This is a genomic window from Bacillus sp. UNC125MFCrub1.1 (assembly GCF_000701305.1).
Taxonomy (GTDB): domain Bacteria; phylum Bacillota; class Bacilli; order Bacillales; family Bacillaceae; genus Bacillus; species Bacillus altitudinis.
Genome location: NZ_JNIG01000009.1, coordinates 516,725 through 747,410 on the forward strand (window position 1 = coordinate 516,725; position 230,686 = coordinate 747,410).

The 230,686-nt window shown below is 42.0% G+C and carries 234 protein-coding genes and 1 pseudogene (2 of these 235 cut by a window edge); 77 read left to right on the forward strand and 158 right to left on the reverse strand.

Annotated features, from left to right (window positions below):
* From tagH to tagD, 6 genes are all read right to left on the reverse strand, one after another.
* On the reverse strand, positions 1-1,117 hold the 5' portion of the coding sequence (gene tagH / locus N521_RS02900; protein ID WP_019743384.1) for a teichoic acids export ABC transporter ATP-binding subunit TagH. Its footprint begins 488 nt before the window's first position; the window shows 1,117 of its 1,605 coding nt (coding positions 1-1,117); it begins with the start codon at positions 1,115-1,117; its stop codon lies off the left edge, out of view.
* A 19-nt stretch (positions 1,118-1,136) separates the two neighbouring features.
* A complete protein-coding gene (locus tag N521_RS02905; RefSeq protein WP_008343200.1) occupies positions 1,137-1,964 on the reverse strand; it encodes an ABC transporter permease in 828 nt (275 codons plus the stop codon).
* 174 nt (positions 1,965-2,138) lie between these two features.
* Complete coding sequence (locus tag N521_RS02910) at positions 2,139-4,505, reverse strand: CDP-glycerol glycerophosphotransferase family protein (protein ID WP_035389699.1); 2,367 nt, start codon at positions 4,503-4,505, stop codon at positions 2,139-2,141.
* Between the two features lie 182 nt (positions 4,506-4,687).
* Positions 4,688-6,958: a CDP-glycerol glycerophosphotransferase family protein gene (locus tag N521_RS02915; RefSeq protein WP_017359982.1), complete on the reverse strand. Its 2,271-nt coding sequence runs from the start codon at positions 6,956-6,958 to the stop codon at positions 4,688-4,690.
* Between the two features lie 47 nt (positions 6,959-7,005).
* A complete protein-coding gene (locus N521_RS02920) occupies positions 7,006-8,472 on the reverse strand; it encodes an alpha-glucosyltransferase N-terminal domain-containing protein (protein WP_035389701.1) in 1,467 nt (488 codons plus the stop codon).
* A 97-nt stretch (positions 8,473-8,569) separates the two neighbouring features.
* Positions 8,570-8,959, reverse strand: coding sequence for a glycerol-3-phosphate cytidylyltransferase (gene tagD / locus N521_RS02925; RefSeq protein WP_008343212.1), 390 nt, complete (start codon positions 8,957-8,959; stop codon positions 8,570-8,572).
* Positions 8,960-9,329: 370 nt separating this feature from the next.
* Between tagD and N521_RS02930 the strand changes: the two genes are divergently transcribed.
* Positions 9,330-10,100 carry a WecB/TagA/CpsF family glycosyltransferase gene (locus N521_RS02930; RefSeq protein ID WP_024719265.1) on the forward strand — a complete coding sequence of 257 codons (771 nt, stop codon included), beginning with the start codon at positions 9,330-9,332 and terminating at the stop codon, positions 10,098-10,100.
* 11 nt (positions 10,101-10,111) lie between these two features.
* On the forward strand, positions 10,112-11,299 hold the full coding sequence (locus tag N521_RS02935) for a CDP-glycerol glycerophosphotransferase family protein (RefSeq protein WP_081832168.1): 1,188 nt from the start codon (positions 10,112-10,114) through the stop codon (positions 11,297-11,299).
* Between the two features lie 17 nt (positions 11,300-11,316).
* On the opposite strand, the gene N521_RS02940 is transcribed toward N521_RS02935, so the two are convergent.
* From N521_RS02940 to N521_RS02995, 12 genes are all read right to left on the reverse strand, one after another.
* Positions 11,317-13,947 (reverse strand): N-acetylglucosaminidase, encoded by a 2,631-nt coding sequence (locus tag N521_RS02940; RefSeq protein WP_035389704.1) that lies wholly within the window; start codon positions 13,945-13,947, stop codon positions 11,317-11,319.
* 124 nt (positions 13,948-14,071) lie between these two features.
* Positions 14,072-15,022: a mannose-6-phosphate isomerase, class I gene (manA, locus tag N521_RS02945; protein WP_007499909.1), complete on the reverse strand. Its 951-nt coding sequence runs from the start codon at positions 15,020-15,022 to the stop codon at positions 14,072-14,074.
* Positions 15,023-15,169: 147 nt separating this feature from the next.
* Positions 15,170-15,991 carry a carbohydrate ABC transporter permease gene (locus tag N521_RS02950; protein ID WP_008343219.1) on the reverse strand — a complete coding sequence of 274 codons (822 nt, stop codon included), beginning with the start codon at positions 15,989-15,991 and terminating at the stop codon, positions 15,170-15,172.
* Positions 15,988-16,959 carry a carbohydrate ABC transporter permease gene (locus N521_RS02955; RefSeq protein WP_024719268.1) on the reverse strand — a complete coding sequence of 324 codons (972 nt, stop codon included), beginning with the start codon at positions 16,957-16,959 and terminating at the stop codon, positions 15,988-15,990. The genes N521_RS02950 and N521_RS02955 overlap by 4 nt, the downstream gene beginning before the upstream one ends.
* A 58-nt stretch (positions 16,960-17,017) precedes the next feature.
* Entirely contained in the window at positions 17,018-18,286 is a 1,269-nt protein-coding gene (locus tag N521_RS02960; RefSeq protein WP_035389707.1) for an ABC transporter substrate-binding protein, read from the reverse strand.
* A 99-nt stretch (positions 18,287-18,385) separates the two neighbouring features.
* Positions 18,386-19,807: a response regulator transcription factor gene (locus tag N521_RS02965; RefSeq protein ID WP_035389709.1), complete on the reverse strand. Its 1,422-nt coding sequence runs from the start codon at positions 19,805-19,807 to the stop codon at positions 18,386-18,388.
* Complete coding sequence (locus N521_RS02970; protein ID WP_035389711.1) at positions 19,801-21,243, reverse strand: sensor histidine kinase; 1,443 nt, start codon at positions 21,241-21,243, stop codon at positions 19,801-19,803. Before N521_RS02970 ends, N521_RS02965 begins: the two co-directional genes overlap by 7 nt.
* A complete protein-coding gene (locus N521_RS02975) occupies positions 21,240-22,241 on the reverse strand; it encodes a sugar-binding protein (protein WP_035389713.1) in 1,002 nt (333 codons plus the stop codon). The genes N521_RS02970 and N521_RS02975 overlap by 4 nt, the downstream gene beginning before the upstream one ends.
* Positions 22,242-22,311: 70 nt before the next feature.
* Entirely contained in the window at positions 22,312-22,767 is a 456-nt protein-coding gene (locus tag N521_RS02980; protein WP_035389715.1) for a GNAT family N-acetyltransferase, read from the reverse strand.
* Between the two features lie 109 nt (positions 22,768-22,876).
* Positions 22,877-23,485, reverse strand: coding sequence for a bifunctional 4-hydroxy-2-oxoglutarate aldolase/2-dehydro-3-deoxy-phosphogluconate aldolase (locus N521_RS02985; RefSeq protein ID WP_035389717.1), 609 nt, complete (start codon positions 23,483-23,485; stop codon positions 22,877-22,879).
* Positions 23,457-24,473, reverse strand: a complete 1,017-nt coding sequence (locus N521_RS02990; RefSeq protein ID WP_035389719.1) for a sugar kinase — start codon at positions 24,471-24,473, stop codon at positions 23,457-23,459. Before N521_RS02990 ends, N521_RS02985 begins: the two co-directional genes overlap by 29 nt.
* An 86-nt stretch (positions 24,474-24,559) precedes the next feature.
* Positions 24,560-25,570 carry a LacI family DNA-binding transcriptional regulator gene (locus tag N521_RS02995; protein ID WP_035389720.1) on the reverse strand — a complete coding sequence of 337 codons (1,011 nt, stop codon included), beginning with the start codon at positions 25,568-25,570 and terminating at the stop codon, positions 24,560-24,562.
* A 258-nt stretch (positions 25,571-25,828) separates the two neighbouring features.
* Between N521_RS02995 and kduI the strand changes: the two genes are divergently transcribed.
* From kduI to N521_RS03020, 5 genes are all read left to right on the forward strand, one after another.
* Positions 25,829-26,656 carry a 5-dehydro-4-deoxy-D-glucuronate isomerase gene (gene kduI / locus N521_RS03000; RefSeq protein ID WP_017368169.1) on the forward strand — a complete coding sequence of 276 codons (828 nt, stop codon included), beginning with the start codon at positions 25,829-25,831 and terminating at the stop codon, positions 26,654-26,656.
* A 4-nt stretch (positions 26,657-26,660) separates the two neighbouring features.
* Positions 26,661-27,434, forward strand: a complete 774-nt coding sequence (gene kduD, locus N521_RS03005) for a 2-dehydro-3-deoxy-D-gluconate 5-dehydrogenase KduD (RefSeq protein WP_007499885.1) — start codon at positions 26,661-26,663, stop codon at positions 27,432-27,434.
* A 104-nt stretch (positions 27,435-27,538) separates the two neighbouring features.
* The gene (locus tag N521_RS03010) at positions 27,539-29,005 is read left to right on the forward strand and encodes a spore germination protein (protein WP_035389723.1); all 1,467 of its coding nucleotides are present in this window, start codon (positions 27,539-27,541) and stop codon (positions 29,003-29,005) included.
* Positions 29,006-29,008: 3 nt separating this feature from the next.
* The gene (locus N521_RS03015) at positions 29,009-30,109 is read left to right on the forward strand and encodes a GerAB/ArcD/ProY family transporter (RefSeq protein ID WP_035389725.1); all 1,101 of its coding nucleotides are present in this window, start codon (positions 29,009-29,011) and stop codon (positions 30,107-30,109) included.
* Positions 30,106-31,251: a Ger(x)C family spore germination protein gene (locus N521_RS03020; RefSeq protein WP_035389727.1), complete on the forward strand. Its 1,146-nt coding sequence runs from the start codon at positions 30,106-30,108 to the stop codon at positions 31,249-31,251. Before N521_RS03015 ends, N521_RS03020 begins: the two co-directional genes overlap by 4 nt.
* A 204-nt stretch (positions 31,252-31,455) precedes the next feature.
* On the opposite strand, the gene N521_RS03025 is transcribed toward N521_RS03020, so the two are convergent.
* Together N521_RS03025 and N521_RS03030 are read right to left on the reverse strand one after the other, a co-directional pair.
* Positions 31,456-32,853 carry a bifunctional glycosyltransferase family 2 protein/class I SAM-dependent methyltransferase gene (locus tag N521_RS03025; RefSeq protein ID WP_035389729.1) on the reverse strand — a complete coding sequence of 466 codons (1,398 nt, stop codon included), beginning with the start codon at positions 32,851-32,853 and terminating at the stop codon, positions 31,456-31,458.
* 290 nt (positions 32,854-33,143) lie between these two features.
* Positions 33,144-34,508, reverse strand: a complete 1,365-nt coding sequence (locus N521_RS03030) for a sugar porter family MFS transporter (RefSeq protein WP_089374136.1) — start codon at positions 34,506-34,508, stop codon at positions 33,144-33,146.
* 271 nt (positions 34,509-34,779) lie between these two features.
* Between N521_RS03030 and N521_RS03035 the strand changes: the two genes are divergently transcribed.
* Both N521_RS03035 and N521_RS03040 read left to right on the forward strand, forming a co-directional pair.
* Positions 34,780-35,745, forward strand: a complete 966-nt coding sequence (locus N521_RS03035; protein WP_035389731.1) for an LCP family protein — start codon at positions 34,780-34,782, stop codon at positions 35,743-35,745.
* Between the two features lie 348 nt (positions 35,746-36,093).
* Positions 36,094-36,975, forward strand: a complete 882-nt coding sequence (locus tag N521_RS03040; protein ID WP_181362752.1) for a Cof-type HAD-IIB family hydrolase — start codon at positions 36,094-36,096, stop codon at positions 36,973-36,975.
* Between the two features lie 56 nt (positions 36,976-37,031).
* On the opposite strand, the gene N521_RS03045 is transcribed toward N521_RS03040, so the two are convergent.
* The 5 genes from N521_RS03045 to pgsB form a co-directional block, all read right to left on the reverse strand.
* Positions 37,032-38,255 carry a C40 family peptidase gene (locus N521_RS03045; protein WP_035389736.1) on the reverse strand — a complete coding sequence of 408 codons (1,224 nt, stop codon included), beginning with the start codon at positions 38,253-38,255 and terminating at the stop codon, positions 37,032-37,034.
* 106 nt (positions 38,256-38,361) lie between these two features.
* A complete protein-coding gene (locus N521_RS19625) occupies positions 38,362-38,532 on the reverse strand; it encodes an extrachromosomal elements maintenance protein EdmS (RefSeq protein WP_008343253.1) in 171 nt (56 codons plus the stop codon).
* Entirely contained in the window at positions 38,529-39,695 is a 1,167-nt protein-coding gene (locus tag N521_RS03050) for a CapA family protein (protein WP_019743572.1), read from the reverse strand. The genes N521_RS19625 and N521_RS03050 overlap by 4 nt, the downstream gene beginning before the upstream one ends.
* Before the next feature lie 18 nt (positions 39,696-39,713).
* Entirely contained in the window at positions 39,714-40,163 is a 450-nt protein-coding gene (gene pgsC / locus N521_RS03055; protein WP_007497520.1) for a poly-gamma-glutamate biosynthesis protein PgsC, read from the reverse strand.
* A gap of 15 nt (positions 40,164-40,178) precedes the next feature.
* Entirely contained in the window at positions 40,179-41,360 is a 1,182-nt protein-coding gene (gene pgsB, locus N521_RS03060; RefSeq protein ID WP_007497522.1) for a poly-gamma-glutamate synthase PgsB, read from the reverse strand.
* A gap of 747 nt (positions 41,361-42,107) precedes the next feature.
* Here pgsB and N521_RS03065 point away from each other — a divergent pair.
* The 9 genes from N521_RS03065 to rbsB all read left to right on the forward strand — a co-directional run bounded on the left by N521_RS03065 (position 42,108) and on the right by rbsB (position 51,559).
* Complete coding sequence (locus N521_RS03065; RefSeq protein ID WP_035389740.1) at positions 42,108-43,589, forward strand: spore germination protein; 1,482 nt, start codon at positions 42,108-42,110, stop codon at positions 43,587-43,589.
* On the forward strand, positions 43,579-44,676 hold the full coding sequence (locus tag N521_RS03070; RefSeq protein ID WP_035389742.1) for a GerAB/ArcD/ProY family transporter: 1,098 nt from the start codon (positions 43,579-43,581) through the stop codon (positions 44,674-44,676). Before N521_RS03065 ends, N521_RS03070 begins: the two co-directional genes overlap by 11 nt.
* The gene (locus N521_RS03075; protein ID WP_035389743.1) at positions 44,666-45,808 is read left to right on the forward strand and encodes a Ger(x)C family spore germination protein; all 1,143 of its coding nucleotides are present in this window, start codon (positions 44,666-44,668) and stop codon (positions 45,806-45,808) included. Before N521_RS03070 ends, N521_RS03075 begins: the two co-directional genes overlap by 11 nt.
* Positions 45,809-45,925: 117 nt before the next feature.
* Positions 45,926-46,912 carry a LacI family DNA-binding transcriptional regulator gene (locus tag N521_RS03080; RefSeq protein WP_007497527.1) on the forward strand — a complete coding sequence of 329 codons (987 nt, stop codon included), beginning with the start codon at positions 45,926-45,928 and terminating at the stop codon, positions 46,910-46,912.
* Entirely contained in the window at positions 46,909-47,787 is an 879-nt protein-coding gene (gene rbsK, locus N521_RS03085) for a ribokinase (protein ID WP_035389745.1), read from the forward strand. Before N521_RS03080 ends, rbsK begins: the two co-directional genes overlap by 4 nt.
* Positions 47,784-48,176 (forward strand): D-ribose pyranase, encoded by a 393-nt coding sequence (gene rbsD, locus N521_RS03090; RefSeq protein ID WP_007497529.1) that lies wholly within the window; start codon positions 47,784-47,786, stop codon positions 48,174-48,176. The genes rbsK and rbsD overlap by 4 nt, the downstream gene beginning before the upstream one ends.
* A gap of 15 nt (positions 48,177-48,191) precedes the next feature.
* Positions 48,192-49,673 (forward strand): sugar ABC transporter ATP-binding protein, encoded by a 1,482-nt coding sequence (locus N521_RS03095; RefSeq protein WP_035389748.1) that lies wholly within the window; start codon positions 48,192-48,194, stop codon positions 49,671-49,673.
* Position 49,674: 1 nt separating this feature from the next.
* On the forward strand, positions 49,675-50,628 hold the full coding sequence (gene rbsC / locus N521_RS03100) for a ribose ABC transporter permease RbsC (RefSeq protein ID WP_007497532.1): 954 nt from the start codon (positions 49,675-49,677) through the stop codon (positions 50,626-50,628).
* Positions 50,629-50,641: 13 nt separating this feature from the next.
* Positions 50,642-51,559: a ribose ABC transporter substrate-binding protein RbsB gene (rbsB, locus tag N521_RS03105; protein WP_024718716.1), complete on the forward strand. Its 918-nt coding sequence runs from the start codon at positions 50,642-50,644 to the stop codon at positions 51,557-51,559.
* Between the two features lie 233 nt (positions 51,560-51,792).
* Here rbsB and N521_RS03110 read toward each other — a convergent pair whose 3' ends face one another.
* Both N521_RS03110 and alsR read right to left on the reverse strand, forming a co-directional pair.
* Complete coding sequence (locus tag N521_RS03110) at positions 51,793-52,410, reverse strand: flavin reductase family protein (RefSeq protein ID WP_197025612.1); 618 nt, start codon at positions 52,408-52,410, stop codon at positions 51,793-51,795.
* Positions 52,411-52,469: 59 nt separating this feature from the next.
* Complete coding sequence (gene alsR, locus N521_RS03115; RefSeq protein ID WP_008343276.1) at positions 52,470-53,357, reverse strand: acetoin biosynthesis transcriptional regulator AlsR; 888 nt, start codon at positions 53,355-53,357, stop codon at positions 52,470-52,472.
* Between the two features lie 150 nt (positions 53,358-53,507).
* On the opposite strand from alsR, the gene alsS reads away from it, so the two are divergent.
* From alsS to N521_RS03140, 5 genes are all read left to right on the forward strand, one after another.
* Positions 53,508-55,208, forward strand: coding sequence for an acetolactate synthase AlsS (gene alsS, locus N521_RS03120; RefSeq protein ID WP_035389756.1), 1,701 nt, complete (start codon positions 53,508-53,510; stop codon positions 55,206-55,208).
* A 44-nt stretch (positions 55,209-55,252) separates the two neighbouring features.
* A complete protein-coding gene (gene budA / locus N521_RS03125) occupies positions 55,253-56,014 on the forward strand; it encodes an acetolactate decarboxylase (protein ID WP_370529243.1) in 762 nt (253 codons plus the stop codon).
* Positions 56,015-56,167: 153 nt separating this feature from the next.
* Complete coding sequence (locus tag N521_RS03130; RefSeq protein ID WP_017360010.1) at positions 56,168-56,644, forward strand: chromate efflux transcriptional regulator ChrS; 477 nt, start codon at positions 56,168-56,170, stop codon at positions 56,642-56,644.
* 37 nt (positions 56,645-56,681) lie between these two features.
* Entirely contained in the window at positions 56,682-57,242 is a 561-nt protein-coding gene (locus tag N521_RS03135) for a chromate efflux transporter ChrB (RefSeq protein ID WP_035390208.1), read from the forward strand.
* On the forward strand, positions 57,242-57,775 hold the full coding sequence (locus tag N521_RS03140; protein WP_007497548.1) for a chromate efflux transporter ChrA: 534 nt from the start codon (positions 57,242-57,244) through the stop codon (positions 57,773-57,775). Before N521_RS03135 ends, N521_RS03140 begins: the two co-directional genes overlap by 1 nt.
* Positions 57,776-57,815: 40 nt before the next feature.
* On the opposite strand, the gene N521_RS03145 is transcribed toward N521_RS03140, so the two are convergent.
* Positions 57,816-59,135, reverse strand: coding sequence for a UDP-glucose dehydrogenase family protein (locus N521_RS03145; protein WP_035389758.1), 1,320 nt, complete (start codon positions 59,133-59,135; stop codon positions 57,816-57,818).
* Between the two features lie 114 nt (positions 59,136-59,249).
* Positions 59,250-59,393 carry a YwzD family small protein gene (locus tag N521_RS19630; protein WP_003214884.1) on the reverse strand — a complete coding sequence of 48 codons (144 nt, stop codon included), beginning with the start codon at positions 59,391-59,393 and terminating at the stop codon, positions 59,250-59,252.
* A 186-nt stretch (positions 59,394-59,579) separates the two neighbouring features.
* Between N521_RS19630 and N521_RS03150 the strand changes: the two genes are divergently transcribed.
* Positions 59,580-61,187, forward strand: coding sequence for an SWIM zinc finger family protein (locus N521_RS03150; protein ID WP_035389760.1), 1,608 nt, complete (start codon positions 59,580-59,582; stop codon positions 61,185-61,187).
* Complete coding sequence (locus N521_RS03155) at positions 61,174-63,951, forward strand: DEAD/DEAH box helicase (RefSeq protein WP_035389762.1); 2,778 nt, start codon at positions 61,174-61,176, stop codon at positions 63,949-63,951. Before N521_RS03150 ends, N521_RS03155 begins: the two co-directional genes overlap by 14 nt.
* 73 nt (positions 63,952-64,024) lie before the next feature.
* Here the strand turns inward: N521_RS03155 and N521_RS03160 are convergent, their stop codons facing one another.
* The 3 genes from N521_RS03160 to N521_RS03170 form a co-directional block, all read right to left on the reverse strand.
* Complete coding sequence (locus tag N521_RS03160; protein WP_035389764.1) at positions 64,025-64,813, reverse strand: YtvA family blue-light photoreceptor; 789 nt, start codon at positions 64,811-64,813, stop codon at positions 64,025-64,027.
* 153 nt (positions 64,814-64,966) lie between these two features.
* Positions 64,967-65,827: a Cof-type HAD-IIB family hydrolase gene (locus N521_RS03165; protein WP_222126357.1), complete on the reverse strand. Its 861-nt coding sequence runs from the start codon at positions 65,825-65,827 to the stop codon at positions 64,967-64,969.
* 391 nt (positions 65,828-66,218) lie between these two features.
* On the reverse strand, positions 66,219-66,575 hold the full coding sequence (locus tag N521_RS03170) for a hypothetical protein (protein WP_008343305.1): 357 nt from the start codon (positions 66,573-66,575) through the stop codon (positions 66,219-66,221).
* Positions 66,576-66,692: 117 nt separating this feature from the next.
* Here N521_RS03170 and N521_RS03175 point away from each other — a divergent pair, with 117 nt between their 5' ends.
* Positions 66,693-67,103, forward strand: a complete 411-nt coding sequence (locus N521_RS03175) for a YwpF-like family protein (RefSeq protein ID WP_003215215.1) — start codon at positions 66,693-66,695, stop codon at positions 67,101-67,103.
* A 27-nt stretch (positions 67,104-67,130) separates the two neighbouring features.
* Here N521_RS03175 and mscL read toward each other — a convergent pair whose 3' ends face one another.
* Both mscL and fabZ read right to left on the reverse strand, forming a co-directional pair.
* Complete coding sequence (gene mscL, locus N521_RS03180; protein WP_008343317.1) at positions 67,131-67,526, reverse strand: large conductance mechanosensitive channel protein MscL; 396 nt, start codon at positions 67,524-67,526, stop codon at positions 67,131-67,133.
* 125 nt (positions 67,527-67,651) lie between these two features.
* Complete coding sequence (gene fabZ / locus N521_RS03185; RefSeq protein WP_007497564.1) at positions 67,652-68,086, reverse strand: 3-hydroxyacyl-ACP dehydratase FabZ; 435 nt, start codon at positions 68,084-68,086, stop codon at positions 67,652-67,654.
* Between the two features lie 219 nt (positions 68,087-68,305).
* Here fabZ and N521_RS03190 point away from each other — a divergent pair, with 219 nt between their 5' ends.
* Positions 68,306-69,361: a tetratricopeptide repeat protein gene (locus N521_RS03190; RefSeq protein WP_035389769.1), complete on the forward strand. Its 1,056-nt coding sequence runs from the start codon at positions 68,306-68,308 to the stop codon at positions 69,359-69,361.
* Positions 69,362-69,375: 14 nt separating this feature from the next.
* Here the strand turns inward: N521_RS03190 and N521_RS03195 are convergent, their stop codons facing one another.
* The 4 genes from N521_RS03195 to spoIIID form a co-directional block, all read right to left on the reverse strand.
* Positions 69,376-70,194 carry a flagellar hook-basal body protein gene (locus N521_RS03195; RefSeq protein ID WP_007497568.1) on the reverse strand — a complete coding sequence of 273 codons (819 nt, stop codon included), beginning with the start codon at positions 70,192-70,194 and terminating at the stop codon, positions 69,376-69,378.
* A 29-nt stretch (positions 70,195-70,223) separates the two neighbouring features.
* Positions 70,224-71,063, reverse strand: a complete 840-nt coding sequence (locus tag N521_RS03200) for a flagellar hook-basal body protein (protein WP_017360018.1) — start codon at positions 71,061-71,063, stop codon at positions 70,224-70,226.
* A gap of 134 nt (positions 71,064-71,197) precedes the next feature.
* Positions 71,198-72,199: a cell shape-determining protein Mbl gene (mbl, locus tag N521_RS03205; RefSeq protein WP_007497573.1), complete on the reverse strand. Its 1,002-nt coding sequence runs from the start codon at positions 72,197-72,199 to the stop codon at positions 71,198-71,200.
* Between the two features lie 185 nt (positions 72,200-72,384).
* A complete protein-coding gene (gene spoIIID, locus N521_RS03210) occupies positions 72,385-72,663 on the reverse strand; it encodes a sporulation transcriptional regulator SpoIIID (RefSeq protein WP_008343327.1) in 279 nt (92 codons plus the stop codon).
* A gap of 347 nt (positions 72,664-73,010) precedes the next feature.
* Here spoIIID and N521_RS03215 point away from each other — a divergent pair, with 347 nt between their 5' ends.
* The 3 genes from N521_RS03215 to N521_RS03225 all read left to right on the forward strand — a co-directional run bounded on the left by N521_RS03215 (position 73,011) and on the right by N521_RS03225 (position 75,336).
* Positions 73,011-73,424, forward strand: a complete 414-nt coding sequence (locus N521_RS03215; protein WP_026050165.1) for a MarR family winged helix-turn-helix transcriptional regulator — start codon at positions 73,011-73,013, stop codon at positions 73,422-73,424.
* Positions 73,425-73,439: 15 nt separating this feature from the next.
* Positions 73,440-74,627 carry an MFS transporter gene (locus tag N521_RS03220; protein WP_007497577.1) on the forward strand — a complete coding sequence of 396 codons (1,188 nt, stop codon included), beginning with the start codon at positions 73,440-73,442 and terminating at the stop codon, positions 74,625-74,627.
* A 109-nt stretch (positions 74,628-74,736) separates the two neighbouring features.
* Positions 74,737-75,336, forward strand: a complete 600-nt coding sequence (locus N521_RS03225; RefSeq protein ID WP_008343330.1) for an undecaprenyl-diphosphatase — start codon at positions 74,737-74,739, stop codon at positions 75,334-75,336.
* 33 nt (positions 75,337-75,369) lie between these two features.
* On the opposite strand, the gene N521_RS03230 is transcribed toward N521_RS03225, so the two are convergent.
* Positions 75,370-76,761, reverse strand: a complete 1,392-nt coding sequence (locus N521_RS03230; RefSeq protein WP_035389771.1) for an MFS transporter — start codon at positions 76,759-76,761, stop codon at positions 75,370-75,372.
* A 176-nt stretch (positions 76,762-76,937) separates the two neighbouring features.
* Here N521_RS03230 and N521_RS03235 point away from each other — a divergent pair.
* The 5 genes and pseudogenes from N521_RS03235 (at position 76,938) to N521_RS03255 (ending at position 81,065) form a co-directional block, all read left to right on the forward strand.
* Positions 76,938-77,826 (forward strand): annotated as a pseudogene (locus N521_RS03235) (transporter substrate-binding domain-containing protein).
* A 41-nt stretch (positions 77,827-77,867) separates the two neighbouring features.
* Entirely contained in the window at positions 77,868-78,545 is a 678-nt protein-coding gene (locus tag N521_RS03240; RefSeq protein WP_081832172.1) for an amino acid ABC transporter permease, read from the forward strand.
* A gap of 10 nt (positions 78,546-78,555) precedes the next feature.
* Entirely contained in the window at positions 78,556-79,296 is a 741-nt protein-coding gene (locus N521_RS03245; RefSeq protein WP_035389775.1) for an amino acid ABC transporter ATP-binding protein, read from the forward strand.
* A gap of 193 nt (positions 79,297-79,489) precedes the next feature.
* Positions 79,490-80,698 carry an ammonium transporter gene (locus N521_RS03250; RefSeq protein ID WP_035389777.1) on the forward strand — a complete coding sequence of 403 codons (1,209 nt, stop codon included), beginning with the start codon at positions 79,490-79,492 and terminating at the stop codon, positions 80,696-80,698.
* Positions 80,699-80,717: 19 nt separating this feature from the next.
* Entirely contained in the window at positions 80,718-81,065 is a 348-nt protein-coding gene (locus tag N521_RS03255; RefSeq protein ID WP_007497589.1) for a P-II family nitrogen regulator, read from the forward strand.
* Between the two features lie 86 nt (positions 81,066-81,151).
* Here N521_RS03255 and N521_RS03260 read toward each other — a convergent pair whose 3' ends face one another.
* A complete protein-coding gene (locus N521_RS03260) occupies positions 81,152-82,048 on the reverse strand; it encodes a stage II sporulation protein SpoIIQ (RefSeq protein WP_035389779.1) in 897 nt (298 codons plus the stop codon).
* Positions 82,049-82,175: 127 nt separating this feature from the next.
* Here N521_RS03260 and N521_RS03265 point away from each other — a divergent pair, with 127 nt between their 5' ends.
* From N521_RS03265 to rpsN, 5 genes are all read left to right on the forward strand, one after another.
* On the forward strand, positions 82,176-82,673 hold the full coding sequence (locus N521_RS03265) for a GNAT family N-acetyltransferase (protein ID WP_035389781.1): 498 nt from the start codon (positions 82,176-82,178) through the stop codon (positions 82,671-82,673).
* Positions 82,674-82,857: 184 nt separating this feature from the next.
* Positions 82,858-83,280, forward strand: a complete 423-nt coding sequence (locus N521_RS03270; RefSeq protein ID WP_025208123.1) for a DUF5362 family protein — start codon at positions 82,858-82,860, stop codon at positions 83,278-83,280.
* A gap of 140 nt (positions 83,281-83,420) precedes the next feature.
* Positions 83,421-83,570 (forward strand): 50S ribosomal protein L33, encoded by a 150-nt coding sequence (gene rpmG / locus N521_RS03275; RefSeq protein WP_003214771.1) that lies wholly within the window; start codon positions 83,421-83,423, stop codon positions 83,568-83,570.
* Between the two features lie 80 nt (positions 83,571-83,650).
* The gene (locus N521_RS03280; protein WP_025208124.1) at positions 83,651-84,847 is read left to right on the forward strand and encodes a GTP-binding protein; all 1,197 of its coding nucleotides are present in this window, start codon (positions 83,651-83,653) and stop codon (positions 84,845-84,847) included.
* A 16-nt stretch (positions 84,848-84,863) separates the two neighbouring features.
* Entirely contained in the window at positions 84,864-85,133 is a 270-nt protein-coding gene (rpsN, locus tag N521_RS03285) for a 30S ribosomal protein S14 (RefSeq protein ID WP_008343369.1), read from the forward strand.
* A 254-nt stretch (positions 85,134-85,387) separates the two neighbouring features.
* Here the strand turns inward: rpsN and moaA are convergent, their stop codons facing one another.
* Both moaA and fdhD read right to left on the reverse strand, forming a co-directional pair.
* The gene (gene moaA, locus N521_RS03290; protein ID WP_025208125.1) at positions 85,388-86,395 is read right to left on the reverse strand and encodes a GTP 3',8-cyclase MoaA; all 1,008 of its coding nucleotides are present in this window, start codon (positions 86,393-86,395) and stop codon (positions 85,388-85,390) included.
* Positions 86,396-86,405: 10 nt separating this feature from the next.
* Positions 86,406-87,194, reverse strand: a complete 789-nt coding sequence (gene fdhD, locus N521_RS03295; RefSeq protein ID WP_025208126.1) for a formate dehydrogenase accessory sulfurtransferase FdhD — start codon at positions 87,192-87,194, stop codon at positions 86,406-86,408.
* 134 nt (positions 87,195-87,328) lie between these two features.
* On the opposite strand from fdhD, the gene N521_RS03300 reads away from it, so the two are divergent.
* Together N521_RS03300 and N521_RS03305 are read left to right on the forward strand one after the other, a co-directional pair.
* Positions 87,329-88,594: an L-lactate MFS transporter gene (locus tag N521_RS03300; protein WP_025208127.1), complete on the forward strand. Its 1,266-nt coding sequence runs from the start codon at positions 87,329-87,331 to the stop codon at positions 88,592-88,594.
* An 82-nt stretch (positions 88,595-88,676) separates the two neighbouring features.
* Entirely contained in the window at positions 88,677-91,025 is a 2,349-nt protein-coding gene (locus N521_RS03305; RefSeq protein WP_035389785.1) for an FdhF/YdeP family oxidoreductase, read from the forward strand.
* 51 nt (positions 91,026-91,076) lie between these two features.
* Here the strand turns inward: N521_RS03305 and N521_RS03310 are convergent, their stop codons facing one another.
* The 6 genes from N521_RS03310 to N521_RS03335 all read right to left on the reverse strand — a co-directional run bounded on the left by N521_RS03310 (position 91,077) and on the right by N521_RS03335 (position 96,569).
* Complete coding sequence (locus N521_RS03310; RefSeq protein WP_025208129.1) at positions 91,077-91,751, reverse strand: VWA domain-containing protein; 675 nt, start codon at positions 91,749-91,751, stop codon at positions 91,077-91,079.
* Positions 91,752-91,832: 81 nt separating this feature from the next.
* Positions 91,833-92,531: a VWA domain-containing protein gene (locus N521_RS03315; protein ID WP_008343379.1), complete on the reverse strand. Its 699-nt coding sequence runs from the start codon at positions 92,529-92,531 to the stop codon at positions 91,833-91,835.
* A gap of 324 nt (positions 92,532-92,855) precedes the next feature.
* On the reverse strand, positions 92,856-93,878 hold the full coding sequence (gene spoIID / locus N521_RS03320; protein WP_035389787.1) for a stage II sporulation protein D: 1,023 nt from the start codon (positions 93,876-93,878) through the stop codon (positions 92,856-92,858).
* 257 nt (positions 93,879-94,135) lie between these two features.
* Positions 94,136-95,443, reverse strand: coding sequence for a UDP-N-acetylglucosamine 1-carboxyvinyltransferase (murA, locus tag N521_RS03325; RefSeq protein WP_007497616.1), 1,308 nt, complete (start codon positions 95,441-95,443; stop codon positions 94,136-94,138).
* Positions 95,444-95,475: 32 nt separating this feature from the next.
* Positions 95,476-96,210 carry a YwmB family TATA-box binding protein gene (locus tag N521_RS03330; protein WP_035389789.1) on the reverse strand — a complete coding sequence of 245 codons (735 nt, stop codon included), beginning with the start codon at positions 96,208-96,210 and terminating at the stop codon, positions 95,476-95,478.
* 128 nt (positions 96,211-96,338) lie between these two features.
* Positions 96,339-96,569, reverse strand: a complete 231-nt coding sequence (locus N521_RS03335) for a DUF1146 family protein (protein ID WP_025208130.1) — start codon at positions 96,567-96,569, stop codon at positions 96,339-96,341.
* Between the two features lie 170 nt (positions 96,570-96,739).
* On the opposite strand from N521_RS03335, the gene N521_RS03340 reads away from it, so the two are divergent.
* Entirely contained in the window at positions 96,740-97,216 is a 477-nt protein-coding gene (locus tag N521_RS03340) for a hypothetical protein (protein WP_035389791.1), read from the forward strand.
* A 42-nt stretch (positions 97,217-97,258) separates the two neighbouring features.
* Here N521_RS03340 and N521_RS03345 read toward each other — a convergent pair whose 3' ends face one another.
* The 21 genes from N521_RS03345 to prfA form a co-directional block, all read right to left on the reverse strand.
* Positions 97,259-97,654: a F0F1 ATP synthase subunit epsilon gene (locus tag N521_RS03345; protein ID WP_008343393.1), complete on the reverse strand. Its 396-nt coding sequence runs from the start codon at positions 97,652-97,654 to the stop codon at positions 97,259-97,261.
* A gap of 24 nt (positions 97,655-97,678) precedes the next feature.
* Positions 97,679-99,100 (reverse strand): F0F1 ATP synthase subunit beta, encoded by a 1,422-nt coding sequence (gene atpD / locus N521_RS03350; protein ID WP_008343395.1) that lies wholly within the window; start codon positions 99,098-99,100, stop codon positions 97,679-97,681.
* A 24-nt stretch (positions 99,101-99,124) separates the two neighbouring features.
* Complete coding sequence (locus N521_RS03355; RefSeq protein WP_007497628.1) at positions 99,125-99,991, reverse strand: F0F1 ATP synthase subunit gamma; 867 nt, start codon at positions 99,989-99,991, stop codon at positions 99,125-99,127.
* Positions 99,992-100,079: 88 nt separating this feature from the next.
* On the reverse strand, positions 100,080-101,588 hold the full coding sequence (gene atpA / locus N521_RS03360) for a F0F1 ATP synthase subunit alpha (protein WP_035389793.1): 1,509 nt from the start codon (positions 101,586-101,588) through the stop codon (positions 100,080-100,082).
* Between the two features lie 16 nt (positions 101,589-101,604).
* On the reverse strand, positions 101,605-102,150 hold the full coding sequence (locus N521_RS03365) for a F0F1 ATP synthase subunit delta (protein ID WP_007497632.1): 546 nt from the start codon (positions 102,148-102,150) through the stop codon (positions 101,605-101,607).
* Positions 102,147-102,659 carry a F0F1 ATP synthase subunit B gene (gene atpF, locus N521_RS03370; RefSeq protein WP_007497634.1) on the reverse strand — a complete coding sequence of 171 codons (513 nt, stop codon included), beginning with the start codon at positions 102,657-102,659 and terminating at the stop codon, positions 102,147-102,149. The genes N521_RS03365 and atpF overlap by 4 nt, the downstream gene beginning before the upstream one ends.
* Before the next feature lie 120 nt (positions 102,660-102,779).
* Positions 102,780-102,992 (reverse strand): F0F1 ATP synthase subunit C, encoded by a 213-nt coding sequence (gene atpE, locus N521_RS03375; RefSeq protein ID WP_003214968.1) that lies wholly within the window; start codon positions 102,990-102,992, stop codon positions 102,780-102,782.
* A 48-nt stretch (positions 102,993-103,040) separates the two neighbouring features.
* Complete coding sequence (gene atpB / locus N521_RS03380; protein WP_007497637.1) at positions 103,041-103,775, reverse strand: F0F1 ATP synthase subunit A; 735 nt, start codon at positions 103,773-103,775, stop codon at positions 103,041-103,043.
* A 7-nt stretch (positions 103,776-103,782) separates the two neighbouring features.
* Positions 103,783-104,166: an ATP synthase subunit I gene (locus N521_RS03385; RefSeq protein WP_007497639.1), complete on the reverse strand. Its 384-nt coding sequence runs from the start codon at positions 104,164-104,166 to the stop codon at positions 103,783-103,785.
* A 498-nt stretch (positions 104,167-104,664) separates the two neighbouring features.
* Positions 104,665-105,294: a uracil phosphoribosyltransferase gene (gene upp, locus N521_RS03390; RefSeq protein WP_003214553.1), complete on the reverse strand. Its 630-nt coding sequence runs from the start codon at positions 105,292-105,294 to the stop codon at positions 104,665-104,667.
* 147 nt (positions 105,295-105,441) lie between these two features.
* Positions 105,442-106,689, reverse strand: a complete 1,248-nt coding sequence (gene glyA / locus N521_RS03395) for a serine hydroxymethyltransferase (protein ID WP_026050167.1) — start codon at positions 106,687-106,689, stop codon at positions 105,442-105,444.
* A gap of 177 nt (positions 106,690-106,866) precedes the next feature.
* Positions 106,867-107,406, reverse strand: coding sequence for a TIGR01440 family protein (locus N521_RS03400; protein ID WP_035389796.1), 540 nt, complete (start codon positions 107,404-107,406; stop codon positions 106,867-106,869).
* A 12-nt stretch (positions 107,407-107,418) separates the two neighbouring features.
* On the reverse strand, positions 107,419-107,868 hold the full coding sequence (gene rpiB / locus N521_RS03405) for a ribose 5-phosphate isomerase B (RefSeq protein ID WP_003214714.1): 450 nt from the start codon (positions 107,866-107,868) through the stop codon (positions 107,419-107,421).
* 141 nt (positions 107,869-108,009) lie between these two features.
* Positions 108,010-108,468: a low molecular weight protein arginine phosphatase gene (locus tag N521_RS03410; RefSeq protein WP_035389797.1), complete on the reverse strand. Its 459-nt coding sequence runs from the start codon at positions 108,466-108,468 to the stop codon at positions 108,010-108,012.
* Positions 108,469-108,531: 63 nt separating this feature from the next.
* Positions 108,532-109,086, reverse strand: coding sequence for a manganese efflux pump MntP (locus N521_RS03415; protein WP_025208133.1), 555 nt, complete (start codon positions 109,084-109,086; stop codon positions 108,532-108,534).
* A 60-nt stretch (positions 109,087-109,146) separates the two neighbouring features.
* Positions 109,147-110,199, reverse strand: coding sequence for an L-threonylcarbamoyladenylate synthase (locus N521_RS03420; RefSeq protein WP_080964928.1), 1,053 nt, complete (start codon positions 110,197-110,199; stop codon positions 109,147-109,149).
* Between the two features lie 161 nt (positions 110,200-110,360).
* Entirely contained in the window at positions 110,361-110,804 is a 444-nt protein-coding gene (locus tag N521_RS03425) for a GNAT family N-acetyltransferase (protein ID WP_035389800.1), read from the reverse strand.
* Positions 110,805-110,867: 63 nt separating this feature from the next.
* On the reverse strand, positions 110,868-111,518 hold the full coding sequence (gene spoIIR / locus N521_RS03430; RefSeq protein ID WP_035389801.1) for a stage II sporulation protein R: 651 nt from the start codon (positions 111,516-111,518) through the stop codon (positions 110,868-110,870).
* 157 nt (positions 111,519-111,675) lie between these two features.
* Positions 111,676-112,155 carry a hypothetical protein gene (locus N521_RS03435; protein WP_035389802.1) on the reverse strand — a complete coding sequence of 160 codons (480 nt, stop codon included), beginning with the start codon at positions 112,153-112,155 and terminating at the stop codon, positions 111,676-111,678.
* Between the two features lie 137 nt (positions 112,156-112,292).
* Positions 112,293-113,180, reverse strand: a complete 888-nt coding sequence (gene prmC / locus N521_RS03440) for a peptide chain release factor N(5)-glutamine methyltransferase (protein ID WP_035389803.1) — start codon at positions 113,178-113,180, stop codon at positions 112,293-112,295.
* The gene (prfA, locus tag N521_RS03445; protein ID WP_008343422.1) at positions 113,170-114,237 is read right to left on the reverse strand and encodes a peptide chain release factor 1; all 1,068 of its coding nucleotides are present in this window, start codon (positions 114,235-114,237) and stop codon (positions 113,170-113,172) included. The genes prmC and prfA overlap by 11 nt, the downstream gene beginning before the upstream one ends.
* A gap of 210 nt (positions 114,238-114,447) precedes the next feature.
* Between prfA and racA the strand changes: the two genes are divergently transcribed.
* Positions 114,448-114,999 (forward strand): chromosome-anchoring protein RacA, encoded by a 552-nt coding sequence (gene racA / locus N521_RS03450; RefSeq protein WP_035389804.1) that lies wholly within the window; start codon positions 114,448-114,450, stop codon positions 114,997-114,999.
* Between the two features lie 35 nt (positions 115,000-115,034).
* Here the strand turns inward: racA and N521_RS03455 are convergent, their stop codons facing one another.
* From N521_RS03455 to N521_RS03500, 10 genes are all read right to left on the reverse strand, one after another.
* Complete coding sequence (locus tag N521_RS03455; protein ID WP_007497662.1) at positions 115,035-115,991, reverse strand: AEC family transporter; 957 nt, start codon at positions 115,989-115,991, stop codon at positions 115,035-115,037.
* A 91-nt stretch (positions 115,992-116,082) separates the two neighbouring features.
* Positions 116,083-117,783 (reverse strand): oxaloacetate-decarboxylating malate dehydrogenase, encoded by a 1,701-nt coding sequence (gene malS / locus N521_RS03460; protein ID WP_024718762.1) that lies wholly within the window; start codon positions 117,781-117,783, stop codon positions 116,083-116,085.
* Between the two features lie 279 nt (positions 117,784-118,062).
* Positions 118,063-118,665 carry a thymidine kinase gene (locus N521_RS03465; protein ID WP_007497666.1) on the reverse strand — a complete coding sequence of 201 codons (603 nt, stop codon included), beginning with the start codon at positions 118,663-118,665 and terminating at the stop codon, positions 118,063-118,065.
* Positions 118,666-118,752: 87 nt separating this feature from the next.
* Positions 118,753-118,953: a 50S ribosomal protein L31 gene (gene rpmE, locus N521_RS03470; RefSeq protein ID WP_003215407.1), complete on the reverse strand. Its 201-nt coding sequence runs from the start codon at positions 118,951-118,953 to the stop codon at positions 118,753-118,755.
* Between the two features lie 130 nt (positions 118,954-119,083).
* Positions 119,084-120,367, reverse strand: coding sequence for a transcription termination factor Rho (rho, locus tag N521_RS03475; RefSeq protein ID WP_007497667.1), 1,284 nt, complete (start codon positions 120,365-120,367; stop codon positions 119,084-119,086).
* 364 nt (positions 120,368-120,731) lie between these two features.
* Positions 120,732-121,697, reverse strand: a complete 966-nt coding sequence (gene glpX / locus N521_RS03480) for a class II fructose-bisphosphatase (protein WP_007497670.1) — start codon at positions 121,695-121,697, stop codon at positions 120,732-120,734.
* A gap of 32 nt (positions 121,698-121,729) precedes the next feature.
* Entirely contained in the window at positions 121,730-123,019 is a 1,290-nt protein-coding gene (locus N521_RS03485) for a UDP-N-acetylglucosamine 1-carboxyvinyltransferase (RefSeq protein WP_007497673.1), read from the reverse strand.
* Between the two features lie 246 nt (positions 123,020-123,265).
* A complete protein-coding gene (gene fsa / locus N521_RS03490; protein ID WP_003215343.1) occupies positions 123,266-123,904 on the reverse strand; it encodes a fructose-6-phosphate aldolase in 639 nt (212 codons plus the stop codon).
* A gap of 111 nt (positions 123,905-124,015) precedes the next feature.
* Positions 124,016-124,873 carry a class II fructose-bisphosphate aldolase gene (locus N521_RS03495; protein WP_007497678.1) on the reverse strand — a complete coding sequence of 286 codons (858 nt, stop codon included), beginning with the start codon at positions 124,871-124,873 and terminating at the stop codon, positions 124,016-124,018.
* A gap of 178 nt (positions 124,874-125,051) precedes the next feature.
* A complete protein-coding gene (locus N521_RS03500; RefSeq protein WP_003214681.1) occupies positions 125,052-125,426 on the reverse strand; it encodes a response regulator in 375 nt (124 codons plus the stop codon).
* Between the two features lie 180 nt (positions 125,427-125,606).
* Between N521_RS03500 and N521_RS03505 the strand changes: the two genes are divergently transcribed.
* The gene (locus N521_RS03505; RefSeq protein WP_035389805.1) at positions 125,607-126,137 is read left to right on the forward strand and encodes a DUF2529 domain-containing protein; all 531 of its coding nucleotides are present in this window, start codon (positions 125,607-125,609) and stop codon (positions 126,135-126,137) included.
* Positions 126,138-126,179: 42 nt separating this feature from the next.
* On the opposite strand, the gene pyrG is transcribed toward N521_RS03505, so the two are convergent.
* Positions 126,180-127,787 (reverse strand): glutamine hydrolyzing CTP synthase, encoded by a 1,608-nt coding sequence (gene pyrG / locus N521_RS03510; protein ID WP_017360053.1) that lies wholly within the window; start codon positions 127,785-127,787, stop codon positions 126,180-126,182.
* Between the two features lie 238 nt (positions 127,788-128,025).
* Positions 128,026-128,562 carry a DNA-directed RNA polymerase subunit delta gene (rpoE, locus tag N521_RS03515; RefSeq protein ID WP_035389808.1) on the reverse strand — a complete coding sequence of 179 codons (537 nt, stop codon included), beginning with the start codon at positions 128,560-128,562 and terminating at the stop codon, positions 128,026-128,028.
* Positions 128,563-128,939: 377 nt separating this feature from the next.
* Between rpoE and N521_RS03520 the strand changes: the two genes are divergently transcribed.
* Positions 128,940-129,413, forward strand: a complete 474-nt coding sequence (locus N521_RS03520) for a DUF2798 domain-containing protein (RefSeq protein WP_224559426.1) — start codon at positions 128,940-128,942, stop codon at positions 129,411-129,413.
* 13 nt (positions 129,414-129,426) lie between these two features.
* Here N521_RS03520 and N521_RS03525 read toward each other — a convergent pair whose 3' ends face one another.
* From N521_RS03525 to N521_RS03550, 6 genes are all read right to left on the reverse strand, one after another.
* Complete coding sequence (locus N521_RS03525; RefSeq protein WP_081832173.1) at positions 129,427-129,624, reverse strand: hypothetical protein; 198 nt, start codon at positions 129,622-129,624, stop codon at positions 129,427-129,429.
* A gap of 128 nt (positions 129,625-129,752) precedes the next feature.
* A complete protein-coding gene (locus N521_RS03530; RefSeq protein WP_035389813.1) occupies positions 129,753-130,895 on the reverse strand; it encodes an acyl-CoA dehydrogenase in 1,143 nt (380 codons plus the stop codon).
* 16 nt (positions 130,896-130,911) lie between these two features.
* Complete coding sequence (locus N521_RS03535; RefSeq protein WP_035389815.1) at positions 130,912-132,024, reverse strand: acyl-CoA dehydrogenase family protein; 1,113 nt, start codon at positions 132,022-132,024, stop codon at positions 130,912-130,914.
* A gap of 11 nt (positions 132,025-132,035) precedes the next feature.
* The gene (locus N521_RS03540) at positions 132,036-132,899 is read right to left on the reverse strand and encodes a 3-hydroxybutyryl-CoA dehydrogenase (RefSeq protein WP_035389816.1); all 864 of its coding nucleotides are present in this window, start codon (positions 132,897-132,899) and stop codon (positions 132,036-132,038) included.
* Positions 132,900-132,918: 19 nt separating this feature from the next.
* Positions 132,919-134,094: an acetyl-CoA C-acetyltransferase gene (locus N521_RS03545; RefSeq protein WP_035389819.1), complete on the reverse strand. Its 1,176-nt coding sequence runs from the start codon at positions 134,092-134,094 to the stop codon at positions 132,919-132,921.
* Positions 134,095-134,197: 103 nt separating this feature from the next.
* A complete protein-coding gene (locus N521_RS03550) occupies positions 134,198-136,309 on the reverse strand; it encodes a (Fe-S)-binding protein (protein ID WP_017360061.1) in 2,112 nt (703 codons plus the stop codon).
* A 143-nt stretch (positions 136,310-136,452) separates the two neighbouring features.
* Between N521_RS03550 and cls (N521_RS03555) the strand changes: the two genes are divergently transcribed.
* The 3 genes from cls (N521_RS03555) to N521_RS03565 all read left to right on the forward strand — a co-directional run bounded on the left by cls (N521_RS03555) (position 136,453) and on the right by N521_RS03565 (position 138,952).
* Positions 136,453-137,649 carry a cardiolipin synthase gene (cls, locus tag N521_RS03555; protein ID WP_035389821.1) on the forward strand — a complete coding sequence of 399 codons (1,197 nt, stop codon included), beginning with the start codon at positions 136,453-136,455 and terminating at the stop codon, positions 137,647-137,649.
* A gap of 12 nt (positions 137,650-137,661) precedes the next feature.
* Complete coding sequence (gene uvsE, locus N521_RS03560; protein WP_035389823.1) at positions 137,662-138,624, forward strand: UV DNA damage repair endonuclease UvsE; 963 nt, start codon at positions 137,662-137,664, stop codon at positions 138,622-138,624.
* 73 nt (positions 138,625-138,697) lie between these two features.
* Positions 138,698-138,952: a hypothetical protein gene (locus N521_RS03565; protein WP_017360064.1), complete on the forward strand. Its 255-nt coding sequence runs from the start codon at positions 138,698-138,700 to the stop codon at positions 138,950-138,952.
* A gap of 30 nt (positions 138,953-138,982) precedes the next feature.
* On the opposite strand, the gene N521_RS03570 is transcribed toward N521_RS03565, so the two are convergent.
* The 4 genes from N521_RS03570 to cls (N521_RS03580) all read right to left on the reverse strand — a co-directional run bounded on the left by N521_RS03570 (position 138,983) and on the right by cls (N521_RS03580) (position 143,608).
* Complete coding sequence (locus N521_RS03570; protein WP_035389825.1) at positions 138,983-139,981, reverse strand: S66 family peptidase; 999 nt, start codon at positions 139,979-139,981, stop codon at positions 138,983-138,985.
* 55 nt (positions 139,982-140,036) lie between these two features.
* Positions 140,037-140,159 carry a hypothetical protein gene (locus N521_RS19870; protein WP_269320975.1) on the reverse strand — a complete coding sequence of 41 codons (123 nt, stop codon included), beginning with the start codon at positions 140,157-140,159 and terminating at the stop codon, positions 140,037-140,039.
* 125 nt (positions 140,160-140,284) lie between these two features.
* Positions 140,285-142,000, reverse strand: a complete 1,716-nt coding sequence (locus N521_RS03575) for an ABC transporter ATP-binding protein (RefSeq protein WP_035389827.1) — start codon at positions 141,998-142,000, stop codon at positions 140,285-140,287.
* Positions 142,001-142,105: 105 nt separating this feature from the next.
* Positions 142,106-143,608, reverse strand: coding sequence for a cardiolipin synthase (cls, locus tag N521_RS03580; protein WP_025208143.1), 1,503 nt, complete (start codon positions 143,606-143,608; stop codon positions 142,106-142,108).
* A 151-nt stretch (positions 143,609-143,759) separates the two neighbouring features.
* Here cls (N521_RS03580) and N521_RS03585 point away from each other — a divergent pair, with 151 nt between their 5' ends.
* Positions 143,760-144,728 (forward strand): S66 family peptidase, encoded by a 969-nt coding sequence (locus tag N521_RS03585; RefSeq protein ID WP_035389829.1) that lies wholly within the window; start codon positions 143,760-143,762, stop codon positions 144,726-144,728.
* 524 nt (positions 144,729-145,252) lie between these two features.
* Here the strand turns inward: N521_RS03585 and argS are convergent.
* The 5 genes from argS to speE form a co-directional block, all read right to left on the reverse strand.
* Positions 145,253-146,926 carry an arginine--tRNA ligase gene (gene argS / locus N521_RS03590; RefSeq protein ID WP_017368232.1) on the reverse strand — a complete coding sequence of 558 codons (1,674 nt, stop codon included), beginning with the start codon at positions 146,924-146,926 and terminating at the stop codon, positions 145,253-145,255.
* Complete coding sequence (locus tag N521_RS03595) at positions 146,923-147,345, reverse strand: YwiB family protein (protein WP_007497707.1); 423 nt, start codon at positions 147,343-147,345, stop codon at positions 146,923-146,925. Before N521_RS03595 ends, argS begins: the two co-directional genes overlap by 4 nt.
* A gap of 124 nt (positions 147,346-147,469) precedes the next feature.
* Positions 147,470-147,817: a hypothetical protein gene (locus tag N521_RS03600; protein ID WP_035389831.1), complete on the reverse strand. Its 348-nt coding sequence runs from the start codon at positions 147,815-147,817 to the stop codon at positions 147,470-147,472.
* Positions 147,818-147,893: 76 nt separating this feature from the next.
* Entirely contained in the window at positions 147,894-148,766 is an 873-nt protein-coding gene (speB, locus tag N521_RS03605; RefSeq protein ID WP_007497709.1) for an agmatinase, read from the reverse strand.
* Between the two features lie 69 nt (positions 148,767-148,835).
* Positions 148,836-149,666 carry a spermidine synthase gene (speE, locus tag N521_RS03610; protein ID WP_017360074.1) on the reverse strand — a complete coding sequence of 277 codons (831 nt, stop codon included), beginning with the start codon at positions 149,664-149,666 and terminating at the stop codon, positions 148,836-148,838.
* Positions 149,667-149,891: 225 nt separating this feature from the next.
* Here speE and N521_RS03615 point away from each other — a divergent pair, with 225 nt between their 5' ends.
* Positions 149,892-151,961 (forward strand): transglycosylase domain-containing protein, encoded by a 2,070-nt coding sequence (locus N521_RS03615; protein ID WP_035389833.1) that lies wholly within the window; start codon positions 149,892-149,894, stop codon positions 151,959-151,961.
* A gap of 125 nt (positions 151,962-152,086) precedes the next feature.
* Here the strand turns inward: N521_RS03615 and N521_RS03620 are convergent, their stop codons facing one another.
* Together N521_RS03620 and N521_RS03625 are read right to left on the reverse strand one after the other, a co-directional pair.
* Positions 152,087-152,605 (reverse strand): YwhD family protein, encoded by a 519-nt coding sequence (locus N521_RS03620; protein WP_007497712.1) that lies wholly within the window; start codon positions 152,603-152,605, stop codon positions 152,087-152,089.
* 12 nt (positions 152,606-152,617) lie between these two features.
* The gene (locus tag N521_RS03625) at positions 152,618-153,280 is read right to left on the reverse strand and encodes a site-2 protease family protein (RefSeq protein WP_017360077.1); all 663 of its coding nucleotides are present in this window, start codon (positions 153,278-153,280) and stop codon (positions 152,618-152,620) included.
* 107 nt (positions 153,281-153,387) lie between these two features.
* Here N521_RS03625 and N521_RS03630 point away from each other — a divergent pair, with 107 nt between their 5' ends.
* Entirely contained in the window at positions 153,388-153,573 is a 186-nt protein-coding gene (locus tag N521_RS03630) for a 2-hydroxymuconate tautomerase (protein ID WP_008343530.1), read from the forward strand.
* Between the two features lie 52 nt (positions 153,574-153,625).
* Here the strand turns inward: N521_RS03630 and N521_RS03635 are convergent, their stop codons facing one another.
* The 4 genes from N521_RS03635 to N521_RS03650 all read right to left on the reverse strand — a co-directional run bounded on the left by N521_RS03635 (position 153,626) and on the right by N521_RS03650 (position 156,886).
* Entirely contained in the window at positions 153,626-154,438 is an 813-nt protein-coding gene (locus N521_RS03635) for a zinc-dependent metalloprotease (RefSeq protein WP_035389836.1), read from the reverse strand.
* Between the two features lie 223 nt (positions 154,439-154,661).
* Positions 154,662-155,162 carry a YwgA family protein gene (locus tag N521_RS03640; RefSeq protein ID WP_024719448.1) on the reverse strand — a complete coding sequence of 167 codons (501 nt, stop codon included), beginning with the start codon at positions 155,160-155,162 and terminating at the stop codon, positions 154,662-154,664.
* Between the two features lie 30 nt (positions 155,163-155,192).
* Entirely contained in the window at positions 155,193-156,494 is a 1,302-nt protein-coding gene (locus tag N521_RS03645; RefSeq protein ID WP_007497716.1) for an HD domain-containing protein, read from the reverse strand.
* Between the two features lie 170 nt (positions 156,495-156,664).
* A complete protein-coding gene (locus N521_RS03650) occupies positions 156,665-156,886 on the reverse strand; it encodes a YuzB family protein (protein ID WP_003215259.1) in 222 nt (73 codons plus the stop codon).
* 242 nt (positions 156,887-157,128) lie between these two features.
* Between N521_RS03650 and N521_RS03655 the strand changes: the two genes are divergently transcribed.
* Positions 157,129-157,929, forward strand: coding sequence for an RsfA family transcriptional regulator (locus N521_RS03655; RefSeq protein ID WP_035389840.1), 801 nt, complete (start codon positions 157,129-157,131; stop codon positions 157,927-157,929).
* A gap of 35 nt (positions 157,930-157,964) precedes the next feature.
* On the opposite strand, the gene N521_RS03660 is transcribed toward N521_RS03655, so the two are convergent.
* The 17 genes from N521_RS03660 to pta all read right to left on the reverse strand — a co-directional run bounded on the left by N521_RS03660 (position 157,965) and on the right by pta (position 171,485).
* Positions 157,965-158,198, reverse strand: a complete 234-nt coding sequence (locus N521_RS03660) for a DUF5970 family protein (RefSeq protein WP_008343557.1) — start codon at positions 158,196-158,198, stop codon at positions 157,965-157,967.
* Entirely contained in the window at positions 158,195-160,471 is a 2,277-nt protein-coding gene (locus N521_RS03665; RefSeq protein ID WP_035389842.1) for a glycosyltransferase, read from the reverse strand. The genes N521_RS03660 and N521_RS03665 overlap by 4 nt, the downstream gene beginning before the upstream one ends.
* 103 nt (positions 160,472-160,574) lie before the next feature.
* Positions 160,575-161,060: a tetratricopeptide repeat protein gene (locus N521_RS03670; protein WP_019743229.1), complete on the reverse strand. Its 486-nt coding sequence runs from the start codon at positions 161,058-161,060 to the stop codon at positions 160,575-160,577.
* Between the two features lie 39 nt (positions 161,061-161,099).
* Positions 161,100-161,945: an octanoyl-[GcvH]:protein N-octanoyltransferase gene (locus tag N521_RS03675; RefSeq protein WP_029575407.1), complete on the reverse strand. Its 846-nt coding sequence runs from the start codon at positions 161,943-161,945 to the stop codon at positions 161,100-161,102.
* A gap of 233 nt (positions 161,946-162,178) precedes the next feature.
* Positions 162,179-162,574, reverse strand: coding sequence for an SMI1/KNR4 family protein (locus N521_RS03680; protein WP_017368244.1), 396 nt, complete (start codon positions 162,572-162,574; stop codon positions 162,179-162,181).
* 32 nt (positions 162,575-162,606) lie between these two features.
* On the reverse strand, positions 162,607-162,882 hold the full coding sequence (locus N521_RS03685; protein ID WP_024719453.1) for a hypothetical protein: 276 nt from the start codon (positions 162,880-162,882) through the stop codon (positions 162,607-162,609).
* Positions 162,883-162,947: 65 nt separating this feature from the next.
* Entirely contained in the window at positions 162,948-163,220 is a 273-nt protein-coding gene (locus tag N521_RS03690; RefSeq protein ID WP_017368246.1) for a hypothetical protein, read from the reverse strand.
* 28 nt (positions 163,221-163,248) lie between these two features.
* Entirely contained in the window at positions 163,249-163,611 is a 363-nt protein-coding gene (locus N521_RS03695; protein WP_017360093.1) for a hypothetical protein, read from the reverse strand.
* Between the two features lie 15 nt (positions 163,612-163,626).
* Positions 163,627-165,297: a T7SS effector LXG polymorphic toxin gene (locus tag N521_RS03700; RefSeq protein WP_035389845.1), complete on the reverse strand. Its 1,671-nt coding sequence runs from the start codon at positions 165,295-165,297 to the stop codon at positions 163,627-163,629.
* Positions 165,298-165,308: 11 nt separating this feature from the next.
* A complete protein-coding gene (locus N521_RS03705; RefSeq protein WP_035389847.1) occupies positions 165,309-165,587 on the reverse strand; it encodes a YwqI/YxiC family protein in 279 nt (92 codons plus the stop codon).
* A gap of 4 nt (positions 165,588-165,591) precedes the next feature.
* On the reverse strand, positions 165,592-165,990 hold the full coding sequence (locus N521_RS03710) for a YwqH-like family protein (RefSeq protein ID WP_008343584.1): 399 nt from the start codon (positions 165,988-165,990) through the stop codon (positions 165,592-165,594).
* Positions 165,991-166,164: 174 nt separating this feature from the next.
* On the reverse strand, positions 166,165-166,431 hold the full coding sequence (locus N521_RS03715) for a hypothetical protein (protein WP_017360098.1): 267 nt from the start codon (positions 166,429-166,431) through the stop codon (positions 166,165-166,167).
* A 13-nt stretch (positions 166,432-166,444) separates the two neighbouring features.
* Positions 166,445-167,779, reverse strand: a complete 1,335-nt coding sequence (locus N521_RS03720; protein ID WP_035389849.1) for a TRAP transporter large permease subunit — start codon at positions 167,777-167,779, stop codon at positions 166,445-166,447.
* Positions 167,780-167,822: 43 nt separating this feature from the next.
* On the reverse strand, positions 167,823-168,701 hold the full coding sequence (locus tag N521_RS03725; protein ID WP_025208161.1) for a prephenate dehydrogenase/arogenate dehydrogenase family protein: 879 nt from the start codon (positions 168,699-168,701) through the stop codon (positions 167,823-167,825).
* A gap of 11 nt (positions 168,702-168,712) precedes the next feature.
* On the reverse strand, positions 168,713-169,384 hold the full coding sequence (locus tag N521_RS03730; protein WP_079919313.1) for an RraA family protein: 672 nt from the start codon (positions 169,382-169,384) through the stop codon (positions 168,713-168,715).
* A gap of 141 nt (positions 169,385-169,525) precedes the next feature.
* The gene (locus tag N521_RS03735) at positions 169,526-170,377 is read right to left on the reverse strand and encodes a MurR/RpiR family transcriptional regulator (RefSeq protein ID WP_035389854.1); all 852 of its coding nucleotides are present in this window, start codon (positions 170,375-170,377) and stop codon (positions 169,526-169,528) included.
* A 136-nt stretch (positions 170,378-170,513) separates the two neighbouring features.
* Positions 170,514-171,485 (reverse strand): phosphate acetyltransferase, encoded by a 972-nt coding sequence (pta, locus tag N521_RS03740; RefSeq protein ID WP_008343597.1) that lies wholly within the window; start codon positions 171,483-171,485, stop codon positions 170,514-170,516.
* Between the two features lie 239 nt (positions 171,486-171,724).
* On the opposite strand from pta, the gene hemQ reads away from it, so the two are divergent.
* Both hemQ and N521_RS03750 read left to right on the forward strand, forming a co-directional pair.
* Positions 171,725-172,495, forward strand: coding sequence for a hydrogen peroxide-dependent heme synthase (gene hemQ, locus N521_RS03745; RefSeq protein ID WP_007497744.1), 771 nt, complete (start codon positions 171,725-171,727; stop codon positions 172,493-172,495).
* Between the two features lie 67 nt (positions 172,496-172,562).
* Positions 172,563-173,723 (forward strand): MFS transporter, encoded by a 1,161-nt coding sequence (locus tag N521_RS03750; protein ID WP_008343599.1) that lies wholly within the window; start codon positions 172,563-172,565, stop codon positions 173,721-173,723.
* A 15-nt stretch (positions 173,724-173,738) separates the two neighbouring features.
* Here the strand turns inward: N521_RS03750 and N521_RS03755 are convergent, their stop codons facing one another.
* Entirely contained in the window at positions 173,739-174,218 is a 480-nt protein-coding gene (locus N521_RS03755; RefSeq protein WP_008343601.1) for an Lrp/AsnC family transcriptional regulator, read from the reverse strand.
* Between the two features lie 145 nt (positions 174,219-174,363).
* Between N521_RS03755 and N521_RS03760 the strand changes: the two genes are divergently transcribed.
* From N521_RS03760 to N521_RS03785, 6 genes are all read left to right on the forward strand, one after another.
* Positions 174,364-175,596, forward strand: coding sequence for an MFS transporter (locus N521_RS03760; RefSeq protein WP_008343602.1), 1,233 nt, complete (start codon positions 174,364-174,366; stop codon positions 175,594-175,596).
* 149 nt (positions 175,597-175,745) lie between these two features.
* Positions 175,746-176,351, forward strand: a complete 606-nt coding sequence (locus N521_RS03765) for a bacilysin biosynthesis protein BacA (RefSeq protein WP_008343604.1) — start codon at positions 175,746-175,748, stop codon at positions 176,349-176,351.
* Position 176,352: 1 nt separating this feature from the next.
* The gene (locus tag N521_RS03770) at positions 176,353-177,060 is read left to right on the forward strand and encodes a 3-((4R)-4-hydroxycyclohexa-1,5-dien-1-yl)-2-oxopropanoate isomerase (RefSeq protein WP_008343606.1); all 708 of its coding nucleotides are present in this window, start codon (positions 176,353-176,355) and stop codon (positions 177,058-177,060) included.
* On the forward strand, positions 177,057-177,818 hold the full coding sequence (locus tag N521_RS03775; RefSeq protein WP_017360106.1) for an SDR family NAD(P)-dependent oxidoreductase: 762 nt from the start codon (positions 177,057-177,059) through the stop codon (positions 177,816-177,818). The genes N521_RS03770 and N521_RS03775 overlap by 4 nt, the downstream gene beginning before the upstream one ends.
* A 14-nt stretch (positions 177,819-177,832) precedes the next feature.
* Entirely contained in the window at positions 177,833-179,254 is a 1,422-nt protein-coding gene (locus tag N521_RS03780; RefSeq protein ID WP_035389856.1) for an alanine--anticapsin ligase, read from the forward strand.
* Between the two features lie 23 nt (positions 179,255-179,277).
* Positions 179,278-180,465: an aminotransferase class I/II-fold pyridoxal phosphate-dependent enzyme gene (locus tag N521_RS03785; RefSeq protein WP_035390211.1), complete on the forward strand. Its 1,188-nt coding sequence runs from the start codon at positions 179,278-179,280 to the stop codon at positions 180,463-180,465.
* Between the two features lie 14 nt (positions 180,466-180,479).
* Here the strand turns inward: N521_RS03785 and N521_RS03790 are convergent, their stop codons facing one another.
* From N521_RS03790 to N521_RS03845, 12 genes are all read right to left on the reverse strand, one after another.
* Positions 180,480-181,271: an SDR family oxidoreductase gene (locus tag N521_RS03790; RefSeq protein WP_017360109.1), complete on the reverse strand. Its 792-nt coding sequence runs from the start codon at positions 181,269-181,271 to the stop codon at positions 180,480-180,482.
* A gap of 92 nt (positions 181,272-181,363) precedes the next feature.
* A complete protein-coding gene (locus N521_RS03795) occupies positions 181,364-181,819 on the reverse strand; it encodes a dTDP-4-dehydrorhamnose 3,5-epimerase family protein (RefSeq protein WP_017360110.1) in 456 nt (151 codons plus the stop codon).
* Positions 181,812-182,666 (reverse strand): dTDP-4-dehydrorhamnose reductase, encoded by an 855-nt coding sequence (gene rfbD / locus N521_RS03800; protein WP_017360111.1) that lies wholly within the window; start codon positions 182,664-182,666, stop codon positions 181,812-181,814. Before rfbD ends, N521_RS03795 begins: the two co-directional genes overlap by 8 nt.
* A 3-nt stretch (positions 182,667-182,669) precedes the next feature.
* Positions 182,670-183,635: a dTDP-glucose 4,6-dehydratase gene (rfbB, locus tag N521_RS03805; protein ID WP_017360112.1), complete on the reverse strand. Its 966-nt coding sequence runs from the start codon at positions 183,633-183,635 to the stop codon at positions 182,670-182,672.
* Entirely contained in the window at positions 183,632-184,372 is a 741-nt protein-coding gene (locus N521_RS03810; RefSeq protein ID WP_017360113.1) for a sugar phosphate nucleotidyltransferase, read from the reverse strand. The genes rfbB and N521_RS03810 overlap by 4 nt, the downstream gene beginning before the upstream one ends.
* Before the next feature lie 2 nt (positions 184,373-184,374).
* The gene (locus N521_RS03815) at positions 184,375-185,403 is read right to left on the reverse strand and encodes a glycosyltransferase (RefSeq protein ID WP_035389861.1); all 1,029 of its coding nucleotides are present in this window, start codon (positions 185,401-185,403) and stop codon (positions 184,375-184,377) included.
* Positions 185,400-186,140, reverse strand: a complete 741-nt coding sequence (locus tag N521_RS03820; protein WP_017360114.1) for a cytidylyltransferase domain-containing protein — start codon at positions 186,138-186,140, stop codon at positions 185,400-185,402. Before N521_RS03820 ends, N521_RS03815 begins: the two co-directional genes overlap by 4 nt.
* The gene (locus N521_RS03825; protein WP_025208172.1) at positions 186,130-187,254 is read right to left on the reverse strand and encodes an N-acetylneuraminate synthase family protein; all 1,125 of its coding nucleotides are present in this window, start codon (positions 187,252-187,254) and stop codon (positions 186,130-186,132) included. The genes N521_RS03820 and N521_RS03825 overlap by 11 nt, the downstream gene beginning before the upstream one ends.
* Before the next feature lies 1 nt (position 187,255).
* The gene (locus N521_RS03830; RefSeq protein ID WP_025208173.1) at positions 187,256-188,131 is read right to left on the reverse strand and encodes a GNAT family N-acetyltransferase; all 876 of its coding nucleotides are present in this window, start codon (positions 188,129-188,131) and stop codon (positions 187,256-187,258) included.
* The gene (locus N521_RS03835; RefSeq protein WP_035389863.1) at positions 188,128-189,306 is read right to left on the reverse strand and encodes a DegT/DnrJ/EryC1/StrS family aminotransferase; all 1,179 of its coding nucleotides are present in this window, start codon (positions 189,304-189,306) and stop codon (positions 188,128-188,130) included. Before N521_RS03835 ends, N521_RS03830 begins: the two co-directional genes overlap by 4 nt.
* A gap of 21 nt (positions 189,307-189,327) precedes the next feature.
* Complete coding sequence (locus N521_RS03840) at positions 189,328-190,740, reverse strand: capsular polysaccharide export protein, LipB/KpsS family (RefSeq protein ID WP_025208174.1); 1,413 nt, start codon at positions 190,738-190,740, stop codon at positions 189,328-189,330.
* A gap of 6 nt (positions 190,741-190,746) precedes the next feature.
* On the reverse strand, positions 190,747-191,517 hold the full coding sequence (locus N521_RS03845) for a glycosyltransferase family 2 protein (RefSeq protein ID WP_025208175.1): 771 nt from the start codon (positions 191,515-191,517) through the stop codon (positions 190,747-190,749).
* Between the two features lie 175 nt (positions 191,518-191,692).
* On the opposite strand from N521_RS03845, the gene N521_RS03850 reads away from it, so the two are divergent.
* From N521_RS03850 to N521_RS03860, 3 genes are all read left to right on the forward strand, one after another.
* A complete protein-coding gene (locus N521_RS03850; protein ID WP_035389865.1) occupies positions 191,693-192,367 on the forward strand; it encodes a YIP1 family protein in 675 nt (224 codons plus the stop codon).
* 421 nt (positions 192,368-192,788) lie between these two features.
* The gene (gerQ, locus tag N521_RS03855) at positions 192,789-193,331 is read left to right on the forward strand and encodes a spore coat protein GerQ (RefSeq protein ID WP_007497781.1); all 543 of its coding nucleotides are present in this window, start codon (positions 192,789-192,791) and stop codon (positions 193,329-193,331) included.
* Between the two features lie 131 nt (positions 193,332-193,462).
* Entirely contained in the window at positions 193,463-194,080 is a 618-nt protein-coding gene (locus N521_RS03860) for a cupin domain-containing protein (RefSeq protein WP_019743221.1), read from the forward strand.
* A 42-nt stretch (positions 194,081-194,122) separates the two neighbouring features.
* Here the strand turns inward: N521_RS03860 and N521_RS03865 are convergent, their stop codons facing one another.
* From N521_RS03865 to N521_RS03875, 3 genes are all read right to left on the reverse strand, one after another.
* Positions 194,123-194,494: a DUF423 domain-containing protein gene (locus N521_RS03865; RefSeq protein ID WP_003215282.1), complete on the reverse strand. Its 372-nt coding sequence runs from the start codon at positions 194,492-194,494 to the stop codon at positions 194,123-194,125.
* Between the two features lie 67 nt (positions 194,495-194,561).
* Entirely contained in the window at positions 194,562-195,872 is a 1,311-nt protein-coding gene (locus N521_RS03870; protein WP_007497786.1) for a purine/pyrimidine permease, read from the reverse strand.
* Positions 195,873-195,905: 33 nt separating this feature from the next.
* Positions 195,906-196,238, reverse strand: a complete 333-nt coding sequence (locus N521_RS03875; protein ID WP_008343634.1) for a YwdI family protein — start codon at positions 196,236-196,238, stop codon at positions 195,906-195,908.
* A gap of 172 nt (positions 196,239-196,410) precedes the next feature.
* Here N521_RS03875 and N521_RS03880 point away from each other — a divergent pair, with 172 nt between their 5' ends.
* Entirely contained in the window at positions 196,411-197,769 is a 1,359-nt protein-coding gene (locus N521_RS03880; protein ID WP_035389868.1) for an aldehyde dehydrogenase, read from the forward strand.
* Between the two features lie 26 nt (positions 197,770-197,795).
* On the opposite strand, the gene N521_RS03885 is transcribed toward N521_RS03880, so the two are convergent.
* Together N521_RS03885 and N521_RS03890 are read right to left on the reverse strand one after the other, a co-directional pair.
* The gene (locus N521_RS03885; RefSeq protein WP_017360124.1) at positions 197,796-198,482 is read right to left on the reverse strand and encodes a uracil-DNA glycosylase; all 687 of its coding nucleotides are present in this window, start codon (positions 198,480-198,482) and stop codon (positions 197,796-197,798) included.
* Positions 198,479-199,306: a glycosyltransferase family 2 protein gene (locus N521_RS03890; protein ID WP_007497795.1), complete on the reverse strand. Its 828-nt coding sequence runs from the start codon at positions 199,304-199,306 to the stop codon at positions 198,479-198,481. Before N521_RS03890 ends, N521_RS03885 begins: the two co-directional genes overlap by 4 nt.
* 127 nt (positions 199,307-199,433) lie before the next feature.
* Here N521_RS03890 and N521_RS03895 point away from each other — a divergent pair, with 127 nt between their 5' ends.
* On the forward strand, positions 199,434-199,739 hold the full coding sequence (locus N521_RS03895; RefSeq protein ID WP_025208177.1) for a general stress protein: 306 nt from the start codon (positions 199,434-199,436) through the stop codon (positions 199,737-199,739).
* A gap of 126 nt (positions 199,740-199,865) precedes the next feature.
* Positions 199,866-200,675, forward strand: coding sequence for a bifunctional hydroxymethylpyrimidine kinase/phosphomethylpyrimidine kinase (locus N521_RS03900; RefSeq protein ID WP_008343648.1), 810 nt, complete (start codon positions 199,866-199,868; stop codon positions 200,673-200,675).
* Between the two features lie 46 nt (positions 200,676-200,721).
* Here N521_RS03900 and N521_RS03905 read toward each other — a convergent pair whose 3' ends face one another.
* The 6 genes from N521_RS03905 to N521_RS03930 form a co-directional block, all read right to left on the reverse strand.
* Positions 200,722-201,798, reverse strand: a complete 1,077-nt coding sequence (locus N521_RS03905; protein ID WP_035389870.1) for a chitobiase/beta-hexosaminidase C-terminal domain-containing protein — start codon at positions 201,796-201,798, stop codon at positions 200,722-200,724.
* 154 nt (positions 201,799-201,952) lie between these two features.
* Entirely contained in the window at positions 201,953-202,207 is a 255-nt protein-coding gene (locus tag N521_RS03910; RefSeq protein ID WP_008359596.1) for a hypothetical protein, read from the reverse strand.
* Between the two features lie 188 nt (positions 202,208-202,395).
* Positions 202,396-203,853, reverse strand: coding sequence for a glycoside hydrolase family 32 protein (locus N521_RS03915; RefSeq protein ID WP_035389873.1), 1,458 nt, complete (start codon positions 203,851-203,853; stop codon positions 202,396-202,398).
* A gap of 19 nt (positions 203,854-203,872) precedes the next feature.
* Complete coding sequence (locus tag N521_RS03920) at positions 203,873-205,261, reverse strand: sucrose-specific PTS transporter subunit IIBC (protein ID WP_008345474.1); 1,389 nt, start codon at positions 205,259-205,261, stop codon at positions 203,873-203,875.
* A 255-nt stretch (positions 205,262-205,516) separates the two neighbouring features.
* Positions 205,517-206,350, reverse strand: coding sequence for a PRD domain-containing protein (locus N521_RS03925; RefSeq protein WP_026050173.1), 834 nt, complete (start codon positions 206,348-206,350; stop codon positions 205,517-205,519).
* A 51-nt stretch (positions 206,351-206,401) separates the two neighbouring features.
* Positions 206,402-206,680 carry a hypothetical protein gene (locus N521_RS03930; RefSeq protein ID WP_035389875.1) on the reverse strand — a complete coding sequence of 93 codons (279 nt, stop codon included), beginning with the start codon at positions 206,678-206,680 and terminating at the stop codon, positions 206,402-206,404.
* Between the two features lie 501 nt (positions 206,681-207,181).
* On the opposite strand from N521_RS03930, the gene N521_RS03935 reads away from it, so the two are divergent.
* On the forward strand, positions 207,182-209,605 hold the full coding sequence (locus N521_RS03935; protein ID WP_035389877.1) for a S8 family peptidase: 2,424 nt from the start codon (positions 207,182-207,184) through the stop codon (positions 209,603-209,605).
* 81 nt (positions 209,606-209,686) lie between these two features.
* A complete protein-coding gene (locus N521_RS03940; RefSeq protein ID WP_017360133.1) occupies positions 209,687-209,914 on the forward strand; it encodes a hypothetical protein in 228 nt (75 codons plus the stop codon).
* A gap of 11 nt (positions 209,915-209,925) precedes the next feature.
* Here N521_RS03940 and N521_RS03945 read toward each other — a convergent pair whose 3' ends face one another.
* From N521_RS03945 to N521_RS03955, 3 genes are all read right to left on the reverse strand, one after another.
* A complete protein-coding gene (locus N521_RS03945; protein WP_330546889.1) occupies positions 209,926-210,930 on the reverse strand; it encodes an LLM class flavin-dependent oxidoreductase in 1,005 nt (334 codons plus the stop codon).
* 54 nt (positions 210,931-210,984) lie between these two features.
* Positions 210,985-211,734 (reverse strand): oxygen-insensitive NADPH nitroreductase, encoded by a 750-nt coding sequence (gene nfsA, locus N521_RS03950; RefSeq protein WP_008345486.1) that lies wholly within the window; start codon positions 211,732-211,734, stop codon positions 210,985-210,987.
* A gap of 110 nt (positions 211,735-211,844) precedes the next feature.
* Positions 211,845-213,056 (reverse strand): FtsW/RodA/SpoVE family cell cycle protein, encoded by a 1,212-nt coding sequence (locus tag N521_RS03955; protein ID WP_008345489.1) that lies wholly within the window; start codon positions 213,054-213,056, stop codon positions 211,845-211,847.
* A 475-nt stretch (positions 213,057-213,531) separates the two neighbouring features.
* Here N521_RS03955 and N521_RS03960 point away from each other — a divergent pair, with 475 nt between their 5' ends.
* Entirely contained in the window at positions 213,532-213,795 is a 264-nt protein-coding gene (locus tag N521_RS03960) for a spore morphogenesis/germination protein YwcE (protein WP_008345491.1), read from the forward strand.
* Positions 213,796-213,872: 77 nt separating this feature from the next.
* Here the strand turns inward: N521_RS03960 and qoxD are convergent, their stop codons facing one another.
* The 8 genes from qoxD to N521_RS04000 all read right to left on the reverse strand — a co-directional run bounded on the left by qoxD (position 213,873) and on the right by N521_RS04000 (position 223,140).
* Complete coding sequence (gene qoxD / locus N521_RS03965) at positions 213,873-214,253, reverse strand: cytochrome aa3 quinol oxidase subunit IV (protein ID WP_007497818.1); 381 nt, start codon at positions 214,251-214,253, stop codon at positions 213,873-213,875.
* A 1-nt stretch (position 214,254) separates the two neighbouring features.
* A complete protein-coding gene (gene qoxC, locus N521_RS03970) occupies positions 214,255-214,872 on the reverse strand; it encodes a cytochrome aa3 quinol oxidase subunit III (RefSeq protein ID WP_007497820.1) in 618 nt (205 codons plus the stop codon).
* Positions 214,872-216,830: a cytochrome aa3 quinol oxidase subunit I gene (qoxB, locus tag N521_RS03975; protein ID WP_008345496.1), complete on the reverse strand. Its 1,959-nt coding sequence runs from the start codon at positions 216,828-216,830 to the stop codon at positions 214,872-214,874. The genes qoxC and qoxB overlap by 1 nt, the downstream gene beginning before the upstream one ends.
* Positions 216,831-216,857: 27 nt before the next feature.
* A complete protein-coding gene (qoxA, locus tag N521_RS03980; protein WP_089374137.1) occupies positions 216,858-217,814 on the reverse strand; it encodes a cytochrome aa3 quinol oxidase subunit II in 957 nt (318 codons plus the stop codon).
* Positions 217,815-218,327: 513 nt separating this feature from the next.
* Positions 218,328-219,410: a M24 family metallopeptidase gene (locus tag N521_RS03985; protein WP_035389879.1), complete on the reverse strand. Its 1,083-nt coding sequence runs from the start codon at positions 219,408-219,410 to the stop codon at positions 218,328-218,330.
* A 7-nt stretch (positions 219,411-219,417) separates the two neighbouring features.
* The gene (gene galT / locus N521_RS03990; RefSeq protein ID WP_035389880.1) at positions 219,418-220,938 is read right to left on the reverse strand and encodes a UDP-glucose--hexose-1-phosphate uridylyltransferase; all 1,521 of its coding nucleotides are present in this window, start codon (positions 220,936-220,938) and stop codon (positions 219,418-219,420) included.
* A 31-nt stretch (positions 220,939-220,969) separates the two neighbouring features.
* Positions 220,970-221,962 carry a UDP-glucose 4-epimerase GalE gene (gene galE / locus N521_RS03995; protein WP_024719494.1) on the reverse strand — a complete coding sequence of 331 codons (993 nt, stop codon included), beginning with the start codon at positions 221,960-221,962 and terminating at the stop codon, positions 220,970-220,972.
* Positions 221,962-223,140 (reverse strand): galactokinase, encoded by a 1,179-nt coding sequence (locus N521_RS04000; RefSeq protein WP_035390213.1) that lies wholly within the window; start codon positions 223,138-223,140, stop codon positions 221,962-221,964. Before N521_RS04000 ends, galE begins: the two co-directional genes overlap by 1 nt.
* A gap of 181 nt (positions 223,141-223,321) precedes the next feature.
* Between N521_RS04000 and N521_RS04005 the strand changes: the two genes are divergently transcribed.
* Positions 223,322-224,167, forward strand: coding sequence for an AraC family transcriptional regulator (locus N521_RS04005; protein ID WP_035389881.1), 846 nt, complete (start codon positions 223,322-223,324; stop codon positions 224,165-224,167).
* 34 nt (positions 224,168-224,201) lie between these two features.
* Here the strand turns inward: N521_RS04005 and N521_RS04010 are convergent, their stop codons facing one another.
* Both N521_RS04010 and N521_RS04015 read right to left on the reverse strand, forming a co-directional pair.
* Positions 224,202-224,459, reverse strand: a complete 258-nt coding sequence (locus tag N521_RS04010) for a hypothetical protein (RefSeq protein ID WP_035389883.1) — start codon at positions 224,457-224,459, stop codon at positions 224,202-224,204.
* A 26-nt stretch (positions 224,460-224,485) separates the two neighbouring features.
* The gene (locus tag N521_RS04015; protein ID WP_024719496.1) at positions 224,486-224,869 is read right to left on the reverse strand and encodes a GtrA family protein; all 384 of its coding nucleotides are present in this window, start codon (positions 224,867-224,869) and stop codon (positions 224,486-224,488) included.
* A 458-nt stretch (positions 224,870-225,327) separates the two neighbouring features.
* Between N521_RS04015 and N521_RS04020 the strand changes: the two genes are divergently transcribed.
* From N521_RS04020 to N521_RS04045, 6 genes are all read left to right on the forward strand, one after another.
* On the forward strand, positions 225,328-225,468 hold the full coding sequence (locus tag N521_RS04020; protein WP_008345506.1) for an anti-repressor SinI family protein: 141 nt from the start codon (positions 225,328-225,330) through the stop codon (positions 225,466-225,468).
* A gap of 297 nt (positions 225,469-225,765) precedes the next feature.
* The gene (locus tag N521_RS04025; protein ID WP_017360141.1) at positions 225,766-226,455 is read left to right on the forward strand and encodes a class I SAM-dependent methyltransferase; all 690 of its coding nucleotides are present in this window, start codon (positions 225,766-225,768) and stop codon (positions 226,453-226,455) included.
* A complete protein-coding gene (locus N521_RS04030; protein ID WP_035389886.1) occupies positions 226,448-227,116 on the forward strand; it encodes a glycosyltransferase family protein in 669 nt (222 codons plus the stop codon). Before N521_RS04025 ends, N521_RS04030 begins: the two co-directional genes overlap by 8 nt.
* A gap of 107 nt (positions 227,117-227,223) precedes the next feature.
* Complete coding sequence (locus N521_RS04035) at positions 227,224-227,538, forward strand: DUF485 domain-containing protein (protein WP_025208191.1); 315 nt, start codon at positions 227,224-227,226, stop codon at positions 227,536-227,538.
* Complete coding sequence (locus N521_RS04040; RefSeq protein WP_007497838.1) at positions 227,535-229,073, forward strand: solute symporter family protein; 1,539 nt, start codon at positions 227,535-227,537, stop codon at positions 229,071-229,073. Before N521_RS04035 ends, N521_RS04040 begins: the two co-directional genes overlap by 4 nt.
* Positions 229,074-229,374: 301 nt before the next feature.
* The gene (locus tag N521_RS04045) at positions 229,375-229,713 is read left to right on the forward strand and encodes a DUF4288 domain-containing protein (protein WP_025208192.1); all 339 of its coding nucleotides are present in this window, start codon (positions 229,375-229,377) and stop codon (positions 229,711-229,713) included.
* 349 nt (positions 229,714-230,062) lie between these two features.
* Here the strand turns inward: N521_RS04045 and N521_RS04050 are convergent, their stop codons facing one another.
* Both N521_RS04050 and thiE read right to left on the reverse strand, forming a co-directional pair.
* Positions 230,063-230,437 carry a nuclear transport factor 2 family protein gene (locus N521_RS04050; protein WP_008345523.1) on the reverse strand — a complete coding sequence of 125 codons (375 nt, stop codon included), beginning with the start codon at positions 230,435-230,437 and terminating at the stop codon, positions 230,063-230,065.
* Positions 230,438-230,549: 112 nt separating this feature from the next.
* Positions 230,550-230,686: the final stretch of a thiamine phosphate synthase gene (gene thiE / locus N521_RS04055; protein WP_025208193.1), read on the reverse strand. Its footprint extends 553 nt past the window's final position; 137 of the gene's 690 nt are visible here — the last part of the coding sequence; its start codon lies beyond the right edge, outside the window — the gene reads right to left on this strand; the stop codon is at positions 230,550-230,552.

Below are 230,686 nucleotides of genomic sequence, written 5' to 3' on the forward strand. Positions count from 1 at the left end.
GTCCAAACGATAATGTGACGTCTGCCTTTTCTTTCATGGCCCTGTCTGTATAAACCGTCATTGGATCTGCCTTAACTATGGCCTGTTGATCAATCTTTTTCATATCATCAGGGGCACCTTTCGTCTCATGGTTCGTTGACTGGGGCGCCTCTGTTTTACCTGAAGGAATTGCACCAAATGTCGCAAGTGTACGAAGCGGGCGATCCGAAAACATTGAAAGGGCAAGTAAGATGGTTAAAACAGCTATCATGGTCACTTGAAACGCTGGTCCAAAAAATGAACGTCGTTTCTCGTTCTCATGATAACGAGACACCTTCTCTGTCTTTTGTACGCCTTTTCGACCTTCTTTGTGCTTCAATTGGTATTCCTTTTTTTCTTTCTTGGAAAGCTTGTTAAACCAATCAACAAACTCCTTATACTCTTTCACAACCTTTTTCGTATCATCAAACATACGAAGTTCACCATAATGCATCCAAGCAACCCGATCACAGATTTTTTGGATTTGACTAATGGAGTGACTGACAAAAAAGATCGTCTTTCCTTGTTCTTTGAATTCGGTGATGCGATCCACACATTTTTGATAGAAGGTTTGGTCTCCTACAGACAGTGCCTCATCAATAATGAGGATATCTGGATCTATATGTGCTGAAATAGCAAAACCAAGACGGGATTTCATTCCGCTTGAATAGCTCTTTACAGGCTGGTCTATAAAGTCTCCAATATCCGCAAACTCTACGATTTTTTCATAAAGATCGTCAATTTCCTTATTTGTCAGACCCATCATTAAGCATTTTAAACGAATGTTGTCTTTACCGCTTAACTGATTGTTCAGCCCTGCCGCAATGGCAATTAACGATGGCTGGCCGTCCATATCAATCTCACCACTTGTCGGTGGAATGATTTTCGCTAGAAGGTTCGACATCGTGGATTTCCCAGAACCGTTGATCCCTACAAAACCAATCGTCTCTCCTTCATAGACATCAAACGACACATCACGAACGGCAAAGAAACCTTTTTCATTTTTATTAGGAAAAAACAGCCCTTTGATCTTGTCAGACTGCTTTTTATATAAGACGTACTGCTTGGATACGTTTCGAAACGAAACCTTTAGTTTCATCGTATAATCTCCTTACTTTTTAAAGAAAATCGACAAATTTATCCCTAAATTTCATATGAAGCAATGAACCGACTGTTAAAAAAAGAAGCGTAATCAGCCAGAAATAAAGCGTATATTTCACATCATGGAAGAACCATTCTCCCTTTAACAAGCTATTTCTGAAACCATCAATAATGTAGAAAAGAGGATTTAATCTTAAAATATCTCCTATCCATGCTTTGTCTCCAGTGAGCTTCTCTGAGATATTCCAAAAAATCGGCAGCAAAAAGAAAAGTAAACGTGTCACTGATTGTAAAAGAAATTGATAGTCCCTTACGAGTACACTAATTGTTGAATTAAATAAACTAAACGAAAACATAAACGCGATCATACAAATAAGGTAGTAAATATATTGTAGCCAATGCGCGTCAGGATATATGCCATAAGAAATCAGCACAATCAGATAGACACCCATCATGACAAAATAGCTGAACAAGTTGGACATGATGACCACAGACGGCAGCGCACTAATCGGAAAATTCATTTTTGACACCATATTAATGCGTTTAAACACACTGTTTGATCCATCAAGGATCGTCGGACTAATGAAGAACCAAGGTATTAATCCAGCAAGCATCCAGATGATAAATGGAACCTCCATGCCTCCAATGACAATCGGCTGTCCTCCACGAATGCCTAAACCAAAAACAAACCAGTAAGCCAGCATTTGAATCAATGGATTTAAAAACTGCCATAAAACACCTAAATAATTCATCTGATATTTTGATTTTGTTTCATAAACAGCAAGTCGCATAATCAGCGAAAATGAGCTGATTTGCTCCTTCAGTATCGTCAACATTGCGTTCATTCTAATCTTCCTTAGATATAAGTTTTTGGGATCACTTTTTTAAAAAGCACCGCTCATAATTGTAACAGATAACGATTCACATTTCATCTTATAACAAAAGTCGTATCATTTATTCAAGAAACTAAAAATCCCCCTGAATCCTTGCGATCGTAGATTCAGGGGGCCCCTCAGATGTTAGATGATTTGATGCTCTTTTAAGAAATCAGTAATTCTTTTTGTATTTTGATTATCGTTAAAGCTATTGATCTTCAAATATTTTTCTTTATACTCATCTTCTACCACATACTGATGATCGATTGCATGTTTGACAATACGAATCAGGTCTTGAGTGTTATATGCAATTGGACCTGGTGCATTCTCTTCGTTCACAGGCGGAATGGCCTTGTACTGTCTAATTAAGTAATCTTTCTCTTCCCAATAAAAGATCGGGTAGGCTCCTCTATATTGCGCATCATAAATAGCAGAAGAATAATCTGTAATAAACACTTTCGACACTTTTAGCGCTTCTGAAGGGTTATCAGAAATAATATGTTTATACTGCGGTAAATTCTGATACACATATTGTGAAAATTTATTATGCGGTACAAGTAAAAGACGATCAAGCAAGCCTGCTTCTTCAAAGCTTTTAATGATTTTAATTAGAACTCTATAATAAGAGGTTTCCTCAATTCTATTCGTATAAATAAGCCCCTCTTCCCAATATCGGTAAGTTGGCATGAAGGCAATCTTATCTGCACCCTTTACTAACTTTGCATGGTCAAAGGTCGCAAGCCCGGTCAAAATTAAATCATCACGGTCATAGTTCATTTTATAAAACTCACCGGCTTCTAATTCAGAGCTGATGACTGATTTATAAATATTGTATTGGTTCTTGTCTTTATGGAATCCAAAAGCCATTGGATTATCAACTGGCTTAGCAAACATAATGCCATGCTGTAAAAATACGAGCGGAACACTCATGATTCTCTCTCTAAGATGATCAATATATAGTCTATCATTCAGAACATGGTTAGATAGCTCACTTGAAATAAAATAACTGGCATTAAAAATACTTAAATAGTGTCTCAGACTATATTTCGGAATGATTCCTTTTCCATATTTCGCCTTCAATGCTGGATATGCACTGGATTTCTTATTGAGAATAAAGTAATTCTTTGAGTCTGTTTGACAATTCTCTTGAACATAGTCATAAACCCTAATAGCTGATTCATCTGCTTTGTCACTCTTTTTCTCAAAAAACAAATTGACACCATATTTTTTGTCTTTATAAAACGATGATAAAATGCTCGCTACTTTTATTTTGACCTTACTAAATAAAGAATATTCCTCAGAATAAGGAATAATAGTTGACGTGACATTTCCAAAAAGATTTGTTCTTAGTACTTGTAGCTTGTCCCCATTCTTTTTCGTGATATATGTCTTAACCTTTTTATCTCTTTTTTTCAATCTTAAACTATGGATAATCCGGTGATCATTTCCTACGAACAAGTTATTGTGGATTCTGCTATCTAAATCAAGATCATTTAACGAAATTTTAAAGAAGCCATATCTTTTCAGAAACTTGATCTTTCTAAATGGTCTTGTAAATTTCGCCAATTGGTGCTCAGAGTTTCTAATATAAAGATATTCATACTTCTGGTCTGAATTATATGCGTAATGAGTCAGTCTTCCATAAACATAGAAGCTATTAAACAAACTAAAAATACGTAATCTAGAAGTGTGTTTTGTGACAAGATATGGATTTCCTCTTACTAAATAAACACCATTTGTTCTTACATATATGTAATATCTTTGTTTATTTATCACTAGAATATTAAGAATGTTATCTTCTTTGAATTGCTCTAATGTATCTTTACCGAAAATCTTAAGCGGCTGATATGTAGGAACGAGTCTAAAGTTGACGATTTTCTTTTGCTCAGTTACCTTATTTAGAATTTTGATTTGATTACGGTTATTTACAGTCACTTCAATCTCTTTATGTTCCTGCATCACATCAAACAAGATTTTTCTAACATTTAGTTCTTTATTTTGACAATCGTACGTAATAACAAAGTGGAAAAGACCATATATGATAAAGGAGATGTCCACAAATCTTTTTTCTTCTCCATCAATGGCTAAATCCATTTTGTAATTTTGATTGATCTCATCTACATTTAGCAGCCCTGAGAATAACAACAGTTCCTTTTCTCCACTGTACAAGCCATAGCGGTCTAATCCTAATTGTTTAACATAGATTTTTTCAAATTGATTGTTAATTTCAATTGAATGTATTTGTTTTGGCTGAATCATGTCAGAGCTTTCTTTCAAGATATACAAATTTTGATCCTTAGCATAGAGATAAATCATTTCATTAGAATGATCTATTGTGGATTCAAAAATCATTTGATCCTTTACATCAATTTTACAAATCCACTTTGAATCGTTTACATTTAACTCTTTAAATTCAAAAGTTGACAACTTCTCTATTTCGTCAATATATATTACTAGCTTATTTTCATCTAAATTTAGAATTTCTATAAAATTATGATAAAGTTTGTACATTGAAGCACCTCTATATTATTTTCAGCATATTTACAATACCGGATAATCTTATCTAAATTTAGCATGTTTACTGTTAAATTTCTATGTTTTTTTATTTTTACCATTACTTTTAAATATGTGTACAATGGAATAAAAAAAACAAAAAAGTACCGTTCTACATGAGAGGAACGGTACTTTTTTTACTATTTTTCAGAAAACACTACTTCCACCACACGCTTCGATGACTCTCCGCTCTCTAGGTAGCAGAATTTTTCATAAAACGGCGTAAATGAAGGTGGTAATGTAAATGTCGGCTGTTCTGTTTCTCTTACCCATTCAATCACGCGTGATGTTTCTTTTACAAGTGGTCCTGGTGCTTCTTGTTCAAAGTCGAAGTAGAATCCTCTGAGCTTGTCACGATATGTTTCGATGTCTGGTACATAGAACAGCATCGGACGTTTAAGGTTTGCATAATCAAAGAACACGGAAGAGTAATCTGTAATGAGTAGGTCGGAAATCATATAAAGGTCTCGAATGTCTTCGTAATGAGAGAAGTCATAGGCAAAGCCTTCATATGGTCCGAGATCAAAGTTTTCCGCTACTAAATAGTGCATACGAAGGATGATGATATATTCTTCTCCGATAGATGCTCGTAGCTCATGCAGATCAAGGTCTAAATCAAATTTGTACTGCCCTTTTTTATAAAATTGATCGTCTCTCCATGTCGGTGCATATAAAATCAATTTTTTATCAAGCGGCAAGTTCATTTTTTGTTTGAGCGCTCTCATTGTTTCTTCATTGTTTTGATTGTGAAGGAAATCATTTCTCGGATATCCTGACTCAATCATGGTCTTTTGGAATTGGAACGCACGGGTAAAAATTTCGGTCGAGTATGCATTAGGAGAAATCAGATAATCCCAATTCGATGCTTCTTTCGTGAAATTCTTTTTGTACTTCTTCGTGTTTGTTCCAGGCATATGCACTTCGTCCATGTCCATCGCCAGTCGTTTTAATGGCGTGCCGTGCCATGTTTGTAAGTATTGGGTGTGTTCTGGTTTTGGAACCCATAGCGGCAAACGACTGTTTACGACCCAATACTCAGCTCTTGCCATTGCAAAAATCCATTTCAATGACAGACGATTGATATAGTAGATGCCTTTTTCTTTAAATGGTGCTTCATGACCTTTTTTAACACTCCAGATCAGCGTATATTCAGGGTGATTTTCTTTCATATATTCATAAATAGCACGCGGGTTACAGCTGAATTGTTTCCCATTAAAGCTCTCAAAAATAACGGTTTTCTTTTTGACAGACAGTTTACTCGCCAGTGTAAAGGTCGTTTGGAAAGTACTTGTCACAAGGCGATTGCGAACTTTTTTAATCTTACCCACTTGCTTCTTGAATTTCTTCCACTTGCTTTTTACGTAGTACTTAGCACGTGTCTTCATGGTGTAATCATTAATTCGGATGCCTAAAGTTTGTCTTTTTTTCTTTCTGTACACTTCATATCGAATCGGTACATCGTTTCTTTTATGAATTTGAACAAGTCCTTTGAGTTTGTTTGAACGATCTCCAAGCACTAAAGAAGTTGTTGTTAACGTTTCTTCCACTCCGTTAACATCGCAAATAAACTCAAAATAGAAGCGATAGACAAACCGTTTGTTTAAGGAATAAGTTAACTCCTCTAAAGGAACTTCTGCTGAAAATTGATACAGTTGTGGTGTTTGATGGTCGTCACGATATTGAATGACTTCATCTTTTTTATGTGTCATCTTGACAGGAAAACGATGCTCAACTGGTTCCTCACCATTTTTCTTCAATAGAAGCTTTACTTCTTTGATCTGATAAGGATGCTCTGCACTTAGAACGCCTGCATACCCAGATAAAGATAGCGTGCATTCTTTGTTGAGCTCGATATGATGGAATTTCACAACTTTGAGCTCCCGTTTGATTTTCAATGAAGCATTGCCTTTGTCTGTACGATATGGAATAACATACAACAGCGCTTCTTTATTTTCTAAAAATGTCAGCTCTGGCGTTTCAATTTCCATTTTCAAACGACGTTTATAATATGGTGTTTTTTCTTCTATTTCGGAAGTCGCGCTGGTATCCGCTTCTTTTGCGTCTTCATCCTCTTCTTCCGAATCAGAATCATAGGCTGAGTCTTCGAGCTCGTCTTCGTCCTCTTCTTTGTTTGCGCTCAGATAGTCGGTGACATATAAGTTGTATGTCTGGCCTTGCTCTAACGCAAGCGGAAGCGATGCTTCACTCAGTACCAATTTGAATAGATTCTCTTCTTGATGAACAAGCGGGAGGAATAGTTCTTGTTTTGAGACCCTTTCCCTCATAAACAGATAAAACTCTCTATCTGCTAATGGCATGTCATCGTAGATGCGAACGAGCATTTCCAATTTTTCATGATGATTTTTTAAACCTTCAACGACACTCTTCTTATGGATTCCCTCTTCAATCATTAATCGTTAATCTCCTCTGTTCAAAAATCTTACCGTTATTTGTATCATTATTTTACTTTCCAAGAATAGTTCCCCTGTTTCGTTTGATACGACCAACCATCAATTGAAGATGGTTTATTGGTAAGGAGCTCTCCCTCTACTTCTAGACGTTGCAAAACTTCTTGAAGTTCTTCTGTTTTAAAGCGGATGTAAAAATCCACAAATTTTGTTTGGTTGGTTTCGATGTTTTTCTTTGTTTGAAAATGACCAATTGGGAAACTGACTTGATCATTCTCATCAATTGTTTGAGAAATGATTTTAGCTCCATTCACTCGATCATATCCTGCAAAATCAATTTCCACATGATCCGCTTGGCTCATTTCGTCTGTCATCTTAAGCTGAAGATGAAGAACATGGTGTTCAGAGCTAAGATCATGCAGCACCCATTTCGTGCGATCCACGATCTTTCTCAGCTCATCTTTACGTATACGGTTTTCCAGCATCTGATGAAGTACTGTTTTCCAAGCTGACATTTCATCAGAAGGCACATGGTAGAAATAAGTTTGTTCTCCTAAAACCTTCTCAACATCTTCTTTATGCTTAGTATCGCCAAAGAAGACGGCATCCACTTGCTGTTTTCTTATTTGTTTGAATAATTCTCCATATTGAGAATTGATATGGTGCGGATTTTCCTCATAATGGGCTTCATGCACAAAAGCAGCATAATAAGTTGATTCCGGTTGATCTATTTTAAACAAATGGCGGTCCTGGTCCCGGTCCTCTGTGACCATCAGTTTTAACCGGTCATTTTGTAATTGAATGCTGGATAGCCATTGTTGTTTTATATCCGTCTTCTTTGTAAATGTTTGAATTCCTGTTTTTTTATACCAATTAATGTGACGGACTGGATTCTTTTTTGCATCACCAGCATAGATGATCTCCATAAAAATGCTGCCATCGTCCTTGATCAATTCTTCTAAATAGAGAGCACCTGTATGAGGAACAAAGCTTTGAACTCTGCGTAAAGCTCCCTGCCAATTGTATTCTTCTCTCTTCACTAATTGCTGCTCTTCATTATATTGATCAATCATACAGATTGGGGAAGAAGGCAGTTCATATCTCGTCACCTGAATGGTCGATGTATCTGCCGGGATAACTGCTTCATTGATGGATTGAGGTACTTCACCCGCAATAAACTCCGAATAATACCTTTTACTTCCGCTCTCTGGCAGAATGTAATGTTCAAATACATTCAGGATGTCAATTTGAGGATGAAAGGTCTCCTCCAAGCGGCGAATACGTTCCTTCACATTTACATCGAAATTCAAAGTTAACATCGCAGTACGTTTATGTTTCTCAGCCAATGGCTCTATTCTTGCTTTTAAAGACTTCGTTAAGCCGTCTTCCTCATTTGGTACGTCACCTACAATAAAGTAGTAGTCCATGTCAGGAATTTCAACTAATGTCATCGTTTCATTTTGTTCAGGTTGATCCAATGTATCTTCAACTTTTTTCTTCATCCAATTTTGAAACAAAGGAAGCTCTCCTTAAAAATCATGATAACTTGCTCATTGTATTTTACATGAAAAAGCACTTCTCACCAAAAGATAAGAAGTACTTTTTTTCGATCTATTAAAGTCCCGCAATTTCTTCCTTAATTTGAGTTGTCGAGATACCTTCTGTTCTCTTCAAGTAAACGACTTCGCAATGCTCTTTCAAGAAATCGAATTTACCTTCCCAGTCATCTCCCATGACAAAGACATCAATGTCATGCTCTTGTACATCGCGGACTTTTTGATCCCAGCTGTTTTCTGGAATGACTTCGTCTACATAACGAATGGTTTCTAAAATCAGCTTTCGATGCTCGTAGCTATGATAAGCCTTTTTGGATTTTTGTAAATTAAATTCATCTGTCGAGATGGCTACCACTAAGTAATCTCCAAGCTGCTTTGCACGCTCTAGCAGCTTAATGTGCCCCCAGTGTAATAAATCAAATGTACCGTAAGTAATAACTTTCTTCATTGCAAACATAAACTCCTTTCTTCATTCCTTATTCGACTGCTTCAAGCAGTAATGTTTATCCGTAATCCTATTATCTTCGATCGTGTTTTTCGCTCTTCGGAACCTCATTATATCACAGCGCCTAACAAACGTTAAGCAGATGTAAAGACAAACTATTTCCAATTTAATGGGCACGGAACGTAAAGTCCGAAAAATCAATGTTTTATGAAGCACCTTCCATATGAAGTTATCAAAATGTCACGAAATTTAAAGGATTGTAAAGTTATTGTTAATATTTCATGGAGCAACTGTGATAAAATGATGAGTAGGCGAAGAATGAATTTACAATGAACGTTTCATAGATAACAAAATGAAAAAGGAGGTCTGAACAATGCAAACAGAAGTGGTCTCTAACCTTTCTTATGTTAATGGTGACTTAGATGAATTTATTAGCTATATCAACCAGCATCATATTTCCCAGAGAAGAGGCGCCATGATTGCGACAGTGAATCCAGAGATCGGCTATGCTGTCATGAAGGATGATGCATATCATCAAGTGGTTTCTTCCGCGGATTATGTACTGCCGGATGGTGTAGGTGTTGTGTTGATGTCACGCATGACGCAAAGTCCATTGAAATCAAGAATTGCAGGTTTTGATGTGTTCATGTCTATGCTTGATCTCGCAAACAAGCAATCTAAAAGTATCTTTTTATATGGGGCGAAAAAAGAAGTGCTCGAGGCTGTCAAACAGCGAATTGATACGGAATATCCGAATGTGGTGATTGCAGGCAGCTGTGATGGTTATCAAGCGGATAAACGATTTGTGGCAAAACAAATTGCTCGTTCAAAAGCAGATATGGTGTTTGTTGCTTTAGGTTATCCAAACCAAGAGAACTTTATTTATGAATACCGTCATTTGTTCCCGCAAGCTGTTTGCATCGGTTTAGGTGGAAGCTTTGATGTATTTAGCGGAACGGTGAAGCGTGCACCACGCTGGATGATTAAAACAAATACGGAATGGCTGTACAGACTCATTGTCAATCCGTGGAGATGGAAACGAATGCTGAATATCCCAAAGTACGCTTTTGCCGTATTAAAAGAAAACAAAGGGAAAAAGCGCTACTATCCTGAGCAAGTAAAAGATCAGACGAAGCAGCTGTGAGAGACTGATACATGATGAATATACACTCAATGATCATCTCATGCTATGCAGCTTTTGTTTCTTTTGCTGGATGGCTCATGAGCGGCGTGAAACCTCGTGATAATCAGGTGACGCTGCTTGTTTCATTCCAAGAGAATGCAGCTGCTCTCATTGATACTTATCAACAACAGGCGAATATGACAATGAAGCTCACTGTCCTCTATACGAAGCATGCTTCCGTGATAGAAAAGGACGTGCCTCATGTGTCATTTCGCTATTTTCATGAAAAAAATCCCTTTCATCTCATTCAATGTATCTATACGATGCTAAAAAGCAAAGTTGTCGTCACAGATAATTATTTTCTGATGACAAGTGTGCTAAGAAATAGACCTTCTACCACTTGTATTCAAGTGTGGCACGCCAATGGTGCTTTGAAAAAGTTCGGTCTTGAAGACGCTTCAAATCATCACCGTAGTTCTCGTGATCTGCAGCGTTTCAAGCGGGTCTATGCGTCTTTCGATTATATCGTTACTGGCTCAGATCACATGCGCGAGATTTTCAAAACTTCATTTGGCGTCAACGACGATCGTTTTTTGCCAACAGGTGTCCCCTTCACAGATGCGTACTATGATGAGCGCCCTATTTCCTTTCAGACGGATATTTTTCCAAAAGGCAAAAAAGTGCTGCTGTATGCGCCGACCTACCGGGACTTTGCAATGGACGGTCTTGTCTTACCTTTTTCTAAAGAACAATTGCAGAGAGAGCTGAATGGTGACTATATCCTGCTCGTCAAACTTCATCCTGCAGTGAAACACCTAGCCAAAGCAGAAACAGATGGTGAGTGGATATTTGATGTGTCCGATCAGCCGCTCTTTCCATTGCTCTCTGTATGCGATGTCCTGATTACAGATTATTCGTCCATTGTGTTTGAATATGCGCTGCTCCAAAAGCCTGTGCTGTTCTTCACTTACGATCTAGAGACTTATCGCACAAAACGCGGCTTAGTCGAACGTTATGAAGACATCATTCCAGGAAAGGCTTGCGTCACTCAAGATATGCTCTTAACGGAGCTTAAGGGGCTAAACGAATCAACCAATCAAGACTTATTGAAAACCTTTGCTGAGGAATGGAACCAATATTCAAAAGGGAAATCAAGTCAGCAGCTTCTTTCCTTTATTGAACATCAGCTCTTACACAAAAAACGTCCGGCTTCTCATTAAGAAGCACGGACGTTTTTTTATTTGTTATACACGGGGATATCATAATACAGCGTATAGTTATCAAGTAAGTTATACAAACTATACATACGAGTGACCTGTTTAGAAGCCCAGCCAATATCTGTTGCATATTGGTGAGTGGCTGTCGCAGACCAGCGCATTTTATAAATGGTATCTTGTTTGTATGTGGCATTATTGATGTAGCTGTTGCCAATGAATTTTGCCCCGCCAATAATGGCTGCCTCTGGTGTGAACCATTGCTGTTCATACGCATATTTTGCTCCGAGATAATTCGGGTTACTGTCATATGCACCAATGCCATACATGTTATATACTTTTTTCCCATTAAACATCGTACCATTCGCTAAAATGGAATTTCCGTTACCTGTTTCAAGCAGCGCATGAGAAATGAGATAAATTTCGTTAATATGATACGTTTTCGCTGCTGTGATAAAGGCTTGTCCTTTTCCGGCAAGAATACCTTTCCCTGCTAAAATCTTCGTATTCACTTCAGTCGGATTGAGATTTGCAGCTTCAGAGAGTTTGAGAAATTGAAAATAAGATTGAGTGCCCTCTGTGATATTCGCTGGGTCTACATATTTTAATACTTCTGCTGAACTAGCATTTCTCCAGCCGAGGCTAATCTTGATCCAGTTGCCTTCTTTTCCAAGCTGCTTCACTTTTGTCCCTTTGTTCAGCTGTGCGACGATGTTGCTAGCCGAACTTGAATCAGGTGTAGAACGTACATTTAGCCCGTCTGTATTCACTGTGGACGTCGCTGGGTCTACATATGTCGCATAGACATAGGCTGCACCATCTGTCTGCGGTGACACCTTCATTTGTTTGTTTACCATCTCATTGACTGTGAGGTTATAATTCGTCTGCATCACCATTGGACCATTTTTGATTTTGGTCGCAGTGGCTGTCCAGCCGTATTGGCTTTTCACAAAAGCAATGGCCGCATTCGCATTTGGTAACCCTGTAAACTGCTGTGTGATGTTGATTTTATATGCCGGTTTTGTCGTTGTTGTATAAGTAGCTGGTTCATTTCGCTTTTTGAAGAATGTCATGCCTTGATCTCTTAACGTAGCAGTCGAAATGACCCCTGTTTTGATCTGATATTGACCATAATCAGTTGCTCCCGTTTTTTGAGCGGCTGCTTTCATTTTTTGTTTGGTTAAATAACTTAAGGCTTGATTCAGTTTTGTCTGATTCACTGTCGCCTCTGTCGTAATACGGTATTGCTTAACAGCTTCTGTTAATGTTTTTGTACTGCTGGCAACTCCATTTTTCTTGATGATCTCTTGCGCTTGCTTTACTTTGCTTTGATCATATACAGGGGTTGTCATTAGGCTGTATGCTTTACTGACGGCTTGTCCCTTGCCTGTTGTGATGCTGCTTGTCACCTTTTGTGCTTTTAAGTATGCAGCACCTTTATTTACTTTTGTCTGATCTGTTGCTTGATTCACAACAAGTCGATACGTGCTGTCAGATGCTTTGCCTGTTTTTTTCGTTGTGGCGGATACTTTTTTCTTTTGGAAAAATGCCGTTGCTTTTTTCGCTTGATCATCGCCCAAAAGATTCCCAGTCACTACTTGATATGGCTGTGTAGAGGAGATCTTTTTAGATGTATAGCGCCATTTCTTTTTCTTGAAAAAGGCAACTGTTTTTGCGTAAGTTGTGTCATTTAATTGATTGAGCTTTACGATATAATTTTTCGTTTTTCCTACTCGCTGCACAGTACCTGACGCACCAGCTTGTTTCTTAATCTGAGCCGCCGCTGAGGCTGCTTGCTTACTGTCTTTGAAATAGCCTGATTCCATGCTATATACATTTTTAACAGCTCCAGCCTTCTGAATCTTTCCGCTGATTTTCGCTTCTTTTTGCAGCTGGGTCAGAAGGGTTTGCGCTTTAGACTGATTCGTTTGTGCAGCAGATGTGACGATGTAATACGGTTTGCCTGCTGCTACCGTTTGGAGTACTGCTTTTAAACCAGATTCCTTTTGAAAACCTTGCAGGATGGTATTTGCCTTACTCTGTCCGACCATATTGCCTGAGATCAGCTGATACACGGTGCCAGCTTTGTTTTCGGTTTGATATGTACTAGTGACTCCAGCCTGTTTTTGTAGTTCGGTTTGAATATTTTTGACTTTCGTTTCAGAATCAATGGCTCCTGATATGACCTGATATGATGGTCTGCTTTGATTGATAGCTTCATACGTGCTATTGAGTCCTGATGTTTTCGTCAGCTCGAGCGTCAGTTTTTTCGCCTGACTTTCATCGTTGATTGGATCAGATACGATTTTCTGTAAAGGAAGGCGGTCACCTACTGGAGACACCGTACTGCTCATGCCTAACTCTTTTTTTAATGCAGCGGCACTTGCACTCGCTGCTGCTTGTGAGTCATATCCTGAGGCAGTCAGTTGATAAGTCGATGTATTTCCTGACGTTTGATAAGTGGCTGTCCACTTCTTATCCTTTTTCAACGTGTCAACCGCTTTTTTCACTTCTGCTTCTGTTGTAAATACTTTTGAGGTGCTAATCGTATAAATGGATTGATCGACATAGGAGGCTGCTTGCGCTTCTTTGCCTGTGTGTAATGTCATACCAAAGGCAGCTGCGAGTAACATAATCTTGATGGTTTTTTTCACGGTCCCTGTCCCTCTCTTAACTTTGCATAATAGTCTACTAATCTCTTTATCGACAAAAACAAGTCTCTTTCAAGTCCTTTATGCAATAGAAAAATAGAGGACTCCCTCGAAGTCCTCTTTATCTTTATATATGTGACACAATCAGTTCACAAGATCCTTCAATGGTGAAGTTCCCAGTTTCAGCCGGCAGGATAAAATGAGCTCCTTTTGGTAGCGGATATGTATGTCCATTATGCTCTAAGGACCCTTCCCCATTAATAACGCTGCACAGCAAAAACGGATAATCTTGCGATAGCTCTACTTTTTGATCAATTTCCCATTTATACACAGAGAAATATTCTGCCTCTACAAATGTTCTAATGGTCACCCCTGGACGAGTTTCTACTGATTCATCTGCATAACCGTCTACATGAGGAACCGTGGTAACATCAATAGCCTGCGTGAAGTGAAGTTCACGTTCATGGCCATTTTGGTCTTTTCGTTCATAATCATACACCCGATAGGTCGTATCTGAACTTTGCTGCGTTTCAAGAACCAGTGTGCCTTCACATAGCGCATGAATGGTACCGCTTGGCACATAATAAAAATCGCCCGGCTTAATTTTCACTCGCCGCAAAAGGCCTTCCCAATCTCCGCTGTTCATCATGGTCACAAGCTCAGTTCTCGTCCTTGCATTATGACCATAGATCATTTCTGCGCCTTCTTTGCAGTCAATGATATACCAGCACTCTGTTTTCCCAAGCTCGCCATTTTCATGTCTTTCCGCATAATCATCATCTGGATGAACTTGAACGGATAAATCTTGGTTTGCATCTAAAATTTTGGTTAAGAGCGGGAAGCGATCGCCTTCTATTCCCCCAAACAATTCTCTGTGATTGTCCCATAGTTCGATCAGCGTTTTCCCTTTATATGGACCGTCTTGCACGACACTTGGTCCGTTTGGATGAGCAGAAATTGCCCAGCATTCTCCCGTTTGATCAGAAGGAATATCATAGCCAAATTGATCCCTTAAGGCTGTACCTCCCCATATTCTCTCCTTCAATTCAGGCAGTAAAAAAATTGGTGACTGCTTCATTCAGGATGACTCCTCCCTTTGCTACCCTTTGATAATCCTTGCCTAGCATGATGAAAACTAGCAAGTCTCAACTTTTATTATGACGCTATCTAAAGAGAAGTCAATCCTTTCAGTACACCGAATGAAAACGATAACAAGAAAATCAATTTACCCTTTGACAGAGCCTGCAAGAAGCCCTTTCACAAAGTATTTTCCGAGTAGAATATAGACCAAAAGTGTCGGCAGCGCAGCCAAGATGGCACCTGCCATTTGAACATTCCATTGCACAATTTGACTGCCTGATAAATTTTGCAACGCAACCATGACCGGCTGATTCTCTGCCGTGGTCATAGTAACCGCAAATAGAAACTCATTCCACACATTTGTGAACTGCCAAATGGCAACCACAACAAACCCTGTGATGGAAAGTGGCAGAATCATATGTCTGAAGATCCCGATAAATCCGGCCCCATCCATCTTCGCTGATTCAATCATTTCATCAGGAATGCTCACGTAGAAATTGCGGAACATGAGTGTTGTAATTGGCAGGCCATATACGACATGGACAAGCACAAGTCCCGGAATAGAGTTATACAAGCCGATTTCACGTAAAAATTGAATAAGTGGAATGAGGATACTTTGGTATGGAATAAACATACCGAACAACATGAAGGTAAACACCACTTCTGATCCTTTAAAGCGCCATTTAGACAGCACATAGCCATTCATCGCACCTAATACAGCTGACAATAAGGTAGCAGGAATGACTAGATAAAGAGAGTTCATTAAATTGGGTGATAACTTTTCAAAAGCGATTTTGTAGCTTGAGAAATCTAGTGTAGATGGAAGCGACCACATTCGCTCAAGGGTCACTTCACCTAATGGCTTTAAGCTTGTGACGAGCATGACATAAACAGGCATGAGAAAAAACAAACTGCACAGTATTAATAAAGCATAAAGAACTGGACGGACAAACCCTCTTGCGGTCATGATGAAGCCCCCTTCCGGCTAGACAGGAGATACGGCACGATAAAGACCGCAACAGAAATCAGCATAACGATCGCAATGGCGGCACCACCTGCATAATGGTTTCCTCTAAAGGTCATTTCAAACATATAAACACCTGGCACATCGGTGACAAAGTTCGCACCTGGTCCTGTCATCGAGTAAATCAAATCGAAGATCTTTAAAGAAATATGTGCCATAATAATGACGACACTCGCTGTGATTGGTTTTAACAGCGGGAAAATGATTTTCCAGTAGATTTGCCACTCGGTTGCGCCATCCATTCTAGCAGCCTCTCTCACTTCCTCTGGAATGCCTCTAAGACCAGCCAAATACATCGCAAGTGAGAACCCTGTCATCTGCCACACAGCAGCGATGACAACTGCAATCATTGCTGCCGGTACACCAAACTCAATTTTCCCCCAGACAAATCCAGCTAAAATGTTCGTATCCGTGTACCACTTGGGCTGGATGCCGAGAGTTTTTAAAAACAGATTCACCCCAGTTGATGGATTTAGGATCCATTGCCACACAACACCTGTGACAACAAAAGAAAGGGCCATCGGAAAGAAAAAGAGATTCCGAAAAAGTGATTCCCCCTTGATCTTCTGGTCTAGTAAAATGGCCAGTACAAGCCCAGAAGCAATGACTGCTCCAATAAAGAATAATGTAAAAAAGACCGTGTTTCGAAGATCTGACTGAAAGCGAAAATCTTGAAACAGCATGACATAATTTTTCATACCTGCGAAAGAAAAATCAGGAACAAGCGAGGTCCAGTTCGATAATGAAACATATCCTGTCCAGCCAATAAATCCATAAACAAAAATGAATAATAAAACAGCTGACGGTGCTAAAAATAGCAGGGCAAGCAGCTGGTCTCCATTCCATTTTTTCCGAACACGTTTCACTTTTGCTGCTGGTGTTTTTGTGATCGGCGATGTGTCCATGCGCATGAAGCTACACTCCTTTTTTTAAAAAAGAGGCGGTGCCTAACGGCCGCCTCTTTCATCTTTATTTCATTGAATCTTTTAAAGAAGAAACGAACTGGCTGCTGTCTTTTTGTGTCACAAAAATATTGACGGCTTGGTTCGCCTTCGTGACAAAACCTTCTTCAGCAGCTGAGCCATGCGCAAGAGACGGTGCCAGCTTTGACTCTTTAAACGCCTTCATTGCTGATTTTCCGTATTCATCATATTTCGATACGTCTGCATCCACACGTGCCGGTATTGACCCTTTCAGCGGATTAAACGCATCCTGTCCTTCCACAGATCCTAAGACAGATAAGAATTTTTTTACGTTTTCTGGCTGTTTGACACCCTTCGGCAGTCCGAATGTATCCGTGATAACCATAAAGCTACCCTCCGTACCAGGAGTTGCCACGTATCCAAAGTCTTTATTTACCTTCAAATCTAGATCATTTACAAAGTATCCTTTTGCCCAGTCGCCCATGACATTCATTGCAGCTTCCCCTTTTGCCACGAGCTGTGAGGCATCCTGCCAGTTACGCGAGCTATGATCGTCGTTGACGTATTCGAGCATACGTCCAAAGATGTCTGCCGCTTCCTTCACTTTTGCATCATCCATTTTTAAGTCGCCCGCCCAAAGTTTTTGATAGTCATCTGCACCTAGTACACCTAGAAGAACGCTTTCAAACAAATGAGTCGCTGCCCAAGGTTCTTTATCCCCAAGCGCAAGTGGAGTAATCCCTTTTTTCTTTAAGGCATCGGCTGTTTTGAAAAATTCATCAAACGTCGTTGGCGGTTCTAAGCCCTGATCTTCAAATACTTTTTTGTTATACCAAAGCACATTGCCTCTATGAATATTCACTGGAACGGAATAGATTTTCCCGTCTTTGCTCACAAGGTCAATCAGTGATTCTGGAAATTTATCCTTCCAGCCTTCTTTCTCATAAAGGTCATCCAGCGGCTCCATTTTACCTGCGGCTACCCAGCTCTCATTCAGCTCTGCTCCCCCGTGTACTTGGAAAGTAGCTGGCGGATCATCTCCTTGCATCCGGCTTGTTAGAACAGCCTTTGCATTCGTACCAGCGCCACCAGCGACAGCTGCATTTTCAATTGGAATGTCTTTATTTTTCTCTTCAAACAATTGAATGAGTGCCTTCAGCCCGTCTTCCTCACCTGCACCAGTCCACCAAGAGAAAATTTCTAGTTTCTCCGCTCCGCCCTCTTTTTTTGCATCTGAGTTCGTCGATGAACTGCAAGCAGAGACGACCAGCATACAGAGTGCCAATAAAGTAAAGCCTAATTTAAACTTCATCATGGATCCCCCATCTCTATTTTGTAAGCGTTATCAAAATAAGTATACTGGCAGATCCTTGCCTTTTTTCAGGCAAACTTCTTCACTTTTTTATGAAATTCTTCATTTTTTTACGACCTGTTTTCGATATTCCTTCGGTGAACAGCCAATCATTTTTTTAAACACACGACTGACGTAATTTGGATCAGTATATCCAGCTTGATAGGTGATTTCTTTTAAACTAAGCGAACTCTCTTTCAGTAGCTTCTTCATTTTATCCATCCTACAGATCGTCACATATTCTTTAAACGTCAGACCTGTCTCATCTTTAAAGCGTTTGGTGAAATACGTCGGGCTTAAATCAACATAGGCGGCCGTTTGCTCCAGCGTAATATGTTCGCAAAAATGTGTTTGAATGTATCGTTTCGCCCGTTCTATATCATTCACCGTCTGGGTTCTTGCTTCATACAGATCAAATAAATGTTCACAGCATTGGCGGCATTCTGTTTCTGTGGTGATAGCTAGAATCGGCACATCTGCACGAAGTCGTGATTTGAGTAAAATGAGCAGCTCTTTCACATGAGAAATGGTTGCCCCTTCTAATTGGAAGGCATCATAGTAAGCAAGAGCATCATCTCTTCTCCCTTCTTCTAGTGCCAGCATCATGTCATCGGCAAGCTCAGGCAAGTTGATCAATACGTAAGGTTGTCTATCTGTATAGTAAAAGCCATAACGAACCGCACCGTCATCTTTTTTTCGCTGATAATAGGAAAGCTTCGCTTCTGCCGCACTTTTCTGAAGTTGAAGTGGATTTGAGACAGGATGACCCATGCCAACAATGACAGGGGAATGCCGTTCGCTTGTCATAGCAGCGCGAATGGCTTGCAGTACATTCGCCTTTAGATGACCAGGTGATTGACGGCTGTAAATCAAGCATGTAAACAGCTCACCGCTCACTTTGATAGGCACTGCTTGAAAAAGAGCAGACTCCTGCAAATGATTCAGGAGTTGATCCCCACCTGTCCGCTGAACAGCGATCACTAGACCTGCTTGAAAATCATGAAACAGCCGCTCAAACGCTGTGGAGGAATAAGATTGACCGTTTAACACATGAGCTTCCAGCCATTTTGACTGCTGATTGACTTTCTCCGCCTGCCGCAGGGAGACCTCCTGCTGAATTTCTGCCGCAACAGAACGAATCGCTGTAATGGTTTCGTCTTTATCAGCTGGTTTGACAAGGTATTGTTTGACCCCTTCCTGCATGGCTTGCTTGGCATAATCAAACGTATCGTAGGCTGTCAGCATAATAAATTTAGTATGAGGACAGCTTGCTTTGATCTGTTTGATCGCTGTGAGTCCATCCATGCCTGGCATTTGAATATCCATGAGCACAAGGTCAATTGGCTTAGACCGCGCCAATTCCACCGCCTTTTTTCCATTCGCAGCTTCCCCTGCAATATGACAGTCTGGCAGCCATTCGGTCATGAACTTACGCATCGCCATTCGTTCAATTTTTTCATCATCCACAATCAGCACGTTCAGCATGCTCGTTCCTCCTTGATTGGTATTGTCAATTGAATAGTGGTCCCTTCGTTTGGCTTTGAATCAATTTGAAGGGCATCCTGCACTCCGTAAAACAAACGCAGCCTCGACATCACATTTCGAAGTCCAATTCCTGTCGAGTGACCTTTACTACGTGTGTCTGAAAGATCTTCTTCCTCTTGCGATAGCAATCTCTTTTTCTCTTGATCACTGATGCCAAGTCCATTATCCCGAATCCGAATCATGACAAAGCCATCATCTCGATCAATAGAGAGCTCTACAAGCCCACCCTCCTCTTTTGGTTCTACCCCATGAATAAAGGCATTTTCGACAAGCGGCTGCAATGTAAGGCTCGGAATGTGAACAGATAGACACGACTCATCTATGGTCGTTTTGCATGTAATACGATCGGAAAATCTTGTTTCTTGTATATGAAAATATTCTTTTACCACTTTCACTTCTTGTTCTAACGTAACAGATGCGCTGAGAGGAGATAGCGAATACCGCATCAGCGTAGAAACGGATTGTATCAATCTCGATGTCGCATCAGCTGATTCTAAGTACGCCATACGTGAAACGATGTTTAATGTATTAAATAAAAAATGTGGATTCATTTGGTTTTGTAGTGTTTTCAGCTTCATGTCTTTAATTTTCTGATCTAAAGCGGCCTTTTGTTTCATCTCTTCAATCATGACCTTCATCTCTCGCCGCATTCGCTCAAAGGCATGATTTAACACAGAGATTTCGTCCTTTGATGACACATGCAAATTCGGACCATCAAAATTTCCTTCTGATACTTCTTTGGCACTTCGAGACAGATGAACGATCGGTCTTGAAATTCCACCCGCAATGATATAGGCCATCCATAAAGCGATGCCTATCGATAATGTAAACAGACATAGAGTAAAAAGCGCATACGTTTGATGTCTTTTTTGAAGGGATTGGTAGAGTACTTGATACTCAGATAATTCATCATCCAAAAGAGTCATTGTCTGTTCTTGGATATAAGAGGACACGGTTCTTACTTCCTTCACACCTGCAGCATATTCTTTGATTTTCCCTTTTTTGACATGATTCATTGTCGCATCACTTTCGTTTATGAGCGTCCGCATCATATATTGATATTTTTCAATGGAGGGGATGGCGGCATGAAGCCCTGCATCTTTGAGTAATGCTTGGTCATATGATGTCATTTTCTGTTTTGATTCAGCATAGCCCTTGGCAAACGCCTGATCCTTTTCGATGGCAAAGGCGTTGACCTTTTCATACATCGTTTTTGCCTCTGTCGAAATATCATTCAGCAGGAGAAAGGAACGAAAGCTCTTGCTATATTCTGATGTGATTTTTGAACTGCTCCAATACACAAAAAAAGCGGCCACATTGCCAAGGAGCACAAGAATTAAAAAAGCCAATAATAACTTACTTCGAATTCTCTTCATGGCTGAACCCCCTGTGGTCTTTCCGTTTGATGAAGGGGCAGGTCTCCTCGCCGAATCACACTCGTCCCTGTGTACTGCAGCGGTTCTTGTTTATCCCCTTGTTGCAAACGAACAAGAGATTCAACCGCTTGATAGCCCATTTCATAAGGGTGCTGTACAACCACTGCATCAATTTCCCCATCATCCAGCGCTTGAATCGTATCAGGCAGAGTATCAAATGCGAGCACATAAACATCTTTAGACGAATGATATTGCTCTGTTGCTTGAATAATGCCGACACCGTCTAATGCACTTGTTCCATAAAATGCGGTGAGCTGCGTATGATCATTTAACAATTTATACGCAGCACCGGAAGCACCTGATTTCGTAATCGCCGACTCTTCTATTCCAGCAATATGAATGCGTTTCTCACCAGAAACGGCATCTCGAAACCCCTTCACGCGAAGCTTCTGGTGAATCGCATCAAGCCGTCCCGTCACAATGCCCACATACTGTTCACCTTTTGTATCGGCGATGAGTGCCTGTCCGGCGATAAAGCCAGAATAATAGTTATCTGTTCCGACATACACTTGACGCTTGCTCCCCTCTGCATCGGTATCGACTGTGACGACATCTATACCTTTCTCTCTTGCTTTTTGAAAGAGCGGTTTGTATCTCTTTGCATCAAGTCCTTGCGTCATAATGCCATCCACATGACCAGCAATCGCCATATCAATGGTTTTCAGGTGATCATCCAAATCAGCCTGCTTTGGACCTAGGTATTCAAGATACACCCGATGAACTTCCGCCGCATCAGCAGCTCCCTTTTGCACCAATTGCCAATATTCATTATCAAGTTCCTCCGGTACAAGAACAAAGTGATATTGGTAAGTTGATACCGCCTCATCGGAAGCGCTTTCAATTTTAACTAAATCTTGACCTAATACAGATAAAAAAAGAACAGATACGACACAAAATGTGAGAAATGCGCCTATTCCGAACAACTTCGACCTTTTCATTCACATCCGCCTCCTTCCATTGTTGCCGCATAAAAAAAGAGCTGCTTATAAAAGCATACTCTCTCGACCTCTATAATTCCTTTGTCATAAATAAACTGTTTGGATCTTCTTGGTATGAACCAAAAGGCGGACAATATTGAAATCCAAAGCTCTCATATAATCTTCTTGCTGGTTCAAAGAAAGCAATCGCACCTGTTTCAAGGCTGACTCTTTTATACCCCCGCCGCTTCGCCTCTTGGAGAAGGTGGGTCAACAGATGCTTCGCCACGCCTTTTCGCATATGGGCTGCTGCCGTCCTCATCGATTTGAGTTCACCATGTTCACTCGATAGCTCCTTGATGGCTCCGCAGCCAAGAAGCACCTCGCCATCCCTTGCACTCCATACTGTGACATCTTGTTTTTTCAGATCGTCTAACGGAAGGGCATGAATGCTTTCTGGCGGTGAATGTTTTTTCATCTCTTCTAAATGAGCTTGAATCAATTGTTCAATTTGACCATCTTTTAGTTCATCTTGTTGAATGTACATATCGACCTCTCCTTTATGCTCATTTTACGTGAAAAGAAGTGCCTTCCCATCTTTTATGTCAGATAAACGAACAAACAACCGGCAGTCATCCGCCGGTTGTTTATGTGAACTACATGATGGTGGAAGAAAGAACAGCCTGTAATTCTTCTGCTGTACTGCTTTCAAGCTGGCTGCCGACACCTACTGCCACGGCTCCTGCTTCAAGCCACTTTGGCACATCGACTGGATGAATGCCTCCTGTTGGGATGAACTCAATCTCTGGAAACGGGCCTTGCAAATTTTTCATATAAGACAAACCGAAAGAGCCGCTCGGAAAAAGCTTTAACACGCTGTATCCATTTGCTTTTGCTTGCATAATTTCACTCGGGGTCAAAACACCAGGAACGTAAAGTGTATCGTGAAAAGATAGGTGCTCTCCGATGACAGGAAGGTATCCCGGGCTGACGATAAATTGAGAGCCGGCTTCAATGGCTGATTGTGCCTGCTCAAGCGTTGTAATCGTTCCGGCTCCGACAATCAAGTCGTGGTCATGTTTGTAAGATGCAATGATCCGCTCTGCATTGGGCGTGGTATATGTCACTTCGATGGCCCGCACCCCTTTTTTCTTTAAACGACCAATCATCTCTATCCCGTCTGCTTCACTACCTGCTCTGACCACCGCAATGAGTTTACAAGCTGCGAGCTTCTCTTTAACGCTCATACTTGCTGACTTTCCCATACCTCTCATCTCCCTTCATATCGTGTCGCCTTTGATATCGTTTGGCTTCTTTTATAAATGCCTGAAGCTCTTCCCGAGTCGGCAGTCCCTCGTGATCTCCTGGGGACATGACTGCAAGTGCTCCAATGGCATTGCCTCTTGTCACCGATTTTTCATATGATAATCCGTCCAGCAGACCGCTCATCACTCCCACTGCAAATCCATCACCAGCTCCGACTGTATCCACGACATGAGACACATGGAAACCATCCACTACACCTTGGCCGGATGCACTTTTGAAATAGGCTCCTTCCGCTCCCAGTTTAATGACCACAAGCTTGACGCCTTTTTGTAAATAAACATCCGCAATTGCTTCCGGCTCATGACACCCCGTGAGTCTTTGACCTTCTGCAAGCCCTGGGAAAAACCAATCTACTTGAGCAGCCATCTGATTCACCGTATGAATCATGTCTTCTTCCTCTTCCCATAGTTGAAGTCTCAGGTTCGGGTCAAAGGAAATGGTTTTTCCTGCTTTCTTCATTTCTTTAAGGGCATGAAAAGAAAACGCTCTCATTTCACTAGACACAGCAGGCGGGATTCCGGTCATATGAAGATGTCCTGCCTGCTGAAAATAAGTGGACGGGAAATCGCTTGGGTTCAATGTACTCGCAGCAGAGTCTTTTCGGTAGTACGTCACATCAGGGTCTCCATCGATGACTTTTGATTTAAGCAATATCCCTGTTTTGGCTCCATCATTTGAACGGAGTACTGCCTTCGTATCGACCCCTTCTTTTTGAAGCTCTTCTAAAATAAATGTACCAAGTGAGTCCGCCCCGACCTTGCTCATCCAGCCAACGCTAAAGCCTAATCTTGCCAAGCCGACCGCAACATTACTCTCTGCACCAGCAAGTGCTTTTTGAAACGTATGCACTTGGTGAAGCTCGCCAATTTCTTTTGCATAAAACATCGCCATTGATTCCCCAAATGTGATCACATCCAATGCTTTCACTGATTTCTCCCCTTTCTTGGTACCGGTTTCAAAACAGTTGAAAAAGAGAGAGCATGCACGTATGTATACTCTTCTCTGCCTGACGTTTATAAAGATTTTCTCACAATGATTTCACCATCAAGTTGAATGGTCTGGGGTGCACTCTTATCCCCTTCAAGACGCGTCTTGATTTTTTGCATCGCCGCTTTCCCCATCTCATGAGATGGCTGCGCCACCGTAGTGATGCCTGGCCCAATCAGCTTATACCATTCTGTATCATCAAATCCGGCAATGCCTATCTCATCAGGAATCTTCACCCCAAGATCGACGAGTTCACTGATGAGCTTCAGCATGAGTAATCCATTGCCTGCTAAAATCGCTTTTTTCTGATGGTTTGATTGTAAAAAACGACAAATCTCATCTCGCATTTGTTCCTTTTGCTTCAAATTGATTTCTGCAATCATAGGTTTCTTATGTTGACTCATCGCCGTCTGTTCATAGGCTTCTTTTCGTTCTTCACGAGGACTAATCCCATCGACCGGCTCAGTAAAGAAAGCGATATGTTCGTAGCCTTTTTCATACATTTGATGAAGTAGACGAGCCGTGATGTCACGGTTATTCGTTGTGACGGTATCGACCTTGAGTTCAGGTAACTTACGGTCAACAAGAACAATCGGTACACCGTTTTGCTTAAAGTCTTGCAAAATGTCATTGTTTTGACCGGTCGTATTAATGATCAGCCCTTCAATATAATGCGCATTCAGCTTCAGAAGCATTTCTCGTTCTTTTTCCGGACGATTATCTGTGTTGCACACCATGATGCTGTATCCATATTCATCACAAATCTCTTCCACACCACGAAGTGTCGCAACAGAGAATGGATTCGTAATATCAGCCACAATAAAACCAATGACCTTGCTCTTTCTTACTTTCAATCCTTGGGCAAGCTGACTCGGACGGTAATGGAGCTCCTCAATGGCTTTTTTAATCTTTTTTACCTTTTCAGGAGAAATCTCATTTGTTCTGCCATTGATGTATCTGGATACCGTTGATTTTGAGACACCTGCATATGCTGCAACTTCGTTAATGGTGACTTTCGTTTGCTTTTTCTCTTTCATACAAAAAACTCCCAAGATCGATCTTCTTATTCATTTCGAAACCGATTTCAAATAAACTTAAAAAAAGCATACCACAAGTTGAACTGTATCAGAAGATTTTTTTCATGAACATGAAGAAAAAAAAGCTTTTATACAAATAAAGAAAGCGATTTCAAATTAACGGTTGACGCCGCTCTCTTTTTCCTCTAGAATTTTCCTTGAAACCGATACCAAATAAAACAATCATATGTTTCAGATGGAAAGGGAGGCTTATCTCAAATGGAAAATCGTTATGCTGTACATCCTGAGCAGGTCAAGCGTTTTACAACAGAGGAACTTCGTCGTCATTTTCATATTCCGACACTCTTTGTCAGTGGTGAATTGAAGCTATATTATTCGCATGAGGACCGTGTGGTGATTGGCGGTGTTATGCCGACATCAGAACCGATCAAGCTAGATGCCGGCGACTTTTTACGTACAGAATATTTCCTTGAAAGACGGGAAATTGGCATTGTGAATGTCGGCGGCCAAGGTACGGTTACAGTCGATGGTGAGTCATTTGTGCTGGAGCATAAAGATTTCTTATATATTGGACTTGGACACGAACATGTACAGTTTGCTAGTTCATCAGGTGAGCAGGCCAAATTTTATCTTGTGTCAGCCACAGCTCATAGAGCGTATCCGACACAAAAGGCTGCGATTGCTGAATTAACACCGAATCATTTAGGGGAAGCATCCGCCTCGAACGTACGGAATCTGTATCAGGTCATTCATGCAGACGGCATCCAAAGCTGCCAGCTTATGATGGGCATCACTCAGCTTGAAACCAATAACACATGGAACACGATGCCTGCTCATATACATGACCGGCGGATGGAAGTGTACTTATATCTTGATATAGAGGAAGACGCACGTGTCTTTCATTTTATGGGGGAGCCATCTGAAACGAGACATCTCGTTGTGGCAAATGAAGAAGCCGTCATCTCACCTGCCTGGTCCATTCATTCAGGCTCAGGTACAGCAAATTATTCATTTATTTGGGCAATGGCGGGAGAAAACTATACGTTTAAAGATATGGACTTTGTCCCGATGGACCAGCTGAGGTAATGAGATGACGACGACATCATATGTAGCGTCCCTCTTTTCCCTCGAAGGCAAAACAGCTCTTGTCACAGGTCCTGGAACTGGTATTGGGCAAGGGATTGCCGTAGCGCTTGCCCGTTCAGGTGCAGATATCATCGGCACCTACCACCATACGCCGCTTGATGAAACAAAAGAACTTGTCGAACAGACCGGCAGATCATTTCATGCGATTCAAGTAGACTTTTCAGATCCTAAGTCCGCAAAGAGGGATGTTGATGCCCTTTTAAAGCAGCATTCAATTGATATTTTAATCAATAATGCTGGGACCATTAAAAGAGAAGAGGCCGCTCAATATTCAGAGGAAAACTGGCATACTGTGATGGATGTGAATATCAACAGTCTCTTTTTCCTCACGCAAAAGGTCGGACAGCAGATGCTGAAAAAAGGGCAAGGGAAAATTGTCAATATCGCTTCCCTTCTATCATTTCAAGGTGGTGTCTTTGTTCCCGCTTATACAGCAAGTAAGCATGCTGTCGCAGGTTTGACGAAAGCTTTTGCAAATGAATGGGCAAGTCAGCATATTCAGGTCAATGCGATCGCGCCTGGTTATATTGCAACCAATAACACGCAAGCCATTCGTGACGATGCGAACCGGAATGAAGAGATTCTGAAACGAATCCCCGCTGGACGCTGGGGACGGCCTGAAGATCTAGCAGGTGCCGCCGTCTTTCTCAGCTCCCCTGCCTCTGATTATATGAACGGTCATATTTTAGCCGTAGATGGCGGCTGGCTGGCGAGATAAACATGTGAAGAGAATTCCTATTTTAGGGGATTCTCTTTTTTCTATTTGCATAATTCTTCTCCTTTCGAGTCACTCTATAAAAAAAGACATGAGGGTGAGGTATTATGAAAAGTCGTATTGAACAAGATATAGAGTCCGTCATTCAGCGTGTCAAAAGCTTTGCCGGCAAAAGTGATGATATCGTGTTCCACTCTTTTTCATTTGGTCCTTCCGCTGTCTCTGCATGTCTCGTGTACGTTGAAGGACTCACAGAATTTGAGATGCTTTCCAAACAAATCATTTCACCTATGCAAAAGGAACTGACCATTACCGAGGTCGACCACACCACACTTTCTTCCCTTTCTAAAACGTTCTTTGGTATTCAAAATGATGTGCTGGAAGATATGAACCTTGCCATCGAGCAGTTATACAGCGGCAGGGCTATTTTATTTGTGGATAGGGCCACTCAAGCGCTTGCGCTCCATACGAATCTTTTTCAATTTAGAGAAGTAGAGGAGCCGCAATCAGAAGTCCTTGTTAGAGGACCAAGGATTGGATTCATTGAGAATCTTGAAAAAAACACGGCATTGCTTCGTGAACGGGCAAACGATCCGAATCTTGTCATTCAAAAGGTGAACATAGGTACTCGTAACAAGAAATCTGCTGCTCTTGTGTATGTTCGTGATATCGCAGACCCCAAACTAGTAGATGATGTATTCTCTCGTATGAAGCAAATCAAAATGGATGATATTCCTGAGAGCGGCTACATAGAACAGCTGATTGAAGACAGTCATGTCTCTATTTTTCCGCAGATTCAAAATACAGAACGTCCTGATCGGGTGATTGCCTCTGTGCTAGAAGGAAAGGTGTCTATTTTGCTCGATGGGACGCCCTTTGCCCTCATTATGCCGATGACTCTCACTGCCTTGATGCAATCACCGGAGGATTATTATCAAAGATGGACAAGTGCGACTCTTTTGCGTTTGCTCCGTTATATTGCCGTGCTTTTGACGATCTTTTTACCGGGACTCTATATCGCCCTTGTTTCCTATCATCCTGGTTTATTACCAACACGAATGGCACTTACCATCGCAGGCAGCCGGCAAAATGTGCCCTTTCCTCCTGTAGTGGAAGCCATTTTGATGTCGTTTACGATTGAACTGCTGCGGGAAGCTGGACTTCGTCTTCCTAGGGCGATTGGGCAGACGATTGGACTGATTGGCGGCGTCATTATTGGACAGGCGGCTGTCCAAGCCAATATTGTCAGTGCTTTAATGGTGATTATTGTGTCTCTGACGGCACTAGCCGATTTTACTGCTCCATCATATGATTTCAGCTTTCCCTTACGCATCCTGCGGTTTATGGCGATCTTCAGTTCAGCCATGTTTGGATTATACGGCCTCATCATGTGTTATTTATTTGTACTTTGTCACTTGATGCAGCTAAAGACCTTTGGTTTTGACTATTTCACACCTGTTTTGTCTTCACCGTTTTCAGATTTAAAAGATACGTACGTTCGTTTACCAATAGGGCTATTTAAATCGAGACCGAAAACAGCCAAGACAAAAAATCTCAAAAGACAAGGAGAGTAAACGATGTACAGAGCTGAGAAGCTATCATTGTTACAAGTCACCATTCTGTGCAGTTCTACAATGATAGGCGCTGGAATTTTAACCATTCCTCGCAGTTCTGCCAATTCAGGATTCCCTGATGGCTGGATCATTGTATTAATACAGGGAGTCATCTTTGCTTTCGTTGCTTTTTTGCTAGGTTGGATTGCGGAGAAGAATGCACCGGATACCATTTTTGAATCGAATACAAAAGGAGCCGGTGCCTTCTTTGGTACGATCTTTAACCTAATGCTGATCGGTTATTTACTAGCCATTGTTGGCTTTGAGGCGCGTGTACTGGGGGAAGTGGTTCAATTTTTCCTGTTGCAATCGACCCCGATGACCGTGATTGTGATGATTTTTTTACTGGTGGCCACCTATCATTTAAAAAGTGGCATTTTTCCGGTAGTGAAAATGGTGACATATATTTATCCGATGACCATGATCATTTATATTGGGCTCATGCTGTTTAGTTTGAAAATATTTGATTTTGATTACTTACGCCCGGTAATGAATCACGGTTTTAAAGATTTTAGTAATTTGTTCTCTCAAACATTTATTCAATTTACAGGCTTTGAAGTCATTTTGTTTGTCGTACCGCTTATCTATAAAGACAAATGGTCAAAAGCGAAATGGGCCGCAGCGATCGGTGTAGGGATCACCACACTTATTTACTCCCTCACGCTCTTTATTGTGATTGGTTCCATGACGGTTGGAGAAACGAAATCACTCACCTGGCCCACTGTCTCCCTCATTCAAGCGCTAGAACTAGAAGGGGTCTTCATTGAACGCTTTGATATTTTCTTACTGACGATCTGGACGTGCCAGCAGTTTATTTGTATGCTTGGCTTTTTCCAATTTGCTATTAAAGGCTGTCAAACGGTGTTTAAGACAACCAATTTAACGAGACTGCTATGGTTGCTGTTTTTGCTGACCTCAGCTCTCTCTCTTTTTCCGAGAAATATCAATGAAGTCTTTTACTACTCGACTTTACTCGGCTATGCATTATTTGCTGTTTTAGCGATTCCTTTTATAACAGCTATTCTGCTCATGATACGTAAAAAATGGGGAGGTCGATCTGCATGAAAGGGCGGCGTTTATGGCTCATCTTTCTGTCTTTCTGCCTTTTGCTTTTATCGACAGGTTGCTGGGACTTAAAAGATATTGAGAAATTATCGTTTGTGCGCGGTGTTGGCATTGACGAGGAAGATGATAACGGAGTCAAACTCACCTATCAAAACCTTGTCCCTAAAATGGGCGGAACACAAGAAGCAGATTCCCCTGGCTATGTGAATGTCGTCTCAAAGGGGAAAAATGTACTGGAAGCAGTCAGCAATGTCGCTTTGAAGGACCCGCCGATTTACAGTGATCACCTTAAAATCTTTTTGTTTGGCAAAGATCAAGCTGAACATCATGATATTCAAGGGACACTCAACCACTTTATACGAGATGATGAGGTTCGAAGAAGCAGCTACCTCTTAGTGTCACGCCATGAGGCTTCAAAAGTCATCAATCAAAAATTAAAATCACAACAGAGGGTTCCAGTCGAGCATATTTTTGAAACATCAAAAAACCGGAGCTTTAACGGGAAGATTTTACTGCCAACACGTATTGGCCGAGCGTCGGATTACTTTCAGATGGGTACAAGCTTTCTTGTCCAAAGTGTGGATGTCGTAAACGGAGAACTCACCTATGATGGTGCAGGCATTATCCATGGGAAAACGCGAAAACTGATAGGATTCATACCAGCAAAGGATGTCCAATCTTTAAACTGGGTCATGAATCGCATCTCAGGCGGAGTCGTACCCGCCACCTACAAAGGCTTTCCGATTACGTATGAAATCAAGAAAGCAAAGTCCAAGATTGAACCCTATCTGAAGAACGGAAAGATTTCCTTTAAAATTAGTGTACAAACAAACGGGAAACTATCAGAAGATCAATATCCCCCTGAAAACTCATACGATGAGCAATACATCAAACGATTTGAGCGCATTTTTGAACGCAAAATCAAAGAGCGCATTCAAAAAGCTGTCAATCACATGCAAAAAGATGTGGGCGTTGACCCGATCTTTTTAAACCGGCAGGTGCGCATCAAGTATCCAGACTTTTGGGATCAGCACCGCAACGAATGGGATACACTATTTCAAGAAGTAGACATTGCATATGACGTAAAAGTGAGCATTTTGAACTTTGGTGCAGAAGGCGCAACGAAAAGCTTTAAATGGTAGCACAAAAGGCGGTCATCCGCCTTAGATGGTTGACAAAGGACTAAAATGAACTTTGTTTTAGCCCTTTGTCTTCTTTTCAGCGTGATAGAAAACCTTTGCAGTCTAGGAAGGACGAGTACCGGAGCAGAGCGAATGAAGGATTCGCGAGCACCGGCGCACAGGACTGACAAAGTATGCGAGGGTTTTCCTACACGCTGAGGTGGATTACCCGGAGGGGGAACCGCCTTTTTTACGTGCAACGATCAAAAGCTGATAGAGCGTCACTTGATCAGATAATGCTTTTGTTTGAAAGCCAAGTGACTCTCCTACTCTCGCCACTTCGTCAAAAAACAATTGAACGTTTTGATCAATTGGCACATTGATGGGCTGTTCAATCACGCGATGAAACAAATGGTCTGGAAAGAGCGCCCGCATTGTATTTGGTGTGAAAAATCTCATATGTGTTCGATCTAAAATCCCCACATCTTGATACGTAAAATCACCTGTCATTAAAGGCAGCAGTACTTCCGCATGCATTATATTAGGTAAGCAGCAAATGATCACGCCACCTGGTTTTAAAGACGCATGCGCTTGAGCAATCATCTGCCATGGATCTGACACATGCTCTAACACATCAGAAAAGATCACAGCATCAAAAAAAGCTTCTTTCTCTGACCAAGGATACGCTTCCGCTTTTGTCTCAATCACTTCTTTGTAATACGCCTTTGCCATCTCTGCTTTTAATGCATCCGCCTCTACTCCGTACATGTCAACGGACTGCCGGTTGATCAGTTCAAGCCCTGTCGCCCCAGCACCACAGCCAACATCCAGCACACATCCGGCATCCTCAGGGAGCAGTGCTGCAAAATATGGATGGGGCGTTATCAAGTTTAAATCAATGCCCCATTTATCTAAAAAACGAAGCCTGTTCTCCGCAAACAACGTAGAGATGTTCGTTTCTTCATTGGCATTGAAGGTAGCATGACCGTGATGATGCACAAAAGAATCATGGACGATTTGCAGTTGGTACCCCTTCAGCAATGAGCGCAGACAAAGGTCATCATCCTCAAATGATCCATATACAAACCGCTCATCAAATAACCCTACATCCTCGATCAGCTCTCTTTTGACCAGCAAACAAAAACCAACAAGTCTATGCACATATGTTCTTTGACCTTTTTTCGAAGCCGTATATGCCTTCGCAAAGGCAGGAAGCTCCTTCACATCTGTGTAAGATGGCTGAACGAGCTGAGGACCACTTACATAATTGGAGACAGGCCCTACCATGCCAATACGCTTTGATGCAAAAAGGGCTTCTCTTAAAGGCAACAGCCAGTTTTCGGTCACAATCGTGTCGTTATTTAAAAAAAGAAGACTATCTCCTGTTGCCTTTTTCGCCCCTTGGTTACAGCCCTTGGCAAAGCCTTGATTCTTCTCGTTGTCAATCAACACGACATCTTCCAGTTGTCTCACATATTCCTTTGTTCCGTCTGATGAAGCATTATCCACGATAATGAGTTCATATTCATCACGCCGAGTATGCTCCTTGATACTGTCGATACATTTTTTCGTTAGGTGCAGTTCATTGTACGTCAGCATCACAATGCTCGTTTTCCCTTTCATCTCATTTCCACCTTTCGCCCGCCTGTTCCATATGTATGTCATAGGCAGCACGTTCAGAAGATGAGTGATTGTCCTTTCTTGATTAAACGTTTGTTTAACAAAGGGCTAAAATGAATTTTTTAGCCCTTTGTCTTCTTTTCAGCGTGATAGAAAACCTTTGCAGTCTAGGAAGGACGAGCATCGGCGCGGAGCGAATGAGAGATTCGTGAGCACCGACACACAGGACTGACACCGAATGCGAGGGTTTGTCTACACGCTGAGACCAGCTGCCTCATGCAGCTGGTCTTTTTTCATACCGTTTCCCCTTCGTCATTCACGACGGCACGGTTTCTCTTTTTTAAATCTTCTTCAATCTCTTCAAGACTTTTTCCTTTCGTTTCTGTGACTAAATATTTCACAAATAAGAAGGCACCTATGCCGATGGCTGCATAAATAAGGAAAAGGTTACTGATGCCAATTGCACTTAACAAGGTTGGGAATGTGAGCGAGATGATCAAATTCCCTGTATGCAGTAGGAAGGTCGATACCCCCGTACCGATTCCCCGGACATGTACTGGGAACAGCTCCGGCAGCATCACCCATACGACCGGGCCCCAGCTGACAGCAAAAATGACGATGAAAAGTCCTAAACATATAATTGTCGTCCACCCTGCAGCTGTTGATCCCTCGAAAAAACGATTGACCACTGCTAGAACAATCAAACTAAGAACCATCCCTACATTTCCAAATAGGAGTAACGCTTTCCGCCCGACACGATCAATGATTTTAATCGCAACAAACGTCATGACAACATTGACTGCACCAATTCCTACAGTTCCTAAAATGGCTGCTGAATCGCCAAAGCCGACACTTGTAAATGTTTTTGGTGCATAATAAATGATCGTATTTGTCCCAATAAACTGCTGTAAAAAGGCTAAACCGACACCAGCAATTAAAGCGGGGCGCACCCATGGTTCGAGTAATTCCTTAAGACCGCCTTTTTCTTCACTTTCTGCTTTTTGAATATCCGCAATTTCGTCTTCAACTTCTTGCTTACTTTGTCTAAGTTTTGACAATATTTCTTTCGCCCGGTCCGCCTGTCCTTGGACAAACAGCCAGCGAGGACTTTCTGGCATAAACAAAATACCACATAACAAGAGCACAGAAGGAACAACGGCAATTCCAAGCATCAGACGCCATGCCTCTGCATCCGCTAAAACGTAGTTCACAATATAGGCAAGAAGAATACCAAATGTGATCATGAGTTGGTTTAATGAGGAAAGTGCCCCTCTTGATTCCTTTGGCGCAAGTTCAGATAAATACAATGGAACAATCGTCGTCGAGCATCCGACAGCAAGTCCTAGCACGATTCGAAATAAGACCATGACCTCCGTATTCGGTGCAAGGGCTGTTCCAAATCCGCCGATAATAAATAAAATGGCTGCGGCGATTATCGCTTTTTTCCGTCCGAATTGATCTGTCAGTTTTCCAGAAAGAGAAGACCCGAGCATCGCCCCGATTAAAATCGAGCTGACCACAAGTCCCTCTGTAAATGCATTTAAACCTAAATCCTCTTTCATAAATAAGATAGCGCCAGAAATGACACCTGTATCATAACCATATAAGGCGCCTCCAAGTGCGCCGAAGAAATAAAGCCACCCATTCCGATTTTTCATGATCATAACCCCTCTTTTATCTATGTAATGACTGGATGTTTCTCTATGAAAAATCATTTTCCTCACTTCCTGTCATTTCAAACATTTCGATGTTTTATGACAAATATATTTCATTTGCGTATCATTGAAACTTTTTTAGATAAGGAAACGTCAATTAAGCGTTAGTGAAAAAAATGTCGCACTATATCCCGTTTTAAGGTATATTTGTTTTAGTTTGTAAGCATGAAGAAGGACATCTTTACTATAAAATCATAGCGAGGGTTTAAAATATATGGATCAAACAAGAAGTAAACGCAAAGGCAAAAAGCGTTTAAAACCATGGGTGAAAGTCACTCTTTTTATTTTTGGTATTCTTTTACTGACAACCGCTTCTGTCACCGGCTATGCCTACTATAAAGTGACAACAGCTGCGAAAAAAGCACAAGTCTCTCTAGACCGCGGTGCACAATCTGTCAAACGGATTGAAGCATTTGATCCTGGGAAAGACAGCTTTTCTGTCTTGCTGCTTGGCATTGACAGCAGACCAGGCGAAACCGTCAAACAAGCACGAAGCGATGCTATGGTATTAGCGACAGTAAATCGAACGAATAAAACCGTGAAATTATTAAGTATTCCAAGGGACTCATATGTTAATATTCCAGGTCATGGTTATGACAAAATTACACATGCACACGCATTTGGTGATGCAGACCTCACGGTGAGTACAGTTGAGAATTTACTAGATATCCCTGTCGACTTTGTGATTGAAAGTAATTTCAAAGCGTTTAAGGAAATTGTGAACGAATTAAACGGTGTTTCCGTTAACATTAAAGATGAATATGTTGTGAAACAGATTCTCAAAGATACAAAGGGCAAAGTTCAGCTGCAAACGGGCACTCACACACTAGATGGTAATCAAGCTCTCGCTTATGTGAGAACAAGAAAAGCAGACAGTGATCTCATGCGTGGACAGCGTCAAATGGAAGTATTAAAAGCCATTTTCGATAAATCAAAATCAGTAACATCTATTCCGTCTTATGACAATATCATAGATACTCTAGGCGATAACGTCTCAACTAACCTGTCAATGAAAGAACTAGTCGGTCTTTTCCCACTACTCACTTCATTGAAATCTGTTGATACGATTCAACTAAAAGGATCTGATTACCAGCCAAATGGCGTTTATTATTACCAATTGGATCAAAACCAACTGAACGAAGTCAAAACGGAATTGAAGAAACAGCTTGAATTATCATAAACACAGAAAGCGTCCTTTTGGGCGCTTTTTATGTGTTGAAAAAGGTGTTTGCCCTTTTTCTTCTTTTCAGCGTGATAGAAAACCTTTGCAGTCTAGGAAGAACGAGCACCGGAGCAGAGCGAATTTGATATTCGTGAGCACCGGAGCGCAGGACTGACAAAGAATGCGAGGGTTTGTCTACACGCTAAAAGCGTCCTTTTGGGCGCTTTTTCTTATATCCTTGATCAATTGACCATTTTTGTTTAGCCTTAAAGAGAGGAATCCACGATCCGACTCTTTCATGAGAATGAAGGAAATCGTACATACTTTGAAGAGGCTATTGCATGAATGAAGGAGGATATAACAGCAATGAAAAAAATGATTGCGATTGATTTAGACGGTACACTCTTAAATACGAAAAGTGAAATATCCGCTCAAAACCGGCAGGCATTGATTCGTGCGAAGGAAGCTGGATATATTGTGACCATTTGTACAGGGCGCGCGACTTTTGATGTAAAAGAGCTTCTCGAGGATTTGGATATTCCCATCATTGCGGCAAACGGAGGAACTGTCCATACAGAAGGGTACAAGCTCTTCAGCAGAATCACCCTTGATCAAGAAGCTGGTAGACGTGCTGCAAAGGAATTAGTGGAACGGAACATTTATTTCGAGGTCTATACAGACGATGCCCTCCTTTCCCCATTTGATGGAAAAGATAAGCTCAAAGCTGAATTTGATATGATCAAAAGCGCCAATCCTAACGAGGATGTAGCTGATTTATGGGAAGGGGCGATGACTCAATTTAAACAGTTTGGCATCAAACCTGTCGATGACATCCGTCAAATTTTTGAGTCGAATGAACCAACTTATAAATTACTATGCTTCTCATTTGATATGAATAAGCTGCAAGAAGCACGAGATCTTCTTTCTAAGATGCCTGAGCTCTCCTTGACCTCATCTGGAGAACATATCATTGAGGTACTGCCAAAAGAGTCAGGCAAAGGACATGCCCTCAAGAAACTTGCAGCCCATTATGGCGTTGACCGATCCAATATTTATGCGATCGGTGACAGCCCTAATGATCTATCCATGTTCGATGAAGCAGGACACAGGATAGCGATGGGGAATGCGGTGGATGTCATTAAAGAAAAAAGCACCTATATCACAAAAGGCAACCATGAAGATGGCGTCGCCTATTTTATTGATCTGCTTTTGCAGAATCAATTTCAAGAAAAAAAGACGCTTGTCTGATCAGCGCCTAGTGAGAAGTCGAGAAGTCCGATCTGAGCATTGATCGGGCTTTTTCTTTATTTTTTGATTCTAACAGCCGTCTCATATTTATCCTTCCAATACGTACTTGTTTTCATATTGGTAATGACAACGCCATTTGAAACCGTCACATGAATGACTTGATTTGAACCAGCATAAATGGCTGGCATCAACGAAGTCCCTTTAAAAAAGACAAGATCTCCTGGCTTTAGTTCCGATCGTTTCACAGGTGTACCTGCTTTAACTTGTCCCGGCGCATAGCGAGGCATCTCCATTCCAAGCACTTCTTGATAGATATACTGCGTGAATCCTGCTGTATCAAAGCCTTGCTTTGGGCTCGCACCACCTTTTACATAGGGTACTTCTCCAATATACGTGGCAGCTTTTGATACGACTGGGTCTTCTTTCGCTAGTTTCAGCTCAGTTAATCGTTTCGCACCTGTCCATTTCTCACGCCAATACGATTCAGACAAATAAGAAATCGTCACACTTTCCGAACGGCTCGCATGAATAAAGCGGTCTCCTCCGATGTACATGCCTACATGTGAAATTCCTTTTTTATACGTGTTGCTAAAAAAAACAAAGTCTCCAGGGCGAATATCGTCTCGTGCTACTTTCTCTCCAACCATCCATTGCTGCTCAGCACTTCTTGGTAAATAAATCCCAAGTGATTTTTCAAATAAATATTGTAAAAAACCTGAACAATCGAAGCCTACTTTTGGATCTGATGCCCCGAATACATAAGGGATTCCTAAATATTTCATCGCATCTTTCACCAGTTGATCATCCGACATCTCTTGGGAGACAGGCAGCCGTTTGACCGCATAGAACCGATCGGTCCAATATTTACTTTTGCTGACATCTGTTTTCACCACCCCTTGACTGAGTGTGATGTGGATCACTTGATCATTTCCAGCGTACAAAGCAACATGTGTCGGGATGTCTTTTGTTTCTTCAAGACTGCGAAAATAGACAAGGTCTCCAGGCTTCGCTTTTTCCCATGATACGTTTTCACCGATTTGGTATTGATCAATCACCTTTCGCGGCAAATCAAATGCACCGGTTGTTTTATATACATATTGTATAAAGCCAGACGCATCAAAGCCCGTTTTCGGATCGATTCCTCCTTTATGATAAGGCGTACCTATCAGCGTTTCCGCTTGTTTTAAAGGAGATGTTGTTTGAGCAGACACCTCTGTTTGAGACATAAACATGAGTCCTACAATGGCACATCCTCCAAGCAGTATTCCTTTCCATTTCATCCTCTCTTCCTCCTTTCTTTTATAGTTTCGACATGACCCCTTTCATTTTACACCTTTTTCCGTCAAAAAAGAGCACGCCTCGCGTGCTCTTTTCATCATCATTTCTTTATTTACTCGCTTCCGCTTTTGACTGCTTTTGCTGTTCAATTTTCTGCATTTCAACCGAGATCTTTTGTTTCTCATGATCGGTGAGGCTGTCACTAAATTTAAAAGCAGACATAAAGACAAAGACTAAAATTAACGCAACAAACGGCCAGCTTGCTTTAAGGAATTTCATTTTTTATCCTCCCCCTCGTTTTCTTTTAATGTTTGAACTTTATCAGAATGATCGACTTCAAAGAAAATATGTCCGTCTTTTTCTTTCCAATCCGCATTCGTGCCATTTGTCAGCATACGGATAATCGATTTTGATTCAAGAGATCCTGCCTTGACTGGAGCAGGTGTCGCTTCTTTGATGTACATTGGAACCACTTCAAATGTCGCTTTTCCATCTTCATTCAGATGATACTGAACAATGGCAGAATCACGTGTTCTTGACCAGCCTTGGTCAAAAATAAAGTTCCCCAAGCTATAGAAAATCGCTGTTCCGTTATAGACTTCCATCGGCTCAAGAACGTGCGGGTGTGCACCGATAATGATATCAGCACCTGCCTTTGACATCGCTCTTGCCAGCTCTCTTTGTCTGTCGTTTACTTCATTGTTATATTCCTGTCCCCAGTGCGCATGAACAACAACGATATCTGCCTTTTCAGCAGCTTGTGAAATCATCGGAATAAAGATAGATGGATCAGCTGGTAGAATACCTGCCTTGCGATTTGTTGCTTTAAAATCTTTTCCATATACATCTGTAAAACCAAGGGTAGCGATTTTAACGCCATTCACTTCTTTGTATGAAATGTTCTGCTTCGCATCATTGACGTTGCGCCCTGCCCCTGTATAATCCATGTCAGCTTTTTCAAAGGCATCAATCGTGTTATTTAAGCCTTTTTCACCGTAGTCTGCTGCATGGTTATTCGCAAAGTTTAGTACAGAGAAATTCAAATCCTTTAACGCTTGTACAGAATCTTCATCTGTTTTCAAATGAATATTCTTTTGTGCTGCCTGTTCCTTATCTGAAGCCACTGGATGCTCAAAATTCCCAGTTACATAATCTGATACATCAAAATACGGCTTCGCATAGCGGAACAGGTGCTGCTTTCCATAACGGTCTGTTACTTTCTCTACATTTCTTCCAAACATAATATCTCCGACAAACGAAGCGGTCAGGATGTTTTCTGGATTCTTTTCTACAGTTGGTACTTGTGCTTTCCCGATAAATGTAAATAGAAATGTACATGCAATGACAATCGGTAAAGCAATCAGTACGTGTTTATTCGTCTTTTTCTTTTGGTTCTTTGTGATTTTCAGCAGCTTTTCCTGAAAGCTCAATTTTTTATTCATCATTGGACACACCTTATCTTAAAATAGATAGTAAACATACATGATGGCAAATGTTGCACCACTTAGAAGTAATGTGCTTCCAAGGGTAATCGTAAGACCTTGCTTTTGAATCGTATTCGCAATCAATCCAGGCACGATGATTCCGATTCCGCGGAATTCTGCTATTTCAAACGGAACCACTGGATAGAAGAAATCAAATATGAGCTTTAAGGCAATCCCTGTAATCAGCATCGCCGCAAACTTTCTGCGTCCGTACAAAATCATAAATTTCGATAGACCAAAACGAACGATCACATATGTCAGCAAGCTGACAGATAAAACAACTAAAATGAAGACTGGCTGGTTAAAGACGAGTGCCAGATAACCTGGAACAACCAACCCAGCTGGTACGATTCCTGTTTTTTCTGCAAAAATTAAACTGAGTAGAACACCTAAAATTAACGAGATATAAAGATCTGATCCGAACATTTTCTATATTTCCTCCTAGCTGACAAGCTGCTTAATTTTGTATTCTTGAATTTTTTCGATTAAAGGTTCAGCGGCGCCGTGAATATTGCCGACTCCATAAACCACTCGATTATGAAGCTTTTTCTCAAGCATGTTCATAATTTGTTCTGTAGATTGATATTCAAGGTTGTGTAAGTGGTCAGCCGGAATTTTTCCATCCTCAAATGCCTTCACAATTGGATCTGTCGTTTCACCAATTAAGACAAGATCACTTGCTTCAATATAAGGAAGTACATCCTCCGCAAACTGGATCGTTCTATCTACACGATCCGCACGACAGTTCATGATAATAATCGGTTCATCTGTTGGATACCCAATTTCCTTCACACGCTTCCAAATGTTCAATGTAGATGCTGCGTCATTAGCCGCAAATCCATTTACAAAATGTCCAGGTGTTTTTGCATCCATTAATGGAAGAATTCTCATCGCTCCTGGATCAGGCGGCGCATTTAACATGCCTCTGAATGCCGTATCTTCATCAATTCCCAATGCTTGTGCGACACCAAGTGCAAGTGAAGCATTATCCGGGAACACCATATACTCAAATTTCCGTAAATACTCATCGGTAATCTTGGAATTATCTGCAACAATCACTTCAGTATTGCGTTTTTTCGCAATCTCTTTAAAGAAATCTGTATATTCACTATCCGTAATAACCAAGTGCCCATTGTAAGGAATTGTCGCTGTAAAGGCTTCAGCTATTTCATCAAGAGTTGGCCCCATCACATCCATATGATCTTCAAGAACGTTTACGATCACGCCAATATTCGCTTGAAGCAGCTCTTCCTGAAAGATAATTTGGTAATCTGGATTCACCGCCATACATTCACTGACGATGGCATTTGCTCCTCTTTCAACGGTTTCTCTCATAACTTCTTTCTGCTCTCCGATATTTGGTCCTTGCGGTTTCCTTTTAATCGGTTTCTCTTCTGGCGTATCCCAATAAATCATTCTTGCATCCGTTCCTGTTGTTTTGCCGACAGTTTTATAACCTGCCTCCATTAAGATACCGGTTGTCAATCTTGTAACGGTAGACTTTCCGCGTATACCATTAATATTGACGCGTACCGGCAGGGCATCGATATTTTTCTGATGACGCTTCTTTTCAATAAAGCCAATCCCTAACATGATGACACAGGCTATAACGATTAACCACATCGCTTATCTACATCTCCTTTTTTTATGAGTGTGATATGTAAATTCAATCAACAGTATATAGGTTCAGCATAAAATCACAATCGGTATTATGTAACATAATCTTTCACTTCCTCGTATGCCAAATTCCTCTAAACAGAAGGCGTAATTGCCTATCTCACGCTCAAATGAAAAGGCCAAAAGACGGACAAAATGACGCCTGATTTTCTGCTCAGAACAAGAGAAAGCGTTACCATCAAACAGTGAAAAATCTTTTGTCCTTTTCTCCCTAAATTTTTCGACAATTATTAAGATGTATTTTGAATCAATGTTTTAAAGTCCTTTCATCTCTACGAAATCAGTCATATCAGTGCTTTAAATGAATAGTGCGTGTTTTAGAATATTTTATATTTTTAAATGAACAGGTTAGAAAGTCATCCTCATTGGTCAGAACGCTATGTGTTGACCTATGACAAAGGTCACCTGTCAAAAAATCAAGTCATCTGCTTATTTCCAGGTCACAAAAAATTGGGATAAGATGTCAAATATTAATCATTTTGTTATAGCCTCTCTTTACGATATTCACTCCTTATGACCTAAACAATGAAACATTATTCATTTCTTTTTATCAAGATTCATCATTTCTTAACATTTTTAATGTGATTTTAGTTGAAAGTTGTCGGTGCATGTCATGCTTTCCCCAAAGATGACGCATAAAATCATCTTCTCGGCTTACACTATGGTTAAAAAATCTGTGAGAGGAGGCTAAAGATGCCAAATACGAATGAGCAAACACGCTTACACTTTTTATCAGGCGGTTTTGAGGAAAAGATTCGGATTCTGAAAAAAGCATTTCAACAAAGCGCTGATTTTGAATACCGGGAATTGATGGTGAATGAAACGAAATCAGTGCTGTTTTTTATTAAAACAAGAGTGGATGAAAGTAAATTAAACAACTTCATTATTGGCAACTTGCTTGGCCCTCCTGGAAAACAGGACTATGCAAAATCTCTTAGTTCACTCGAAACAGGTGACTTGACGCTGATTGTCGACAGCATTATTGCCGGAAGTATTGCCTTCCTTGATGAAAAATCCGCACAGATCAAAATATTTGCTGTTGGGCAGCCGCCTCTGCGTTCCATTTCTGAACCTTCTTCTGAAAGTATTATTGCAGGCGCACATGATGGGTTTGTTGAGAGCTTAGATACCAATTTATATTTGCTGCGTTCACACTTAAATGATCGAAAACTTGCAATCCAGTATCATAAGGTCGGTACAAAATCTGAAACAAAGGTTGCGACGGTTTATATTTCTGATATTGCCAATCAAGAAAAGATAGATGAGGTTAACAAACGAATTTCTTCTATTAAAGTAGACACGCTGCTTAGCCCCGGTTCTATTGTAGAGGCGATTGAGGATGATTCATATTCCATCTTCCCGCAGCTCATTGATACAGAACGACCTGACAAAGTGAGATCTGCCATTCTTGAGGGGAGAATTGTTGTGCTGATGGATGGCAGTCCAATGGCTATCATTCTGCCTATTACATTCTTTAGCTTCTTTCAATCACCAGATGACTACAATAGTCGCTGGATTCCAGCTACGTTTATTCGTATTCTTCGTTATATTGCCTGTATCATCGCTGTGATTTTGCCTTCTTTTTATATTGCAGTCATCGGCTTTCATTATGAGGTAGTCCCGGATGAATTAGCGATTACGATGAAAAATTCCATTATCGGCATTCCTTTTCCGCCTTTAATAGAAGCTATGCTGATGGAGATTACAATTGAGCTCATACGCGAAGCTGGGGTGCGTCTGCCAAAACCAATTGGACAGACCATTGGGATCGTAGGCGGTTTGGTCATTGGAGATGCGGTAGTAAAAGCTGGGCTCATTTCCAATGTTCTTATCGTTGTGGTCGCCGTGACCGCTGTTGCTTCCTTTGTTCTTCCTTCGTTTGAAATGACGTCTACCATCAGGATGCTGCGTTTTCCGCTCATGTTCATGGCATCGATGTTTGGGTTTATTGGCATTTCATTCGGTCTGTCGATCGTCCTGATGAATTTATGCCGCCTTGAATCACTAGGTGTCCCGTATTTATCTCCAGTAACTCCATTTAACTGGCAGGATTTAAAAGACACTGTGATTCGATTACCAATGTGGATGTATAAAAATCGCCCTGTTTACTTAAACCCAAAAAAGAAAGGGCAAATTGAAAATTTGAGAGGATGGAAAAATCAAGATGAAAAATAAAATATCTCCATCTCAAGCTGTCTTTTTTATCATTCAATCTCAAATTGGTGTCGGTATTTTAGCCCTGCCTCATTTGCTCATGAAAGATATGGGGCATGATGGCTGGATGGCTATCATTTTGGCCTGTTTTTTTATCCAAATCATCAATACCATTTTTATATATATCATTCACAAATATCCTGAGACATCATTTTTCGAGGCATTAATTGAGGTTTTTGGAAAATGGGTTGGGCGAATCTTAGTGGCTCTTTATACAATTTATTTCGCCTCAGTCTGTATTGTCGTTCTATCTATTTTCACGAGAATTCTGGGTATATGGGTTTTACCACTTACACCCAATTGGGTCATCAACCTACTACTCATGATATCCATCCTTTACATCGCCAAGGAACAGATTACAGCGATTGTCAGATTCAACTTTATTCTGACTCCTTTTTTACTCTTGTTGTCTCTCATCATGCTCTATTCATTAAAAGGAACCAATATCGACTACCTTATGCCCTTTTTCCAAACGGACTTCTCTCAATTTCAGCTCGGATTAAAGGATGTTGTATTATCTATGAATGGATTTGAGATGATTCTGATCATCTCTCCACTGATGAAAGGCACCATTAAAGCGCGATACAAGGTCATGACCATTGCCAATATATGCACGACACTTTACTACCTATTTATCACAGTGATTTGTTTTATGTTCTTCAGCCCGATTGAGCTCAATATCATTCCAAATCCTGTTCTTTATCTGTTAAAAACCATTTCGTTCGGTGTGATTGAACGGACAGATTTAATTTTTCTTAGTTTCTGGGTATTTGTCATTTTAGCCACACTCAGTAACTATCTCTACTTCTGTGCAAATGGCGTAGCAAGTATTCTCAAGAAAAAAGACCACAAAAAATACGTCTTTTATTTTGCCATTTTGATCTATGCGGCTAGCTGTTACCTTGCAACCGATAATTTTAGAATTCAGCGTTTTAATGATTTTACCACCATCGCTCAATATTCATTTATTTACACACTCCCAATCTTTATGGCCATTATCATCTTTATCAAACATCGCAAAGGGAAGGTGAAATCACATGCGTCATAAGTACATACTGACGTTGCTCATGTGTGTTTCTCTCATATTCATGCCTGGCTGCTGGGATCAAAATTTATTAAAGAACATCTCTCTTGTGTTAACCTCCGCTGTTGATCAAGGAGAGGATGACAATGCGAAATACTCAATCACTTATCGAAAAGTGCAGCAGTCTCAAAGTATGGAGCAAGGAAATACTGGCAGCTTTTTAACCACTCTTCTCACAACGGAAGCACCTACTTTAAGAAAAGCAAGAACCAACTTCAGCCGGATAGTGGATCAAAAAATAGACATGTCGAAAATGCGGGTGATGCTGATCGGTGATGAATTTGCCCAAAATCGTCTTCTGCCCTACTTAGATATGTTTTATCGTGATCCAAAAAGTCCCCTCCTCGCAAATCTTGCCGTTGTTCAAGGGGGGACCTGTGAAGAAGTGATTAACTCGCTGCTAAAGGAAAAACTCATTGTGAGTGACTATTTAAATAACTTAATCACAACCGCATCACGCTCCTCCCAAGTAGCACCTAAAAACATTCAAAGTATTCGATCTAAAATGCTCCAAACTGGAGAGGACTTCACACTGCCGTTAATCTATTTTGATCAATCGAAGAAATTAATCAGTGTAAAAGGTGTTGCACTATTTGATAATGAGAAAAAGAAAGGCGAGCTGTATGGTCAAGATGCGATCTTGCTCACCGTCATGGACGGAAAAATGGGCAAGTATGCCAACTTCACAAAAAAAGTGAGAAGCGATATGAAGTCTAAAGAAAACAATTACATCACCATCCAAGTCACTGATGTGAAGAGAGACATTGAGATTCTGAATCCTGATCATCGAAACTTAACATACTCACTCAAATTTGAATTTAATACTTCTGTCCTTGAGTACCCAAAAGATAATCTAGATACAGACAAAAAAATTGAAATGCTCAATAAAAGACTTTCAACCATCTTGACAAAAGAAGCAGAAAAAATTGTTGCTACATTACAAGAAGCAAATTCTGACGTCTTAAGCCTCGGCAGAAAATACCGGGTCAGACATTATGATGAGTATATGAAAATGAATTGGGTCACCGATTATCCAAAAGTGAAAATCATTCCAAAAATCAAAGTAAACATTACACAAACAGGCATTATTAGTTAAGAAAAGGAAGAAGTCATCTTTCTTTTCTTTTTTTATTTTTTTAAGATTGTCTTTTTAATGCTTTCGTGATAATCTATCTGTGTAAACGGTTACACATTGACGAAGGGAGGCACTCCATTGGCTACAATTAAAGATGTTGCAAAAGCTGCTCAAGTATCTGTTGCGACTGTTTCACGCGTGCTCAACGATACTGGATACGTCCATATTGATACGAAAACCCGTGTGACACAAGCGATGCAGGAGCTGAACTACTTCCCCAATGAAGTGGCACGATCCCTTTTTAAAAGAGAATCAAGATTAGTTGGTCTCATCTTACCTGATATCACAAACCCCTTCTTCCCTCAGCTGGCTAGAGGCGTTGAGGATGAGATTCATGCACACGGCTTTCGGTTATTATTCGGAAACAGTGATGAAGATCGGGAGAAGGAAATGGCCTATTTACAAACCTTTAAGCAAAACCAGGTGGTCGGTGTCATCGCTGTCACAAACGAACCTGAATCGGATTTGTACAATGATGATGAACTGCCTGTTGTCTTCTTAGATCGTACCGTTCCAAATGCGCCTTCTGTGTTTGCAGATGCTACGGCAGGCGGGAAAATGGCTGCAATGGAATTAATCAAACGCGGCAGTCAGCAGATCACATTGCTAAAAGGGCCCGCTCATCTTCAAACGGCGCGGCAAAGATTCAAAGGCGCACTTGATGTTCTGACTGAAGAAGGTGCTAACTTTCATGTGATGTCTAACGCTTCTTTTTCTTTTCAGGAAGCGCGAAAAAGCGCCAAGGCTCTTTTCAAGCTGTACCCTGAAACAGATGGCATCATTGCCAGCAATGACATCGTCGCAGCAGCCGTCGTACACGAAGCACTTCGAATTGGAAAAGCCATTCCAGAAGACGTCCAAATCATTGGATTTGATGATATTCCGCAAAGCGAACTGCTCTTCCCTTCTTTATCAACGATTCGGCAGCCTGCCTATGATATGGGGAAAGAAGCCGCAAAGCTGATCATTAAAGCCATTCAAAAACAGCCAATAGATCAAGCAGTTATTCAAATGCCCGTCTCTTTTATTGAACGAGAGACCACAAGAAAGGTGGATTCACAATGAGTCAAATAGTTGTCGTAGGAAGTTGTTCCATGGATTTAGTTGTTACATCGAATAAACGTCCTAGTGCAGGAGAAACCGTCCTAGGCGAATCATTTAAAACGGTCCCTGGGGGAAAAGGAGCCAATCAAGCAGTAGCAAGCGCAAGGCTCGGTGCAGATGTATATATGATCGGCCGAATTGGTGATGACGCGTATGGTCAGGACATTATGAGCAATTTGCAAGCACAAGGTGTTCGCACCACCTATATGAAACCGGTTACCGAAATGGAAAGCGGAACAGCTCATATCATTTTAGCTGAAGGAGATAACAGCATTGTTGTCGTCAAAGGAGCAAACAATGAGGTAACACCTCATTATGTAAAAGATGCTCTTTCTTCTATTGAAAATATCGGAATCGTCCTCATCCAGCAGGAAATTCCTGAAGAAACAGTCGAAGCCGTCTGCGCCATTTGCAGCGAAAAAGGGATTCCAGTCATCTTAAATCCCGCACCAGCTCGCAAAGTCTCTCAGCAAATATTAGATCAAGCTGCCTATATCACGCCAAACGAACACGAAGCAGCTCTTATGTTTGATGGACTCACCATAGCAGAAGCTTTGCGCCAATATCCAAACAAATTACTCATTACAGAAGGAAAAAATGGTGTTCGTTACTTTGATGGATCAAAAGAAGTGTTGGTACCGGGCTATCCTGTGAAAGCCGTCGACACTACAGGCGCTGGTGATACTTTTAACGGCGCTCTAGCTGTAGCACTGACAGAAGGAAAATCCCTATACGACGCACTTGCTTTTGCCAACTTAGCTGCGTCTATCTCAGTCACAAAATTTGGTGCCCAAGGCGGCATGCCAGCAAGAGAAGAATTGGAGAATAAGAAATGAAGAAAAATGGTATTTTAAATAGTCATATCGCCAAGGTGCTTGCTGACCTTGGTCATACAGATACGATTGTCATTGCAGACTGCGGCCTGCCCATTCCAGAAGGCCCGGTCAAAATCGACCTTGCATTATCCATCGGCACACCATCCTTTCAGGAGGTTACTTCCCTCCTTCTTGAGGAAATGGCCGTTGAACACATCACAATCGCCAGTGAAATCAAACAAGCCAATGAGAGAGATCATTTATTTCTAAAGAAAGCGTTCTCACATCCGTTAAATGAAGTCGATCACGAGACGTTCAAAGACATGACCAAACAGGCAAAAGCAGTGATTCGCACGGGTGAAGCCACCCCATACGCAAACTGCATTCTTCATGCCGGTGTCATCTTTTAAAAGGAGGAGCCACTTATGAACATTGAAATGCATAACATCCATAAGGCCTTTGGAAAAAACACCGTTCTCGCCGGGGTCTCCTTTGACCTCGTCACAGGTGAAGTCCACGCACTTATGGGTGAAAACGGGGCAGGAAAATCAACGTTAATGAATCTGCTGACAGGACTCTATTCACTGGATCAAGGAACGATTCAAATCGACGGAAAAGAAACGGCTTTCAAGAATCCGAAAGAAGCCGAGCAGAACGGGATTGCCTTCATTCATCAGGAACTGAATATATGGCCTGATATGACGGTACTCGAGAATTTATTTATCGGGAAAGAAATCTATACAAAACTTGGTCTCCTAGACACCAAGAAAATGAAAGCCCTCGCCCAAGCGCAGCTCGACCGATTATCTGTCAACCTATCTCTCGATCAAGAGGCAGGAAGCTGTTCTGTCGGCCAAAAGCAGATGATTGAGATTGCGAAAGCGTTAATGACCGATGCAAAGGTCATTATTATGGATGAACCAACAGCTGCTCTCACAGACCGTGAGATTGAAAAGCTATTTCAGGTCATTGAATCACTCAAAAAAGAAGGCGTTTCCATCGTCTACATTTCTCACCGGATGGAAGAAATCTTCGCCATCTGTGACCGAATAACCATCATGCGTGACGGGAAAACGGTCGATACGAAAGCGATACCGGACACGAATTTCCATGAAGTCGTCAAAAAAATGGTCGGCCGCGAATTAACCGATCGTTACCCTGAACGCACACCTTCTACTGGTGATACCGTCCTAGAAGTGAAGCAAGCAACGAGGAAAGGCCGCTTTCAAGATGTCAGTTTTTCCGTCAAAGCTGGAGAAATTGTCGGTGTTGCAGGCTTAATGGGCGCTGGCCGGACGGAAATGATGCGGTCGCTCTTTGGACTCGATCCCCTGGATCAAGGAGAAATTTGGGTTCATGGGAAAAAGGCTGTCATTAAAAAACCAAGTGATGCAGTCAAACTTGGCATCGGTTTTATCACGGAGGATCGTAAAGATGAAGGACTGATGCTGGATGCATCCATCCGGGAAAACATCGGCTTGCCTAACTTAGACAGCTTCTCTCCAAAGGGGCTGATCGATAAGAAAAACGAGCAGGACTTTGTTGACCTTCTCATCAAACGACTCACGATCAAAACCGCTTCATCTGAAATTTCTGCACGCAGCCTGTCCGGTGGAAATCAGCAAAAGGTCGTCATCGCCAAATGGATCGGCATTCAGCCGAAGGTGCTGATTTTAGATGAACCGACAAGAGGTGTCGACGTCGGGGCGAAACGAGAAATTTATCAGCTGATGAACGAGCTGACGGATCGAGGCGTTGCAATTTTGATGGTCTCCTCTGAGCTCCCAGAAGTTCTTGGGATGAGCGATCGAGTGCTTGTCATTCATGAAGGAACCATCAGCGGAGAATTATGTAAAACAGAAGCTACACAAGAACGAATTATGACACTAGCTACAGGAGGGAAGTAACATGAAACCACTTACTTCAAATGGACGATTTGACAACATCATGCAAAAGCTTGGGCCATTCTTAGGACTCATCATCCTTGTTGCCATTGTTTCTATTTTAAATCCGGCCTTTTTAGAACCATTAAACATTTTAAACTTACTCAGACAAATCTCCATTAACGCCCTCATTGCCTTTGGCATGACGTTTGTTATTTTAACCGGAGGAATTGATTTGTCTGTCGGTGCCATTCTAGCGCTGTCTAGTGCTCTGACTGCCGGCTTTATTGTATCTGGTTTGGACCCGATTCTTGCCATCATTGTTGGATGTATCATCGGTGCCATCCTTGGAATGATCAACGGTCTTTTAATCACAAAAGGAAAAATGGCTCCTTTTATCGCAACACTTGCGACGATGACGATTTTCAGAGGATTGACGCTTGTTTATACAGACGGAAACCCAATTACAGGGCTTGGCTCTAACTATGCATTTCAGCTATTTGGCCGTGGATATTTCTTAGGCATTCCTGTTCCAGCGATCACCATGCTTCTCACCTTTATCGTTCTTTGGGTCTTGCTTCATAAAACACCTTTTGGCAGAAGAACGTATGCCATTGGCGGAAATGAAAAAGCAGCCCTCATCTCAGGTATTAAAGTACCACGCGTCAAAATCATGATTTACTCATTAGCCGGCTTTATGTCTGCTTTAGCAGGTGCGATCTTAACATCTCGTCTCAACTCAGCCCAGCCAACAGCTGGTACGTCGTATGAACTTGATGCAATTGCTGCCGTTGTACTTGGCGGGACAAGCCTATCCGGCGGAAGAGGGCGAATTGTCGGCACACTCATCGGGGTACTCATTATCGGGGTCTTGAACAATGGTATGAACTTACTTGGTGTTTCATCATTCTATCAGTCTGTTGTGAAAGGGATTGTCATCTTGATTGCAGTCCTACTCGACAGAAAGAAATCTGCTTAAGGAGGCAGCTGCTATGAAAAAATATGTAATCCTGATCGTGACTCTCTCATTATTCATGCTTTCTGCCTGCTCGCTTGAACCGCCAGAGTGGGCCAAATCAACAAAGGATGGCAAGAAAAAAGACATGAAAATCGGACTGTCGATCTCGACTTTAAATAACCCATTCTTCGTTTCTCTTAAAAACGGCGTGACAAAAGAAGCGAAAAAGCTTGGCATTGAAGTTGTCATTGCCGATGCACAAAATGATTCAGCCAAACAAACAAGTGATGTAGAAGATTTAATTCAACAAGGGGTCGATGCATTACTCATTAACCCAGCCGATTCCTCTGCCATATCAACGGCTGTCGAATCTGCGAATGCTTCAGACATACCGGTCATCACATTAGACCGCTCGGCAGAAAGCGGAAAGGTTGAAGCGCTTGTTGCTTCTGATAACATCAAAGGCGGCGAAATGGCAGCTAACTTTATTATCGACAAAGTCGGTAAAGGAGCAAAAGTGGCTGAACTGGAAGGTGTACCAGGTGCTTCTGCGACACGTGAACGAGGAAAAGGTTTCCATCAAATTGCAGACAAAAAGTTAGATGTCACAGCAAAACAAGCCGCTGACTTCGACCGGACAAAAGGGCTCAACGTGATGGAAAACCTTCTTCAAGGAAACCCTGACATCAAAGCCGTTTTTGCCCACAACGATGAAATGGCACTTGGCGCACTAGAGGCCATCCAAAGCTCTGGAAAAGACATTCTTGTCGTCGGTTTCGATGGTAATGAAGATGCACTCAACTCGATCAAAGCAGGAAAACTATCTGCAACAGTCGCGCAGCAGCCAGAGCTGATCGGTCAACTGGCAGTCGGTGCTGCTGACGATGTATTAAAAGGAAAAAAGGTAGAAAAAAATATCGCCGCACCATTGAAACTAGAACAAAAGAAATAAACACTAAACCCCCGATAGCCTCGGGGGTTTAGATTGTAGACAAAGTGCTGAAATGAACTTTATTTTAGCCCTTTGTCTTCTTTTCAGCGTGATAGAAAACCTTTGCAGTCTAGGAAGGACGAGCACCGGAGCAGAGCGAATTGACATTCGTGAGCACCGAAGCGCAGGACTGACAAAGAATGCGAGGGTTTGTCTGCACGCTGGACCCCCGATAGCCTCGGGGGTTTTAGATGTTATTCCGGTCTCTTCAGTACAAATGGCGTACCTAAATGGGCATAATCATTCCCCGCTAAACGCGCAACTGGCTTTAATTCATTCGTAAAAATATATCCTTTTTCCGAATCATAGACGGATTCATCTAAATGCGCACACACCACCCGGCCAATGATATGATCGACTGTGATCTCCCCTTCATCATTTTGAAAGGTCAGATGTTTTTCCAGCTGACATTCAAAGCGAATGCGTGCTTCCTTGATTCCTGGCACTGACACCACGCTGCTCTTCACTTGATGAAGACCGGTACGAGTCAGCTCACTCTCTTCCTCTGGCAATGTAGCAGCTGTTTCATTAATATCTTCAATCATCGCTTCATCACTCACATGGACAACAAATTCTTCCCTGTCGATGATATGTTTTGCTGTATCTTTCATCTCTCCTTGACGACGTCCAATAGAAACAGCGATCAGCGGAGGATGGCCGCTAATGACATTAAAGAAACTAAATGGTGCAGCATTGACGACTTCTTCTTTAGAAAGGCTTGTAATAAATGCAATGGGTCTTGGAACGACGGAACCAGATAATACTTTATATGCTTCTTTTCGTGACAACTGATCCATTTGTAATGTAATCACTTCAGACATGCCTCCTCTTGTATGTAACGACATCATACCATACCCCGTTCTCTCTTCCCTTATTCCGGCTCAGCACGATGGAGAATATGATGGACAAGATGAAACAATGCCGGATTATGATTTTCTCGCCTATAAGAAATGGTCCATTCCGCGAGTAGCTGCTCACCTTCAATTGACCGATACACCACATCTAAATTAAATAAACGCCGGGCCGATGTTGGAATGATAGCAATTCCGATTCCCGCTGTGACAAGACCAATGACCATTTGATATTCTGCTGCTTCCTGCACGATATTGGGTGAAAATCCGTACTTTTCACAAAGTAGGACAAAATGCTGATAAAGGGACGGCCATGATTCCTTTGATAAAGAAATAATCGGCTCATCACGAATATCTTCAATCGTGACCGCTTCTTTTTCCGCCAGCGGATGGTTTTTCGGAATCGCAAAAATACATTCACTTTGCTTCATTAAACGACTGACCAATTCTTCTTGCGGTGATGTAGGATGCAAAAAACCAATATCAATCTCACCATTCAAAAGCGCCTCAAGCTGCTGCGGGACAGAGAGCTGTTGCAGCTCAATACTGACAGAGGGGTACAGCTCTCTGAATTCACGGACAACTGGCGGCAGAATATCATATGTCGCTGTACCAACGAAACCGATGATAATCTTCCCAAGCTCCCCTCTTGCCGTATGCCGGGCATGATCAACGGCTTTATCAAGCTGATGCAGCACCCCCCGGACCTCATGTAAAAAAACCTTTCCAGCAGCTGTTAACTCCACCACCCGTTTAGACCGGTGAAACAAAGGAAATCCCAATTCTTCCTCAAACTGCTTAATTTGCTGACTAAGTGGAGGCTGTGTCATGTTCAATCGTGCGGCCGCTCTGCCGAAATGCAGCTCCTCCGCGACTGTGACAAAATACTGCAAATGTCTCAGTTCCATCCTTTCACTCCTCAAACACTTATTCGTGAAACATATTAAAACTACGTTAAACATATATTGGAAAATTTATTTTGTGAAATGTATAGTAAATCATATCATGAAAATATATTTTCATAAAAAATTTTACTTGCCGAAAGGAGTGCGGGGTAAATGAATTCTCAAACACAACCCCTAACAAAACGAGGAGCAGAGTTGATTGTCGATACGCTCATTGCCCAAGGTGTGACCCATGTTTTTGCGATTCCAGGTGCAAAAATTGATGCAGTATTTGATGTATTAAAAGACAGAGGTCCAGAGCTTGTGCTATGCAGACACGAACAAAATGCGGCATTCATGGCAGCAGCTGTCGGTCGTTTAACTGGCAAACCAGGCGTTTGTCTCGTCACATCAGGTCCTGGCGCATCCAATTTAGCGACAGGTCTATTAACAGCCAATACAGAAGGTGACCCTGTTGTTGCAATTGCTGGAAACGTCATCCGTGCGGATCGACTCAAACGAACACATCAATCACTCGACAATGCGGCATTATTCAAACCAGTGACAAAATATAGCGTTGAAGTACAAGACGTAAACAATATACCAGAAGCATTAACAAATGCTTTTCGCGCGGCACAAAGAGGTCAAGCTGGAGCAGCATTTATCAGCTTTCCACAAGATGTCGTGACCGAACACACCACACAAACACCAGTGTCTGCTCACCCTTCTCCAGAACTAGGTCCTGCACCGGATGCTCTCATCAGTTCGGCCATCGCCAAAATTCAAAATGCGCACTTACCTGTTGCAATTGTGGGAATGAAAGCTAGCCGTCCAGCTGCGGCAAATGCGACAAGAACATTATTAAAAACACTTGGTATCCCATTTGTCGAAACGTACCAAGGAGCCGGCGTTCTCTCAAGAGAGCTTGAGCCTCAATATGTGGGCAGAATCGGCTTATTCCGTAATCAGCCAGGGGACCTTCTCATTGAGAAAGCGGATGTGATTTTAAATATTGGCTTTGATCCAATCGAATACGATCCGAAGCATTGGAATTTGAAACCGCAGCAGCGTCACATCATCCATGTGGATGACATGCAGGCAGATATTGACCATTTCTATGAACCGACGCTTGAGCTTGTGGGCAATATATCTGAAACGGTGCAACATCTAGCCCACGACAGCGTTCCACTTTCATTATGCAAAAAGAACGTAGATCTGGTCACAGAATTACAAGAGCTGTTAAGTGATATCGAAAAAGCACCAGAAAGAGAAAGTCATTTATCACACCCGCTGGATGTCATTCATACGTTGAGACGTATCATCCCAGATGACACGAAAGTGACATGTGATATCGGATCTCATGCCATTTGGATGTCTCGCCACTTCCGTGTTTATGAACCGAACACGTTCCTAGTGAGTAACGGAATGCAAACACTTGGCGTGGCATTACCATGGGCAATTGCAGCCTCCATATTGAATCCAGATGAAAAGATCATTTCAGTCTCAGGTGATGGCGGTTTTCTCTTCTCCGCCATGGAATTAGAAACAGCCGTGCGCATGAAAACAAATCTCGTTCATCTCGTTTGGAACGACAGCACATACGATATGGTGGCATTCCAGCAGGAAATGAAGTATGACCGTACGTCTTGTGTTGAGTTCGGTCAGATCGACTTAGTGAAATATGCAGAAAGCTTTGGAGCAACTGGATTACGTGTCAACTCACCTGAAGAGCTTTCAACTGTCCTTCAAAAGGGTATAAACATAGAAGGACCCGTTATTATTGATATTCCGATAGACTATCAAGACAACCCAGACCTCGCCAGTCAAAAATGGCCAGAAGTCTTTCGTGAAAAACACACAACGAACGTCAGATAAGACTTCGATACATTACGTTAAAGGAGTGAGCGGATATGGGTATGATGCACCCAATGAATCAACAAAACAACACAATACCGCAGGACAAAAAGCAAGAGGTCTATCAAGTATCAACCATGACCTCCTTGCTGGAAGCCGTATACGATGGAGATTTCTCCCTATCACATATTCCCGAGCACGGTGATTTTGGCATTGGCACATTCAATCAATTAGATGGGGAACTAATCGGCTTTGATGGCGCTTTTTATCGACTGCGCTCTGATGGAACAGCCACACCAGTAACCGATCAAGATTATTCACCATTCTGCTCTCTAGCATTCTTTGAAACGGACATCGTTCATCGAATTGATGCACCGATGACGTCCAAAGAGCTAGAGGAAGAAATCGACCGAATCTTACCAAGCAAAAATGTCTTTTATGCGATCCGCATCGATGGGTCATTCAAAAAGGTTCAAACCCGTACGGTTGAAAAACAGGAAAAACCTTACGTTCCGATGGTGGAAGCAGTCAAGTCACAGCCTATTTTCGATTTTGAAAATATTCGCGGGACGATCGCAGGCTTCCGTACACCACAGTACGCACATGGCATTGCGGTAAGCGGATATCATCTCCACTTTATTGATGATGATCGCAGCGTAGGCGGGCATGTATTTGATTACACTGTGGATCAAGTGACCATTCGAATTTCCCAAAAACGTCACATGAATTTACACCTTCCAAATACGCAGGAGTTCTTCCAAGCAGACATTGATCGTGCTGACCTTGCACAACAAATTGCCAGTGCGGAAAGCAGCCCAGAAAAATAAAATGAACACACCCCGGTGATACTGGGGTGTTTTTTCATGCAAAAAGATATGTTATCTTCTTTTATTATTTCATTTCGTTACTCAATTAAAAATCAAACATTCTATTCGTAATAAAATATGATAGAATATCAACAGAAGAAAGGTGGTTATACGGTGGCACATGAATATCGCATTCCAAACTTAACATTAGATGAAAGAGATAAACAAATTCTTTCCTTATTACACGAGGACGGGCGTATGTCCTACACGGATCTAGGGAAACAAGTCGGCCTTTCCCGTGTTGCTGTACAAGCCCGTATTCAGCAGCTCATTGAAGCAGGTGTCATTGAACGATTCACCGCTGTCATTAATCCAGCAAAGATCGGCATTCATGTCTCTGTCTTTTTTAACGTAGAGGTTGAGCCGAAATGTTTAGAAACAGTCGCCCTTCAGCTTGAGCAGGAAACAGCCGTCACAAGCCTTTATCATATGACAGGACCAAGCAAACTGCATATGCATGGCATTTTTCAAAATGAACAGGAAATGGAGACGTTCCTGACAAAGAAGCTGTACCCGCTTGAAGGCGTCGTCAGTGTTGACTGTCAAATGCTCATTAAACGATACAAAAGCCGAATGGGCATGAAATTGTAGATAGGAGTTGAACCACTTGCAATCATATCTTGAACTCATGATCGCCATGGTGCGAACCGGTATTCTGGGATTTGGCGGAGGACCTTCTGTGATCCCGCTCATTCGCCATGAAGCGGTCGTCAAATACAAATGGATCAATGATGACGAATTTGGAGAAACACTCGCCATCGCCAACGCATTACCCGGACCGATTGCTACGAAAATGTCGGCATACCTCGGCTATCGATTAAAAGGTGTATCTGGCGCCATTGTTGCAACAGCTGCACATATTTTACCGACATGTCTCGCTATGGTGGCACTTGTTACACTTGTCAGCGTCTTAAGCTCTTCAGTCATCATTCAACATATGATCGGTGCTGTGACACCAGTGATTGCCGTTCTGTTAGGAATGATGGCATATGAATTTGGACAAAAAGCGTTGAAGGGCTTCGGCATGATCTTCGGAATCGCCCTATTCCTTTTGGCATTTGTTGGTCTTCAAGTACTCTCGATTCATCCAGGAATCATTGTCATCATCTTTTTATGTTATGGTGCCTTTCATTTTAGACTGAAAGATCGCTGGAATCGAACAAATAAAGAGAAAGGAGTGTCTTCGTGATGCTAATTCTCTTTTTATTCTGGGCATTCTTCTTATCCAATCTGTTAGGGTATGGCGGAGGACCTGCCTCCATTCCGCTCAATTATGAAGAAATCGTCAATCATTTTCATTGGATGACAAACGAAGGGTTCTCCAATATGCTCGCATTAGCCAACGCACTTCCAGGTCCAATCGCTACGAAAATTGCGGCTTATGTAGGCTATGATGTCATGGGATGGCCAGGCTTTATCGTTGCACTGCTTGCGACGGTCCTGCCGTCTGCGATTGGATTGATTTTATTGCTAAAACTCATTGATCGTTTTCGCCAATCTTCTGTCGTCAAAGGCATGACCTTATCTGTACAGCCTGTCATTGCGATGATGATGCTTTTATTAACATGGGAAATTGGCGGAGATGCCGTGAAAGCCATTGGCTGGACGCAATCACTCGCCATTGCTGCCATTTCATTTTTCTTTATGACCAAATTCAAATTGCACCCTGCCTTTCTGATTGTGGCTGCATTTTTATATGGCGGATTCATTCTTCCTCATTAACGAAAAAAACCGATAATCTCACTGTTATCGGTTTTTTTATTTACATATAAATAGGAGAAACAGGCCTACGTCCAATAGAATGATACTCGACCCCAGCTACTTCTGCCGCTTCAAGCGTATGACAATTCCGGCCATCAAAAATGATCGGCTGCCTCATGAAATCTTTATAAGCTGAAAGTGGAAATAACTGAATATCCGCCCACTCAGTTAATATACAGACAGCATCAGCATCCTTGATCGCCTCTTCAATCGTTTGAGCAAAAAGGACTTGATCAGGCAGTTCTTGAGCTGCATTGCGAGCGGCAGCAGGATCATAGGCTACGATCTCCGCTCCTAATTGATGGAGCTGATGAGCGATCGGGATTGACGGCGCCTCTCTCATGTCATCTGTATTCGGCTTAAAGGAAAGGCCAAGAAGAGCCATTCTCTTCCCTTCCAAGTTTTCTCCCATCCGCTCCTTCACACTTCGAATAAAACTTGCTCGCTGCTCATTGTTGACTTTGATGACAGCTTTCAATAGCTCAAAATCATGGGACACATGCCCTGCAATTTGGACAAGGGCATTTGTATCCTTCGGAAAACAGGAACCTCCGTAACCAATGCCTGCCCTAAGAAACGAAGCACCAATCCGCTGATCGAGTCCCATCCCCTCTGCAACTCTCTCAACATCAGCTCCCGTTTTTCCACAAATCGAAGCAATTTCATTCATAAAGCTGATTTTTGTGGCAAGAAATGCATTTGATGCGTATTTGATCATCTCTGCGCTTTTCCGATCTGTTCTCACGAATGGAATGTGGAAATCCGCATACATAGACTCTAGCTGATCTAATCCGTTCTTTGTTTCGGCTCCAATCACCAGCCGATCCGCTCGCAGCGTATCTGAGATGGCAGACCCTTCTCGTAAAAATTCTGGATTCGATGCGATAGATAATGGCTCCTTACGACCTAACACGTGATGAATCAAATGATCAATTTGATCGCCCGTTCCGACAGGCACTGTACTTTTCACGACAAGCACTGCGCCTGGCTTTGCTTGTAAGCCCATCTCCTTTGCCGCTTGAAAGACATACTGCAAATCTGCTTGACCGTCTGCCTGCTGCGGGGTACCGACAGCAATCATTAACACGTCAGCCTGCGAATAGGCTGACGCTCCATTAATATGAAAACGAATGCGTCCTTGCTCCATATTCCGTTTGAGCAGTTCTTTTAATCCCGGCTCGTACATCGGAGGCTTCCCTTGCTTCAGCTGCATGACTTTCCGCCGGTCAATATCCATACATGTCACATCATGTCCTGCCTCAGCTAAACACACCCCTGTGACAAGCCCTACATATCCACAGCCTGCAATCGCAACCTTCATGACACATCAGCTCCCCATACTCCTTATGCTTGTAATGTCATCGTATGCCGGGAATTTTCGTTCCATTCATAAAAGCATACAAAAACCCCCTGCTGAGAGAGCAGGGGGCTACTTTTATGAAACAAGGCCATTTCGAATATGAGCAATCAGATTTTCAAGCATTTCTTTTGTTGTGACATCATTGGAATTTTCACCAATATCATGAGCGTACATCAAAATCTTTAAAAACTCTTCTTGATTTAAACCCTTATTATCCATGTCTGTATCCTTTCGATTCCACTAATTTCATTATTATATGCTGTATGGTTGGTTTATGCAATACTCTAATACATCATTCGACAGCTTTTGAAATTTATGACCATTTTCATGAAAAACTTTTTTATAAATCACCATTGAGCTATAATAAAAGAATTGGAATCTTTTACTTGGTTAGGAGCGGATCAAATGCTTCAGCACAACATCAACGAAGAAGAAATCAAACAAACAGCCGAACAGATCAAAGAACTTCTTCCTGCAACAGATGAAAACAAGCAACTCATCAAAAAAGCATTGATTACTTATAGACAGGACAGCGTATATCGGCTCAAGCAAGAGTCTGATACCGAATGGTCAGCTTATGTACATGATGTCGTGGCAGCAAGAGCCCACCTTCATGTGCTGTTTCCAGTGAGAAGCAGCTGCTCATGTCCAGCTGATGGACTATGTAAACACATCCTCGCTGTCTTCTTTTCGCTATACGCTCAAGTAGAGAGTGTGACCGGCTTTACAGAAAATTGGTCAGAGAAGGATGAATTACAGCGCAGCAAAGAACTCATTCGTCAGCACTTCCAAGTGAAGCGCCCAGATGAACAATCACTTCAGAGCTGGCTGAATTTTTTCCAGGAGGAATTTCACCTCTGGCTGAAACGGACACCGAAGCACCAGCAAACACCACAGCATTTGTATTACGGCTATTTATCGATCCTGAAAAAACACGCACCCACTTCACCTGAATTCAAGAGTTTGTATGCGATTCATACGTCCATCGATGTGTGGTTAAGGCTCCATGAGCTAATCGACCTCGGCCGCCTTGATGCCGAAAAAGACTTTTATTCAATGAATCCATATGTAGAACAGCTCATGAACACCATTTTTGATTCAGTGGATCATTTGAGGACATACGCCCTTTCCTTTTCCCTCGATCCGTTTCTTGAAAACACACCAACTGCCGTTCGGACACTTCTTCAAATCAGCGGACCTTTCCAGCATGAACGAGTTGCGGTCTTTATGGAAATGTGGGGAACTATATTAAATAGAGGGAAATGGGTCAAAAAAGAAACAGAATTACTCAAGAGCGCCCAACAGCAGGAGCAAACGGTTGAGCGCACCATTGGGCTGATGCATATGGATTATTTGCTAAAAGAAGACGAAAGACTCTTCCAGCAATTAAAATTGCTCAATGCAGATATGCTGCCGAATGTGCTCAATTGGCTAAAGGATCTCACAAACCGCAAGGACTGGAAGCGTCTCAAACTTTGGTATCAAGAGATCACATATGTATTAGAAGAATATTGCCAGCTTGACCTATCTTATAGAGAACTGCGTGGAGCCGTCAGCGATTTCTTCTTTTATTTAGACGCGTACTTTAAACAGACGAAAGATCATTTCTTGTATGAACGCTATCTCCAAATCTGTATGCCTTATGCATTTACTGAATATAGTCAGCTCTTATATGCACAAGAACGCTATGCAGAATGGATTGAAATACACAGCCTCGTTGGTTTCTCTATCAGTGAGTTGGAGAAAGAATTAATCAAACAGATTGCAAAGGAAGAGCCTGAAGCACTCATTCCTTCATACCACCGGGAAATCTCACTGCTTCTCGATCAAAAGAATCGAAGTGCTTACCGGGAATCTGTGAAAATGCTCAAGAAACTGCGTACGCTTTATCATAAAACGAAGAAAAACGCGGTGTGGGAAAGATATGTACAGCAGCTGCAAGATTCAACAAAGCGGCTGCGTGCGTTCCAAGAGGAAATGAAGAAAGGAAAATTAATTGATGACACGCCATAAACAAATTGTCATTCATGCAGAACAAACCGAAGATTTCTCTTTCACCATTTCAGCGCAAGCAGAGGACGGACAGCCTGTACCGCTAAATGAAATGAAGAGGCAGCTTTTCCAATGGCACGAATCATCTTTTTACGGAACATTCTTAGAAGATGTGAGCTTTATTGGCACACCTGCCTTCCTGTTAAGTCCTTGGATGACCGTTGAATTGCTAGGGAAAAATTCATTCAATACTTTCAGCCATGTGACGTTAACGGATGAAACAGAGCCGCTTATGAAAACAGCCTCAACCATTTACGAATTCATCGAGGATGAAGATTTTGTCCCAGATTTCGAGGCATGGACAAAAGGAATGCTTCGCTTTAAAGACAAAGAAGGTCTGTTAGATGGCTACACAGCTGATTGGTTCTCCTTTGCCGTACAGGATTACATTCAATATGATGATGCCTTGCAGCACAAATGGAACCGAATGACTGCACAATCGCCTGCTCTTTCCTCCTTCCAAGGTCATTTTTTAGATGAACAGGATTTTTTGGAAACGATCGGCTGGATTGATGATGAAACGCCTTTCACTGTCGGCTTGCGTTTAAATGAGCCTGATTTCGACGGAGATGATTGGAAAATTGAACTGTTTTTGCGTGATAAGAAAAACAGTGATCTGCATTTCTTTGAAGGCATCCGTTCTTTAAAAAAATCATGGCGTCCGTTTCAAGAAAAAATCACCAGAGAGCTGGAGCGGTTCGGTCAGATTGTCCCTTGGCTCTCATTTACATCTGGTACCACCCTCATGTCAGAAGAAGAAGCGTGGCTCTTCCTGTCTGAAGCGAGTGAAACACTTGTGAACATGGGGATTGAGATCCTGCTCCCATCATGGTGGCAAATCGTCAAAGAAAGCACCATGATGCTAAAAGCACGGATTTCCTCCACACCACGAGGCGAATCGCACGTTGGAATGGATGCCCTTATGGACTTTAATTGGCGCTTTGCCACAAACGGGATTGAGCTGACAGAAGATGAATTCAACGAGCTTGTTCAAAGTAAACGTCGTCTTGTCAATATTCGTGGACAATGGATTAAAATCGATCCGACCTTTATCCAGCAAATGAAGAAATGGATGGAGCGCGCTGAGAACGAAGGACTTCATATGTCGGATATTTTGTCACGTGAACTCGCAGACCAAGAGGCCTCTTCTGAGTCGATTCCTGAGCTGCTAGACAGTTCGGCCTTTGCCCATATTCAATTTGAACTTTCGTCTCAACTACGAGGGCTTGTTCATCAGTTAAATGATACACAGGAGCTGCCATCCTACGAGATGAGTGAGTCCTTTAAGGGCACACTGCGGCCGTATCAGCAGCACGGTGTCAACTGGCTTCTGTTCTTAAGGTCTCATGGATTCGGGGCTTGTTTAGCAGATGATATGGGGCTTGGAAAAACGATTCAAATGATCGCTTATTTCACCTATTTGAAGGAGCATCAACAAGACACCGCTCCATCTCTCATCATTGCACCGACTTCCGTATTAGGGAACTGGCAAAGAGAGCTTGAAACATTCGCACCACATTTGAATGTCGCTCTGCATTATGGACCATCACGTCCACAAGGTGAGAACTTTACAAAAGCGTACGAATCAACAGATATCGTCCTCACTTCGTATGGTCTCTCACATTCTGACCGTGATGAATTAACAGCAGCCAAATGGAATACCATTTGCTTAGACGAAGCCCAGAACATTAAAAATGCCCATACGAAACAATCGAGAGCCATTAGGCAATTAAAAGGACAGCACCACATTGCCCTCAGCGGGACACCGATGGAGAACCGCTTGACAGAGCTTTGGTCTATTTTCGACTTCGTGAACAAAGGATATCTCGGCAGCCTGACCAGTTTTCATAAAAAGTTCGTCCTTCCGATTGAAAAAGACCGTGAAGAAAAAAGAATCCAACAGCTACAGCAGCTGATCAAGCCATTCTTATTAAGACGAACAAAACAAGATGAAGAAGTCGCACTCAATCTGCCAGAGAAACTAGAAGAAAAAGAATTCATCCCGTTATCTGCAGAGCAGGCATCATTATATGAACAGCTGGTCAAAGATACATTCGAACATATGGCCTCATTAACAGGGATGCAGCGGAAAGCCATCATTTTAAGTATGCTTGGCAGACTCAAACAAATTTGCGATCACCCTGCTCTTTATTTAAAAGAGAGCGGAACAGATGTGAAATTGTTGAAGCGTTCATTAAAAATGGATAAATTAGCAGAGCTGTTAAAAGCCATACACGAACAAGGAGAAAGCTGTCTCATTTTTACGCAGTATATTGAAATGGGCAACATGATCAAACAGCTCGCCGAAAAGATGTTTGGAGAACCAGTTCAATTTTTAAATGGGAGCTTATCCAAACATGATCGGGACAAAATGGTGGAACGCTTCCAGAAAAAAGAGTTCAACATCTTAATTCTTTCTTTAAAAGCAGGAGGAACCGGACTAAACTTAACCGCCGCCAATCATGTCATTCATTACGATAGATGGTGGAATCCTGCTGTAGAAAACCAAGCAACAGACCGTGCTTACCGCATCGGGCAAAAGCGGTTTGTTCATGTCCATAAGATGATCACAACCGGCACGATAGAGGAAAAAATTGATCAAATGCTCGAAACAAAACAAACGTTAAATGATCAAATTATCCAAAGTGAAAGCTGGATTACAGAGCTGTCAACGAACGAACTAGAAGATTTATTCACGTTAAGTGCAGCCGCTCAATCATCGTAATGACAGCAAAAAGAGGACTTTTCTCAGGGCGTGATGAAAAGTCCTCTTTTTTTAATCTCATCTAAAGGAATGCTTAAATTTGCAGCTTTTTCAATGCAGATTTCACATTCATATACGTGTTCAACTCACGGAAGTCCTCTCTCATTTCTCCCATTTTCATCGCAAGATTTGGTTTAATACCTGTCACGATCAGTTCTGTGCCAGTCATTAAAATCAAATCATTCAGCTTAAAGATCGCATCTGCCACAAATGAATCCACCTCTAATAAACCAGACAGATCCACAATGAAGTAATCGTCTTTGGATTGAGAGATATAAGTGGAGACTGTTGAGATGATTTTATCAAATCTTGGCGCTGTTAACGTACCAATGATCGGCAGTACAGAAATACCATCCTTCACCGGAACAATCGGGACAGAAATATTCAATACTTCATCAATGGATTGCTCAAGAAGCTCTTGCTGTTCCTTCTCTTTCGTAACATCCTTTTGCAGACCAACGAAATAAAGGCGTTTCCCTCCATTTTCATCAATCCATAGAGGCGCCACACTTAATTCGTTCCAAAACATTTGTCCGGATTTTTTATAGTTTTTCAACTGAACAGTGACAGCCTCTTTGTTCTCAATGGCTGCCCTAATTTGTTTGAGAGCAATCTGTTCAGTTTCATCTCCTTGAAGGAAACGACAGTTCTTTCCTAATACTTCGGTTTCTTGATAGCCTGTCATATCTAAAAAGCCCTTGTTCACATATATTAAAGGATTATCAGGTAAAGACGGGTCCGTCACCGTCAGGCCAACCTGAGTATAGTCTAAGGCTTCCTTGATTAAATGCAGATTGTCGGACTTATAAGATTCCAGCGCCATTCGTTTACTCTCCTTAACTTCCTTACAAGCGGGTTATATTCATAATTAAATTATATGATGTTCCATAGCAGGTGTAAATAGAAGTAGTTCTGAATTCCTCTTTTGTAGAATGCGCTTCATCCTATGTCATTTATACAAATACATACGATTCAATTATTTCAAAAGATGTTGAATCATATGTGCCACACCATGTTCATCATTTGTTAACGTGACGTGATCAGCTAATTCTTTTATATCCTTTCTCGCATTCCCCATTGCAATTCCAACCCCAGCTGCCCGAATCATCGATTCATCATTTAAACTGTCTCCTACAGCCGCTGTTTGGCTTAATGGAATACCGAGCTTTTCTGCCAGCCTGGTTAACGCCTGCCCTTTCGACGCTTCCTTTGCACCAATTTCAAAGTTATGATCAGCCGAACTAACCAATGTTAATTCAGAATCATGTCCAAACGCATCCCATCCGGCTTTCAATCTGTCTTGAAAAAATGAGAAACCTAAGATGTTATAAAACGAAAGATTCTGATCCTCACGAAACAATTCTTGATATGTATCAATATAAGCAAAACCTGACTGGCTGTATTGAACTTCAGCCGCTTGCTCAAGAACACGCTGATCCGTTTCTGGATTTGCACTCTTTAAGCGGTCCATTTCTATCGCCAGAAGCTCCCTGCCGCGGTTTGGTGTGTAAATGGCTTCATTCGTAAACACTTCATAGTAATAATCACGCTCTTCAAGCCATGATAAGATGTGTTTTGCTTTTTCTTCTTCTAGAACAGCCGAATGATATACTTGACCTTCTGGATCATGAATCACAGCTCCATTTGCACTAATGACCCACGTATTCATCCCAAGCTGATCAAAAATAGATTTCACATCAAAATACGCTCTGCCTGTTGAAACGACAACCTCAATCCCACTCGCTGCTGCTTCCTTTAACGCCTGCTCGTTTTCCTGACTCACTTTGTGCTCACTGTTCAATAAAGTTCCGTCTAAATCCGTTGCGATTAATTGAATGTTTGTCATCGGTCTCTCCTTTTTTGCCTTCATTTTCAGTTGACCTTCCGTTTATCAAATCCATCATCATTATGAAATGAGTATCCACTATTTGCAAGGGATGATCGGCTTATCAATGAATATAAGAGTACCCGGTCACGCTACATGACCGGATACTCGTAAGGGGATTCACAGGGGACACATGACTGATACAAATAAACCTTGGTTCTACTATTACGCAGTGAATATGTGTACAAGGCAAAGTCTATCAGCTATAGCTAGAGGGGGGCCGCGAGATGCTAGACCTTTGCCTTTTGCCTCCTTTCCTTTCAGCTAACCCTAGTCTACTGAGAAATAGCACAAGAGACAAAAAACGAAAATGACAAAATCGTTCTTCAAATTCTTTATTTTCTCAATCATTTTTACTTTTTACCGCTTGCGTATAAAACATCATCTTATTTTGTTTGACGAAATACTTATTTTTCATAAATTGATAAAAAACATCTGAATGAATCCAATTACTAGAAGGCATGTGAATATAGTCAGACCCGTCCCACGCAAACCAATAAAAACAAAGCCTTCCATCATGAATTGACAACTGAAATTCAAAACAGTCCATTTGATCGTCTGTCACGTATTGAAAAGTGAGGGACTCCCCTTCTTCCATATACACATCACAAAATGAGAGAATATCTCCCCATGTATAGACCCTCACATTGCTTTCCTTTTCCTCACCAATATGTATGTTTCGAAGTTGATAGGACTCCATAAAACATCTCCTTTCACTTATATGCAGCTAGTTCTGAGTAGGCAGCGGTTTCATTTATACAGATGTTGTATGCTATAATGATACTTACGAATAATGAACGCTTGTGAGGTGATAAATATGAAAACCTTTAGGCTGATTGATTTAAAAATCGAACTTGATCCAAAGCAAGATAAAATGTCCAGCATTCCCCTTCGTGACGGCTTAATCATTAATAAAGAAGATGGCGAAAATCACTGGATGATCGAGGCACTGATTCCAAAGAAGCATAGACAAGTGTTTGAGGTGCTCTTCCAGCAGCATACAGAAGTAAAGATTCTCGTGACGATTACAAAAGAAAACAACCGCCCTGTTCATCTATCGGTCCAAGTCAAAAACATCGTTGCCTTAGAAGAAAACATATCTGTATTACTCGACGGTAAAATGATCACAAATCGTTACAGAACAGAAACCGAAGAAGTATTAAAAGACCTCGTCAAAGAGGGGCTATCAGGAGAAAAACTGCTGGATGCTTTTAAACAGAACACATAAAAAAGAGCGGGATGAGCCGCTCTTTTTCTATTGCACATCTTTCGATTGGCTTTGTTTTTTCAATAAATCTCTAATCTCGGTTAACAACACTTCCGTTTGATCTGGCGTTTCAACCACTTCCTCTTCCTCTACCTTTTTCCGTTTTAATTTATTTAAATAACGAATAAAGATAAAAATGGAAAAGGAGATAATCAAGAAGTCGACCACTGTTTGAATGAAACTTCCATACAAAATTTGAGCAGAACCGATTTTAATAGACAATCCACTAAAATCATGCCCCCCAACAATAATACCAACAAGCGGCATAATTAAATCATTCACAAGAGAAGTGACAATTTTGCCAAATGCTCCCCCGATGATGACACCGACAGCAAGGTCAATCACATTCCCCTTGACGGCAAACTCTCTAAATTCTTTCAGCATTTTTATCACCTTCATCTTTTTTTGTCTAATATGACGTTTTTTTGTCAAAAAAGCAAGTCCTCATCCGCTCTGGCTGAATGTTTCCATATAAAAAACGGTTCATACAAGATGAACCGTCAGACACATTACGATACTTTCGGACCGATAGAAAATGTCAGTTCTGCTTCACATGCCACTTCGCCATCTACTGTTGCAACTGCTTTTCCTTTGGCAACTGGACCGCGAAGACGTGTGACTTCAACCTCTAAACGTAGCTGATCACCTGGCTTAACCTGTCTTTTGAATCGGCAGCTGTCAATCCCTGCAAACAAACCAATTTTCCCTTTGTTCTCTTCTTTACCTAACATGATGACCCCAAAAACTTGAGCAAGCGCTTCTACAATAAGCACACCCGGCATGACGGGGTATCCTGGGAAATGGCCATTAAAAAATTCTTCATTTACTGTGACATTTTTGATTCCAACCGCTCTTTTCTCACCATCAACTTCTAGAATACGGTCAACCAATAAAAATGGATAACGGTGTGGAATAATGTCTTGAATTTGCTGAGCATCAAGCATATCTTGATCTCTCCTTCTTTTCTATATCGCTGATCTTCATTTGATTCCTATTGAAGTATATTATGAATGCAATCATTTTTCAACGTCCAGCCAACATTTATGGTAAAAAATAGAATCTATCATTACCTATTGTCATGAAATATAATCCACTCTACACTCATCGTTTTTTCACAAATATGGTAATATATATTACATCATTGATTGAATAAGAGGGTAAAAATGAATTTTATAAGCGATAAATCCATTAAAAAACTTCTCCATTCGTGGTATACAATGCTAAAACATCGACATTTTTCGAAGGCTGAAGAGATCAAAACGTCCTTAACCAAATATAAACGTAGATTGTCAAAGAAACAGGAGCTTCATTTACATTATCAGCTTATGCTTTTTCGCCATCAGCTCTGGATGAACCAAACAGAAGACTTAGAAAAACTGAAGCATGAACTCATGCTCCACAAAGATCGAATGAACGATCAACTACAATATTATTTTTACTTTTTTCTCGGTTTATACGAATCTTTGAAGAGCGATCAAAATGATGCCATCCATTATCTTGAAAAAGCAGAAGAGAAACTGCCCTTGCTAGACGATGAGCTAGAGGAAGCAGAGTTTCATTTCCGTACAAGTGGTGTTTATTATAACAACCGCTATTCACTGTTATCCATTCGACATGTTGAAAAAGCCATGAATATCTTTGCAAAGCACGGGGATATCCACAGCATTTATCGGTGCAAAATTGTGCTCGCACTTAACTTTAGTGACCAAAAAAAATATGAAGAAGCAGAGGCTATTTTTATTGAAATTATCGAATACGTGAAAATGATTGATGACCAAGAACTGCTTGGTATCGTGTATTATGACGCTGGTTTTATCAAGTCAAGACAAAACCGTCATAAGGAAGCACTAGAATACTTTAAAAAAGCGCTTCGGCTCCCAGCATACCGGAAATCTGCCCACTCCTATGTATCGTGTCTCTATGAAACTGTGCGTTCCTGCTTTAAAGAGAATTTAACTGATGAAGGAATGAAATATATTCAAAAAGGGCTAAAAGAAGCCGTTGATGCCCAATTTGATCTATTAAGAATCAAGTTCCAAATTTTATTCCTTCTCTACAGCCAAACGCCCAAGGCAGATGAACAGATTGCTACACTCGTCACATGTCTTGAACGAAAAGAAGCCTGGATTGATCTTGAAGATCTGCTTGCAGATGTCTCAGATTTTTATAAAAAAAAGGGCGACTTTGAGCGAGCCGCCTTTTTTATCATGAGAGGCTGACATCCGCCTGCTCATTATCGAATGGTATTAATGAGTCCTAGCATCTGATCGCCCATCGTAATGGTTCTTGAGTTCATCTGATACGAACGCTGTGTTGTCATGAGGTCTGTTAATTCTTTAGACATGTCCACATTCGACGTTTCAAGTGCACCTTGCTGAAGTTGAATGGCCTGACGGTTTGCCCCATTCAGTGCCGTTAAAGCGCCTTGATAGTTGCCGTCGACTGAGAACAAATTTTCTCCTTCAGAGATGAGTGCTGAAGAATTATTCACTTGAACAACCCCAAGGTTCACCTGCTGATTCGGTTGATTGCCTCGAGAGATAGCTGTAAGCCGGCCATTTTTATCGATAGAAATATCACGGAAATTTGCATTTAAGACAATCTCATTCCCGTTTTCGTCAAGAATCGGATGGCCTTCGCTTGTCACCAGCTGGACTTGATTCCGATTATTTCCTGGCTGTAAATAAAGAGAGCCATCTCTTGTATACCGGATGTTACCGCCAGCATTGACCTGCAAATACTGAGATGGCGCACCAAATGCAACATCAAGGTCACGGCCTGTTTCTTTAATAGACCCTTGCAATGAGTTAATGGATGCATTGACCATCGTTCCAGTTCCAAGCCTTAAACCAGCAGGTGTCAGACGACTGTTTGCCACCTGCTCATTTTTTTCATCTACCTGATTAAACTGTTGTCTGACCAGCTCTGAAAAACGGGTGTTTTTCGCGCGATACCCTGTTGTTTCACTGTTTGCGATGTTATTACTAATGATATCAAGCTGTTTTTGCACCTCGTTCATCGACACAGCTGCATTGATCATCGTTCTAAGCATGAGAATCCTCCTCTCTCTTCATTTCTTCATTAATACACTCTTCCGATTTCGTTCACTGCTTTTTCTAAACTCTTATCATATGCCTGAACCACTTTTTGGTTTGTTTCAAATGCGCGGTAGGCTGTTGTCATTTCTGTATATGATTTCGTCACATCAACGTTCGACAGCTCTGATACACCTTGGCTTAATGTATAGGACATTTGACCGTTATTGACCGCACTTGGAAGAGGCTGATTATCAGCTGTACGGTATAAATCATTTCCTTCACGCGCAAGGTTTCTTGTATCCATTGCAACACGTACATCAATTTGTCCAAGGTTTTGTCCGTTTTCACTCACGGTTCCATCTGCGTTCACTTTGAAATTCTCACTTTGAACGGTAATCGGCTGGCCCGTCACGGAAAGGAGGGCACGTCCATTGATCGTCAGCTGATTTTGATCATTCAATGTAATGGAACTGCTTTTCGTATAACGAACGCCTTCTGGTGTATTCACAGCATAAAAAAGCGCTGACTTTTGATTTGTCTCCGGGTTGATGGGTACATTATTTTCTACTAATGCGATATCCGTTGTTTGATCCGTTGTTTTTAATGTTCCTTGTGTAAATTGAGGAATTAATTCCTGCATGTATGTTCCCGTATTAATTCCGCCAATCGCCGTTTGCTGCGGGATACTAAAGCCTTTGCCTGAAGATGTTTGGAAACGTCCTGATTCCATTCGGCTTAGCAGCATTTCTGGAAATGCGCGCATGGCCCCTTCATCTGCTTTATAGCCTGGAGTATTCGCATTTGCGATATTATTTGAAAGCATTTCTGTCCGCCGCTCTTGAGCGATCATGGCAGATGTTGCGGTGTATAGTCCTTTTAACACGTGCTCACCTCATTCAAATTCTTTCACATGACCTAAAATCATCAGTACACAATCTTCTATGAAATATATCGGCATATTGGCAGGCTTCTTTAATAAAAATCCCCCATTCTTTCTAAAAAGAATGAGGGAAATCATTAGCTGAGTTTACGCTTTGGCAGCTTGTCCATGTTATCAAGCATCACGCCAGTACCAACTGCTACACAATCCATTGGGTTTTCTGCAACGAAAACCGGTACTTTCAGCTCTTCTGCAAGCAATTGATCAAGCCCGTTTAGAAGCGCTCCGCCACCAGTAATGATGACGCCGCGGTCAATGATATCAGCTGATAATTCAGGTGGTGTTCTTTCAAGAACTTGTTTCGCAGCCTGAACAATGGCAGATACAGATTCACGTAATGCTTCTTCTACTTCTTTGCTTGTGACGGTAATCGTTCTTGGTAATCCTGTCACCATGTCTCGTCCACGAATCGAGATCTCTTCGTGACGTGCGTCTGGGAATACCGTTGCAACTTGGATCTTAATGTCCTCTGCAGTTCGCTCACCGATCAACAGCTTGTACTCTTTTTTAATGTAGTTTAGAATTTCCAGGTCAAATTTGTCTCCAGCCATTTTAATAGAAGAGGCGGTTACAATGTCACCCATCGAGATGACAGCGATATCTGTCGTTCCGCCTCCAATATCTACGACCATGTTTCCACTTGGCTGAAAAATATCCATACCAGCACCAATAGCTGCTACTTTTGGCTCTTCTTCAAGAAATACATGCTTCCCGCCGCTTTTTTCAGCAGCTTCTTTGATTGCCTTCTGCTCAACAGATGTAATGTTTGTCGGGCAGCAGATGAGCATACGCGGCTTAGAGAACAGCCCTTTCACATTCAATTTGTTAATAAAATGCTTGAGCATCGCTTCAGTTACTTCAAAATCAGCAATTACGCCATCTTTTAATGGACGAATCGCAACAATATTCCCAGGCGTACGTCCAACCATACGTCTCGCTTCTTCTCCAACAGCTAATACTTTCCCGCTGTTTTTATCAAGAGCGACAACAGATGGTTCATTTAACACAATTCCTTTTCCTTTGACATGAATCAGTACATTTGCAGTACCAAGATCAATTCCAATATCCCTAGCAAACATCTATATATATCCTCCTTGAAAATCTGTTTCCATAGCAAATACCACATTCTGCCCTAATTATATATTCTATCATAATTTGCAGAAAAAAAGATATTTCTTTACAAAAGTCTTTACAAAATTTGTGGTTAGAAACTACCGATAAGAGGAAGATATATATATCATGTTTATGAACAAAGAACTAAAGCTTACTGTTTTACAGGCTCACCTTCTAAAATTTCTTCTTTTTTATACTTTAACTTTGTGGCTTCTCCCCCTCGCAGATGACGGATTGATTTATGATAATCCAGTATCTCCTTCACTTCGTTAGCCAGATCTGGATTAATTTCTGGCAGTCTTTCTGTTAGATCCTTGTGTACAGTACTTTTAGAGACTCCAAATTCTTTCGCAATTACACGAACGGTTTTCTTTGTCTCCACGATATACTTTCCTATCTTGATTGTTCGCTCTTTGATGTAATCGTGCACACCACTCGACCTCCCTAAAATGGATGTGAGAAGTGTGAAATGAGATCCGTATCAATATTATCCATTTTCAGCGGCGCTTGTTCGTCTTAATTTCTCATCCATTAGGTAGTAAATGCCAAACACGATCCCTCACCTCAAACACTCTCTTTGTCAGGTTTGTAACAGTGTATTAGCATTGCATAGGGAATATGCTAAAAATGAAGATGGGACAAGGGATTTATCAGAAAAGACAAAACAAAAAATCATTTCGAGTGGCGAAAATTTTCACTTTACAAGCATCGGTGTAACACGTAAAATAGGAAAGGTGAATTTATTTACCTAGATAAATAACGAATAAAGGTGAGCCTATGGATACGTTAAACAGAGAGTGTTTACATCAAATACATCAAAGCGCGCGGCTGCTGTCTAAAAAAGCGAACGAAGCGCTTGCTGCTTATGACTTGTACATGTCCCAGTGGACTGTACTTTTTTGTTTGGATACATTCGGCCCTAAAACGCAAAAAGATATTTGGACCTATTTGAACGTCGAAGCACCGACGATTACCAGAACCGTGACGCGTCTAGAAGCAAACGGCTGGGTGAAACGAGTCCAAGGAAAAGACAAACGTGAGAATCTCATCGTCATGACAGACGATGCAAAAGCAAAGTTTAAAAAAATCAAACAGACGATGGAACAATTTGAAGAAGAATGTCTTTCAGATTTTACCTACGAAGAAAAACAACTCCTCCATACACTTTTACACAAATTATCAACTGAATAGGAAGTGACATACACCATGAACGAACGCATTTGGACAAAAGACTTTATCATGATTGTCCTGGTGAATTTATTTACATTCACCTCTTTTTATGCCCTTTTGACACTACTCCCCATTTACACAATGGATGAATTAAATGGAACAGAATCACAGGGCGGCCTCCTTGTGACGGTCTTCTTATTATCAGCAATTGTGACAAGACCATTTTCAGGGGCCATTATTGAGAAATTCGGCAAGAAACGCATGGCGATTTTTTCTTCAACGGCTTTTGCCCTGCTCACTTATTTATACATTCCAATTGATCAATTCCAAACACTTCTCATGCTGCGTTTCGTGCAAGGAATCTTCTTCAGCATTTTGACAACCGTAGCAAGTGCCATTGCTGCTGATATGATTCCGAAACATAAACGAGGAGAGGGTCTTGGATACTTTGTCATGTCGATGAACCTTGCCGTGGTCATCGGTCCGTTTATCGCACTGAATCAAGTCGGAAAAGTAGGATTCCATTCTTTATTTCTGCTCTTTTCCATCATCGTCTCCATCGGTGCAGCTTTCACGATGCTGATTAGACAGCCAGAGCCTGAAAACGGCGGAAGTGTCATCTTTCGATTCACTTTTTCTCACCTGTTTGAAAAAGGTGCTTTAAAAACGGCAGCAGTTGGAATCATTATCTCCTTCTGTTACTCGCCGATCATTTCATTTATTTCAGTCTATGCCAATTCCCTGAACCTAATGGGTGCAAGCAGTTATTTCTTCATTGTTTTTGCAGCTGCGATGCTTGGATCACGTCCATTTACAGGCAGACTGTTTGACCGAGTCGGGCCTCATATAGTGATCTACCCATCGATCGCTCTCTTTGCGATTGGTTTATGGATGCTGACCGCTACCCAAACAGCCACCATGCTTCTTTTATCCGGCGCTGTCATCGGCCTTGGCTACGGCTCTTTGGTGCCATGTCTACAAACACTTGCGATACAGCACTCACCAGCACACCGTACAGGCTACGCCACAGCAACTTTCTTTACCCTGTATGATACGGGGATTGCCGCTGGATCATTTGTCTTCGGACTGCTTGTCAGCTTCACAGATTTTTCAAATGTATATCTCATTGCTGGCGTTGTCGTGTTACTCAGCATGGGCGTTTTTTATTGGAGCGAACGAAAACCGCAAGAAGCAAAAGCACAAAAGGTTTCCCTATCAGAATAGGATACTGTTTTAAACTTCACTGAAAACATGCTAAAATATAGGATATTTCAAATGAACAGATAGGTCTTTTGAAAAATAGTTGGCGTTAAGCGAAAGTATAGGTGATGTTTTGAATTACGAATTGTTTAAAGTCATACACGGGATGGCTCATCATTCTGAGTTTTTAGATCAGGCCATGATTTTCATTACGAAAAAGGCCATTCTCGTATATGCCCTCGTCTTATTGATTTGCTGGTTTTTAGGTAATCACAAATTTAAGAAGCATGTCTTCTTTTCTGGTGTAACAGGCATCGTGGCACTCATCGTCAATTTTGCTATTACGCTGTTTTATTATGAAGAGCGGCCGTTTGTGGCGCACAAAGTCGACACACTCATCCCGCACTCAGCAGACGCTTCCTTCCCAAGTGACCACACAACAGGTGCACTGGCTCTTTCACTAGCCATTCGATCCCGTAATAAAAAACTCGGCAATATTTTGCTTGTTTTTGGATTACTGACAGGGTTCTCCCGCATCTGGGTCGGTCATCATTATCCATTTGATGTATTAGGCAGCTTGATCGTATCGATTGTGGTTGTCTTTATCATGAATAAATTATGGAAGTTCTTTGACTCTCCAATTGACCGTATCGTGACATTTTACGAGAACATTGTGGGCAAAATTTTCAGAAGGAAGCAAAAGGACCAAGGATCAGACCTGTCCAACTCTTAAGCGGCTTGCGATAAAGTATGGAAGACCTCTCTTCTACTTTATCCCAGCCGCTTTTTTCATTGTTTGTTTTCCTCTGACCATACTCGAAAAATAAAGGCTGACGCTAATGCCGACAAGAGAAATCATGATCAATGTCCAGCCTAATTGTTCAAAATGAGAACCTGCAATTTCCTCACCAAACAGCATGCCAAGCACGGCAGATGACAGAATGGAACCAAGGTACCTGCATGTTTGAAAAAGCCCAGAGGTCGTGCCAATCATTTGTTGAGGGCTCGCTTTTAACATCGCAGCTTGAAGCGCAACATTTCCAATCCCGTAACTGAGTCCAAGCAAAGCAAGAACCAGTCCTTTCCCCCAGAATGGCGCAGGAATAAAAAAGAAAGTCATGGCGGAAGCGCCGGCCAGCATCAGCACAGCACTTGCCAAAACAGGGTGCCGTTCATCGCCGCGATCTACCCACTTGCCAGTCAGCGGCGATACCATAATGCTCACGCCAGACATGCAAAGCATAAAGAGACCCGTCATCTCCACACGCCAGCCCAATTCATCCTGAAAATAACTTGGCAAGCCAAAAAAGAGGCAATAGAAGAAAATATTCAAAATGATAAATTGCACATACACAAGCGAAAGCCGTTTCTCCTGCCTGAACATCCGAATTTGGATAAATGGCTCATCCACCTGATATTCCCACCATATAAAAGCACCTGCACTCACAAGACAGAGAATGCCCTGTACATACTGAATACCATCAGATAGTGATAATAAAAAAGAAAGCAAAAGGACAATACAAACTGTAAATAGAAACATCCCTGGCAAATCAAGCTTTCGGACAGTGTCTCCGATACGCAATTTTTTCTTTTTCTCCTTAGGAAACAAGGAAAGGCCTAGAAAAAAACTAATCAATATGAATGGCAGATTCACTAAAAAGATCGCCGGCCAGCTGCCGATTGTCATCAAAAACCCGCCAAGTGTCGGCCCGAGTGCTGTCATCGCTGAAGCAAAAATAGACAATACCGCTAAAGCAGAAGCTTGTCGTTCCTTCACATGATCCCGAATCAGTCCAACACCTGAAGGATAGATCGCACTGCTTCCAATCGCCTGAAGAAGCCGGATTACAATCAGCACCGCAAAAGTCGGGGCAAACGGCGCACAAATGGCTGAGACTGCCACTAGAACTAGTCCAAATAAAAATAAAGTTCTCCGGCTCATCACATGATCTCCAATTCGTCCACTCACCGGCTGCGTGACCGCGCTGGCCAAATAAAAGGTTGAAATGAGCCAAGATACCGTCGTAAACGACAAACCGAACTCATGCTGAATTTGATGCAAGGCTAAAGAAATCATTGAGGAATTCAATGGATTTAACATCGTGCCAAAAGCAATCGCCGTTAAAAAGACTTTTCTGTTGTTTTTCCATTTGATCATACACCCGCCCCCTTCTTTTGACATACACGTTCTTTGTCTATCTCCTCGTTATTATGAGATTCATTTCCCTTTTTTACCCTTAGCAATTCAAGTTCTCTCTCCGAAAAGCAAGACATACATTCTAAAAAGGGCAAGTGTTGGAAAAGCGCATATAAAATTGAGAATATGAGGAACAAATGGTAAGATGCTACACATATTTAAAAGCCTACTTTCTCCTTATACGGAGAACGGCTGAAAAGGAGGAGATAGCTTATTATTAAAAAAAGACGGTTTTGGGTCCCAGCCCTTTTCTCGGTTGCAGTATTACTTCTGTCTTCGTGCGGTTCAAATGAAACAAATGGGAACGGAGATAAACGTAATTCTACAGCGAAAGGGTCGCCGATTTTGGAGGATGGGAAATTTATTTTTGCAGCATCAGGTGAATTCCACCCATTCAGTTACATGGATGGAAACCAGATGTCCGGCTTTGATATTGATGTCGGCAATGCGATTAGTGACAAGATGGGCCTAGAGCCTGTACAGAAAAAATATAAATTCGCAGGCATCGTCGAAGGCGTCAAAGCAGGTAAATTTGATGCGGCCGTTGCAAGTCATACCATCAACGAGGAACGAAAAAAACACGTCCTTTTTTCTCAACCGTATTACTACTCCGGTCCGCAAATCTTCACAAGACCCGGCGCAGACATTCACAGTGCAGATGACTTAAAAGACAAAGAAATCGCTGTCTCTAAAGGTTCGTCTTATGCGGATATTGCCAAAGAACATAGCGGGCAGGAACCAAAATATTACGACAGTGATGTTGTCGCTTTAGAAGCACTAGCCAACGGCAAACACGATGCGGTCGTCACTGATTTTGCCACAGGTGCAGAAGCCATGAAGAAAAAACTTAAAATTGAAGCACAAGAAAGACTCGGGCAAAGTGAGCAAGCAATCGCTGTCTCTAAAGACAATAAAGAGCTCATAAAAGAAATCAACGATGCGATTGACGCACTTAGAAAAGACGGAACATTAAGACAAATTAGCGAAAAGTATTTTGACGAAGATATTACCGTCAAACAGGATTAAAACCACGATTGTGCGCCTTTCTCTAGGCGCACTTTCTTCAAATGGAGATGATTGTTTTGCCTACCTTATCACACTTTTTTCAAACGCTGATTGATTCTAGAGGCGTTTTCTTAGAAGGAATGCTGCTCACCTTACAACTCACTGTCATCAGTATTTTCATCGGCATGTTCATCGGGCTTTTCTTTGCCTTACTAAAAATATCCCACGTAGCCGTTTTCGGTTATATCGCAAATGCCTATATCTTCCTTGTACGCGGGACACCACTCATTGTGCAGATTTTTATCCTGTATTTTGGGCTGACAGAATTAAATATACCCGACTTTTGGGCAGCCTCTATTGCGCTTGCCTTCCATAACGGTGCCTATATAGCAGAAATATTCAGAGGGGCGATTCAATCAATCGATCAAGGTCAAAAAGAAGCAGGACGTTCTCTTGGCATGGGGCGATTTCTAACCATGAGACGTATCATTCTACCGCAAGCGATGCGGCGCGCCCTTCCCCCTCTCGGCAATCAGTTTATCATCGGCTTAAAAGATTCATCACTTGCTGCCTTCATCAGCGTCAATGAACTCTTTAACATAGCCACTACTCAAGGCTCCAACAGTTTTGACAACATGACGTACTTACTTGTCGTGGCTGTCTATTACTTAGTTCTTGTCCTGCTGTTAACATTCGCTGTGCAAACCGTTGAGAAGAAACTATCAGTCAGTGATCATTAGGAGGAGAAGCATGACAGAATCAAAAGAAATCATTCGTGTTGAAAAACTGAATAAATACTTTGGAGAGCTGCATGTCTTAAAAGATATCGATCTCACTGTATATGAAAATGATGTCGTCGTCTTAATTGGTGCAAGCGGCTCTGGGAAAAGCACCTTGCTCCGTTGTATGAATTTTTTAGAAATAAAAAATGACGGTCAGATCATCATTGATGGCAGTCCCGTTCATCCAAAACGAGATCAATTAAACGAAATGAGGCAGAAAATAGGCATGGTGTTTCAGCATTTTAATCTCTTTCCGCACAAAACCGTGCTTGAAAACATCATCGAAGCACCGGTCATGGTGAAAAAAACAAAGAAAGCACAAGCGATAACTGAAGCCAATATCTTATTAGAGAAAGTCGGACTAGCGGATAAAGCAAAAGTGTACCCTTCAAAGCTATCAGGCGGTCAAAAACAGCGCGTTGCCATCGCACGAGCTCTCGCCATGAAGCCCGATGTCATGTTATTTGACGAGCCTACTTCTGCGCTGGACCCAGAGCTTGTAGGCGAAGTGCTGCAAACCATGAAAAGTCTTGCCAAAGAAGGCATGACAATGGTCATCGTCACTCATGAAATGGGCTTCGCAAAAGAAGTAGCTGACCGAGTTGTTTATATGCATGAAGGACGAATTGTCGAACAAGGTACCCCATCAGAATTATTTGATTCTCCTCAAGAGGAGCGAACCAAATTGTTTCTCAGTTCGATTTTATAGGTCAAACGCCCTTTATTTTTCGTCGTTCATACACGTTTATTCTCATTTTTTACGAACTTTTCATCCATTTATATTGATAATGACCAAAAAACCATGTTAGATAAACTTACATGAATATGTTATATATGACTTTTCTCTCTATAATGAAGAATTAAGAAATCTATTAATTCTGAATGATTCGGGGGAATGCAGCATGCAAATGGGTGATACAGTATTTATGTTCTTCTGCGCACTACTCGTGTGGTTAATGACACCGGGTTTAGCCTTATTCTACGGAGGACTTGTGAGAAGTAAAAACGTGTTAAGTACGACAATGCACAGCTTAACCTCACTAGCCATTGTCTCTATCGTCTGGATCGTGTTTGGCTATTCACTGGCCTTTGCGCCAGGCAATGCATGGATCGGAGGCTTTGACTGGGTTGGACTAAAAGGCGTTGGCTTTGAACCTGGTTCATATAGTGATACGATTCCACATTCATTGTTCATGATGTTCCAAATGACCTTTGCCGTCCTCACAACAGCCATTATCTCTGGTGCCTTCGCTGAACGTATTCGTTACTCAGCGGTGGTCGTGTTTACACTCCTTTGGGTCACATTTGTATACGCTCCAGTCGCACACTGGGTATGGGGTGGCGGCTGGATTGGCGAAATGGGAGCACTTGACTTCGCCGGTGGAAACGTCGTCCACATATCATCCGGTGTGGCTGGTCTAGTCGTAGCCATTGTTCTCGGGAAGCGAAAAGAAGCGGCAAACTCTTCTCCGCATAACTTGATCTACACACTTCTTGGCGGAGCTGTGATTTGGTTTGGCTGGTTTGGGTTTAACGTAGGAAGTGCCCTCACATTAGATAGTGTCGCCATGTATGCCTTTATTAACACGAATACAGCAGCTGCTGCAGGAATCATCGGCTGGCTGTTAGTCGAATGGATGATCAACAAAAAACCAACGATGCTAGGTGCAATCTCTGGCGCCATTGCAGGCCTAGTAGCGATTACACCTGCCGCAGGTTTTGTCACACCATTCGCTTCGATCATCATCGGAATCATCGGCGGAATCGTTTGTTTCTGGGGCGTCTATTCACTCAAAGCCAAGTTCGGCTATGACGATGCACTGGATGCATTCGGTCTCCACGGAATCGGCGGTACGTGGGGAGGCATTGCTACAGGCCTTTTCGCCACTACATCTGTCAATGATGGCGGAGCCAACGGCTTATTTTACGGCGATCCAAGCTTACTTTGGAAACAAGTTGTCGCCATCGTGGCCACATACGTCTTTGTTGCAGTTGTCACATACGTGATCATCAAAGTCGTCAACATCTTCTTCAAGATCCGCGCAACTGAAGAAGAAGAATCAGTCGGTCTTGATTTAACGATGCACGGCGAAAAAGCATATCAAGATTAAAGAAAAAAGGGGTGTCTCTATGAGCAAAATGTATAAAGTGGAGATTGTCACACGTCCAGCTAATTTTGAAACATTAAAGGTGGAGCTTGGAAAGATTGGTGTCACCTCGATTACCTTTTCCAATGTGCACGGCTGCGGATTACAAAAGGGACATACGGAACTATACCGTGGCGTCAAAAAGGAAAGCAATGTGTACGAACGTTTAAAGATTGAAATCGTCTTAAGCAAAGTACCTGTTGAACAGGTCGTGGAAACAGCACAGAAAGTACTGCGTACAGGCGAACCAGGGGATGGGAAGATTTTTATATATGAGATAGAAAATACAATCAACATTCGGACAGGTGAAGAAGGACCTGCCGCCTTATAGCATCCCCTCCGCCATATGGCGGAGGTTTTTTTAAAGACAGAAAAAAACCTCTGTGCATTTATCTACACAGAGGATCTGACATGACATTAAGATTGTTTTGTTTCTTCTGACTGACTGCGGTCTTTAGAGGAATCAGAAGACTTTTCTTGATCAGAGGATTTCCCCTTCTCATCAGACTTATCTTCAGATTTTTCTTCAGCCGGCTCTTTTGCCTTATCGTCAGCAGCAGGTTCCTTCATTTTGTCATCAGCTTTTGGCTGAGCAGGTTCTTTTGCTTCTTCCGTCACTTCTTGCGCTGCTTTTTCAATGGAAGAAACAGGCTTATCAATGAAGCTAAGCGGATTAAGCGCTAAACCTTCCATACGAATTTCAAAGTGAACATGGTTGCCGCTTTCAGCACCATATAGATTCTTACCAGAAGCACCGATGACATCATTCTGTTTCACTTCATCGCCTTCTTTTACACTCACTTGAGACAACGATTGATACACAGTAGACAATCCATCTTCATGTTCAATTTCAACAACGTGACCGAGAACTGGATCTTTTTTCGCCTGAACGACTGTTCCACTAAGAGCAGCTGTGACATCAAACACTTTGCCATCTTTATCTGCAAGATCAATACCTTTGCTTAAGGTATAGGTGTTATTATAGTTTACAAGTGCTGCTTCTTTTTCTTTTTGATCAGCATCTGCTTCATAGAACTTTTTCACGACAGAAACATTCTCAGAATTCTGGACCGGCATAGCAACATTTTCAATTGGCTTTCCAACTTCAACGGCATCATCACGCTGTTCTTGTCCTGTTTGATTTCCATCAGATAGTTGGTCTTTCACATCTTTCGATACAGCTTGATACCAAAGAACGGCTGTTAACACGACCGCTGCGCTGACCAAGTAAATAGCAGGGAATACCCAGCGCTTACGGAAAAATTGCTGAACTTTTGTGATTTTGGAAGTACGTTTCTTTTCTTCCTCTCTCATTTTTCATCACCTCAGCAACATTCTGAACACTTTTCAAAAAATATATACACACGAAATCATTTTTCTTTTTATTTTGCGCAATCGCATCAATAATATGTATGATGAATGAAAAAAGATGGGGGTACATATGGTGAAAACTTTCAACCGCATGGCAACAGAAGATGACCTCAAAGAGATCGTCGATATCTACAATTCAACGATTGCTTCAAGAGAAGTAACGGCCGATACTGAACCTGTTACAGTAGAAGACCGCCGTCAGTGGTTTTTGAATCATTCAGAGAAACGTCCTCTCTATGTGAAAACAGATGAGGAAGGAAATATCTACGGCTGGCTCAGTTTTGAAACGTTTTACGGCAGTCCCGCATACAACGGTACGGTTGAAATGAGTATTTATTTGAACCAAAACTATCGAGGAAAAGGTTTAGGGTCAATGTTCTTACAAGAGGCGCTCGAATTGGCACCCTCATTAGGCATCCGAACGTTACTTGCCTTTATTTTTGGCCACAACGAAGCCAGCATCAAATTATTTAAGAAGCACGGCTTTGAGACTTGGGGACATTTACCACGCATCGCAGAAATGGACGGCAATCGGTACGACTTAGATATTTTAGGAAAAGAGTTATAAACGGAGCGTCTCTTGAAGAAAGAGACGCTTTGTCTTCTTTTCAGATTGATAGTTCGAAAATCATTTAATTATCATAAAAAGTAAATAAATGATGAAAAAAAATCAATTGATCAACATTCACTCTTCCTAAAGTACTACATGCTCCAGTATGATAAAGAATGAGTACATAAAGGAGTGAACACAATTGCAACAAACTGAGAAAATCATTCAATCTCTTCATTCAATAACAAAGTGGGGAAAGGTTGGGAGCATCTTTCTCTATATTTCAGGTGGTCTGTCCATCCTCAGTGGGTTTTGGCTTGTTCTTCCTGCTGCCATTGGCGTTTTTCTGATTATGATGGGAATTCATGTCCAAAAATCCGTGAAAGCAGCTGAACAATTGATTCAAGCGCCTGATACTTCTTACGAAGAATTATTGGTACAATATGCTAAGATGATGAAAATGCAAACACTGTTTGCGATTTCAAGTATTGCCGCCGTTATTCTCTCATTCATCGCTATCGTTTTGATGTTTATACTAGGCGGGCTAGCCTTTCTCCAAGAACTCCCTACTGATGTCCAACAGTACGAAGATTATTACGAAGAAGAACTTGGTGACTTTTATTAATGAAAAGGGGTATCAATGAAATACGATACCCCTTTTTTATTTGAGTTGGTATAGACTTGATACTAAACTTGACAATCAGCCTTTATCATTTTAAAATACAAATCGTAATCATTACGAAATAAAGGAGGATTATAGCAATTATGCGCGTGAAAATCACCTTAGCCTGTACTGAAACAGGTGACAGAAACTATATCACTACAAAAAATAAACGAACGAACCCAGACCGATTGGAGTTAAAAAAATATTCTCCACGATTAAAGAAATACACCCTTCATCGGGAAACAAAATAATTTTTAAGATTTAAATCGTAATCATTACTATATAAGTGAGGCGGCATACAAAATGAGCATGTTCAAAAGGACTAAAACAAATGGATAAAAGAATACCTGTCACAGTTCTAAGCGGCTTTTTAGGAGCTGGAAAAACCACGATATTGAATCATGTTCTTCAGAATCGTAAAGGGCTAAAAGTAGCTGTTATTGTCAATGACATGAGTGAAATAAACATTGATGCGGAATTAGTTAAGCAAGGCGGCGAACTCTCTCGATCAGATGAGAAACTGGTTGAACTATCTAATGGTTGTATTTGTTGCACATTGAGAGAAGATTTATTAATTGAAGTAGAACGCCTTTGTAAGGCTGGGAATATCGATTATATTGTTATTGAATCTACAGGTATTAGTGAACCAATTCCTGTCGCTCAAACTTTCTCTTACATTGATGAAGAAATGGGCATAGATTTGACACGTTTTTGCAGATTAGACACGATGGTAACGGTGGTAGATGCAAACCGTTTCTGGACAGATTTCCAGTCAGGAGAAAGTTTATTGGATCGTAAAGAAGCAGTTTCAGATGATGATGAACGAGAGATTTCCGATTTACTTATTGATCAAATTGAATTTTGTGATGTGCTCATTATCAATAAATGTGATCTTGTATCAGCATCAGAACTAGATCGGCTTGAGCATGTGTTAACCAAACTTCAACCAGAAGCAACCATTATTAGAACCTCTAAAGGTAATGTACAGCCTAGTGATATTTTGAATACTGGTTTATTCGATTTTGAAAAATCTAGTGCTTCTGCGGGCTGGATCAAAGAAATTAATGCTGGACACTCTCAGCATACGCCTGAAACAGAAGAATACCAAATCTCATCTTTTGTTTATGAAAGAAGGCTCCCTTTTCATACTGGCAGACTGAATTCATGGTTAGATCAAATGCCAGAGCAAATCGTTCGAGCGAAAGGATTTACATGGCTAGCGACACATCATGATTTAACCATTTTAATTTCACAAGCCGGAAAATCTGTGGCAATTGAACCAATCGCATACTGGATTGCTGCCTTGCCTGAGCAAGAACGATCACGGATCTTAAATCAGGAACCAGACATTCTAGATGAGTGGGATGTAGAGTTTGGTGATCGACATACAAAACTTGTATTTATCGGTGTAGATTTACCTAAAGCAGATATTATTCGTACACTAGATCAATGCTTACTTACACCTGAAGAATTTGATCAAGATTGGACAACGTTTGAAGACCCCTTTCAATGGAACATACACACTTAAACCAGGAGGGTTTTAAATGGCAAAGAAATCAAAGATAGCAAAAGAAAAAAAGCGGCAGCAGCTCGTTTTGAAATATGCACAATTAAGGAAAGAGCTAAAAGAAAAAGGTGACTATGAAGCTTTGCAGAAACTACCTAGAGACTCTTCACCCACTCGCTTAAAAAACCGCTGTGAATTAACTGGCCGTCCTAGAGGTTACTTGAGAAAATTTAAAATGTCTCGAATTGCTTTTCGTGAGCTTGCCTATAAAGGACAGATTCCAGGAGTGAAAAAATCGAGTTGGTAAAGATTGATTTGATCTTAGCATAGTTCCTATCAATGTAAAGCAGGACAAAATGAATAAAAATCTCTTTTTCATCCTTACTCCGTCAATTTTGAGGTACAAAATAGCATTTTAAAAAACAGCAGAATCTCTGCTGTTTTTTTATGGGGCCGAGCCTTATAGGAAAGATTGTCCTGATGTTAAAAGAAGATTTTCAACAGTGATTATAGCATTTTCTCTTCTTTTCAAAAATCGATGATCATGATACTTTGTTGTCATTACCCGCCGATGTAGGACATCTCAACTTTTTTCTGATCTTTCTTTTGCTCTCTCTCAGCTGAATATTGATCCTGTCTGTTTGACCAAAGTTCCTTCAATATGTTCACTAGGTATTCATCATTTTCTGAATTACGGATGAATCGTCTCAGATCAAAACCCGATGATGCAAAAAGACAGGTGAATAATTCGCCACGTGCAGATAGTCTAGCTCTATTACAAGATCCACAAAAAGCATCTGAAACGGAAGAAATAATACCAATCTCTCCTGACCCATCCTCATAAAAATAACGATTGGCTACTTCCCCTTGATATCGAGGAGGTTCTGGTTTGATAGGGTATTTTGAATGAATTAGCTCCATAATCTCTTTTTTCGTCAATACATGCTTGAGGTTCCATTTGTTCGTATTGCCAACATCCATGAATTCAATAAATCGTAGAATGTGTCCTTCTTTTTTAAAATAGGCTGCCATTGGTAAGATATCTTGATCATTCACACCTTTTTGGACAACCATATTGATCTTAATAGCAAGTCCAGCTTTTTTTGCAGCCTCTATCCCATCAAATACTTTTTGGATAGAAATGTGTCTTCCATTCATCTGCTTAAAACGATCTGGATTTAAAGAATCTAAACTAATGGTGACTCTATTCAGACCTGCTTTCTTTAGCTTATTTGCGTACAAAGGTAACAGCGTTCCATTGGTTGTCATCGCGATGTCTTCAATACCTGGAATTTTTGCGAGTTTTTCTATCAAAACGGGCAAATCTTTACGCATTAAAGGTTCACCGCCTGTAATACGTAATTTCACCACACCTAATTCCTTTGCAAAAAGCGCAGCAAGTCGTTCAATTTCCTCGAAGCTAAGCAGCTCTTCTTTATCTAAAAAAGGATAATCTGGTCCAAAGATTTCAGCAGGCATACAGTACGTACATCTAAAATTACAGCGATCTGTTACGGATATTCTTAAATCGCGCAATGGCCGATGTCTTTTATCCAAAATACTGACCATACTTAGCCTCCTATTCTGTAATACGCTGATGATGAGTATAGATATTAAAAGATTCTCCTCTTACGAATCCAACTGTTGTAATATTTAATTCTTCTGCCATTTTAAGTGCTAACTCAGTAGGAGCTGATTTTGATATGACGATTGATACTCCTAATTTTGCTGCCTTCAACAGAACTTCAGATGATATCCGGCCGCTAAATACAAGGATTTTATCTCTCAGTAGGATTTTATGAAGTAAACAATATCCATAGATTTTATCCAACGCATTATGCCGTCCTATATCCGTCCTAGTGATGAATAGCTTTTCTGTATCACACAGTCCAGCATTATGGACACCACCAGTATGTTGAAATAACTGACTTTCCTCCTGTAAACATTTCATTAAATGAATACAAGTTTCAGCAGAAATACTGATTCGGTCAATGGCTGTTTTTGCCGTCTTCACATCTTGGAGAAAATAAAAATGCCTTCCTTTCCCACAGCAAGATCCGATCACTCGTTTTGTAAAATCTGAGGATTGGAAATGAGTTGAGTGATGTAAGTCAACATATGCAAAACCCATACTTTCATCTATTGTAAACCTTTTAATCTCTTTTTCAAATCGAATGACTCCTTCTGAAGCTAAAAAACCGATCACCAATTCTTTCAAATGATCTGGTGAACAAACGAGTGTGACAAACTCTTCACCATTTACCAGCACGGTTAAAGGGAATTCTTCTACAACTTCATCTGTTTTACATGTCATTTGACCTTTGCGATATTGGTGTATGCGCCGTTTCGTTTTAACAGAAGGATTCATGATCTGATCTTCCTTTCAACACAAATTTAGTTATATGAACCAGACGAATTGTGATATTATTTTAAAAAGTCATAAAAATGTAACATATTTCTATCTTATCAAACTTTTTGTTTGCTTTATATGGAGGGAACACAATGAATAAAACAAAAAATCGTTGGCTGATCGCTACAAGTGCTGTGGGGATTCATTTATCTATCGGATCTGTTTATGCATGGAGTGTTTTTACGAATCCTTTACATCAAACCTTTCAATGGTCATTAACAGAAATAAGCCTGACATTTAGCATCGCTATTTTATTTTTAGGTTTATCAGCTGCCTTTATGGGGCATTTCGTTGAAAAGTATGGGCCGAGGGCATCAGGGCTCTTCTCAGCTATTTTCTTCGGCATTGGGATGACTGGATCAGGGTTTGCTGTCCACATGTCTTCATTACCTCTCCTCTATTTATTTTATGGTGTACTCGCTGGAATCGGATTAGGTGTAGGCTATATTGCTCCAGTATCAACATTAGTCAAATGGTTTCCAGATCGAAGAGGACTCGCAACGGGTTTAGCCATTATGGGTTTTGGATTTGCTTCTCTGATTTGCAGTCCCATTATTCAATTTCTCATTGAAAAAGTTGATATTGCAAATACCTTCTATATTCTCGGAATCTCTTATTTTATCATCATGGTCGTTTCATCTCTTTATTTATCACCACCAACACCTGATGATGTCAAACAATTTAACGTGCTAAAAACAAGCCAAAGGAAAATTCCTCAAGATTTATCACAGCTCACCGCAAATGAAGCCATTAAAACACGGCGTTTTTATTATTTGTGGGTCATGCTCTTTATTAATATCACATGCGGAATTGCTATTATTTCTGTAGCATCACCGCTTGCTCAAGAAAGTGTTGGTTTCACGGCGGGTGCAGCAGCTACTCTTGTTGGAATTTTAGGTGCTTTTAATGGGCTAGGACGGATCGGATGGGCATCCTTCTCTGATTATATCGGAAGGCCAAATACGTATACGATTTTCTTTACTATACAGCTCATTGCTTTTCCCTTACTTCCCTACTTAAAAGAACCGCTCATCTTTTCAATCGTGATGGCAATCATTTATACGTGTTACGGAGGAGGGTTTGCTTCAATTCCAGCCTATATCGGAGATTTATTTGGTACGAAGCAGCTAGGTGCCATACACGGTTATATTCTCACCGCTTGGGCCGCTGCTGGTTTAGCAGGACCTTTATTTTCCTCCTTTATTCGTGACATTACAGGCAATTACACACAAAGTCTCATGGTCTTCTCTGGCCTATTTTTCATTGCGTTTATCATATCTCTTCTCATTCGGAAGGACATTAAACAACTTCGTGAATCAAATCTTACTGCTCCTTCTTCTGTCACGGTCCGCTCTTAATATGAATTTGACAGAATGACAATCTACAGGTAATTTTTAGATATGAAAACGCTTTACAAAATGATAGGAGGGTGACGATATCATGGGAAAAACAAAACACAAGGGGCCTATTAAACTCAACAAAAAACCCTCACCAAAGCTATGGGCCTCTTTTGCTCCTATGGGGCTCGGAAAAGTAAAACCGAAACACATTCGAGACACGATGAAAGTGGCATGGGAGAACAAAGATAATCTCCCCTATGCGTACCGTATATTGACTCAGGGCGTTTGTGACGGCTGTGCTCTTGGTGTATCAGGTTTATACGATCAAACACTAGCAGGACCCCATATATGCACGACAAGACTGAATGTGTTACGACTTAACACAATGCCAGCTATTGATCCAAAATGGTTCGAAGATATTGAGCGGCTCAAACAAATGGATAGCACGTCTCTTCGAAAACTTGGGCGTATTCCTTATCCCCTGATTCGAAAAAAAGGTGAGAATGCCTTTACACGCATTTCTTGGGATAGTGCATTAGATCAAATCGCCGCTAAAATCAAATCGATTGATAAACGTCAGCTTGCTTTCTATTTAACGGCTAGAGGGATTACAAATGAAGTGTACTATACTGCGGCGAAAGCTGCGCGATTTATTGGAACAAATCATATCGATAATGCTTCTCGTATTTGCCATTCACCAAGCAAAACCGCTCTTAAACGCTCCCTTGGTATAGGTGCATCCAGCTGCAATTACAGTGATTGGATTGGAACAGATGTATTGATATTTTGGGGCTCTGTTGCAGCAAACAACCAGCCGGTTTCGACTAAATATATGTACGCCGCTAAAAAGAAAGGAACCAAGATCATTGTCATCAATCCATATAAAGAGCCTGCAATGGAAAAATATTGGGTCCCTTCTATCCCAGAAAGTGCTTTATTCGGCACAAAAATAGCGGATGATTTTTATCAAGTCAATATAGGCGGCGATATTGCGTTTATGAATGGTGTCATCAAACATTGGTTTGATATGGAGGAACAAGCGCCCCATTCCGCTCTTGACCATGAATTTATCCAAGCGCATACAACCGGCATAAAAGATGTAAAACAGCATGTCACTCAGTTAAAATGGTCGGATCTCGAAGCATCGTCAGGCTTATCTAAAGAAAGAATGAAGGAATTCGCTGTACTGCTTGCCAATGCCAATTCAGGGGTGTTTATTTGGAGTATGGGTCTCACTCAGCATCGCTTTGCAACTGATAATATATCACAAGTCGCAAACCTTGCCATGTTACGCGGATTTATTGGCAGAAAACATTGTGGCGTTATGCCTATTCGTGGCCATAGCGGTGTCCAAGGTTCAGGCGAAATGGGTGCCGATCCATTCGTATTGCCCGGCAGTGATTTTGATGAAGAGAATATTAAAAGAATCGAGAAGATATGGGGATTTGATATTCCAAAATGGCATGGTGACACGATTGGGCAATCATTTGAAAAAATGGCTCTTCCAAAAGAACACCCGCAAAAGCTGAAGATGCTGTTTACTAGCGGTGGAAACTTTTTAGAAACGATGCCAAATCCTGAAGCGATTGAAAAAGCACTATCCGAGCTTGAACTCCGTGTCCATCAAGATATTATTTTGAACACCTCTACACTGGTAGAAGCAGAAGAGACTGTGATTGTTCTGCCTGCAATGACAAGATATGAACAGCCAGGTGGCGGTACATCAACCAGTACGGAACGCATGGTGTATTTTAGTCCGGAAATTGAAGGACCTCGCATTGAAGAAGCTAGAGCTGAATGGGACATTTATATTGACCTAGCAAAAAGAGTTCGCCCAGAAGATGTGAAGCTGATTCATTTTGACCATGCTGAAGACATTCGTCGTGAGATTGCCATCGCAAATCGGAACTATGATGGGATCCAGCATTTGCGTCATAAAGGGGATGTCTTTCAATGGGGTGGCGCATGGCTTTGCGAAGATGGGGTGTGTCCAACACCGGATGGAAAAGGACACCTGCTTCCAGCACAGCTGCCTCAATATCGAAAAACTGAGGGGCATTTCAATATCACGACAAGACGAGGCAAGCAATTCAACTCTATGATTTACAGTGAAAAGGATGCCTTTAATGGTGGAAAGCGGCATTCTATCTTGATGAATGAAGAAGATGCGAAAGAGCTTTACGTCCAAGAAGGCGATCCCGTTGTCCTTTTTAATCAATATGGATCCTACCAAGGAGTTGCTCAATTCGGAGAGCTGAAACGTGGAAATATCGCAGTTTATTGGCCTGAAGGAAACGTGTTAATACCAAAAGGAGTTTACGAAAGCTATTCCCAGATTCCAGAATACAATACCACCGCAATATTAGAAAAAGCCGAAACCTTTCATGCAAGAAAAGATCAGCACTACGTGGAGAAACGGATTGATGAATTGGAAACGACTTTAAATTGATCCTTTATGAAAAAACAGCTGGGGGTTTCTCCCCAGCTGTCTATTCATATCCTATTGACCAAAAGAGTTCGCTTCTTTTTGAAGAATATGATTCAATTCTTCTGCATTTGCTGCTGGTTGATATTGTCCACCACCAGCTTTGGCAACAGATTTTAGACTTTTTGCTTCTTTTTCATTTACATCGAAGCCAATGATATTGACGATTGTGTCAATACCTTCTTCATGTAATTGCTTCGCTGCTTGTGATGGGCTTCCGCCACATGTTTCCTCACCATCGCTGACAACATATACAATATTTTTTCCTTTAGCTTGGTGATCTTCAAAATCTTGTTTCGTATCAGTTAATGCTTTGGCAAGTGGTGTCCATCCTGTTGGACCATACACATTTAGCGCTTGTTGAAAGGTTGCTTGCTCATATGTTCCAAATCCATAAACTGCTTCGGAACTTGCACAAGAAACGGCTTTTCCTGCATTTTTATTCGTTCCTTCATGACCAAAAACACGAAGCAAGACTTGTGTATCTTCTGATAAAATACTTGCGAAACTTTGGATCGAGCGTTTTGCGATATCGATTTTCTTTTCGCCTTCAACCGATTGTGCCATGCTTCCGCTTAAATCAAGTAAAATCACCACATGAGCAGGCTCCTTTTTCGTTACAGCATGAGCTGGTGAAGAAAGAAGCAGAACAAGACTCGCTAAAATGGTTAATATAATATTTCTTTTCATTAAAAAATCTCCCTTTTTTTCATTTGTACAGAAAAAGAGAAACGAAAGCATCAATCAATCGTTTCCCTTTTCTTCAGCAAGTTATTCGTGTAGTTTTAATGATTCTGCTGTAAGGATAGAACCCATTTCTTTCCCAGTGCTTGCTTGGTAGTAATGACCTTTACCAGCTTTAGCTACTTGCTTCAATTGACCTTCATAGCCATCGTTAAAGTCTAATCCAATCACATTGACTACAGTAGATCCTTTTGAGTTATGAAGCTCTTTCGCTACTTTCACTGGATCTCCACCACAAGTTTCTTCACCATCAGTAATTAAGTACACAATGTGTTTTGTTCCCTTATGAAGCTGTTTATCCGCTTGCTTTGCACTTTCAAGAGCACGTGCAATCGGTGTCCAGCCATTTGGTCCAAGACCGTTTAGAGAGTTTTCGAAACTATCCTTTTCATAAGGCTGAACGCCATAAACGCCTCTAATGACTTCACATGATTGAGCTTTACCTGAGTTTTTGTTGTTTCCTTCAGACCCAAACAAACTCATACGGATTTTAGCATCTTTCGGAAGAGACTGAGCAAATTTAAATACCTCTTGTTTTGCTAAATCGAATTTGCGCTCTCCATCCACTTTTCTTGCCATACTTCCACTTGCATCAAGTAAGATGGTCACTCTTACATCTTTCTTATGTTTTTTGGCTGATGCTGCTTCTGCAAATACTGGTGAAGAGATTGACATTGATAATGTCAATACAGCTAAGGTTACGAGTGTAAATACTTTTTTCAACATGCTTTTCCTTCCTCCTTATGTATTTGATTGAAACATCTTAATCGTAAAATATTCTGTCTTGGAATGGTATAGGACTCGATCCCTTTTTCTCTTTCATCAAAATCACTAAAATTCTGTCAGATGTCTAGATATATTCACCTAGCGACTCTTTTGTCACCCACGTTTTCTCATTCTTTCGAGGGGCTTTGTATCGGCCATCGGTTCTTGTCGGGATGTAAATGTTTAAGATTTCCTGAGGTGCGCCTTAAGTCGCAATTTGTCACATTCTGTTCATACCTCTTCACACATAAAAAAAGATGCCCCCATTTTGAGGCACCTTTGCTTTTATTTCTTAGCCATATATGTGTTCAGAAAGCGATCAGCTGATTCAATTTTTATCCCTTGATAATAATGTTTCACGATCGCCTCTACTTTTTTGCCTGACTGTGCCATATAATGTGCACCATACTGACTCATGCCCACACCATGACCATACCCTTTTGTCGTAATCACGATTTGCTGACCCTTTCGTTCCCATGTAAAGTCTGCAGAGTGCAATCCTAGTGATTCGCGAATGTCTCTGCCCGACAATGTTTTTCCGTTAATGACGGCTTTGGCTACTTGATTGCCTGGTGTTCGTTCTACAATTTCTCCCACCTGCTGCTGGCCAAGGATCACACCCAGTTTTTGCTGAAATTCGCTCACTGTGATGGTTTTCTTGTTTTGGAATTTGGGTGATTTTTCGTCCCATTTGCTTGAGACGCTTTTCAAATAAGGGATTTCATTTTTCCAATAAGCTTCTGCATTTTCGGTTTTCCCATTACTTGTTGAAAAGAAGGAAGCATCAATTGGTTTTTCGTCATACGTCAGTACTTTCCCTTGTGTACTGGCGACCGCTTCTGTGACCTTTTTTAATTTCCAATTGTACGCTTTTCCCCAAATTTTCTTCAGTTCCTGTTTATTTTTGTACACTTGGAACATTTGGGTGTCATCTACAAGAGAACCCTGTGGAGATTTGACGGTTTTATCAATGATCATTTGTCTGACGATATACGTTCTAGCGGCGAGTGCCTGTGCCTTGAGCGCCTCTATTTCAAAATCGGCTGGCATTTCAGAAGCGACGACACCGATCACATACTCTTCTAAGGGGATGTTTTCTACCTGCTGATGCGCTGAACGGTAGACGGGAATGGAGACGGGTGATTGTTTCAATTTGACTGAACCTTTCACTTCTTTTTTAACTGATGGTTCTGCTGCTACGTGTTGGCTGGCTGCTGGTTTTCCTTGGAACGTCGGCAACACGAGTAAGGTTGGAATCATTAAAATGATGATGCAAATTCCTGCGATTGTCCATATCATTGGTTTCATATTGGCTGCCCCCATTTGTCATTGAATCTCTTTTATCCTATGGGCAAGGACAAGCTAATATGACAGCTTCTTTCATTCATTGGACAAGTCTTTTGGTGATATGTTTGTGCTCTTCATCATTTGATTTACTGTTCGTCTTTATGAATAAAATTTAAAACGATTGGATACACTAATGATAAGCTTTTGAAAATGCAACCAGTCTATGATTCTAAAAAAAAATCAGCATGCCCAAATGGACACACTGATTTCTTTTATGATTATGCGTTTAGATCTGATACAACTTGTTCTTGTGTCACATCTGCTGATTCATCATTTACTCTTTCAATGTCTGCACCGATTGCTGCTAGTTTTTGGTGGAAGTTCACATATCCACGGTCAATATGCTTCAATTCAGTGACACGTGTATGACCTTCTGCCACTAATCCAGCAAGTACAAGTGCTGCTCCTGCTCTTAAATCAGTCGCTGCCACTTCAGCACCTTGAAGTTGAACAGGTCCATTGATTATCACAGAGCGACCCTCAATTTTAATATCGCCATTCATGCGGCGGAATTCTTCAGCATGCATAAAACGATTTTCAAACACAGTTTCTGTGATCATGCTTGTTCCGTTTGCACGAAGCAATAGCGCCATCATCTGAGATTGCATATCCGTTGGGAAACCAGGATGCGGCATTGTTTTTAGATCGATTGGCTTGAGCTCAGATGGTCCAATGACTCTTAAACCTTCTTCTTCTTCAATGATCTGAATACCCATTTCTTCCATTTTCGCCACAAGTGAAGTCATGTGCTCAGGCACAGCGCCTTTTACAAGAACATTCCCTTCAGTAATGGCTGCTGCCACCATAAACGTACCAGCTTCAATTCGGTCAGGGATGATGTTGTGTTTTGCACCGTGAAGTGTTTCTACACCTTCGATTTTGATTGTACCAGTTCCAGCACCGCGAACCTTACCGCCCATGGCATTAATGTAGTTTGCCAAATCAACAATTTCAGGTTCTTTTGCTACGTTTTCTAAAATCGTCGTTCCTTCAGCCAATGCTGCTGCCATGATGATGTTTTCAGTTGCCCCTACACTTGGGAAATCCAAATAGATTTTTGCACCTTTTAAACGGCCATTTACTTCAGCCTCGATGAAACCATTACCTACTTGAATTTTAGCTCCCATTGCTTCAAAGCCTTTTAAATGCTGATCAATTGGTCTTGAACCAATTGCACAACCACCAGGTAATGCAACTCTTGCATGACCTGTTCTAGCTAAAAGTGGTCCCATGACGAGCACAGATGCTCTCATTTTACGGACGTACTCAAACGGAGCCTCAGTTTCTAGTGCATGAGATGCATCTACTGATACTTCGTTATTTTCAAAATGTACTTCTGCTCCTAAATGACGTAACACTTCATTGATTGTATATACATCGGAGAGCGTAGGTACATCACAAATTACGCTTTTTTCTGTACTTGCTAACAAAGATGCAGCGATAACTGGTAAAACGGCATTTTTTGCGCCTTCTACTTTAACTGTGCCGTTTAACTTTTGACCGCCGCGGACGATGATTTTTTCCAAGGTCTTCCCCTCCGCGTCCCAAATTCTCTATATTAATATTCAGTCGTTACGATTGGTGTGCCAACCGTAATCGTATGATTTTCGTTCATTTCCGAACTTCTGATGGCAATTTGAACATTCATTTTATCATTTGAAGTCATAATGAACTGTTCCCACTTCTCTGTGTAAGCGGAAAGCGACACAAAATTAGACTCAACGAGATACTCAACAGGTTTTGCTTGAAATTCATTTGCTATCATTTCAGCTTTTTTTTGCAAAACAACATCCATCATACCATTTACATGACCATCGAGACAAGTAAAAATCACAAATTTTTCTTGTAATATGCTTTTTGCATGACGTACGAACTGATCATATGTATGCTCCCAGGTATTCAGTGGGCGAGCACCTTTTTGCTCATATAATAAATACGACTTTTGGTTTGATTTTGTGTCGGTCTTCACGAGTAAAATTTTCGATAATGTATCATTTTTTTCATCTTTGTAAATTCCTGTGACTTTGGTGACATGTTTCTCTTTTTTTTCGGTCCACTCATACTGTCGTAGTTCGTCTTTCAAACGTTTCACTTTTTTTGAAAATTGTTCGGATGAAATGTCTATATTTGTTTTGGCATGAAGCGTCCATCCACTTACTTCGATTTGCTGGTTTTTCATACCTTCTGCTATTTGGGCGAGCGTGGATGTTTCTTCCGCCCGAACACCTTGAATCATCAGAACAAAAAAAAGAATAAATGCAAATAATGGCCAACCTTTTAAACACTTTCTCACTTGTCATTCCCCCTTGCTACAAGTGTTGCCGCAAGGAGATCAATGCATACGTGGAAAAGTCATCAAAGGCCATATTTTTGACACTTCTTTTTACGTTCCCGCAGAAGGCAGTGACCAAACCTTTTATGTTAAAACATATAAGGGATTTGTCTGGAGAAATTTAAATAATCAAGGAAGAAATTGCTGACTGCCGATGCAATAGCAATCGTGATCAGCATCATGAGCAATCTAGCTTGAATAATTTTTCCTTTTTTAATCAGTGGATCGATATTCACCGCAAGCAATGCCCACCACGTAATGGCAATAAAAAATAGGTGGATCACAATACTAACAATTGCTTGTTGTCCTACGTCTTCCATACACTTGAATCCTCCTTTTATTGATTTCTGTAAAGGAAAACTCCCTTTCATTATATCCTCCAAAATCGGAAAGATGAATCATTTGGAAAAAAGAGCTACATTTAGAGTGAATCCCCTCTTATTCTGATGCGAAGGAGATGATATACTGCGGTGGAAGGAGCTGATCATATTTGAAAGATTCTTTTCCTGACTTTGTTGATTTGTACGGAGAACTGGTTCCCTCATTTGAACATGAATGGGAAGCCATTGCTTTCTACTTTGATTATAGACAGACACAGCTAGAAGAATTAGCACAATTGTGTCATTTTCATAACATTTCTTTGGATTACTCAGAGGAAAGCCTTTATCAGTTAGAGTCATTATACTTCGATGCCTTCCGTCAGCAGCTTTTTGCTGAGTGGAAAATGCCAATAGATGCATTAGAAGCGATGATGAGTGTGTATTTAGGAGAGGTTATCATCCGTCATCATTCAGATGCTGACTGGGTCGTGCGGCCTTATATGGACTCTTCGCACCAATATACGCTTGGCTTACGCAGAAATAATAAAACATGGCATTGCAGTACCCAATTTTGCGAGCAGTTATATCTAGAAAAGCAAGCATCTCATCCTTATGTGTCGATGTATCAATCTCTCATGTCATCCTAAAAAAAATCCTTCTTATCACAGTGATAAGAAGGATTTTCTGTTTTATTTCCCTGCTACATTTAAACGGTTTAATGCCCGTTTTAATGCGAGTTCCGCCCTGCGTACATCACTTTCATTCGGGTGGTTCAAATGCTCTTCAGCACGCTGTTTCGCTGATTTTGCACGATCGACATCAACTTTGTCTGATGTTTCAGCAGCCTGAGCAAGAATGGTTACTTTTTCGGGGCGAACTTCAACAAATCCACCGCTTACTGCAACCAATTCAGTTGATCCACTATGTTTTAAGCGAACTGCACCGATTTTTAGCGGAGCAACCATTGGAACGTGGCCAGCTAAAATCCCAAGCTCACCGCTTTCTGCTCTTACACTGACCATTTCCACATCCGCTTCATACACTGGGCCGTCGGGAGTAACGATATTGACTTGAACGGTCTTCATGCTTTTACCCTCCTAAGGACCAGATTAGGCCTCTACACCCATCTCTTTGGCTTTTTCAACCACTTCTTCAATGCGGCCGACTAAGCGGAATGCATCTTCTGGAAGGTGATCGTATTTACCAGATAAGATTTCCTTGAAGCCTTTAACAGTTTCTTGCAATGGCACATAAGAACCTTTTTGGCCAGTGAACTGTTCTGCTACGTGGAAGTTTTGAGATAGGAAGAATTGAACACGACGAGCTCTGTGTACCACAAGCTTATCGTCCTCAGATAATTCATCCATACCTAAAATGGCAATGATATCTTGCAATTCTTTATAACGTTGCAATGTTTGCTGAACTTCACGCGCGATCGCATAATGCTCTTCGCCAACAATCTCAGGTGCAAGGGCACGAGATGTTGAAGCAAGTGGATCTACCGCTGGGTAAATCCCCATCTCTGTCAACTTACGCTCAAGGTTTGTCGTTGCATCAAGGTGAGCGAACGTTGTAGCTGGAGCTGGATCTGTATAGTCATCCGCAGGTACATAGATCGCTTGAATCGATGTAACCGATCCTACGTTTGTAGACGTGATACGCTCTTGAAGCTGACCCATTTCTGTTGCAAGAGTTGGCTGATAACCTACCGCTGAAGGCATACGTCCAAGAAGGGCTGATACTTCAGAACCTGCTTGTGTAAAACGATAGATGTTATCGATGAAGAACAATACGTCTTGACCTTGTTCATCACGGAAATGCTCTGCCATTGTCAAACCAGTTAGAGCTACACGCATACGTGCACCTGGTGGCTCGTTCATTTGGCCGAAGACCATCGCTGTTTTTTCGATAACGCCAGAATCTTTCATTTCGTAGTAAAGGTCATTTCCTTCACGTGTACGCTCTCCAACACCAGCGAATACAGAAATACCGCCGTGTTCTTGTGCGATGTTGTTGATCAATTCTTGAATCAGAACGGTTTTACCAACACCGGCTCCACCGAATAGACCGATCTTTCCACCTTTGATGTAAGGAGCAAGAAGGTCAACAACTTTGATACCTGTTTCAAGAATTTCAACTTCTGTAGAAAGTTGATCAAAAGAAGGCGCTTGTCTGTGGATTGGGTCTCTTTGCGCTTCCACACCAAGTGGCTCATCTAAGTCAATGTTATCTCCCAGTACGTTGAATACACGTCCAAGTGTTACGTTACCAACTGGTACTGAAATTGGTTTTCCAAGGTCTACAGCTTCCATACCGCGCTTCACACCGTCTGTTGATGCCATTGCGATGGTTCTCACTGTATCATCACCTAAATGTAGTGCTACTTCTAAAGTTAAGTCGATATCAACTTCACTTTCGCTTTCCGCTTTATGCGAAACTTTGATCGCATTATAAATCTCAGGCAAGTGACCGTCTTCAAAACGAACGTCTACGACTGGTCCCATGATCTGACTGATGCGTCCTGTTTTCATTGCATTCCCTCCTGACAATTATTTCTATTCTAAGGCAGCTGCTCCGCCGACAATTTCTGTAATCTCTTGTGTAATCGCTGCTTGACGAGCACGGTTGTAAGAGAGTGTCAGGCTGTCGATCAATTCTTTTGCGTTGTCTGTTGCACTCTTCATTGCTGTCATCCTTGCAGCATGTTCACTTGCTTTGCTGTCAAGAAGCGCACCGAAAATCAAACTCTCTGCATATTGAGGAAGGAGAACTTCAAGAATTTCTTCTTCAGAAGGCTCAAACTCATAAGATGCGGAACGTTTATTTGGTGTCGCTGCGGCCGAAAGGTCCGTTAGCGGCAATAATTTTTTCTCTGTTACTTCTTGTGAAATGGCACTGACGAAATGGTTATAGAACATGTAAAGCTCATCAAACGCTTCATCAGAGAACATTTGCACTGTACTGCTTGCTAATTCTTTAATATCAGCAAACGCTACTTCGTCTCCAAGCCCTGTTACTTCAGAAATAACTGGAATACCACGCTTTTTGAAGAAGTCGCGTCCGATTTTACCAATCACAATCACCGCATATTCATCAGCAGATTGATGACGAGATTGAATGGCTTGGTAAGCGGCACGTAAAATCGAGCTGTTAAAAGGTCCTGCAAGTCCTCGATCAGATGTAATGACGAGATACCCTGTTTTCTTAACAGGTCTTGAAAGAAGCATTGGGTGCTTAGCACTTGTTCCAGTTGCGATTGCCGCAACGACTTCTTGGATTTTCTCCATGTATGGAACAAAGGACTTCGCATTATTTTCAGCACGATTCAGTTTCGCAGCTGATACCATTTGCATCGCTTTTGTGATCTGACTCGATTTTTTTGTTGACGTGATCCTTGACTTAATATCGCGTAATGAGGCCAAAGATTTCACCACCTTTTTTCAGGAATCCGTGTTCATTTACGTGAAAAGAGAGAAAAAGAGAATCTTTTTCTCTCGGAAAGATTACTAATTAGTTGCTTGGTGCAAACGTACGTTTAAAGCCTTCGATCGCTGTTTTCCACTCTTCATCAGCAGGCATGTTTCCTGTTTGAGAGATTGTGTCAAACAAGTCTTTATGGTTTTCTTCAATGTACATGAATAACTCAGCTTCAAAGCGTTTGACATCAGCAATCGCTACATCATCTAAGTATCCTCTTGTCAGTGCATAAAGAATCGCTACTTGTTTTTCAACTTTCAGCGGTTTGTTCAAGTCTTGTTTTAAGACCTCAACTGTTCTAGCACCACGGTTTAATTTGGCTTGAGTCGCTTGGTCTAGATCAGATCCAAACTGAGCGAATGCTTCAAGCTCACGATAAGAAGCAAGATCCAGACGAAGTGTACCTGCTACCTTTTTCATCGCTTTGATTTGTGCAGAACCACCTACACGAGATACAGACAATCCTGCGTTTACCGCTGGACGTACGCCTGAGAAGAAGAGATCAGATTGTAAGAAGATCTGTCCATCTGTGATTGAGATAACGTTTGTTGGGATATATGCAGAGATATCACCAGCTTGCGTTTCTACGAAAGGCAATGCTGTGATAGAACCGCCACCCTTTTCATCACTAAGCTTCGCTGCACGCTCTAATAAACGAGAGTGAAGATAGAAAACATCACCAGGGAATGCTTCACGGCCTGGAGGACGACGAAGCAATAATGAAAGCTCACGGTAAGCTGCCGCTTGTTTAGAAAGGTCATCATACACAACAAGCACATGCTTGCCGTTATACATGAATTCCTCACCCATCGTTACACCTGCATAAGGAGCAAGGTAAAGAAGTGGAGCTGGCTGTGATGCAGAAGCTGTGACAACGATTGTGTAGTCAAGCGCACCATGCTTACGAAGTGTTTCAACAACACCACGAACAGTTGATTCTTTTTGTCCGATCGCTACATAGATACAGATCATGTCTTGATCTTTTTGGTTAAGGATCGTATCGATTGCAACAGATGTTTTACCTGTTTGACGATCCCCAATGATCAATTCACGCTGTCCGCGTCCGATTGGAATCAAGGCATCAATTGCTTTAATTCCCGTTTGAAGCGGCTCATGTACCGATTTACGATCCATAACGCCTGGTGCTTCACTTTCGATTGGACGTGTTTTGCTTGTTAAAATTGGACCTAGTCCATCAACAGGCTGACCAAGTGGGTTCACAATACGTCCGATTAACTCTTCTCCTACTGGAACCTCCATGATACGACCTGTACGTTTTACGTCGTCACCTTCACGGATATCTTTGTAAGGTCCTAAGATTACGATACCTACGTTAGACTCCTCAAGGTTTTGAGCCATACCCATTACACCGTTAGAGAACTCAACAAGCTCTCCTGCCATAATGTTGTCAAGGCCATGTACACGCGCGATACCGTCCCCTACTTGAATGACTGTACCGACATCTTTTACTTCAATTTCAGATTGATAGTTTTGGATTTGCTGCTTTATCAGCGCGCTAATCTCTTCAGCTTTGATACTCACTAAGGTTTCACCCCTTCTAACGATTTTCGCCTGCAAGCTGACGTTCAATGCGGGAAAGCTTTCCGCTGACACTGCCGTCATAAATGCGGTTTCCGATACGGATTTTCACTCCGCCTATTAGATCCTTGTCAATCACGTTTTCAACACGCAGTGATGTGACTCCGGCTTTTTTGGCAAATACTTCAGATAAAGATTGAATTTCAGCTCCGCTGAGCGGTTTAACTGAATACACGATCGCATCGTCTATTTGTTTCGTACGGTTTGCAAGTTTCACAAACTCAGACGCCATTTCAGGAAAAATATTCGTGCGCCCGCGGTCAATCAGTAAATACATTGTGTGCAAAACATATGTCGAAACACCTTTGAAAGCTTCTGCAATCAGATGTTTCTTTTTGTCTGCCGTAATCTTCGGATGAACAAGAAAGTCATTTAATTCTTGGTCAGCCTTCAGAACTTTTTTGATCTCATTCAGCTCTTTTTCAGTTTCGTCTACTGCCGAAGAAGCAAGAACGATGTCAAAAAGAGCAGAAGCGTAACGCTTAGAGACAATAGTCACGCTCATCGGCTTTCGCCTGCCTCTTTAAGATACTCTTGAATCAATTTCTCTTGTGCTTGCTCATCAAGTTCTTTTTCAATCACTTTAGAAGCAATTAATACAGATAGTGATGCAACTTGCTCACGCAGTGCAGCCACAGCTTGTTCTTTTTCTTTCACGATTTCAGTTCTAGCAGACTCTTTCAAGCGCTCTGATTCTTGACGCGCTGCTTGAATGATATCTTCTTTTTGTTTCTCACCAATCTTTTTCGCATTTTCGATGAGTGTATGTGATTCTTCGCGTGCTTCTTTTAATAAGACACGTTGTTCTTCAAGAAGCTTTTCAGCTTGAACGTGCTTTTCTTCAGCACTTGAAATTTCATTTCCTATATAATCTTCACGCTGTTTCATAATCCCTAATAAAGGCTTAAGCGCAAATTTCTTTAAAAGTGCAAGCAGGATGAGCATAGCGATCAGCTGGAATATGATATCTCCGGTGTTTAGACCTGCTCCTAAAACTACTGGTAACTGAGACATTTAGTACGGCAACTCCCTTCTTTAAATAATATGTTAAGAAACAAAACATAAAGGAATGGCGAAGTTTCGAACTAATCTGATCTTCGCCATTAAAATTCATATTAGAACGCTTCTCACATATTAACCAAAGAATGCCAAGAATGCGATAACGACAGCGATAATTGGAAGTGCCTCAACTAAAGCTACCCCGATGAACATAAGAGTTCTTAGTTCTCTACCAGCTTCTGGCTGACGAGCGATTCCTTCAACTGTTTTAGATACGATTAGACCGTTACCAATACCTGCTCCTAGTGCTCCTAAACCGATTGCAATTGCTGCTGCTATTAAATTCATTAAAAAGCTCCTCCTTTAAAATAACGTCCTTTTTGGACTCTCAATTTTTTAGTGTTCGTCGCTGACTTTATGGGAGATATACACCATTGTCAGCATGGTGAAGATAAATGCCTGGATGGTTCCGACAAACAAACTGAATGCCTGCCATACAATCATCGGCACGATGGCACCTAATGTACCAATGATACCTAGTGCAAGGTTTTGCGAATAGAAATTAGTCGCAAGTCCTGCAAGTAAACCAAGAAGAATCTCTCCAGCGAAAATATTTCCATAAAGACGCAAACCAAGTGTTAATGTGTTTGCAAATTCTTCAATAATTTTCAGCGGTACTAAAAGTGGGATTGGTCTAAAGTAGTCTTTTGTATATTCCTTGACTCCTTTTGCTTTAACACCATAGTAGTGTGTCAATCCCATGACCATAACCGCTAGTGTCATTGTGATTGCAGGATCAGCAGTTGGTGATTTCCACCATAAGTTGTGATCGACCGTAATCGAGAATGGCAGTCCAAGCATGTTTGAAACAAATATGTACATGAGTAATGTAACGCCAAGCGCTAGAAATGGGGCTCCTGTTTTCATGTCCATCGAACTACCTATGATATTTCGAACAAAATCAACAATCCATTCCATGAAGTTCTGCGCCTTTGTCGGACGAATAGCCAGAACACGAGTAGTCAGCACCGCTATGAGAAGAACGATGATACTAGCAATCGTAATCATGAGAACATTGGATAAGTTGAACGTTAACCCTAAAAATTCTGTAGTTTTTGAACTGTGACCCAAAGAGTATTCACCTCTCTTCCATAGTAGAACGTTTAAGTTGAATGAAGGAATCTATCATAATGACAGGATATATTGTCATTAATCCTATAACAACACCTGCCAGATGAACTTCGTTAGGGTAACGCCAAGCAATCGCTACTGCGAGAATTGCGTTGGCCCACCTGGCTGTACTTCCCATTGAACGAATAGATTTTCCTTTTTTAACTGCTCGATCAAAAGCATGCATTCTCCGAATAAGCAGGAATAAATTAAAGAAAGCAAAAATTGTGCCGATAATGAAACCAAGAAACAGTGGTTTAAAACCAGGCATGGCATAGCCAAACACAAAAATTGCCAATAAATAGAACATATATTTACTCTGTCTGCGGAAAATGACGTTTGGATCGTTCATTCATCTGACTCCCGATGAAAAATATTGTAAAAAAGGTGATAAATGGTGATGAAAACTGCGTAGAAGACGCTTATGATAAGCCGTCCTGTTTGAAAAAAATCAATCACCCATCGGTCTAATTGTGCAATCAGACTTGAAATCTTTAGATCTATGGGATTCTGCTTCATTCGCTGATACAAACCCTGATTATTAAAGGGTTCACAATGAGGATTAGTAGAGTGCTATAGGCTATGAAAACCTTACCATAATACCCTCGTTTAGCATACAATAGCGTCTATGATGTGTCAATCCGTTGAAAGTTAAAAAACTTTTCTATAATGAGAGAGCACACAAAATGTTCACAATTTCATCAAACTTTAGGAGAGATGTGACATTCATTCAAAAAAACTGCTAATGTTCAGTATACATTGATTTTTCTAAGAACGATATCAACCGTTTGTCATATTTTTCAAAAAAGCCCACATGCACGTTTGCATGTGGGCTTTTCATGAATCATTCTTATTTTGTTCCATACATACGGTCACCAGCATCACCAAGACCTGGGATGATGTAACCTTTTTCGTTTAACTTCTCATCTAATGCTGCAATGTAGATATCAACATCTGGATGATGTTTTTGCATTTCTTCTACACCTTCTGGCGCAGCAATCAGACACATGAAGCGGATGTTTTTCGCACCGCGTTTTTTCAAGCTGTTTAATGCTTCTACTGCTGATCCGCCCGTTGCAAGCATTGGGTCTACTACGATAAATTCACGCTCTTCCACATCAGATGGAAGCTTCACATAATATTCAACAGGCTTTAATGTCTTCGGATCACGGTATAAACCGACATGTCCCACTTTGGCAGCTGGAATGAGTTTCAAAATCCCGTCTACCATTCCAAGACCTGCTCTTAAAATCGGCACAACTCCGAGTTTTTTACCTGAGATCACGTTTGATTTAGCGACTTGTACAGGTGTTTCTACATCTACCTCTTCAAGCGGTAAGTCTCTTGTGATTTCAAATGCCATTAATGTTGCGACTTCATCCACTAGCTCTCTAAATTCTTTTGTTCCTGTATGAACGTCACGAATATATGTAAGTTTGTGCTGAATAAGCGGGTGATCAAATACATAAACCTTTGCCATTGCTTGCTACAACTCCTTTTCTGTCATCTTCCGGTGAACTTTGCACACTTCCTACAATTCTACATAAAAAGACATCATCTTTCAATATGATTCGCAAATCCTACAAAAAAAACCCACATGCCAAAAATAGGCAAATGGGTCTGCATTTTAATAATCTAATTCATGATATAGAGGGAAACGAGCTGTCAGATCAGATACACGCTTTTTCGCCTCTTCTAATTTCGCTTCATCTTCATGATGTTTCAGAGCAAGCGCAATAATGGAACCGACTTCTTTCATCGCTTCTTGATCGAAGCCACGGCTTGTCACTGCTGCTGTACCTACACGTACACCACTTGTAACAAATGGTTTCTCTGGATCATATGGAATTGCATTTTTGTTCACCGTGATACCAATTTCATCAAGAACGTTTTCTGCAATTTTTCCTGTAATGCCAAGAGAGCGCAAGTCGATGAGAACAAGATGGTTGTCTGTTCCACCAGATACAAGCTGAATATCCTCAGATAAAAGTGTTTCAGCTAGTTGTTTTGCGTTATCAATCACGTTTTGTGCATATGTTTTGAAATCTCCGTTCAATACTTCACCGAAAGAAACAGCTTTTGCAGAGATCACATGCATGAGTGGTCCACCTTGAATACCAGGGAAGATCGATTTGTCGATCTTTTTACCAAACTCTTCACGGCATAGAATCATTCCGCCGCGAGGTCCGCGTAATGTTTTGTGAGTTGTCGTTGTCACAAAATCAGCGTAAGGAACTGGATTTGGATGAAGACCTGCTGCAACAAGACCCGCGATGTGAGCCATGTCCACCATAAAGTAAGCACCGACTTCATCGGCAATTTCACGGAACTTTTTGAAATCAATTTGACGTGGGTAAGCACTTGCCCCCGCTACGATTAGTTTCGGCTTATGCTCACGTGCTTTTTCAAGTACATCTTGGTAGTCGATATGCTGTGTTTCTTTATCTACACCGTATTCTACAAAGTTGTACTGTACGCCGCTAAAGTTTACAGGGCTTCCATGTGTTAAATGCCCGCCATGTGATAAGTTCATGCCTAGCACTGTATCGCCATGCTCAAGGATTGTAAAGTATACGGCCATATTCGCTTGAGCACCTGAGTGAGGCTGTACGTTCACATACTCAGCGCCAAAAATTTCTTTTGCGCGGTCACGTGCGATATCTTCTACAACGTCTACATGTTCACAGCCGCCATAGTAGCGTTTACCAGGGTAACCTTCTGCATATTTGTTTGTTAAGACAGAGCCCTGCGCTTCCATGACTGCTTCGCTTACGAAGTTTTCTGATGCAATTAATTCGATTTTGTCCTGCTGGCGTTTCCGCTCTAGTTGAATTGCTTTGAATACTTGTGCGTCTTGCTCAGGTAAATGTTTCATCAGCGAAATCCTCTCCAATCTATTTCCATTCGATGTTTTCACCATCTCATTGTACACGGTTTTTGAGTAAAATGTAAAAGTTTTTTTTGGAAAATCGACTTCTTTTTTATGAAAACCCGAATATTCAAGGGGTGAAGCGTCTTCATCATTCAACATTATATTAGAAATATATCCGAACTATGATCTTGTATAAACGGCTCGTTCTCCGCCAATCAGCTTTGGACGAGTTTTTGCAAACGTCACATGTGCTTGTCCTAATTGATGACGGCTGAGACGGACCGGTACGGCTACCCGCTTTAAGTGCATACCGATGAATGTATCACCGATATCAATCCCTGCATGCGCTGAAATGGATTCAACCAGCACAGGGTGTTCCATTTGCTGATACGCATGCGTCGCCATAGAACCACCCGCCTGACGGACAGGTACTGCCGCTACAATTTCTAAGTTAAGCCGGTACGCCACCTCTTCTTCCACAACGAGGGCACGATTCAAATGCTCGCAGCATTGGAAAGCCAATTCGATTCCTGTCTCGCGTCTCAGTTGATCGAGCTCTTGATAAATAGCTTCAGCAATTTGCTCACTTCCCGCTGTTCCAATGTGCTCGCCAGCCACTTCTGACGTACTGCAGCCAATCACTAAAATGTGGCCGGCTCGCAGTTCAACTGTTTGATGAAACTCTTTTAACATCTCAAGCCAATCTTGACCAATGTTCATGTTAAGCGCTCCTTACAGGTGCTTTTCTTCGTAATCAGCGATTTTACCAATCCGCACAGCATGACGTCCTGCAGTAAATTCTGTTGTCAGCCAAATGTGAGCAATCTCTCTTGCCAATCCTGGTCCAATGACTCGTTCTCCCATCGCAAGAACATTTGTATCGTTATGTTCTCTCGTCGCCTTTGCACTGAATGTATCATGCGCCAGTGCACAGCGGATGCCTTTCACTTTGTTTGCTGAAATGCTCATTCCGATACCTGTCCCGCAAATCAAAATGCCGCGATCGACTTCCCCGTTTGCCACCATATTGGCTACAGGAAAAGCATAGTCAGGGTAGTCTACAGAACCTGATCCACATTCACAACCCATATCAATGTATTCAATCTTTAATTCATCCATTAGTTGTTTGATTTCTTCACGAATATTCGTTCCGCCGTGATCGGATGCAATGGCTACTTTCATCGGGCAATTCCTCCTAAGGGTGAGTTAATCTGTCATGTCTTACATTCATTCTTTATTTACAGTTATATTTTAACCTCTGCCTAGTCATTTGCAAACAAAAGCAGAAAAACCGTTTACGCAACGGTTTTACAGGTTGTCCATTTATGAGGATTTGTGATCCTGTTTAAGCTTTTTAGCAAGTTGATACAATAGCGTTTCTAGTTCATCTCGTGTCTCCTGATAAATGGAGAGACTCCCTCCAAATGGATCCGACACGTCACCTTCTGATCCTGTCGCAAATTCTTTTAGAGTGAAGACCTTGTCTTTCACATGAGCATATTGCTCCACAATCAACTGCTTATGCTGAATCGTCATGGTGAAGACATAATCTGCTTCATGAAGAAGTTCTTCTGTTAGTTTAGACGACGAGTGATTCAGTGGAATGCTTTTCTCAAATAATGCTTCGACTGCTTGAGGAGAAGCCTTCTCTGCATCAGAGGCGAAGATGCCCGCTGATTTTACAGTGACCTGTAAGCCTTTTTCATCTGCAATGGAGGAAAAAAGGGCTTGAGCCATCGGACTTCTGCAAGTATTTCCCGTACAAACAAATAAGATATTCATCTTTCGACCTCCTTTTCTTCTATTATATAGCATTTCATTCAACATGTTATGTAAGGAGACTGGCTAGAGCGGAAATAATAATTTGATTCCAAAGGCTAGTAAAATCAATCCGCCAAGCGCCCCGCTGTATGAACCTACCCATGACCGAACCTGTTTACCGAGTAATAATCCAAGCCATGTGAGCATCATACTAAAAAAGCCAAACAATAAAATGGTCATCAACACCCGAGAACCGTAAATCCCCAGGCTTAAGCCAACGGAAAAACTATCTAAACTCACACTTGTTGCAAAAAGAACGAGACCGGCCCCAACAGGTGCGATAAATGGCTTATCTTCTTTTCGGATAGAAGCGATGATCATTTGCAGACCCAGCACCAAAAGCAGCGCCCCGCCTATATAGGTTGCTAGGAGCCCAAGCCAGCCAGATAAAAGCTGACCTGTTAGCATGCCAAAAAGAGGCATAAACATATGAAATATCCCAATGACAAGTCCAATATAAAGGATCTGGCGGAATCTCAGCTGAATCATCCCCATGCCGAGTCCAACCGAAAAGGCATCCATTCCAAGTGCAAAAGCCATGATACTGAGTGTCAGCAATTCGCCAGCTAGTTCATTCATGTAAATCCCCCTTGGACACGCATTCTCCTTTAACCTATGTTTGTCCAAGAGAGGTTAGAACTATTTGAATGAAGAGAGAGTGCGCCCTCCTGCCGCTTTTTGCAGACGGTTCATGATCGCAGAACCAACTCCCTGCTCTGAGAAGGCTTCTGAAATGATCAAGTCTACATCCGTTTCATCAAATTGTCTCAGCACACGATATAAGTTTGCCGCAACCGTTTCAGGCTTTTCTCTCCATCCACAGCTAAAGATAACATCTGCCGCAAACCATTCCTTCTTTTCTTCTGTTGTCAGCACACCTACTTTTAGCCCTTCAGCTCGGTACTTCTGAATGTGCAGCTGCATGTCTTCATCACTTCCATGAAATATATACATTTGTGCTTCAGGTGCATAATGTGTGTATTTCATTCCCGGCGATACTGGCGCCTCATCCTTTTTCGTCAACCCTGGATCCATGTTGACCGTTCCTACGACCTCTTCTAACGCTTCTTTTGTAATACCGCCCGGCCTTAAGATCACTGGAATCTCCTCTATACAGGATACAACCGTTGACTCCACGCCAATACCTGTTGAACCACCATCGACAATGCCAGCAATTTTCCCATCAAGATCACTCGCGACATGATCCGCAAGTGTCGGCGACGGTTTTCCCGAACGGTTGGCACTAGGCGCGGCAATTGGCAGACCAGCTGCTCGGATGAGTTCAAGCGCAACAGGATGATCAGGCATTCTTACGCCTACTGTCGTTAAACCTGCCGTCACCTGCTTTGATAATGTGCCCGGCTTACAAGGTAGAACAATGGTGAGAGCGCCTGGCCAAAAGGCATCCATCAGCGCTGTTACTTTTTCATTTTCTATTTGCGCAAATTCATGAAGCTGTTGAACGTCCGCAATGTGAACAATCAATGGATTATCACTTGGGCGTCCTTTCGCTTCATAAATTTTCTTCACAGCCTCTGTCTCTTTTGCATTTGCCCCTAGTCCATACACCGTTTCTGTCGGAAAAGCGACCACTTCATTCTGCCGCAACAACAGAGCTGCTTGTTCAATTTGTGGATAGTATGTGGATAAATCCTTTTTTAAATCCACAGACCACCTTTTTGTATTTAACATCATACAAACTCCTTTTAAAAAAGATAAAACTGTTGATATATCTCAATTATCCTTTTGAAAGTATAAAAGATGATGCTAAATAAAACAAGCGTTGTCCACAATTTGTGGATAACGCTTGTTTTACAGTGGATAAGTATGTGAATAAGTCCGGTGTTTTGTGATTAACTAGCTGTTTTTTGTAGCACAACCGCCTGCTCTTTTCCCAACGACTCTTTAGCATGCGCAGATACCCACACACTTTCTGGGATTTCCTCTATAGGCGTAAAACCCATCAGCGCTAAAAAATCATGCGAGGAGGAGTGATTGGGTACAACATAAAAGGTGTCCACACCTTGTTTTTCCCCTAGCGTTTGAACACTTTGGAACAAAGAAACGATATGCCCTTGGCCGAGTTTATCTGATATCACAAGTGATCTTAACAATCCTTCTTGTTCATTTAGTCGTTCAAGACCTAAACAGCCTGCAAGCTCACCGTCTGCATCTTCCATGACCACAAATGACGTACGCTCTGCAATCGTCACCCCGCCTTTTGCTTGGCCTTTTTCAAGAAAAGCATTAATGGCCGGGGCATCTTCTTCTGTCGCTATTCTTAATTGATAATACATGCTTTCACCTCTTTTTGTTCTCTTACTTCAACTCTATGAGGCAAAAACAGATTTAGACCTTTTTTAAGAGAAAAGACTAGAGACCCATTCGAACAGAAAGAATTTCACTTCACCCGTCTCTTCTTCTTTTACCACTTCATTGACAGATTCATTTGATGGCTCTGCGGCTACCTGCTCTTTATCATCTCCTTCTGGTGAGGCGATCGCTTCTCCGTTTGAAAAATCGATAAAGCAGAGAGGTGGGAATAACACACACCACCAATTGGCTCCGTCTCCTTCCCCTAACGTAATCAAAATGGCTTCATATTTCCCAGCAGGATAAACAAAGTTGCCATATAGCTTTGTTGGAAATGAGGCTTTTTGAAAGCTGACCGATACGGATTGATCAATGTGTTGTTCCTTTAATTTTGCTTTGGCAATACGATTGATGTCTGGAAGCTTTGAACGAATCACACGTCTAGCTTCTTCAATGGATGTGAGGTCTTTCACCCACTCCGTTATATTGGCATTGACCTCATCTCGAATACTTCGTTTCACATCTTGATCTGCCGACCGGTCACTGTTGGCTAAAATGCGTAAACGAATGGCTTCATCTGGAATCACAATAGGCTGATTGGCAGATGCAGCTGCCGTCTCCTCTTTTCCAAGGTTTGCAAAAGCACCACATAATAATAGAAACATATAAAGACAAATCATCATTTTACTTTTGAACATGATGTGTTCCCCCCACTTTTTCTCTTCGCTAAAAACATTGTGTCCAGGAAACGCATCTCGTAAACAGCAAAAATGATTTTTTTAATAGATTATGAGGTCAGCCTCTTTATGAGGGGAGCGAATCAACATTTCTCCTGCACGCAAAAAGCCGTTCAACTTATGAACGGCTTTTTAGTGAGGATTGGTAATCGGAAGGGTACAATCTCCCATCCCAATCTCGGCTGATTCTTAAACCCGAATCTGTTTTGATGACTGTCATTGCGCCTTTTTTCTCGATTTCCTTTTTGACCTTTCCTTTATGGTCAATAAATTGAATGATCATTTCATAGTCAAATTCAATCCTGTCATCGCTTTCATCTGAAGGTGTAAACGTAATTTTTTTCAGTTTAATTTGACAATCTTGATCTTTTGCTGCTTCTAATACACTTGGAAACATGCTGTCTTGTGTATATTCTTGATATTCATGCTCGGTTAAATAATCCTTCAACTTCTCCTTCATGTCAGATAGGTCATCCGTTCGATTCACTGTGTATTGTGCTTTTTTATAGTTTTCCCCAAATGCTGCTGCTTCTTTTTTAAAGCTCGGTTTACCGCAAGCACTCACAATCAATAGTACACTGACGATGACCAACACCATCGCATACCTTCTGTTCACACCATTCGCTCCTTCAAAACAAATTTATGTAAAAAATCATGATCAGAATGTTCATTCTTCTATATATACGTTTCCCTTTTACCATAAGTTTCATCTTTACATAATAAAATAGTCCGACTTTATTCAGCCGGACTTCCGTTTTGAATGTGTGCGCAAACCGCTCGATCCTTTCCGTTGATGTCCTTGATGATATGAACATCAGCTGAAGGGAACGCCTGCAAAAGAAGCGCTTTTACATCTTTTGCTTGTGTATGTCCTATTTCAAAGACAACCACCGCTTGCTGATGAAGTACCTTGTGGAGATCACAAGCGATACGCTCATAAAACCACAGGCCATCACGCCCATCTGTCAGCGCATTGACAGGTTCATGCTTTGTGACAACCTCTGATAAACCATCCATTTCTTCTGCCGCAATATAAGGAGGATTGGAAATAAACACATCGACTTTGATGCCTTGAGCCATAATCGGTTCAAGTAAATCCCCTTGGACAAAATGAACGTCTGCACCAAGCGCTTCTTGATTTCGCTTTGCTACTTCAAGTGCTTCATGTGAAATATCCGTCGCTGTCACAGTGAGAGATTCTTTTTCAAGAGCTAACGTAATCGCAATTGCACCGCTACCTGTTCCTACATCAACAGCTTTGAGCGGCTGATCATCAGGAAACACACGATTCATCATGTTTAATGCCGCCAGCACCACTTCCTCCGTTTCAGGACGAGGAATCAGAACGTGTTTGTTTACCTCAAAAGGACGCCCATAAAAAAATTCAACACCCGTTAAATGCTGCACAGGCACTCCACGCTTGTGCTGCGCGACGAACTCGCTGAATTGTGAATCTTGCTCCTCTGGCAGTGGATCATGAAAACGGGCAAGAAGTTCACTTCTGCTCCATCCAAGCACATGCATCAACATTAACTCTGCTGCGTTTTGGTCTCTGCCCGCTTCCGTTAACAAAGAAGAAGCCCATTTAAGGGCTTCAAAGATCGTTCGCTCTTTATTTTGCATTTTGAAGTTTTCTTGCTTGGTCTTCCATAATTAATGCATCAATGACCTCGTCAAGTTTCCCTTCTAAAATTTGATCAAGCTTTTGAATCGTCAATCCAATGCGGTGGTCCGTCACGCGGTTTTGCGGGAAATTGTACGTACGGATACGCTCTGAACGATCCCCTGTTCCAACAGCAGATTTACGGGTTTGGTCATATTCAGCTTGTGCTTCACGCTGGAATTTATCATAAATTCTCGCACGCAAAACTTTCATCGCTTTTTCTTTGTTTTTGATTTGTGATTTCTCATCCTGACAGGAAACCACTACACCTGTTGGAAGGTGAGTCAAACGAACAGCAGACATTGTGGTATTAACACTTTGTCCCCCTGGTCCGCTTGATGCGAATGTATCCACACGAATATCTTTTTCGTGGATATCAATTTCAACTTCCTCAGCCTCTGGTAATACAGCAACTGTCGCTGTTGATGTATGAATACGGCCGCCTGACTCAGTTTCAGGAACACGCTGCACGCGGTGTGCACCGTTTTCAAACTTTAGTTTAGAATATGCACCTTTACCGCTAATCATAAAGATGATCTCCTTATAACCGCCAGTTCCAGTGACACTCGCTTCCATGACTTCCGTTTTCCAGCCTTGCATTTCAGCATAACGGCTGTACATACGGTACAGGTTTCCTGCAAACAGCGCAGCCTCTTCTCCGCCCGCTGCACCACGAACCTCCACAATAACGTTCTTATCGTCATTCGGATCTTTCGGGATGAGTAAGATTTTTAGCTCGTCTTCTAAACGTTCTGTTTCCTCTGTGAGCTCTGAAATTTCTTCTTTGACCATGTCGCGCATATCGGCATCGAGCTTATCTTCCAGCATGGCTTTCGCATCACTTAGCTGATCATATGCCGCACGATATTGTCTATATACCTCAACAGTTTCTTGAATATCAGATTGTTCCTTCGAATATTCACGAAGCTTCTTAGGGTCGTTCACCACTTCAGGGTCACTTAAATATTCATTTAGCTTTTCATAGCGTTCTTCAATTGATTTTAAACGGTCTAACATGGTCTTCACCTCTGTTTTGTGCGTAACAGTCTAATTATAGTATAGCGGGGTATGACAGTCAAAAAAATTTCCAAAACAATTGATTTTCTGCAATTTTTCACTAGAAAACACGATCTTTGGCGATTGGTTACTTGTTTTGTCTAACGTGAAGGAACGGATGCTCACGAAAGAGAATGGTACTTGTAATTGAAAAAAGGGAGGGCATTTGGTTTGAATACAAATGAGGTTGCAAAGGAAATTGGTGTATCTTCAAAAACCATTCAGCGCTGGGTCAAACAGCTCAACATCCCTGTCGCCCGGAATGAACTAGGACATTATGAATTTCATGATGACATTGTCCAGCTGCTCAAAGAGGTCCAACACCAAATGAACGAAGGTGTGATTCTCCATGACATTAGACTGCCGATCCATGAAGAAACCGCCCAGCAATTATCACCTACTGTAGAAACTTCTGACTCATCAAAACGGATAGAAGCCTTAGAAGAACAAGTGAAACAGCTCCTTCAAGAGCAATCACATGTCAGTCATATTGAAGCCCGTTTTCAAGAATTAGAACGGAAACTCGCTAAGAAAGCAGATGAAGGCGTTTCCTACCAGCTCCTCCAGCACAGAAGAGAAATTGAAGAATTAACTGCAAAATTAGAACGCCTCACAGCCGCATTGACAAAACCAAAACCATCAAAAGAAGAAGAAAAGGAAAAGGCACACCCCGAAATGAAAAAAAAGCGTGCACTCTTCCCTCTGTTTCATTCATTTCGCTAAGAAAGGCTGCCTAACGAGGCAGCCTTTCTACTATATTATACGGTAAGTGCAATAATGATTGGTAATGTAATGAGTGACATGATCGCACTGATCACAAATGCGGATGCTGTTTCTGCTTCCTGTTTCTCAAATCGAGTGGCGATCATGGCCGCAACAGCTGAACCTGGGAAGGCAACAAGCAATACAGCTTTTGTAATTTCATCCGCCGAAAGACCCATAAGAATGGCGATGAAATACATAAGTAACGGTTGTACAGCTACTTTGAGCAATGCGATACTGAAAGCTGGTAAGCTCAGTTTAATCTTGCGGATACCGACTGTGACACCGACTGCAAAGAGCGCAACCCCTGATGTCACACTTCCAATTTCCTCTAGCATTTCATGTCCGATTTCAGGAAGTTTAAATCCTAAAAGAACAAGAATGATACTTGCTAACGGTGCAAGCGCAAGCGGCTCTGATAAGCCGTGTAAAATCGCTTTCGTCGTCATTTTTAGGAAACTTTCGCCGTCTTTGGCTTTTCCTTTTGTTTTTTCACCGACAGTTGACACAATAATAGCAATTGGATCAAGCAATGCATTTACAACTATTCCGGTAATAGCAATCGGAATTGCAACTTCTTGAGCCCCAAATAAACTGCCCAAGACCGGAATCCCCATAAATGCAAAGGTCGGTTGTGCTGAGTTTAATGAGAAAACAGATGAATCTGTTAAATCATATTTAAAAGCAAATTTCGTAACTAAAAGGATAATGATATAAAAGCCTACGATTCCGAGAATCAATGCAACGAAAAATGGAATTTGACTATAGAATTTATCTTTTGGTGTTGACAGAATGCTGGCGATAAAGTGCGCTGGTAAAGCATACTTTGTAACAAGTGTACTTACACCTTTTGCAGATTTAGCGTCATAGCTGCCGAAGTTCCCTGCGAACCAACCCAGCGCGATAACGAAAAAAATCGGTGCTAGGAGGATCAAAATATTTAAAAAGTCCATCTTACTATTCCTCCTTGAATCCTTTACATGTTTCTTATTTTATAGCGGCATTGCTTACATTACCCGAAACAATGCCGCGTTACACATTTTATTATGCTCTTACAATTTTTTTATATTCAGGAATCCACATAGCATCTTTCACAGCTTGTTCGATGTTGTCAGGTGTTCTTCTTGCGACACCATCTTTAATTGCTGCTTTTGCTACTTCAACAGCTACCTTGATTGATACTTCTTGCAATTTATCAATGCTTGGAAGCAGTCCAGCGCCTGGTTTTTCATGATCAACCATTTCAGCGATCGCATTTGCAGAAGCAACGAACATGCCTTTTGTGATAATTTTTGATTCCGTTACGATTGAACCAAGACCAAGTCCAGGGAAAACGAACGCATTGTTTGATTGTCCGATTTCATGTTCAATTCCGTTATACTCGACATTTTCGAATGGGCTTCCAGTTGCAACAAGCGCACGACCGTCTGTCCATTTGAATAGATCTTCCGGTACTGCTTCAGCAAGTGGAGTTGGGTTAGACATCGGCATGATCACTGGACGCTCTGTATGAGCTGCGATTTCTTTAATAATTTCTTCAGTGAATGCGCCGCCTTGACCTGATGTACCAATAAGAATGGTTGGCTTCACCTTGCGAACAGCTTCAGCAAATGAGATTTGTCCTTTTTCATCACGTGCCCAGCCTTCTACTTCATCAGAAGAACGAAGGTATGGTTTTTGGAAATCAAGCACTTCATCTTCAAACTGATCTGTTAGCAATCCTCTGTAGTCTAACGTCCAGAATGCATTGTTTGCTTCTTCTTCACTTAGACCTTCAAGAACCATTGTGTCACGCATTTGATCGGCGATTCCGATTCCAGCTGATCCAGCTCCGAAAATCATCACACGGTGATCTTTCAATTGAGTACCAGTTTTCTTGACAGCTGCAAGAACACCCGCTAAAGTAATGGCACCAGTACCTTGGATATCATCATTAAATGTTAAGATGTTGTCGTTGTATTTTTTCATGATGTTACGCGCATTTTTGTTTCCAAGGTCTTCCCAGTGAAGCAATGCTTTCGGGAAGAATTTAAGTGCTGCTTTGACATACGCATCAATGAACTCTTCGTATTTTTCACCTTGTACACGTTTGTGGTGGTTCCCGATGTACAATGGATCATTTAATAATTTCTCATTGTTAGTTCCAACATCTAATACAACTGGAATCACGCGGCTTGGATCAATCCCTGCTGCAGCCGTGTAAACAGCTAATTTACCAATTGCGATGTTGATACCACCAACACCCCAGTCACCAATTCCAAGAATACTCTCAGAGTCAGTTGCTACGATGAGGTCGATGTCGCCTGCTGTTGCATGTAAGTTTTCAAATGCTTTCTCAATACCGTCAATGTTGTCGATTGAAAGGTAGACACCATGAGGTCTTCTGTATTCATGGCTGTATTCTTGAATCGCTTCACCAACAGTTGGTGTGTAAACAACAGGAAGCATTTCACGAAGCTTGTCCGTTAGAAGCTTATAGAATAATACTTCGTTACGGTTTTGCAAATCACTTAAGTATACGTTTTGACGAAGACGATCTGGCTGAGCTAGAAATTGTTTGTATGCTCTCTCTGCTTGCTGTTCTAAAGTCAGAACAGTTGGAGGAAGTAATCCTTCTAGTCCAAGCTCTTGTCTTTCTTCTTCAGAGAAAGCAACGCCTTTGTTCAACGTTGGAATCGATAATACATCTTTACCTGTCAAAGTGGTTTCGAGGTACCCTTCTTTTGTTTTCTTCACGTTGTTCATCAAAAACTACCCTCTTTCTAAAATATAAATAAAGTGAACTATTAATACAAAGAACGATCAAGGAGAAAAATCCTTAATCAAAAAAATTATGACAAGAAATCGAACTTTTCGTTTAAATGCTTTACACTACAGTTAGTCATTTTATGCCTGCTTATACCAAAACGCAAGCGTTGAAAATTAGATAATTTTTTCGTAGCGTTATTTAATTTATTTAAGTACAAATGATGGGTGTTCAGCCAAAAACTCGAAAAACGAAACACAGCGGCATTTGCTATTTTTTTAATTGTCAAGTGTTGTACCAACATCTAGTTTTGGTACTTCATGGTGATGTCTGCATCGTGCTTCGTATGATTCCTGCGCACCTACTAAAATAATGGGATCATCATAGGATGCGGGTTTACCGTCGATCAAGCGTTGTGTTCTACTCGCTGGGGAGCCGCATACCGAACAAACTGCTTGAAGTTTTGTTACAAGCTCTGCACATGCCATTAAATGTGGAACAACACCAAATGGCTCTCCTCTGAAGTCTTGATCAAGGCCTGCAACAATGACTCGGTAGCCTTTATCAGCCAACTGAGTGACAATATCAATGATTGTCTCATCAAAAAATTGCACCTCATCAATGCCAATGACATCGGTTCGTTCTGATATGTGCGTTATTATGTCTTTTGGTGAGGTTACTGCAATCCCATCGACGGATGAACCGTTATGTGACACAACTGAGCTTGTGCTATACCGGTTATCAATCGCTGGTTTGAATATTTTTACTTCTTGTTTGGCAAAGGTGGCTCTTTTGGCTCTCCGAATCAATTCTTCCGACTTTCCAGAAAACATACTTCCGCAGATGACTTCAAGCCAACCGCTTTGTTTCATCACATACATAAGGTCTTCTCCCCCGTTTTAAAGTTCCATCAATCCACGTAAAAAAACAGGCAAGAACGGATTCCTGCCTGTTTATTGTATCTATTATTACTTAAGACCGTATTTTTTGTTAAAGCGGTCAACACGTCCATCAGCAGAAGCGAATTTTTGACGGCCTGTATAGAAAGGATGGCACTCAGAGCAAATCTCGATGCGTACCTCTTCTTTTACTGATCCAGTTTCAAACTCATTTCCACAAGCGCATTTGACTGTAGCTTTTTTGTAGTTAGGATGAATTCCTGTTTTCATCTACTGTCATCTCCTTCCGCCCTGAATCCAATTCGGAAACAGAGTTAATATCTCAGAATAAATTCTGAAACGCACATGATAAAATTATAACAGTGTGAGTCTATGATTGCAAATGTATTTTTTCAGGAAGCTATCTTCTTGATGCAGACATATTTGCTTGTTTCCACTCTTGCGTTAAAATATCGAAAAATTCTTGGTTTGTCTTTGTTTTTCTCATTTTGCGCATGAATTTCTCAGCGAAATCAGGTGTATCTGACATTGATTTTCTCATCGCCCATAGACGATCAAGATGTTCTTTAGGCACAAGCAGTTCTTCTTTTCTTGTACCGGAACGACGAATGTCGATGGCTGGGAAAATTCTTCTTTCTGCAAGAGAACGATCTAAATGGAGCTCCATGTTTCCTGTTCCTTTAAACTCTTCATAAATCACATCATCCATACGCGACCCCGTATCAACAAGTGCAGTAGCTAAAATGGTCAAGCTCCCACCTTCTTCGATGTTACGCGCAGCACCAAAGAAGCGTTTTGGACGGTGGAAAGCCGCTGGATCAATACCGCCGGAAAGCGTTCGACCGCTTGGCGGGATGACAAGGTTGTATGCACGAGCAAGCCTTGTGATGCTGTCCATTAAGATGATGACATCTTTTTTATGTTCAACTAGACGCATCGCACGCTCTAATACAAGCTCTGCTACTTTAATGTGGTTTTCCGGTACTTCGTCAAAGGTTGAGCTAACGACATCCCCTGCAACAGAACGTTCGATATCTGTTACTTCCTCTGGACGTTCGTCAATAAGAAGAACAATCAGTTCTGCCTCTGGATGATTTTCAGAGATGCTGTTGGCAATTTCTTTGAGCAAAATGGTTTTCCCAGCCTTAGGCGGTGCAACAATTAAACCACGCTGTCCAAACCCAACTGGTGCCATCATATCCATAATTCTAGTAGACAGGTGATTAGGCTGTGTTTCAAGAATCATTTGACGATCAGGGAATAGCGGCGTGAGTGCAGGAAAGTGAACACGTTCCTTAGCTGATTCTGGGTCGTCCCCATTTACCGCTTCGACATGAAGGAGGCCATAGTAGCGTTCATTCTCTTTTGGAGGTCGTACCTTTCCAGACACCTTATCACCATTTCTTAAATCAAAGCGTCTGATTTGTGAAGCAGAAATATAAATGTCTTCAGAGCTTGGGGAATAGTTAATTGGTCTTAAGAAACCAAATCCCTCTGACTGAATAATTTCTAGAACCCCTTCCATAAATAAGAGATCCTCTTGCTCAGCGTTTGCCTTTAAGATAGCAAAAATTAATTCTTTTTTTGTTAGTTTGCTGTAATAAGAGATTTTGTACTTTTTTGCTAACTCATACAGCTCTTTTAATTTCATATTTTCCAAAGATGAAATCGAAACATCTTTCAATATGGACACCACACTTTTCTAGTCAATGTATTTCATTACGAATGCATGACTATTGTATTTGATTAGCTTTTAATTCCGTTTTTGTTGGAATGACCTCGCTCTCATGGTAACGCTCACACTCGTTTTATCGTAAAGATAGGAACAATGTGAAATTGAGCTTTGTCAACATAGAGAAGGATAATGAGTATATCGTCATGATGCGGCAGTATTTAAACTTGTTGAAGCTTAAAAGAAGTAAATTCGCAGAAAATTTCGCAGCACTCTTTAGTTTTACCTCATTTGCAGGGAATATTCAACTTTAAAAAGAAAATGATATATATTTGACACCTATATGAAAAGCGGGTAAAGAATACCCGCTTTCAGATTACGGACGAATGACAAGATTCGGTTTTTTCTTTAAACTATGTCTGCCATCGACGAATCGAACAGTACCTGATTTCGCACGCATGACAACACTATGTGTTGTTCCAACAGAGCCTTTAAATTGAACACCTTTTAATAACTCGCCATCTGTTACACCTGTCGCTGCAAAAATGGCGTCATCGCCTTTCACGAGGTCTTCCATTCTGAGGACTTTTCCAACATCCAGCCCCATTTTCTCACAGCGTCTCAGCTCTTCTTCACTTTGTGGAAGAAGCTTACCGTGGATTTCTCCACCAAGTGCTTTAAGCGCAACAGCAGAAAGGACACCTTCAGGCGCTCCACCTGAACCAAATAGAATATCAACACCTGTGTGATCAAATGCTGTATTAATGGCTCCTGCAACGTCACCATCATCGATCAGCTTGATTCTTGCTCCAGCTTCTCTCAGCTCAGCAATGATCTTTTCATGTCGCTCTCTGTTTAAAATTGTCGCAACAACATCTTCAATATCTTTGTTTTTTGCTTTTGCAACAGCACGAAGATTGTCAATGACAGGCGCTTCAATGTCGATGCAGCCTACCGCTTCTGGACCTACTGCGATCTTATCCATGTACATATCAGGTGCATTCAGCAAGTTGCCATGATCAGCAACAGCGATAACAGCTAAAGCATTCCAGCCACCGCTTGCCACAATATTTGTTCCTTCCAATGGATCAACAGCAACATCCACGCGAGGTCCATATCCGTTTCCAAGCTTTTCCCCAATATAAAGCATTGGCGCTTCGTCCATTTCTCCCTCGCCGATGACCACAGTTCCCTTCATCGGAATCGTATCAAATACATCACGCATGGCACTTGTTGCAGCATCATCCGCTTCGTCTTTTAAACCTCTACCCATCCAACGAGCAGATTTTAATGCAGCTGCTTCTGTCACCCGTACTAGTTCCATCGATAAACTTCTTTCCATTTTTGTCCAAATCTCCTCTCACAGTCAAAGCCTTATGAATTTTGAAGTTCTTCTATTTCTTGGTCATTCAGCTTTTCACGCCAGATGGTTGCACCCAAGCCTTCAAGCTTCTCCTCAAGCATACTATATCCTCTGTCTATATGTTCAAGCCCTGTGATTTCGGTCACACCGTCTGCCATTAACCCTGCAACAACGAGACAAGCACCTGCTCGCAGATCACTTGCTTTGACCTTTGCACCTTGAAGCTGCGTTTGACCTGTAATAATGGCAGATCTTCCTTCCACCTTCATGTTAGCACCCATTCGACGCAATTCGTCAATGTGTTTAAAGCGGGCAGAGTAAATGGTATCTGTCACGACACTCGTGCCTTTCGCTTTTGTTAACAAAGCCGTCATCGGCTGTTGAAGATCAGTCGGAAAGCCCGGATACACAAGGGTTTTGATATCGACAGGCTTGAGTCCTTCATTTCTGCCAACGATCAGCATTTGATCGTTGCTTGTTTCAATTGTGAATCCCATCTCTCTAAGTTTCGCCGTAATTGATTCTAAATGAGTTGGGATCACATTATCAAGCACAACTTCATCCCCCATCGCTGCACCTGCAATTAAAAATGTACCTGCTTCTATGCGGTCAGGGATGATGGAATGCCTGCAGCCATGAAGAGATTCCACACCTTCGATCCGAATCACATCCGTCCCCGCACCTTTGATTTTAGCTCCCATGCTTGCAAGCAGTGTCGCTACATCAATAATTTCGGGTTCTTTTGCGGCATTTTCAATCACTGTTTTCCCTTCAGCAAGCACGGCTGCCAGCATGATGTTGATGGTCGCACCTACACTGACAACATCAAGATAAATACGGGCTCCGACTAATTTTTCAGCGCGCAAATAAATCGCACCCTGTTCGTTTGTCACCTCGGCTCCAAGTGCTTCAAAGCCTTTGATATGCTGATCGATCGGTCTAGGTCCTAAGTGACATCCTCCTGGTAATCCAATGACAGCCTGCTTGAATCTACCGAGCATGGCGCCCATTAAATAATAGGATGCTCGTAGTTTCTTCACTTTCCCATTAGGAAGCGGCATACTGATCATGGAGGCAGGATTGACAACCATCTCACCTTTTTCAAATGTGACCTTTCCGCCAATCTCTTCTAACAGATCTCGTAATGTGTCAATATCTGAAATATGCGGAAGGCCTTCAATGGTTACTGGAGAATCAGCGAGAATCGTGGCAGGAATCAGTGCCACAGCACTATTTTTCGCACCACTAATATGTACGGTCCCGCGCAAGGGGTCACCGCCGGCAATGTTTAACTTTTCCATATTTGTCTCCCTTCTTAAAGAAGATCACTGTTGGAGTTATACTGTTTGTGGATGTCGCGCTTTAAAAGGTCTTGTCCAAAATTTAGCCAATATCAAGAGAAAGAATACAGGTTAAACGAAATTTGTCGGAAGAAAAATAATCGAAGCTTTGCGAGGCTGTGATGTTCTCTTCTTTGCACAAAACATTTCTTAGCGTATTTAAGGAAAACTGCGGCAAACGGATGCGTATCCGTCTGCCACAATCACTTATTTATTCCAGTCTGCTAAAAATTGCTCAATGCCTGCATCCGTTAATGGGTGTTTTGTCAGCTGCTTGATGACTTTCAGCGGCATTGTGCCGATATGAGCACCTCTAAGCGCAGCTTCTGTCACATGTTGCGGGTGACGAATGGATGCAGCAATGATTTGTGTATCTAATCCATGAACATCAAAAATGGTTTTCACTTCACTAATGAGATCAAGACCATTTTGGCCAATGTCATCTAAGCGGCCGAGGAATGGAGAGACATACGTCGCACCAGCTCTAGCTGCAAGAAGTGCCTGGTTTGCACTAAAAATCAACGTGACGTTTGTTTTAATCCCAAGGTCTGTTAACGCTTTGACTGCTTTAAGACCGTCTGTTGTCATTGGGATTTTCACTGTGATATTTGGTGCAATAGCAGCCAGCTCTTTTCCTTCTTCAATCATTTCTTCTGCTTTGAGAGAAATGACTTCCGCACTAACTGAACCTGATACCACGTCAGTGATTTCACGAAGGCGGTCGTGGAACGATACGTCCTTTTCTTTCGCTACTAAACTAGGGTTTGTTGTCACGCCTGCTAAAATGCCAAGCTCGTGTGCCTCTTTGATGTCTGCGATATTCGCTGTGTCTACGAAAAATAACATAACTGTGCCACTCTCCTATCAATAAATTGTCTGAAATGTAAATTTGATTGCGCTTTCTCATGATATGGAGAAAACCGCCTGTGACTCAGGCGGCTTTCGGTTCTCATCAAATTATGCTTGGTTAGAAGAACCAAATTCACGCATTTTGCCGATAACAGTCGCTTTAATTGCGTCACGAGCTGGTCCAAGATATTTACGTGGATCATACTCTTCTGTTTTTGCAGCAAGTGTTTCGCGAACTGCTTTCGCAGAAGCAATTTGGTTTTCAGTGTTTACATTGATTTTTGCTGTACCAAGTGAAATCGCACGCTTGATGTCAGCAGTTGGGATACCTGTTCCGCCGTGAAGAACAAGTGGAAGTCCAGTTGTTTTACCGATTTCTTCCATTTCGGCGAAACCAAGGTTTGGTTCACCTTTGTATGGACCATGAACTGAACCTAGTGCAGGCGCAAGGCAGTCAATACCAGTACGTTCTACAAGCTCTTGGCACTCTTTTGGATCAGCATAAATAACGCCCTCAGCGATGACGTCGTCTTCTTGTCCACCAACAGTTCCAAGCTCAGCTTCTACAGATACACCGTGGAAATGTGCAAGCTCAACCACTTTTGCAGTTGTCGCTACGTTCTCATCAAATGGATGGTGAGAAGCATCAATCATCACAGAAGTAAATCCTGCATGAATCGCTTTTGCACAAGATTCAAAGCTTGAACCGTGATCTAAATGAATCGCAACAGGAACTGTTACATTATATTCTTCGATTAACGCTTTTACCATTGCGACAACTGTTTTGAAGCCGCCCATGTAGCGTCCTGCTCCTTCAGATACTCCTAAGATAACTGGAGATTTCTCTTCTTCAGCAGCTTGTAAAATCGCTTGCGTGAATTCTAAGTTATTTAAGTTAAACTGTCCAACAGCGTAACCTTTTTCCTTTGCGTCTTTCAACATTTCTGTCATTGAAACTAAAGGCATGATGAAAAATCCTCCCTATGTAGCTAATTTGCTTACTAAAAAAAGCTCTCCACCCTAGCATGACCAGAATTTCTCGCCATATGTAAACTTTCAAAGTCAGATCGCTTTCTTCTTCTTATCTAGAATACCAATTATTCGACAAATCGGCAACAGAATGACTTGATTCAATCATTTCCATCTAGCCATTTGTTTCGAGCGGCAAGTATTCTTTTACTGCATCACGGATTTCATCAATATCAAATGGTTTAGCAAAATGCGTTAATGCACCGAGCTCTTTAGACTCTTGAATCATATCTAGTTCGCCATAAGCTGTCATAATGATCACTCGAATGTCTTCATCAATTAATTTCATGCGTTTTAAAATCTCAATGCCATCCATTCCGGGAATCTTCATATCAAGCAGGACGAGGTTTGGTCTATGGTTTTTCACAATATCTAATGCCTGTAGTCCGTTAGCGGCTTGAAAGGTTTGATAGCCTTCTTTATGAAACACTTCATTCAGCAATATTCTAATACCGTACTGATCATCGACAATTAAAATTTTCTCATTCATCTGTTACACCCCATTGCTTTCATTTTTCGCCATAAAAAGAGCTGTTGTTAAATAATTCTGTTTGATTTTCACATTTCCTTTAATTATAATAGTTTACTTTACGACATTTTCTGAGCATTTTTCCTAATATTCTCTTTATATTCTATTATAAAATGATCTGACAGAAGGAGGAAATGAGTCTTGTTAAAAATTTTCACTACCCAATTATCAGGTATTTTTTCACGTATTGGAGATAAGCAGGCCGAAGCGATCGAAGACGGTGCACGCCTTCTTGCTCAGGCCGTTGTCAGTGGACATGCCGTGTATTTTCATGGCAAGAATGAACTGGCGGCTGTAGCCTTAGAGGCATCTGAGAGCAAGGAGCCGTTTCCGGGTGCGAAGGTTCTGCCGCTGGATCAAAAGGAGCGCAGCATACTTCATCCAAGTGACAGGGTGCTTTTATTTTATTCAGATCCAGAAGATCAAGAGATTCAATCCCTTGTCAAAGAGCTGCACGAACAAGGTACACCTATTGTCGGTGTCGGCCCTGCACAAAAGGAGACATCATTTATTGAAGAGCATTGTGATGTCCACATTGATTTTCAGCTCAAAAAACCACTTGTGCCTGCTGAAGATGGAACAAGGTTCGGCTATCCTGCACTGATGACCTGCTTATATGTCTACCATGCTCTATCGTTTACTGTGAAAGAAATCGTTGAGGAATATGAATAAAAAAAACTGCCGAGAAGATGATATTCTCGGCAGTTTTTTGTTTTATTTTGATTCAGATGCCTGTAGTGAAGCACCAACGAAATCTCTAAATAACGGCTGTGGTCTTGTTGGTCTTGAAATGAATTCTGGGTGGAACTGAGAAGCAAGGAACCATGGGTGATCCTTCAGTTCAATGATTTCAACAAGGCGTCCGTCTGGGCTTGTACCAGAGAAGACAAAACCTGCTGCTTCCATTTGCTGTCTGAATTCGTTATTAAACTCATAGCGATGACGGTGGCGTTCGTACACGACTTCGTCATTGTATGCAGCAAATGCTTTTGAGTCTTCGTTTAATTTACAAGGGTATAGGCCGAGGCGAAGTGTTCCACCTAAGTCATCAACATCCTTCTGTTCTGGAAGAAGGTCGATGATTGGGAATGCTGTTTCTGGATCAATTTCAGCGGAATGTGCTCCCTCTAAACCTAGTACGTTTCTCGCATATTCGATAGATGCGACTTGCATACCTAAGCAGATTCCGAAGAATGGCACTTTGTTTTCGCGCGCATATTGTGTTGCAATGATTTTCCCTTCTACTCCGCGGTCTCCGAAGCCTCCAGGAACAATAATGCCGTCTACATCTTGAGCGAAATCAGCCATATTTTCTGCTGTGACTTCTTCTGCGTTGATCCATTTGATTTGAACATCCGCATCAAATGCATAGCCCGCATGACGAAGTGATTCAACGACAGAAATGTATGCATCTTGCAGCTCAACATATTTCCCTACTAGACCAATCGTAACTTGTTTTGAAAGGTTTTGCACTTTATCAACAAGCGCCGTCCACTCCGTCATGTCCGCATCTTGACAGTCAAGCTTCATGTGCTCACATACAAGCTTGTCTAATCCTTGTTTTTGTAAATCAAGCGGAATCGAATAAAGGGTATCTGCATCCTGACATTCGATGACTGCTTTCGTATCAATATCACAGAATAGCGCAATTTTGTCCTTCATGTCTTGTGCCAATGGCATTTCAGTTCTGACCACAATGACGTTTGGCTGAATACCAAGACTGCGAAGTTCTTTTACACTATGCTGTGTTGGTTTTGTTTTCAGTTCGCCTGCTGCACGGATGTAAGGAACAAGGGTACAATGAATGTACATCACGTTTTCACGGCCGATGTCACTCTTCATTTGACGAATCGCTTCAAGGAATGGAAGGGATTCGATGTCTCCTACTGTTCCACCGATTTCTGTAATGACCACATCTGCACCCGTTTCTTTTCCGGCACGGTACACACGGTCTTTGATTTCATTTGTAATGTGGGGAATAACCTGTACTGTTCCACCTAAGTAGTCGCCGCGACGCTCTTTCTTCAAAACAGTAGAGTAGATTTTACCTGTTGTAACGTTGCTGTACTTATTTAAGTTAATGTCAATGAAACGCTCGTAGTGACCTAAGTCAAGGTCTGTTTCAGCACCGTCGTCTGTAACAAATACCTCACCGTGCTGGTATGGACTCATTGTCCCTGGGTCTACGTTGATATATGGATCAAATTTTTGAATGGTGACATCCATCCCTCTATTTTTCAGAAGGCGGCCTAACGATGCAGCCGTGATCCCTTTTCCAAGTGAGGAAACAACTCCTCCTGTTACAAAAATATACTTTGTCATTTCGTATGCTCCTCTCTTTTTTACCCTTGCATGACTAGACATGCACAGCTTCATCCTTTTAGAGTGTATCCCTAAATCTCTTGAAAAATAAGAAAGCTCCCTTTCAAATAAATGAAAGGGAGCGTAAATGAACGTATCTTTACGTACTCTTTTTTAGAGAGCCCAAAATACATACTACATAGTTCGCTCTGGAAAGTCAAGACGGTTTTGTCCTGTTTTCAGGACCGGTTTGTGAGGGTTATTTGTCTTCCTCATCATCGTCTAAATCGTCTTCATCAATTTCCGTTAAGCCGTCATCATCTTCATCATCATCTTCGTCGAAGTCTTCTATCTCTTCATCGATTTCTTCATCATCTAGGTCAAGGTCCTCGTCGTCTTCAACAAGATCAAGATCTTCTTCAAGCTCGTCGATTTCTTCTTCCTCTTCAATATCATCGAAGTCTTCTTCAACGACAGCAGCTTTTGTTTTTTTCTTTTTCGCTTTTGTTTTCACAGCTGGCTGAACTTCTTCTTCGATTTGATCAACTGGATACCAGCTGCGAAGTCCCCATCTCTGATCACCTAACGAAATAAAGCGGCCATCTATATTTAAGTCTGTATAAAATTGAGCAAGTCGATCATCAAGATCTGATTTTTGTATCCCTTGCAAACGGACCATTTCATCTATTAACTCGGAAAACGTAATCGGTGTTTTGCTGTCTCTGAAAATTTCATAAGCAAGTTCAACTAAAGACATTTGTTTGAGCTGTTCCTGTGAGTATTCTTTCAAACTCAAGGTCAGACACTCCCTTTCTATTACATGTATGTATCCATTTATCAGTGAAATAATAAGTATTTATACCTTATTCTTACGACAAACCATACCTCTCATTATAAACAAATTAGGGGAGTTTATGCCACCTTTATTGATGTTAATTTTTGATTTTTTCACAAGAGGAGACTCTAGCGCTCAATCATGTGCGCCGAATTGGCATAATTCATGTGTGAAGCACACATTTTGCATGCTTTTTTGTCTTCTCTTTTGATGAATACAAAGCCATTTACTCTTCTTAAAAAAGGGGATTTATTCCTTCACAAAATGTTCACTTACGACGAATTGAAACAGAAATCTATAATAAATAGACTAATTTTGAGAGGTTGATCAAATTGCCAATGACAAAAAAAGAAGATATACAATTTGGTGTCTTGATGTGTTTTTGTATGTTTTCAGTGATGTTCTTTTATAACCTATTTTTAAATGGACGGCTTGGACATATGACATGGTTAGAAGGTGTACTCACCTATGTGATCGGTTTTGCCATCACGTTGTTGATTGAGATGTGTATTGTTGGGCCTTCAGCAAAAAAAGCAGCCAACCGTTTTGCCCCAAAAGGCAAGAAAATCTATTTTATTCTTACTCTTTCTATCTTTATCGTGTTTGGGATGGTGTGTCTCATGTCTTTATGCGGATATGTTGTTCAAAGCATCGGCACAGGATTTCAAACACAATCGATTCTATCTGATTACTTAACGATTTTCGGCCATAATGTCATGTTGGCGTTCCCTTTGCAGATGTTGATTATGGGACCACTCGTCCGTTTTGTTTTCTTCAAATGGATGAAATTAAAACAGACAGCAGCGGTTTAGTCGAAGGGATATGTTACAGCTGGATATTCTGAATGAGTGAAAAAACCAAAGGTACGGTGAATAAAGTGCCCGCAGACATGAGTACAATGAGTTTTCTGCGGCTGTTTTCTTTTTCTTCCTTCTTTTTTGGAGAATTTGAAAGCTCTGTGGAGACCATAATCCATATGATCATTGTGACGATTGCTAAAATGCCAATCAATGTTGTGTTCATCATGATAACCTCCATTTTGTTTTTCCTAATTTTACTTTAGTAATCAGGTGATATGAGATCATATTGGAGAGATTTCACATTTGATACAAAAACAGACCACCTCATATCAGGTGGTCTTTACTTCGTTTCTACATATCTAGCAGTTTCCGTGAGATGACCAGCCGCTGGATTTCTTGTGTACCTTCATAGATTTGAGTGATTTTCGCATCACGCATGTAGCGTTCGACTGGGTAATCCTTTGTATAGCCGTATCCGCCGAAGATTTGTACGGCTTCTGTCGCCACCTTCATGGCTGTATCACCAGCAAAGAGCTTGGACATAGCTGATTCTTTCCCATACGGAAGCCCTTTTGTTTCAAGCCATGCTGCCTGATAGGTGAGCAGTCTTGAGGCCTCAATTGCCGTTGCCATATCCGCTAACTTAAAAGCAATGCCTTGCTGCTGAATGATTGGTTTACCGAATTGTTTGCGCTCCTTTGCATAATTGACTGCTGCATCCAGAGCACCTTGAGCAATACCAACAGCTTGTGCGGCAATACCGTTTCTGCCGCCGTCAAGTGTCATCATCGCTATCTTAAAACCTTCGCCTTCTTGACCAAGCCGGTTCCTTTCGGGTATACGACAGTCTTCAAAGATGATTTCTGTCGTTGGCGATGAGCGTATGCCCAGTTTGCTTTCTTTTTTGCCGATTGAGAAGCCTTGCGTCTCTTTTTCTACAATAAAAGCGGTTGTATTGCGGGATGAAGCATCCTGGTCAGTAACAGCAAACACAATATAATAATCCGCAATGCCTCCATTGGTAATAAAAATCTTTGCACCGTTCAAGACGTATTCATTCCCTGCTTTTACTGCTGTTGTTTTCATTCCGCCGGCATCTGAGCCCGAGCCGCTCTCGGTCAGTGCGTATGCGCCGATCTTCTGACCCGCTGCAAGCGGCTTTAAATACGTCTCCTTTTGCTCATCTGTTCCGAATGTATAGATCGGCCATGAAGCGAGTGATGTGTGAGCAGACAGGGTGACACCTGTAGAGGCGCACACTCGCGAGAGCTCCTCAACCGCTATGACATAGGCCAAATAATCACTACCAATCCCTCCATTTTCTTCTGGCCAAGGGATTCCCGTTAAACCAAGCTCTGCCATTTGACGAAAAATAGCCGGATCATACGATTCTGTTTCATCTCGCTCTGCTGCTGTTGGCTCCACTTCATTTTTCGCAAAATCTCTCACCATTTTTTGTATCATTTCGTGTTCGTCACTTAATTGGAACTGCATCATGAGCCACCTCACTTCATATTAGCTGTTTACAAATAACCAGCCTTTGTATTTCACTTGTTCCTTCATAAATCTCACAAATTTTCGCATCACGAAAGTACCGCTCTGCTCGGTATTGCTTCGTGTAACCGGCTAGACCAAGCAAATGGATGACTTCTGTACTAATATCAACCGCTGTTTTAGATGCAAATAACTTCGCCATCGACGCTTCCTTCGTGACAGGGCGATTGGCCTCTTTATAAGAGGCGGCTTGATAGACAAGAAGTTTTGCCGCTTCCAGCTTGGTGCCCAGATCGCCCAACCGAATGGTCGTTTCAAGGCCAGCTGGGTGCTGCTTTAAATACGTCACCGCCTCATCTAATGCGGCTTCTGCAATGCCAAGGCTTTGAGCCGCAATGCCAATTCTCCCCGCATTTAAGCTAGACATGGCAATCCGAAAGCCTTCTCCTTCTGCACCGAGCAGCTGTTTTTTTGGAATTCGAACACCGTCAAAATGAAGTGTGACTGTTTTTGATCCATGAAGGCCCATCTTCTTCTCATCTTTTCCGATCGTAAATCCTGGTGTCCCTTTCTCCACAATAAACGCTGATATATTTTTCTTAGTAGAAGCAGGGTCTGTCACAGCAAATACAAGATACACTTCCGCTTCACCGCCGCTTGTGATAAAAATTTTCGTTCCATTTAACACATAGTGATCGTCTGCCCGCTCTGCTTTCAACTGAATACTAGAGGCATCTGATCCTGCCTTCGGTTCAGTTAGACAAAAGGCGCCCAGCTTCTGCCCGGACGCAAGCTTGGGAACGTAGGATTCTTTTTGTTCAGTTGTTCCAAACGCCAAAATCGGCATCGTCACAACGGATGTATGAACGGATACAATGACACCGATGGTTGCACTTACTTTGGATAATTCATGAATCGCCATGATATAGGTTGTAAAATCTGCCCCTAATCCGTGATACTTATCTGGGATCGGAATGCCTAAAAAGCCTTGCCGACCCATTTCAGCTAAAAGCGTTTTCGGGAACACGCCCTGTTCCATCGCTTCTACTTCTGGGAAGACATGCTGGCGTGCAAATTCTGCTACTTGTTTTCTCCAAAGACGTTGTTTTTCTGTCAGCAACACATCCATCTTGACTCCCCCTATGAGTGGTCGTGGTAAGTGTAAAAACCTCTCTTTGTCTTTTTGCCCAGCCAGCCTGCGTTCACATATTTTTTCAAAAGAGGACAAGGTCGATATTTGCTATCTCCAAGACCCTCGTGAAGGGTATTCATAATAAATAAACAAGTATCGAGCCCGATGAGGTCGGCGAGACGAAGCGGGCCCATTGGATGGTTCATTCCAAGCGTCATGATGCCGTCAATACTTTCTACATCTGCTACGCCTTCATAAAGGGTGTAAATGGCTTCATTGATCATCGGCATTAAAATGCGATTTGACACAAAACCGGGGAAGTCTTCCACTTCAATTGGCGTTTTGTCTAATGTCTTTGCGGTGTCAAAAACAACTTGGTACGTGGCATCATCCGTTTGCAGCGCACGGATCACTTCAACAAGTTTCATCACGGGAACTGGATTCATAAAATGCATGCCAATCACTTTCTCTGGCCTGTTCGTCACGGCTGCTAATTCTGTGATCGACAAGGAAGACGTATTTGTCGCAAATATCGTGTCATCAGGTGCAAATTGATCGAGGGTTTCAAAGATTTGTTTTTTGATCTTCATTTGTTCAGATGCGGCTTCAATCACTAAATGCGCCTGCTGTACATCCTTTAAATCTGTTGAAACAGCCAGCCGCTGTGTAATATCACGGACTGCCTGATGTGCCAGCTTTCCTTTTTCTGCTCGTTTCGTCAGTTGTTTGGTCATTGAGGAAATGGCTCGATGAATCTGCTCCTCTTCTGTATCATGGAGCAGGACTGTATAACCTGACTGTGCAAATACTTGGGCAATACCTGAGCCCATTTGCCCAGCCCCAACGACCATGACGGTCTCTTCTATACTCATGACAATGAACGCCTCCCTTTTAATCCACCTTGATCATGATCGCATCACCTTGACCCCCGCCGCTGCAAATCGCCGCAATGCCGATCCCGCCTCCTCTTTGTCTGAGTGCATGGATCAAGGTCAATATAATACGTGTTCCGCTTGCTCCAATCGGGTGACCAATCGCGACTGCCCCTCCGTTCACATTCATTTTCCGCCGATCCAGTCCAAGCATTTTTTCGCATGCCAATGCAACCGCTGAAAAAGCCTCATTGATTTCAAACAAATCGATATCCTCTACTCGCTTCCCTGTTTTCTTTAACACTTTTTCGATGGCATAGGCTGGTGTTTTCGGAAAATCCTTTGCCTCTACTGCTACTTGGGCATGCCCAAGCACAACTGCCATAGGTTTTTCACCTTGCTGCATGGCATATGTGTCTTTCATTAATAGAAGCGCACTTGCACCATCATTGACACCAGGTGCATTGCCAGCGGTGATCGTACCTGCCTGATTGAAAACGGGCATCAGTTTTGACAAACGTTCATATGACGTATCACGCCGCGGGGCTTCATCTTCTGAAATCAGCTGATCTCCTTTTTTATTCTTGACGGTAACGGGGATGATCTCATTTTTAAAAAAGCCGCTTTTTTGCGCCTCAATGGCTCGTTCATGACTTCTTAACGCCCAAAGGTCTTGTTCTTCTCGTGTGACGCCAAGCTCTTTCGCCGCCATGCTTCCATACTCACCCATATGAACACCTGTAAACGAACATGTTAATCCATCTAAAATCATGGCATCTTGTACAGCACCATCTCCCATTTTGTAACCCCATCGTGCTTTTTTCAGAAGATAAGGAGCATGAGACATGGATTCCATGCCGCCTGCCACGATCACCTTGGCATCTCCCGCTCGAATGATTTGATCGGCTGTCGTGACACTGCGCATTCCTGAAGCACAGACTTTGTTGATGGTTTGTGTCGGAACCGACCAAGGAAGATCTGCATGTCTAGCTGCCTGCCTTGAAGGATTTTGACCTTGTCCTCCTTGAAGGACACTGCCCATGATGACTTCATCCACTTCATGAACATTTGAGGCTCTTTCCAGCGCAGCTTTTATCGTCATCCCCCCTAATTCTGCAGCAGTCAAACGACTTAAAGTTCCACCTAGTTTTCCAAATGGTGTTCTCGCTCCAGATACAATGACCGTCGTGCTCATTTCTTTCCCCTCCTATTTGTTACCGCTTACATAAATGCTGCACAGCTCTTAAAACATCGGTATCTATCGGCCGATGAACAGTCGATTCATCGGCCTGACACCTTTATGAAGCCTGCGTTCTCGTTTCGCCAAACACTGATTTTTCAAGAAGTTCTGCGACATCAAATGTGCCGACCTGCTCTTCTACTTCCTTCGCTTTCGTCCCATCCCCAAGCATGGTTAAACAATATGGGCACCCTGAGCTGATGATGGACGGCTGTACCTGTAAGGCCTGCTCCGTTCTCGCTGTGTTAATCCGAGTACCTGTCTCTTCTTCCATCCACATTAAACCGCCGCCGGCACCGCAGCACATCCCGGATTCACGATTCCGTTCCATTTCTTTCAGTGTCACACCCGGAATAGATTTTAAAATATCTCTTGGCGGATCATAGACCTCGTTATATCTGCCTAGGTAGCAAGAATCGTGGAAAGTAATGACCTCGTTCACTTCATGAATAGGCGTTAATTTTCCCTCTTTTACTAGCTCTGCCAGTAATTCTGTATGATGGTACACCTCTGCCTCGAGCCCGAAGTCTGGGTATTCATTTTTAAATAAATTGTAAGCATGCGGATCGATCGTGACAATTTTGGTTACGTCATTTTTTTGGAATTCTTCGATGTTCTTTGCAGCAAGCTCTTGGAACAAAAATTCATTCCCAAGTCTTCTCGGTGTATCGCCTGAGTTTTTCTCTTTATTGCCTAGGATGGCAAAAGAAACCCCTGCTTCATTGAGCAGTTTTGCAAAGGCAAGAGCAATCTTTTGGCTTCTATTGTCATATGCACCCATCGATCCAACCCAGAATAAATAGTCAAAGGTCTGATCTGCTTTTTTCAGCTCTTTCACTGTCGGAACATGCACATCTTCTCTTAGTTCACGCCAGTTTTCTCTTTCTTTTCGGTTCAATCCCCATGGGTTCCCTTGGCGCTCGATGCTTGTCATCGCACGCTGTGCATCTGCGTCCATTTTTCCTTCAGTCAGCACTAAGTATCTGCGCATATCAATGATTTTGTCGACGTGTTCGTTCATGACAGGACACTGATCTTCACAGTTTCGGCATGTCGTGCATGCCCAGATTTCTTCTTCTGTAATGACCTCACCAATGAGAGAAGGATGATACATTGCGCTCGCCGCAGATTCTTCCGCTCCGGCTCCTCTTGCCTGTAATGCCAGCTGATTTCCTGTCGTCTGCTTGAAAGCAAGCTGCGGAACCCACGGTGTTTTTGATGTAATGGCAGCCCCTTTATTTGTTAAATGATCTCTTAATCGTAAAATCAAATCCATTGGAGACAGCATTTTCCCCGTCCCAGTCGCTGGACACATATTGGTACAGCGTCCGCATTCCACACAAGCGTAAAGATCGATCAGCTGAGATTGACGGAAATCTTCAATTTTCCCAACGCCGAACGTTTCTTGTGTCTCATCTTCAAAATCAATTTTTTGCAGTTTGCCTGGCGGGTCCAATCTGCTGACAAATACGTTGACCGGGCCAGCGATGAGATGGGCGTGCTTAGACTGCGGGACGTACACTAAGAACGTCAGTAAAATAAGAAGATGCACCCACCATGCGACATAGAAAACAATTGTTGCCGCAAGTGGTGACAGCCAGCCCAGCAAGAAAGCAATGCCGGAAGCAATTGGCTCAGTTGCTGATAGTGAGTGCCCATGCCAAATGATGTTCATTCCGTTTCCCAGTAATACGGTCAGCATCAATCCGCCAATAAACAAAAGGACAAGCCCTGACTTAAAGCCCCTTTTTAAACGTACTAACTTCTCGACATATCTTCTATGGAACGCCCAAACCACCGCCACTAAAATGAGAAGTGTGACTACCTCTTGGAAGAACGTAAAGACACCGTAAAGCGGACCTAATGGTAGCCCGCTGTCTGGAACAAGTCCCTTCATAATAAAATCAAGGGCTCCGAACTGCACTAAAATAAATCCATAGAAAAACAGCACATGAATGATGCCGCTCTTCTTGTCCTTGAGCAGTTTCTTTTGCCCAAACACATTCACCCAAACACGTTCTAAGCGTTTTTTCATGTCTTTTTGAAATTCTTCTTTTTTGCCAAGACGAATATACGCCGCTCGTGTTCGAATGAGATAAATAAACAAATACACAGCGTAAGCGGTCACTGCCGCAAATGCAATCAAGTTAACAATTAAAAGGCTATTCATCTTGCTCCCCCTTTCATTCCCCAAAACCCACTTTGTTCCGTTTCCATGTTGTACCTCTATCATAAATAATGAATGAGTATTCAGTCAATATTTTTTGCCCATTTGGGTACACTATCGTCATATGTAAAAAAGGAGGAACCTTCATGATCGCATTGATCATTCTACTCGTCGTCTTCGTCATTGTTCTACTCGTCAGGCTAGATCTTTATATAGGGAGAAAATATTTTTCTACCCATGCTTTTGAACGGTCTTTTGACCAAACAAGCGGCGATGCAGTTTTTTATCATGATGGCGAACCACTGTTTGATCAGCTGCTTACGGATATACAGCAAGCCTCTTCTTCTATTCATATGATGTTCTTTATTGTAAAGAACGACAAGATCGGGCAAAGGATTCTGCAAGCACTTAAAGCGAAAGCAGAGCAAGGTGTTTCGGTTTTTTTGCTCACTGATCGGTTAGGCTCCTATCCATTTGATCAAACATCCATTCAGATGCTAGAAAAAAGTGGCATTCAATTTTACTTTTTAAATAAACCACGCTTTCCTTTTTTCATTTATCGTTTAAACATGAGAAATCACCGAAAGATCACAGTGATCGATGGGAAGATCGGCTACATTGGCGGGTTTAATATTGGAGATGAATATGTAGGGAAAAACGGCAGGTTTGGCATTTGGAAAGACTATCACCTGCGAATGACAGGACAGGTTGTCGCAGACCTACAGCATGTGTTTCTGAATGATTTGTACCGGTCATCTGGTATTCACCAGCTGCAATACGAGGTTTTTCCTGCACTGGAACCGGGAACATTACAGTGCACTACACGTGCGACGGCAGGTTTTTCTTTAGAAGCCTTATTTCTTCACGATATTCAACAGGCGAAAAAGCAAATCACCATCTGCACGCCCTATTTTATTCCATCAGCTCCTCTTCTAAGCGCCCTTCTTGACGCACGGAAGCGAGGCGTGACTGTCGACATCATCATCCCAATGAAGGCGGATCACCCGCTTGTGAAAGAAGCTGGATTTCATTATTTGAAAGATCTGATCGCTGCTGGATGTCTTGTGTATCGTTTTTATAAAGGGTTTTATCATGCGAAAGCCATTCTCATCGATCATAGCCGTTGTATGATCAGTACGGCGAACTTTGATAAACGAAGTTTGTTTTTCAACGAAGAAGTGGATGTGGCCATTGATGATCCCGCCTTCACCTCACATGTAGAGGAAAAGATTCGTGAACACATGGAAGTGTCAGAACTGATGACTGAAGAAAAATACAAACAGCGCCCACTTCTCACGCGTCCAATTGAGTGGATAGGCGCCCTGTTCTCGTATTTTTTATAAAGGAGTTGACCTATGCGTTATCGATTTGGTTATGTATCCAACGCCGTCACTTTATGGGAAGCTTCACCTGCCAAGTCGCTGACCTTTGCAAGATACAGTAAACTCTCAAAGAAAGAGAGGACAGAGGCTCTATTGCGAACGACGAAAGCCAACCTCGTCAATACATTAAGAACGCTTTATTTTGCGATTGCCCATGATATTCCGCTTTACCGTTTTTCAAGCTCGATTGTCCCGCTCGCCACCCATCCTGAGGTGCGGTGGGACTTTGTGACACCCTTTCACAAAGAATTTCTAGAGATTGGTCAACTCGTAAAGCGGCACGGATTACGAGTGAGCTTTCACCCCAATCAATTTACTTTGTTCACAAGTCCAAAGCCATCTATTACAGAAAACGCCGTCATTGATATGACCTATCATTATGAAATGCTTGAGGCCATGAAGCTTGAAAAGGAAGGCTATATGAACATTCATGTCGGAGGTGCATATGGCGACAAGGCATCTGCTTTACAGCGTTTTGATGAAAATATAAAGCAGCTTCCTGCACATATCAAGGCGAGAATGACGCTTGAAAATGATGACAAAACCTATACGTCATTAGAAACGCTTGATGTTTGTGAAAAGCATGGCATCCCGTTTGTATTTGATTACCACCATCACATGGCAAACAAAGATGATGATGCGGCACTTGATGACATTTTGCCAAGAGTGTTTGACACGTGGGCAAACACTGGCATACCGCCTAAAGTCCACTTATCCTCACCAAAATCAGACAAGGCGATACGGAGCCATGCGGATGGTGTGGAGATGTCCTTTGTATTGCCACTTTTTCAAGCTTTAAAGCCGTATGGTCGTGATGTGGATTTTATGATTGAGGCAAAGAAAAAGGATCAGGCTTTGCTCCGTCTTGTTGAGGAGCTGTCAGCGATCAGAGGCAATCGGCGGACGGGCGGAGGCACCATTGAGTGGAAATCGTAGAGAAAGGTTTACCTCTATCACAACGGGGGTAACAAAGCTATTGTGAGAAAGTATTTAACAGGAGGATATGAAGATGTCACAAATCTATTCAATCCGAATTGCTGCGAAAGCATTGAATTTACATAAGCTTATTTCTCTATACGAAAAGTGCCAGCACGCTCAGCATCGTTTATATGTATATTCTAAAAAAACAATGTGCAACATTAAGAACATCGTAGAGCTAGAAACCTTTAGGCTTACTCATTTAGAATCAGACTATTTAATCGTGGTAGAAGGAAAAGAGGCACAAGACCTTCTACAGCCATTTGAAAAAGAACATGCTTCGTAAAGAAGAGCAGTATTAGAGCTGCTCTTTTTTCTATATCCACGCTTCTGTCAGCCAAACCTCGCGTGACGTTGCATTCATTTTTACTTGTGTACCGATTGGCATCGTGAGCATCGGATGCGTATGGGCACTGTCAAATTCTGCGATGAGCGGCCTCTTTGTATCTCCCAGTACTTCAAGTAAGAGATCGTGCGGCCTTTTGCCCGTTCCTTCATCATCAAACAGCTCATGTTTCCCTAAGAGGATACCAGATACCCGTTCAAACACACCATTTATCTTTAACAGAGAGAAGTTCTTTTCGACGATGGAGGCTGTTTTCATACAATCTTCAATGAGAAGGATATCGCCTTTTTGGATTTGAGGCATGAATTCACTTCCCCATATGCCATACATGGCATTTAGGTTCCCGCCGATCAGTCTGCCTTCTGCCTGCCCTTCAATGACGCACATCCACTCGTTTGGACGTTTTTCTTTTTCTCGTATTTTCTCTTCCCAGTTGATCCGTTCGTCCGTCCAGAAGGGCGGTTTTTTCACCTGATACGGGATGGGCTGCGGATGAATGAGAATGTCCTCGAAAGATTGATATGTATGATTGACAAATGGTTCAAACTCTCCAAAAGACGGCACAAGTGCAGGCCCGTAAAAAACAGGAAGACCCGTTTTTTCATAAGCCGCTAAAAGAATTGCCGTCGCATCTGAATAACCAATCATGATTTTCGGATGCTTCATCAGCAGCTCAAAGTCGAGATAAGGAAGCAAACTATTCGAGTTCGTCCCCCCAATCATCGACATGATACAGGACAAATCTTCTCTCGCCATCAGCTCATTCAGCTCAGCTGCTCGTTCTTGAATTGTTCCCGAACGATAGTGATCCTCTTTCCCTTTTAATGATCCTGGTACCACAATGAATCCTTTTTGTTCAAGCCATTCCTTCGCCCGCTCATACCTAAGAGGCGAGGTGGCAGATGCTGGACTTGAGGGAGAATAAATACCTATTTTATCGCCCTTCTGTAAACGCCGAAGCCCCTTCATTCCATCAGATCCTTCCTACACGAGTTTTTACTATCCTAGCAAAAAAAGCCCTTTTTCAAAAGGGCTCAGATTTAATATAAGAGCTTAAACACAGCCCAAACAATATGACAGCAAAACTGATGGCGAGCGTCACATAGTGAATGCTTTTGATCATGACTGTTTTTGCCGTTTCACTCAAGCCATCCTCTCCTTTTGAATCCAATTGCCTTATAGTATATCAACATTCCATTTAAATGGAAAAGAAGATTTTATTCTATCAAAAAGAGCCCAGCTTAATAACTGGACTCATTCAATCACTTCACTTCAATGACCAAACTGCGCTTCATGCAGTCTGCTATAGACACCGCCCATTTGGATTAAGTCTTGATGGCGGCCTTGTTCTTCAATGCCTTCCTCTGTCACGACGATGATTCGGTCTGCATGTTTAATTGTCGCAAGGCGGTGAGCAATGACGAGTGTCGTCCGGCCGACTGCCAGTTCGCTTAGTGCGTCTTGGATTGCTTTTTCTGTTTCTGTATCAAGTGCTGACGTCGCTTCATCCAAAATAAGAATAGACGGGTTTTTCAAAAACATCCGTGCAATTGACAGGCGTTGCTTTTGACCGCCGGATAGCTTAACGCCGCGTTCACCAATGACCGTATTCAACCCTTCTGGGAACCGCTGAACGAGCTCCTCTAAATGGGCACGTCGCACCGCCTCCCAAATGTCTGCATCACTCGCTTCTAGGTTGCCGTACGCAATATTCTCACGAATGGTGCCTGAGAATAAAAAGACATCCTGCTGCACAATGCCAATCTGCTGTCTTAAAGCGGACAAGGTCATCGATTTTGTGCTCACACCATCAATGGTGATGTCTCCTTCGTCCACATCATAAAAACGAGGCAGCAGACTACAAATAGTCGATTTCCCCGCTCCTGATGGCCCGACAAACGCAACCGTTTCCCCTTGTTTGATATTCAAGTTGATTTCCTTCAATACATGACTGTGCTCATCGTAGCCAAATGTCACGTTTCGATACTCAATTTCACCTTTCAAGCCGTAAATATCACGTGCACCTTCTGTATCCTTCACATCTGGCTCTGTTTCAAGCAAATCGACATAGCTTTTAAAACCGGCAATGCCTTTTGGATACATTTCAATCACCGTGTTGATCTTATCAATTGGTCTGAATAACACATTTGTGATCAAGACAAAGGCGATAAATCCGCCTGCCGTTAATTGACCTTGAAGAACAAACCATGTACCTGCCAGAAGGACAAACAGCGTCACAAGCCTTGTGAGAATATAGCTGATTGATCCGTTAACCGACATAATTTTATAGGAAAGAAGTTTCGCTTTTCGAAAGCGGTTGTTATTTTCAGCAAAGCGCTTTTTCTCAAAATGTTCATTTGCAAAGGCTTGAACAAGACGAATACCGCCAATATTGTTCTCAACCCTTGCATGAAAATCTCCAATGTCATTGTTGAGTTGTGTAATTGCCTGTGTCATTTTTTTATTAAAATGAAGGGCTAACCAGATGATGACTGGCATAATCAAGAACGTTAAAATGGCAAGCTGCCAGTTAATCATGAGCATAACGGCAAAAGCGCCAAGAATGGTCATAATCGCAATAAACAAATCCTCAGGTCCGTGATGCGCCACCTCACCAATGTACATGAGGTCATTGGTCATTCGAGACATAAGCTTACCCGTTTTGTTGTTATCAAAGAACTTAAATGAGAGACGCTGAAAATGATCAAACAGCTTCTTCCTCATATCTGTTTCAATATTGATGCCAAGCATGTGCCCCCAGTACGACACAATAAATTGCATCACTGAGCTGAGTGCGTAAATGACAAACAGCGCAAGTGCGGTCCAGGCAATGACCGTCCAGTTCCCTGTCGGCAGTAATGTATCAATGAAGTAGTTCACGATCAGCGGGAAACCTAGTTCCATGAGTCCGACGGCCACAGCGCAAAAGAAATCTAAAAAGAACAGACCACGATAGGGCCTGTAATAGGCAAAAAAGCGTTTTAGCATATGTAAAAGAACCTCACTTCCTCTATAATTGATAATCATTTTCAATTATAGAGGAATCATTATAGAAATACTAGATCAGGAAATGATTTCTTCCCCTGGATTCCCTCACAATACACCTGAAAACAACCGAGCAAACGATTCCTTTAAACGTTCCTTTAAGCCCCTTTTATAAAAATGAACCGGCCCCATTTGCTCACATTCCTTCATATCTTCCTCATAATGAGCCATCAATTGCTCGATCGGTTTCTTTGCCGCTGTAAAGACATTGACCTCAAAATTGAGTTGGAAGCTTCTCATATCAACATTGGCCGTTCCGACAGAGGCAAGCTCTCCGTCTGCAATCATGACCTTTTGATGCATGAATCCTTTTTGATAGTGATACACCTTGATGCCTTCTTTCAAAAGCTCAGAAAAATAAGATCGTGTGGCGTATTGCGTGAGAAAGCCATCGTTTATCTCAGGCACCATCACACGCACATCCACCCCTCTTGTGGCCGCAATTTTTAACGCTGTGCGAATGGATTCATTTGGGACAAAATAAGGCGTCGCAATCCAGACAAATTGCTGTGCATTCGAAATGAGTGCGTCATATAAATCACTCATACTTTCCTTCATATCAGGTCCAGTCGGCACGACCTGTATGACATCTTCTCCTGTCACAGGATGCGGGGTGTGATACTTGGGATCATCAATTAACACTTCATCTGATACATACTCCCAGTCCAGCATAAATATGGAGTGAAGTGTCTGAACGGCTTCACCCTTTAACATCGTATGCGTATCACGCCAAAAGCCGATGTTTTCATCGCGTCCTACATATTCCTTCCCCACATTGAGCCCACCAACAAATCCTGTTTCTCCATCAATAATCACGATTTTTCGGTGATTTCGGAAATTGAATTTTTGATTAAAGAATCCGTATTTTAATGGCAGAAAAGGAGCGACCTTTATCCCCGCCTGCTTCAATCGTTTAATATCTTTTCGTGAGAAGCGAATGCTGCCAGCCGCATCATAGATGAATCGAACCTCTACTCCTTCTTTCACTTTTTCAATCAAGATCTCCATCATCCGGTGACCGAGAAAATCAGATTTGAACATGTAATATTCTATATGGATGAACGTTTTTGCCTTTTTTAATTCTTCAAAAATACGTGGAAAGGTTTCCTCTCCATTCTTTAAAATCTCCATATCACTATTTGTATTTACATGCATCCCTGTTGCTTTTTCTGTGTAATGAAAAAAAGCACGCTGATTATCGGTTAAACGCGTCTCATCCGGCTTACTCTCAAGCTCTGATATTCTGCGTAATTTTTCTCGGTTATACATTCTCTTTGATTTAAACAAATGTCCTTTGACATAAAGCTGCCCCGAGAACAAATAAAACATATAGCCGATGATCGGGAAAAAGATCAGTACATACATCCATAACAGCGTGTGCTGTGATGTCCGGTTCTCTAGCATAAGCGAGATAATACTAAATAAAATGATGGCGATATAACTAGCTGCGTAAAGCTGAAAACCCCACGCTGGAACCGGCCACCAAAACACCACATATGCCCCAAATATCATGAAATATAAAAATAGAAATTCCAGTCTCCTCTTTTTCACATTCTCCGCCCTCATTCTGTCTTTTTCTTTTCCATACCCTTTGCACAGCTTGTCTGAAACGCACGGTTTGCTGCTTTCTTTTAGCTTTTACAGACTGGAGCGTTTTGATCCGATATAATGGAAAATATGTGAAGGAAAGGACGAATGACTTATGTGTACACCATCTGCTTTAAAAAAGGGAAGCCACATTCGGGTAATTGCTCCAAGCCGAAGTGCCAGCATTTTATCAGAAGAAGGAATGGCTCAGGCGAAAAAACGTTTAGAGGCATTAGGGTTCACTGTTTCTTTTGGACAACACGTGTTTGAATGTGATCTGCATTCCTCTTCTTCTATTGAATACCGTTTATCTGATCTACATGAGGCATTCTCAAATGATGAAGTCGACGGCATTTTGACAGCAATCGGTGGCTTTAACTGCAATGAGCTTTTGCCTTATATAGATTATGATTTGATCCGTCAGCACCCAAAAGTTCTTTGCGGCTACAGTGATATTACCGCACTTGCAAACGCCATTACCGCCAAATGTGACATGGTGACGTACTCAGGTCCTCATTTCTCCAGTTTCCAAATGGAACAAGGACAAGAGGAGCAGACAGCCATGTTTCAAGCGTGCGTGATGAGTAGCGAGCCATTTGATGTCACCCCTTCTACAAAGTGGAGTGATGATGCGTGGTATCTTGATCAAGCAAATAGGCAGTTTCATCCGACAACATGGGGGATTTATCAAGAAGGAACAGCTGAAGGCACCTTATATGGCGGAAACCTTTGTACACTGAACTTATTGCAAGGGACACCCTTTATGCCTCGCATCAAGGATGCCATCTTATTTGTGGAGGATGATGACTTGGTCTTTCCTGAAACATTCGCCAGAGACCTTGCCTCGCTTTTGCAGCATGCCGAATCCATTAAAGGGTTAATCATCGGACGTTTTCAAAAGAAATCCAAGATGACAGAGGAACATTTGAGGTTCATTCTAGATAAGCACCCAATGCTTCAACACATTCCAGTGATTTACGATGTCGATATCGGACATACACAGCCAGTCTTCACCTTGCCGATTGGCGGGAGTGCCGAGCTATCCTGCCAGGACGGAAAAATCCAATGGCGTGTTCATGCATAAATAAAACCTAAAAAGCCCCCTCATATGTGGGTGCTTTTTCTATGCCAACGATTCTTTTTTAAAATTTTTTTTAGAAAAAGTGATCCAACCCTTCATCCTCTTCGTTAAGTAGATGTAAAAAGAAAAGAGAGGAGGCAAAAACATGTTCTCTGATGTACTTAGCCAATTATTTGATTCTATCTCTAACATTATCAATACACTTGGATAATCCCATTAACGCACACATACTACATGCTTTCTGAAGGGAGGATACAAACTATGTTCTCTGATGTACTTAGCCAATTATTCGATTCTATTTCTAACATCATTAACACACTTGGGTAATTCCTATGACACGCACATACTACATGCTTTCTGAAAGGAGGATACGCTCATGTTCTCTGATGTACTTAGCCAATTATTCGATTCTATTTCTAACATTATTAATACGCTTGGTTAATGTTCAAAACCCGCTATCTCTCGAGAATAGCGGGTTTTTTTATATAAAGAAGCCCCGCTCATAAAATAGAGCGGGGCTTTGTGCATTACATTTTTTCCGGTGCAGATACGCCAATGAGTTTTAATGCGTTGGCTAGTGTAATTTGTGTCGCCTTCATTAGTGATAGGCGTGCTGTTGTTTTTGTTTCATTTTCAACATCAATGACCTTCTCGGCATTGTAGAAACTGTGAAGGGCTGATGCTAGATCATAGATATAGTTTGTGACGCGGTGCGGAATACGTTTTTCTGCTGCTTCTGCTACAACCTCTGGGAAGCTGCCGATGATTTTCAGAAGATCGTATTCTTTATCGGACTGAATGTGAGAGAAATCTGCTTTTTCAAGGTTTGGCTCGTAGCCTTTTTCTTCCCCTTGACGGAGCATGCTGCAAATTCTCGCATGTGCATATTGCGCGTAGTACACAGGGTTTTCGTTAGACGTAGAAATCGCTAAGTCTAAGTCAAAGTCCATATGTGTCGCCGCACTTCTCATCGCAAAGAAATAACGAGTGGCATCTAAGCCCACTTCTTCAATCAAGTCACGCATTGTGACGGCTTTACCTGTACGTTTACTCATCTTCATCTTTTCACCGTTTTTGTAAAGGTGAACGAGCTGAATGATTTCGACTTCCAGTTTGTCCTCTGGATATCCGAGTGCTTGGATCGCCGCTTTCATTCGAGGAATGTACCCGTGATGATCCGCTCCCCAAATGTTGATGAGCTGGTCAAAACCTCTGTCCAATTTGTCCTTGTGATATGCGATATCTGGAAGCAAGTACGTGAAGCTGCCGTCTTTTTTAATCAGGACACGGTCCTTGTCATCACCAAAATCAGTTGAACGTAACCATGTTGCGCCATCTTCTTCAAAGACATAGCCTTTAGCGCGAAGTGTTTCTAGCGCTGGTTCGATTTTTCCGTTTTCATATAAAGACGTTTCAGAATACCACACATCAAATGGGACACGGAAATTCTCTAGGTCGACACGTAGTTTTTCTAGTTCATATTTTAAACCGTACTCACGGAAGAATTTCATACGCTCTTCTTCTGATTCATGCACGAAACGGTCACCAAATTCATCAGCCAGTTTCTGCCCGATGCCTTTGATGTCTTCTCCTCTGTACCCGTCCTCTGGCATTTCTTTTTCAAGACCGAGCGCCTCAAAGTAACGTACTTCTACAGATAGAGCAAGGTTATTGATCTGATTGCCTGCATCGTTGATATAGTATTCACGGCTCACATCGAAGCCTGCTTTATCAAGGATGTTGCAAAGAGAATCTCCTACAGCTGCGCCGCGGGCATGTCCAAGGTGAAGGTCACCTGTTGGATTGGCTGAGACGAATTCGACTTGCACTTTTTGACCGCCGCCTGTATTCGTTTCGCCATAAGCCTCTTTTGCCTCAAGAACAGCTGGAATAAGCTTTGTTAAATATTGATTGTTCATATAAAAGTTGATGAATCCTGGACCTGCAATATCCAGTTTTTCGATTGACGCTTTGCCTTTATCAAAAGCTTTCACAATGTCCTCGGCGATTTGACGAGGTGCTTTTTTCGCAATGCGAGCAAGCTGCATCGCCATATTGGTGGAATAATCACCGTGAGTTTTGTCTTTTGGCACTTCCAAAAGAACATCCGGCACCTGGCTTTCATCAGCAAGTCCTGCTTTGACGACTGCCGCAATGATTTCTTCTTTTAACGCATCTTTGACCTGTTCTGCGATATTCATGAACGTAAATCCTCCTTATATGAAATCGATAATGTATGTAAATGCTTTTGATCTTCACCTGTCAGCATATCGTACGTAATGTGCAGAAGCCCATTGTCTACATCAAGATCAATGCCATGTGTGTGCACATCGAGCTGAAGTGTGCCAAATGGCATCGTGTAATGTGTCACGGTCGTTTCTCCAATGAGAAAGCGCTGCTTCATTTGAATTGCACCTGATCTCATGACAAAAATTTCTTTTTCACTTATTTTGACAACAGTTTTTACTTGACCCATTTCATGTTCTTCATGGTAAGTGAGATACGTTTTGTCATTCTTCTCTTGATACGTTCCAGTTGTTCGGAATTCGATCGTTTCAGCCGGTTCCGTCTCTGGTTTCATCACTGACTTTACATGAATTGAAATTTGGTTTTGTGTCATTTTGCACTTCCTTTGCTAAGACCCGTTTAACTAAAATAGTATACCATAATCCCGATTGCCTATCATCCCATCATTTCTCATCTTCGTGTGGATGAAACCCCATTTTTGATCTTCACCTGTCTCTTTAGAAAAAAAGAAAAATGAAGCTCACGCCTATCACGAGTCCAGTCTTGAGCCCTGCGCTTTTTCGATTGATGAGATAAAACAGTGCTTGGATACCTGAACTTGCCAAAAATGCCTGAAAGAAATCAAATGGGAGAAGATGCCCTTGCTTATAAACAAATAGCATAAACAGCGCGATGCCAGTGAGATAGAAAAAGCCTCGATCCTGAAACAGATGAACCATCTCATCCTTTGCCTCTTTTTTCGAGGTGAACGTGGGCGGACTCGCTGCAAGCTCTCTTTTCAGCGTAAGAAAGCCTGCCGCTAACACACATAAAGCGAGTAATACCATCAATACAGAAGAAAACACGACCTGCCTCCTTTATCATGTCACCAATGTAAAAAAAGAGCTTGTCCATGTGAGATGACAAGCTCCTCTATCAATGTTATTTCACAAATCCAAGCAGCATTTCTCGTAAAAGTTTGCTTGCTGTATTCGCCGTTTGATCGGAATGATCATATACAGGCGCTACCTCTACAAGGTCTGCACCGACGACATGCACATCAGAACCAGCAATGGCATGAATAGATGCCAGCAGTTCTTTTGACGTAATACCACCAGCATCCACCGTTCCAGTACCAGGCGCATGTGCCGGGTCGAGTACATCGATGTCAATTGTCACATAAACTGGGCGGCCTTTCAGCTTTGGTAATACTTGTTTCAATGGCTCCAGCACTTCAAATTTAGAAATGTGCATACCTGCTTCTTTTGCCCATTCAAATTCTTCTTTCATCCCTGAACGGATGCCGAAAGAGTATACATTTTCAGGTCCAATAAGTCCTGCAACTTTACGAATCGGTGTCGAATGTGAAAGCGGCTCACCCTCATATTCCTCACGAAGATCGGTATGTGCGTCCATATGGATGATGGCCAAATCAGGGTATTTCTTATACATCGAACGGAAAACCGGCCAAGACACAAGATGCTCTCCGCCCATTCCTAATGGAAACTTCCCTTTTTCTAAAATGCTGTCAACATACTCTTCAATTAAATCTAAGCTTTTCTGTGCATTGCCAAATGGAAGCGGGATGTCGCCAGCATCAAAGAATGGCACCTCGTGCAGTTCACGATCTAAATAAGGACTGTATTCCTCTAATCCAATGGATACTTCACGAATACGGTTCGGGCCAAAACGAGAACCTGGACGGTAACTGACGGTCCAATCCATCGGCATCCCGTATAAAATGACTTTCGCATCTTCCCATGTCGGATGACTTCCAATAAACACTTTTCCTGAGTAAGCCTCGTCGAATCTCATACAAGATTCCTCCTTTTACGCTTCAAAAAATGCGCAAACTGACATTTGCGCATTTCCATTTCGCTTGATTTATTTGATTAAATCGCTCACAAATTTCGGCAGAACGAATGCCGCTTTGTGCAATTCTTTTGTGTAATATTTCGTATCAATATCAAAGAAGCGGCTGTCTTCTACAGCTAGTGGATCATACTTCTTAGAACCAATGGTAAATGTCCAAAGACCGCTTGGATATGTTGGGATATTCGCTGTATATAGCTTGGTAATCGGGAAAATTTCTTTTACATCACGCTGTACATTTGTAATTAACTCAGGTGTGAACCAAGGGTTGTCCGTTTGTGCAACGAAAATACCGTCTTCTTTGAGTGCTTTTGAGATTCCTGCATAGAAACCTTTAGAGAACAGGTTTACAGCTGGTCCAACTGGCTCAGTTGAGTCAACCATGATCACGTCATATTCGTTGTCAGCTTCCGCAATGTGCATAAAGCCGTCTCCGACTTTCACCTCTACACGAGGATCGTCTAGTTTCCCAGCAATTGAAGGAAGGAACTTCTTCGAGTATTCAATGACCTTGCCATCAATATCAACAAGTGTCGCTTTTTTCACACTTGGATGCTTCAGGATTTCACGAATGACACCACCGTCTCCTCCGCCTACGACAAGAACATTTTCCGGATTTGGATGAGTGAAAAGAGGAACATGTGCCACCATTTCGTGGTATACAAACTCATCTTTCTCTGATGTCATCACCATACCGTCTAAAAACAGCATATTACCAAACTCTTCTGTTTCCACCATTTCTAAATGCTGAAAATCTGTTTGTTCTGTGTGAAGGGTTTTGTTCACCTTCAATGTAATGCCAAAATTCTTCGTTTGCTTCTCTGTATACCAAAGTTCGCTCATTGTTCATCTTCCTCTCATCCAATAATAAACAAACATCTATTGTTAGCGCCTTTTATCGGCTATGACTATATCGATTGTCCAAGAAAAAAGTATAGTGGATTCATATCAAATTGTAAAGAACCGCATGAGATAACTTCATTTTTAAAGCACACCCTTGCAGTCACCTGTTTAAAACGGTTTTCTTTGTCCCATACTGATAAAAAACCGTCAAAATGGGGGCTTTGCATGGACACAATCATGAGTAATAAAAAAATCCGCATGACCGTGAAAACGATTCGGGCCTGTTTTTTTATCGGCTTGCTCGCTTTTCTATTTGCTGGCACAGTCTTTTTGACGATTCTTTTACTAGCTAAGTGGCAAGGCGCTCCCTCTGTTCAAGTTCCCCAATCCACGACCATTTATGCAGCCAATGGATCTAAACTTGGCGAATCGAGCTTTGGAGAAAAGAGATACTGGGTTCCGTTAAAGGACATGTCCCCTCATATACAGCAGGCAGTGGTCGCGGTTGAGGATAAAACCTTTTATCAGCATCACGGCTTTGACGTGAAACGAATGGCAGGTGCTGCGGTGGCAGATATTCGTGCAATGGCAAAGGTACAAGGCGCCAGCACGATCACCCAGCAATACGCACGAAATTTATATTTAGATCATGATAAAACATGGAAGCGGAAGTGGAATGAAGCCTTTTACACGATCCGCTTAGAACAAAACTATACAAAAGATGAGATATTAGAAGGATACTTGAACACCATTTATTATGGCCACGGCGCATACGGCGTGGAAGCGGCATCCCGCCTTTACTTTGGAAAAAAAGCGAAGAACTTAACTTTAGCTGAGTCTGCCTTGCTTGCCGGGATTCCAAAGGGGCCTTCTCTCTACTCCCCTTATGTGAATGAGGAGAAAGCCAGCGCAAGAAAGAATATGATTCTGAGGCAAATGCAAGAGGATGGCATGATTACGAAAAAAGCGGTTGCTGATGCCAGCAAGGAAAAGCTGTCCTATCGCCCGCTCAAACAAAAGCAGCTACAAGCAAAGCAGGCCCCGTATTTTTATGATGATGTGATTCGCGAACTGAAACAAACGCTGGGTTTAACCGAGGAACAAATTGAAACGTATGGTCTTCATATCGAAACGACCTTACAACCTGAATTACAAAAAATCGCTGAAAAGACTTTAACCAACATCATGGATTCTGAATCAGATATCCAAATCGGCTTTGCTGCCATCCATCCCCAAACAGGGCATGTACTCGCCCTCATAGGCGGGAGAGATTACGAGAAAAGCCCATTCAATCGTGTCACACAAGCAAAAAGACAGCCGGGTTCAACAATGAAACCACTTCTCTATTACATGGCTTTGCAAAATGGGTTTACACCAGCAACCGTGATGCGCAGTGAAGAAACTGTTTTTGAACTCGATGAGCAAGGAAGCGGCGCCGCTTATTCACCAAGCAACTATCATGGCTATTACGCCAATGACGGTATTACGATGCTTCAGGCTTTGGCTCTATCTGATAACATTTATGCGGTCAAAACCCATCTATTTTTAGGAATGGAACAGCTTGTACGTGCAGGGAAAACGTTCGGGATTCACGAAAAACTAGATCAAGTGCCTTCACTTGCGCTAGGTACTTCACCTGTCAAACCAATCGAAATGACCAATGCTTACGCGATGCTGGTCAATGGAGGAAAACGTGTCAAGCCAACCTTTATTACGAAAGTAACGGACGCAAAGGGCAACTTACTCTTTGAGGAGAAACAAAAACGAGAGCAAGTACTAGATGAAAAAGCAGCATTTGTCACCACTGACATGATGTCAGGGATGTTCAATCATCAATTAAATGGCTATACAAGTGTCACAGGTCGTACCATTTCAAAAGATCTTACCAGAACGTATGGAGGGAAATCGGGGACGACAGGCGCTGACAGCTGGATGATCGGCTTCTCTCCTCAGCTCGTCACAGGTGTGTGGACCGGCTACGATAAAGGACGCACCATTGACTCGGTCACAGAAACCGCCTATGCGAAAAAGATATGGGCTTCCTTTATGGAATCAGCCCTCTCAAACCAGCCAGCCTCCTCCTTCATGCCGCCAGACGGTGTAAAAGGCGTATATATCAATCCAAAAACGGGTGATCTCGCAGGCCCAGGATGCGAATCAAAGGTATTTACCTATTTTATAGAAGGAACGGAGCCGACCGGTGTCTGCTACGGTGCCGAGAACAAAGCATCTGAGCAAGACACGGCTCAGGATCAACAGCCTAAGAAATGGTGGGAAAAGTGGCTGAAGCGTTAAAAATGGACATGAAAAACCCCGAGATCTGCATCTCGGGATTCTCCATGTCCTAGCTTTAACACCAGTTTACTGAAAAAACGACTGGAATTGGTATCCATTCATCATTCTTCACAAAAATTTCACAATTACTCAGGAACAGCCAATCCTTCTTTTAATTCATCTGTGGATGCTTCCCATAACGCCTCATTGTGACTCTTCAAGAAATCAGCGAGCACCTTTTTCGAACCATCATCCATATGACTGACAACGATTTTACGCTTCATGGATTTATCCATTAAATTCACATGCTCAGGAAGCGACTTATATCCTCTGCGAATCGAGCGGTCAACGGTCATTTCACAAGCTGTGACACCAGCATAATATGGCCCCTCTTCTCTACGGTCAATCGTCACCCATACGAGCCAGTAAGGTTTTCCGTTAGGTACCTCTTCTTTGGTTTTTAAAAATTTAATTCCTTTTTCGACGGCACTTCTTGCATGCATCGCACCAATATCAATGACGGCTTCCTTTTCCTCCACATCAATGATCACCGGCGAGATATTATCAAGGCTGAGGGCACCTGCTCCAAAACCTCCATGTCCATCCGTTGCATCTGTTTTTTTAATGATATTAAAACCAATTGGTTTCTTCTTTTTACCTTCCATTCATTAAACCTCCTAAAGCAGCGGCTTCAAAATAAGATTAAACCAGTATATGATTTGATCCCGCATTCCGATCAACGGAACAAAAACAAACTGACCTAGCGGTGTGATGACGAAGATGAGGAAAATGATGATTCCATACTGTTCAAATTGCGTCATCTTTGCACGGATGCCGGGACTGACAACATCCTCAATAATACGATATCCATCCAGCGGCGGGATCGGTAATAAGTTAAATAGGAACAAAATCACGTTCAAGTTAATAAAGATTTGGAAGAAATAATCGATCCCCGGCTCAAAGCGAATGAGCGACTCCCCGCCAAATTTCTGAAGAAGCGCATACACACAAAAGCCCAAAAATGCCAAAACCAAATTGCTTAAAGGTCCAGCGATCGACACACATATCCCTGCGAGACGTGGGTTTTTGAAATGGTACCGATTCACAGGTACAGGCCTCGCCCAGCCAAACCCAGCCACAAAGATCAAGATCGTCCCGAAAATATCAAGGTGCTTCAATGGATTGAGCGTCAGTCTCCCTTGATTTTTAGCTGTCGGATCTCCAAAACGATACGCAACATATGCATGCGCCAGCTCGTGCATCGTAAAAGCCACAACAAGCGTAATGGCGACATATGGAATCAGTTCTAATGGATAAACAAGAAATTGGTCCAAAGGCATGAATCCCTCTTTCTTTCTATACAATGATTTACTTCATTCAGTATACTATAAGAAGTCCCTTAAACTAAAGGGAAGCGTAGCATGAAAGGAAAAAGGAGGTTTTCGCCATGCCAATTATCACCGTTCAAATGCTTGAAGGAAGAACAGATGAGCAGAAAAGAGCTCTTGTGGAGAAAGTCACAGATGCCGTTGTTGAAACAACAGGCGCAGGTGCAGAAAAAGTCTCTGTCATTATTGAAGAAATGAAAAAAGAACATTATGCTGTAGCAGGAAAGCGAATGAGCGACCTGTAAGCATATAAAAAGGACAAACACTTTTTCGGTGTTTGTCCTTTTGTCTCTTACCTTATCTGTACCAAGCTTTATTACGGTTCACTTGATTTTTATGAGCCGCATCGAAGTAATCGACAGTGTAAGAATAATCATAATTCATTAAGCAGACAATTCCGCTGCCTTGAGGGTCATGCGGCAAACCAAAGTTATGGCCGTATTCATGTGTAGCCGCTTTTGCTGTATTCGCTGTTCCTTGATCAAGGTTGACACTGAATGCACTTCCGCTCGGTGCACTATTGTAAACATAAGCGATTCCGCCAGCATCAAAGTTTGGATTTGCTGTAAATCCTGTGACAAAATCGTATCCTCTGCCATCAAAGCTGCGCTGAAGGTTAGACAAAATTTGTGATGCATTTGATCCTGAAGACGTCCAAGACCCTACGGCTTGTACGACAAAGTCCACATCATGATCACGGTTAAATGTCACATCCGCTTGCTCAATGATGCTGACAATGCGTGTCTGCCAATCACTATATTTCGCACGATACTGCGCATCAGCTACTGCATAGACGGTCACTTTCTGACTGCCTGTACTAGCTTTTGTTGAAATCGAATCTCCTGTATTTGCTTTAAAGGTTCTAGACCCTACCTGTTTACCAGACTCATCTAAAATCTTTGTTGTCACATCTCTTTCAATAGGAGGTGCCTTTGTCAAATCTTTAAAATCGTTTGCCTTTGGCAACCCTTCACTAATATGTGTTTCAAACGGCGCATGACCATGATCATGCCCATGACCTGCACTTGCAACTGGTGCAGAAGCTGAACTTACCCCCGGTAACAAACTACCTACCAATAAAAATGACAAAAAGACTGAACGCTTTTTCATTCCTATCCCTCCTTTGTTTTTCACAAGGTTATATATTCACTGAAAATTCACCATTTTCCTTCTATTCAGTCAAAAACAGGGAATTGGATATACAGGAAGAAAGTCGAAACATGTCATTTTCACTAATTTTTCGGATATTTTGACACACATTTCATTCAAAAATAGCGCTTTCGGTCCGGGTCTTACAAAACAAAAAAAGCCCAAAAATTGGGCTTTTGCAAAGTTAGTTCAATTCCTTCAACTGATCAATATACGCAAGGGCTGCCTCAAATTCTTCGTCCGTATAGCGTTGCTTGCTTTTAATGGTGAAGACCTTTTCCTTTACCTCATCTTTTGGCAGATCATCAAAGTATAAAATCGTTGAGACAAGCTCTAGAAAACGAGACGATTGCTCATTCATCTGCTGCGTCAGCACTTTGAGGTCAGGCATGTCCACTTCACACTGATCGAGAAACTCTTTCCCATTGTCCGTCAGCGAATAGCGATATTGAAAGTATCCGCCCTTTTTTTCCTTCATTTCGTCCAAGAATCCAAGGTTGCACAGCTCTTCAATTCTGAGCGTCAACTCCTCTGAATAGGGGCCATAAAAATGAAAATCGTATTTCTCGTAAAATGGCAAATCTAGCTTTTTTGCTATGTAAATCATTTTTTGCAGCTTCTTCCGTCCAACGATTTCCCCAGATTCAGAGAACACCTTCATCAACTTTGCATGCTCTTTCAACAAATTCCCGACATCTCCTTTTTCAGTACTTCCTTATCCCAATCCAAGCAGCTTCATGATCGCCTTCTTTTCTTCAGCTTTTTCCGACATATCTACAATTAAGTCCATCGGGAAATAAAGTTTATGATCGGTTCTTCGTTTACCGGAAATGGCGTCAACAATATCTGACTGTCTCGACAGTTCTTTAATATGACCACTTTGCGTCAAGAGATGGATCGGCAGCCGTTCTTCTTCTTCGCCCGGTCTATAGAAGTCATAAGGCAAATCAGAGGAAGAGTCGACCACTAAATAATAGTCAGGATCAATTCCTGCTTCTTTGAACAAAGCCGTCAGCTTGAAATATTTCGTCATTTCTTCATTTGGATTAAACTCTGTATATTGGAATAAACGGCGGTTCATAAAACGGCGGCACAAATCAGCCAGCACGTGATCTTCTTCATCTTCCCACGCCTGAAAATAAAATAAGACAATGGATTCATCCAGCTTAATATAGTCCTCTGTGGTGACATTCCCTTCAAAAATCGAATAAAAATGCACAGGGGCATGTGTGAAAATATATCCCGTTTCATGCAGCTCTTTTGCACGATGGAGAATTTTCGTTAAAATGACTTCCGCACTGCGTGTCACTGGGTGGAAATAGACTTGCCAGTACATTTGATAGCGGCTCATAATATAATCCTCTACGGCATGCATCCCGCTCTGTTTCATCACAATCTGATCTTCTCTTGGACGCATCACGCGTAAAATACGTTCCATATCAAAGTGACCATAGCTGACGCCTGTATAGTAAGCATCACGCTGCAAGTAATCCATTCGGTCGGCATCAATTTGACTTGAAATCAAACTGACCACCTGTTTGTTTTGATACGTTTTGGCAATGACTTCTGCTACATGCTTTGGAAAATCGTCACTAACCCGGCGCAGCACTTCATTTACTTCCGTCTGCCCTAAAATGATATCTCTTGTAAACGATTCATGATCTAAATGAAAGACCTTTTCAAAGGAATGAGAAAACGGACCATGTCCAAGGTCATGAAGCAGGGCGGCACTCAGTACAAGCTCACGCTCCCCTTCATCCCATTCGGGTCTTCCTTTAAACACATCATCCACAATTCGTCTGACAATCTCGTATACACCGAGTGAATGATTAAATCGGCTGTGTTCTGCCCCATGAAACGTTAAATAAGTGGTGCCTAGCTGTTTAATTCGTCTAAGGCGCTGGAACTCTCTCGTTCCGATTAAATCCCATATCAATGCATCCCGTACGTGAACATAGCGGTGCACAGGATCTTTAAATACCTTTTCTTCGGATAATTTCCCTTTTGGATACGCCATCGTTTCGTCCCTCTTTTTTTAAGACGTGTTTCTATTATATCGGGTAACTTTTCCCGAAAACATCCTTGAATTTGCTAGCGAATGTGTTCTCATAGATTGAACGGACGTAAAAAGCCCGACCTGACAGGGACGGACCTCTTTTTAGGTCGACTGAACACATTCAGTGACATTTATTTGACTTTTTTTTGAACCTTTTCGAGTAACTCATCTTCTGTTGGTGCGGATAATGGGCGATTGTTCACAAACGCAAAAGCCTTTTTTCGTCCTGGACCGCAATACGATTGACAGCCAATCTCAATTTTTGCATCAGGGTCAACCGATTTAAGTCGAGGCAATAACGTTTTTAGGTTCGTCGCATCACAATCGTCACATACGCGAAACTCATTAGCCATGTTCTTACGCTTCCTTTCAATGATGAAACTTCATTCTATATGAAACAGTTGGACAACTAAGAGTGAATAATATACCACCCAACATTGTACATCGAAGCGACTGGAGTTGCAAGAAGCATTGTCAGCACAGAGACGTATTCACATAAAAGCTAGTATTTTCCACTATCCTTTTAGCAAACTTGTATAAACCTTCTTCAACTTGGCTAATCTAATACCATCAAATCTTATGGGGGTTTAAACACATGTCAAAACAAAGACAAGATGCTTGGTCAGAGGAAAATGATCTCCTTCTGGCAGAAACCGTCTTACGTCACGTCAGAGAGGGCAGTACACAACTGAACGCATTTGAAGAAGTTGGAGACAAGCTAAACCGTACCTCAGCGGCATGCGGATTTAGATGGAATGCTGTCGTGAGGCATCAATATGAAAAAGCATTGGCACTTGCCAAAAAACAGCGTAAACAACGCATGCGTGCACTCGGCAATGGACAGCCTGCGAAAAAACGTTTGCTCTATCAGCCGCAAGTTGAAGAAACGATCACACAGGAAGAGTTCTCTCAAGAACTGGAACCTGCGCAAGAAGAAACATTTGCACCTGCAGCCGAAACAGCCGAACAGCTTCAGTTTGTGGATCAAAGCTACAATGAAGAGTTAGCTAGTTTATCACATTTATTGTCACAGGCTTCTCAAGTGACAGAGAAAAAGCCAGAAGCCAATCCATTTGGGCAGCGCCAAGAGTTAACCATTGAGGATATCATTGATTTCTTACGCCGCTATGAAGGCGATGGACAGCAATCAGCTGCCTTACGGATGGAAAACAGCCGGTTAAAACGAGAAAACAACGAACTTTCACATAAAGTGTCTCAACTAGAAGCTGAAGTGAAAAAGCTTGAAAAGGATCAGCTCACCATTCAAGAAGATTATGAAACACTCGTCAAAATCATGAACCGTGCAAGAAAACTAGTTTTGTTTGAAGAGGACGACAGTGCCGCACCAACCTTTAAAATGGACCGGAACGGCAACCTTGAAAAAATGGCTGAATAACCAAAAAGTGCTCCCCACCTGCGGGAAGCACTTTTTTAAATATCCAAAAATAGCATCACGCTAAAAAGGACATTGATCAAGAAGACGAACATAAAAATATACCTAACTTGCCTCACCTGAAAATCACCAAAGATAAAAATATAAAGCCCTGCGATACCAAGCGTCAGTACAGGCTGAAGAAACGGCACGAAAAGCGAAATGCCGTAACCGGCTCCTATGATGACAGGAAGCCATAGTAAATAGAGGTAACCGCCATTTTTAGATTTCAAGAAACCACTCCCTCTCTTTCTTCTATCTGCTTGATTTCAGGCTGAACAAACTTGAGTCCAGCCATTGTACGTCTGCGTTTTTGTGATGTCCAAATCGCAATCGCCGGCTGATCCGTTAGAGATTCTGTGTCAATGGTGATCAGCACTTGCCCATTTAATTCAATTGAATCTTCAAACTCAATTTTGCACCCAGATAAACTGATATCATGTATGATCACCGGCACCTTCTCTTCTAGTCGGTCCTCATAGGCGATCGTGCCTGTCACACCTTGCAATGGCCTTCTCATCCATTTGCGACGCAGAGCCTTTGGTACCTTCTCCGTTTCTCTTAAAAAGCGGAGAAACGTCCGAACGGCATACGATTTTTTCTCACGATCCGTCATCGCTACATGCTCTCGTGTGAATAAGAAACGGATCAGTGATAAATACTCTGATTTTTGTGTGTCAGTAAAAGCAACACCAACCATCAGCTTGTCTCCCTCTGGATAGCTCCAAACCACATCACACGACACACTTTCATTCTCTGAAAAAAATAATTGCGTTTGTCCTTGATATAGAGAAGACGCTTGGTCCAATGGAATGGATAGACGTGCACCTGAATCACTCATATCTAGTAGAAAACAAGCCATCGACTGATCTTGATGATCAGAACGAAGATGCCCCTCTTTTTCAATGATAAATCGCTCTGATTTCCGATAACGCGGTCGATCAAACGCCACAAGCAGTGCCATGAATAAGCCTGCACCGTTATAAAGCACCCAAAAAATATTAATCAACATGAGATCAGCGTTCATCGTCCCATTTACCTTCACATCGTAACCTATTTTCACAAGGGCAAGCAATGAGAGCAGCAAGAAGATCAGATGGGGAATCATCGTTTTTAAATGGAAATGCCTTTTGTCCGTTTGAATTCCCTTCGGTGTCACCAGAAATTCAACCCGTTTTTTCAAGAACAGTTCACTGAGTGCCACACCAGCTAAGTGGAATGCCATTGAACTTTCATAAATATGACTCCAAAACATACTTCTTTTTTGATTCGACACAAGTTTAAAAGCTAAATACGAGCTAAAGAACGCCGGCAACCAAAACATGAAAACGGACTGGAAATCTGCCCAGAAACTTTGAATACCAAACAATAAAAACAAAATCGGTGTGAGAATGTAAATCATTTTAAACAAACCGTTAAACCAATACACAATGCCATCTAAATAAAGAACACGCTGCATCAGCGTTAAGCCGCGCACCTTCAAAGGATTAAACTTACGGGCACACTGAATGTTCCCTCTCGACCAGCGATCTCTCTGCTTTAACAGATCAAGCCAGCTTTCAGGTGCCAGACCGACGGCTAATACTTCTCCGACAGACACAGATTTGAATTTCCCTTGGAGAAGCATTCCTGTTGCCATGTCTTCTGTAATCACTCCAGTAGCAAATCCGCCAATTTCATCTAATGCCGTTCTTCTAAATACCGTATTACTCCCAACATACATGACGGCATTAAACCGATCCTTACCAGCTTGGAGAGTTTGCATGAAGAAGTCCTGCTCATTTGGAATTCGATCTTTCGAGAACATATTATATTGGAAAGGATCTTCGTTATAAAACGCCTGTGGAACTTGAACAAACGCAGTTGCCCCATCATGAAAATAGGGCACTGTTTTTTCTAAAAATGAAGGAAGAGGGACCATATCTGCATCAAGCGTCAGAATCAGCTCCCCATCCGTTTGAAACATCGCATGATTTAAATTACCTGCCTTAGCAAATCTGTTATCTGTTCTTGTCAGATAATGAACACCAAACTCAGAAGCAAGCTGCTCTACAACTTCCCTATTGCCATCATCACATAAATAAATTTGAACGCTTTCCTTCGGATAAGAGAGATTCAAACAACCTGCAACAGTGCGTTTCAGCACCTCAATCGGTTCATTATATGTAGCTATGAAAATATCAACTGTTGGCAGCCTGTCAAGATCACTGATCATGACTTGTTTCCGATTTGAAGGCTTCCAAACCAGTGTATAAAACACAAGCAACTGGATAAACCCAATGCATTCACAGGCAACAAGCAAAATGCCCATGACAATATTAAAAGTACCTTCATGCGGCAATGTAAAGAAGAGACGCCAGCAAATATAGGCAGCATTTGTTAACACACATAGCACAATGATGACTTTTTTCACAGTAGAGGCCATTGGCTGGATACGATATATCATATACAACAGAGACAAAATACAAAGCATAAACAGCGGGTAATACGTGGTGATGAGTGACAAAACATTTTCCTTCTTTCTTATGTCATAAAGGACGATCACATATAAAATGTCATAGCAAAGGAGGGGATTCTTCCATTACATTGCCCCTCCATGTCTATATAAATCATTTCCACAATCGATCTAACTGATTTGAATAAAAATCAATGGCCTTTCGATAACTCAAAATAGCAGGATCATTTGTCGTTTCAGTTAAACAGTTCAATAGTATTTCCATGGCTTTGCTATGTTCATTTAAATTATACAAAGTCATGGCATAAAACGTTTGAATGGCTTTATTATGCGGATAAGCTTCCATCGCATGGAGGAATATTTGTTTTGACTTTTCATATTCCCCTAAGGTTCTGTATGTACTTCCTAATCCTAAGAAAGCATCTTCTCTTTCTTCTGAAGACAAACCTAGTTCAAGGGCCCTCTCATAAAAAAAGACAGCTTGTTTTTCCTTCCCTAACACATCATAGCTCCAAGCACATTGATAGTGAATGGAGGCATGATCTGGATACTCTTCTACAAGACGGATGAGCATGTCATTGGATTCTTGAAGATGTCCATTTTCTCGAAGTTCAATCGCTTTCAGAAGTTTCGTTTCCATTACATCACCCCTATTTTTAAGATGGCTGGAAAGATATGTTTACGAGAACACTTTCTCATTCCGCTCAATCATCCGTGTCATGTTTTTCTCAAACTCCAGTTGTTCCTCGGTGGTCAACCCTGAAGCGGTCAGTTGCTCGCTCAGCTTTTGAAGTTCTTCTAGTAAAAGACGCATGAGAAGCGCACAGTCAATGGGTTCTCCAGTTAATTCTGATAGGGATGCCATCGTATCAGGCTGTATATCAGGGAATACCGCTTTCACCTCATGCCGTTTATCCTTTAAGGCCGCCTCATAAAAACGGCGAATCAAATCAGCTCGTTCCCGGCCGCTTCCATCTGCACACAAATAGATTTGCACAGCGACCCCTCCGCGTAATCTACGCTGAGAAATGCCGGCAAATTTCTTTCCATTGATGCTCAAATCGTAGCTACCTGGACAGTAAGAGCCGACAATTTCATAGGCTTCAATGTCCACCTCATACATCGACAGCATCCGGCGGATCAATTCCACCATCGCATCATATCCTCGGTCAATATCAATGCCCTTCTTTTGTTCCGCAAAGATTAAAGACACATTCAGTACGCCTTCATCCAGCACAACAGCAAGACCGCCTGAATTGCGCACAATCACGCGATATCCCTCTTTCGCAAGAAGCTTTACACCATCTTGGAGAAATGGAAGTCTTGTATCCTGAATCCCAAGAACGATCGTATTGTGGTGCACCCAAGAACGCGCTGTCGCTGGTGAGAGTCCTTTCCCGACCGACGCACAAAGCGTATCATCCATCGCAAAAGATTGCTTTGGGTCTACATAGAGACCAAGGCTCGATTGATCTATGATTCGCCATGTCGGCTGCGTCAATAACTCAATAGGTTCATTTTTCATGTCCTGCATATCCTCTCGTTCATAAACTGTGTTTATTATAACATGGAGGGAGAATGAGAGAGAAAAAAGCTCTATGACAAGGAACGTCACAGAGCTTTTCAACTGGATTTGGTTTTCTTGTTCTTCCTTTTCGAAATGAAATAAACAGCTGCAATCAAAACGACAGGAACCCCAACCACGAGGCATGCAGCGATCAATGTGTTCCACGGCAAATCGATCATCTCCTTAATAGACTAAACTTCTATGAAACAGCCGTGACTTACCCAGCTTAACAAGTCTTCAGCCACCAATTCCGCATGCTGAGGGTCCATCACACCAGCATCGACGATCCACACTTTTTTCTCTTCTTCTGCCTGCCGCATAAGAAATACTCGCCCGCCGCCATCGTCACCAATGGCTACATAGCCGCTGGCATAATGATGGACTTCCCATGTTTTATTGCGTTCTACTATGTCTTCAGTTCCGTATAAAAGCAGGTCGCCTCCAATGGAACATCCATTTGATTGTTTCAGTAAGACTTGATGGGCATGAGGAAACATCATATTTAGTTCAGCTTCTGCCTCTTTGATATGTATGTCACTTGCTGGTTCGTTCATGACCAAGTTGGGAATCTGAGAAAAATGAATCATTTTGAAAGCCTCCTAAAAGGTTGAACTAGCGTTTATTCAGCTGATTTTGTCATAATCCTTTTATACACCCGCAGGAGCACCTTTAATAGAAAATAGAAAATGATGACATCGAGTATAAAACCAAAAAATAGAAATTCAACACCATAATTTGAATGCAGGACTAGCCAATCAATGGGAAAACCTCGATAATCCGAACCGGCATGTGGGACATAAACCCCTCTCATAAAAGCTGTCCCAATGACGAGAAGAACACTGATGCTTAATAGCCAATTGACTGTTTTTTTGTTGATGTGTTTTTTCTGATTCATACGAATTCCTTTCTGTGTTTTTGTATCGCTTTCTAATACAAAGACTTCTACCTATCACTATATAATCAATACAACAATTCTTTTAGTAGACTTTCCGCTTTATGTAATTCATCTAAGAATGGATTTAGATAGTCATTATGACTATCCAAGTAAGCCCTAACTCCGCCAATGATAAAGACCTTTTGGAGATCATCATTTGCTTGCATGATTCTTTGGGCATTCTTGTATCTTCTATATATTAATTCAAGTACACCTTGATTGATCTCTTGCGAATATTCTTTTTCTAGGATGTTGATGACCGTTTGGATTTGTTTTGTTAGTTCTTGTTTTTTGTGCATTTAATGCTCCTTAAGACTTTGGCTCATACTAATAAATATCTAACCGTTGACAATTAAAACTTATAAAATCGCCTTCATTTATATCTCCCGGTATATTGTAATCTAATTCTAATAAAAGTCCGCCTACCTTCACTTTTTCATCACGCTTATCAATTAATTGTCCTAAAAAACTATAACTGAAATTATCATCTAATTTTTCAATTCTATACTCTGACAATTCAGCTTTCACTAAGTCTGACACGTCTAAACAATAAATAGGTTCTAATAGTTCATTTTCTTCAAGGTAATTTAATGGTTGAGCAAAACACATTATTTCCAGTTCGCCATCTGTTACAATCACTTCAGCTTCTGAGGCTTCTTGTGAAATCCAGTTTATTTTTTTTATTTTCAATACGATCACCCTTTTTTACTTCTTTGTTTTTATCCCTAAACTTGGTGCTTTTTTAGAAAGTTCTTTAACCGATTTTATATGAAATGTGGTGATATTTCCTGTTTTTCTATCGAGCCCAACAAATCCGTATTTTGCACTTCCCTTTCCACCAACAATTCTCACATATCCATTCAGTTCTGGTACATATTGTCCCTTCTGAATAAGGTGATTTGCATCTTCAAGATAATTTTTAATATTGTATTTGTTTTTGCCCATTGCACCCATTATCTCTTTACTATGCTTTTCAAAATGAATAATAGCTTCATCACCTTTGAATTTAATCAGTTCACCCGTACCCTTTCTTGTCTTCTCAACCCTCTTCACCACATTCTTCCCTTGATCAATCTTAAAGACATATTTCCCGCCTTTAATGATTTTCATAAATGGGATAATAGAGGCTGCGGATAAGGCTTGTTCTGTGCTACTAATATTTTTGCTGGTTTCTGGGTCTTTGCCGGTGACGGCTCGATAACCGTCATAGATTCCGCTGTATTCTAGGATGATGTTTTCGGTTGTTGAGACAACTTCACCGTCTAATATGCGTTTCGCATTGCCTCGGCTCCGGCTTTCTGGGATTTTGTCTACTTCTTCTATTCTAACTTTACCGTTTGCGATATACGTTCGGATGATTTGTTTATTGGCGTAAACGGTGTATCGACCGCCAATAAAATCAATATCGGATGAGTCGGTGACGACTTCATCTGCTATATCGAATTCTTTTAATTTTTTAATGCCTTTGACGTTGTATAGTTTACCATTTACGACCCTGATGTCACTATGAATCTTACTTTTCCCGCCCACAGCTTCTTTTTGTAATGTCGTAAGCAATGGATCGTTTGCTTTGACTTGCTTGTTGACGTTTCGGAGGGTACCTCTATGAACCACCGTATCCACATTCGCCTGTTCTTTCTCATTCAATTTCTTCAACATGATCATCATCGGATTGTCTTTCGGGTTGTCTATTTTGTCATTCAATCCGCTGATCGTGCTGCTTATTTTTTCTTCTTTTCCATTTTTGAAAATAGACCCTTTTTGATAGCTCGTGATGTCGATTTTTGGACTGGTGAACATGGTGCTTAGCGTGTTGATGTATTGCTTCATTGTTTGCAATGCACTTGTTGTTTCATTCATAGCACTTGTTTGTTCTCTGTCAAAGGCATGGAGCAGTCCAATGGTTCTGGATGTCTCAAGCCACGCTTTTTGATAGCTCTGTTGAAAAGCAGACTCGTCTACGTGAGGCAAATGAACGATATGACTGACCCTGCCGATCGCCTGGCTCACATCTGAAACAATGTCAGAAATCGCTCGCTCCGCTTTTTTTAAACCTGAATCAAGTTCGTGTTCAATAAAAGCTTGTGATATAAAGCCATGCTGATTTGATTCAAGGGTATGAAGCGCCTGCTTTGTTTGTTTGAGCGCAGAGCTGTACTCCTCAATGACAACCTGAAAAAATTGCAGGAAGGGAATATGGCATTCTGTATAAAAGGAGCGGATGGCTTGTCCCGCCTCTCCCTTTAGTGCGCCATCAAGTGAGATGATCTGTTGGATTTGTTTTTCTATGGAGCTAATTTGTTGTGATAGCTGTTTTAATGTATTCAGCGTTTGGTCAATTCCGTTTATTAGCGCAAAAGCATCAAGGGTTTTCATTACGTTCTCCTTTATTTTCTTTTACTGCTGGAAGCAAGCGCCTTGTCCGTTTCGATCATGGTGTTCACCGCTTGTTCTGTTTGTACAAGTTGTTTCTGAAGAATGTCTATATAGGATGTACTTAATTCGGTCAGCTGCTGATTGATTTTTTCTAATGTGTCTGCCGTCAGGAGCTGATTTCTTCCTTTGATGGTTGTTGGAAGTGTTGCATTCATTTGAGCGCCTGATTGTTTTGCATGCTGCAATACTCGTTTGACCTGACTGGCATCTATTTTAATTTCTCTGCTCATGTGACTACCCTCTTTTTTCTTCCAGTTGTTTCTGCTTTTCTTTCTCTATTTTTCTTTCAACCGAATGAATTTCATGTTCTAATGAATGGATCTCTGATTTTAAGTCGCTGATTTTCTCATCAATTCGGTTCACTAGATTGGTCAGCTGTACACTTTTTATCTCTTGACTGGCGGATGCCATCTCGTCTCGAATGTCATCAAACGTATCTGCGAGATGGCCAAACCATGTATGTGATGTCAGATCTGGATGAGTCATTTTCTTGTTAGCATCTGCCAGAGCAGACTTTGCTTCTTTTATTTCTTTTCGACACATGTTCAGTTCTATGATTTGTTCTTTTTTTATGGATATGTCTGCCTTTAACGAATACAAGGCTGTTGTATAACCGATGATAGCTCCAGACATCGTCAAACACCTCTATTCCTCAAATAGTCCTCCGTTATGTTACCATTTACTAGCACAAGAGGCATATGATTGAAAACGAATTCACTAAAAAATGAATCGTATGTATTAGGTTTTTATACCTAATCCATACGCACAAAAAAGCTGAATTCATCAACTGAATCCAGCTTTTCATGTTTATTTGAGCGAATCACCTGCTGATGCTGATGGATGATCGCTAAATGAGGTGTCTTTCTTCTCAGGTATATAATGGAGTGAAAACCCGACAAGGCTAAAAAAGGCACTTAACACCAGTGTTGGGTTTTTAAATAGGTTCGTACTAGCAATGATCATATCTCCCTTTTGCAAGAGAATTCCTAGTATTTGACCGAATACCAACAACGTTCCTGACGTTAGAAATAGGACAAGCAGCACTTTAAATAAGAATTCCATCAATACTCTCATCTGTTTCTCCTTTCTATACGGGAAGTATCTCCATTCCAATGAGCCAGCCAATGCCAACAATCGGAAGCATATAATAGAGGATCAGTGGGATAAAGGTTTTTTCTGGTCTGGCCCCTGCAAGACCAGAAGCGATAAATATGGACCCTGATGCAGGCGGGGAAGCGCCTTCAGTTGATGAAAAAGCAAGAATGGCAACTACAGCCACAACTGGGTCCACTCCAACTGAGATTAAAGCTGAAAATGAGACAAGTCCAACTGCTGTTAATGTCGCTGTTGAAGATAGAGGGCCTGCCACCAGTGTGACAAGAACACCCACAATGAGCACCATGAGCCATTTCGGAATGGCAAGTACTGAGGTGATTTGCGTCAAATCATCTGCGAGCCCTAATTCTGCAAGTACTTGACTAGCAGCCACTGCAAACAGCATCAAGGCTCCGATCGTTGTAAACTTAGGAATAGCCGACTTGAAAAACTGAGACCAATCAAGTGCAGACGCCTTTTTTCTTCCAATTGTTAGACTAATTAATATCATGAGAATCGGAATCCACGTAATTAAAGAAATTTGATCCATTGCCTCCGGTCCGATGTTTGGATTACTTTTTAAGTAGTTTGCCAACGGACCAATGGTGATCATGATAGGAATCAAGGCACCGAAAAAAATAAAGATCGACTTCCACCCTTGTTTCACAGCTTCCCAGAAAGGAAGAATATCATCTGGCGGCATGGCCTGAATTTTATTCTTTTTCACCAGAAGATACACCAAAATAAATCGGTATACGACTTGATACAGTCCTCCTATTAGAAGGGCAATATATAAATCTCCCTCAGATACAAGGGCGGCAACCGGGGCAAACCCAAGCATGATAAACATGGAAGAGTTCGGAGGCAGTGCCGCTCCAAGTCCGCCATTCCCTGCTAGAATCGTGGCCGTGTGGGTCCGGCTCCACCCGGATTTAATCATCCAAGAGGCGGTGATAGAGCCAGTCGCAGCTGTGTTTGCAGAATTTGAACCTGAAAGAGCGCCTAACACTGCTGAACCTAACGTACTCATATAAGCTGCTCCACCAGGTAGTTTCCCTACAACAGAATTCAAGATTCGTAAAAGTGCATGAATTAATTCCAACTTTTCGATTAAATAGGCCATGAATACAAATGCGACAGCTGCATAAAGTACCTCATATGTGGATGCAAATATTAAACCATCCCAGAAAAGTCTTAACGCATCCAATCCGCCAAATAATGTGGTCGCAATAAAGCCTAGTAGCATGGCTTCTCCCATATTCCGTTTCACCATAACATTCCATATAATGATGACAGCTATGAACACAATCAACGCAATAAAACCCATATCGTTTCTTCGCCTCCCCTTCATTAAATAAAACGCTTACAAATTATTCCCCTTGCTGCATCACGTCAATGACTTCTTCCCAGCTAGCAGGTTTTACCCCGTCAAATCGTTCAGCAAAGTGAAAGTCTGCTAATCTCTCAAGCTTCTGTTGTGCTGCCCGAGACATACTGGCATCAATCTCTGCTTCATCTAGCATTTCAATAGAGCCAAGCAGCTCAACCGCCCGTCTTTTTGCATGCAATGCACTCCCTGTCACAAGACGGTTCATGGTCTCTTCAAAACTTTTGCTATCGATTGTATCGCTTAGTGAAGAAATCACTTGATGTTCCACATTATATTTTTTGGAAATTTCCAAAAATTCAATCAAGAGACCGACAATCCCCTTCATATAAATGCTTCTGATTAGCTTTAGTGCCGAAGCATCTCCTGGCTGGTCACTAATTTTTGTGATATTCATGCCATAAGCATTCATCACTTTCATGAATTGGTCAACTCCACTGCCGCTTGCCGTGATCGGAACCTTGTGTTTGTTGATTGGAAGAGGCCCTAGCATGGCGGCATCTACAAATAGAGCTTCTTGCTTTTCAATTTCGTTTGCTACTTGTTTTTTGATGTCTGGTGTTGATGCCGATACATCTACATATAATTGATTCTTTTTCAAACTTCCCGATACGGATTGTGCCACTTCTAAGGTTTTATTCGCTGGCACAGCTGCAATCACAAGATCAGATTTCTCAATGACTTCGCTAATACTGCTCGTTAATTGAACGCCTGTTTGCGATGCTTTTTCTTTCAACGAGCCAGCTAATTTCTCACTTAGTAATAGGACATCATACGCATAAAATTGGTCTAATCCTTCTGTTTTCAATCCCGTTGACAGCTCATATGCTGCTTCACCATATCCGATAAAGCCTATTTTCATCACCGATTCCCCTATCCTTGAAATTTTTTCATTCTGCCTTCCAGCCATGCCGGTGCTAAGAGACTGATGTCTTGCTTTCCTTCGTCCACATACTGTTGAATCGTTTTTAATCTCTGATGTTCATACGCTTGTTTCTCTTCCGCTAGTGTCAGCAGGTGTTCCGCCTTTTCCTTTGGAACGATGACGACTCCATCATCGTCAGCAATCACTAGATCACCTGGGGCTACTTTGACACCGCCGCACGAGATGGTTTGATTCAATTCCCCAGGACCATCTTTAAAAGGTCCGTTTGGCATAAATCCCTTGCTGTAGATTGGAAAAGCCAGCTCCTCTAAAGAGAGTTTGTCGCGAACAAGCCCGTCAATCACGATTCCTTCTATTCCTACAGCCTTTGCTGAATGTGCCATCAATTCCCCTAAATAGGCATGACCCTTATGGTCTTTTCCATCAACAATCAGTACATCTCCTTCTTTAGCAGAGTAGATCGCTTGATGAAGAAATAAATTATCCCCTGGCCGTAAGCTAACAGTAAAAGCTGTGCCGACTACATTCATGCCTTTCGCAACTGGTTTGATTTGATGATCCATCGCGCCGGTGCATCCCATTACGTCTGACAGCAAGGTCGAGTTAAGCTTTTTTGCCCTAGCGATAAGATCATTTGACACGAAATGAACAGTACTCATTGTTTCCATCATCCCCTTTGAGTTATATTCATTACACTTATTTTTATTAAAGTAATATTTATTACTTTCGTGATATGATCATACCACCTCATTTTCAATTAGTAAAGCGCTTTCAAAAATAAAAAAATGAGTTCCACACGACTAATGTGTTGTGTGGTAACTCATTTTCGTTAACATATGATTGATTTGATCTAAACGTGGTTTTGTTCTTTCAGGATCATTCATCGCTAAGGCACTTAAAATGTAATCGACGATAAAGATAGCAGATACGACAGAGTTATGAGAGCCTACACTTGCTGAGGAACATGGTAATACATATTGTGCATATTTGGTTAATGGAGAGCTGTAGCTGTCTGTAATTAAAAGGACTTCCACCCCATAAGACTTCGCTGCTTCCAATAAATCCTTCATGCGTTTTGCATAACGCGGGTAGCTGACCGCTATAATGAAATCACTAGAGTTGAAATGAACCAAATCATCCACCCAATCACTTTGGTCTGCATCAATGTATTGGCAATTCCCCAATAACCGATTGATTCCGAGTGACAGATACTCACCAACAGGTCTTCCACTTCGAACACTTGTACACAAAACGTGGCGTGCGCTGGCTATTTTCCCAACAATCTGCTGAAAGGTTTCTTCCGTGATATTGTCTAGTGCGTACTGGATATTTTGAAATTGAAGTTCTACATGGTCATGCAAGAGCTTATTCTTATTTGAATGCTTAAGATTCGCTTCCAGTCTCGTTTGAGGGTCGGCTTTATGCTTCATAGCTGATTGAAGCTCTTTTTGGAACTCAGAAAAACCGGAATACCCCATCGCAGCAGAGAATCGCATGATCGTTGCTGTACTCGTCCCGACTTTTGACGCCAATTTATCTACAGTTAAAAAAGCGACTTCCATTGGATTTTGTACGATATAATCTGCAATTCTCCTCTGCGCATCGGTTAAAAGTGCGACCTTATGCTGAAGTTTATATATTAAATCCTCCATTATAGCACCTGCCTATCCTATCGGCTTTATCTACGATTCGTGTTTTCTTTTCACCCTTTATTGTACACATTTGGACAAAATAAAAAAACAGCCAGCACGAATCTATCGTACTGACTGCTCTAGTCGAGATGCTATTTTATAGTGCTTGAGCTGCTGTAATAAGCGCAAGATTGTAAACGTCTTCGGCATTACAGCCTCTTGAAAGATCGTTTACTGGCTGATTTAAACCTTGTAGGATTGGACCTACAGCTTCAAAGTTACCTAAGCGCTGGGCAATTTTGTAGCCAATGTTTCCAGCTTCAAGGCTCGGGAAAACAAATACGCTAGCATCGCCTTTGATGACGGAATCTGGTGCTTTTTTCGCTGCCACTGAAGGAACGAAAGCTGCATCGAATTGGAACTCTCCATCAAGAACAAGCTCAGGTGCTTTTTCTTTTGCAATGCGAACCGCTTCAGATACTTTGTCTGTTTCGTCTGATTTTGCTGAACCTTTTGTAGAGAAGCTAAGCATTGCTACACGTGGTTCGATGTCAAACATTTTTGCTGTGTTTGCACTTTCGATCGCAATTTCAGCAAGATCTTGGCTGTCTGGTGCAATGTTGATCGCACAATCAGCAAACACATATTGCTCTTCGCCGCGAGCCATAATGAAGACGCCAGAAGTTTTCTTTACGCCTTCTTTTGTTTTAATGATTTGAAGTGCTGGGCGCACTGTATCAGCAGTTGAGTGTGCTGCTCCGCTTACAAGGCCGTCTGCAAGACCTTTATAAACAAGCATTGTACCGAAGTAGTTTTCATCCAGTAATGCTTTTCTCGCTTGCTCTTCTGTCGCTTTGCCTTTACGTCTTTCGACGAAAGCTTGTACAAGATCTTCAAAACCTTCATATGTATGAGGATCATACACGTCAACACCATCAAGTGTAAGACCTAATTCTTTTGCTTTTGCTTCTACTTCTTCTTTCTTACCTACAACAATTGGCTGCAATACTTTGCCATCTGCTAGTTTTTGAACGGCTGTTAGAATGCGTTCGTCCATTCCCTCAGGAAAAACGATCTTAACTCCTTTACCTGCAACCTTTTCCTGAACTGTTGAAAAAATATCTGCCACTTCAATACCCTCCTTGATTTTACAAAAAAAGCGTTCTCTTTTAAGCATACTCTTCTTCTACATAAATTCAAACTACCAACTTACATTATAGCGCTTACAAATTAAATTCTTATTTTTCAAACTAATTAAATCAATTTCTAGAAAAGCGTTTTCGTCGTTCAAGTTTTGATCACATCTTCATTTGGACAAACTATGTTATAGTTGGAACAGATGGAAAACTGTTAATAGGAGTGAAAGAAATGAGCGAACAACATACAACAAATGAAGCAGCTCAAACACTAGATGGCTGGTATGCACTGCATGATTTTAGAACGATTGACTGGACAGCTTGGAAGCTGCTGACAAGCGATGAGCGTCAAGCGATCATTCATGAGTTCACAGGTCTATTAGAAAAATGGAAAACAGCTGAGCACCATCAGGCTGGAAGCCAAACAATCTATAGTATTGTCGGCCAAAAAGCAGATATTATGCTCATGATTTTACGTCCGACCATGGAAGAACTAGGTGAAATTGAACTTGAATTCAACAAGACACGACTAGCTGAGTTTACGATTCCAGCTTATTCTTACGTGTCAGTTGTTGAACTCAGCAACTACTTAGCAGGAGGCGGAGATGGCGGAGACCCTTACGAGAACCCGCACGTACGTGCGCGCCTCTATCCAGAGCTTCCTTCTTCTCAATATGTCTGTTTCTATCCAATGGATAAAAGACGTTCTGGCAATGACAACTGGTACATGCTTTCAATGGATGAGCGAAAATCCCTTATGAGAAGCCACGGCTTAATTGGCAGAAGCTATGCTGGGAAAGTAAAACAGATCATTACAGGTTCTGTTGGCTTTGATGATTATGAGTGGGGCGTCACTCTTTTCTCTGATGATGTGCTTCAATTTAAAAAATTGGTTTACGAAATGCGATTTGATGAAGTGAGTGCACGTTACGGCGAATTTGGTTCCTTCTTTGTTGGAAACCGATTAGCAAACGAGCAGCTAGCGTCTTATTTCCATGTATGATAAACTCTTAAGGCTTCGGATCTCTCCGAAGCCTTTTTATGTATTTGTTTAGAAAGGTGATCTCATCATGAAAAACTTCCCCATCGCTATTTTTGCGTTAACGCTCGGTGCGTTTTCGATTGGCATGACTGAATTTGTGATCATGGGACTTTTGCCAAATGTCGCAAATGATCTTCATGTATCTATTTCTGCTTCAGGTCAGTTGATTACCGGATATGCACTCGGTGTCGCAGTTGGCGGCCCTATTTTAACGTTATCAACTGGAAAAATGTCGAGAAAACGTCTCCTCATTCTATTAATGATTCTTTTCGTAGCAGGAAATGCTGTCGCAGCTGTATCGTCTTCTTATGGTCTATTGATGGTTGCACGTATTTTAACGTCATTTGCTCATGGTACCTTCTTTGGTGTCGGCGCCATTATGGCTGCACGGCTTGTTCCTAAGGAGCGAAGCGCAAGTGCGATCAGCTTCATGTTTACAGGACTGACAGTAGCCAATGTACTGGGTGTGCCATTTGGCACCTTTATCGGAAATCAATTCGGCTGGCGCATGTCATTTCTCGTCATTGCCGTCATTGGTCTCATTTCCTTAATCGGTATAATCAGTTTAGTACCAAATCAATCGAAGGAAGAAGTATTAGATATTCGAAATGAAATATCGGTGTTGAAAAAGCCGCAGGTTCTCGTCTCCTTTGCGATGACAATATTCGGTTTTGCGGGTGTGTTTACCGCCTTTACGTATATCAGCCCGATCCTGCTGCAAGTGACTGGCTTTCAAGAAAACGGGGTCACCCTCATTCTTGTCCTCTTTGGGCTTGGGGTCACCATTGGTAATTTAGTCGGCGGAAAGCTTGCCGACTGGAAGCTGATGCCGAGTATAATTGTGACACTTATGATGCTGATGGCTGTTCTGTTGTTATTCACATATACATCTGCCTTTAAAGTGCCTGCCGTTCTGACGATTTTTGTTTGGGGAATTATTTCATTTATTCTCGTTCCTACCTTGCAATACCGCACGATGAACATGGCACATGAAGCCCCGACACTCGCATCAACGCTCAGTCATTCTGCCTTTAATATTGGAAATGCCGGCGGTGCAGCGCTTGGCGGTCTTGCTATCGAAATCACACATTTACAGCTTGTCCCGCTCTTTGCGGCAGGCGTGACATTCATTGGATTGATCATTACGATCATGAGCTATCAGTCAGATAAACGAATCAAAAGGACCTGAGGGCAGGTCCTTTTTCTATTTCACCACGGTCATTTCTGGCTCTTCTATTTGTTTCACACGTTCCTGAATGGGATGGGTAAAGGAATGCTCTGATAAGACAATATGGGAGACCGTTTTTGTAAAGCCAGACACATCTTGAATAAAGGCTTCAATTTCTTCAAGAGAAGAAACAGACAGCTTAATGAAAAAACAGGACTGTCCTGCCACTCGATAAGCAAAGAACGCACGTGGATGCTGGTTCATAAATGTCACAAAACGCTGATACTCCCCATTTAATACGGTGACTTCCAGTAAACAGTCTATCATCAGACCCAGCTTTTTATAATTGACTTGAACAGAATACCCTTCGATAATCCCTGCATCCTCTAGTTTTCGCACTCTTTCTGCTACCGCAGGCGCCGATAAATTCACTCGTTTGGACAATTCCCTCATTGATAAGCGGGCATCTTCTCTCAATTCGTTTAAAATATGCACATCCACATCGGTGATTTTCATTCGTTACGCTCCTATCCCAAAATCGTTCCATTTGAAAAGTATTTTATGATGATACTTATGATACGAAATGTAAAATAAAACTAAATAATGGTAGAATTTATTTTAACGGAATTGAATGAAAAAGCAAGTATGGAGGGATCACTTGATGAAAGAATCTTTAGACAGCCAGGCTTCTAAAACATTTCCCATCACACTTGCCATTGCACTCACACTTGGCGTTTTTGCGGCGGGATCGGAGGAACTGGTGATTTCACCACTGCTGCCTGATTTATCAAACTCCTTTCAGCACTCTCTTGATGTTCTGGCTCTTTCCATCAGCATTTATGGGTTAGCTGTGCTGGTTGGAGCTCCGCTACTCGTTCCTTTAGGGGACCGATATTCAAGAGAGCTGTGTTTGATAATTGGGCTGTCTTTCTTTTTAATTGGAACAGTGATGTGTGCTGCTGCCCCAAATTTGGCCGTGTTTTTTGCAGGCCGTGCTATTTCAGGGCTGGCAACTGGTGTATTTGTGCCAACAGCCTATGCTCTTGTGGGCGACCGGGTTCCATACGAATATCGCGGCAAAGTGATGGGACTCATTGTATCGAGCTGGTCTCTTTCTCTTGTCCTTGGTGTGCCCATTGGCGCCTTTATCGGCCAGAGTTTAAACTGGCGCTGGACGTTTTGGATCTTCGCTATGATGAGTCTCATTGTCCTGCTGCTTGTCATCCTTGAATCAAGAAAACAAGTCAGAGCAGCTGATCCGAAGGCACCTCAAGCTAGAGAGACAACAGGCTCTTTATGGGCAGCTTTGAAAATCGATCGTGTGCCTGCCTATTTGACTGTGACGTTTTGCAATATGCTTGGATTTTACGGCATGTACTCGTTTTTAGGTGCTTATCTGCAAAGTCTGTTTGATGGCGGACAATCAACAGCTGGACTTCTTATTATGGCTTATGGCGTCGGCTTTTCTATGAGTATGTTTACTGGAAAATTAGCAGACTGGTTCGGTAAAACCCGTTCCCTTGTCTTTGTGCTGGGTGGAATTGCGCTTGTTCTAGCCTTGCTTCCTTATGCGCCATTCTCGTGGATGTTGCTGATTTTCGCCCTATTTATTTGGGGTGCTATGCAAAGCTTATCTGTCACGCTTCTAAGCACCGTTCTAAGCGACTGCTCTCAAACCCATCGCGGGAAAGTGATGGCTTTTTACAGCCTGGCCTCCAACCTTGCTGTTATGCTCGGTTCCGCACTGATGGGACCCGTTTATGTCCATTTCGGATATCATACGGTAGGTCTTGTCTGTGCACTCATTACGCTTGTTGGTTTTATCATCAGCTTTGGCAGCTATAAACGAGAACGTGCCTTACAGAAAAAACAGCCAACTACACTTGAAACGTAAGCACATTTCACTGCACATCTCGATATGTGCAGTTTTTTAGATCAATTTTTAATATCATCATATATTACATTTTTTATGAAATTTGTTGACAATTACCAATTTTAAATTTTATAATCTAGTAAAAATTTGAAAAAGATTGGATGGTAAACATGATCCTAAAGAATGATGATGTGTTTCATTTCAAAGAAGAGCCTAGCCCTTCACCCAAGATGTTTACAGTCAACACACTAGGCCCTAAGGGGACAAGCAGTGAATACGCAGCAAAACATTTCATCTCTCAATCCACCACTACACTCGGCACTCATACGAAACTATCCCTTTATGACACATTCGAAACTTGCATTGAACATACTCTCTCTCAACCACTTCAATTTACTCTCGTTCCACACGCATATGAAGGCATCAAACACTTCTACATGAGACCAGATCTACAGCTTTTACAAATTTTCAGATGTGACACGCCCATGTATGGTTTGGCTGTCAGACCTGATTTCCCATTCCATGAACAAATGCTCCACCATTTAAAAATTGTCTCACATCCTGCACCTGTCAATTTAATTCAATATTTCATTCACCAAAATGCTGAATTTGAACTTGTTAATTCTACAAGTACTGCCGCGCAGAAAGTAAGGGACGGCGAATTTGATTTTGCTTTAACGAATGAGGTGGCAAGAGCCACATATGGCCTCATCTTCATTCGAACGTTTAAAAGTATACCCATGAGCTGGTCCATATTCGGAAAAGGAGAGATATAAGATGCAAACTGAACAAAAGACGCAAGAACGATATTTTCCTCAAGCGAAAAAATTAGAATGGGATAATGGCGTTATCCAATATTCCACTGTAAGAGGCGGTACGGAAGTGTTAATTTCATACGTCCCTCCCCACACAATCATTGAACCTCACGAACATCCCGAAGCACAAATCGGCATTGTATTAAAAGGCGAGCTTCAAATGACTGTCGGCCAATCGACTCAACTGCTCACCCCATTAGAATCAGCCTATATCGCACCACCGTTTGTCCCTCACGGCGCTTCAAATCTGACAGATGAAGAAGTGATCGCCATTGATATTAAGAGATTAAAGGATGACGAAGAATATACAGCTCCCCCTACTTATTTCTTAGACATTTTCAAAACACGGGATTTACTCCCTGGCATGGAAGTGACTTTTTTTGTGGAGGATTGGATGGAGCTGATGATTGCCAATATCCCTGGAAACGGTGGAGAAATGCCTTTTCATAAACATAGAAATGAACAAATCGGTATTTGCATCAGCGGAGGGTATGATATGACGATCGAAGGCTTTACAGAAAAGATGGAATTTGGCACCACCTATTTCTGTGACCCAAGGGAAGATCATGGGGCCATCAATCCAAAGCCAGAAGCATCAAAGTCTATTAATCTCTTCTTCCCTCCTCGCTATAATCGCTTAAAACCAAAAGCATCTAAGGTGAAGAAATGAAGCTGGACGGAAAGGTTGTCCTTATTACAGGAGGTGCGTCGGGGATTGGGCTTGCTGCTGTCAAGCTCTTCCTCGAGCATGGAGCAAAAGTAGCTGTCGCTGACATCAATGAAAGTAGCGGCAACCAACTCATTGAATCATTGCCGCATGAGCACCTTGCATTTTTTAAAACAGATATTACGAAGGAGTCTGACTGTCACCAAACCGTTCAGAGCGTGCTGAGCCGATTCGGTGCCATTGATGTCCTCATTAACAATGCAGGCATCGAAATTGTCTCACCTATTCATGAGATGGCACTGGAGGATTGGCATCGTATTCTTCAGGTCAACCTGACCGGCGTCTTTCTCATGAGTAAGCATACATTGCCGCATATGCTTGAAAAGAAGAGTGGAAGTATTATCAATACCGGATCTGTCGGAGGTCTTGTGGGTTGGCCTGACATTCCGGCATACAACGCAACAAAAGGCGGTGTCATTCAGCTCACCAAATCAATGGCCATCGACTATGCCACTCATCAAATCAGGGTGAATTGTATTGCCCCTGGCATCATTGATACACCATTAAACGAGAAGTCCTTTTTAGACAATCACACAGAAAGTCTCGAGATCGTCAAAAAGGAAAAAGCAAAGGTGAATCCTATGCTACGGCTTGGAAAACCTGAAGAAATTGCTGGCGTGATGCTGTTTCTCGCCTCTGACCTATCCAGCTATATGACTGGAAGTGTCGTCACTGCAGATGGCGGTTACACCGCTAGATAAAAGGAGTGCTTTCATTGAGTAAAAAAACTGTACTTGTCATTGCTGATCTAGGTGGGTGCCCGCCCCATATGTTTTATGAAAGCGTGGCGGCATCATACCATATCGTTTCTTATATCCCAAGACCCTTTGCGATTACAAAGGGACATGCCGAGCTAATCGAAAAATACTCCATTGCCGTCATCAAAGACCGTGATTATTTTGAGACACACCCTTCTTTTGAACACCCTGATTCTATTTACTGGGCACATGATGATTATCCAAAATCAGAAGAAGAAGTTGTGGAAGACTTCATTCGAGTGGCTTCCTTTTTCAAAGCAGATGCAATCACGACCAATAATGAATTATTCATTGCACCGATGGCAAAGGCCGCTGAACGTCTTGGTCTGCGAGGTGCCGGTGTCAAGGCAGCCGAAATGGCGCGTGATAAAAGCCAAATGAGGGCTGCATTCAACGCCTCTGGTGTCAAAGCGGTGAAAACTCAGCCTGTCACGACTTTATCTGATTTCCAAAAAGCCATTGAGTCTATCGGAACACCGCTCATTTTAAAGCCTACATATTTAGCCAGTTCTATTGGCGTCACCTTGTTTCATGACAAGGCTGGAAGTGATGATCTGTTTTTACAAGTACAATCGTATCTGGAAACCATACCAGTCCCAGACGCTGTCACGTATGAAGCACCGTTTGTCGCTGAAACGTATTTAGAGGGTGCTTACGAAGATTGGTATGAAGATGAAGGATATGCTGATTATGTCAGTGTAGAAGGGCTGGTCGTAGAGGGCGAATATCTCCCTTTTGTCATACATGATAAAACCCCTCAAATCGGCTTTACAGAAACGGCTCATATCACTCCGACGATCTTAGACAATGAAGCCAAGCAAATCATCATTGAAGCAGCAAGAAAGGCAAATGAAGGACTAGGTCTTGAACATTGTGCAACCCATACAGAAATCAAACTCATGAAAAATCGAGAAACTGGACTGATCGAATCAGCGGCTCGATTCGCTGGCTGGAATATGATCCCGAATATTAAAAAGGTCTTTGGCGTCGATATGGCCAAGCTATTGATTGATGTATTAGTTGATGGAAAAAAGGCTGTACTACCAAAACAGCTGCTTTCTGGACATACATTTTATGTAGCGGACTGCCACCTGTACCCTCAGCATTTTAAAGAGAGTGGGCACATACCACCTGAATCCACACATATCACCATTGATCATGTGTCTATTCCGCAGGAGGCATTCGTTGGAGATACTGCGATTGTCAGTCAATCATTCCCTACCAAAGGGACTATGGTGAATCTTGATTTATTTGAAGCTTTTAATGGAATCGTATCTCTTGAATTAAAAGGATCATCCTCACAAGACATTGCCGCGTCCATCCGCAACATTCAGAAACAGGCAACGATTCAGTTAATGGATGAATTAGTGAAGGGATAGAAAGAGAGGCTGCTGTGGAGAAAATGTTAGCATCTAAAATGATTGAACGGCTGCCTGAACAGAAATTCGGCACCGTCTTTGAAAAAATAGCTCAAAAGACAAAAAACGGAGCAAACATCATGAATCTAGGTCAGGGGAACCCTGATCTACCAACCCCTCCCCATATCGTGAGTGCCCTACAGGAGTCAGCGGGTGTTTTGCCATTTCAACAATATGCCCCTTTTAGAGGCTTTGACTTTTTCAAACAAGCCATTGCAGATTTTTATAGATCGGAATTCGGTGCTGAGATTGATCCGCAGAAGGAAATTGCTCTTTTCACTGGCGGAAAAACGGGGCTGTATGTCATGAGTCAGTGTCTGCTTGATCCAGGAGATATCGCACTCGTTCCCGATCCAGGATACCCTGAATATCATTCAGGCATTTTGATGGCGGACGCCAAGCCATACAGTATCAAACTTGAAGAGAAAAATGGCTATTTACCAGATCTCTCCTCAATTGATCCTGACATAGTCAAAAAAGCAAAAGTACTGTTCTTGAATTATCCGAATAACCCCACGGGTGCTGTCGCAAATGAGGCATTTTTCGAAGAGGTTGCTGCCTTTGCGGCCGCTCACGAGCTGTATGTTATTCATGATTTTGCCTATGGTTCATTTCATTATGAACAAACACCCGTGAGCTTCATGAATACTCCTCTCGGGAAAAGTGTAGGAGTCGAATTATATTCTCTATCAAAGACATTTAATATGGCAGGATGGAGAGTCGCTTTTGCTGTTGGAAATGAGGAGATCATCCAAGCCATCAACACCTTCCAAGACCACGTGTTTGTTAGTATGTATGGCGGATTTCAACACGCTGCGACTGCTGCCTTGCAAAGTGATGACTGTCATATTCAATCATTAAAGGCGATATACCTTGAACGAATCAATTTCTTCATCCGGCAAGCGGCGAGAAAGCTTGGTTGGACAATCGAACGTCCACCCGGCGCCTTTTATTTATGGGCTCCGATTCCTGATGACTTTGAACATTCTCATGCCTTTGCTGACTATTTACTCGAACATGCCGATGTTGTCGTCACGCCTGGAGGAGTATTTGGAGCCAATGGAAGCCGTCATGTACGCATTTCCATGGTTGCCCCGATTGAGGAGCTTGCTCTCTTTATCGATCGCCTGTCCATCCTCCCCATTCGATTTCATCAAAAAACCCGCCTATAGCGGGTTTTTTCAGTTTATATACTTTTCATCGTTCCACCGTCTACGGAGATTTGTTGCCCTGTGATATAAGAAGCTTCCTCTGATGCCATAAAAGCTGCCAATGACGCCATCTCACTCGCTGAGCCTACTCTTTGCATTGGGATACCTGATGCGACAGATTGTACAGCCTGCTCTCGTGACAATGCCTGCTTCGTCATCATATTGCCGATAAATTGTTCATACCGATCGGTTGCAATAAAACCTGGATTTAAACAATTTACCGTAATACTAGACGACGCAAGCTGTGTGGCTGCATTTTTACTGGCATTAATAATCGCTGCATTCATCATACTATTCGTAAACATTTGTTCACCAGGTTCCTTCCACAGGTTCCCGACAATTTGAATGATCCGTCCATATTCATGTCTTTTCATCAATGCGGCTGCACGCTTCATTGTATCTACGTAGGCGATGGCTTTTTGGGAGAAAGCAGCCAGCATCTGGTCAGTTTCACATGAATCAAATGTATCTGGTTTTCCTCCTGGAATGTTATTGATCAGCACATCGAGTCTGCCAAACTCCTTTTCTATTTCTTCAAAGGCTTCCGACCTCACCGCTTCAACCGACATATCTCCACAGAATAGAGACAGCGGTTCCTTTGTTTCTGTCATATCTTGAATGTGCTGTTTCGTCTGTTCAAGTGAGTCCATATTTCTAGAGTTGATGATCACCTTCATATCGCTCTGAGCGGCAAGTTTTATTGCGATTGCCTTTCCAATGCCTGTACTTGCCCCTGTTACAAATGCAATTCTTTTAGACAAACTCATCCACATCCCTTTTCATCAATATACATAAAATGACACATACAGAATGTATTTCAACAAAAAAAGACCTTTCTCCTGCGAAAGGCCTCTCTTCTCTATTTAAATGTCGTTTCCCAATTAAATCCGATTGCCTCATCATTCCACGCAATTCTCTTCTCATCTGGTTTTTTTGGGTCATACGATTCTGTTGTAAAATACACAATCTGCAGCGGCGTCTCGCCTAATACGCGGTAGCCATGGGCAACTCCCTTTGGGATGAGGAGCAGCATCGGATTATCTTCTCCCATATAATACACATCGGTTTGATCCTTTGTCGGAGAATCTTCTCTCAAATCGTATAAAACGACCTGTGCATGACCTGCTGGGAAAAACCAAACATCGTCTTGTTTTTCATGATAATGAAAGGCTTTGATGACTCCTGGGAAACTTTTCGACCACGACGCCTGCCCAAAGCGCTTCAGCATCGGTTCGTCATCTCGAATAAGCTCTGCGAAAAAGCCGCGATCATCACAATGTTTCATGAGTTTTTTCGTTTGTACACCATCAATCATGCTGCTCGAATCTCCCTTCTTTCTGCAAGTATTCGTGAAGTGCATCCTTCCAATGTCTTGGCTTCCAGCCTGTCGCTTCAATCGCTTGAAGATCTAAAACAGAGTAGGCGGGCCGAGGTGTTTGGAAACCATACTCTTCAGTGGAAATGGGTTCAATTGTCGTAGACAGACCGCTTGCTGCCACAATTTCTGTCGCAAAGTCAAACCATGAACAGCTTGCTCGGTTACTGACATGATAAATACCTGCTTTCTGGTCAAACAAGTGAATCAAAGCTTCTGCGGCATCCTTTGTATAAGTAGGAGACCCTAACTGATCATTGACGATGCGCAAATGATCCTTCGTTTCAGCCAGCCGAAGAATGGTATTCACAAAATTATGTCCCTCATGTCCATAAAGCCACGATGTCCGAATGATCTTCACTTCATCTGACACAAGATGAATCAATTCTTCTCCAAGTTTTTTACTCTTTCCATAAATGGTTTGTGGATCTGCTTGTGCGTCGATTTGATAAGGGGTATCCGCTTGCCCATCAAATACATAATCTGTGCTGACATGTAACACATCTGCCCCTACGTTTTTAGCTTCAAGCGCTGTATAGTAGGCGCCAATCCCATTCACAAGATAGGCTTTTTCCGTTTCTGTTTCGCATTGATCGACAGACGTATAAGCAGCCGCACTGACAACAATATCCGGACGGAAATGTCTCATTGCATGTCTGACTGCCTGTTGATCTGTGATATTCAGCATACTCCTTGTTAAAGCAATGACGGTGATGTCTTTTTCTTTCAGCTGTTTCGTCAATTCTTTCCCTAATTGGCCGCCTGCACCGGTGATTAAAACTTTCATCGGTCACCCTTCTTCACTTTGATCATATTTGGCACGGTACCAATCAATCGTTTTTTCGATACCTTTTTCGAATGAAGTTGCCTGCACCCAGCCAAGCTCTTCTTTTAGCTTACTGGCATCAATGGCATACCGCCTGTCATGCCCTTTCCGGTCTTGAATAAACGCGATTTGGTCATGAGAGATGCCTAGATGTGTGAGAATGGTTTTGGTTAAATCAAGATTTGTTTTCTCGTTGCCGCCGCCAATATTGTACACCTGACCGGCTGTTCCGTTTTCTACTACTTGTTTTACGGCTCTCGCATGATCCTCTACATACAGCCAATCCCGGATCTGCTGGCCGTCTCCGTAAATCGGAATCTTTTCACCATTGACCGCTTTTCTAATAATGGTTGGGATTAATTTTTCTTCATGCTGATAAGGTCCGTAGTTGTTGCTGCATCTTGTGATCATGGCGGGTAATTGGTGGGTGTGGATATAAGATTTCACAAGCAGGTCTGAACTTGCCTTGCTTGCTGAATAAGGATTATTCGGTGAGAGTGGTGTTTGTTCTGTGAAAGCAGGATCATCCGGCTCCAAATCTCCATATACTTCATCTGTGGAAATATGAATGAGTTTATTCGCCTTTCCCTTTAAGACAGCTTCAAGCATACGATAGGTACCAAAGACATTTGTTTGGATAAAAGGTTCTGCTGACTGAATACTGCGATCGACATGTGATTCTGCTGCGAAATGAATGATGGCATCATACGCTTCATCAAATACTTGATCTAGTTCGTCTTGCAGCGTGATATCTCCTTGGACAAAACGGACATGAGGCAGCTTTGATAAATATTCCATCTCCTCTGGATGACTGGCATATGTTAATTTATCAAATACGGTCAGCCGGACATCGGATTCTTGAAGCAGCAGCTTCACAAAATTCAGTCCAATAAACCCTGCTCCACCTGTAATTAAATAAGACTTCGTCATTCGTATCCCTCTTTTTCCTTCATCGTTTCAAACATTTTTGTTGATGCTTCGTGGAGAGATTCATGAGTTCCTGCATCAATCCACCACCCTTTTAACATATCATAGGTCAGCTGGCTATTTGAGATGTAGAGATTATTCACATCAGTAATCTCTAGTTCACCTCGATCTGACGGCGAGATTTCCTCGATATATTGAAAGACGTCTTGATCATAAAAATAGATGCCCGTGACGCAGTAAGATGACGTCGGATGCTCTGGCTTTTCTTCAATTGATAAAATTCGGTGATGAGCAGGATCAATTTCTGCAATGCCAAACCGTTTTGGATCTGCCACCTCTTTCAATAAAACCTTGGCTCCGCTTTCTTGTTGCCTAAAGGCGTCGACAAAAGGGCGTAAAGAATCTTCAAATACATTATCACCAAGCATCAGCACAAATTTTTCCCCTTGAGCAAAGGACTTTGCATAGGATAAACCATCGGAAATACCAGACGCTTCTGGCTGTACTTGATACACAATGTTCATCCCAAGTTCACGATCATCTTCCAATAACTTTTGAAACAACGGAATTTGTTCTTCCTGTGAAATCAGCATCACATCTACAATTCCTGCTTCTTTCAGTTTGAATAATGACCAATAAATCATCGGGTATGGACCAACCGGCAGCAAGTGTTTGTTGAAAATCTTCGTTAATGGTGCCAGCCGTGATCCCTTTCCTCCTGCTAAAATAACTCCCTTCACATCTACACATCCTTATGTTCTTTTTGGTGTGAATTCATGAGGTGTATAAGAATGTTTTTCACTCGTTCGATTCCTTTTCCATCAATGAGTGAACGTCCATTAAGATGAATGCTTCTGCGGAGAAAATAGCTGTCAGACAGTTTTTGAACAGCTTGCAACAGGTCTTTTTCTTCCACAAGGTCACCTAATCCAAGGTGAAAACAAGCGCCCTTTTGCGCAAACATGCTCGCTGTCACTGCTTGGTGGTCTACTTGCGATAGGACAATGCTGGGCACCCCGATACAAATTACCTCATATAACGTCATACCGCCTGCTACGATAGCCACATCAGCTTCTGATAAAAGAACCGGTAGTTGATCTGTATGTTGAATGAATTGGATATGTTCCGCCTCTACTTGCTCTTTGATGTGAGAGGCTTTTCCTGCGACCGCTAAAATGTCTAGGTGATTTGTTTGAAGAAGCGCCGATACAGCCTTTGATAACAGGCCGCACGGATCACTACCGCCAAGACTGATGACCACCTTTTTACATTCTTTCCGAACCTCATATGTGTCTTTGAATCGTTTAAACTCGTGATCTAACAATAAATAGGGCGTTCCATGATAATAAGCCGTGCCATTAAGCTGCTCGTGCTTCCCGTCCAGACCGCCATAAATGCCGTTTATGACCGTGTCTGCAAGCTGACAGGCTTCCTCTCTTTTTTCCTCAAATAAGACAAGCCTCGCACTGCCACAGGAGTCTTTGATCGTTTGAAGAAACTGAAGATCACAATCAAGCACATCTATGACTAAAAGGTCAGGCTTTAGCTTTTTGATGTCTTGTTGGACCTGGAGAAGCGCATTCGACTCATGCACCATGTGAACGTACCACTCTGGGTGCGAAAGCATTTCGACACAAATCTGATCATTTGTATAGAAATATAGGTCGTTCCCTTCTTGAAGCAGTTCTTTTGCCAAACGTTTCATTCTGACGACATGACCCATTCCTCTTAAAAAACCACCATAAACAACAATCATGATTTTTTTGTTCATTCAGCATCCTTCTGTCTCACAGATTGATTCAAACGAACAATGTCTGGATGTTGTTCACAGATGGAAATGAGCTCAGCTGTCGGCACAGCAATAGAACCACCAGCTTTCTCTAGTAAACGGGTAGCAAACACATAATCTTCTTCTGTATCAATCGTGAATCGATAAGCAGGATATGCAAGTTCTTTGGGCGGTGTGAATAATTGAAGGGAAAATTGCTCGGGATGCTTTCTGATATACAGCGTGACATGCTCACGTTCTGAATAAGTGAGGGGAAATTTGTCGATTTCACATAAAATAGATGCTTCAATCATTTCCCCGGAAATACCGAGTGGTGTTCCGTTCGTATATGTGTAATCAGCCTTTTCCTGTCTATGTTTTTCAAGCATTTTCGACAAAAGCGAAGGATCTATAAATGGATTGTCTCCCGTTAAACGTACGACCGTTTTAGGTTCAAATTGGCGGACAATCTGCGCAAACCGCTCAAGCACATCTGCCTCACTGCCTCGAAACACCTTATAGCCCTTTGACATACAATATTGAGCCAAATAGTCATCCTCTGGCTCGACCGTTGTGGCAATCATAAGGTTTTGCATGTTGTGATGGTAATCATCTGATTGCTTCACCCGCTCCACAATCAAATCAATCAGCGCCATGCCGCCGATCGGTTTCATCACTTTTTTGGGCAGTCTTGTTGACCCCATCCTAGCCTGAATGACAAAAAGCACATCATGCATCATCATGAGACTCCTGCGTGAGTACGTCTTTCCACGAAACGCCTGTATGAGCTGGGATGTCTCTCACAGCCTTTGTGCCAAGTAAAATTGGCATATATCGCGGATGCAATCCCTGATTTTTTTGTCCGGGGCGCAGCACGGCTACATTTTCTGACGTGAGGGTCTCACCCTTTGCAATGCCTTTTGTCGTAAAAATTCCTCGATACGCAAATTCTCGAATCTGTCCTTCAATGGCTGTTGTCGTTTTATAAGAACTGCCAAGAAGCTCCTCTGGTAATGAATGAACGTCTATTTCTGCTTGATTCCGCTGCTTTTCTGCCGCTCGAATGTGCTGAACCATTTCCTTTAATTCTTCAGGATCAAGAGCAAAGGAATGATCCGCTCCGGGTAATGTTTTATCTATTGTAAAATGTTTTTCAATCATTGCTGCCCCGAGCTTCACAGCGGCTACTGGCGCTTCCGTCGGGTGTTCACTATGATCTGAGAAGCCAATGACTGCTTCAGGGAAAGCGGATCTTAAGGTTTGAATCACCCGCAGGTTCGTATATGCTCTAGGCGCTGGATACTTTGCCACACAATGCATGATGGCGACTTGCTTATTTTGCTGGCTCGTAATCGTTTCGTATGCTTCATGAACATCTGCAATGGTGGCTCCAGCTGTTGAAAAAATGATCGGCTTTTGAAAAGAAGCCGTATGACGCAAAAGAGGCAAATGGTTGATTTCATAGGATGCCAGTTTAAAAGCAGGCGGATTCGTTTGATTCAATAAATCAGCCGATTCTTCGTCACACACGGTGCTTAAAAACATCAGTCCTTTTTCCTTACAACGTGTCAATAAGACAGGCAGCCATTCTGGCGGCAGCTCCATTTGTTCCACTAAAGAAAAAATAGACACTTCTTCTCCTTTGGCCGTTTCGTATAACCCCGGTTCCTTTTGATACATCCGATCCGCTTGAAACATTTGAAACTTCACCGCATCAGCCCCTGCTTCTTTTGCCACATCAATTAAAGCAAGTGCCTGATCCAGCTTGCCATCATGGTTAATGCCTGCCTCTGCAATGATAAAGACAGGCCCATCATCTCCCACTTTGCGATCTCCGATATAGAAATGCGCCATCTTACCTCTCTCCTTTTTTCGGCCACACATGGTAATACAAAAAGGCATTTGTTGTCCTAAACCCCATCTTTTCGTACAGCTGGATGGCTGTCGTATTATGAAGCTGTGTCCCCGCAGAAATGAAGTGATGCCCTCTGTCATGAGACACTTTCATCATCTCAATAAACAGCTTTTTTCCGATCCCTTTTCCTTGAACATCCGGTCTAATCGCAAAAAGCTCAAGCCCCATCTCATGCCCCTTTGTCATACCTTGAATCAAGCCAACCACTTCATCATTTACCTTAGCAACGAGGTTGATATCTGCGCGTCCGAGTAGGTTGTTTCTCATCCACTCCTGATAAAAATGCTGAACAACACGCTGGTCTAAATATGGGTCAAGGGCATAACGGCTTTTCACAAAAGCCTGATCACCTAGTAAGACCGCCTCATCGTAATCCTTCTTATCTGGCACACCCATCACCACATCTTGATCTGATGATGGCATCTCCATGAGAGCAGGCGGTGCCTCAAGCCTAGTGAGACCACCGACATAATACACATGGGATAGTTTTTGAACAATGCGGTTTTTTTCAAGATCAGCTGCCTCAAGACGTAAAAAGAAAAAATCACATTTTTCTGTTCTCATCCAATTGATGAATCTCTCCATCAATTCTTTAAAGAGCTGCGCTGATTCAGCTTCCACAAACTTCACATGAAAAATATGCTTGTCAAAAATGCCGCTCTCCCATTTGGACCATTCGTATAGCAGCACTGCTTTGAGCTTAGCGCCGCTGACAAGAGCAAACTGCTTGAATCCTGCCATGCGTTCCGCTTCATGACCATATGTTTTCAGCCAAGTTGCCAGCACCTGATCGTCTATTGCATGAACGACTTTCATGAAGAGGCCTTCTTGTCTTTTAAAATTGACACGACTGCGGTGATGACATCCTGCACATCTTCATCTGTCATACTTGGATAGAGCGGGAGCGAAAGCGTTCGTTTGTAATAAGTGAGTGCCTCAGGGAAATCCTCTGGTGAATGGTTGAAGGTCTCTTGATAATATGGATGCAAGTGAACGGGAATAAAATGAACACTCGTGCCGATTTTATATTCCTTTTGCAGCTGATCAATCATGTCATCGCGTGTGATCAGTGCTTCTTTTGGATCAACTTGTAGCACATATAAATGCCACGCATGTCTTCCCTCATCATGTACAGGCGGCAAGATGAGACCAGCTTCATATTGAAATGCCTGATTGTATGTCTTCGCAATCTGTTCTCTGCGTGTCTGCATCTCCTTCAACCGGCTTAGCTGAACGAGCCCTAACGATGCTTGCACGTCAAACATGTTCATTTTATAGCCCGGTTCCTCGACCTCGTAATACCATGTTCCCTTTTCTCCATAACGATTCCACGCTCCCTTACTCATGCCATGGAGCGCCAGCCTTCTGATTCTAGCTGCAAGGGCATCATCATTTGTCGTCAGCATGCCGCCTTCACCAGTCGCTATGTTTTTCGTTGCATAAAAGCTAAAAGCGGTCGCATCACCAATTGATCCAATCGGTTGATCGTGATAGGTCGTATAAAGGGCATGAGCGGCATCCTCCAGCACGAACAAATCATACTTCTTGGCAATCGCTAAAATTTGGTCCATATCACACGATTGACCAGCAAAATGTACAGGGACAACCGCTTTCGTATGTGGTGTAATGGCCTCTTCTAATTTTTTCGCATCTAGATTGAGTGTCGCCGGATCAATATCCACGAAAATAGGGGCTGCCCCCGTATGGATGATCGTATTGGCTGTTGCGCAGAACGTCAGAGGCGTTGTGATGACCTCATCACCAGCTCCAATGCCTCTCGCCTTTAACGCTAAAAATAGAGCAGCTGTACATGAATTCACTGCTATTGCGTGCTTCGCTCCAGTCAGCTGCCTAAACTCTTCTTCAAACTGTCTCACTTTTGGTCCGGTGGACAACCAGCCGGACTTTAATGTTCCAATGACTTCATCAATTTCTTCCTGTTCAATAAAAGGCAGTGCATAAGGAAGAAATTGTGCTCTCTTTTGTCCCATATCGCTTGCACACCCCTATCTTCATCTCTGAAAATCCATGCCTGTTTTTGTTTTGAGCAGAGAAAGCAGAACATCGGTCGATTGTGCATGCGGATAATGTTCTTGAATGAAACGAGCCCCTTGCTGTTTCGCCAGCTTCATTTCTTGTTCATCCGATAAAATACGGATCGCTTTCTCGGCCAACTCAATAGGGTTTTCCATGTGGTAGCTTCCAAGCGACTCGTAATAAGGGTATCTTCTGCCTTCTGTCATTTTTCCAATCAGTACACTCTTATTAAAGAGCATTGCTTCCAGACCAACTGTTGATGTGAGCGTAATGACCATATCCATATACGGCAGGAGGTCATACAAGTCGATCTCTTTTTTAATTAATCTCACATGGTTCCCCGCGCGCTCAATCGCTGTATAGTCATTTAAACGATTTCGAGCGATTTCCCACGGGTGCGGCTTCATAATCAGCTGAATGTCTTTCCGTTTTGCAATTGTTTTAAGAACATCACCGTAAAAGGCTTCTGAAAACGGCTGTGTTGCCACAAGTACAGTCTTTTTGGCAGGGTTGAAGTTCAATTTACGAAAGACCATTTCCTGTTGAAGCGGTGTTCGCTCCTGCACCAAATCAAATCTCGGGTGACCTGTGATCTCCACCTGCTCAAGCTGACAGCCTTTGTCTACATACCAGTCCTTTTCATATTTTCCAAACACCCCGTGGCAGGTGGTGAAAATCGGCAAAAAGGCTTCGTCTCCCATGAGCGCACCGTGCTGAAGACAAATACTTGTGAGATGACGCTTCACGGTTTGCAAGGCGAGCACACGGCTATAAGCATCCTCCGTCGTACCAACAACAACAGCTGCAATAGGCTGCATCTCAAATAGCGTTTCTATTTGGTCAATCACATCAATAAATTGCACAATGTCCTTCTGAAGCTTTTCTCTAAAAAAGACATTGCCAAAGACAGGATGCTGGGCGTAAGGTTTCAATAGAGCATTTGCTTTTTCAATATATTCAACATGGGCTTCTTTATTAACCTCTCCGGCTAATTCCGGCTTGCTGATCACCGGTAACCCGAAATAATCAGCCTTCTTCCAGCGCGCGAGCACCACTGTTTGGTTCGGATGAAACCGCGTGTAATTTTGTTCAGTAAAACGCAAGTGTTCAAAGTGAAGAAGCACCTTTCCATGACTCGGACGATAAGGGGTACGCTTGATCTGCTGTTTATGCTGATCAAAAAAGGGCTGAATGTCTTGCGGCTTTGGACAAGTCGTTGTCAGCTCTTCACCAAACGCTTCATCTTCCATACGTTCCCTCACTTCAGGACTGATGTATTGATAAAAATTACTGATTAACCCAAGGGGTATGTGGCGATAGGATAAGTCTTTCATCAGATTCACATACTCAAAGTACACCTGCCAATAATGATGAATATAATGCGACACTTAAGGTCACCTCCCATGTCTTTGTTTTAATATATGGCGGAGCTCCCTGCAGGTAGACTGCGGAGGAAGTGCTTGAATAAAATCGCTTTTCTCTTCTTCTGCCAACTGATAATGAATAGACTGTTCTGTGATGTAGTTTGTATCCAATACCTCATCAAAAGGGTAGAACGGATAAAAGTGATTTAATCTAAAAAAGAACCGGGCATCCCCTATTCGATAAAAATGCGGACTCTCGTCCCAGTAGGATCCAAACTCAGCTCGAATCTTTGTTAAAATGGATGCACGATGTACAACTGAACAGTGATCAATAGCACAAGGTGCATTCCACTGCACCGTTTGCGCAGGTCGAATCGTTTCCTTTACTGGCTCTCTTTCGCTATTTAAATAGATAACTTTTGAACTAGAATAGACAATTTCTTCATTCGGACGAGCATCTAAATAATTCGTGAGCTTCTCTAAACGGTCTGGTGCGTAGACATTGTCATCTGTGGCATAGGAAATATACTCGCCCTTTGCCTGTTCTAATGCTTGATTAATGAGGACGGCATAGCGGGTTTTCGCCGTTCTTTCCTCCAGCGTTTTCACCCCGCTTTGGATAAAATGGACGCGTGGATCTTTACGGAAAGGCTCAATAGCAGCAAGGGTTTGTTCGTTTGATCCATCATCCATGATAAAAAGTTCAAGGTCTGACAAGGTCTGCTGCAACACCGCTTCAATTGATCTGCCAACGTAGGCCGCTTTGTTGTAGCTCGTCATAATGACCGTTACTTTCGTCAATGTTTTCACCTCGGTCTCTTTTAAACTATGGTTATCATATGTGTCTCCTCTTAAAGAGACTGTAGAGTGACCTATTTTTTATAAAATTGGATTTTTTTCATGATCTATCTTTGAAAAACGTAAAAATTTTGGTAATATAAGTAATCATTTATGTGTATTAAAGGAGTAAAGAACATTGGAATATATGAAGAGTGATCTCTCCCAAGAAGAGGAAGCAAAAGGTTTTTTTCGATTCTTTAAAATTTTTGTCGCGACAAAAACGATTATTCGCTCATATGAACATACCTCTATTCCCATGTGGCTGATGATACTCCTTGCAAGTATCGCTGGTACAAGCTGGATGTACGAAGGGTATTTTAGTGAGTATATGGGCAATCATATTCCATATCCTTTTATTCTGTTACACGGAGCAGGTTTTGGTATTTTAGTAGGCAATTTTCTTCTATTTTTCGGTTCTTTCATTTTACAGTGGTTAGGACGACTGTTTTTTGGCAGTAAAGCGCCGTATCGAGATGTGCTCAAAGCTTGCACACTGACGGTCATTTTCCCTTCCACCTTATTTGCTCTTACTTGGATTTTTACTGTGGGGTTGCTTGGTCCGTATACATTTGTGAAAATCTCACCCTATTTAGACCAGCACTATGAAGTATGGTATTATCTCAGCGTTTTACCACTGGTTGATGCGTATACCAAGGCATGGATATTTGGGATGGCTGTTTTAGGCCTTGTCGCTGTGATGAAGCTGAGAATATGGCAGGCCTTTATCATTGCCATCACACCCATCGCCTTATTTTTCCTCATCATGACCCTTATCTATGACGTCCAGCGAGCTATGAATTGGTTGATGTAAACAGGCATTCCTTAGATTGTTGGAAACCTTTGCAGTCTAGGCAGTACGAATATGGGGTTTGTCTGAATACTGAGGAACTGCACAAAGCAGTTCCTCAGATTGTTGACAAAGGGCTAAAATGAACTTTATTTTAGCCCTTTGTCTTCTTTTCAGCGTGATAGAAAACCTTTGCAGTCTAGGAAGGACGAGCATCGGCGCGGAGCGAATTTGACATTCGTGAGCACCGAAGCGCAGGACTGACACCGAATGCGAGGGTTTGTCTACACGCTGAGGAACTGCACAAAGCAGTTCCTTTTTTTCGTTCAATGTACATATTCTCTCTTCCTGTCTCATAGTGTGAAAGAGAAAAAGAATGCTATGGAAACAACAGGCGCTTTTCCGCCTTCTGTTTAGAACACCATGAGGAAAGAGGAGGAACGTTATGAAATTGAAAAATCAATTTGGGCAAGGTTCGGGTTTCGAAGGTCAAGATTTTCGCCAGCAACAATATGGAGCAAATCCGTATCCTGCGCAGCAGATGGGTTATTCAGTCCCTCCCCAAACGCAGGGTCAAATGCAAGGTCAAATGCAGCAGGGGTATTCGCCAATGCCGTCTACTGGTACTTCACAAGGAGGCCAAGGTGGGCAAAGTGGCGGGCAGCCCTATCAAATTCCTTCGGGACCGATTTATCAGCAGAACGTCACCGGTCAGCTGCCGCTTGAGCAGTCCTATATTGAAAATATTTTACGATTAAACCGCGGCAAAGTAGCCACGATCTATATGACGTTTGAGGCAAGTAAAGAATGGAACTCTAAGATTTTTAGAGGAGTCATTGAGGCCGCAGGACGTGATCACATTATCATTAGTGATAACAAAACGGGGACACGATACTTATTGTTAACAATCTACCTTGATTACATTACGTTTGATGGGGAAATTCAATATGACTATCCATACTCGATGTCTACGTATTCTCCGAGATAACCTCAAGGTCATATCAGCAGCAAGGTGCAGACGCCCTTGCTTTTTTCTTTTGTCTAGGTTTTTGACACACCTTCGGGGGAAGGCTCATAAGATGCCTAGTAGTTTTTATTAAACGCCTAGAGGTGACATCAATGACTGTTGAGCTGGATTATACATCGCCGAATGTCAAATATTCATTTGATTTGAATCAAAGCCCCCTTGTGAAATATGACCAACACAACCTGATTAATGTTTTAGGAAAAAAACAATTAAATTCGCTCGATCAAGTATCTCTGCTGGATATATATTTGAGTAAAAGCAAAGTAGTAGAGCCTCATTATCATCAAAATGCTGCCGAGCTTGTTTATTGTATCGCCGGCTCTGCTGCTGTATCCATGCTGAACCCTTTTACAAAAAAGCTGTCCACCTACACCATTACCCCCGGGCAGGTAGCCAATGTGCCACAAGGCTGGTGGCATTACGAAGTCGCCTTACAGGACAAAACCCATTTGTTAGCCATTTTTAACGCATCGACGCCAGAAGTCATCTTAGGTTCAGACCTTCTAACCCTCACGCCTTCACACATCATGGCACATACTTATTGCATGAACGAAACGCAGTGGAAGCAGGCGACGCAGCCTGTGAAACCTGGTGTATTTATCGGGCCTTTCTGCCACCGGGAGGAAGAGACACAAACGCACCCTGTCCCGCCTTCTCACTATGTACCTTATTATCAAGCACCTCCGAACTATTCTCCTTATTGGAGTTAAGAAAAAAACCGATGCCCCTATGAGGGCATCGGTTTTCCTAGCTTATAAATTTTTTGCTGCTGCAATCACTAGCATGATCCAAGAAGCGATAAATGCCACTCCGCCAATTGGCGTAATAGCACCTAAAATCTTCACCTGAGTCAAGGCAAGCACATAAAGGCTTCCTGAGAAAAATAGAATGCCTGCCAGCATCACCCAGCCAGCGGTCGGCACTAGGGAAACACCTGACAGCTTATCTGCCAGAAAGGCGACAATAAACAGGCCAATGGCATGGAACATCTGATATTGAACCCCTTTATTCCATATCTCAATATACTTTTCAGGAATTTTCCCTTCCAGTCCATGTGCACCGAAGGCTCCAAGACCAACCGCAAGCATGGCGTTAATGGCACCTAATATGAAAAATAGTTTCATTCGTCATTCTCCTTATCTCATCAATTATGTTTATCATAGCGCGGGTCTTATCCAACATTCAACTTTCCTATGATGCTGACACGAGATTGTCGGATTTCTTCTTCTTTCGCAGCAGCACTTGATCGACCACAATCGCAATCAGTGTGCCAAGAACAAGACCATTGCTCAATAAAGAAATCAGCACAGGATGCATGCCTTTCAATGCCCCTTGTGGCACAAACATTGCGCCCACGCCTGCTAAAACAGCGATACCAAGCACAAATCGAATGCGCGGGATGTCTTCTTTTTCATACTGATCGAATTCTGACATGGCAATCCCAATCATAGAAGAGAACACCACAAAGTTCACAGCCAGCCCCACAGGTGAAGGCAATGCAGAGAAAAAGCTCATCAATAATGGAAATAAACTAATGAGGACAATGAGCAGACTGCCAAGGAAAAATGGCTTTCTCGATGGAATTTTGGTTGTTTGTATAAAACCCGCTGCCCCTGAAATAGGGACAGGCGCAATCGCACCAATCAGTCCGCTCAGCAAATGACCAAATGCGGCGACAAAACCAGCCGGTCTGGCTCGTTTCCGCTCACGCAGTTCACCAAATGCCTTGACGGAACTTTCCACAATTCGAATACTTGCCAGCATATTCACAATGAGTAAGATCGTAATAAAAAAGGACGTGACAAGCAGTCCACTGTCAAAGACCGGCATGCCAAACGGAAACAGTTTTGGAAACTCAATGATCTGCTCAGGAATGCGAACAGGCTTCGCTAGTCCGAGTAAAGCAAATAACAGCCAGCCGCCTGCAAGTGCAAATAACACAGAAAACTGTCTTAAATAATGCCATTTTGAGCGGCTGATCATGAAGGTGATGACAATAATCAAGATCGATAGACAAAAGACAAGCCCATCTACCTGATTTCCCCGATAGCCGATCCCCATCAGCCCTTTCATGATTGGCTGACTTAACTGCACAACAAGCAGCAGCAAATAAATACCTGTGACAACCGGCGTAAATAAAGACGCAAGCCAATTAATGATTTTAAAGAGACTAAAAATAAAAAAGAACGCTGCACTAAAAATTAACGCCCCTTGCAATGCTTGCAAGGTTTCAGGATATGTAGCAAAAATCGTCCCTGTCATGCCTGCATAAAGGGTATATACCCCCCACCACAGCCCTGCTGGACTTTCATTGATCGGCAGCATATGACCGCATAAACACTGCACCATCGCCACAAGTCCAAGTGAAAAGAATGTACTCTGAATCAGTTCCGCCGACTGCACTTGATTTAATTCAAATGCTTGTGCAATCGCAATCGGCACAGCAATAGAAGCTGCGATAAAAAATGCCATCCACTGAATGGCGCCCAAAAATAGTTTCAACCCGATCACCTTCCCTTTGTCGTGACAAGACCATTAAAAATCAAAAATAGAGTCACCGTTGCCATCTTTCTCTTGTTGACCCTCTTCTTTATGCTGAAATTTCTTTGCACCGCTAGTGCCCATCAATTTCTCTAGCATGGCTTGATCCGTAGACACAGCCGGTGCAGATGGTGTCTGTATAGATGGAGGTGGTGAAATGACCGAAGACTGCGGCATTTGCACCTGTGATGATGTGTCGAGAATGACATCACATAGTGAAGAGATGACCGCCGCTTGACGTTTCACCTCTTCATCATTTCCACTTTGTTTTGCTTTTTGAATGGCTTCCTCCATTTTTTGAAGCAGACTTGATATATGAATATTCAAGGGTAGACCCTCCAATCTAAAAAATTCGTTTTCCAACATTATTTTACCAAATGAACAAACCGAATGGGCTCATTTTTTCAAAGCTGTGTGCTTCTGTTCATCTGATTTGACCCTTCCCCAAGATTCACACATAATAAAAAAGAAACAATATCGTCTTTGAAAGGACTGAAAGATGAGCAAACTCACTGAACTCATTCACAAACAAAAAAACGTGCAAACACCAGCGGTTCAAGATCGAATCCGTCTTCTTAACGATTTAAAAAAAGCCATTAAACATCATGAAAAGGACATATTACAAGCCTTAGCCCATGATTTACATAAATCCGAACAGGAAGCCTATACAACAGAAATTGGCATGGTATATGAAGAGATCAATCATACCGTCAAACATCTTCACAAATGGGCCAAACCATCTCGCGCGAAAACACCTCTGACCCATATCGGATCAAAAAGTATGATCATTAAGGAACCGTACGGCAGTGTTCTGATTATTGCCCCTTGGAACTATCCTTTCCAATTGGCCCTCTCGCCATTAGTTGGAGCCATTTCTGCGGGAAATGCCGTTACTTTAAAACCGTCAGAATTAACGCCGCACGTCTCAAACGTGATTGGCACGATTGTGGAAAGCGTGTTTCAAGAAGATCTTGCAGCGGTCGTTGAAGGCGGTGTGGATGTCAGCACAGAGCTTCTGAAACTGCCATTTGATTATATTTTCTTTACTGGAAGTGTAGCCGTCGGCAAAGTCGTCATGGAAGCGGCCGCAAAACATCTGACACCTGTCACACTTGAGCTCGGCGGAAAAAGTCCATGCATTGTCATGCCTGATGCAGACATCAAGCTCGCTGCAAAACGAATCACCTTTGGTAAATTCACGAATGCTGGTCAAACATGCATTGCACCAGACTATTTACTTGTTCATGAATCGATCAAAGAGGACCTATTGCGTGAAATGACGACCTGTATCCGTGACTTTTACGGGGACCAGCCTGAAACAAATCCGCATTTCGGAAAAAATGTCAGCCAGCGTCATTTTGATCGGCTTTCACAATTTCTCTCAAATGGCACGATGGTGACAGGTGGACAGCGCAATGAACAAGAGCTCAAAATCGCACCGACCATTTTAGATCATATTACGTGGGAAGATCCTGTGATGCAGGAGGAAATTTTCGGACCTATTTTGCCTGTCATCACATTTGACTCTCTTCAAGAGGCAGCTGACATGATTAAGGCAAGACCGAAGCCGCTCGCTCTTTACTTATTTACAACAAATAAAGAAACAGAAGCTTATATTCTAGACAACCTCTCATTTGGCGGAGGCTGCATCAATGATACACTGATGCATGTCGCCACTCCATATTTACCATTTGGAGGCGTTGGTGAAAGCGGCATCGGACGATATCATGGAAAAGAAAGCTTTTTCACCTTTACCCATGAAAAAAGCGTTCTGCGCCAGACCAATCGCTTTGATTTTTCTTTCCGCTATCCAAATGCGAAAAACGGACTCGACATTGTCCGTAAATTTTTAAAATAAACAGGACGAAGGGATTTTCCCTCGTCCTATTTTGATTCAATGTCCTTGATACACCAGTTGATTTCATCGATCCCCATTTGCTTTAAATAGGCGTTTACTTTTGAGAACGGACGGCTGCCAAAAAAGCCGTTTCTTGCAGAAAAAGGACTTGGATGAGGTGACTCAATGATGTAATGCTTGCTTTGATCAATTCGTTCTTTTTTATTTTGCGCATGTCTGCCCCAAAGCACAAAAACGACTGGCTGATCTCGGTCATTCAGGACGTCGATGACGCGGTCTGTCACACGTTCCCAGCCTTTGCCTTTATGCGAGTTCGCTTCTCCTTTTCTTACAGTGAGCACGGTGTTTAACAGCAAGACACCCTGCTCTGCCCAGCTGACAAGCGAGCCATGGTTAGGGACCGGACAGCCCAGGTCATCCTTTAGCTCCTGAAAAATATTTCTCAAAGATGGCGGATGTTTGACACCAGGCTGAACAGAAAAGCTTAATCCGTGTGCCTGTCCTGGGCCATGATAAGGGTCTTGTCCCAAAATCACGACCTTCACATCTTCATACGACGTCAAATGGAGGGCACGATAAATGTCATCTGGCTTTGGAAACACGATCTGCGTACGATATTCTTCCTTTACCCACTCACGTAATTCCTGATAATACGGCTGTTCAAATTCACTTTTCATCACAGCCCACCAGCTATCATTTAAAAATGGCTTCATTGCGGTTGTCCTCCTTCTGTCTGCTGTGCCAATCTTGAGATCATCGGTTTTCCATCCCATACAATCTCACTCTCTGATTCTCGTTTTTTCATCGCTGGTTCTTCTAATAGGACAGCAAAGTTCGCTGTCGGCAAATCACCGAGCCCATGCTTTTCACTCAGATCATCTAAATAGTTCTTCCTTGTTTCACCAAGATCACTCGACTGATTGCCCCCACCATCAAAGAACGCATAGATCACACTGGCAGCTGGCACTCGTTTGGCTCGTGCATGCTGCGTAACACGCAGGAAAAAGTCCCAGTCCCAGTAGTGATGCATCGCTGGATCAAAATAGCCAATCTCATCATGTATGCGGCGTTTGTACATACTGCCAGAAGGAACATATGTAGAAAAAACACGCATGTCCTCAATGTCCGCTGTATAAGCAAACAAACGTCTTGATACTGGAAAACGAGTCGCACCTCGTTCTTCAAACGAAACAATTTCCGCATCCGAAAAGACAAAATCAGCGTCTTCCAGCGCCTTGCTCATACGTTCAATATGACAAGGTGTAAAATAATCATCGTCATCACTCAGCATAATGACGTCACCTGTCAGCTCCCGCACCCCAACATTTCTTGCGTTCACATGCTGGACATTCTCATCTAAATGAATCAAGCGGATTGGCAGCTCGGGATAGAGTTCCTGAATCACGTCCACTCGCTCTCCTGCATCATTTACGACCACAATTTCAAAAGGCTGTACGCTTTGTCTCGAGATGGATTCAAGCAGTTCACACAATGCGCTCAGCCGGTTATGTGTCACAATTAGTAAAGAAATCTTCATATCGGCCTAACTCCTTTAATAGATTCGTCTTTTTCATTAAAACATAAATCGGCTTTCTTCTCATGATATAAAAGGCGGTTTGATTGATCGAGAAAATGGGAATTTTTGATGAAAAGGAGTGATGATGATGGAATTTTTCACAGTTGAGAATAGTAAAGAAGCCAAACAGACGATCGAACAGATACAATCCACAAAGGACGATGTGTTTGTGTTTGCGTATGACCCCGAACGCTCTGATACCGTTACTGAGTACACGGAAGCAAAGAGCATGACAGCTGTCGATCAAGGGATTTTAGATCAGATCGCCAATGTCATTCGCACCAGGGATGATGAACTGATGGCCAAAATCATGTCGACCGGCGCCGATCAAGAATTAGCCTTAACGCTTTTAGAGGAGCTGAAAAAAGGGAAATTGGTGATTTGTAAAAGATAAAGAATGAGGCGTTCCATGAAGAGTGGAACGCTTTTTTATGCCGTTTCATTGTGATAAATGGAAAAGCTGATTATAATAAGGGATAGAACAGTAACTGTTACACATCACATTGGAGGTTCAGCAACTATGTCTATGAATAAAGCACTCACCATCGCAGGTTCGGATTCAAGCGGCGGTGCAGGTATCCAAGCAGATTTAAAAACGTTTCAAGAAAAAAACGTCTACGGGATGACAGCTTTAACCGTTGTCGTTGCAATGGATCCTCATAACAACTGGGATCATCAAGTGTTTCCAATCGATACATCAACAATCCGCGCGCAGCTCTCAACGATCGTGGAAGGCATCGGTGTAGATGCGTTAAAAACAGGTATGCTGCCAACAGTTGACGTCATTGAACTCGCAGCTGAAACGATCAAAACATATGAGCTGAAAAATGTCGTCATTGATCCTGTTATGGTATGTAAAGGTGCGAACGAAGTCCTTTACCCAGAGCATGCTGAAGCATTGCGCGAAAAGCTCACGCCACTGGCAACAGTTATCACACCTAACCTTTTCGAAGCAGGTCAATTAAGCGGCATTGGCGAGATCAAAACGATGGAACAAATGGAAGAAGCCGCAAAACGCATCCATGAACTTGGTGCAAAGTATGTGGTCATCACTGGCGGCGGTAAGCTAAGCCCTGATAAAGCGATTGATTTGCTTTATGATGGACAAACCTTCGAACGCCTTGAAACAGATAAGATCGACACAGAATACACACACGGTGCAGGCTGCACATTCTCAGCCGCAGTCACAGCTGAACTAGCCAACGGCTCAGACGTGAAAGAAGCCATTTATGCAGCAAAAGAATTCATCACAGCTGCCATTAAAGGCTCTTTCCAACTAAACGAATACATCGGACCAACGAAACATTCCGCACATCGTTTGGACAAATAAAACAATAAAAACCGATCCGCCGCTTGGATGAATCGGTTTTTTTTGTTTATCGTAAGCTGAGTCTCTGTGCAAATAACCAATCTGTTAAGCCTGGCGTCTCATAAGCAGGTGTCCATGATGCATGATCATACCCATACTTGCTTGCATACTCGGTATAAATCGGTCTTCCACCAGCTTTTTGAATCGCTTGAATTGTATTTCTCGCATAACTGATAGGAATAATGGAATCATCCTCTGCATGAAATGCCCATATTGGCTTGTTCGCTAAAATTCCTGCCTTACTTGGATCTGCACCCCCCGCAATAGGAATCATCGCTGCAAACAAACGAGGATATGTGATGTTCAACTGATACGAGCCAAATCCGCCTTGAGATAAACCAGTCGCATAAATCCTTTTCTGATCAATCTTATAAGAAGTTAAAACATGCTGAAGCACTTCATGCGCTTTGTGTAAATCTGGTGAAAATTGAAACACATTTGTCAGGTCGATCTCATTTTGCGCGTTTCTTGTTAATGCAAAACCCCCATCCACAGCATTTCGAGCCTGAGGTGCTAGTACGTATGCAGGATGTTTCTTTTGAACTTCAGGAGAAGCCCATAAAACTGCACCATCATTTGCAAGTAACTGCTTTTGATTATCAGTCCCCCGCTCCCCTCCTCCATGTAAGAACAAGACGAGAGGATAAGCTTTACCCCTCTTATGATTTTTCGGAATGTATAATCGATAAGGCATTCCTTGATATTCAAAAGATAAAAAAGATGAGGCAATGTCTTCTCGTGTGACAAAACGATAATTGTACGTAGACGTAGCAAGGCGATGCCTATTTTTGTAAACGCTTACTTTTAAAGTCGTATCGGTATCAATTTGAATAGGCTTTGTATATCGCTGACTTTGAGTTGTCGGCTGGCTGCCATCTGTTGTGTAATAAAGAGAAGCTTTTGGCACCTGAGATTGGAGTGCCACCTCTTGTGAGCGATAATATTGACCAGATGGTACGGAGGCAGTAGGTGTAAAAAATGATGTGTGTTGCGTTCGGGCAGATGAAACGGAAGGATGAAGAAAACTCATAGAAAATAGCACAATGATAAAGGTGATCAGACATTTCTTGGTTGCATGGTTCATATCGTTCCTCCTGTATATGCTCAGATGAATTTTTATTTATTTTGTATCATGACAAAAGGAATGTCAACGCTTTCATTTAAATTTCTGAATAATCTGACTAAAATAAAAAAAGCATACCCGCACCCAGGTACACTCTTTCACCATACTTTTTTACCTACTTTTGCTGATCAGATTCTTTCGCCATTTTTCGAATAAAGGCTTCAATGGATTCAACAAATAAGGCATATTCTTTCATTTGTTTATACGTATCTGACAGCTTCTCTTTTAATTCTTCCTGCTCTAGAGAAGGTTCACCGAGAATAGATTGGACTTGAATTAGCAATTCTTTATATTCTTCACGTTTATCTTCAACATGATCTGCCATTGTCTCCAAGCGTTTTCTAGTCGTCGGCTGCTGTTTTGAATTCAAGTAAACAACCCCTTTTTGTCCTACCGCATTTGGATAAACGTCAGCCTCAGCTGTATATATTTTAAAATGATACCATAATTGAACCTGTTATCATATATGTAAAACGTCATCAAACCGCTTCAGGCCAACCTTGTATATACATGATATAGGCTTTAAGATACAGGCTGATCTCACTAGAAAAAAGCAGATCATTGATCTGCTTCTTTTTGCAAATGCCACGTCTTCAATTTAAGCTTCGTTTCATTTCTACCACTGATGGAGATTGATTTATTTCCCGGGGAAGGAAAGTAACGTGCAGTAAATACTTCCCGGCCTCCGTTGACAAAAATCTCAATCGATGATGCATCAATAAAGATATGCAGATCCTGTAATTCATCAATTTCTACTTCACGAACTTCCTTTGTTCGATCTTCAAATCGATCTCGCTCTAATGTTAGTTTGCCTTCATCTTTATCATAAATGATACGAGCAGCAGCACGGATACAGCATTCAAATCCTTTTTGAGTTTCAATTTGATCAATGAATACCTCTGCGCTCGTCAAATCTTCAACAGGAATGGAGTGAACAGATCGTTTAACGTAAAAAACATGCTCCTGCTCATTTGTCCGCATAGATCGAAGTTCACTTACCGGCTTTTGAATAAGACGTCCCTCATCATCTAAACGAAGCTCTCTCGGAATCGTCAAACAATGGATCCATTGATAAGAGATGGTTGGATGATGCTCTTCCCCTTGATCTGGTACACCCATCCATCCCATTAAAATGCGTCTGCCCGATTCATCTTGGAAAGTCTGCTGTGCATAAAAGTCAAAGCCACGATCCAGCTCCTCAAACGCTCCATGCGTATATTGGTAGGTACGATCATCGAATGTACCAACAAAATAACCAGATTGATGTGTATTGTTGTATTTGAATCCATCAGGCTTCAGCCCCTGTGGTGACACGATCAATACATCCTGACCGTCTAATTCAAACAGATCTGGACATTCCCACATGTATCCGAAATGATCTAATCCATTCTTTCCACTGCCTGCAATAATGCCTTGAAACGTCCAATTGTCTAATGTATCAGATGTGAATAAGACAAGATGTCCTTTGAGATCTTCACTTTGTGCTCCAAGGACCATGTACCACTTTCCATTCCGCTTCCACACCTTCGGGTCACGAAAATGTGCAGTGAATCCCGCTGGCAAAGTCGCCACGACACCTTTTTTCTCAAAATGAACCCCATCCTCTGACACAGCTAAACATTGATATGTCTCACGATTCCCTTGCTCGTCACGGACATTTCCGGTATACATCACGTACATACGACCATCGTCAATGACTGCACTGCCAGAATAACAGCCATTTTGATCAAACCAATCACTTGGCGTGAGGGCAGCCTCTTCATGCTGCCAATTCACTAGATCGGTTGATGTGTAGTGACCCCAGAATTTTGCCCCATGTCCTGTTTTAAATGGCTGCCATTGATAAAACACATGGTAGACTCCCTTCCACTGAATCAATCCATTCGGGTCATTTAAAAGACCGACTGGCGGCATTAAATGGAAGTTCTGACGGTACACATCTTTTTTCACCAAATGCTCATAGTTTCGAATACGATCTGTTACCTTTTGACGAAGTGCTGCGTCCGTTGTTGTCATCACTGTGACCACTCCTTGATTATTTTTCGACTTCTTTGACTTTAAAGATGATGGTAAGAATAAATGAAACAGCAACAGCTATTAACATACCAATAACATAATTTACCACATTTTGTAAACCAAATGGAGCTGCAATGGCAATCATCGGAATCCCTGTTAAACCATAAGCGTTGGCGGCTACCTTCGTGAAGACGACAAACGCCCCGCCTAATGCACCTCCGATCATTGCAGCAATAAATGGCTTACGATAACGAAGATTCACACCGAATATGACCGGCTCTGTAATACCTAAGAAAGCAGAAAATGCTGCTGGTAAAGCAATTTCTTTCGTTTTTGCACGCTTTGCTAAGAAAAAGACCGCTAGCCCAGCTCCGCCTTGAGCGACGTTGGACATGGCCCAGATCGGCAGCAAATAATTCCGTCCAATATCATTCAGAAGTCCTGCCTCAATCGCATGGAAGCTATGATGAACACCTGTCAGTACAATTAAAGAATAAGCACCTCCGAAAATCAGTCCAGCTAAGAATCCTGCATGGTCATAAACATAAGTGAGTGCATTCGAGATCCCTGTACCGAGCATTCTCCCTAGAGGTCCTACAGCAATAAACGTCACAAATCCAGTCACAATCACCGTCACAAACGGCGTCACAAGTAAATCAATACTGTTCGGCACAACTTTTCTTAAATTCTTTTCAATCACGCACATGATATACACAGTTAATAACACGGGAATGACCGTTCCTTGGTAACCAAGAAGCGCAATATCAAAGTTGAATAGATGCATATATTCTGGTTTTGCGTCTGTCAGTCCCCATGGATTCAGCAAGCTCGGGTGAATCATAATGCCCCCAATGACAGCTCCTAAATATGGATTTCCACCAAACTCTTTGGCTGCACTAACCCCAATTAAAATCGGTAAAATGATAAAGGCAGCACTTGAGAACATATCTAGCATTTGGAAGATGGCAGAGCTTGGATCAGCCCATTTGAAAGCTTTCATCATACCTAATAGGCCCATTAATAAACCGCTTGCTACAATCGCTGGAATAATTGGTACAAAAATATTCGATAGCGTCTTAGCAAAACGTGCAAGTGGATTCATTTTTTGCTTCACGGCTTCATCATGGCTGGCAGGTTTTTGATTCTCGTCGTCTGCCTCAAGACCCGCCTCACGAGCAAAAGGCTCATATACTTTGTTGACAGAACCTGTTCCAAATATGATCTGGAATTGACCCGAGCTTGAGAAGGCACCCTTCACACCCTCAAGTTCTTCAATGGCATCTTTGTCAATCAACGCCTCATCTTTCATCACCAATCGGAGTCGTGTGGCACAATGTGTTGCGCTAATGACATTTTCTTTGCCACCTAATAATGTTGTTAATTCTTTGGCTGTTTTTTGATAATCCATGTTGTCTCCCCCTTTTTTTAAAACAAAAAAGACCTAAAATTCACTAACGATGAAAGGACATACACGTCCCCTCGTTACGCAAATTTTAGGTCTTGCCTGCCTGACAGTCACAATCCCACGATATTGATTTTTGATTACGCTTTCATCATAGTATAAGAGCGTGACCTGCGTCAACCTATTTTTTCGAATCAAATGACCCATATACACTAATTAGAGTAGTGTGCATAAAAAAAAGCCTGCGGACAGGCACAACCTTTACACCAATTCGGCATCCTGCAGACGCTGGACATGCAGCGTGATGTAGCCGATCTCCGATTCAGGGAGATGAAGTCCATATTCTTTTTTCAGCAAATCAGCCAGTCCAAGTGCACACCGGTAAGCCGAATCATACTTTGTTTGGATAAAAGTCAGCATGTCATCGTCCATGATTTGAAATGCTTCATTCGATTCCAACCTGCCTAATGCATACCTCAAATGTGTCACAAGCCGCTGATATGAAATACTATCCTCATCAATCGAGCGCTCAAAAACGCTTTCGATATGCTCGATCATTTCTTTGATCATCGTTGTGTATTTGACCGTCTTCTTCATGGACTCCGTATTCATTTTGGCCGTATGAATATGAAGTGCCACATACCCTGCCTCATCGTCCGGCAGGTCAACCCCAAGCCGCTCCTTTACATAACGAATGGCATACTTTCCAATATCATATTCCTGCTTATATAAGACTTTGATCTCACCAAGCAATTTATTATATAGCACAATGCCTTTTTGAACGCGTTCAATGGCAAAGGATAAATGATCTGTCAGTGAAATGTGGATATGATCACTGAGCGGCATCATGAGTTCACCCTCTGCATAACTAATAATATGCTCTGCCACCTCAATATGCGCTTCTGGCAATGTCGCAAGAATTTGTTTGAATTTCTCATTTTCTTCACGCACAACAAAAATCTTCTCTATTTTTTGAACGGGAACGACGTCATTTTTCCCCTTCTGAAAAGCAATTCCGGGCCCCATCACAATTTTCTCCTGATCACCCTCCTTTACAACCACTGCATTGTTATTCAATATTTTATATATCTTCAAGGGGCATCCTCTCCCACAGATAACGTGTCTTATGTGGGATTTTACCCTGTTTCAACTTTTCTGTAAAGATAAGAGCGGACCGGCACGCGCCTCTCTCGTTGTCTTTTCATCAAGCATCATCAGACTTTCTTGAAACGGCTTTTCTGTCCTGCGCTTCTTCTTCTTTTCATCTGCCAGTTTCTCTAGCTTTCTCTCATTCACCGCAAGAAAGAATCCTCCATCCACTGCTGCCACTTTCACCCCTTGCTTCTTCAGCAGCTCACCAGGATTCACAAGCACATTCATTACAAAACCAAACCATACACTCAACCAGTTCTTCCATTTCTTCACTGAACATCCCTCCGATTTCCTTAGAATCTAGCAGTTCTAGCAAATTAACTGTTCCTATCATATCCCGAGAAAAAAGAGAGGTTTGTCACAATCTGGGTGAAAAAACGAACTAGTTTTCAGAAGTTTTGTTGAAAAGTGCAGAAGATGAGCATGTTTCACAATGTTTCTATGAAAATTTTATACACACACTATCCCAAAGATAAGCACATCTTATCAACAGGGTTTATCCACATATCAACACCCTCTTACTAGATTTTGTGTATGAGATTTTTTTATTTTCCATATATATATCTGAATAATCGAGTTATCAACAGATTATTGTGCATAAGTGTGACTTTATAAACAAAATAGTTCTTTATGACTATGTAAAATAAGACCATTTTAGTAAAGGAATTGGTTTCATCGTATGGAATACTTAATAACGGGCAGTGAATCTTTCCTATTTATCCACAAAAAGAAAGGCTATCTCCCTAAATACACAGCTAGAAAGGGGAAAATTAATTGAAAAAAGTAATCTCTCGTTCTTCTGTTCTATTGTTCTCCACTATTTTTACCTTATCCACATTCTTTTCAGGTCAGGCTGCTGCCGCTCCATCGAACAAACAGGTGGAACTGGAAAAAGCAGAAATCTTCGGCGAAATCAATGTTAAGTCTAGAAAACACACCACTGTCATTGTTGAATTAAAGGAAAAATCCTTAGTTGAAGCCAAGCAAGAAGGCGAAGCACAAACAAAGGCCTCCCTCAAAAAATCTCGAACGAAAGTAAAGAATGCAGCACTCAAAAAGCTAGATAAAGCGAGTGTTCATCAAGAATATGAAAAAGTCTTCTCTGGTTTCTCTATGAAACTTCCTGCAAACGAAATCCCGAAACTACTCGCAGTTGACGGAGTAAAAGCCGTTTATCCGGATGTTACATATCAAACAGATGAAGTGAAAAAGAAAAGCGTCCAGCTTCCAAATGAGGATGTCTCTCCACTCATGGATAAAAGCGCCCCATTTATCGGTGCACCAAAAGCTTGGGATGCCGGCTACTCTGGAAAAGGAGTAAAAGTCGCTGTCATTGATACTGGAGTAGATTATACCCACCCTGATTTAAAAGGAAACTTCGGATTATACAAAGGCTATGACTTTGTTGATAATGACTATTCTCCACAAGAAACACCAAAAGGAGATCCTAGAGGCGAATCGACAGATCATGGTACACACGTCGCAGGAACAATTGCGGCAAATGGACAAATTAAAGGTGTCGCAAAAGATGCTACCCTTCTCGCCTACCGTGTCCTTGGACCAGGCGGATCAGGAACAACTGAAAATGTCCTAGCAGGCATCGACCGGGCTGTCACTGACGGAGCCGATGTCATGAACCTCTCTCTTGGAAACAGTGTGAATAACCCTGATTATGCAACAAGCATCGCACTGGATTGGGCCATGTCTGAAGGGGTTGTCGCTGTGACATCAAATGGAAACAGCGGGCCAAACAGCTGGACCGTTGGATCTCCTGGGACATCAAGAGATGCTATTTCTGTCGGAGCCACTCAGCTTCCGTACAGTTTATACAACGTGAAATTCCCGAACTATTCAACGGCAAAAGTGATGGGCTACTATCAAGAAAATGATTTAAAAGCACTTGACCAAAAACAAGTCACACTCGTCCAAGCAGGCATCGGTGACGAAAAAGATTTTGAAAACATCGATGTCAAAGGAAAGGTGGCAGTGATTGAACGTGGAGCCATTGCCTTTGTTGATAAAGTGGACAATGCGAAAGCTGCTGGTGCGATCGGCGTTGTCATGTACAACAATACCGATGGAGAAATCCCTGTGGATGTACCAGGTCTAGCCCTTCCGACGATTAAGCTGTCAAAAGCGGAAGGAACAGCACTTGTTAAAGCCATTGAGGCTGGTAACAATACAACGACTTTCTCGATTCAATTTGTGAAAGAGTTAAGTGAACAAGTTGCTGACTTCTCATCTCGCGGACCTGTTGTCGATACGTGGATGATCAAACCAGATCTTTCAGCACCTGGCGTGAGTATTGTCAGCACCATTCCGACACACGATCCTTCTCAGCCATACGGCTATGGATCGAAGCAAGGAACAAGCATGGCATCTCCTCATGTAGCCGGAGTAGCAGCGATTATTAAACAAGCAAAACCATCGTATTCTACAGAGCAAATTAAAGCGCTGATGATGAATACAGCAGAAACATTGTATGACCCAAATGGCAGCCCGTTCCCTCACAATACGCAGGGCACAGGCAGCGTTCGAATCATCGAATCACTTCAAGCGTCTTCTATTGTGTCTGATGCAAGCTATTCGTACGGCACTTTCTTAAAAGAAAAGGGCGTTCAAATCAAAACGAAGAAGTTCAAGGTAGAAAACCTGTCAAAAGCACCGAAAACCTATACCATTGATTACAAGTTCGATGGCAACGGCATTAGCACAAACGGCACGAAAAAAATCACAGTAAAAGGGAATTCCACAGGGTCCTTTACTTCCGCAGTACAAGTGAATTATGGAAAAACGAAAAAAGGAACGTACCAAGGCAGTATCACCATTCGCGAAAATGGCAGAAAGGTCACTGAAATCCCTACTTTATTGATTGTAAAAGAGCCTGATTACCCGCGCGTCACTTCGGTTTCCGTAGAGCCTGATAACCGTGCTGGAAGCTATGTCATTAGCAGCTATCTCCCAGGCGGTGCTGAAAATCTTGCATTCCTCGTCTACTCGACAGATGGAGAGTATTTAGGTGAAGCAGGAGTTTATCAACATGTTGATAAAGGAGAGCATCGTGTGAAATGGAATGGCACGATCAATAAAGGACAGAAGTTAGAAGCAGGTGAGTATACAATGCTTGCGTATGCAAGCCTGAAAGGCAAATCAGATACGGTTCAAACGAAAGAACCATTCGATATTTATCCTGAATAAACAAGAATCACATAATAAGCCTTGTATGAGCCCATCAGCTCAACAAGGCTTTTCTATCATATATGGAGGAAAGAGAAATTCATGTTGATATGGCTATGGATCGTTTCTTTTATGACGGCTTTTTTTCTCACGATCACCTTGGTTTATTTTTTTACCTTTTTACATGCAAAACAGCCTCGTCCTTTTCATCAAGCATGTGAACTGACTGTCTATACCACCTGCATTTATCCGCTTAGCTTGGCGGTGACAGCTGCCTTTATTCTCACCATGATGCTCCTCTATCCCTTTTATTGGCTGCGCAGACGGTAAATTTACATACGTTATGCATCAAAAGCTTCTTTTAATAAACGATACGATGTGAGACGGTCTTGCATGTGATGTGTGATGGTCACAGCGATCACTTCATCTGTACGATACGCCTTTGCGAGTTCTGTCAGCTGCTGCTTCACAGAGGCTGGCGTGCCAACAACCATTCTCTGTCGATTGGCTGCTACTCGTTTTTGTTCATATGGACTGTAGGAATAGTCCTTTGCCTGTTCAAATGAAGGAAAGCCGCCAAGGTTCTGTCCTTGTTCGTTAGCTAATAATGATAAATCTAAGCTAACAGCCAATTTTTCTGCCTGTTCCTCTGTTTCTGCACATAAAACGAAGACCGCAAGACTGACACGCGGCTCAGCACCAAATTCTGAAGGTTCAAATCGGTTGATATACTGCGACACAGAGTCTTCTCCGCCTTCTCCATTAATGAAAAGAGCAAACGTATAGCCTGCACCTGCTTTTGCGGCAAGCCGTGCACTTCCTCCAGAGGAACCTAGCATCCATACCTCTGGGGCAGTATCTACTTTCGGAGAAGCGGTCAGGTGAGGCAGCGGATAAAATTCATCGGCTAAATCATGTAAATACACCTTCAATTCTTCTACCTGCTCAGGGTATTGATCACCAAGTCGCTTCCGTTCTCCATGATGAAGGGCAATGGAGGAGATCGGCATACCTCCAGGAGCACGTCCAATGCCAAGATCAATTCTGCCCGGAGCCAGGGCTTCGAGCACTCTGAAGTTCTCTGCTACTTTATAGGCACTGTAGTGGGGCAGCATGACGCCACCTGAGCCAATACGGATATGTGACGTCACAGCTGATAAATGACCGAGAAGCACCTCTGGACTCGATCCTGCGAGCCGGTTTGAAAAGTGATGCTCTGATACCCAAAATCGATGATAGCCCCATTTCTCTGCCTGCTTCGCCAGCTCGACTGTTTGCTTCAGTGCCTCAGCAGGCGTCGCATCTCCAATCAATGGAGATTGATCCAGTATACTTAATTTCATGATGTCGCACCTCTTACAGAAATCCCCCTCTCTCACTTGAAAGGGGGATTTCCTGATTTATTTTCGATTAAAGCCCTTCTCTTTCACAAAATCTCCGAGGAAAGCACGTTTTGGCTGGCTAAAGCCTCGAAGCATTTGCTCAGACCATGTATCTTTTCTCTCACCGTTTGTTCGTTCTTCATAATATGATGAAATACGATCATCGTATTCTTTTAAATAACGATCCACATGAGCTTCGTCTTGCTGATATGTGTTTTCATGATAGATCAGCTCAACGGGCAGCCGTTCCTTTTGAGATGATGGATTGGCAGGATGTCCTATGGCCAGACCGAATAGCGGCAGCACATAGGAAGGCGTTTCAAGTAACTCGGATACTTCCTTCAGCTGATTACGCAGTCCGCCGATATAACAGATGCCAAGTCCCATAGATTCTGCTGCGACACTGACATTTTGCGCAGCGAGCGCCGCATCAATCACACTGATCAGAAAGGCTTCAGTATTCTCAAGCGCTTCTTGATGGTTCTTTCCCGCTTTTTTTGCGATATAGTCGTGGCGTTTCAAGTCCGCACAGAAAACAAAGAAATGCCCATTCTTCTCAACGTATGGCTGATTTCCAGCCAGTTCAGCAAGCTTCGCCTTCTTCTCCTGATCTGTTACACCAATGATACTATACGCCTGTACATAGCTTGATGTCGAAGCAGCCTGTGCACTTTTGATAAGTGTCAGCACTTCTTCGTCTGTCAGACGCTCATCTGTAAACGAACGGATGGACCGATGATTTAAGATGGTTTCTATCGTTTTATTCAATTCGAAGACCTCCTTCACTCCTACTATCATAAGTCAAATGAACATTGCTTTTCAAAAGTTAGAACTCACACCAAAAAGGCAGCCTACGCTTAGACTGCCCTTTACCCGTTTTATTTAAATAAATAACTTTGATATTTCGTTAACTGAACACTTGCATTATAGGCGATACCAAATCCAATCAGAACAGATAAAACAGAGCTTCCCCCGAAGCTGATGAATAAGAGTGGTATCCCCGTTACAGGCATGACGCCTATGTTCATGCCAATGTTCTGGAATGTATGGATGACAATCAATGCTGTATATCCTACACAGAAAAATGACGCAAACCGGCTATAAGGATGGATACGGTCAATCAGCACAACAAGCCTGTAAATCAGGAAGAAGAACATGATCACCACAAATGCGCAGCCGACAAAACCAAAGGCTTCCCCTATGATAGAGAAAATCATATCTGTCTGAGCTTCTGGAACATATACTTTTAAATTTTTAACACCGTTCCCGAAAATTTGTCCTGCCCCAATTGCCATAATGGCTTGCTCGACTTGATATTTATCCGATCCAGATGCATCCTGTGTCTGGGCTTGGTTGGCTGTCGAAGAACTATCAGGCAGCCAAGCGGTAATCCGGTTGATCTGATACTGCTGAATTCCGATCTTTTGTGCGAAATCAGGGAATAGAATAATCACGGCTAACACAGCGGCAACTAAGAGCACAACCACTGAACCGATGAGAGAGATCAATTTCCAGTTGACCCCTGATAAAAAGACCATGACAACGACAATAAACATACATACCGCAGCCGTACCTGCATCTTGCAAAAAGATGAGTCCGACTGGTACAGCAGCCACGCCGGCAATTTTTAATAGTAGGAAAATATCATCTTCTAATGTTCGTTTTCCTCTTGGGGTTGCCTTCCCAATGACAGAGGCGAGCATCATAATCAAACCAATTTTCATGAACTCTGAAGGCTGAAATGTTCCAATTCCCGGTAACACAAACCAACTTTTTGCACCATTTTTAATTGGAGCAAAATCATGACCTGCAATTTGTGCAGGAGCAATTTTTAAAAGAATTAAGAGCATAATGCCGCCTATAAAAATATATAAGCTCAACTTTTCTAATTGTTCCAGATCGAAGTAATTAATAGCCACAATACAGATGACCCCGACCATGTAGTAAATGATCTGTCTGGTCCATGCATTAGATCCATATTGCCCAAACTGTCCCGCAGCATAAATAGCGATGACACTGATGGCAAAGAAGGCTAAAAATATAAAAATCAAATCTCCCTGATAGTAAGGAGATGTATTCTGCTTGTTCATGAACTAACCACCCTTATTACAAAACATAAAAGCCCTTATTTATATTAGATTGAAATTTTCACAAAAGCAACTCACCTTAAATATGACGGAAGTGACACCTGAAAGGTTCCATTCTATTTTCAAAAAATGAAATACTTTTCATCCTAACAATAGAAAAAAATTCCTTTCCACTCTATCATGACAACCGATCATAAGTCCTTTAAAAAGATTATTTTACAGATTTTAAGGGGAAAATTCAATGACTTATGTGGCGATATGAAAGGTGAACATCTTGCCAGCATAAGCTTAACTGAGGTATAAGAAAAAAACAATTTCTGCGGAATAAGGCCCATTTTCCAATTATTGAGTTTACTTCAAAGTCAATTGTGGTATAATATTTGTAACAAAATGTTCACAATATCTCCTAAAAACAGACACAATTGCATCCTGACCTCTCATTTGAATTGAACATCAACTTACAAAGGAGTTGGATACGATGGATATGTTCTTTGCGTACCTATGTATTGCAACAGCTACACCCCTGTTTTTATGGTTGGAAAACAGAAAGATTGCATTAGCATCTATTCCACCCATCATGATTATGTGGATTTTCTTCGGTCTTTACATGACAAGCAGTTTATCTCCAGCAGGACATACCTTCATGATCGCATTCTTTGCCATTAACGTGATTCTGGCTCACATTGCAGCTTTCCTCATCTATGGACTTCCATTCATTCGCAAAAGATTCAGCAGCAGATAGATATCGCATCATCAATTGGAAGCGTTATCACAATCAGCATAAAAACCACTCACCTATGAAAGATGAGTGGTTTTTTATTATTTCTCTGAATGCTCAGACTGCTTTGGCGCAGATGGTGAATAACCGTCTTTGCTGTTCTCTCCGTGGCTGTAGTGAGCCGCGAAGATCCAAACAGACCCGATGACGAAAATGATCGCACAGAACAGACCAAACAAAGTATTTCCGACTTGAACAGTCCCGTTCTCACTCTCTGTCATGTGCATGAACATGAACAGCTGCAAGAATGCTTGAATGAAGGCAAAACCAAAGATAATCCATAGTTTCGCAGAACTGCCAATTTCAGCTCCGATGGCAATCCAGAATGCTAAGATGGTTAGCACAATGGAGAGAATGAAGCCGACTACGTGTTTCCAAGGGAAGTGTTCGTGCTCTGCTGAGGAATGTGTTTTTCCAGCCATATCACAAAAGCCCCCCTAATCCGATCAAGTACACAGCTGTGAAGATAAAAATCCATACAACATCAAGGAAATGCCAGTATAGACTTGAGATAAAGATCTTCGCTGCTGTTTGTGGTGTTAATCCACGTTTTTTAATTTGGAACAAGACACCTGTAATCCAGAAGATACCGATGGATACGTGTAATCCGTGAGTTCCTAAAAGAACAAAGAATGCAGACCAGTATGCACTTGTATGGATGCTCGCACCCTCATGTACATAATGGAAGAATTCGAAAATCTCAAAACCAACGAAGCCTGCACCTAGAAGCAGTGTCAGAATCGTCCAAATGACAACCCCTTTTGTACTTCCACGGCGCATTTCATGAACGGCAATCCCACATGTAAATGAACTCACCAATAGCAGGAATGTCATGATCAATACAAGCTTCATATCAAATAGCTCAGCTGGCAAAACGCCGCCAGCTGTTCTGCCATGAAGAACAAAGTAGGTCGCAAAAAGTGTTGAGAATAACACGATTTCCGCGCCAAGGAATATCCAGAAACCAAGGATGTTTAAACGTCCTGTTTCAGACTGATATTCAAGCGGTGCATTTGCATAGCTGCTATCATTATGTCCCATTACTTCTGCGCCTCCTTATTCTTTTTCTCTGTTTCAATCACTTCTTCAACAGGAATATAGTAGCCATCGTCATATTCAAATGAACGTAAAATCATTGTTGCGAATACACCGATTAAGCCGATAACGCCAATCCAGTACCATTCAAATACAAGACCGAATGCACCAAGTCCGAAGAATGCAGACATGATCAGCGGTCTGCCTGAATTGTGCGGCATGTGAATTTTCTTGAATTCTTTTTCAGGATGAACGTCTACATTGTTTTGCTTCCAATGATGGAATGCATCTGGTGACGTCACTTCTGGAAGTGCTGCAAAGTTATAATGCGGCGGAATTGCAGAAGATGTCGCCCAGTCAAGCGTACGTCCTTCTCCCCAGCTGTCTCCAGACACTTCACGTTTCGCGTGTCTCCAGCTGTAGTAAATGTTATAGCAAAGGATGATGAATCCGATACCCATCATGAATGCACCAATTGTTGAAATAAAGTTTAGTGCAGTCCAGCCATCTTCTGGTCCATACGTATAAATACGTCTTGGCATTCCTTGCAGTCCTAAGAAGTACTGCGGGAAGAAACAGATGTTAAATCCGATCATGAATACCCAGAAGAACCATTTGCCGATTCGTTCGTTTAACTTGTAACCAAACATTTTCGGATACCAGAAAACAAGACCTGCAAAACAAGCAAATACAGTACCTGCGATTAATACATAGTGGAAGTGGGATACTAAGAAGTACGTGTTATGGTACTGGTAATCCGCAGCTGCCATCGCAAGCATAACTCCAGTCACACCACCGATTACGAAGTTCGGGATGAAACCAAGTGCCCAAAGCATTGGAGATGTAAAACTGATACGGCCTCGATACATTGTAAAGAGCCAGTTAAAGATTTTCACACCTGTTGGTACAGAAATCGCCATTGTTGTGATCGAGAAGAATGAGTTAACCGCTGCACTGTTCCCCATTGTAAAGAAGTGGTGAACCCACACAAGGAAACTAAGAACAGAGATTGCCACAATCGATACAACCATCGCTTTGTAACCAAACAACTGCTTTCTTGAGAACGTCGCAAAGATTTCTGAGAAAATACCGAAAGCCGGCAGGATAACGATATATACCTCAGGATGTCCCCAAATCCAGAAAAGGTTCGCCCAAAGCATTGGCATACCGCCCGCTTCGAGTGTAAAGAATGCTGAACCGAATAAACGATCGAATGTCATAAGTGCTAAAGCAACTGTTAAAACAGGGAATGCGAAAACGATAATGACAGACGTGATCAATGTTGTCCATGTAAACATCGGCATACGCATAAGCGTCATACCTTTTGTACGCATTTTTAAGATGGTCACCATGAAGTTAATACCTGTCATTAGTGTACCAATACCTGCAATTTGGAGCCCGAGCAAGTAGTAGTTCTGTCCAGGTCCTGGTGAGAAATCATTTCCGGCGAGCGGCATGTAACTCGTCCAGCCTGCACTTGGTGATCCTCCAATAACGAAGGAAATGTTGAACAGCATTGCTCCGACCATAAATGTCCAGAAGCTCAAGTTGTTCAAATACGGGAATGCAACGTCACGTGCACCAATTTGAAGAGGAACCACGACGTTGATTAAACCAATTAAGAATGGCATCGCCATGAATAAAATCATGATCGTACCATGCGTTGTGAAAATTTCATTATAGTGGTTTGAATCTAAAAACGTATTATTAGGAAGCGCCAGCTGCGCGCGCATCATCAGTCCGTCTACCCCACCGCGGAAGAACATAATCACAGCAGCAAGGATATACATGATTCCAAGCTTTTTATGATCAACTGATGTCAGCCATTCTTTCCAGAGCCATTTCCACTTTTTGAAGTAGGTTAAAACAAACACAATGGCAATGGAAGTAAGAGCGATAGAAATTTGCGCACCAAGAATTAATGGGTCTCCAGTTACAAAAAACTCATCCCATTTTAAATGCATAACGGCCTCCTCCTTTCCTTAGTCAGTTTATTCGTTTTCTAGTTTTCTTTTATAGTTCTTCACATTCTCGAAAGGATCTGTCTTGGAATGCGGAGAAACTGATTGGTAACCTAAACGTTTGCGTGCTTGGAGTGCATATTCAGAATCCTCTCCGTGCTTCGCAAAAGATAAATGTGTTGATGAGAATGTCTGCACATCTGCAGCATCAGGAAGCATCAAGTAGTCATACGTTTTCTTCGTTAACTTTGGTGCTTCTTTTTTCGTTTTATTTACCCATTTATCATAGTCAGACTGCGTCATCGCATTGACTTTGAATTTTTGCTGAGCAAAGCCTTCTCCTGTGAAGTTGGCGTTTCTTCCTTCATATGTGCCTACTTCATCAGCTTGAAGATATTGTTCCATTTCCATTCCAGCCATCGCATACTTCTCCCCGCCTAGCTGAGGAATCCATAGAGATGCCATTGTATCAGCGGAAGTGATTTTGAATAAAACCGGCTGATCTTTTGGAATGTTTAAGTAGTTCACTGTTTCAATATTTTCCTCTGGATAGCTGAAGATCCATTTCCAATCAACTGCTGTAGCATAAACGACAAGTGGATCTTTATGACTTGTTGCTTGAGGCGCCTCTTCCAAAGAGTAAATGGTTTTTACAGTTGGAACTGAAAGGGCAGCAACGATTAATATTGGGATCACTGTCCAGACAACTTCTAGAAGCGTATTCCCGTGTAGTTCTGGGTTATAAGAGGCGTTTCCAACGTCCTTACGCTCACGGTATTTAACCAAAATGATGGTAAACAGTACAAATACCGCACCAACGATAAAGAGCATGAATCCAATAGATAAAAGGATTAAGTCTTTTTGTTGTGCTGCGACTGGTCCTTTAGGATCTAAAACAGCGATATTGCTGCAACCTCCTAATACAAAAACACTCACGAGCATCGCTAATAAAAGCATAGGTTTAATGGCTCTGAACAAGAAGATCACCATCCTTCCTTAAATAATGTATAAATTGCTGAATAATTGTGAAAAGCCATCTGCCTTCGAAAACTTTTCTTCCCTTTGTAATGCTATCAAAATCTGTTGGAGTTAGCTCCCCTTTTTTCAAAAGTTCATTTATTTTTCAACAGATTTCTATTGAAATGTCATAAATTCGCCATAAATTTATATTATTGCACACACAATAAATTTCTAGGAATTTGAAAAGTTGAGAGTTGAAGGCAAAGGACAAACAATCAAGAACTTTGTCAAATTTAGGTTTACCACAATAAAAAAGTTTGGTCAAATTTCAATTTAACTTTATGAAATTTTATCTAGGTAAACAATTCTAAAATAGGTATCCCCATATTTAACAAAAACCTTACTCATTTTAACGCAAGTCGACAAGAAAAGAAAGTATCGATCCTCCCCCTATGCGCTGTAATGATTGGTAATGGTGATAAATGAGTGGAAACTCACTAAAGACTTCCAGCAAAAAACCGGCTCATCGCCGGCTTCTCATTATTCGTCTCTCACCAAAATGTCTGGTCGTCTATAGATGCTTCCTTCATGTTCTATGTCTATATACGTCCACTTGCCTGTATAGGTTAAAAAGCGATTCCCCTCTTTCTCGACGACCATCGTATCTTCTGATTTCAATCCTGGTAAGGAAGGATTCCAAGTGAATACTTGATGAAGCTGGATCTCTTCCACCGATGTAGGAACTGCAATGATCTCTCTAGACACAAATCCAGTCTTGCCACCTTGGTGAAGCTTTTTCCAGCTATCAGGAAATCCTTCTTTTTCATATTGAGCAATGCCGGCCTTCAATACATCTCCAATGGTGTTCCCTGGACGAGTAGCCGCATTCATGACCGTGTCGATTCGCGCAAGCCTTTCCTTGTTTTCTTCAAGCTCCTTTGGTAGCTGTCCAAAGTAAACGGATCTTGTGACATTTGCCACGAGTCCATGCCGTTCAGCACAAAGGACAACCAGTGCATGCTTTTGAAGTGCTTTTTCTGTTGGGATCGGGTGGCGATATTGATGAATCCGGTCATCTGTTGCCACAAGCAGCACTTCTATCGTCATTCCCTGCCCGATCGCTCTTTGAGCAACAAGCGAAGCAATTTCATGCTCCGTCTGTCCTGGAACGATTTCTTGACAGACACTTTCTACAATAACCGCAGTGTCATGACAAAGGGTTTCGTATTGGCTGAGCTGTGGCGCTGAAAGGATCGATCGAACACGAGACAAATCGGGTTCGATCCATTCCACTCCTTCCATTTGAATGTCCGCACCAATTCGTTTGTCTTTTATGAGTGTTTGAATGTAAGGAGTCTCATCCTCAAACCAATCCATTGTGACGACTTGAAAGGGATGGTCAAAATACGCCATTTCTTCTTCAATGATTCGTTTTTCTTCCATTTGATTCACAACTAGGACAATATCGTCTTTCAACACAAGTAGCTGACAAACGCCCTCTGGCGTGTTTAACACAATGTGGTTTCTTCTTCCTCCTGTAAGCCAAGAAAAGTTATTACGCTTTTGAATCAGAACACCGTCGAGTTGCTTTTCTTCCATTAAAGTTCTTACCTGTTCAATCATCAACTCATCACCTGCCTGTATGGAGTGTTTGAATGAAACGTTTAAATGCTGTTTTCCCTTGCTCTGTTCTTTTAAACACACCCGCCTGCGCGAGTATACGAGAAAAAATGAGGCCGATTTCTTTTTGTAAGATGGTTTCTACGTTGTCCTTCGTAAAGGTATTATCTTCGATCAGGCGCTCTGCCCATGACTCGTGCTTCATGATAGATGGGCAGGCTTTGATTTCTTCAAGAGGTTTTTTGGATAGCAGCGCCGCTTTTAGCTGGCTTAATTCCTCTGCTAATCTTCCAGGAAGGACGGCGAGACCCATGACCTCAATTAAACCGATATTCTCTTTTTTAATATGATGAACTTCTTTGTGCGGGTGGAAGATTCCGCCTGGGTGCTGCTTGTCTGTACGATTATTTCGTAGCACGAGATCTAATTCGTACTCATCCCCATGACGGCGTGCGATTGGTGTAATGGTATTGTGCGGGGTCTCTCCTGTATGAGAGAACAGCCCCGCTTCTGGATCTGAATACATTTTCCACTCATGTAATATAAAATCCGCTGCCTCCGCAAGTGTCTGCTGGTCGCTGCTTTGAAGCCTGATCACTGACATCGGCCATTTCACAATACCCGCCTTCACCCTCGGAAACTTTTCGAGAGAAAACACTTCTTCCATCTCTGCTTTCGCCATCGGAAATTCATGAGCACCACCTTGAAAGTGGTCATGACTTAATATGCTGCCGCCAACAATGGGAAGATCAGCATTTGATCCTATGAAATAGTGCGGATATATAGATATGAAGGAAAGCAGACGTTCGAAGGTCTTTTTAGATATCTGCATTGGTTCATGCTCGCCCTTGAACACAATACAATGTTCGTTGTAATACACATACGGCGAGAATTGCATAAACCACGACTCATTTGTAAGTGTCACCGGAATAATCCGGTGATTCTGTCTTGCTGGGTGATTGATGCGTCCCCCAAACCCAACGTTTTCTTTACAAAGGAGACAAAGAGGATATTGCTTTTGACTCAGCTTTTTGGCTTCAGCGATCGCTTTTGGGTCCTTTTCCGGTTTCGATAGATTAATCGTGATCTCAAGCTCACCATCTTCTGTCGTTGTAAACCACCGCACATTTTTGGCGATTCTGCCTGTATGAATATAGTGGGCATGCTGCTGCATTTCATAAAACCAGCTTGTCGCTGCCTTTGGCCCGCAATGCTTGCGTTTCTCTTCAAACTTTGCATAGATGACACTCGGAGGCGCCACCAAGCAGCCCATGATTTTGGCATCTAATAAATCACGATACGTATCTGTCCCGTCAGGAATAAGACCTGTTTCAACTGCCCAATCGAGCATCGGCATTAAGATGTCTTCAAGGTCGCTGTCTCCTGAGACTGTTCTTGCCTCAGCATCATCGAGACCAAGCACCTCTAGCAGCCGGTTCCTTGTATAATCCATATCTAGTGGTGATATCAGCTCTTTATTAACCCCATATTGAATCAGCTGTTCTAGCTTTTCAAAAATATCAATCGCCATTCCCTTTGTCTCCTCCCCTGCCTGCTACACGTTACTCACTTTGATAGCCATCTGGATGTTTCTGAAACCAATCCCATGCACTTTGAATGATGGTGTGGAGATCTGCATATTGCGGCTTCCATCCTAGTTCTTTCAGCGCTTTTTCTGATGAAGCAATCAGCTTAGCTGGATCACCCGCACGTCTTTCTGCCACCTGTGCTGGAATGGCATGCCCCGTCACTTCTCTTGCAGCTTCTACGACCTGCTTCACAGAGAAGCCTGTGCCGTTCCCTAAGTTGTACGTCGCGCTTCCTTTTCCTTCACGCAGACGCTCAACCGCTAGAATGTGCGCCTCTACTAAATCCATGACATGAATGTAGTCTCTAATGCATGTGCCATCCTCTGTTTCATAATCATCACCGTAAATCATGATTTGATCACGTTTTCCTAAAGCCACTTGCAGAATAATTGGGATTAAATGCGTTTCTGGCTGATGATCTTCACCGACAATCCCTTCTGTATGAGCACCGGCTACATTAAAATAACGAAGCACAACGTATTCGATACCATATGCCTGCTCAGACCACTTCAGCATTTTTTCAATCGCGAGCTTTGTTTCCCCATAAGGATTCGTTGGGTTCGTCTCATCCGTTTCAACGATCGGTACACGCTTTGGTTCACCATATGTCGCAGCAGTTGAAGAGAATACAATGCGTTTCACATCAAATTCATTCATCACCTGAAGTAAAGCCGTTGCCCCTCCGACATTGTTGTCATAGTACTTCAGCGGGTCTGTTACACTTTCTCCAACAAGTGAATCTGCCGCAAAGTGCATGACTGCTTCAATGTCATGTGTTTGAAAAACACGTCTTAAAAAAGCGTGATCCCTTAAATCCCCCTCTTCTAATACGGCACCCTTTACGACTGCCTCTTTATGACCTGTCTGCAAATTATCCACAATCACCACTTGTTCTCCTTTAGCCAAAAGAGCCGCTACCGCATGACTGCCAATAAAACCTGCTCCCCCACATACTAAAATTGCCATCAAAATTCCTCCTTCGTTAATTCTCTAGCGCCGCCTCCAATTCCAGCTGTGTAAAAAGAGGCTTGAATGCCTGTTTTTTCTTGATAAATCGCACCTGTTTCTTCTATAAATGAGTCCAGCAGCTCTTCTTTCACAATGCTGACGGTACAGCCCCCAAAGCCAGCACCTGTCATACGCGAACCAATCGCCCCTGGATGTTGCCATGCGGCTTCAGCCAGTGCATCTAGCTCAAGCCCAGTGACTTCATAATCATTCTTTAAAGAAAGGTGAGATGCCTTCATGAGTGCACCTAGTTCTTCCATTTTATCATCTTTCAGAAAATTTACTGCTTTCATGGTCCTCTCGTTTTCCGTGATGGCATGTCTTGCACGTCTTCTACACGTTTCATCTTGTATCAAATGATCATGCTTAGCGAATTCATCCTCCGTGAGCTCACATAAATGACCGATATCTAATTCTTTTCTAAGATCGTTTAAAGCAGATTGACATTCTGAACGGCGTTCATTGTATTTGGAATCTGCAAGTGTTCGTTTTTTATTTGTATTGGCAATGACAAGTGCCAGACCCTCTTGCCGAAATGGGCTGTATTCAAAGGAAAGCGTGTCACAATTGAGCAAAATAGCGTGACCTTCTTTTCCAAGACTAATTGAAAATTGATCCATAATGCCGCAGTTCACGCCAATAAACTCATTTTCAGCACGCTGCGCAAGAAGGGCTAGGTCGATTTGCGTTACGCCGAATGACGACCATTCATTGATCAAGACAGCCGTGACGAGCTCAATAGAGGCAGAGGATGACAGGCCTGCGCCATTTGGAATATTGCCAGCATACACAATATCAAAGCCTTCTTTCACATCCATGCCTGCTTCGATAAACTGTTGGAATACTCCCTTCGGATAGTTCGCCCAGCCGTCCGATTTTAAGAAAGCGATTTCAAAAAGGTCGAACTCTTTCACACCTTCTTCTTCAAAATTCAAGGAATACATTCTGACGCGTCCATCTGATCGTCTTGCTCCCGCAGCATATGTACCAAGAGTGAGTGCACATGGAAAGACATGGCCCCCATTATAATCTGTGTGTTCACCAATCAGATTGACTCTGCCTGGGGCGAAAAAATAGCGGAGTTCATCCTGATCTCCAAATTGCTGGTGAAATGCTGCTCGTAATGTGTCGATCATATCCATTCCCCTTTTCTCTTCTGATAATCTTATTTTAGTTGCCCCATCAGCTGAAGTTCAATGGTAAAAAAATCGTTAAAAAATACCCTTTTTTTGCTGTGAATGGTACGATGTGATATGAGGTGTAACATGATTCAAAATAGAAAAAGGTTGTTTTTTGCTGTGAAGGAGGGTTTCCAATTTGAAGAAGGAAGCATTTGCATTTCGTTTTCACCATTCTGATGTGACATTGCCGGCCCAAATCTGGTCTGTTGGCTGGGAAGTTCAATCATCCTCGTTATACAGTTGGAATGGCGTAGAGCGGAAGGATCAGGGCAAGTGCATCTTTCAGCTCACACTGTCTGGACACGGCATGATTGAAATCGGACAGAAACGATTCAAAGTATTGCCTGGACAGGCCTTTCTGGTGAAAAGCCCCAGTGCTTATCAATACTATTTTCCAGAAGACAGTGAACATTGGGAATTTCTCTATTTAACACTTTATGGGGAAGCCTGTAACCTTTGCTTTGATCAATTTATCGATCAAGGAAAGCAGGTCATGCGTTTTCATCCGAATTCCAAACCGATCCGCCTGCTAAAGAAGATTTATGATGAAGCCAGTGAAAGACGGATTACCAATCCATTTGAGGGGTCTAGCCTTGCTTATCAATTTGTCATGGAACTGTATTCATATTTGCCAAAGCTTGAGGGACAAATGGAGAAATGGCCTGAGCCCATCGTCCAAGCGGCCTTATTTGCAAGCCACCATTTTCACGAGGAGATTGGGCCTGACGATATGGCAGCTGCGGCACGTTTATCCAAAAGTCATTTTACGAGGGAATTCAAAAAGGCAACTGGCTTCACACCGATTCATTATTTAACCAATATTCGTTTAGAAAAGGCGGAAACGTTACTGAAAACAACGAAATACTCGATTGAAGAAATCGCCATACAGTGCGGCTACCGAAACGCGAATTACTTGAATAAAGTCTTTCGAAAGAAAATCGGCATGTCTCCAAAGCAACTCCGGGAAACAAGCGATGCATAATAAAAAGCAGCCGCTTTTCAATTGGCTGCTTCTTTTACGCTTTCGTCAGGTCAACACGAATTCTCCCTTGTCTTAAAACAATGGTCATTTGCGTATCAGGGGTCATTAAATTTTCTAAAATGTCCGATGCCGTTTGAAGCGCAATGTCCATTCGGTTGATCTTTTCCTTTTCTTGTTCAGAAAATGCTTCTGGATGTGCGGTCATTTCTTTGACTAGCCTCAACACTTGTTCATGCTGCTTTTCTGTTTGTTGATATATGGCATCATATAATTCGTCTGGCCTGCTGCTCATTTCACATCACCTATCTTTTTCATGTGTTAAATCGCATCTTCTTTTGTTTTCTTGAAGACGAACCATTTACTGGCGACATAATTGACCACGACAATCACAAAGTTAACAAGAATTTTTGCGACGGTTTCGTTGAGCGCCATTTGGCTCACAAATAAAATCATCAGCCCCAGATCTACACCTAGAGACATGAGACGGACACTAAAAAATGAAGAAAGCTCACGCATCAGGCTTTTTGTGTCACGAGCCTTTTGCTTGAAGACATACTTCTTATTGGTGATATAAGCAAAGAGCACAGCAAATACCCATGAAACAACCGTTGCTGTTTTGTAATCCATAGAAAACATCTCAACGAATAAATAGAAGCTGACTATGTTGACAATGGTTGTACACACACCCATGATCAGATACATGACAACTTCTTGATACTTTTGAAAAAGGCTATACATGTCTTTCTTCATTCCTTCTTGGTGAATTCTGTTTCTTTTAGAATACCATCTTAAGAAGAACTTCCCAAACGAACAATATGTGCGTCCTGTAAAGATGAAATTTGTTCTCGCTGATGGCATATGTCAACCTTATGGGTTTATATGAGTCAAATGATTTAGGTCTTTATCATTATTTTAATTTATAATCTTTTAACTGACTTTACAATTGTTTATTATGAGAAGTAAGAATTCAATATTTATGGGTTTTTTAGTCATTTTTTTAGGGACGTGGTAGGTGATAGATTTTACAAAATAGGTTAAATGTCATCATTTTTCGACAAAAATCTATTTTTGTACTCCATTCACATACACGTACAGTTACTAGACGGTTTGTTCAAGTCATTGGTTGCAGATGAATATGTCTTATTGAACTGGAGGATATTATGGATACGCAAGTGAAAAGAAGAGTTGACGAAGAGTGGGTTTATTTGATTCAAGAAGCGAAAAAAATTGGACTAGGCATCGAGGAAATACAAGCTTTTTTAACATCCAACGGTGATCAGAAGATGATAAACAAACCGTAATCAACGCCGTTATCCTTTGTCTTTCAGATTGCTTTGGCTAAAGTTCTAACCTGTCAATTGACCTTTAAACATCCTTTCATGACGATACGCTACAATAATTGAACACCTCATCATACCAATCCCTTCCACTCAATGGGGTTCTGTCTTTCTATTTTTAGGAGGACAGTCCGTTCCCTGTTCTTTATATGACCCCTTTTTAGCTGTCATTCATGAAAATTGCCCATTTTCGTTATAAAACCAAGCTCCCCACCCATATATTAAGCATAAGACACAAGAAAGAAGAAAGGTGGGTGGCGCGTGAGTTCAGATTCCCTATCTTATTATCATCAAAAGAAGGATCAATATTATCACGGTGTGAACCCTGTGATTGTCCATCGTATTCGCAAGGAATGGACGTCTATCTTGGATATCGGATGCGGCACAGGCCAGCTTGGAAAAGTCTTAAAACAACAAGACCGTACCATATATGGAATTGAATCTTTTGAAGATGCAGCAAAGCAGGCTGAGAAAGCGCTGGATCATGTTTTATGCGGCAATATTGAACAGATGGCGCTGCCTTATCAGCATGAACAATTTGACTGCATCATTTTCGGAGATGTTCTTGAACATTTATTGGACCCTTGGGCCGTTTTAAAAAAGGTCAAACCCTTTCTAAAAAGGGAAGGGGCCATCTTGTCTTCCATTCCGAATATTGGTCATATTTCAACGGTTTTAGAATTACTGGCTGGGAGATTTTCTTATACAGATGCAGGATTAATGGATCAAACACATTTACGCTTCTTTACCCTTCACGAAATTCATGCCCTCTTTCAGTCAGCCGGGTTTCATGTTCGTGAGCTTGAAACCATTCGTGTACAACACCCTTCCTATACGGGCGTCATGAATGATCTACATGAATTACTCGTAAAACATGGCATCCGTTTTGATTTTAACGAGGCAGCGACAGCCTATCAATACGTGGTTGAGGCGGTTCAACTCAATGAGTAGCCCCACCATCTTATTTGTTTTATGTGTAAATGATGAGTCGATGTTTCAAGCTTGCTTCCGGCAGCTCGCTTCACTTCCTGCTCCGCACGGGTATCATGTAGAGGTTTTGCCCATTAGACATGCATCAAGTATGGCCTCTGGATACAATGAAGCTCTCACTCATCCTGCACAGTTTAAAATTTATCTTCATCAAGATACACTCATCGTCAAACAGCATATGCTTCTCGAGCTGATCCCACTTTTCTTGCAAAATCCGTCACTTGGCATGCTTGGGGTAATAGGTGCAGAAAGTGTGCCAGACAATGGAATCTGGTGGGAGAGCCATGATTGCAGAGGGAAAGTCATTGAATATCGGCACGACACCTATCAGCTACTGACGTTTGAATCTGGTCATCCACAGACAGAGCCCCAAGGTTATATCAAAGCTTCTGCTATTGACGGTCTTTTTATGGCAACACAATATGATATCAAGTGGCGTGAGGATCTTTTAGACGGCTTTCATTTTTATGATGTGTCACAGTCTTTTGAGTTTGCACAGCAGGGATATGAGGTTGGGATTGCAAGGCAAGTGGAGCCCTGGTGTATTCACAAATGCGGAGATCATTTTGATGCAGAAGCATATGAAAAAGCAAGACAAACATTTCTTGCGCATTATCGGTAGAAAGCACCCTTTTCGGGTGCCTTTTTTATGATATACTGTCATAAACAACCAGATCGTCTCATATGCATTGGAGTACCTTGTCCCTAATTCGTACAAAGGAGGAAACAATGGCAGACAAAAACGTTCATTATAAGAAGGTTGCCGCTTCAAAGGATTTTCGAAAACTTCTTGAGGAAAAACGCAGATTTATCGTACCGATGACGATTTTCTTTTTTCTCTTTTACTTTTCACTTCCGGTTGCTACATCCTACTTCACCTTTTTGAACACGCCAGCAATTGGAGCGATCACGTGGGCTTGGTTATTTGCCCTCACGCAATTTGTGATGACATGGGTTTTATGTGGGCTTTATGCAAAAAAAGCAGCTCAGTTCGACAAATATGTAAGCGCTTTAAAAACTGAATCTAGAGGTGATGACGAATGAGTATGACCGCTTTTATTTTATTCATAGCGATCGTAGGGCTCACATTGGTCATCACGTATTTTGCTGCGAAAAAAACAAGCAATGCGAGTGATTTTTACACCGCAGGCGGCGGTCTGACTGGGTTTCAGAACGGCCTTGCCATTGCCGGGGACTATATGTCTGCTGCTTCATTTTTAGGGATCGCCGGCATGATCGCCTTAAATGGATTTGACGGCTTTTTCTATAGTATTGGCTTTCTTGTAGCGTATCTTGTCGTCCTTTATGTCGTGGCTGAACCGCTTCGAAATCTAGGAAAATATACGATGGCTGATATGATTGCTGCACGATTTAAGCGTCCTGCCATTCGAGGGGTAGCCGCATTTAACACAATCACAGTCTCGACTTTTTATATGATTGCGCAGCTTGTTGGGGCAGGTGCATTAATCAAACTGCTTCTTGGCATAGATTACTGGATTGCGGTGCTGATCGTAGGTGTCTTGATGACCATTTATGTCGTGTTTGGCGGCATGATCGCAACCAGCTGGGTACAGATCACGAAAGCTGTGCTTCTCATGCTGGGCACACTGATTATTTCGCTGCTTGTGTTTGCTAAGTTTGATTTTAGCCTGCTGAAGATGTTTGAACAGATGAAAACAGCGACCCCGCTTGGTGAAGCTTTTCTTCACCCGGGAAATAAATATGATGTGCCTTTAGAGACCTTGTCTCTGAACCTTGCACTTGTGCTTGGAACAGCAGGTTTGCCGCATATTTTGATCCGTTTTTATACAGTAAAGGATGCCATTTCTGCGCGTAAATCTGTTCTATCCGCTACGTGGATCATCGGGATTTTTTATTTAATGACGGTTTTCCTCGGCTTCGGTGCCGCTGCTTTTGTCGGAACAGATGCAATTACGGCAGCCGATGCAGCAGGAAACATGGCTGCACCACTGCTTGCACAGGCCCTAGGGGGAGATTTATTATTTGCCTTTGTTTCCGCTATTGCCTTTGCGACTATACTGGCAGTGGTCACCGGTCTCGTTTTATCCGCCGCGTCTGCCTTTGCCCATGATTTTTATAGCCAGATTATCCGCAAAGGGAAAGCGAGTGAACGGGAACAGGTGAAGGCGGCACGCTTTGCTTCCATCGGCGTGGCCATCCTTTCCATCATTCTTGCATTATTTGCGCAATCTTTAAACGTCGCTTTTCTTGTGTCACTTGCCTTCGCAGTGGCAGCAAGTGCGAATTTACCGTTGATTATCTTCACTGTCTTTTGGAAACGATTTAACTCAACAGGTGCTATCGCAGGAAGCTTAACAGGTCTTCTGAGCGCACTCCTGATCGTGTCACTCAGCCCAAGCGTCTGGGACCCATCAGGGGCAGCAATTTTCACAGGAGAGCCGCTTATCCCACTATCGAACCCTGGGATTATCTCGATCCCGCTCGGATTCCTTGCAGCTTACTTAGGCACCATTTTCTCCTCTGAAAAAGCAGATGAAGACACCTTTACAGAAATTCAAGTAAAAGCACACACAGGCATGCATATGGATACAGATTGATGAGAAAAAGCCGGCTACTCTGCCGGCTTTTTCAGTGTTCTTGCTATTTCAAAACTGTACTCAATATGGGATAAATTGGCCTTTTAATCTCTCTTTATATCTTTCTAACTTGTCACATTTCCTCAACGTGATCAACGAACAGCATGTGATGATGATCAATAGAATTTCATGAACTTCTCCTCTGTTATCAATGATTCTTTTCAACCCTATTACCCCCATAGACTTCAATTCTCTTGTTATTCCTATGTTATCATTTTAAACACATACTGGAAATTCACCCCACAAGGAAGAAGTGAAACATATGCATAAATTGTACTCAGCAAAATTATTATTTGAATCTAGCTCCTCACCAAAGGTGAGACCGGATAAAATCTTTGAGGAACGAATCATTTTAGTGAGAGCAAAAAACAAACGAAAAGTGAAACAAATCGTCAAAGACCATTTTCCAGATGAGACATTTGAAAATGGAGATCATGGACAAACAACCACAAAACTAGCAGCCGTACTAGATATCTTTGAGCTAGTTGAAAACTTAGACGAAGGTCCCCTGCATTTAAGCGAAGTGTACAGCCGATATCTTCTTTTTGATCAAGAAACATCTGCTAAAGAAGCGATTGACGCTTATTCGTTAGACAAATAAAAGAAGCCTAAGCTACCAGTGTGTGAACTCAAATTGCTAAACAGTTAGATAAGAGGGATAAGTGCACTAATAATGGTTGGGTAGATATATATTAGGAGGACTGTTGTGAAGAGGATAATCAAGTATGCAGTGATGATTTTATTTATGAGTGTATTTTTCTATTATTACAATATGTTTGTACCTAAAAACGTTCTGTACATTTTCATTGCATTTCCATTTTGTTTTGTTGCTATAAGTTTGATTGATAAGCTATTTACGGATAAATAAATCTGATAATAAGCAAGCCCCATGCTTGCTTATTATCTCATACTGTCTAATTAGAGGGGATAATATCCGCTCTGCCGGCTTTTTAATATCGCTGGAATAACTCTGGGTTTTTCGGGACGTTTTCTAAATAAACGATCTTTCCTTGATCATCCAGCTCCGCAATATCAATGCCTTCTGCTGTATATACACGACCGTCTGTTAACTTTCCGCAAACAGCCCAGTTTGTTTCATACTTCCCATCTTCTCGTTTCACCCAGCCATCCCACATGTGCTTAATGTCTTCATGTACGTGGAAAAATGTGTTCAAAAACTGTGTGAACGCTTGGATGCCAGGCTTTTCAGCACCATTTAAGACAATCATGACATCATCAGAAAACAATGCCAGCAATTCGTTCATTTGCTCTTGCCCTTTTCCCGCTTCATCATATCGGCGAAAATACGTATCGAGCACTTCCATGATTCATTCTCCTTTATTTACCTGTCATTTCGAAAACAATCAAACAATTTGATTGTACACAATTGTATCTCTTCTGTCTATTTTTCACGCAGGTAGAAAAGACATGGATGAGTCAATCCATGTCTTTTAGAGATGAAAGAGCTGCTTTCTCTGACTCGACGAGAGATGTTAGTTCTTCCGCAGCTTTTTTCGGATCAGCGCTTTGGCTAATGGCGCTAATGATGCTAATGCCATCGGCTCCCGCTTGGA

What these genes read in the sequence shown, in the direction of transcription:
- N521_RS02905 (WP_008343200.1), bottom strand. Translation starts at nt 1,964, where the DNA reads ATGAACGCAATGTTGACGATACTGAAGGAGCAAATCAGCTCATTTTCG.
- N521_RS02910 (WP_035389699.1), bottom strand. Translation starts at nt 4,505, where the DNA reads ATGTACAAACTTTATCATAATTTTATAGAAATTCTAAATTTAGATGAA.
- N521_RS02915 (WP_017359982.1), bottom strand. Translation starts at nt 6,958, where the DNA reads ATGATTGAAGAGGGAATCCATAAGAAGAGTGTCGTTGAAGGTTTAAAA.
- tagD (WP_008343212.1), bottom strand. Translation starts at nt 8,959, where the DNA reads ATGAAGAAAGTTATTACTTACGGTACATTTGATTTATTACACTGGGGG.
- N521_RS02930 (WP_024719265.1), top strand. Translation starts at nt 9,330, where the DNA reads ATGCAAACAGAAGTGGTCTCTAACCTTTCTTATGTTAATGGTGACTTA.
- N521_RS02935 (WP_081832168.1), top strand. Translation starts at nt 10,112, where the DNA reads ATGATGAATATACACTCAATGATCATCTCATGCTATGCAGCTTTTGTT.
- manA (WP_007499909.1), bottom strand. Translation starts at nt 15,022, where the DNA reads ATGAAGCAGTCACCAATTTTTTTACTGCCTGAATTGAAGGAGAGAATA.
- N521_RS02950 (WP_008343219.1), bottom strand. Translation starts at nt 15,991, where the DNA reads ATGACCGCAAGAGGGTTTGTCCGTCCAGTTCTTTATGCTTTATTAATA.
- N521_RS02955 (WP_024719268.1), bottom strand. Translation starts at nt 16,959, where the DNA reads ATGCGCATGGACACATCGCCGATCACAAAAACACCAGCAGCAAAAGTG.
- N521_RS02960 (WP_035389707.1), bottom strand. Translation starts at nt 18,286, where the DNA reads ATGATGAAGTTTAAATTAGGCTTTACTTTATTGGCACTCTGTATGCTG.
- N521_RS02965 (WP_035389709.1), bottom strand. Translation starts at nt 19,807, where the DNA reads ATGCTGAACGTGCTGATTGTGGATGATGAAAAAATTGAACGAATGGCG.
- N521_RS02970 (WP_035389711.1), bottom strand. Translation starts at nt 21,243, where the DNA reads ATGAAGAGAATTCGAAGTAAGTTATTATTGGCTTTTTTAATTCTTGTG.
- N521_RS02975 (WP_035389713.1), bottom strand. Translation starts at nt 22,241, where the DNA reads ATGAAAAGGTCGAAGTTGTTCGGAATAGGCGCATTTCTCACATTTTGT.
- N521_RS02980 (WP_035389715.1), bottom strand. Translation starts at nt 22,767, where the DNA reads ATGTACATTCAACAAGATGAACTAAAAGATGGTCAAATTGAACAATTG.
- N521_RS02985 (WP_035389717.1), bottom strand. Translation starts at nt 23,485, where the DNA reads ATGGGAAAGTCAGCAAGTATGAGCGTTAAAGAGAAGCTCGCAGCTTGT.
- N521_RS02995 (WP_035389720.1), bottom strand. Translation starts at nt 25,570, where the DNA reads ATGAAAGAGAAAAAGCAAACGAAAGTCACCATTAACGAAGTTGCAGCA.
- kduI (WP_017368169.1), top strand. Translation starts at nt 25,829, where the DNA reads ATGGAAAATCGTTATGCTGTACATCCTGAGCAGGTCAAGCGTTTTACA.
- kduD (WP_007499885.1), top strand. Translation starts at nt 26,661, where the DNA reads ATGACGACGACATCATATGTAGCGTCCCTCTTTTCCCTCGAAGGCAAA.
- N521_RS03010 (WP_035389723.1), top strand. Translation starts at nt 27,539, where the DNA reads ATGAAAAGTCGTATTGAACAAGATATAGAGTCCGTCATTCAGCGTGTC.
- N521_RS03015 (WP_035389725.1), top strand. Translation starts at nt 29,009, where the DNA reads ATGTACAGAGCTGAGAAGCTATCATTGTTACAAGTCACCATTCTGTGC.
- N521_RS03020 (WP_035389727.1), top strand. Translation starts at nt 30,106, where the DNA reads ATGAAAGGGCGGCGTTTATGGCTCATCTTTCTGTCTTTCTGCCTTTTG.
- N521_RS03025 (WP_035389729.1), bottom strand. Translation starts at nt 32,853, where the DNA reads ATGAAAGGGAAAACGAGCATTGTGATGCTGACGTACAATGAACTGCAC.
- N521_RS03030 (WP_089374136.1), bottom strand. Translation starts at nt 34,508, where the DNA reads ATGAAAAATCGGAATGGGTGGCTTTATTTCTTCGGCGCACTTGGAGGC.
- N521_RS03035 (WP_035389731.1), top strand. Translation starts at nt 34,780, where the DNA reads ATGGATCAAACAAGAAGTAAACGCAAAGGCAAAAAGCGTTTAAAACCA.
- N521_RS03040 (WP_181362752.1), top strand. Translation starts at nt 36,094, where the DNA reads ATGAAAAAAATGATTGCGATTGATTTAGACGGTACACTCTTAAATACG.
- N521_RS03045 (WP_035389736.1), bottom strand. Translation starts at nt 38,255, where the DNA reads ATGAAATGGAAAGGAATACTGCTTGGAGGATGTGCCATTGTAGGACTC.
- N521_RS19625 (WP_008343253.1), bottom strand. Translation starts at nt 38,532, where the DNA reads ATGAAATTCCTTAAAGCAAGCTGGCCGTTTGTTGCGTTAATTTTAGTC.
- N521_RS03050 (WP_019743572.1), bottom strand. Translation starts at nt 39,695, where the DNA reads ATGAATAAAAAATTGAGCTTTCAGGAAAAGCTGCTGAAAATCACAAAG.
- pgsC (WP_007497520.1), bottom strand. Translation starts at nt 40,163, where the DNA reads ATGTTCGGATCAGATCTTTATATCTCGTTAATTTTAGGTGTTCTACTC.
- pgsB (WP_007497522.1), bottom strand. Translation starts at nt 41,360, where the DNA reads ATGTGGTTAATCGTTATAGCCTGTGTCATCATGTTAGGGATTGGCTTT.
- N521_RS03065 (WP_035389740.1), top strand. Translation starts at nt 42,108, where the DNA reads ATGCCAAATACGAATGAGCAAACACGCTTACACTTTTTATCAGGCGGT.
- N521_RS03070 (WP_035389742.1), top strand. Translation starts at nt 43,579, where the DNA reads ATGAAAAATAAAATATCTCCATCTCAAGCTGTCTTTTTTATCATTCAA.
- N521_RS03075 (WP_035389743.1), top strand. Translation starts at nt 44,666, where the DNA reads ATGCGTCATAAGTACATACTGACGTTGCTCATGTGTGTTTCTCTCATA.
- rbsK (WP_035389745.1), top strand. Translation starts at nt 46,909, where the DNA reads ATGAGTCAAATAGTTGTCGTAGGAAGTTGTTCCATGGATTTAGTTGTT.
- rbsD (WP_007497529.1), top strand. Translation starts at nt 47,784, where the DNA reads ATGAAGAAAAATGGTATTTTAAATAGTCATATCGCCAAGGTGCTTGCT.
- N521_RS03095 (WP_035389748.1), top strand. Translation starts at nt 48,192, where the DNA reads ATGAACATTGAAATGCATAACATCCATAAGGCCTTTGGAAAAAACACC.
- rbsC (WP_007497532.1), top strand. Translation starts at nt 49,675, where the DNA reads ATGAAACCACTTACTTCAAATGGACGATTTGACAACATCATGCAAAAG.
- rbsB (WP_024718716.1), top strand. Translation starts at nt 50,642, where the DNA reads ATGAAAAAATATGTAATCCTGATCGTGACTCTCTCATTATTCATGCTT.
- alsR (WP_008343276.1), bottom strand. Translation starts at nt 53,357, where the DNA reads ATGGAACTGAGACATTTGCAGTATTTTGTCACAGTCGCGGAGGAGCTG.
- alsS (WP_035389756.1), top strand. Translation starts at nt 53,508, where the DNA reads ATGAATTCTCAAACACAACCCCTAACAAAACGAGGAGCAGAGTTGATT.
- budA (WP_370529243.1), top strand. Translation starts at nt 55,253, where the DNA reads ATGCACCCAATGAATCAACAAAACAACACAATACCGCAGGACAAAAAG.
- N521_RS03135 (WP_035390208.1), top strand. Translation starts at nt 56,682, where the DNA reads ATGATCGCCATGGTGCGAACCGGTATTCTGGGATTTGGCGGAGGACCT.
- N521_RS03140 (WP_007497548.1), top strand. Translation starts at nt 57,242, where the DNA reads ATGCTAATTCTCTTTTTATTCTGGGCATTCTTCTTATCCAATCTGTTA.
- N521_RS03145 (WP_035389758.1), bottom strand. Translation starts at nt 59,135, where the DNA reads ATGAAGGTTGCGATTGCAGGCTGTGGATATGTAGGGCTTGTCACAGGG.
- N521_RS19630 (WP_003214884.1), bottom strand. Translation starts at nt 59,393, where the DNA reads ATGGATAATAAGGGTTTAAATCAAGAAGAGTTTTTAAAGATTTTGATG.
- N521_RS03150 (WP_035389760.1), top strand. Translation starts at nt 59,580, where the DNA reads ATGCTTCAGCACAACATCAACGAAGAAGAAATCAAACAAACAGCCGAA.
- N521_RS03155 (WP_035389762.1), top strand. Translation starts at nt 61,174, where the DNA reads ATGACACGCCATAAACAAATTGTCATTCATGCAGAACAAACCGAAGAT.
- N521_RS03160 (WP_035389764.1), bottom strand. Translation starts at nt 64,813, where the DNA reads ATGGCGCTGGAATCTTATAAGTCCGACAATCTGCATTTAATCAAGGAA.
- N521_RS03170 (WP_008343305.1), bottom strand. Translation starts at nt 66,575, where the DNA reads ATGGAGTCCTATCAACTTCGAAACATACATATTGGTGAGGAAAAGGAA.
- N521_RS03175 (WP_003215215.1), top strand. Translation starts at nt 66,693, where the DNA reads ATGAAAACCTTTAGGCTGATTGATTTAAAAATCGAACTTGATCCAAAG.
- mscL (WP_008343317.1), bottom strand. Translation starts at nt 67,526, where the DNA reads ATGCTGAAAGAATTTAGAGAGTTTGCCGTCAAGGGGAATGTGATTGAC.
- fabZ (WP_007497564.1), bottom strand. Translation starts at nt 68,086, where the DNA reads ATGCTTGATGCTCAGCAAATTCAAGACATTATTCCACACCGTTATCCA.
- N521_RS03190 (WP_035389769.1), top strand. Translation starts at nt 68,306, where the DNA reads ATGAATTTTATAAGCGATAAATCCATTAAAAAACTTCTCCATTCGTGG.
- N521_RS03195 (WP_007497568.1), bottom strand. Translation starts at nt 70,194, where the DNA reads ATGCTTAGAACGATGATCAATGCAGCTGTGTCGATGAACGAGGTGCAA.
- mbl (WP_007497573.1), bottom strand. Translation starts at nt 72,199, where the DNA reads ATGTTTGCTAGGGATATTGGAATTGATCTTGGTACTGCAAATGTACTG.
- N521_RS03215 (WP_026050165.1), top strand. Translation starts at nt 73,011, where the DNA reads ATGGATACGTTAAACAGAGAGTGTTTACATCAAATACATCAAAGCGCG.
- N521_RS03220 (WP_007497577.1), top strand. Translation starts at nt 73,440, where the DNA reads ATGAACGAACGCATTTGGACAAAAGACTTTATCATGATTGTCCTGGTG.
- N521_RS03230 (WP_035389771.1), bottom strand. Translation starts at nt 76,761, where the DNA reads ATGATCAAATGGAAAAACAACAGAAAAGTCTTTTTAACGGCGATTGCT.
- N521_RS03240 (WP_081832172.1), top strand. Translation starts at nt 77,868, where the DNA reads ATGGAGATGATTGTTTTGCCTACCTTATCACACTTTTTTCAAACGCTG.
- N521_RS03245 (WP_035389775.1), top strand. Translation starts at nt 78,556, where the DNA reads ATGACAGAATCAAAAGAAATCATTCGTGTTGAAAAACTGAATAAATAC.
- N521_RS03250 (WP_035389777.1), top strand. Translation starts at nt 79,490, where the DNA reads ATGCAAATGGGTGATACAGTATTTATGTTCTTCTGCGCACTACTCGTG.
- N521_RS03255 (WP_007497589.1), top strand. Translation starts at nt 80,718, where the DNA reads ATGAGCAAAATGTATAAAGTGGAGATTGTCACACGTCCAGCTAATTTT.
- N521_RS03260 (WP_035389779.1), bottom strand. Translation starts at nt 82,048, where the DNA reads ATGAGAGAGGAAGAAAAGAAACGTACTTCCAAAATCACAAAAGTTCAG.
- N521_RS03265 (WP_035389781.1), top strand. Translation starts at nt 82,176, where the DNA reads ATGGTGAAAACTTTCAACCGCATGGCAACAGAAGATGACCTCAAAGAG.
- rpmG (WP_003214771.1), top strand. Translation starts at nt 83,421, where the DNA reads ATGCGCGTGAAAATCACCTTAGCCTGTACTGAAACAGGTGACAGAAAC.
- N521_RS03280 (WP_025208124.1), top strand. Translation starts at nt 83,651, where the DNA reads ATGGATAAAAGAATACCTGTCACAGTTCTAAGCGGCTTTTTAGGAGCT.
- rpsN (WP_008343369.1), top strand. Translation starts at nt 84,864, where the DNA reads ATGGCAAAGAAATCAAAGATAGCAAAAGAAAAAAAGCGGCAGCAGCTC.
- moaA (WP_025208125.1), bottom strand. Translation starts at nt 86,395, where the DNA reads ATGGTCAGTATTTTGGATAAAAGACATCGGCCATTGCGCGATTTAAGA.
- fdhD (WP_025208126.1), bottom strand. Translation starts at nt 87,194, where the DNA reads ATGAATCCTTCTGTTAAAACGAAACGGCGCATACACCAATATCGCAAA.
- N521_RS03300 (WP_025208127.1), top strand. Translation starts at nt 87,329, where the DNA reads ATGAATAAAACAAAAAATCGTTGGCTGATCGCTACAAGTGCTGTGGGG.
- N521_RS03305 (WP_035389785.1), top strand. Translation starts at nt 88,677, where the DNA reads ATGGGAAAAACAAAACACAAGGGGCCTATTAAACTCAACAAAAAACCC.
- N521_RS03310 (WP_025208129.1), bottom strand. Translation starts at nt 91,751, where the DNA reads ATGAAAAGAAATATTATATTAACCATTTTAGCGAGTCTTGTTCTGCTT.
- N521_RS03315 (WP_008343379.1), bottom strand. Translation starts at nt 92,531, where the DNA reads ATGTTGAAAAAAGTATTTACACTCGTAACCTTAGCTGTATTGACATTA.
- spoIID (WP_035389787.1), bottom strand. Translation starts at nt 93,878, where the DNA reads ATGAAACCAATGATATGGACAATCGCAGGAATTTGCATCATCATTTTA.
- N521_RS03335 (WP_025208130.1), bottom strand. Translation starts at nt 96,569, where the DNA reads ATGGAAGACGTAGGACAACAAGCAATTGTTAGTATTGTGATCCACCTA.
- N521_RS03345 (WP_008343393.1), bottom strand. Translation starts at nt 97,654, where the DNA reads ATGAAGACCGTTCAAGTCAATATCGTTACTCCCGACGGCCCAGTGTAT.
- atpD (WP_008343395.1), bottom strand. Translation starts at nt 99,100, where the DNA reads ATGAAAACAGGACGCATCAGTCAGATCATGGGACCAGTCGTAGACGTT.
- N521_RS03365 (WP_007497632.1), bottom strand. Translation starts at nt 102,150, where the DNA reads ATGAGCGTGACTATTGTCTCTAAGCGTTACGCTTCTGCTCTTTTTGAC.
- atpF (WP_007497634.1), bottom strand. Translation starts at nt 102,659, where the DNA reads ATGTCTCAGTTACCAGTAGTTTTAGGAGCAGGTCTAAACACCGGAGAT.
- atpE (WP_003214968.1), bottom strand. Translation starts at nt 102,992, where the DNA reads ATGAATTTAATAGCAGCAGCAATTGCAATCGGTTTAGGAGCACTAGGA.
- N521_RS03385 (WP_007497639.1), bottom strand. Translation starts at nt 104,166, where the DNA reads ATGAACGATCCAAACGTCATTTTCCGCAGACAGAGTAAATATATGTTC.
- upp (WP_003214553.1), bottom strand. Translation starts at nt 105,294, where the DNA reads ATGGCAAAGGTTTATGTATTTGATCACCCGCTTATTCAGCACAAACTT.
- glyA (WP_026050167.1), bottom strand. Translation starts at nt 106,689, where the DNA reads ATGAAACATTTACCTGAGCAAGACGCACAAGTATTCAAAGCAATTCAA.
- N521_RS03400 (WP_035389796.1), bottom strand. Translation starts at nt 107,406, where the DNA reads ATGAACATTGGTCAAGATTGGCTTGAGATGTTAAAAGAGTTTCATCAA.
- rpiB (WP_003214714.1), bottom strand. Translation starts at nt 107,868, where the DNA reads ATGAAAGTAGCCATTGCATCCGATCACGGCGGAACGAATATTCGTGAA.
- N521_RS03410 (WP_035389797.1), bottom strand. Translation starts at nt 108,468, where the DNA reads ATGAATATCTTATTTGTTTGTACGGGAAATACTTGCAGAAGTCCGATG.
- N521_RS03415 (WP_025208133.1), bottom strand. Translation starts at nt 109,086, where the DNA reads ATGAATGAACTAGCTGGCGAATTGCTGACACTCAGTATCATGGCTTTT.
- N521_RS03420 (WP_080964928.1), bottom strand. Translation starts at nt 110,199, where the DNA reads ATGTTAAATACAAAAAGGTGGTCTGTGGATTTAAAAAAGGATTTATCC.
- N521_RS03425 (WP_035389800.1), bottom strand. Translation starts at nt 110,804, where the DNA reads ATGTATTATCAATTAAGAATAGCGACAGAAGAAGATGCCCCGGCCATT.
- spoIIR (WP_035389801.1), bottom strand. Translation starts at nt 111,518, where the DNA reads ATGTTCAAAAGTAAAATGATGATTTGTCTTTATATGTTTCTATTATTA.
- N521_RS03435 (WP_035389802.1), bottom strand. Translation starts at nt 112,155, where the DNA reads ATGGTGTTGGTCATCGTCAGTGTACTATTGATTGTGAGTGCTTGCGGT.
- prmC (WP_035389803.1), bottom strand. Translation starts at nt 113,180, where the DNA reads ATGCAAAATAAAGAGCGAACGATCTTTGAAGCCCTTAAATGGGCTTCT.
- prfA (WP_008343422.1), bottom strand. Translation starts at nt 114,237, where the DNA reads ATGTTAGACCGTTTAAAATCAATTGAAGAACGCTATGAAAAGCTAAAT.
- N521_RS03455 (WP_007497662.1), bottom strand. Translation starts at nt 115,991, where the DNA reads ATGGACTTTTTAAATATTTTGATCCTCCTAGCACCGATTTTTTTCGTT.
- malS (WP_024718762.1), bottom strand. Translation starts at nt 117,783, where the DNA reads ATGAACAACGTGAAGAAAACAAAAGAAGGGTACCTCGAAACCACTTTG.
- N521_RS03465 (WP_007497666.1), bottom strand. Translation starts at nt 118,665, where the DNA reads ATGTATGTGATGAAACAAAGCGGTTGGCTTGAAGTCATCTGCGGAAGT.
- rpmE (WP_003215407.1), bottom strand. Translation starts at nt 118,953, where the DNA reads ATGAAAACAGGAATTCATCCTAACTACAAAAAAGCTACAGTCAAATGC.
- glpX (WP_007497670.1), bottom strand. Translation starts at nt 121,697, where the DNA reads ATGGAAAGAAGTTTATCGATGGAACTAGTACGGGTGACAGAAGCAGCT.
- N521_RS03485 (WP_007497673.1), bottom strand. Translation starts at nt 123,019, where the DNA reads ATGGAAAAGTTAAACATTGCCGGCGGTGACCCCTTGCGCGGGACCGTA.
- fsa (WP_003215343.1), bottom strand. Translation starts at nt 123,904, where the DNA reads ATGTTATTTTTCGTAGACACAGCGAATATCGCAGACATCAAAGAGGCA.
- N521_RS03495 (WP_007497678.1), bottom strand. Translation starts at nt 124,873, where the DNA reads ATGCCTTTAGTTTCAATGACAGAAATGTTGAAAGACGCAAAGGAAAAA.
- N521_RS03500 (WP_003214681.1), bottom strand. Translation starts at nt 125,426, where the DNA reads ATGAATGAGAAAATTTTAATTGTCGATGATCAGTACGGTATTAGAATA.
- pyrG (WP_017360053.1), bottom strand. Translation starts at nt 127,787, where the DNA reads ATGACAAAGTATATTTTTGTAACAGGAGGAGTTGTTTCCTCACTTGGA.
- N521_RS03520 (WP_224559426.1), top strand. Translation starts at nt 128,940, where the DNA reads ATGACAAAAAAAGAAGATATACAATTTGGTGTCTTGATGTGTTTTTGT.
- N521_RS03525 (WP_081832173.1), bottom strand. Translation starts at nt 129,624, where the DNA reads ATGAACACAACATTGATTGGCATTTTAGCAATCGTCACAATGATCATA.
- N521_RS03530 (WP_035389813.1), bottom strand. Translation starts at nt 130,895, where the DNA reads ATGCAGTTCCAATTAAGTGACGAACACGAAATGATACAAAAAATGGTG.
- N521_RS03535 (WP_035389815.1), bottom strand. Translation starts at nt 132,024, where the DNA reads ATGGATGTGTTGCTGACAGAAAAACAACGTCTTTGGAGAAAACAAGTA.
- N521_RS03540 (WP_035389816.1), bottom strand. Translation starts at nt 132,899, where the DNA reads ATGAGTATAGAAGAGACCGTCATGGTCGTTGGGGCTGGGCAAATGGGC.
- N521_RS03545 (WP_035389819.1), bottom strand. Translation starts at nt 134,094, where the DNA reads ATGAGCACGACGGTCATTGTATCTGGAGCGAGAACACCATTTGGAAAA.
- N521_RS03550 (WP_017360061.1), bottom strand. Translation starts at nt 136,309, where the DNA reads ATGAATAGCCTTTTAATTGTTAACTTGATTGCATTTGCGGCAGTGACC.
- cls (WP_035389821.1), top strand. Translation starts at nt 136,453, where the DNA reads ATGATCGCATTGATCATTCTACTCGTCGTCTTCGTCATTGTTCTACTC.
- uvsE (WP_035389823.1), top strand. Translation starts at nt 137,662, where the DNA reads ATGCGTTATCGATTTGGTTATGTATCCAACGCCGTCACTTTATGGGAA.
- N521_RS03565 (WP_017360064.1), top strand. Translation starts at nt 138,698, where the DNA reads ATGTCACAAATCTATTCAATCCGAATTGCTGCGAAAGCATTGAATTTA.
- N521_RS03570 (WP_035389825.1), bottom strand. Translation starts at nt 139,981, where the DNA reads ATGAAGGGGCTTCGGCGTTTACAGAAGGGCGATAAAATAGGTATTTAT.
- N521_RS03575 (WP_035389827.1), bottom strand. Translation starts at nt 142,000, where the DNA reads ATGCTAAAACGCTTTTTTGCCTATTACAGGCCCTATCGTGGTCTGTTC.
- N521_RS03585 (WP_035389829.1), top strand. Translation starts at nt 143,760, where the DNA reads ATGTGTACACCATCTGCTTTAAAAAAGGGAAGCCACATTCGGGTAATT.
- argS (WP_017368232.1), bottom strand. Translation starts at nt 146,926, where the DNA reads ATGAATATCGCAGAACAGGTCAAAGATGCGTTAAAAGAAGAAATCATT.
- N521_RS03595 (WP_007497707.1), bottom strand. Translation starts at nt 147,345, where the DNA reads ATGACACAAAACCAAATTTCAATTCATGTAAAGTCAGTGATGAAACCA.
- speB (WP_007497709.1), bottom strand. Translation starts at nt 148,766, where the DNA reads ATGAGATTCGACGAGGCTTACTCAGGAAAAGTGTTTATTGGAAGTCAT.
- speE (WP_017360074.1), bottom strand. Translation starts at nt 149,666, where the DNA reads ATGAGCGAACTTTGGTATACAGAGAAGCAAACGAAGAATTTTGGCATT.
- N521_RS03615 (WP_035389833.1), top strand. Translation starts at nt 149,892, where the DNA reads ATGGACACAATCATGAGTAATAAAAAAATCCGCATGACCGTGAAAACG.
- N521_RS03620 (WP_007497712.1), bottom strand. Translation starts at nt 152,605, where the DNA reads ATGGAAGGTAAAAAGAAGAAACCAATTGGTTTTAATATCATTAAAAAA.
- N521_RS03625 (WP_017360077.1), bottom strand. Translation starts at nt 153,280, where the DNA reads ATGCCTTTGGACCAATTTCTTGTTTATCCATTAGAACTGATTCCATAT.
- N521_RS03630 (WP_008343530.1), top strand. Translation starts at nt 153,388, where the DNA reads ATGCCAATTATCACCGTTCAAATGCTTGAAGGAAGAACAGATGAGCAG.
- N521_RS03635 (WP_035389836.1), bottom strand. Translation starts at nt 154,438, where the DNA reads ATGAAAAAGCGTTCAGTCTTTTTGTCATTTTTATTGGTAGGTAGTTTG.
- N521_RS03645 (WP_007497716.1), bottom strand. Translation starts at nt 156,494, where the DNA reads ATGGCGTATCCAAAAGGGAAATTATCCGAAGAAAAGGTATTTAAAGAT.
- N521_RS03650 (WP_003215259.1), bottom strand. Translation starts at nt 156,886, where the DNA reads ATGGCTAATGAGTTTCGCGTATGTGACGATTGTGATGCGACGAACCTA.
- N521_RS03655 (WP_035389840.1), top strand. Translation starts at nt 157,129, where the DNA reads ATGTCAAAACAAAGACAAGATGCTTGGTCAGAGGAAAATGATCTCCTT.
- N521_RS03670 (WP_019743229.1), bottom strand. Translation starts at nt 161,060, where the DNA reads ATGGAAACGAAACTTCTGAAAGCGATTGAACTTCGAGAAAATGGACAT.
- N521_RS03675 (WP_029575407.1), bottom strand. Translation starts at nt 161,945, where the DNA reads ATGAAAAATGAACCTATTGAGTTATTGACGCAGCCGACATGGCGAATC.
- N521_RS03680 (WP_017368244.1), bottom strand. Translation starts at nt 162,574, where the DNA reads ATGATTCATTTTTCTCAGATTCCCAACTTGGTCATGAACGAACCAGCA.
- N521_RS03685 (WP_024719453.1), bottom strand. Translation starts at nt 162,882, where the DNA reads ATGAATCAGAAAAAACACATCAACAAAAAAACAGTCAATTGGCTATTA.
- N521_RS03690 (WP_017368246.1), bottom strand. Translation starts at nt 163,220, where the DNA reads ATGCACAAAAAACAAGAACTAACAAAACAAATCCAAACGGTCATCAAC.
- N521_RS03700 (WP_035389845.1), bottom strand. Translation starts at nt 165,297, where the DNA reads ATGAAAACCCTTGATGCTTTTGCGCTAATAAACGGAATTGACCAAACG.
- N521_RS03705 (WP_035389847.1), bottom strand. Translation starts at nt 165,587, where the DNA reads ATGAGCAGAGAAATTAAAATAGATGCCAGTCAGGTCAAACGAGTATTG.
- N521_RS03710 (WP_008343584.1), bottom strand. Translation starts at nt 165,990, where the DNA reads ATGTCTGGAGCTATCATCGGTTATACAACAGCCTTGTATTCGTTAAAG.
- N521_RS03715 (WP_017360098.1), bottom strand. Translation starts at nt 166,431, where the DNA reads ATGAGAGTATTGATGGAATTCTTATTTAAAGTGCTGCTTGTCCTATTT.
- N521_RS03720 (WP_035389849.1), bottom strand. Translation starts at nt 167,779, where the DNA reads ATGGGTTTTATTGCGTTGATTGTGTTCATAGCTGTCATCATTATATGG.
- N521_RS03725 (WP_025208161.1), bottom strand. Translation starts at nt 168,701, where the DNA reads ATGAAAATAGGCTTTATCGGATATGGTGAAGCAGCATATGAGCTGTCA.
- N521_RS03730 (WP_079919313.1), bottom strand. Translation starts at nt 169,384, where the DNA reads ATGAGTACTGTTCATTTCGTGTCAAATGATCTTATCGCTAGGGCAAAA.
- N521_RS03735 (WP_035389854.1), bottom strand. Translation starts at nt 170,377, where the DNA reads ATGGAGGATTTAATATATAAACTTCAGCATAAGGTCGCACTTTTAACC.
- hemQ (WP_007497744.1), top strand. Translation starts at nt 171,725, where the DNA reads ATGAGCGAACAACATACAACAAATGAAGCAGCTCAAACACTAGATGGC.
- N521_RS03750 (WP_008343599.1), top strand. Translation starts at nt 172,563, where the DNA reads ATGAAAAACTTCCCCATCGCTATTTTTGCGTTAACGCTCGGTGCGTTT.
- N521_RS03755 (WP_008343601.1), bottom strand. Translation starts at nt 174,218, where the DNA reads ATGAAAATCACCGATGTGGATGTGCATATTTTAAACGAATTGAGAGAA.
- N521_RS03760 (WP_008343602.1), top strand. Translation starts at nt 174,364, where the DNA reads ATGAAAGAATCTTTAGACAGCCAGGCTTCTAAAACATTTCCCATCACA.
- N521_RS03765 (WP_008343604.1), top strand. Translation starts at nt 175,746, where the DNA reads ATGATCCTAAAGAATGATGATGTGTTTCATTTCAAAGAAGAGCCTAGC.
- N521_RS03770 (WP_008343606.1), top strand. Translation starts at nt 176,353, where the DNA reads ATGCAAACTGAACAAAAGACGCAAGAACGATATTTTCCTCAAGCGAAA.
- N521_RS03775 (WP_017360106.1), top strand. Translation starts at nt 177,057, where the DNA reads ATGAAGCTGGACGGAAAGGTTGTCCTTATTACAGGAGGTGCGTCGGGG.
- N521_RS03785 (WP_035390211.1), top strand. Translation starts at nt 179,278, where the DNA reads ATGTTAGCATCTAAAATGATTGAACGGCTGCCTGAACAGAAATTCGGC.
- N521_RS03790 (WP_017360109.1), bottom strand. Translation starts at nt 181,271, where the DNA reads ATGAGTTTGTCTAAAAGAATTGCATTTGTAACAGGGGCAAGTACAGGC.
- N521_RS03795 (WP_017360110.1), bottom strand. Translation starts at nt 181,819, where the DNA reads ATGATTGATGGTGTACAAACGAAAAAACTCATGAAACATTGTGATGAT.
- rfbD (WP_017360111.1), bottom strand. Translation starts at nt 182,666, where the DNA reads ATGAAAGTTTTAATCACCGGTGCAGGCGGCCAATTAGGGAAAGAATTG.
- rfbB (WP_017360112.1), bottom strand. Translation starts at nt 183,635, where the DNA reads ATGACGAAGTCTTATTTAATTACAGGTGGAGCAGGGTTTATTGGACTG.
- N521_RS03815 (WP_035389861.1), bottom strand. Translation starts at nt 185,403, where the DNA reads ATGAACAAAAAAATCATGATTGTTGTTTATGGTGGTTTTTTAAGAGGA.
- N521_RS03820 (WP_017360114.1), bottom strand. Translation starts at nt 186,140, where the DNA reads ATGATGCATGATGTGCTTTTTGTCATTCAGGCTAGGATGGGGTCAACA.
- N521_RS03825 (WP_025208172.1), bottom strand. Translation starts at nt 187,254, where the DNA reads ATGGCGCATTTCTATATCGGAGATCGCAAAGTGGGAGATGATGGGCCT.
- N521_RS03830 (WP_025208173.1), bottom strand. Translation starts at nt 188,131, where the DNA reads ATGAAAGTCGTTCATGCAATAGACGATCAGGTGCTGGCAACTTGGCTG.
- N521_RS03835 (WP_035389863.1), bottom strand. Translation starts at nt 189,306, where the DNA reads ATGGGACAAAAGAGAGCACAATTTCTTCCTTATGCACTGCCTTTTATT.
- gerQ (WP_007497781.1), top strand. Translation starts at nt 192,789, where the DNA reads ATGAAATTGAAAAATCAATTTGGGCAAGGTTCGGGTTTCGAAGGTCAA.
- N521_RS03860 (WP_019743221.1), top strand. Translation starts at nt 193,463, where the DNA reads ATGACTGTTGAGCTGGATTATACATCGCCGAATGTCAAATATTCATTT.
- N521_RS03865 (WP_003215282.1), bottom strand. Translation starts at nt 194,494, where the DNA reads ATGAAACTATTTTTCATATTAGGTGCCATTAACGCCATGCTTGCGGTT.
- N521_RS03880 (WP_035389868.1), top strand. Translation starts at nt 196,411, where the DNA reads ATGAGCAAACTCACTGAACTCATTCACAAACAAAAAAACGTGCAAACA.
- N521_RS03885 (WP_017360124.1), bottom strand. Translation starts at nt 198,482, where the DNA reads ATGAAGCCATTTTTAAATGATAGCTGGTGGGCTGTGATGAAAAGTGAA.
- N521_RS03890 (WP_007497795.1), bottom strand. Translation starts at nt 199,306, where the DNA reads ATGAAGATTTCTTTACTAATTGTGACACATAACCGGCTGAGCGCATTG.
- N521_RS03895 (WP_025208177.1), top strand. Translation starts at nt 199,434, where the DNA reads ATGGAATTTTTCACAGTTGAGAATAGTAAAGAAGCCAAACAGACGATC.
- N521_RS03900 (WP_008343648.1), top strand. Translation starts at nt 199,866, where the DNA reads ATGTCTATGAATAAAGCACTCACCATCGCAGGTTCGGATTCAAGCGGC.
- N521_RS03905 (WP_035389870.1), bottom strand. Translation starts at nt 201,798, where the DNA reads ATGAACCATGCAACCAAGAAATGTCTGATCACCTTTATCATTGTGCTA.
- N521_RS03915 (WP_035389873.1), bottom strand. Translation starts at nt 203,853, where the DNA reads ATGACAACAACGGACGCAGCACTTCGTCAAAAGGTAACAGATCGTATT.
- N521_RS03920 (WP_008345474.1), bottom strand. Translation starts at nt 205,261, where the DNA reads ATGGATTATCAAAAAACAGCCAAAGAATTAACAACATTATTAGGTGGC.
- N521_RS03940 (WP_017360133.1), top strand. Translation starts at nt 209,687, where the DNA reads ATGTTGATATGGCTATGGATCGTTTCTTTTATGACGGCTTTTTTTCTC.
- N521_RS03955 (WP_008345489.1), bottom strand. Translation starts at nt 213,056, where the DNA reads ATGAACAAGCAGAATACATCTCCTTACTATCAGGGAGATTTGATTTTT.
- N521_RS03960 (WP_008345491.1), top strand. Translation starts at nt 213,532, where the DNA reads ATGGATATGTTCTTTGCGTACCTATGTATTGCAACAGCTACACCCCTG.
- qoxD (WP_007497818.1), bottom strand. Translation starts at nt 214,253, where the DNA reads ATGGCTGGAAAAACACATTCCTCAGCAGAGCACGAACACTTCCCTTGG.
- qoxC (WP_007497820.1), bottom strand. Translation starts at nt 214,872, where the DNA reads ATGGGACATAATGATAGCAGCTATGCAAATGCACCGCTTGAATATCAG.
- qoxB (WP_008345496.1), bottom strand. Translation starts at nt 216,830, where the DNA reads ATGCATTTAAAATGGGATGAGTTTTTTGTAACTGGAGACCCATTAATT.
- N521_RS03985 (WP_035389879.1), bottom strand. Translation starts at nt 219,410, where the DNA reads ATGATTGAACAGGTAAGAACTTTAATGGAAGAAAAGCAACTCGACGGT.
- galT (WP_035389880.1), bottom strand. Translation starts at nt 220,938, where the DNA reads ATGGCGATTGATATTTTTGAAAAGCTAGAACAGCTGATTCAATATGGG.
- galE (WP_024719494.1), bottom strand. Translation starts at nt 221,962, where the DNA reads ATGGCAATTTTAGTATGTGGGGGAGCAGGTTTTATTGGCAGTCATGCG.
- N521_RS04000 (WP_035390213.1), bottom strand. Translation starts at nt 223,140, where the DNA reads ATGATCGACACATTACGAGCAGCATTTCACCAGCAATTTGGAGATCAG.
- N521_RS04010 (WP_035389883.1), bottom strand. Translation starts at nt 224,459, where the DNA reads ATGAGCAGCAGGCCAGACGAATTATATGATGCCATATATCAACAAACA.
- N521_RS04015 (WP_024719496.1), bottom strand. Translation starts at nt 224,869, where the DNA reads ATGTATCTGATCATGGGTGTGTGTACAACCATTGTCAACATAGTCAGC.
- N521_RS04020 (WP_008345506.1), top strand. Translation starts at nt 225,328, where the DNA reads ATGGATACGCAAGTGAAAAGAAGAGTTGACGAAGAGTGGGTTTATTTG.
- N521_RS04030 (WP_035389886.1), top strand. Translation starts at nt 226,448, where the DNA reads ATGAGTAGCCCCACCATCTTATTTGTTTTATGTGTAAATGATGAGTCG.
- N521_RS04035 (WP_025208191.1), top strand. Translation starts at nt 227,224, where the DNA reads ATGGCAGACAAAAACGTTCATTATAAGAAGGTTGCCGCTTCAAAGGAT.
- N521_RS04040 (WP_007497838.1), top strand. Translation starts at nt 227,535, where the DNA reads ATGAGTATGACCGCTTTTATTTTATTCATAGCGATCGTAGGGCTCACA.
- N521_RS04045 (WP_025208192.1), top strand. Translation starts at nt 229,375, where the DNA reads ATGCATAAATTGTACTCAGCAAAATTATTATTTGAATCTAGCTCCTCA.
- N521_RS04050 (WP_008345523.1), bottom strand. Translation starts at nt 230,437, where the DNA reads ATGGAAGTGCTCGATACGTATTTTCGCCGATATGATGAAGCGGGAAAA.